This is a genomic window from Burkholderia sp. WP9 (assembly GCF_900104795.1).
Taxonomy (GTDB): Bacteria; Pseudomonadota; Gammaproteobacteria; order Burkholderiales; family Burkholderiaceae; genus Paraburkholderia.
In genome coordinates this window covers 1667156-1896824 of the sequence record NZ_FNTG01000001.1, presented here as the reverse complement: position 1 = coordinate 1896824, position 229669 = coordinate 1667156, and the positions used below count along the sequence as shown (strand labels likewise).

General features: G+C 64.1%; 198 protein-coding genes, 4 tRNA genes, 4 pseudogenes and 1 riboswitch (1 of these 207 only partly in view). Of the genes and pseudogenes, 120 read left to right on the top strand and 86 right to left on the bottom strand.

Annotated elements, in window-relative coordinates; all coding sequences use genetic code 11:
* Both BLW71_RS08510 and BLW71_RS08505 read left to right on the top strand, forming a co-directional pair.
* A protein-coding gene (locus BLW71_RS08510) for an LLM class flavin-dependent oxidoreductase (protein ID WP_091795061.1) crosses the window boundary here: on the top strand, positions 1–584 show its 3' portion. 496 nt of this gene lie to the left of the window's left edge; 584 of the gene's 1080 nt are visible here — the last part of the coding sequence; its start codon lies off the left edge, out of view; its stop codon occupies positions 582–584.
* 11 nt (positions 585–595) lie between these two features.
* Positions 596–1429: a class II aldolase/adducin family protein gene (locus tag BLW71_RS08505; protein WP_091795058.1), complete on the top strand. Its 834-nt coding sequence runs from the start codon at positions 596–598 to the stop codon at positions 1427–1429.
* A 62-nt stretch (positions 1430–1491) separates the two neighbouring features.
* On the opposite strand, the gene BLW71_RS08500 is transcribed toward BLW71_RS08505, so the two are convergent.
* Both BLW71_RS08500 and BLW71_RS08495 read right to left on the bottom strand, forming a co-directional pair.
* Complete coding sequence (locus BLW71_RS08500; RefSeq protein ID WP_286161952.1) at positions 1492–1833, bottom strand: hypothetical protein; 342 nt, start codon at positions 1831–1833, stop codon at positions 1492–1494.
* Positions 1830–2195: a tlde1 domain-containing protein gene (locus BLW71_RS08495; protein WP_091795055.1), complete on the bottom strand. Its 366-nt coding sequence runs from the start codon at positions 2193–2195 to the stop codon at positions 1830–1832. Before BLW71_RS08495 ends, BLW71_RS08500 begins: the two co-directional genes overlap by 4 nt.
* 130 nt (positions 2196–2325) lie before the next feature.
* On the opposite strand from BLW71_RS08495, the pseudogene BLW71_RS08490 reads away from it, so the two are divergent.
* Both BLW71_RS08490 and BLW71_RS08485 read left to right on the top strand, forming a co-directional pair.
* Positions 2326–2655 (top strand): annotated as a pseudogene (locus BLW71_RS08490) (cysteine dioxygenase family protein); the annotation flags it as partial.
* Positions 2652–4253, top strand: coding sequence for a rhodanese-related sulfurtransferase (locus tag BLW71_RS08485; protein WP_091795053.1), 1602 nt, complete (start codon positions 2652–2654; stop codon positions 4251–4253). The pseudogene BLW71_RS08490 and the gene BLW71_RS08485, both read left to right, overlap by 4 nt.
* A 116-nt stretch (positions 4254–4369) precedes the next feature.
* Here BLW71_RS08485 and BLW71_RS08480 read toward each other — a convergent pair whose 3' ends face one another.
* Complete coding sequence (locus BLW71_RS08480) at positions 4370–5281, bottom strand: LysR family transcriptional regulator (RefSeq protein WP_091800606.1); 912 nt, start codon at positions 5279–5281, stop codon at positions 4370–4372.
* Positions 5282–5503: 222 nt separating this feature from the next.
* On the opposite strand from BLW71_RS08480, the gene BLW71_RS08475 reads away from it, so the two are divergent.
* From BLW71_RS08475 to BLW71_RS08400, 14 genes are all read left to right on the top strand, one after another.
* Positions 5504–6451 (top strand): ABC transporter substrate-binding protein, encoded by a 948-nt coding sequence (locus BLW71_RS08475; RefSeq protein ID WP_091795050.1) that lies wholly within the window; start codon positions 5504–5506, stop codon positions 6449–6451.
* Positions 6452–7277: 826 nt separating this feature from the next.
* Positions 7278–7829, top strand: coding sequence for a hypothetical protein (locus tag BLW71_RS08465; RefSeq protein ID WP_091795044.1), 552 nt, complete (start codon positions 7278–7280; stop codon positions 7827–7829).
* 35 nt (positions 7830–7864) lie between these two features.
* Positions 7865–8818, top strand: a complete 954-nt coding sequence (locus tag BLW71_RS08460; protein ID WP_091795041.1) for a patatin-like phospholipase family protein — start codon at positions 7865–7867, stop codon at positions 8816–8818.
* Between the two features lie 287 nt (positions 8819–9105).
* Positions 9106–9795, top strand: a complete 690-nt coding sequence (locus BLW71_RS08455) for an ABC transporter permease (RefSeq protein ID WP_012432581.1) — start codon at positions 9106–9108, stop codon at positions 9793–9795.
* A gap of 4 nt (positions 9796–9799) precedes the next feature.
* Positions 9800–10513, top strand: coding sequence for an ABC transporter permease (locus tag BLW71_RS08450; protein ID WP_091795039.1), 714 nt, complete (start codon positions 9800–9802; stop codon positions 10511–10513).
* A 45-nt stretch (positions 10514–10558) separates the two neighbouring features.
* Positions 10559–11386: an ABC transporter ATP-binding protein gene (locus tag BLW71_RS08445; protein ID WP_091800603.1), complete on the top strand. Its 828-nt coding sequence runs from the start codon at positions 10559–10561 to the stop codon at positions 11384–11386.
* A gap of 38 nt (positions 11387–11424) precedes the next feature.
* Entirely contained in the window at positions 11425–12474 is a 1050-nt protein-coding gene (locus BLW71_RS08440) for a GlxA family transcriptional regulator (RefSeq protein ID WP_091795036.1), read from the top strand.
* A 182-nt stretch (positions 12475–12656) separates the two neighbouring features.
* The gene (locus BLW71_RS08435; RefSeq protein WP_091795033.1) at positions 12657–13892 is read left to right on the top strand and encodes an aspartate aminotransferase family protein; all 1236 of its coding nucleotides are present in this window, start codon (positions 12657–12659) and stop codon (positions 13890–13892) included.
* A gap of 41 nt (positions 13893–13933) precedes the next feature.
* On the top strand, positions 13934–14992 hold the full coding sequence (gene aruF, locus BLW71_RS08430) for an arginine/ornithine succinyltransferase subunit alpha (protein WP_091795031.1): 1059 nt from the start codon (positions 13934–13936) through the stop codon (positions 14990–14992).
* Positions 14989–16026, top strand: a complete 1038-nt coding sequence (gene astA / locus BLW71_RS08425; protein WP_091795028.1) for an arginine N-succinyltransferase — start codon at positions 14989–14991, stop codon at positions 16024–16026. The genes aruF and astA overlap by 4 nt, the downstream gene beginning before the upstream one ends.
* 2 nt (positions 16027–16028) lie before the next feature.
* Positions 16029–17492: a succinylglutamate-semialdehyde dehydrogenase gene (astD, locus tag BLW71_RS08420; RefSeq protein ID WP_091795025.1), complete on the top strand. Its 1464-nt coding sequence runs from the start codon at positions 16029–16031 to the stop codon at positions 17490–17492.
* A 9-nt stretch (positions 17493–17501) separates the two neighbouring features.
* Entirely contained in the window at positions 17502–18842 is a 1341-nt protein-coding gene (gene astB / locus BLW71_RS08415; protein WP_091795022.1) for an N-succinylarginine dihydrolase, read from the top strand.
* On the top strand, positions 18826–19878 hold the full coding sequence (gene astE, locus BLW71_RS08410) for a succinylglutamate desuccinylase (protein ID WP_286161951.1): 1053 nt from the start codon (positions 18826–18828) through the stop codon (positions 19876–19878). The genes astB and astE overlap by 17 nt, the downstream gene beginning before the upstream one ends.
* 269 nt (positions 19879–20147) lie before the next feature.
* On the top strand, positions 20148–20942 hold the full coding sequence (locus BLW71_RS08400) for an ABC transporter substrate-binding protein (RefSeq protein ID WP_091795012.1): 795 nt from the start codon (positions 20148–20150) through the stop codon (positions 20940–20942).
* Between the two features lie 84 nt (positions 20943–21026).
* Here the strand turns inward: BLW71_RS08400 and BLW71_RS08395 are convergent, their stop codons facing one another.
* A complete protein-coding gene (locus tag BLW71_RS08395; RefSeq protein WP_091795008.1) occupies positions 21027–21785 on the bottom strand; it encodes an acetoacetate decarboxylase in 759 nt (252 codons plus the stop codon).
* Positions 21786–22050: 265 nt separating this feature from the next.
* Here BLW71_RS08395 and BLW71_RS08390 point away from each other — a divergent pair, with 265 nt between their 5' ends.
* On the top strand, positions 22051–23433 hold the full coding sequence (locus BLW71_RS08390) for an EAL and HDOD domain-containing protein (RefSeq protein ID WP_091795005.1): 1383 nt from the start codon (positions 22051–22053) through the stop codon (positions 23431–23433).
* A 136-nt stretch (positions 23434–23569) separates the two neighbouring features.
* Here the strand turns inward: BLW71_RS08390 and BLW71_RS08385 are convergent, their stop codons facing one another.
* Together BLW71_RS08385 and BLW71_RS08380 are read right to left on the bottom strand one after the other, a co-directional pair.
* Positions 23570–25027 carry an HDOD domain-containing protein gene (locus BLW71_RS08385; RefSeq protein ID WP_091795002.1) on the bottom strand — a complete coding sequence of 486 codons (1458 nt, stop codon included), beginning with the start codon at positions 25025–25027 and terminating at the stop codon, positions 23570–23572.
* Positions 25028–25178: 151 nt separating this feature from the next.
* Entirely contained in the window at positions 25179–26993 is a 1815-nt protein-coding gene (locus BLW71_RS08380; protein WP_091794999.1) for a putative bifunctional diguanylate cyclase/phosphodiesterase, read from the bottom strand.
* Between the two features lie 297 nt (positions 26994–27290).
* Here BLW71_RS08380 and BLW71_RS08375 point away from each other — a divergent pair, with 297 nt between their 5' ends.
* The 3 genes from BLW71_RS08375 (at position 27291) to BLW71_RS08365 (ending at position 29987) form a co-directional block, all read left to right on the top strand.
* A complete protein-coding gene (locus BLW71_RS08375; RefSeq protein ID WP_091800600.1) occupies positions 27291–28628 on the top strand; it encodes an EAL and HDOD domain-containing protein in 1338 nt (445 codons plus the stop codon).
* Positions 28629–28861: 233 nt separating this feature from the next.
* Positions 28862–29422, top strand: coding sequence for a peroxiredoxin (locus BLW71_RS08370; protein WP_091794996.1), 561 nt, complete (start codon positions 28862–28864; stop codon positions 29420–29422).
* A gap of 100 nt (positions 29423–29522) precedes the next feature.
* Entirely contained in the window at positions 29523–29987 is a 465-nt protein-coding gene (locus BLW71_RS08365; RefSeq protein WP_091794993.1) for a hypothetical protein, read from the top strand.
* 79 nt (positions 29988–30066) lie between these two features.
* On the opposite strand, the gene BLW71_RS08360 is transcribed toward BLW71_RS08365, so the two are convergent.
* The 4 genes from BLW71_RS08360 to BLW71_RS08345 form a co-directional block, all read right to left on the bottom strand.
* Positions 30067–33390: an efflux RND transporter permease subunit gene (locus BLW71_RS08360; RefSeq protein WP_091794990.1), complete on the bottom strand. Its 3324-nt coding sequence runs from the start codon at positions 33388–33390 to the stop codon at positions 30067–30069.
* A 3-nt stretch (positions 33391–33393) separates the two neighbouring features.
* Positions 33394–36528: an MdtB/MuxB family multidrug efflux RND transporter permease subunit gene (locus tag BLW71_RS08355; RefSeq protein WP_091794988.1), complete on the bottom strand. Its 3135-nt coding sequence runs from the start codon at positions 36526–36528 to the stop codon at positions 33394–33396.
* Positions 36529–36546: 18 nt separating this feature from the next.
* Positions 36547–37971, bottom strand: coding sequence for an MdtA/MuxA family multidrug efflux RND transporter periplasmic adaptor subunit (locus BLW71_RS08350; protein WP_091794985.1), 1425 nt, complete (start codon positions 37969–37971; stop codon positions 36547–36549).
* 364 nt (positions 37972–38335) lie between these two features.
* On the bottom strand, positions 38336–39172 hold the full coding sequence (locus BLW71_RS08345; RefSeq protein WP_091794982.1) for an IclR family transcriptional regulator: 837 nt from the start codon (positions 39170–39172) through the stop codon (positions 38336–38338).
* A gap of 616 nt (positions 39173–39788) precedes the next feature.
* On the opposite strand from BLW71_RS08345, the gene BLW71_RS08340 reads away from it, so the two are divergent.
* Positions 39789–40739 carry a GGDEF domain-containing protein gene (locus tag BLW71_RS08340; RefSeq protein WP_091794979.1) on the top strand — a complete coding sequence of 317 codons (951 nt, stop codon included), beginning with the start codon at positions 39789–39791 and terminating at the stop codon, positions 40737–40739.
* 51 nt (positions 40740–40790) lie between these two features.
* Here BLW71_RS08340 and crcB read toward each other — a convergent pair whose 3' ends face one another.
* Together crcB and BLW71_RS08330 are read right to left on the bottom strand one after the other, a co-directional pair.
* Positions 40791–41171 carry a fluoride efflux transporter CrcB gene (gene crcB, locus BLW71_RS08335; protein ID WP_038456463.1) on the bottom strand — a complete coding sequence of 127 codons (381 nt, stop codon included), beginning with the start codon at positions 41169–41171 and terminating at the stop codon, positions 40791–40793.
* Between the two features lie 76 nt (positions 41172–41247).
* A riboswitch (Fluoride riboswitch) is annotated at positions 41248–41309 on the bottom strand.
* A gap of 164 nt (positions 41310–41473) precedes the next feature.
* Positions 41474–42661, bottom strand: coding sequence for an ammonium transporter (locus BLW71_RS08330; protein ID WP_091794976.1), 1188 nt, complete (start codon positions 42659–42661; stop codon positions 41474–41476).
* A 412-nt stretch (positions 42662–43073) separates the two neighbouring features.
* Between BLW71_RS08330 and BLW71_RS08325 the strand changes: the two genes are divergently transcribed.
* Positions 43074–44843, top strand: a complete 1770-nt coding sequence (locus BLW71_RS08325) for a sensor histidine kinase (protein WP_091794973.1) — start codon at positions 43074–43076, stop codon at positions 44841–44843.
* Between the two features lie 3 nt (positions 44844–44846).
* Here the strand turns inward: BLW71_RS08325 and BLW71_RS08320 are convergent, their stop codons facing one another.
* The gene (locus BLW71_RS08320) at positions 44847–45170 is read right to left on the bottom strand and encodes a hypothetical protein (RefSeq protein WP_091794970.1); all 324 of its coding nucleotides are present in this window, start codon (positions 45168–45170) and stop codon (positions 44847–44849) included.
* Positions 45171–45311: 141 nt separating this feature from the next.
* The gene (locus BLW71_RS08315; protein WP_091794967.1) at positions 45312–45893 is read right to left on the bottom strand and encodes a DJ-1/PfpI family protein; all 582 of its coding nucleotides are present in this window, start codon (positions 45891–45893) and stop codon (positions 45312–45314) included.
* Positions 45894–46001: 108 nt separating this feature from the next.
* Here BLW71_RS08315 and BLW71_RS42170 point away from each other — a divergent pair, with 108 nt between their 5' ends.
* From BLW71_RS42170 to BLW71_RS08290, 5 genes are all read left to right on the top strand, one after another.
* Entirely contained in the window at positions 46002–46235 is a 234-nt protein-coding gene (locus BLW71_RS42170; protein ID WP_286161950.1) for a hypothetical protein, read from the top strand.
* Positions 46232–46705 (top strand): BCAL1086 family glycoprotein, encoded by a 474-nt coding sequence (locus BLW71_RS08305; RefSeq protein WP_091794964.1) that lies wholly within the window; start codon positions 46232–46234, stop codon positions 46703–46705. Before BLW71_RS42170 ends, BLW71_RS08305 begins: the two co-directional genes overlap by 4 nt.
* A gap of 87 nt (positions 46706–46792) precedes the next feature.
* A complete protein-coding gene (locus tag BLW71_RS08300) occupies positions 46793–47248 on the top strand; it encodes an Rrf2 family transcriptional regulator (RefSeq protein WP_091800597.1) in 456 nt (151 codons plus the stop codon).
* Between the two features lie 144 nt (positions 47249–47392).
* Entirely contained in the window at positions 47393–48040 is a 648-nt protein-coding gene (locus tag BLW71_RS08295; protein WP_091794961.1) for an NAD(P)-dependent oxidoreductase, read from the top strand.
* Between the two features lie 165 nt (positions 48041–48205).
* Complete coding sequence (locus tag BLW71_RS08290) at positions 48206–50830, top strand: mechanosensitive ion channel family protein (protein WP_091794958.1); 2625 nt, start codon at positions 48206–48208, stop codon at positions 50828–50830.
* A gap of 179 nt (positions 50831–51009) precedes the next feature.
* On the opposite strand, the gene BLW71_RS08285 is transcribed toward BLW71_RS08290, so the two are convergent.
* Positions 51010–51678 carry a cysteine dioxygenase gene (locus BLW71_RS08285; protein WP_091794955.1) on the bottom strand — a complete coding sequence of 223 codons (669 nt, stop codon included), beginning with the start codon at positions 51676–51678 and terminating at the stop codon, positions 51010–51012.
* 138 nt (positions 51679–51816) lie between these two features.
* Here BLW71_RS08285 and BLW71_RS08280 point away from each other — a divergent pair, with 138 nt between their 5' ends.
* Both BLW71_RS08280 and BLW71_RS08275 read left to right on the top strand, forming a co-directional pair.
* Positions 51817–52290, top strand: a complete 474-nt coding sequence (locus tag BLW71_RS08280; RefSeq protein ID WP_091800594.1) for an Lrp/AsnC family transcriptional regulator — start codon at positions 51817–51819, stop codon at positions 52288–52290.
* A 224-nt stretch (positions 52291–52514) separates the two neighbouring features.
* On the top strand, positions 52515–52724 hold the full coding sequence (locus BLW71_RS08275) for a hypothetical protein (protein ID WP_091794952.1): 210 nt from the start codon (positions 52515–52517) through the stop codon (positions 52722–52724).
* Between the two features lie 123 nt (positions 52725–52847).
* On the opposite strand, the gene BLW71_RS08270 is transcribed toward BLW71_RS08275, so the two are convergent.
* Positions 52848–55400, bottom strand: coding sequence for an FUSC family protein (locus tag BLW71_RS08270; RefSeq protein WP_091794949.1), 2553 nt, complete (start codon positions 55398–55400; stop codon positions 52848–52850).
* 203 nt (positions 55401–55603) lie between these two features.
* On the opposite strand from BLW71_RS08270, the gene recC reads away from it, so the two are divergent.
* Genes recC through BLW71_RS08255 form a run of 3 tightly spaced genes read left to right on the top strand, consistent with a single transcriptional unit; the run spans position 55604 to position 64814 of the window.
* Positions 55604–58987 carry an exodeoxyribonuclease V subunit gamma gene (gene recC / locus BLW71_RS08265; RefSeq protein WP_091794946.1) on the top strand — a complete coding sequence of 1128 codons (3384 nt, stop codon included), beginning with the start codon at positions 55604–55606 and terminating at the stop codon, positions 58985–58987.
* A complete protein-coding gene (gene recB / locus BLW71_RS08260) occupies positions 58984–62676 on the top strand; it encodes an exodeoxyribonuclease V subunit beta (protein WP_091794943.1) in 3693 nt (1230 codons plus the stop codon). The genes recC and recB overlap by 4 nt, the downstream gene beginning before the upstream one ends.
* Positions 62673–64814 carry an AAA family ATPase gene (locus BLW71_RS08255; protein ID WP_091794940.1) on the top strand — a complete coding sequence of 714 codons (2142 nt, stop codon included), beginning with the start codon at positions 62673–62675 and terminating at the stop codon, positions 64812–64814. Before recB ends, BLW71_RS08255 begins: the two co-directional genes overlap by 4 nt.
* A 170-nt stretch (positions 64815–64984) precedes the next feature.
* Here the strand turns inward: BLW71_RS08255 and BLW71_RS08250 are convergent, their stop codons facing one another.
* Positions 64985–65626 carry a VC0807 family protein gene (locus BLW71_RS08250; RefSeq protein WP_091794937.1) on the bottom strand — a complete coding sequence of 214 codons (642 nt, stop codon included), beginning with the start codon at positions 65624–65626 and terminating at the stop codon, positions 64985–64987.
* A 151-nt stretch (positions 65627–65777) separates the two neighbouring features.
* Here BLW71_RS08250 and arfB point away from each other — a divergent pair, with 151 nt between their 5' ends.
* Positions 65778–66182 carry an alternative ribosome rescue aminoacyl-tRNA hydrolase ArfB gene (gene arfB, locus BLW71_RS08245; protein WP_091794934.1) on the top strand — a complete coding sequence of 135 codons (405 nt, stop codon included), beginning with the start codon at positions 65778–65780 and terminating at the stop codon, positions 66180–66182.
* On the opposite strand, the gene BLW71_RS08240 is transcribed toward arfB, so the two are convergent.
* On the bottom strand, positions 66179–67498 hold the full coding sequence (locus BLW71_RS08240; RefSeq protein ID WP_286161948.1) for an EAL domain-containing protein: 1320 nt from the start codon (positions 67496–67498) through the stop codon (positions 66179–66181). The two genes, arfB and BLW71_RS08240, sit on opposite strands and share 4 nt — an antisense overlap.
* 546 nt (positions 67499–68044) lie before the next feature.
* Here BLW71_RS08240 and BLW71_RS08235 point away from each other — a divergent pair.
* Complete coding sequence (locus BLW71_RS08235; RefSeq protein WP_091794931.1) at positions 68045–68335, top strand: putative quinol monooxygenase; 291 nt, start codon at positions 68045–68047, stop codon at positions 68333–68335.
* Positions 68336–68421: 86 nt separating this feature from the next.
* Here BLW71_RS08235 and BLW71_RS08230 read toward each other — a convergent pair whose 3' ends face one another.
* The 3 genes from BLW71_RS08230 to BLW71_RS08220 all read right to left on the bottom strand — a co-directional run bounded on the left by BLW71_RS08230 (position 68422) and on the right by BLW71_RS08220 (position 70165).
* Positions 68422–68679, bottom strand: a complete 258-nt coding sequence (locus BLW71_RS08230; protein ID WP_007182306.1) for a hypothetical protein — start codon at positions 68677–68679, stop codon at positions 68422–68424.
* A 279-nt stretch (positions 68680–68958) separates the two neighbouring features.
* Positions 68959–69198 carry a hypothetical protein gene (locus BLW71_RS08225; RefSeq protein WP_091794928.1) on the bottom strand — a complete coding sequence of 80 codons (240 nt, stop codon included), beginning with the start codon at positions 69196–69198 and terminating at the stop codon, positions 68959–68961.
* Positions 69199–69445: 247 nt separating this feature from the next.
* The gene (locus BLW71_RS08220; RefSeq protein WP_286161947.1) at positions 69446–70165 is read right to left on the bottom strand and encodes a YdcF family protein; all 720 of its coding nucleotides are present in this window, start codon (positions 70163–70165) and stop codon (positions 69446–69448) included.
* 266 nt (positions 70166–70431) lie between these two features.
* Between BLW71_RS08220 and BLW71_RS08215 the strand changes: the two genes are divergently transcribed.
* Positions 70432–70755: a hypothetical protein gene (locus BLW71_RS08215; RefSeq protein WP_091794922.1), complete on the top strand. Its 324-nt coding sequence runs from the start codon at positions 70432–70434 to the stop codon at positions 70753–70755.
* Positions 70756–71127: 372 nt separating this feature from the next.
* Here BLW71_RS08215 and BLW71_RS08210 read toward each other — a convergent pair whose 3' ends face one another.
* On the bottom strand, positions 71128–71382 hold the full coding sequence (locus tag BLW71_RS08210; RefSeq protein ID WP_091794919.1) for a hypothetical protein: 255 nt from the start codon (positions 71380–71382) through the stop codon (positions 71128–71130).
* Positions 71383–71684: 302 nt separating this feature from the next.
* A pseudogene (locus tag BLW71_RS08205) lies at positions 71685–72080 on the bottom strand (transposase); the annotation flags it as partial.
* A 409-nt stretch (positions 72081–72489) separates the two neighbouring features.
* On the opposite strand from BLW71_RS08205, the gene BLW71_RS08200 reads away from it, so the two are divergent.
* The 9 genes from BLW71_RS08200 (at position 72490) to truB (ending at position 85517) form a co-directional block, all read left to right on the top strand.
* On the top strand, positions 72490–73392 hold the full coding sequence (locus tag BLW71_RS08200) for a LysR family transcriptional regulator (protein WP_091794916.1): 903 nt from the start codon (positions 72490–72492) through the stop codon (positions 73390–73392).
* A 104-nt stretch (positions 73393–73496) separates the two neighbouring features.
* Positions 73497–74711, top strand: coding sequence for a pyridoxal phosphate-dependent aminotransferase (locus BLW71_RS08195; protein WP_091794913.1), 1215 nt, complete (start codon positions 73497–73499; stop codon positions 74709–74711).
* A gap of 370 nt (positions 74712–75081) precedes the next feature.
* Positions 75082–76296 (top strand): SMC-Scp complex subunit ScpB, encoded by a 1215-nt coding sequence (gene scpB, locus BLW71_RS08190; protein WP_091794910.1) that lies wholly within the window; start codon positions 75082–75084, stop codon positions 76294–76296.
* Between the two features lie 64 nt (positions 76297–76360).
* Complete coding sequence (rluB, locus tag BLW71_RS08185) at positions 76361–78247, top strand: 23S rRNA pseudouridine(2605) synthase RluB (RefSeq protein WP_091794908.1); 1887 nt, start codon at positions 76361–76363, stop codon at positions 78245–78247.
* A gap of 537 nt (positions 78248–78784) precedes the next feature.
* Entirely contained in the window at positions 78785–79243 is a 459-nt protein-coding gene (gene rimP, locus BLW71_RS08180) for a ribosome maturation factor RimP (protein WP_064269683.1), read from the top strand.
* Positions 79240–80715 (top strand): transcription termination factor NusA, encoded by a 1476-nt coding sequence (gene nusA / locus BLW71_RS08175; RefSeq protein WP_091794906.1) that lies wholly within the window; start codon positions 79240–79242, stop codon positions 80713–80715. Before rimP ends, nusA begins: the two co-directional genes overlap by 4 nt.
* A 93-nt stretch (positions 80716–80808) precedes the next feature.
* Complete coding sequence (gene infB, locus BLW71_RS08170; protein ID WP_091794903.1) at positions 80809–83778, top strand: translation initiation factor IF-2; 2970 nt, start codon at positions 80809–80811, stop codon at positions 83776–83778.
* Between the two features lie 333 nt (positions 83779–84111).
* Positions 84112–84477, top strand: coding sequence for a 30S ribosome-binding factor RbfA (gene rbfA / locus BLW71_RS08165; RefSeq protein WP_042324072.1), 366 nt, complete (start codon positions 84112–84114; stop codon positions 84475–84477).
* A 104-nt stretch (positions 84478–84581) separates the two neighbouring features.
* Positions 84582–85517, top strand: coding sequence for a tRNA pseudouridine(55) synthase TruB (truB, locus tag BLW71_RS08160; protein WP_091794900.1), 936 nt, complete (start codon positions 84582–84584; stop codon positions 85515–85517).
* A 131-nt stretch (positions 85518–85648) separates the two neighbouring features.
* Here truB and BLW71_RS08155 read toward each other — a convergent pair.
* From BLW71_RS08155 to BLW71_RS08140, 4 genes and pseudogenes are all read right to left on the bottom strand, one after another.
* Positions 85649–87241, bottom strand: a pseudogene (locus BLW71_RS08155) (DHA2 family efflux MFS transporter permease subunit); the annotation flags it as partial.
* Between the two features lies 1 nt (position 87242).
* Positions 87243–88481: an EmrA/EmrK family multidrug efflux transporter periplasmic adaptor subunit gene (locus BLW71_RS08150; RefSeq protein WP_091794894.1), complete on the bottom strand. Its 1239-nt coding sequence runs from the start codon at positions 88479–88481 to the stop codon at positions 87243–87245.
* An 81-nt stretch (positions 88482–88562) separates the two neighbouring features.
* Complete coding sequence (locus BLW71_RS08145; RefSeq protein ID WP_091794891.1) at positions 88563–90071, bottom strand: efflux transporter outer membrane subunit; 1509 nt, start codon at positions 90069–90071, stop codon at positions 88563–88565.
* 49 nt (positions 90072–90120) lie between these two features.
* On the bottom strand, positions 90121–90639 hold the full coding sequence (locus BLW71_RS08140; protein ID WP_091794887.1) for a MarR family winged helix-turn-helix transcriptional regulator: 519 nt from the start codon (positions 90637–90639) through the stop codon (positions 90121–90123).
* A 318-nt stretch (positions 90640–90957) separates the two neighbouring features.
* Here BLW71_RS08140 and typA point away from each other — a divergent pair, with 318 nt between their 5' ends.
* A complete protein-coding gene (gene typA / locus BLW71_RS08135; RefSeq protein WP_091794884.1) occupies positions 90958–92784 on the top strand; it encodes a translational GTPase TypA in 1827 nt (608 codons plus the stop codon).
* 163 nt (positions 92785–92947) lie between these two features.
* Here the strand turns inward: typA and BLW71_RS08130 are convergent, their stop codons facing one another.
* A complete protein-coding gene (locus tag BLW71_RS08130) occupies positions 92948–93511 on the bottom strand; it encodes a hypothetical protein (RefSeq protein WP_143048310.1) in 564 nt (187 codons plus the stop codon).
* Positions 93512–94562: 1051 nt separating this feature from the next.
* On the opposite strand from BLW71_RS08130, the gene BLW71_RS08120 reads away from it, so the two are divergent.
* The 5 genes from BLW71_RS08120 to BLW71_RS08100 all read left to right on the top strand — a co-directional run bounded on the left by BLW71_RS08120 (position 94563) and on the right by BLW71_RS08100 (position 102241).
* Entirely contained in the window at positions 94563–97424 is a 2862-nt protein-coding gene (locus BLW71_RS08120) for a 2-oxoglutarate dehydrogenase E1 component (protein WP_091794874.1), read from the top strand.
* A gap of 140 nt (positions 97425–97564) precedes the next feature.
* Positions 97565–98857, top strand: a complete 1293-nt coding sequence (gene odhB / locus BLW71_RS08115; protein ID WP_091794871.1) for a 2-oxoglutarate dehydrogenase complex dihydrolipoyllysine-residue succinyltransferase — start codon at positions 97565–97567, stop codon at positions 98855–98857.
* A 150-nt stretch (positions 98858–99007) separates the two neighbouring features.
* The gene (gene lpdA / locus BLW71_RS08110; RefSeq protein WP_091794868.1) at positions 99008–100438 is read left to right on the top strand and encodes a dihydrolipoyl dehydrogenase; all 1431 of its coding nucleotides are present in this window, start codon (positions 99008–99010) and stop codon (positions 100436–100438) included.
* A gap of 95 nt (positions 100439–100533) precedes the next feature.
* Positions 100534–101631 (top strand): cell division protein ZapE, encoded by a 1098-nt coding sequence (gene zapE / locus BLW71_RS08105; RefSeq protein ID WP_091794865.1) that lies wholly within the window; start codon positions 100534–100536, stop codon positions 101629–101631.
* Between the two features lie 160 nt (positions 101632–101791).
* A complete protein-coding gene (locus BLW71_RS08100) occupies positions 101792–102241 on the top strand; it encodes a transposase (protein WP_091794861.1) in 450 nt (149 codons plus the stop codon).
* 206 nt (positions 102242–102447) lie between these two features.
* Here BLW71_RS08100 and BLW71_RS08095 read toward each other — a convergent pair whose 3' ends face one another.
* The 4 genes from BLW71_RS08095 to BLW71_RS08080 form a co-directional block, all read right to left on the bottom strand.
* Entirely contained in the window at positions 102448–102933 is a 486-nt protein-coding gene (locus BLW71_RS08095) for a DUF2147 domain-containing protein (RefSeq protein ID WP_091794857.1), read from the bottom strand.
* Between the two features lie 259 nt (positions 102934–103192).
* Positions 103193–104902 (bottom strand): ShlB/FhaC/HecB family hemolysin secretion/activation protein, encoded by a 1710-nt coding sequence (locus BLW71_RS08090; protein ID WP_091794854.1) that lies wholly within the window; start codon positions 104900–104902, stop codon positions 103193–103195.
* A 282-nt stretch (positions 104903–105184) separates the two neighbouring features.
* The gene (locus BLW71_RS08085) at positions 105185–106570 is read right to left on the bottom strand and encodes a collagen-like triple helix repeat-containing protein (protein ID WP_091794851.1); all 1386 of its coding nucleotides are present in this window, start codon (positions 106568–106570) and stop codon (positions 105185–105187) included.
* A 177-nt stretch (positions 106571–106747) separates the two neighbouring features.
* Positions 106748–108295 (bottom strand): collagen-like triple helix repeat-containing protein, encoded by a 1548-nt coding sequence (locus tag BLW71_RS08080; RefSeq protein ID WP_091800587.1) that lies wholly within the window; start codon positions 108293–108295, stop codon positions 106748–106750.
* Positions 108296–108951: 656 nt separating this feature from the next.
* Here BLW71_RS08080 and BLW71_RS08075 point away from each other — a divergent pair.
* The 14 genes from BLW71_RS08075 to BLW71_RS08010 all read left to right on the top strand — a co-directional run bounded on the left by BLW71_RS08075 (position 108952) and on the right by BLW71_RS08010 (position 122903).
* Positions 108952–109119, top strand: coding sequence for a Flp family type IVb pilin (locus BLW71_RS08075; protein WP_091794848.1), 168 nt, complete (start codon positions 108952–108954; stop codon positions 109117–109119).
* Positions 109120–109279: 160 nt separating this feature from the next.
* Complete coding sequence (locus BLW71_RS08070; protein ID WP_091800584.1) at positions 109280–109780, top strand: A24 family peptidase; 501 nt, start codon at positions 109280–109282, stop codon at positions 109778–109780.
* A complete protein-coding gene (locus BLW71_RS08065) occupies positions 109777–110274 on the top strand; it encodes a TadE/TadG family type IV pilus assembly protein (RefSeq protein WP_091794844.1) in 498 nt (165 codons plus the stop codon). Before BLW71_RS08070 ends, BLW71_RS08065 begins: the two co-directional genes overlap by 4 nt.
* Before the next feature lie 91 nt (positions 110275–110365).
* Complete coding sequence (gene cpaB / locus BLW71_RS08060) at positions 110366–111316, top strand: Flp pilus assembly protein CpaB (RefSeq protein ID WP_091794841.1); 951 nt, start codon at positions 110366–110368, stop codon at positions 111314–111316.
* A gap of 42 nt (positions 111317–111358) precedes the next feature.
* The gene (locus tag BLW71_RS08055; protein ID WP_091794838.1) at positions 111359–112774 is read left to right on the top strand and encodes a type II and III secretion system protein family protein; all 1416 of its coding nucleotides are present in this window, start codon (positions 111359–111361) and stop codon (positions 112772–112774) included.
* Positions 112775–112906: 132 nt separating this feature from the next.
* Positions 112907–114148 (top strand): fimbrial protein, encoded by a 1242-nt coding sequence (locus BLW71_RS08050; protein WP_091794834.1) that lies wholly within the window; start codon positions 112907–112909, stop codon positions 114146–114148.
* Between the two features lie 3 nt (positions 114149–114151).
* Positions 114152–115558: a TadA family conjugal transfer-associated ATPase gene (locus BLW71_RS08045; protein WP_091794831.1), complete on the top strand. Its 1407-nt coding sequence runs from the start codon at positions 114152–114154 to the stop codon at positions 115556–115558.
* On the top strand, positions 115551–116612 hold the full coding sequence (locus BLW71_RS08040; protein ID WP_091794828.1) for a type II secretion system F family protein: 1062 nt from the start codon (positions 115551–115553) through the stop codon (positions 116610–116612). The genes BLW71_RS08045 and BLW71_RS08040 overlap by 8 nt, the downstream gene beginning before the upstream one ends.
* 2 nt (positions 116613–116614) lie before the next feature.
* Positions 116615–117613, top strand: coding sequence for a type II secretion system F family protein (locus BLW71_RS08035; RefSeq protein WP_091794826.1), 999 nt, complete (start codon positions 116615–116617; stop codon positions 117611–117613).
* A 9-nt stretch (positions 117614–117622) separates the two neighbouring features.
* Positions 117623–118474, top strand: coding sequence for a tetratricopeptide repeat protein (locus BLW71_RS08030; RefSeq protein ID WP_091794823.1), 852 nt, complete (start codon positions 117623–117625; stop codon positions 118472–118474).
* A gap of 51 nt (positions 118475–118525) precedes the next feature.
* Positions 118526–118936, top strand: coding sequence for a DUF3613 domain-containing protein (locus BLW71_RS08025; RefSeq protein ID WP_091794819.1), 411 nt, complete (start codon positions 118526–118528; stop codon positions 118934–118936).
* A 1-nt stretch (position 118937) separates the two neighbouring features.
* On the top strand, positions 118938–120725 hold the full coding sequence (locus tag BLW71_RS08020) for a TadG family pilus assembly protein (protein ID WP_091794816.1): 1788 nt from the start codon (positions 118938–118940) through the stop codon (positions 120723–120725).
* Positions 120726–120735: 10 nt separating this feature from the next.
* Positions 120736–122127 (top strand): sigma 54-interacting transcriptional regulator, encoded by a 1392-nt coding sequence (locus BLW71_RS08015; protein ID WP_091794812.1) that lies wholly within the window; start codon positions 120736–120738, stop codon positions 122125–122127.
* Between the two features lie 47 nt (positions 122128–122174).
* Positions 122175–122903 carry a DUF2968 domain-containing protein gene (locus tag BLW71_RS08010; RefSeq protein ID WP_091794809.1) on the top strand — a complete coding sequence of 243 codons (729 nt, stop codon included), beginning with the start codon at positions 122175–122177 and terminating at the stop codon, positions 122901–122903.
* A 245-nt stretch (positions 122904–123148) separates the two neighbouring features.
* Here BLW71_RS08010 and BLW71_RS08005 read toward each other — a convergent pair whose 3' ends face one another.
* Entirely contained in the window at positions 123149–123346 is a 198-nt protein-coding gene (locus tag BLW71_RS08005) for a hypothetical protein (RefSeq protein WP_091794806.1), read from the bottom strand.
* A 333-nt stretch (positions 123347–123679) separates the two neighbouring features.
* Here BLW71_RS08005 and BLW71_RS08000 point away from each other — a divergent pair, with 333 nt between their 5' ends.
* A complete protein-coding gene (locus tag BLW71_RS08000) occupies positions 123680–123907 on the top strand; it encodes a hypothetical protein (RefSeq protein ID WP_091800581.1) in 228 nt (75 codons plus the stop codon).
* Between the two features lie 20 nt (positions 123908–123927).
* Here BLW71_RS08000 and hfq read toward each other — a convergent pair whose 3' ends face one another.
* The gene (gene hfq / locus BLW71_RS07995) at positions 123928–124488 is read right to left on the bottom strand and encodes an RNA chaperone Hfq (protein WP_091794804.1); all 561 of its coding nucleotides are present in this window, start codon (positions 124486–124488) and stop codon (positions 123928–123930) included.
* Positions 124489–124840: 352 nt separating this feature from the next.
* Between hfq and BLW71_RS41565 the strand changes: the two genes are divergently transcribed.
* The 6 genes from BLW71_RS41565 to BLW71_RS07970 all read left to right on the top strand — a co-directional run bounded on the left by BLW71_RS41565 (position 124841) and on the right by BLW71_RS07970 (position 129177).
* Positions 124841–124984 (top strand): hypothetical protein, encoded by a 144-nt coding sequence (locus BLW71_RS41565; RefSeq protein WP_177204988.1) that lies wholly within the window; start codon positions 124841–124843, stop codon positions 124982–124984.
* Between the two features lie 14 nt (positions 124985–124998).
* Positions 124999–125529, top strand: coding sequence for a sigma-70 family RNA polymerase sigma factor (locus tag BLW71_RS07990; RefSeq protein ID WP_091794802.1), 531 nt, complete (start codon positions 124999–125001; stop codon positions 125527–125529).
* Positions 125529–126380, top strand: a complete 852-nt coding sequence (locus BLW71_RS07985) for an anti-sigma factor family protein (protein ID WP_091794800.1) — start codon at positions 125529–125531, stop codon at positions 126378–126380. The genes BLW71_RS07990 and BLW71_RS07985 overlap by 1 nt, the downstream gene beginning before the upstream one ends.
* 243 nt (positions 126381–126623) lie before the next feature.
* Entirely contained in the window at positions 126624–127115 is a 492-nt protein-coding gene (locus BLW71_RS07980; RefSeq protein WP_091794798.1) for a hypothetical protein, read from the top strand.
* 39 nt (positions 127116–127154) lie between these two features.
* Positions 127155–128732, top strand: coding sequence for an FAD-binding oxidoreductase (locus tag BLW71_RS07975; RefSeq protein WP_091794795.1), 1578 nt, complete (start codon positions 127155–127157; stop codon positions 128730–128732).
* A gap of 37 nt (positions 128733–128769) precedes the next feature.
* The gene (locus tag BLW71_RS07970; RefSeq protein ID WP_091794792.1) at positions 128770–129177 is read left to right on the top strand and encodes a hypothetical protein; all 408 of its coding nucleotides are present in this window, start codon (positions 128770–128772) and stop codon (positions 129175–129177) included.
* Here the strand turns inward: BLW71_RS07970 and BLW71_RS07965 are convergent.
* From BLW71_RS07965 to BLW71_RS07930, 8 genes are all read right to left on the bottom strand, one after another.
* Positions 129174–130199: a DUF1571 domain-containing protein gene (locus tag BLW71_RS07965; protein WP_091794789.1), complete on the bottom strand. Its 1026-nt coding sequence runs from the start codon at positions 130197–130199 to the stop codon at positions 129174–129176. The two genes, BLW71_RS07970 and BLW71_RS07965, sit on opposite strands and share 4 nt — an antisense overlap.
* A 37-nt stretch (positions 130200–130236) precedes the next feature.
* The gene (locus tag BLW71_RS07960; protein ID WP_091794786.1) at positions 130237–132015 is read right to left on the bottom strand and encodes an AMP-binding protein; all 1779 of its coding nucleotides are present in this window, start codon (positions 132013–132015) and stop codon (positions 130237–130239) included.
* Positions 132016–132100: 85 nt separating this feature from the next.
* Positions 132101–133402 (bottom strand): acetyl-CoA C-acetyltransferase, encoded by a 1302-nt coding sequence (locus BLW71_RS07955; protein WP_091794783.1) that lies wholly within the window; start codon positions 133400–133402, stop codon positions 132101–132103.
* Positions 133403–133568: 166 nt separating this feature from the next.
* Positions 133569–134489: a MaoC family dehydratase gene (locus BLW71_RS07950; protein ID WP_091794780.1), complete on the bottom strand. Its 921-nt coding sequence runs from the start codon at positions 134487–134489 to the stop codon at positions 133569–133571.
* A gap of 2 nt (positions 134490–134491) precedes the next feature.
* On the bottom strand, positions 134492–135907 hold the full coding sequence (locus BLW71_RS07945) for a 3-oxoacyl-ACP reductase (protein WP_091794778.1): 1416 nt from the start codon (positions 135905–135907) through the stop codon (positions 134492–134494).
* A 159-nt stretch (positions 135908–136066) separates the two neighbouring features.
* Positions 136067–138565, bottom strand: coding sequence for an acyl-CoA dehydrogenase (locus tag BLW71_RS07940; protein ID WP_091794775.1), 2499 nt, complete (start codon positions 138563–138565; stop codon positions 136067–136069).
* Positions 138566–139041: 476 nt separating this feature from the next.
* Entirely contained in the window at positions 139042–139926 is an 885-nt protein-coding gene (locus BLW71_RS07935; RefSeq protein WP_091794772.1) for a TetR/AcrR family transcriptional regulator, read from the bottom strand.
* Positions 139927–140287: 361 nt separating this feature from the next.
* The gene (locus tag BLW71_RS07930; RefSeq protein WP_091794769.1) at positions 140288–141508 is read right to left on the bottom strand and encodes an MFS transporter; all 1221 of its coding nucleotides are present in this window, start codon (positions 141506–141508) and stop codon (positions 140288–140290) included.
* A gap of 410 nt (positions 141509–141918) precedes the next feature.
* Here BLW71_RS07930 and BLW71_RS07925 point away from each other — a divergent pair, with 410 nt between their 5' ends.
* Positions 141919–142293, top strand: coding sequence for an MAPEG family protein (locus BLW71_RS07925; protein WP_091794766.1), 375 nt, complete (start codon positions 141919–141921; stop codon positions 142291–142293).
* 152 nt (positions 142294–142445) lie between these two features.
* On the top strand, positions 142446–143777 hold the full coding sequence (locus BLW71_RS07920) for a chloride channel protein (RefSeq protein ID WP_091794763.1): 1332 nt from the start codon (positions 142446–142448) through the stop codon (positions 143775–143777).
* A 144-nt stretch (positions 143778–143921) separates the two neighbouring features.
* Here BLW71_RS07920 and BLW71_RS07915 read toward each other — a convergent pair.
* Both BLW71_RS07915 and BLW71_RS07910 read right to left on the bottom strand, forming a co-directional pair.
* Positions 143922–144008, bottom strand: a tRNA-Leu gene (locus tag BLW71_RS07915).
* A 251-nt stretch (positions 144009–144259) separates the two neighbouring features.
* A tRNA-Leu gene (locus tag BLW71_RS07910) sits at positions 144260–144346 on the bottom strand.
* Positions 144347–144684: 338 nt separating this feature from the next.
* Between BLW71_RS07910 and rnr the strand changes: the two genes are divergently transcribed.
* Both rnr and rlmB read left to right on the top strand, forming a co-directional pair.
* The gene (rnr, locus tag BLW71_RS07905; RefSeq protein ID WP_091794760.1) at positions 144685–147186 is read left to right on the top strand and encodes a ribonuclease R; all 2502 of its coding nucleotides are present in this window, start codon (positions 144685–144687) and stop codon (positions 147184–147186) included.
* 197 nt (positions 147187–147383) lie between these two features.
* Complete coding sequence (rlmB, locus tag BLW71_RS07900; RefSeq protein WP_011488090.1) at positions 147384–148127, top strand: 23S rRNA (guanosine(2251)-2'-O)-methyltransferase RlmB; 744 nt, start codon at positions 147384–147386, stop codon at positions 148125–148127.
* Positions 148128–148321: 194 nt separating this feature from the next.
* Here the strand turns inward: rlmB and BLW71_RS07895 are convergent, their stop codons facing one another.
* Together BLW71_RS07895 and BLW71_RS07890 are read right to left on the bottom strand one after the other, a co-directional pair.
* Positions 148322–148795 (bottom strand): hypothetical protein, encoded by a 474-nt coding sequence (locus BLW71_RS07895; protein ID WP_091794757.1) that lies wholly within the window; start codon positions 148793–148795, stop codon positions 148322–148324.
* Positions 148796–148797: 2 nt separating this feature from the next.
* A complete protein-coding gene (locus BLW71_RS07890; protein WP_286161946.1) occupies positions 148798–149196 on the bottom strand; it encodes an aggregation-promoting factor C-terminal-like domain-containing protein in 399 nt (132 codons plus the stop codon).
* A gap of 120 nt (positions 149197–149316) precedes the next feature.
* On the opposite strand from BLW71_RS07890, the gene rpiA reads away from it, so the two are divergent.
* Positions 149317–150012, top strand: a complete 696-nt coding sequence (gene rpiA / locus BLW71_RS07885; RefSeq protein ID WP_091794751.1) for a ribose-5-phosphate isomerase RpiA — start codon at positions 149317–149319, stop codon at positions 150010–150012.
* A gap of 93 nt (positions 150013–150105) precedes the next feature.
* Here rpiA and BLW71_RS07880 read toward each other — a convergent pair whose 3' ends face one another.
* On the bottom strand, positions 150106–151434 hold the full coding sequence (locus BLW71_RS07880; protein ID WP_091794748.1) for a glycosyltransferase family 4 protein: 1329 nt from the start codon (positions 151432–151434) through the stop codon (positions 150106–150108).
* Between the two features lie 168 nt (positions 151435–151602).
* On the opposite strand from BLW71_RS07880, the gene BLW71_RS07875 reads away from it, so the two are divergent.
* The 3 genes from BLW71_RS07875 to BLW71_RS07865 all read left to right on the top strand — a co-directional run bounded on the left by BLW71_RS07875 (position 151603) and on the right by BLW71_RS07865 (position 153795).
* Positions 151603–152820, top strand: coding sequence for a glycosyltransferase family 4 protein (locus BLW71_RS07875; RefSeq protein WP_091794745.1), 1218 nt, complete (start codon positions 151603–151605; stop codon positions 152818–152820).
* Between the two features lie 256 nt (positions 152821–153076).
* Positions 153077–153376, top strand: a complete 300-nt coding sequence (locus BLW71_RS07870) for a type II toxin-antitoxin system HigB family toxin (protein ID WP_091794742.1) — start codon at positions 153077–153079, stop codon at positions 153374–153376.
* Positions 153373–153795 (top strand): helix-turn-helix domain-containing protein, encoded by a 423-nt coding sequence (locus tag BLW71_RS07865; RefSeq protein WP_091794739.1) that lies wholly within the window; start codon positions 153373–153375, stop codon positions 153793–153795. Before BLW71_RS07870 ends, BLW71_RS07865 begins: the two co-directional genes overlap by 4 nt.
* Before the next feature lie 352 nt (positions 153796–154147).
* On the opposite strand, the gene BLW71_RS07860 is transcribed toward BLW71_RS07865, so the two are convergent.
* The 9 genes from BLW71_RS07860 to BLW71_RS07815 form a co-directional block, all read right to left on the bottom strand.
* Positions 154148–156556, bottom strand: a complete 2409-nt coding sequence (locus BLW71_RS07860) for a polysaccharide biosynthesis tyrosine autokinase (RefSeq protein ID WP_091794737.1) — start codon at positions 156554–156556, stop codon at positions 154148–154150.
* A 159-nt stretch (positions 156557–156715) separates the two neighbouring features.
* Positions 156716–157669 (bottom strand): glycosyltransferase family 2 protein, encoded by a 954-nt coding sequence (locus BLW71_RS07855; protein WP_091794734.1) that lies wholly within the window; start codon positions 157667–157669, stop codon positions 156716–156718.
* 2 nt (positions 157670–157671) lie between these two features.
* Complete coding sequence (locus tag BLW71_RS07850) at positions 157672–159057, bottom strand: undecaprenyl-phosphate glucose phosphotransferase (RefSeq protein ID WP_091794731.1); 1386 nt, start codon at positions 159055–159057, stop codon at positions 157672–157674.
* 35 nt (positions 159058–159092) lie between these two features.
* The gene (locus tag BLW71_RS07845) at positions 159093–159827 is read right to left on the bottom strand and encodes a Crp/Fnr family transcriptional regulator (protein WP_006048767.1); all 735 of its coding nucleotides are present in this window, start codon (positions 159825–159827) and stop codon (positions 159093–159095) included.
* Between the two features lie 630 nt (positions 159828–160457).
* Positions 160458–163094, bottom strand: a complete 2637-nt coding sequence (locus BLW71_RS07835) for a glycosyl hydrolase 2 galactose-binding domain-containing protein (protein WP_091794725.1) — start codon at positions 163092–163094, stop codon at positions 160458–160460.
* Between the two features lie 40 nt (positions 163095–163134).
* Positions 163135–164217, bottom strand: coding sequence for a DUF1839 family protein (locus BLW71_RS07830; RefSeq protein ID WP_091794722.1), 1083 nt, complete (start codon positions 164215–164217; stop codon positions 163135–163137).
* Positions 164214–165278: an amino acid--[acyl-carrier-protein] ligase gene (locus BLW71_RS07825; protein WP_091794719.1), complete on the bottom strand. Its 1065-nt coding sequence runs from the start codon at positions 165276–165278 to the stop codon at positions 164214–164216. Before BLW71_RS07825 ends, BLW71_RS07830 begins: the two co-directional genes overlap by 4 nt.
* A gap of 1 nt (position 165279) precedes the next feature.
* The gene (locus tag BLW71_RS07820; RefSeq protein ID WP_091794716.1) at positions 165280–166563 is read right to left on the bottom strand and encodes an acyl-CoA dehydrogenase family protein; all 1284 of its coding nucleotides are present in this window, start codon (positions 166561–166563) and stop codon (positions 165280–165282) included.
* Complete coding sequence (locus BLW71_RS07815) at positions 166560–166811, bottom strand: acyl carrier protein (RefSeq protein WP_091800578.1); 252 nt, start codon at positions 166809–166811, stop codon at positions 166560–166562. The genes BLW71_RS07820 and BLW71_RS07815 overlap by 4 nt, the downstream gene beginning before the upstream one ends.
* Positions 166812–167159: 348 nt before the next feature.
* Here BLW71_RS07815 and BLW71_RS07810 point away from each other — a divergent pair, with 348 nt between their 5' ends.
* Genes BLW71_RS07810 through BLW71_RS07785 form a run of 6 tightly spaced genes read left to right on the top strand, consistent with a single transcriptional unit; the run spans position 167160 to position 175166 of the window.
* Positions 167160–167693 carry a GNAT family N-acetyltransferase gene (locus tag BLW71_RS07810; protein ID WP_091794713.1) on the top strand — a complete coding sequence of 178 codons (534 nt, stop codon included), beginning with the start codon at positions 167160–167162 and terminating at the stop codon, positions 167691–167693.
* A complete protein-coding gene (locus tag BLW71_RS07805) occupies positions 167693–169243 on the top strand; it encodes an O-antigen ligase family protein (RefSeq protein WP_091794711.1) in 1551 nt (516 codons plus the stop codon). Before BLW71_RS07810 ends, BLW71_RS07805 begins: the two co-directional genes overlap by 1 nt.
* Before the next feature lie 11 nt (positions 169244–169254).
* The gene (locus tag BLW71_RS07800) at positions 169255–170433 is read left to right on the top strand and encodes a glycosyltransferase family 4 protein (RefSeq protein ID WP_091794708.1); all 1179 of its coding nucleotides are present in this window, start codon (positions 169255–169257) and stop codon (positions 170431–170433) included.
* A complete protein-coding gene (locus tag BLW71_RS07795; RefSeq protein ID WP_091794705.1) occupies positions 170430–171587 on the top strand; it encodes a glycosyltransferase family 4 protein in 1158 nt (385 codons plus the stop codon). Before BLW71_RS07800 ends, BLW71_RS07795 begins: the two co-directional genes overlap by 4 nt.
* A 13-nt stretch (positions 171588–171600) precedes the next feature.
* Complete coding sequence (locus tag BLW71_RS07790) at positions 171601–174015, top strand: NHL repeat-containing protein (protein ID WP_091794701.1); 2415 nt, start codon at positions 171601–171603, stop codon at positions 174013–174015.
* Positions 174012–175166: a glycosyltransferase family 4 protein gene (locus BLW71_RS07785; protein WP_091794698.1), complete on the top strand. Its 1155-nt coding sequence runs from the start codon at positions 174012–174014 to the stop codon at positions 175164–175166. Before BLW71_RS07790 ends, BLW71_RS07785 begins: the two co-directional genes overlap by 4 nt.
* Before the next feature lie 44 nt (positions 175167–175210).
* On the opposite strand, the gene BLW71_RS07780 is transcribed toward BLW71_RS07785, so the two are convergent.
* A complete protein-coding gene (locus BLW71_RS07780) occupies positions 175211–176671 on the bottom strand; it encodes an oligosaccharide flippase family protein (protein WP_091794695.1) in 1461 nt (486 codons plus the stop codon).
* Positions 176672–177007: 336 nt separating this feature from the next.
* Between BLW71_RS07780 and BLW71_RS07775 the strand changes: the two genes are divergently transcribed.
* The 6 genes and pseudogenes from BLW71_RS07775 (at position 177008) to BLW71_RS07750 (ending at position 182955) form a co-directional block, all read left to right on the top strand.
* Positions 177008–178000 carry a glycosyltransferase family 2 protein gene (locus tag BLW71_RS07775; RefSeq protein ID WP_091794692.1) on the top strand — a complete coding sequence of 331 codons (993 nt, stop codon included), beginning with the start codon at positions 177008–177010 and terminating at the stop codon, positions 177998–178000.
* 171 nt (positions 178001–178171) lie between these two features.
* Positions 178172–180076 carry a serine aminopeptidase domain-containing protein gene (locus BLW71_RS07770; protein WP_091794690.1) on the top strand — a complete coding sequence of 635 codons (1905 nt, stop codon included), beginning with the start codon at positions 178172–178174 and terminating at the stop codon, positions 180074–180076.
* 36 nt (positions 180077–180112) lie between these two features.
* Positions 180113–180271: pseudogene (locus BLW71_RS07765) on the top strand (hypothetical protein); the annotation flags it as partial.
* Complete coding sequence (locus BLW71_RS07760) at positions 180246–180755, top strand: flavin reductase family protein (protein ID WP_091794688.1); 510 nt, start codon at positions 180246–180248, stop codon at positions 180753–180755. The pseudogene BLW71_RS07765 and the gene BLW71_RS07760, both read left to right, overlap by 26 nt.
* Before the next feature lie 334 nt (positions 180756–181089).
* The gene (locus BLW71_RS07755) at positions 181090–181809 is read left to right on the top strand and encodes a FadR/GntR family transcriptional regulator (protein WP_091794686.1); all 720 of its coding nucleotides are present in this window, start codon (positions 181090–181092) and stop codon (positions 181807–181809) included.
* 147 nt (positions 181810–181956) lie between these two features.
* Positions 181957–182955: a Gfo/Idh/MocA family protein gene (locus BLW71_RS07750; RefSeq protein WP_091800575.1), complete on the top strand. Its 999-nt coding sequence runs from the start codon at positions 181957–181959 to the stop codon at positions 182953–182955.
* A gap of 127 nt (positions 182956–183082) precedes the next feature.
* On the opposite strand, the gene BLW71_RS07745 is transcribed toward BLW71_RS07750, so the two are convergent.
* From BLW71_RS07745 to BLW71_RS07715, 7 genes are all read right to left on the bottom strand, one after another.
* Complete coding sequence (locus BLW71_RS07745; protein WP_091794684.1) at positions 183083–183742, bottom strand: amino acid ABC transporter permease; 660 nt, start codon at positions 183740–183742, stop codon at positions 183083–183085.
* Positions 183743–183849: 107 nt separating this feature from the next.
* Entirely contained in the window at positions 183850–184644 is a 795-nt protein-coding gene (locus BLW71_RS07740; RefSeq protein ID WP_091794682.1) for a cystine ABC transporter substrate-binding protein, read from the bottom strand.
* Between the two features lie 128 nt (positions 184645–184772).
* Positions 184773–185834 carry a quinone-dependent dihydroorotate dehydrogenase gene (locus tag BLW71_RS07735; protein WP_177204987.1) on the bottom strand — a complete coding sequence of 354 codons (1062 nt, stop codon included), beginning with the start codon at positions 185832–185834 and terminating at the stop codon, positions 184773–184775.
* A 79-nt stretch (positions 185835–185913) separates the two neighbouring features.
* A complete protein-coding gene (locus tag BLW71_RS07730; protein ID WP_091794680.1) occupies positions 185914–186735 on the bottom strand; it encodes an arginyltransferase in 822 nt (273 codons plus the stop codon).
* Positions 186736–186849: 114 nt separating this feature from the next.
* The gene (gene aat / locus BLW71_RS07725) at positions 186850–187587 is read right to left on the bottom strand and encodes a leucyl/phenylalanyl-tRNA--protein transferase (protein ID WP_091794678.1); all 738 of its coding nucleotides are present in this window, start codon (positions 187585–187587) and stop codon (positions 186850–186852) included.
* 9 nt (positions 187588–187596) lie between these two features.
* Positions 187597–188142, bottom strand: coding sequence for an NUDIX hydrolase (locus BLW71_RS07720; protein WP_091794676.1), 546 nt, complete (start codon positions 188140–188142; stop codon positions 187597–187599).
* A gap of 412 nt (positions 188143–188554) precedes the next feature.
* A tRNA-Met gene (locus BLW71_RS07715) sits at positions 188555–188631 on the bottom strand.
* A 238-nt stretch (positions 188632–188869) separates the two neighbouring features.
* On the opposite strand from BLW71_RS07715, the gene BLW71_RS07710 reads away from it, so the two are divergent.
* Complete coding sequence (locus BLW71_RS07710) at positions 188870–189367, top strand: heme-degrading domain-containing protein (protein ID WP_091794674.1); 498 nt, start codon at positions 188870–188872, stop codon at positions 189365–189367.
* 10 nt (positions 189368–189377) lie between these two features.
* Positions 189378–189710, top strand: a complete 333-nt coding sequence (locus BLW71_RS07705) for a DMT family transporter (RefSeq protein WP_502686825.1) — start codon at positions 189378–189380, stop codon at positions 189708–189710.
* A 43-nt stretch (positions 189711–189753) separates the two neighbouring features.
* Here BLW71_RS07705 and BLW71_RS07700 read toward each other — a convergent pair whose 3' ends face one another.
* Both BLW71_RS07700 and BLW71_RS07695 read right to left on the bottom strand, forming a co-directional pair.
* Positions 189754–190143 (bottom strand): hypothetical protein, encoded by a 390-nt coding sequence (locus tag BLW71_RS07700; RefSeq protein ID WP_091794668.1) that lies wholly within the window; start codon positions 190141–190143, stop codon positions 189754–189756.
* A gap of 72 nt (positions 190144–190215) precedes the next feature.
* The gene (locus BLW71_RS07695) at positions 190216–190407 is read right to left on the bottom strand and encodes a hypothetical protein (protein ID WP_091794665.1); all 192 of its coding nucleotides are present in this window, start codon (positions 190405–190407) and stop codon (positions 190216–190218) included.
* A gap of 298 nt (positions 190408–190705) precedes the next feature.
* Between BLW71_RS07695 and BLW71_RS07690 the strand changes: the two genes are divergently transcribed.
* Both BLW71_RS07690 and BLW71_RS07685 read left to right on the top strand, forming a co-directional pair.
* Complete coding sequence (locus BLW71_RS07690; protein ID WP_091794662.1) at positions 190706–190984, top strand: hypothetical protein; 279 nt, start codon at positions 190706–190708, stop codon at positions 190982–190984.
* Positions 190985–191160: 176 nt separating this feature from the next.
* Positions 191161–191454, top strand: a complete 294-nt coding sequence (locus tag BLW71_RS07685; RefSeq protein WP_091800569.1) for a DUF1488 family protein — start codon at positions 191161–191163, stop codon at positions 191452–191454.
* A gap of 207 nt (positions 191455–191661) precedes the next feature.
* Here the strand turns inward: BLW71_RS07685 and BLW71_RS07680 are convergent, their stop codons facing one another.
* Positions 191662–192660: an NAD-dependent epimerase/dehydratase family protein gene (locus BLW71_RS07680; RefSeq protein ID WP_091794659.1), complete on the bottom strand. Its 999-nt coding sequence runs from the start codon at positions 192658–192660 to the stop codon at positions 191662–191664.
* Between the two features lie 133 nt (positions 192661–192793).
* Between BLW71_RS07680 and BLW71_RS07675 the strand changes: the two genes are divergently transcribed.
* Together BLW71_RS07675 and BLW71_RS07670 are read left to right on the top strand one after the other, a co-directional pair.
* Positions 192794–193687 carry a TetR/AcrR family transcriptional regulator gene (locus BLW71_RS07675; RefSeq protein ID WP_091800566.1) on the top strand — a complete coding sequence of 298 codons (894 nt, stop codon included), beginning with the start codon at positions 192794–192796 and terminating at the stop codon, positions 193685–193687.
* 46 nt (positions 193688–193733) lie between these two features.
* Entirely contained in the window at positions 193734–194867 is a 1134-nt protein-coding gene (locus BLW71_RS07670; RefSeq protein WP_091794657.1) for an enoyl-CoA hydratase/isomerase family protein, read from the top strand.
* Positions 194868–194984: 117 nt separating this feature from the next.
* Here BLW71_RS07670 and BLW71_RS07665 read toward each other — a convergent pair whose 3' ends face one another.
* Entirely contained in the window at positions 194985–195410 is a 426-nt protein-coding gene (locus BLW71_RS07665) for a hypothetical protein (RefSeq protein ID WP_091800563.1), read from the bottom strand.
* 624 nt (positions 195411–196034) lie between these two features.
* On the opposite strand from BLW71_RS07665, the gene ssuD reads away from it, so the two are divergent.
* The 4 genes from ssuD to BLW71_RS07645 are packed head-to-tail and all read left to right on the top strand — an operon-like array spanning position 196035 to position 199355.
* Positions 196035–197195, top strand: a complete 1161-nt coding sequence (gene ssuD / locus BLW71_RS07660; protein WP_091794655.1) for an FMNH2-dependent alkanesulfonate monooxygenase — start codon at positions 196035–196037, stop codon at positions 197193–197195.
* 56 nt (positions 197196–197251) lie between these two features.
* Positions 197252–198094 carry an aliphatic sulfonate ABC transporter permease SsuC gene (gene ssuC, locus BLW71_RS07655; protein ID WP_091794653.1) on the top strand — a complete coding sequence of 281 codons (843 nt, stop codon included), beginning with the start codon at positions 197252–197254 and terminating at the stop codon, positions 198092–198094.
* On the top strand, positions 198091–199092 hold the full coding sequence (locus BLW71_RS07650; RefSeq protein ID WP_091794651.1) for an ATP-binding cassette domain-containing protein: 1002 nt from the start codon (positions 198091–198093) through the stop codon (positions 199090–199092). Before ssuC ends, BLW71_RS07650 begins: the two co-directional genes overlap by 4 nt.
* A gap of 47 nt (positions 199093–199139) precedes the next feature.
* Positions 199140–199355 (top strand): TOBE domain-containing protein, encoded by a 216-nt coding sequence (locus tag BLW71_RS07645; protein WP_011488137.1) that lies wholly within the window; start codon positions 199140–199142, stop codon positions 199353–199355.
* Positions 199356–199363: 8 nt separating this feature from the next.
* Here BLW71_RS07645 and BLW71_RS07640 read toward each other — a convergent pair whose 3' ends face one another.
* Positions 199364–199690: a hypothetical protein gene (locus BLW71_RS07640; protein WP_091794649.1), complete on the bottom strand. Its 327-nt coding sequence runs from the start codon at positions 199688–199690 to the stop codon at positions 199364–199366.
* A 165-nt stretch (positions 199691–199855) separates the two neighbouring features.
* Here BLW71_RS07640 and BLW71_RS07635 point away from each other — a divergent pair, with 165 nt between their 5' ends.
* The 3 genes from BLW71_RS07635 to BLW71_RS07625 all read left to right on the top strand — a co-directional run bounded on the left by BLW71_RS07635 (position 199856) and on the right by BLW71_RS07625 (position 200895).
* A complete protein-coding gene (locus BLW71_RS07635; protein WP_091794647.1) occupies positions 199856–200053 on the top strand; it encodes a hypothetical protein in 198 nt (65 codons plus the stop codon).
* A 111-nt stretch (positions 200054–200164) separates the two neighbouring features.
* Entirely contained in the window at positions 200165–200419 is a 255-nt protein-coding gene (locus BLW71_RS07630) for a DUF6566 family protein (RefSeq protein ID WP_091794645.1), read from the top strand.
* Positions 200420–200529: 110 nt separating this feature from the next.
* Positions 200530–200895, top strand: coding sequence for a glyoxalase superfamily protein (locus tag BLW71_RS07625; protein WP_091794643.1), 366 nt, complete (start codon positions 200530–200532; stop codon positions 200893–200895).
* A 214-nt stretch (positions 200896–201109) separates the two neighbouring features.
* On the opposite strand, the gene BLW71_RS07620 is transcribed toward BLW71_RS07625, so the two are convergent.
* Entirely contained in the window at positions 201110–201376 is a 267-nt protein-coding gene (locus BLW71_RS07620) for a hypothetical protein (RefSeq protein ID WP_091794641.1), read from the bottom strand.
* A gap of 311 nt (positions 201377–201687) precedes the next feature.
* On the opposite strand from BLW71_RS07620, the gene BLW71_RS07615 reads away from it, so the two are divergent.
* A complete protein-coding gene (locus BLW71_RS07615; RefSeq protein ID WP_091794638.1) occupies positions 201688–201912 on the top strand; it encodes a hypothetical protein in 225 nt (74 codons plus the stop codon).
* Positions 201913–202070: 158 nt separating this feature from the next.
* On the top strand, positions 202071–202316 hold the full coding sequence (locus tag BLW71_RS07610; protein ID WP_091794635.1) for a hypothetical protein: 246 nt from the start codon (positions 202071–202073) through the stop codon (positions 202314–202316).
* A 101-nt stretch (positions 202317–202417) separates the two neighbouring features.
* Here BLW71_RS07610 and BLW71_RS07605 read toward each other — a convergent pair.
* The 3 genes from BLW71_RS07605 to BLW71_RS07595 all read right to left on the bottom strand — a co-directional run bounded on the left by BLW71_RS07605 (position 202418) and on the right by BLW71_RS07595 (position 204085).
* Positions 202418–202493 (bottom strand) — tRNA-His (locus tag BLW71_RS07605).
* Positions 202494–202581: 88 nt separating this feature from the next.
* Positions 202582–203583, bottom strand: a complete 1002-nt coding sequence (gene dusA, locus BLW71_RS07600) for a tRNA dihydrouridine(20/20a) synthase DusA (RefSeq protein WP_091794633.1) — start codon at positions 203581–203583, stop codon at positions 202582–202584.
* 136 nt (positions 203584–203719) lie between these two features.
* The gene (locus BLW71_RS07595) at positions 203720–204085 is read right to left on the bottom strand and encodes a hypothetical protein (RefSeq protein ID WP_091794631.1); all 366 of its coding nucleotides are present in this window, start codon (positions 204083–204085) and stop codon (positions 203720–203722) included.
* A 346-nt stretch (positions 204086–204431) separates the two neighbouring features.
* Between BLW71_RS07595 and BLW71_RS07590 the strand changes: the two genes are divergently transcribed.
* Together BLW71_RS07590 and cysC are read left to right on the top strand one after the other, a co-directional pair.
* Positions 204432–206024 (top strand): tetratricopeptide repeat-containing sulfotransferase family protein, encoded by a 1593-nt coding sequence (locus BLW71_RS07590; RefSeq protein WP_091794629.1) that lies wholly within the window; start codon positions 204432–204434, stop codon positions 206022–206024.
* Positions 206021–206560: an adenylyl-sulfate kinase gene (cysC, locus tag BLW71_RS07585; protein ID WP_091794627.1), complete on the top strand. Its 540-nt coding sequence runs from the start codon at positions 206021–206023 to the stop codon at positions 206558–206560. The genes BLW71_RS07590 and cysC overlap by 4 nt, the downstream gene beginning before the upstream one ends.
* 27 nt (positions 206561–206587) lie before the next feature.
* Here cysC and BLW71_RS07580 read toward each other — a convergent pair whose 3' ends face one another.
* Positions 206588–206833, bottom strand: a complete 246-nt coding sequence (locus tag BLW71_RS07580) for a hypothetical protein (RefSeq protein WP_091794625.1) — start codon at positions 206831–206833, stop codon at positions 206588–206590.
* A gap of 219 nt (positions 206834–207052) precedes the next feature.
* The gene (locus BLW71_RS07575; RefSeq protein ID WP_091794623.1) at positions 207053–207265 is read right to left on the bottom strand and encodes a DUF3820 family protein; all 213 of its coding nucleotides are present in this window, start codon (positions 207263–207265) and stop codon (positions 207053–207055) included.
* Between the two features lie 146 nt (positions 207266–207411).
* Between BLW71_RS07575 and BLW71_RS07570 the strand changes: the two genes are divergently transcribed.
* Positions 207412–208464 carry an NADP(H)-dependent aldo-keto reductase gene (locus BLW71_RS07570; protein ID WP_091794621.1) on the top strand — a complete coding sequence of 351 codons (1053 nt, stop codon included), beginning with the start codon at positions 207412–207414 and terminating at the stop codon, positions 208462–208464.
* A 150-nt stretch (positions 208465–208614) separates the two neighbouring features.
* Here the strand turns inward: BLW71_RS07570 and BLW71_RS07565 are convergent, their stop codons facing one another.
* Complete coding sequence (locus tag BLW71_RS07565; RefSeq protein ID WP_091794619.1) at positions 208615–209898, bottom strand: MFS transporter; 1284 nt, start codon at positions 209896–209898, stop codon at positions 208615–208617.
* A gap of 142 nt (positions 209899–210040) precedes the next feature.
* Positions 210041–211444: a M20 family metallopeptidase gene (locus BLW71_RS07560; RefSeq protein ID WP_091794618.1), complete on the bottom strand. Its 1404-nt coding sequence runs from the start codon at positions 211442–211444 to the stop codon at positions 210041–210043.
* A gap of 260 nt (positions 211445–211704) precedes the next feature.
* Here BLW71_RS07560 and BLW71_RS07555 point away from each other — a divergent pair, with 260 nt between their 5' ends.
* Together BLW71_RS07555 and BLW71_RS07550 are read left to right on the top strand one after the other, a co-directional pair.
* Positions 211705–212667, top strand: a complete 963-nt coding sequence (locus tag BLW71_RS07555; protein ID WP_091794616.1) for a LysR family transcriptional regulator — start codon at positions 211705–211707, stop codon at positions 212665–212667.
* Between the two features lie 318 nt (positions 212668–212985).
* Positions 212986–213408, top strand: coding sequence for a hypothetical protein (locus BLW71_RS07550; RefSeq protein WP_091794614.1), 423 nt, complete (start codon positions 212986–212988; stop codon positions 213406–213408).
* Between the two features lie 88 nt (positions 213409–213496).
* On the opposite strand, the gene BLW71_RS07545 is transcribed toward BLW71_RS07550, so the two are convergent.
* Together BLW71_RS07545 and nodI are read right to left on the bottom strand one after the other, a co-directional pair.
* A complete protein-coding gene (locus BLW71_RS07545) occupies positions 213497–214324 on the bottom strand; it encodes an ABC transporter permease (RefSeq protein ID WP_091794612.1) in 828 nt (275 codons plus the stop codon).
* Between the two features lie 111 nt (positions 214325–214435).
* Entirely contained in the window at positions 214436–215350 is a 915-nt protein-coding gene (gene nodI / locus BLW71_RS07540; RefSeq protein ID WP_091794610.1) for a nodulation factor ABC transporter ATP-binding protein NodI, read from the bottom strand.
* 284 nt (positions 215351–215634) lie between these two features.
* Here nodI and BLW71_RS07535 point away from each other — a divergent pair, with 284 nt between their 5' ends.
* A complete protein-coding gene (locus BLW71_RS07535) occupies positions 215635–216099 on the top strand; it encodes a universal stress protein (RefSeq protein ID WP_091794608.1) in 465 nt (154 codons plus the stop codon).
* A 98-nt stretch (positions 216100–216197) separates the two neighbouring features.
* On the opposite strand, the gene BLW71_RS07530 is transcribed toward BLW71_RS07535, so the two are convergent.
* The 3 genes from BLW71_RS07530 to lexA all read right to left on the bottom strand — a co-directional run bounded on the left by BLW71_RS07530 (position 216198) and on the right by lexA (position 218070).
* Positions 216198–216848, bottom strand: coding sequence for a DUF2939 domain-containing protein (locus BLW71_RS07530; RefSeq protein ID WP_091794606.1), 651 nt, complete (start codon positions 216846–216848; stop codon positions 216198–216200).
* Positions 216849–216944: 96 nt separating this feature from the next.
* Positions 216945–217289: a hypothetical protein gene (locus tag BLW71_RS07525; protein WP_091794604.1), complete on the bottom strand. Its 345-nt coding sequence runs from the start codon at positions 217287–217289 to the stop codon at positions 216945–216947.
* A gap of 130 nt (positions 217290–217419) precedes the next feature.
* A complete protein-coding gene (gene lexA, locus BLW71_RS07520) occupies positions 217420–218070 on the bottom strand; it encodes a transcriptional repressor LexA (protein ID WP_091794602.1) in 651 nt (216 codons plus the stop codon).
* A gap of 311 nt (positions 218071–218381) precedes the next feature.
* On the opposite strand from lexA, the gene BLW71_RS07515 reads away from it, so the two are divergent.
* From BLW71_RS07515 to BLW71_RS07490, 6 genes are all read left to right on the top strand, one after another.
* On the top strand, positions 218382–219422 hold the full coding sequence (locus BLW71_RS07515) for a sulfate ABC transporter substrate-binding protein (RefSeq protein ID WP_091794600.1): 1041 nt from the start codon (positions 218382–218384) through the stop codon (positions 219420–219422).
* A 144-nt stretch (positions 219423–219566) separates the two neighbouring features.
* The gene (gene cysT, locus BLW71_RS07510) at positions 219567–220469 is read left to right on the top strand and encodes a sulfate ABC transporter permease subunit CysT (protein ID WP_091794598.1); all 903 of its coding nucleotides are present in this window, start codon (positions 219567–219569) and stop codon (positions 220467–220469) included.
* Positions 220466–221503 (top strand): sulfate ABC transporter permease subunit CysW, encoded by a 1038-nt coding sequence (gene cysW / locus BLW71_RS07505; RefSeq protein ID WP_091794596.1) that lies wholly within the window; start codon positions 220466–220468, stop codon positions 221501–221503. Before cysT ends, cysW begins: the two co-directional genes overlap by 4 nt.
* A complete protein-coding gene (locus BLW71_RS07500) occupies positions 221503–222561 on the top strand; it encodes a sulfate/molybdate ABC transporter ATP-binding protein (RefSeq protein WP_091794594.1) in 1059 nt (352 codons plus the stop codon). Before cysW ends, BLW71_RS07500 begins: the two co-directional genes overlap by 1 nt.
* A gap of 97 nt (positions 222562–222658) precedes the next feature.
* A complete protein-coding gene (locus BLW71_RS07495; RefSeq protein WP_091794591.1) occupies positions 222659–223585 on the top strand; it encodes a CysB family HTH-type transcriptional regulator in 927 nt (308 codons plus the stop codon).
* Between the two features lie 78 nt (positions 223586–223663).
* Positions 223664–224707, top strand: a complete 1044-nt coding sequence (locus BLW71_RS07490) for an asparaginase (RefSeq protein WP_091800560.1) — start codon at positions 223664–223666, stop codon at positions 224705–224707.
* 158 nt (positions 224708–224865) lie between these two features.
* Here BLW71_RS07490 and BLW71_RS07485 read toward each other — a convergent pair whose 3' ends face one another.
* The 4 genes from BLW71_RS07485 to gcl all read right to left on the bottom strand — a co-directional run bounded on the left by BLW71_RS07485 (position 224866) and on the right by gcl (position 229547).
* A complete protein-coding gene (locus tag BLW71_RS07485; RefSeq protein WP_091794589.1) occupies positions 224866–225267 on the bottom strand; it encodes a DUF3597 domain-containing protein in 402 nt (133 codons plus the stop codon).
* 564 nt (positions 225268–225831) lie between these two features.
* Positions 225832–226740 (bottom strand): 2-hydroxy-3-oxopropionate reductase, encoded by a 909-nt coding sequence (locus BLW71_RS07475; protein WP_091794585.1) that lies wholly within the window; start codon positions 226738–226740, stop codon positions 225832–225834.
* A 107-nt stretch (positions 226741–226847) separates the two neighbouring features.
* Positions 226848–227657 carry a hydroxypyruvate isomerase gene (hyi, locus tag BLW71_RS07470; protein WP_091794583.1) on the bottom strand — a complete coding sequence of 270 codons (810 nt, stop codon included), beginning with the start codon at positions 227655–227657 and terminating at the stop codon, positions 226848–226850.
* Between the two features lie 114 nt (positions 227658–227771).
* Positions 227772–229547, bottom strand: a complete 1776-nt coding sequence (gene gcl / locus BLW71_RS07465; RefSeq protein ID WP_091794581.1) for a glyoxylate carboligase — start codon at positions 229545–229547, stop codon at positions 227772–227774.
* Positions 229548–229669: the final 122 nt, after the last annotated feature.

Here is a 229669-nt window from a genome sequence, read left to right as displayed (position 1 = left end):
TGCAGCAGCCGCATATTCCAGTGTATTTCGGCGGCGCGTCGGCGCCCGCGCTCGAAATCGCCGGCCGTCACGCGGATGTCTATGCGCTGTGGGGTGAGTCCAAGGCGCAGGTGCGCGAGCAGGTCGCGCGAGTGCGCGCGGAAGCCGCGAAGCACGGCCGCACGGTGCGATTCTCGGTGTCGTTCCGGCCCATTCTCGCGGCCACCGAAGCGGCGGCCTGGGAGCGCGCGGAACACATCCTCGAAGAAACAAGGCGGCTGCGCGCGGCACAAGGGATCGGCCGGGGCGGTCCGGCGCAAAGCGAAGGCGCGCGGCGGCTGCTTGCGGCATCGGGCGACTCGGATCGCGTGGACGAGCGCTTGTGGACCGGCGTCGCGAAGGAAATCGGCGGGCGCTCGAATTCGACGGCTCTCGTCGGCACGCCGGAACAAGTGGCCGATACGCTCGCCGAGTATTACGCGCTCGGTGTGTCGACGTTCCTCGTGCGCGGCTTCGATCCGTTGGAAGACGCTATCGACTACGGCCGTGAACTGATTCCCGCCACGCGTGAACGGATTGCGCGCGACGAGCGCGTGGCGGCGTGAACGGAGGCGCGATGACCGACCTTTCTCCCACCGTTGCCACCAAGACCGCCGACGAGCCGCCGGCAATCCAGCGTCACGCGCCGCAGCGCAAATTCTGGTTCGACGAGGTTGCGCCGCGCGAGAGCCTCGCAGCGGAACGCCGCCACCGGCAGGAGCGGCTCGCCGTCGCGTTCCGGCTGTTTGCGCGCTACGGTTTCGATCAGGGGCTCGCCGGCCACATTACCGCGCGCGATCCGGAGTGGCCCGATCACTTCTGGGTGAATCCGTTTGGCAAGCATTTCAGCCGCATTCGTGTGTCGGATCTGCTGCTCGTAAACGCCGAGGGCGAGATCGTGGTCGGCGAGGGCCCGGTGAATCAGGCCGCGTTCGCGATTCACGCGGCGATTCACGAAGCGCGCCCCGACGTGGTCTCGGCGGCCCATACGCATTCGCTGTATGGCAAGGCGTGGTCGTCGCTCGGCCGCACGCTCGATCCGCTGACGCAGGACTCGTGCGCGTTCTATCAGGACCACGCGTTGTTCGACGATTTTCGCGGCGTCGTGCTCGATACCGATGAGGGCGCGCGCATTGCCGCCGCGCTCGGCGAGCGCAAAGCGGTGATCCTGAAGAATCACGGCATTCTCACGGCCGGTCCGAGCGTGGAAGTCGCGGCGTGGTGGTATATCGCGCTCGACAACGCGTGCCACGCGCAACTGCTCGCTGAAGCCGCGGGCACGCCGCAAGCGATTCCACACGACATCGCCACGCTCACGCATGAGCAGGTCGGCCGCGCGGGCGGCGCGCTGTTCGCGTTCCAGAGCCTGCTGGAAGGACTGGTCGAGCACGAACCCGAGGTGCTTACCTGAACCTTTCGCGATGCGCGCTCGCAGCATGTCTGCGGCACTGGCAAAGGGCTGAAATGATCAGACTACTTGATGTCGATTTTTTGCGTCACGACCCACACGACGGGATCGGACATTGAGCACTCTGCCGAACTGGCTTCGCTTGACGTGATGACCTCAATTGCGTGTCCGGTTTGTTCGTAAAAGGTGATGTCGTAGACATCGCGCCAAAGGTCTTTGCCGATTTTTTCCGAGGCGATCCGCACTGCCTTGGTTTTCGAGTCGTCAATTTTGACCGGATCCGTGATACCGACGTTTTTCAGAATGAGCGGCGTTATATTTTTTGGCCAACTCGCGCATTGCGAAGGCGAGCCGGCGAAACACAGGGCAGGGGCCGTCAGCATGGCCACAATGGCGGCGGCCCTCACAGGGTCACCGCGATCGTGTGGTCGCCGCTTTCCCAGATGCACCGGCGCGTGACGATATTGACGATCACGCAGCCGTCGGACGCAGCGCCCGGATGAGCGGTGCTGTCGCCGTGAATCATGAAGCCTGAGCGGCGGTAGGTAACAGTGCCAGGTAAAGGTGTGAGTCGCATTGCGTAAGGACCGGCATGTGGATGAGTAAATGGCGCGCCGATCGTCCAGGTTCCTCGCGGAATGGGTCCGATCATGGCCTCATTTTGTCGCGACGGGTTATTTTTTCCTCGCCCGCGTCCGCTATATCCGACTCCGGCAAGAGTGCCGTCGTGCTCGATTCGACCGGTGTTCTGACGGTAGATCCAAGGCATTCGTTCACCTCATTGGCATGTAAGGATCGAGATATTACTGACTCCGGTGTCTCAAAATCGAATTGGTATGCAGGTTGGGAATAAACATGTGTCGCTCATTTGTTTGAGCAATTTCCCGCTACGTGTCGGCTGGGGGCTGATCGGCGTACTACGTGGCGCGGAAATTGCGCAGGGGTACCGTGTCACCGCCGACGGCGCGCTAGAGGAAGAGGGTGCGGCAAAACGGCTCGATGCCGGCGCGGTGGATGCGGTGTCGCCGAGCATTGGCGATATCCATCGCGTGAGTAACGCTTTTGGTGACCGTACGTCGATCAGCATTCACGTGTACGGTGCAAATATCGGCGCGGTGAAACGGTCCGTCTATCTGGGCGGCGCCGCCCGCAAGCTGTTTATTTCCGGCTACGCAAACGACGTGTTGCCGAATATCTGGAATGTAGCGAAGGAGTCTCCGATCTCATGAGTTTCGTTCAGGCATTTCGTACCCGATCATTCGAAGATGTGCGCTACGCACTGCTCGAGCACGAGGAAATCGCGCTCGTGGACGTGCGCGAGGAAGATCCGCACGCCCGCAGTCATCCGCTGTTTGCAGCGAATCTGCCGCTTTCGCGGCTCGAACTCGACGCGCCGGTGCGTTTGCCGCGCCAGGCCGTGCCGATCGTGGTGTTCGACGCCGGTGAAGGGCTCGCCGAACGCGCCGCGCGCCGTTTGACCGAGTTGGGTTATACCGACGTCGCCCTGCTTGAAGGCGGTTTGCAAGGCTGGCGCGAGGCCGGCGGCGAGTTGTTCCAGGACGTCAACGTGCCGAGCAAGGCATTCGGCGAACTGGTGGAAAGCGAGCGCCATACACCGTCGCTCGCCGCGCCGCAGGTGCAGGCGCTGCTCGACCATGAAGCCGACGTGGTGGTGCTCGACGCCCGCCGCTTCGACGAATATCACACCATGAATATTCCCGGCAGCGTCAGCGTGCCGGGCGCCGAACTGGTGCTGCGCGCCCGCCAGCTCGCGCCGGATCCGGCTACGCGGATCATCGTCAATTGTGCGGGGCGCACGCGCAGCATTATTGGCGCGCAGTCGCTGATCAATGCGGGCGTGCCGAATCCGGTCGCGGCGCTGCGCAATGGCACGATCGGCTGGACGCTGGCCGGGCAGGCGCTTGCGCACGGCAGTTCGCGCCGCTTCGAGCCGATCGTCGACGATAAGGTGCGTCTGGCCGCCGCCGACTCCGCGCGCGCGGTGGCGGATCGCGCGAGGGTGGGCCGCACCTCACGCGACGAAGCGCGCCGCTGGGCCGGCGAAGCCGTGCGCACCGTGTATCGCTTCGACGTGCGCACGCCGGAAGAATACGAAGCGGGTCACGTGCCCGGTTTTCGTAGCGCGCCGGGCGGCCAGCTCGTGCAGGAAACCGATATATTCGCGCCGGTGCGCGGCGCGCGCGTGATCCTTGCGGATAACGACGGCGTGCGTGCCAACATGACCGCGTCGTGGCTCGCGCAGATGAATGTCGACGTGTATGTGGTCGATGGGTTGACGGCCGCCGACTTCGGCGAAAAAGGCGCGGCGCCCGCGGCCCGTCATGCGCCCACGCCGCCCGACGCCGACGAAATCTCCGCGGCTGAGCTCGTCACGCTGTTGCAATCGCCGGGCACGGCGGTGCTCGACTTCACCACCAGCGCCAATTACGTGAAGCGGCATATTCCCGGCGCGTGGTTCGTGATTCGCGGCGAACTGGAAAAGGCGCTGCTCAAGCTTCCCGATGCGCAGCGCTACGTGGTGACCTGCGGAAGTAGTCTGCTCGCGCGTTTTGCGGCGCCTGACGTCGCGGCATTGACCGGCAAGCCGGTGCAGGTGCTGCGGGGCGGCACGGCGGCGTGGATCGAGGCCGGCTTGCCCGTCGAGAGCGGCGAGACGCGACTGGCGTCGCCGCGTATCGATCGCTACCGGCGTCCTTATGAGGGCACGGATAACGCGCGCGAGGCGATGAATGCGTATCTGGAGTGGGAATATGGTCTTGTCGCGCAGCTTGGGCGCGATGGTACGCATGGGTTCCGCGTGATCTGAGCGGCTGGGTTCCGCGTGATCTGAGCGGCTGGCTTGCAGCGAGTGCTCGAAGTGTTCGCAACGCTCGCAGCAGCAGTCGAGTCAGATAATCGAAACAGCAGGGCGCAGCGCGCGTTTCAGGCCGCGCGCTGCGCGCGCGCTTCCTTGAACTGCCGCTCGATCGCGGCGCCGAAGCGCTCCACAGGTTGCTGCAATTTGCCGAGCACGCGCGGCTGCACGAGCCAGATGTCGATGAGTGGCTTGAAGTCGCTGATCGGGACGATATCGAGCGCATTCGCATGAGCGCTCGCCTGCAGGAGCGGTAGCGGCACCAGACCGAGACCGTTGCCGTCGGCGACGAGCTGCAACTGCAACTCGGTGCCGGGCGTTTCCAGGTTCAGCTTGAGAGCGAGCCCGAGGCCGGTGAGTGCGCGCTGTAAACCGTCGCGGAATCCGCAGCCGTCCGGATTCAACACCCAACCGATCGACTGGCATTCCGTCAGCGTGTGCGCACGTTTTTTCAGCAGGCCTTTCTGCGCGACGACGGCCAGTTTGATGCGGCCAAGCGAGCGGGCCGACAGCGCCTCGTCGAAGGTCTTGTTGCTGGGCAGCAGGATCGCTGCCGCGTCGAGTTCCCCTTGTTCGACCTGTTGCAGCAACTGGCCGCCCCAGCCGGTCGAGGCGCGCGCCTGCAGATTGGGATAGTCCGTTTTCAGGCCGCGTATCGCTTCGCTGAGCGCGATATCGGCGATCGTCTGCGCGACGCCGAGGCGCAGCGTGCCGACCGGCGGCGTGTCGGCGGCGACGATCTCGCGCAGCACGTCGAGTTCGCGCTGGATCACACGGCATTGCTCATAGACGATGCGTCCCGTGGCCGTTGCCTTCAGCGGCCGCGTATTACGGTCGAGCAATTCGACGCCGAGCGCTTCTTCGAAATTTTGCAGACGGCGCGTGATGGCCGGTTGCGTGAGGCCGAGCGAGAGCGCCGCCTGCTGCAGCGACTCACAGCGAATCACGGTGACGTAGGCGTCGATTTCGTCGATCTTCATGGTGGGCGGTGACCAATGATGGTGCAAAAGAATGCGCTCGATCATACTCGTATCGTGCGCGCTCACCGCTTGTAGCCGAAGAAAATTCGCATATTTGCTTAGCAGAATAATGCGTTTGTCTTATACAAAGGCGTGCCTTATCGTCGTTGCAAATCCACTCGATGCGACGATGTACGCGCTGCCATGACGACTTCTCGTTTTTCTTCTGCAATCCGATCTGTTATGCAACGCGTGAAGTTGCTGCCGACTGGCGTTGCCGCGCTTGCGGTGTCAGCGTCGCTATGCGCCGCGCCGTCTTATGCACCGGATCTGCCCGTGCTCAAGGTCGGCGATCAGTCCTTGCAGACGCGCGGCATTCTCGAAGCGTCCGGCCAGTTGAAAGACCTGCCGTACAAGATCGAATGGTTCAACTTTCCGGCCGCGCAGCCGCTCGGCGAAGCGTTGAATGCGGGCGCGGTCGACGTCGGCGGTCTCGGCGATGCGCCGCTGGTGTTCGCCCTTGCCGCCGGTGCGCGGGTGAGAGCGGTCGCGGCGACACGCTCGACGCCGCTGGATCTGGCGATCGTGGTCGGCGCGCATTCGCCGCTGAACGACGCCGCGAGTCTGAAGGGCAAACGCATTGCCACGACGCGCGGCTCGATCGGCCACTACCTCGCGCTCGCCGCGTTGAAGAAAGCCAACGTGCCGCTCGCCGACGTCACCTTCGTGTTCCTCGCGCCGGCCGACGCGAAAGCGGCGCTCGCCTCGGGCAGCGTCGACGCCTGGTCGGTGTGGGACCCGTACACCGCGCTCGGCGAAGCGCGCGATCACGACCGCATCATCGCCAACGGCGTGGGCCTGTCGGAAGGTCTCAGCTATCAGGTGGCGACAGAACGCGCGATCGCCGACAAGCGTACGCAGCTCGCCGACTTTTTGCGGCGCGTGGCGATCGGCCAGCGCTGGGCGCTCTCGCATCCCGACGAAGTCGCGGCGATGCAGTCGCGCGTTACGGGTTTGCCGCCCGAGGTGCTGAAGACCGTCTATCAGCGCGGCCAGGTGCATCCGGTGGCGATCGACGACAGCGTCGTGGCCGCGCAGCAGCGCACGGCGGACACCTACGAAGCGGCCAATGTGATCCGCGCGCATCTGGACGTGCGGCCGAGCTTCGACCGCAGTTTCCCTTTGCCTTGATGCGGTCGACAGGCATTTGCGCATGAATGCCCGTGATTGCCGACAGCGCCGAGACACGGCGTCATCCGCTCGATAGCGAGATGCATTCGACGCTTGCTGGCGCAACTCGCGGACGAGTTCGCCGCAAGCGTCGCGCACCGCGACCGCAAGGCTGAATTCCCGCACGCCAATCTCGCGCGCTGCGCGTGCGCGGTCGGCATTCCTATGAAAGCGCTGCCACTCAAAGCAAATCATCTGCCGATTCGGTGTAAACGCGCTCTCGTCTAAATCCGCCAATCCGTTTAGATTAGCTGCACTTGGAAGGCTTATCGAGGGACCAGGGCGGCCAGTCAAGCAGCGGTTTGCCATTCCGGCGATGGCGCGAGGTGAGCAGCCAAGGTTGCTCACCGCTTCGTCCGGGACCAGACCGCTGCGCGTCGTCCGTGGCGCTTCGTTTTTAGTCGGCCGGACGGCCGATTTTACTTTCCCGGTCGACCGTATCGACCGACCCGGCGACGCTTTGCACAGCGTCGCCTTTTTGCTTGTGGCGACCGTTTTGCGCGCGATTTTCGCGTGTGGCCCGCGCGTCGCCCGTGCGGCCGGAGCCTCGCCTTCGCGTGGCCTTCCGCCGTCGCCGACTTCGCCCCGCGAATTCTAACTCCGCAGCTTCTAACTTCGCCTCCGCGGCATCCGCCTCCGCCTTCGTCACCGTTGCGCACCCTGTGCGACTGCGCACACCGCCGTGCGGCGCCCGCTCGCGGTTTTGCCCGTGCGCGGTTATCCTGTAGCGGACACTACACAACGGGATGCGGGCTTTCGCGGGCCGCATCCGAACAGGAAATCCGCTGTGAGCCTGAAACTGCTTACTGTCGCCATGCTGGCCGCGTCCGTCGCGTTGACCGGTTGCGACGACCAACAGAGCGACCGCGCCGTGCGAAAACTCAAGGAATTCTTCAACGCCGTCAAACCGGACGCGTTACTGCTCAAGGACATGACGCCGGGCGTCACGACCGAAGCGCAGATTCGCGACCAGATGGGCAAGCCGGAAACCGAGCGCACCTTCACCGACGGTTCGAAACGCTTCGAGTATCCGCGCGGCCCGCAAGGCTTGAATACGTACATGGTCGACATCGATCGCGACGGTAAATTGCAGGCCATCACGCAGGTGCTGACGGCGGCCAACTTCGCAAAGATCCGCATCGGCATGAGCGAGGACGAAGTGCGCCGCCTGCTCGGCAAGCCCGGCCAGGTCGCGGTGTTTCCGCTCAAGCCGGAAACCGTGTGGAGCTGGAAGTGGCGCGAAGGCGGCGTGACCGAAGAAGGGATTTTCAACGTGCATTTCGACCAGTATCAGAAGGTGTACACGACATCGCGCTCTGACGTGATTCGTGGGCGATAGCGGTGAGTGATAAAAGAGAGCAAGCGGGGAAGATCATGATACGTCGACGTCGATACAGCCGGATCGGGCTGGTGTTGGGGGGCGGCGCCGCGCGCGGCTGGGCGCATATCGGCGCGATTCGCGCGTTGCACGATGCGGGCATCCGGCCCGATGTGGTCTGCGGCACGTCGATCGGCGCGCTGGTGGGCGCGGTGTATGCGAACGGCGATCTCGACTGGCTGGAAGAGTGGGTCTCGCGGCTCACCTGGCAGACGGTGGTGCGCCTGCTCGATCTGCGGCTTTCGGGCGGCCTGCTCGGCGGGCGCAAGGTGATCCAGTTGTTCGCCGACAAGTTCAACGGCCGTTCGATCGCGCAGTTGAACATGCCGTTCGCGGCGGTCGCGACCGAACTCGACTCGGGCCGCGAAAGCTGGCTGCAGGACGGCAGTGTGGTCGAGGCGGTGCGCGCCTCGATTGCGATTCCCGGCATTTTCACGCCGGTGTGGCACAACGGCGTCTGGCTGGTGGACGGTGGTTTGAGCAACCCGGTGCCGGTTTCGGTGGCGCGGGGCATGCGCGCGGATTGCGTGATCGCCGTCGATCTGAACAACGATATCCTGAACGGCCGCGATTTCGGCGGCGCGGTGGTCGATACGCCGGCCATCGACCCGGCCGAGCCTCAGGCGGTCGCGCTACGCCGCAACGGCAAGCCCTGGCCACGCTGGCTCGCGCCCGCCGATGCGCGCGTCACGGACGACGTGCGCGTGCCGCCCGCACCGAGCGCGCGCGTGCCGTCCATGCTGAGTTCGATCGCACAAAGCATCGACATCATGCAGGTGCGGATTACGCGCAGCCGTCTGGCGGGCGAACCGGCGGACATTCTGATCCAGCCGCGGCTGGGCGGCATGGGGATCTTCGATTTTCATCGCGCGGCGCCTGCCATCGAGGAGGGGCGCGCGGCGGTGGAGCACATGCTGCCGGCGATTCGGGCGCGCCTGGGCATCGATTAGGGCGTTCCGGCGGTCCGCCGTCTATCGAAAAAGCGACCCGAAACTTGCTAAATCGCGGCGGCGCTCGCCGCGCGCTGCCTGCCTTACAAATTCCCACAACCCTCAAAACCAAGCCCTGCACGCCGTGCAATGCGCCAAGGGCCGCTCTGTTGCGTTGCAGCAAAACGCCCGCGCGCCTTTGAGAATTTAATTTTCGCTTGCGAGACTCCGCGCCATGCTGGACGAGTCGGGCAGGCATGAGCCGACACCGTCCAAGACATCCTCAAACAACCTGGATGGAGACACGCGTGTTCCTATACGGCTTTGGCCCGGTGTTGCTGGCCGGCACGATCCAGACGATCGAGCTGTCCGTCCTGTCGCTGGCGGCCGCGGTGCTGCTCGGCCTCGCGGGTGCGGCGGCGAAACTTTCGTTCAACCGCCCGCTGCGGGCAATCGCGACCGGCTACACGACGCTGATCCGCTCGGTGCCCGACCTCGTGCTGATGCTGCTGCTGTTCTACAGCATCCAGATCGCGGTCAACAATCTCACCGACGCGCTCAATCTCCCGCAGTTCGATATCGATCCGTTCGTGGCCGGCGTGCTGACGCTCGGCTTCATCTACGGTGCGTACTTCACCGAGACCTTCCGCGGCGCTTTTCTCGCCGTGCCGCGCGGCCAGCTTGAAGCGGGCAGCGCGTACGGCATGAGCGGCGCGCGCGTATTCACGCGCATCCTGTTTCCGCAGATGATGCGTTTCGCGCTGCCGGGCATCGGCAACAACTGGCAGGTGCTGGTGAAGGCCACCGCGCTGGTGTCGATCATCGGTCTCGCCGACGTCGTCAAAGCCGCGCAGGACGCCGGCAAAAGCACCTTCAACATGTTTTTCTTCATCCTGGTCGCCGCGCTGATCTATCTGGCGATCACCACCGCTTCGAATCTCGTGCTGATCTGGTTGGAAAAGCGCTATTCGATCGGTGTGCGGCACGCGGAGCTTTAAGACCATGATCGACATTCTCAATGAATTCTGGCGCGCGTTTCTGTACTGGGACGGCCAGCGCATCTCGGGTCTCGCGGTCACGCTGTGGCTGCTGGTGGCGTCGGTCGGGATCGGCTTCTGCGCGGCGATTCCGCTGGCGGTGGCGCGCGTGTCGAAGAAGCGCTGGCTCTCCACGCCGGTGCGTCTTTACACTTACGTGTTTCGCGGCACGCCGCTGTACGTGCAACTGCTGCTGATCTACACCGGCATGTACAGCCTCGAATTCGTGCGCTCGCATCAACTGCTGGACGCGTTTTTCCGCAGCGGTTTTCACTGCGCGATTCTCGCCTTCGCATTGAACACGTGCGCGTACACCACGGAAATTTTCGCCGGCGCGATCCGTTCGACCTCGCACGGCGAAGTGGAAGCGGCGCGCGCCTACGGCATGAGCTGGTTCACGATGTACCGCCGCATTGTGATACCGTCCGCGCTGCGCCGGGCCTTGCCGTTGTACAGTAACGAAGTGATCCTGATGCTGCACGCCACCACGGTCGCCTTCACGGCCACGGTGCCGGACATCCTGAAGGTGGCGCGCGACGCGAACTCGGCCACTTACCAGTCGTTCGACGCGTTCGGCCTCGCGGCGCTGATCTATCTGGTGGTGTCGTTCGTGCTGGTGGCGTTGTTCCGCCGCGCCGAGCGCCATTGGCTAGGCTATCTCGCGGTGCGCACGCATTGAAACGTGCCGTGTTTGCAGTGGGCGGCGCGGCAGTCGCGCGCCGTCATGAAGATTGATCCGTATTTTCAAAGGGAGAGCATCTTGCTCCACACGACTCAAACCGAAGCTTGCAAGCTCGCCGTACAGGACATCCACAAGCGCTACGGCGACAACGAAGTGCTCAAGGGCGTGTCGCTCAACGCGAACAAGGGCGACGTGATCAGCATTATCGGTGCGAGCGGGTCGGGCAAGAGCACCTTTCTGCGCTGCATCAATTTTCTCGAGCGGCCGAACGCCGGGCAGATCGTCGTCGACGGCGAAGCGGTGAAGACCAAAACCGACCGCGCCGGCAATCTCGAAGTCGCGGATCACAAGCAGTTGCAGCGCATCCGCACGAAGCTCGCCATGGTGTTCCAGCACTTCAACCTGTGGGCGCACATGAACGTGATCGAGAACATCATCGAAGCGCCGATTCATGTTCTGGGTCTGAAGCGCAAGGAAGCCGAAGACCGCGCGCGTGAGTATCTCGAGAAGGTCGGTCTTGCACCGCGCCTCGAAAAGCAGTATCCGTCGCATCTGTCGGGCGGTCAGCAACAGCGTGTGGCGATTGCCCGCGCGCTGGCCATGAACCCCGACGTGATGCTGTTCGACGAACCGACTTCGGCGCTCGACCCCGAACTGGTCGGCGAAGTGCTGAAGGTCATGCAGAAGCTCGCCGAAGAAGGCCGCACCATGATCGTCGTCACGCACGAAATGGGTTTCGCGCGCAACGTGTCGAACCATGTGATGTTCCTGCATCAAGGCCGCACCGAAGAAGAAGGCCTGCCCGCGGAAGTCCTGAGCGCGCCGCGCAGCGAGCGGCTCAAGCAGTTCCTTTCTGGCAGCCTGAAGTAACGCGCGGCTCGCGCCGTAGCGTTTAATCCGTTTCAGCGATGGCTCGCACGTCCAGCCCGGCTCGCACCACGCAAGTCGCTATCGTCGCCTTGCCGCCCGTGTCGATGTCGGGCGTCGGGCCGATTGTCGACGCCCTCAATCTCGCCAATGAAATCGACGGCCGCGCGCTCTACCGCGTGCAGGTGTGCTCGTGGGACGGCCGCGCGGTGCCGCTCGCGGGCGGCGCGCAATGGCCGGCCGACGCCGCTTTCGGCGACGCGATTGCGTGCGACTGGCTGATCATCGTCAGCGAGCGGTTTCAGCAGTTCGCCGACTATCGCCTCTTTCTCGCCAGCCTCTCGCGGGTCGGTCAGCGCACGCCGCTCGTCACCGGCATTCACCACGGCGTGTGGTGGCTCGCCATGGCAGGGCAGTTGTCCGGCTACCGCGTGAGCGTCAACTGGGAAACCTATCAGCAGTTCTCCGAGCAGTTCGAACGCTCCATCGTCACGCAGCAGATCTTTGAAATCGACCGCGATCGCGCCACCTGCGCGGGCGGCCAGGCGACCGTCGACTTCATGCTGGCGATGATCGGCCGCGAGCACGGCCCCGAACTCGCGGATCGCATTGCGGATACGCTCGGCGTCGGCGCGTTGCGCGCGGGCGAGGAGCGTCAGCGCATTCCGTTCGTCACCGCGCCGGGCGAGCGCCATCCCCGCCTGAACGACGCCTTGCTGCTGATGGAAGCGAATATCGAAGATCCGCTCACCACCGACGAGATCGCGGGTCTGGTGGGCGTGTCGAGGCGGCAACTGGAGCGCCTCTTTCGCCAGTATCTCGGCTCGATGCCGTCCAAATACTATCTGGGGCTGCGGCTTTCCAAAGCGCGCACGCAATTGCAGCGCACCAGCAAATCGGTGGTGCAGATCAGTCTCGCTTGCGGGTTTTCGTCGGCGGCGCACTTTTCGAATGCGTACCGCGAACGCTTTGGTGTCACACCGCGAGAGGATCGTCGCAACTGGATTGACAAGCAGACCGGCGCGAGCGGCGCCGCGGCCAGCGAGCCGCGGCCGGGCGCGCTGATCGAGCGGCCGGATCAGGTGGACTGAAGCGCGGGCCAAGGCGCGGACCGCGGCAAGGGCCCAAAGCGCGGATTCAAGCCCGCTGCTCATTCACCGAACGCCGCCCGCTCGCGTGGAAGCTCATAGAAAGCGTCGCGTATGCGCAAGACGTATCGGGCGCAGTTACCTACACTAGCTGTATTACCTCTCACCTGTAACGAGGATTTGCCATGAACGACCTGACAGTGACACGCCAGACCTTCGACGAAGTCATGGTGCCGGTGTTTTCTCCCGCCGCCTTCGTGCCGGATCGCGGTCTCGGCTCACGCGTCTGGGATACGCAAGGCCGCGACTATATCGACTTCGCCGGCGGCATCGCCGTCACTGCGCTCGGTCATGCGCATCCCGAACTGCTGAAAGTGCTGCACGACCAGGGCGGCAAGCTGTGGCACATCGGCAATGGCTACACCAACGAGCCGGTGCTGCGTCTGGCCAAACGCCTCGAAGAGCTGACTTTCGCCGACCGCGCATTCTTCGCCAACTCGGGCGCGGAAGCGAATGAAGCCGCGTTGAAGCTGGCACGCCGCGTCGCGTTCGATCGCCACGGCGCCGACAAGATCGAAATCATCTCGTTTACGCAGTCGTTTCACGGCCGCACTTTCTTCACGGTGAGCGTCGGCGGCCAGCCGAAGTATTCGGAAGGCTTCGGCCCGGTGCCGGCCGGCATCACCCACTTGCCCTACAACGATATCGAAGCGGCGAAGAAAGCCATCGGCGCGCAAACCTGCGCGGTGATCGTCGAGCCGATTCAGGGCGAAGGCGGCGTGATCCCGGCGGATCCGGCGTTTCTGAAGGCACTGCGTGAAGCCTGCGATCAGCATGGCGCACTGCTGATTTTTGACGAGGTACAAACGGGTGTGGGCCGCAGCGGCTATTTCTACGCGTACCAGGAAACCGGCGTGACGCCGGACATCCTGACCACCGCCAAGGCGCTCGGCAATGGCTTCCCGATCGGCGCGATGCTGACCACCACTGAACTGGCCGCGCATTTCAAGGTCGGCGTGCACGGCACGACGTACGGCGGCAATCCGCTCGGCGCGGCGATCGCCGAAAAGGTCGTCGAACTGGTCAGCGATCCGAAGGTGCTCGAAGGCGTGCGTTCGCGTAGCGTTGCGCTGAAGGATCACCTCGCGAAGCTCAACGATCGCTTCGGCCTGTTCAAGGAAGTGCGCGGCAGGGGCCTGTTGATCGGTGCGGAACTGACCGATGCCTTCAAGGGCCGCGCGAAAGACTTCGTCACGGCCGCCGGCCAGCATGGCGTGATCATGCTGATGGCCGGTCCTGATGTGCTGCGTTTCGTGCCGTCGCTGATCATGCCGCTCGACGACATGAACGAGGGCTTCGCGCGTCTGACCCAGGCGATCGAAGGTATCGTCGGCGCGAAAGCTGAAGCGGCGTCGCACTGAGCCGCAGCATTGATCACGCGCCACATTCAACAGGAACGATGATGCTCTTTGTACGCCCAGGCCGCCTCGCCGATCTCGACGCGCTCGAGCATATGGCGCGCACCGCGCAACCGGTGCTGCATTCCCTGCCGCACGACCGGCGCGCGCTTGAAGCGCGCGTCGCGTTGTCGGAAGACTCGTTTCGCGCGGAAGTCGATTTTCCGGGCGAGGAGTTCTATCTGTTCGTGCTCGAAGATGCGTCAAGCGGCAAGCTGATGGGCACGGCGAGCATCGTCGCCGCGGCCGGTTATTCGGACCCGTTCTACGCGTTTCGCAACGACGCGCTGATTCATGCGTCGCGCGAACTGCACGTGAACCGCAAGATTCACGCGCTGACCATGTCGCATGAACTGACCGGCAAGAGCCGCCTCGCGGGTTATTACATCGACCCGTCGCTGCGTGGCGACGCCGCCGCGCATCTGATGTCGCGTGCCCGGATGATGTATATCGCCGCCAATCGCAAGCGGTTTACGCCGGAGGTGTTTTCGCTGCTGCTCGGCGTCACCGACGAGAAAGGCGTGTCGCCATTCTGGGAAGCGGTGGGGCGCAAGTTCTTCGGCCGGGACTTCGCCGACATCGAGATCGAATCGGGTGGCCGCAGCCGCACCTTCATCGCCGAAGTGATGCCCACGTATCCCATCTATGTGCCGTTGCTGCCCGAAGCGGCGCAGCGCGTGCTCGGCGAGCCGGATTCGAAGGCCTTGCTCGCGTACGACATCCATCTCGAGGAAGGCTTCGAGACGGATCGCTATGTCGATATTTTCGACGCGGGGCCAGTGCTGACCGCGCAAGTGGATCGCAGCGCCTGCGTCACGCGCAACGAAACACGCGAGGTGCGCGAGAGCAACGTGGCGGCTAACGGTGCGATGTATCTGATCGCGCATAACGGCGCGGACGGCGAGTTCCGTTGCGTGCTTGGCGAACTGGCGGCGGGCAAGGAAGCCGGCGCGCCGTTGCCGCAAGCGGCGCGTGCCGCGCTCGGCGTGCAGGAGGGCGACACGGTGCGCTGCGTGCCGTTGCACCAGTCGCAGCAGGACGAACAATCGGGAGACGCACGATGATCGTGGTTCGCGTTGTGCAACGAGGCGATGTGGACGCGCTCATGCGGCTCGCGCAGGAAACCGGTCCGGGACTGACCACCTTCAAGCCGGACCGCGAGGCGCTCGCGGCACGCGTGGAACGCGCGCGCCGCACGATGGAAGACAAGGCCGAGCCGTACGAAGCCGGCTACTTCTTCGTGATGGAAGACACGGATACGGGCGACGTCGCCGGCGTGTGCGGAATCGAAACCGCGGTGGGCCTGCAGCAGCCGTTCTACAACTATCGCGTGAGCACGGTGGTGCATGCGAGCCAGGACCTCGGCATCTGGACGCGCATGCGCGCGCTGAACATTTCGCACGACCTGACGGGTTACGCGGAAGTGTGCTCGCTGTTTTTGAGTCCGCGTTACCGCACGAGCGGCGTGGGCGGCTTGTTGTCGCGATCGCGCTTCATGTTTCTCGCGCAGTTTCGCGAGCGCTTTCCGCAGCGTTTGTGCGCGGAATTGCGCGGCCACTTCGACGCGGAAGGCACCTCGCCGTTCTGGCGCGCGGTCGGCTCGCATTTCTACCAGATCGACTTCAACGCGGCGGACTACCTGAGTTCGCACGGCCGCAAGGCGTTTCTCGCCGAGTTGATGCCGCGCTATCCGGTGTATGTCGAGTTGTTGCCGCAAGAGGCGCAGGACTGCGTGGGCCTCACGCATAACGACACGATTCCGGCGCGCCGCATGCTCGAAGCGGAAGGGCTGCGCTACGAGAATCACGTCGATATCTTCGACGCGGGTCCGGTTCTCGAATGCCATATCGCCGACTTGCGCACGGTGCGCGAGAGCGTGGTGGTGCCGGTCGAAATCGGCACGGCAAGCTCGGGTGCGCCGCAGGACGGGCCGAAATCGATGGTGTCGAATACGTCGTTGGGCGATTTTCGCGTCGGCGTGGTGGCGGGCGTGCCGCAGGACGGCGTGTTCCGTCTGAGCGAGGCCGAGGCCGCGGCGCTCGACGTCAAGGCAGGCGAGCTCGTGCGCGTGCTGCCGCAGAAACATAAACAGGGATGATCATGAGCGAGCTTTTCATCGACGGCGAATGGGCCGCCGGCACAGGACCCGCATTCGCGTCGCGCAACCCGGGCACGGGCGCAGCGGTGTGGGAAGGCAACAGCGCCTCGGCTGACGACGTGGACCGCGCGGTGCGCAGCGCGCGCCGTGCCTTCGCCACGTGGTCGGCATTGAGCCTCGACGAACGTTGCGCCGTGGTGCGCCGCTTCGCCGCGCTCGTCACCGAACGCAAGGAAGCGCTGGCGGAAGCGATCGGCCGCGAAACCGGCAAGCCGTTGTGGGAAGCGCGCACTGAAGCTGCTTCGATGGCGGCGAAGGTCGAGATTTCGATTCAGGCCTATAACGAGCGCACCGGCGAGAAGCGCTCGGCCATGGCGGACGGCACGGCCGTTTTGCGCCATCGTCCGCATGGCGTGGTGGCCGTATTCGGGCCGTATAACTTTCCGGGGCATCTGCCGAACGGCCATATCGTGCCGGCGCTGATCGCGGGTAATGCGGTCGTGTTCAAGCCGTCCGAACTGGCGCCGGGCGTGGCCGCGCTCACGGTGCAGATCTGGCGCGACGCCGGTTTGCCGGCAGGTGTGCTGAACCTCGTGCAAGGCGAAAAAGACACTGGCATTGCGTTGGCCAATCACCGGCAGATCGACGGCCTGTTCTTCACAGGTAGTTCGGATACCGGAACATTGCTGCACAAACAGTTTGGCGGCCGCCCGGAGATCGTGCTGGCGCTGGAAATGGGCGGCAACAATCCGCTCGTGATCGGGCCGGTGGCCGATATCGACGCCGCCGTGCATCACACGATCCAGTCGGCGTTTCTGTCGGCGGGGCAGCGCTGCACATGCGCGCGCCGCATTTTCGTGCCGAACGATGCTCAGGGCGATCTCTTCATGGAACGCTTCACCGAGGTCACTTCGCGCATCAGCGTCGGCGAATATAACGCCGATCCGCAGCCGTTCATGGGCGCGGTGATTTCGGCGCGGGCGGCCTCGCGACTCGTCGCCGCGCAGGAACGCCTGCTGGCCGACGGCGCGAAAGCGCTGCTGAAAATGGAGCAGCGCGATCCGAAGCTCGGCTTTGTGACGCCGGCCATTCTCGACGTGACCGCCGTGAAGAACCTGCCGGACGAAGAACACTTCGGGCCTTTGGCGCAAATCATCCGCTACGGCAGTTTCGATGAAGCGCTGGAGCAGGCGAACGACACCGAGTTCGGTCTTTCCGCCGGCCTGCTTGCCGACGACGAAGCGCTCTGGACGCACTTCCAGCGCACGATTCGCGCGGGCATCGTCAACTGGAACCGGCCGACCAACGGTGCTTCGTCGGGAGCGCCGTTCGGCGGGCCGGGCCGCTCGGGCAATCACCGGCCGAGTGCATATTACGCCGCCGACTACTGCGCGTTCCCGATGGCTTCCGTCGAAAGCGCGCAACTGCAAATGCCCGCGAGCGTCTCGCCGGGCCTTCAATTCTAAGGATCGACGATGCAAGCCACTGAAGCCAATTTCGACGGCCTGGTCGGCCCGACGCACAACTACGCGGGGCTGTCGTTCGGCAACGTCGCGTCGCAGAACAACGAGAAGTCGGTTGCGAATCCGAAGGCCGCGGCCAAGCAAGGCCTGCGCAAGATGAAGCAACTGGCCGATCTCGGTTTTCATCAGGGCGTGCTGCCGCCGCAGGAGCGGCCGTCGATGCGTCTGTTGCGCGAGCTCGGTTTTTCCGGCGACGACGCCACGGTGATCGCGCGCGTGGCGAGAGACGCGCCCGAGTTGCTGGCCGCGGCGAGTTCGGCTTCGGCCATGTGGACCGCGAATGCGGCAACGGTGAGCCCGTCCGCCGATACGCACGACGGCCGGGTGCATTTCACGCCGGCCAATCTGTGCAGCAAGCTGCATCGCGCGATCGAACATGAATCGACGCGCCGCACGCTGCGCGCGATTTTCAGCGACGCCGACCGTTTCGCGGTGCATGAGGCGCTGCCCGGCACGCCGGCGCTCGGCGACGAAGGCGCGGCGAATCACACGCGCTTTTGCTCGGAATACGGCACACGTGGCGTCGAATTCTTCGTGTACGGCCGCAGCGAGTATCGTCGCGGACCGGAGCCGAAGCGCTTCCCGGCGCGTCAAACGTTTGAAGCGAGCCGTGCCGTGGCGCATCGTCATGGTCTGGCCGACGCGGCTACGGTCTACGCGCAGCAGAATCCCGACGTGATCGACGCCGGCGTATTCCACAACGACGTGATCGCGGTCGGCAATCGCAATACGCTGTTCTGCCATCAACTGGCGTTCGTCGAACAGAATGCCGTCTACGACGAATTGCGTGCGAAGCTCTCCGGCCTGAAGGCGGAGTTCAATGTGATCGAAGTGCCGGACGCGCAGGTGAGCGTGGCCGATGCCGTCACTTCGTATCTGTTCAACAGCCAGCTGCTGACGCGCCCGGATGGCAAGCAGGTGTTGGTGGTGCCGCAGGAATGCCGCGAAAACCCGCGCGTGGCCGCCTACCTCGACGAACTGACCGCGCACACGGGACCGATCGACGACGTGCTGGTGTTCGATCTGCGCGAAAGCATGAAGAACGGCGGCGGGCCGGCGTGCCTGCGTCTGCGTGTGGTGCTCGACGACGCGGAACGCGCGGCAGTAACGCAAGGCGTGTGGATCAACGACACGTTGTTCGGCCGTCTGGATGCGTGGATCGAGAAACATTATCGGGACCGCCTCGCGCCGGCCGATCTGACCGATCCACACTTGCTCGCCGAGTCGCGTACCGCGCTCGACGAACTGACGCAGATTCTCGGCCTGGGTTCGCTGTATGACTTCCAGCGCTGAGCGTGATATGCCGGTTTCGCTGCTCGACGATTTTCTCGCCTACACGCTGGCGGGCACGCGGCCGGCCGAGCAGGAAGCACAGGGCACGTGCGCCGGTGGTGTGCGCTGGTCGTGGCTGGACGACGGCGTATTGCTGATGGAGCCCGCGGCGCGGGAAGAGGGCTCGCGCAGTGTGCTCGTCTCCGCCGGCGTGCACGGCGACGAGACCGCGCCGATCGAGCTGCTGGCGTTTCTCGTGCGCGACATCGCGCGTGGCACAGCCGCGCTGACCTGCCGCCTGCTGGTGATTCTCGGCAACGTCGACGCGATGCGCGAAGCTTGCCGTTACCGCGACGACGATCTGAACCGCCTCTTCAGTGGCCGTCATCTGCAGGTGCCGCACAGCTACGAGGCGCCGCGTGCGGCAGCGCTGGAGCAGGCCGCGACGCAGTTCTTCGCGGCCGCGCCGAGCGATCCCGGGGCGCGCTGGCATATCGACATGCACACGGCAATCCGCGCGTCCGCCTTCGAGCAATTCGCGTTGCTGCCGCACACCGGCAAACCGTTTTCGCGTGCGATGTTCGCGTGGCTCGGCGAGGCGCGCATCAGTGCGGTGCTGTTGCACACCACCAAGGGCAACACGTATTCGCATTTCACCGCACAAGCGTGTGGTGCTCAGGCGTGCACGCTGGAACTCGGCAAGGTGCGTCCGTTCGGTCAGAACGATCTGACGCGTTTCGCTGGCGCCGATCATGCGGTGCGTCACCTCGTGGCCGGCATGCGGGGCGAGGTGCGCGCGGACATGCCGAGGGCGTTCACGGTGATCGACCAGATCACCAAGCAGAGCGACGCGTTCGAACTGCTGGTCGCGGCCGACGTCGCCAATTTCACGCCGTTCGCGAAAGACACGGTGCTCGCGCGTGACGGCGAGTATCGCTATGTCGTGCGGCACGACGAGGAGCGTCTCGTGTTCCCGAATGCGACGGTCAAGCCCGGTTTGCGCGCCGGCCTGATGGTGATCGAGACGACGCAGGACACGCTCTCGAAGCTCGTGTAGTTCACGCGGATGCCTGCGACACTGCGCGCGGGTTTGCCTGAACGCGACACCTACTTACACCTTTACACCTGCCGCCCGCGGCGCTCGCTCGACCAAATGCCGAGCGGCGCGCCTACAGAGGCGGAAAACGAAGCCTGTACAATCGCGGCCTCGCGGCTGTTGCGCTGCATCACGCCGGCCGCACGAGTTTGAATCGCATTTTTGGCGCGGCAATCATGCTTGCCTGGATTCGGCTCCGTCTTGTTCAATACCGTAGAGGAACACCCGCAATGAAAATGAATTGGCGAAACATGGCTGCGCTCGCGCTGTTCGCGGCGGCCACGACCACGGCCGGCACCGCATCGGCTGCCGATATCAAGGAAGTGCATTTCGGCGTCGAGGCGTCGTATGCGCCGTTCGAATCGAAGTCGCCGTCGGGCGAACTGCAAGGTTTCGACATCGACGTCGGCAATGCCGTGTGCGCGAAGCTGAAGGCCAAATGCGTGTGGGTCGAGAACTCGTTCGACGGTCTGATCCCGGCCTTGCAGGCGCGCAAGTTCAACGCGATCAATTCGGACATGACGATCACGGAGCAGCGTCGCCAGGCGATCGATTTCACCGATCCCATCTACACGATCCCGAATCAGATGATCGCGAAGAAGGGCAGCGGTCTGCAGCCGACGCCGGCTTCGCTCAAGGGCAAGCATGTCGGCGTGCTGCAGGGCACGATTCAGGAAACTTACGCGAAGGCGCGCTGGGCGCCGGCGGGCGTGGACGTCGTGCCGTATCAGACGCAGGACCAGATTTACGCCGACCTCGCCTCGGGGCGTCTGGACGCCGCGTTCCAGGACGCGGAAGCCGCGTCGAAGGGCTTTCTGAAGAAGCCGCAAGGCGCCGGCTTCGAGTTTGCCGGTCCGGCCGTCACCGATGAGAAGCTGCTCGGCGCGGGTGTGGGCTTCGGCATCCGCAAGGGCGACAAGGCACTGAAAGACGCGCTGAACCAGGCGCTCAAGGAACTGAAGGCGGACGGCACGATCGACCGCTTCGCAGCCAAGTACTTCGACGTGAAGGTCGTGTTGAAGTAAGGCTTCGCGCGTCTCGCGCGTTCTCGTTTGCATTTGAGGGACGACGCGCGCGCCCACCGATACCGCGCGGTAACTGTGGATCGATCAGCGTGTATTCGCTTCCGGCTGATCGAGATAATCGAATACCACTTCGCCGAGACCGAGCGTCAGGTCGGCAAGCAGATGACGCGCCTCGACCACCTCCAGCACCGGCAACGCCGCGACCGGCGCGAGCGCGTGCGGCGCCAGTTCGAGTGCGGCCGGCCCGGTCCATGCGCCTTTTAGATCGATGTCCTGCAAGTAGTAGCGCACCAGCTCGCAGATACGCGGCGTGCCGTCCACGTGCGGAATCACCTTGAGCAGGAAGTTCGGCGTTTCGAGGCGTTTTTTTTGCTGCGCGAGATCGAGCTGGCGATGCTTGTAGCCCATCGTGCCGGTGGCGATCCGAACCGGGCCGTAGTCGAGCGTACCGACGAGCGTGTCGGTGTGGACGGCGAGCACCGGGTTGGCGAGCTTCTTCGGAAAACCCCACAATTCGCGGCCGCCGGCGATCGGCGGGTGGTCGTCCAGATACATGGCCAGCGTGTAGCCGCCCGCCACGCCCTGATACGAGACAGGAATCACCTGGCCGCTTTCCGTATAGTCGCCGAAGCCGGTCGAATCCGGCATGCGAATGAACTCGTAATGCACCAGCGGCTCGCCGATTTCGAGCGGCTCGGGCACCACGGCGCGCAATTTGTCCGGATCGGTGCGGTAGGTGATGATCAGAAACTCGCGATTGATGAACCGGTACGGGCCCATGGGAAACGCCGGGCTGGTGATCGGCATTGCGAAGGCATTTGACAGCACGCTTTTGACGTCCATGTTTTTCCTCGGTGGTTAAACGCGGTTGGAACGCTTCTGCACTGCACAAGAGTATCGGCGATTTCGTGCCGGAAATCTTTCGGACACTTCTCCAATTATTTCGAGATATTGCTTCATAGGCGTGTCCGCGCATGGCGGCCTGCGATAAAATCGCCGGGCACATCGCGGGCGCCAGCGGCTTCATGTCTCGGGCCATGCGCTAACGGTGGAGCGAAAACCAGAATACTGTAGTAGGCGCCGCGAAGGCGCTCAGCGGGGGAGCACAATGACCACCATCGCAATCGGGAATCCGGGCCAGACGGGCGCCGCGGACGATGCGCAATTGAATGCCAGCTTCGCGCGTCAGCCGATTCTGAATCGGGACGGCATGCTGTGCGGCTACGAGATCAAGGTGCGCGCGCCGCAATGGACCGCGGCGATGATAGAAGCCGCACGGGCCGCCGCGGACCACGAGGCGGACAACGACGCGGACGCCGAGGCCGCGCCGGGCCGCGCGCCCGATCCCGCGCAACTCGTGGCGCGAGCCATTATCGACGGTCTGCTGCAGGGCGCGGTGCGCGGTGCGCTGACCGGGCATCCGGCGTATGTCGACGTGAGCCGCGAGATGCTGTTGGACGACGCGATCCTGCACCTGCCCGCCGAGCGCTTCATGCTCGAACTCGCACCCACGATCGAGGTCGACGAGGCGCTGGTCGCGCGCATCGTCCAGTTGCACGGGCGCCGCTATCGCTTCGTGCTCGACGAGGTGACGCAGCCCAACGAAGCCTTCGCCAAACTGCTGCCGTACGCGGAAGTCGTCAAGATCGATTTCACGCAGGCGCCGCGCGCGCTGCTGCCTAAACTGGCGAGCGTGCTCAAGTCGGCGGGCAAGCTGCTGGTCGCCTCGGGCATCGACGCGCAAGCCGATTTCGAAACGGCGCAGGGACTCGGCTTCGATCGCTTTCAGGGTTACTTCTTCGCGCGCGCGCAGACTTCCACCACTCGCCGCGTCAGCGCGCCGCGCCACGCGTTGCTGAATCTGCTGCAATTGCTGGCGGGGGAGCCGACCGTCGCGCAGCTCGAAGCCGAACTCAAGCTCAATCCGGTGCTGGTGATGCATCTGATGAAGCTCGCCAATTCGAGCGGCCTCGCCGTTGGTCACAAGGTGACGACGCTGCGCGAGGCGATCAACGCGACGGGCACGGACCGCATCGCGCGCTGGACCCAGCTGCTGCTCTACGCCGACGGCCGCAAGGTCGCCCTCGAGGACGATCCCTTGCTGCAACTCGCCGCGACGCGCGCGCGCTTCATGGAACTGGCGATCGAGCGCCTGCCCGAAGCCGGCCGCGATGAAGCCGACGCGGCATTCCTGACTGGCGTGTTCTCATTCGTCGACGCGGTATTCGGCGGCTCGCTCGAAAGCACCTTGAACGTGCTGACGTTGTCGCGTCCGATCCAGGCCGCGATCCTGCATCGCGAGGGCGTGTTGGGGCTGTTGCTGAGCACGGTCGCCGCACTGGAGCGCGGCGCGTGGGACGAGATCGGCACGCTGTGCGCGCACTTGCAGCCACTCACGGTGGAGCAGATCGCGGATATGGGGCTGGCGGCGGGCGCGTGGGCCGGTGTTGCGGACCGCAGCGCGCAAGGATTGGAAAGAATCGAGGATTGAGACAGGTGATTCGAACCGGGGACGCGGCATGCTGTGCATGCCGCGTCCGGCGAGACTGGTCCAACTTCAATGTGGCGTAGGGCAAATACAGTATGGGGGAGAGTGAAGCGCCGTGATTAACGATCACGCCAGGTCTTCACATCATCTCCATTTCCCGCATCTGCCCCAGGCCGAAAAAACGGCCTAACTCCTTGGCCAATTCATTCAACACGCTCATTTCTTTCTGTGAGATACGGCGTGGCTCCTGACTATGCGACCAGTCGCCGTATAAGAGCGCCACTGTCGTGTCGCTCTCATCGACGACGGGTAGCAGCACGAAGGCGCGGGCGTCGTCGAATGAGCGGCGGAACCATTCGGGTAGCCTCGCGACCATCTTCGGATCGCGCGCGTTCTCGATAAAGATGCCCACCGAGTTTGCGATCGCGAGATGAAACACGTCGGGCTCGAAGGCGGTATTGAAGGTCAGCCTGGGTAACGCCGCGTCGATCTTCGGTCCGAGTCCCAAACGCGCCTTGAAGGTGCCGTTGCTGTGCTTGACGAACACCACCGTGCGCGCGAAGCCGAGACCCGCCAGCAGCGTTTCCGCGGCCATGGCCAAAGCTGGCGCAAGCGGGCTGCCCTCGGGCAGACCGCGCAGATCCTTGACCCCCACCGCAATGCGCGCCTCGGGATTGAGCGCCTCGCGCGCGATCGCGTCCGCGTTGGCGCGCAACTCGACGATTTCGCGCATCACGCCGTCGCCGCCTTCCTCGCGGGCGAGCGCGACGCTCATGCCGAGCAGCACTTCGGGATCGGTATTCAGCGCGCCGCTATATTCGCGCGCCAGCTCGGCGATGCGCTGCTCACGTTCCCAGTCCGGCATGTTCTGCTGGGTGAGCACGTCGGCGACCGCCGTCGAGTAATTCGTGATGGCGCGCAGCCACTGCACCTGGCGCGGCTGCGTGACGTCCTGCGGGTCGAACTCGCCCATGCCGGAGCGGATCATGTCGGGCAGGCGCCAGCGCACGGCGGCTTCGGCGCCGATCTCGTCGAACGTGACGCCGAGCACCAGCACGCAGGCATCGGCTTCGAGCGCGCCGTCGTCGATGTGGCGGCGAATCTGGTCCCATTCGGCGTCGAGATAGAACACCACCAGCAGCTTGCCGATCTGGCGCATCAGCGTGCAGACCACGGCTTCCTCGCCGGCGCGCAGATCGCCGCGCTCGGTCAGCTTGCGCGCGACGCAACCCGACAGCAGCGTGCGGTTCAGTTCGAGTTTCGCGTCGATGCGGCGCGGCGCGCTGTGATGAAAGTGATCGACGATCTTCAGACCGACCACGAGGTGGCCGACCGCGTCCATGCCGAGCACCATCAGCGCGCGCGACACGGTCGTGATATTGCCGCCGAACGCAATGTACATGGCCGAGTTGGCGAGCCGCAGCACCTTTTGCGTCAGGGCGAAATCGGACAACACCACCTGCACGAGGCCGGTGAAGTCGAGGTCGTCGTTATTCATCGCCGCCATGGTGGTGCGCAGCGACTGCGACAGCATGGGGAAATCGCCGCGCTCGCTCATTCGCGTCCAGAGCCGGTCGAGCACCGCCGCCTTTACCATGTGAGTCCCGCAAAAGCCATACGTGTTCCAATGAGTGCCACGCCGGCCCGAGGCCGGCTTGTTCCGCTGCTAATCCACGCAAATGAGCACACACATGAGCCCGCATATGAGCGGGCGCGTGAGCCGTTACATGAGCGCTTTGCCTGCATCGCTATGCGGTATGCAGATGAAGCGTGCGCGCTTCGAACCGCAGCGCGAGTTCGTCGGAGGGCAGCGCCTTGCAGACGAGCCACCCCTGGATGTGGTCGCATCCCATCTCGGTGAGCAGGGTTCGTTGCGCTTCCGTTTCGACGCCCTCGGCCACCAGTTCGAGATCGAGTGTCTGCGCGAGGCCCACGACGGCGCTAACGATTGCCTGATCGTTTCGTGAGGTTAGCAGATTCTCGACAAAACTCCTGTCGATCTTAAGCTTGGCGAGCGGGAAGCGTTGCAGGTACGCCAGGCTCGAATAGCCGGTGCCGAAGTCGTCGACCGCAAAGCGGATGCCCATCGCCGTCAGGTCTTCGAGCAGGCCCTTGGCGTGCGCCGGGTCGTGCATCAGCAGGCTTTCGGTGATCTCGAATACGAGGCGGCGCGGATCGATGCCGGTCAACGCGATCGCTTCGCGCACGGAGTCCTTGAAGCGCGGGTCGCGGAACTGCTGCGGCGACACGTTCACTGCTACATATTGCAGGGCGATGCCTTTGGCGTCCCACTGGATCAACTGCATGCAGGCCACCTTCAACACCCAGTTGCCGAGGAAGTTGATCAGGCCGATCGACTCCGCGAGCGGGATGAACATGGACGGCGGCACCAGCCCGTGCACCGGATGCGACCAGCGGATCAAGGCCTCCACGCCGACCACGCCGTGCGTGCGGCTGCTCGTGATCGGCTGGAAGTGCAGCGAGAATTCGCCGTTGCGCACGCCGTCGTAGAGATCGGCTTCGAGCTTCAGGCGCTCGGCGTCGGCGGGGTTGTCGTCGGGGACGTAAAAGGCGAGCGTATTGCCGCCGGCCGCCTTGGCCTGCAAGAGGGCACGGTCGGCCCAGCGCAGCAGGTGGGTGTCGTGCGCGGCGGTGTCGTTGGCGTGACGCACGTCGGGATAGAGCGCAATGCCGATGCTCGCCGACAGGTGCACCTGCTGGCCGTTGAACACATACGGCTGCTGGATCGCGGTCAAGAGTCGCCGCGCCAGCGCTTCGGCGGCGGCCGCCGCGTCGGTGCGGCTGGCAGCGGGCTTGATGAGAATCGCGAACTCGTCGCTGGCCACGCGCGCCACGGTCTCGCTCGGGCTCGTCATGTTCAGAATGCGGCGCGAGGTGTCGCGCAGCATTTCGTCGCCGGCGTCGTAGCCGAGCGCGCGGTTCACGCGCTGATAGTCGTCGAGGTCGAGCAGGAGCAGCGCCGCCGGCGTGCCGTGCGCGTCGGCTTGCTGCTGGGCCTCGAGCAGCGCCGGGATCAGTGCCGGCTGGTTGGCCAGATTGGTCAGGCGGTCCAGATGCAGCGCCTGGGTCAGACGTTCCTCGGTGGCGCGCCAGGCCGACACGTCGAAGCCGGCGATCGCATAGCCTTCGGTGCCGTCGTGAGTGCTGCGCACCACGCGCAACTCGACGGTGATCGGGTAGGTGAGCGACTTGATCAGGCCGAGCGTCGCCTTTTCGACATTGCCGGAGACGGCCGCGCGCGTGAGCAGGGCGTCGAGGCGCGGCACGTCGGCCGGCGCGACGAGATCGTGCAGCGTGATGGTCTCGAGGTACTCGCGGTGATAACCGATGAAGCGCAGGCTGGCGTCGGACACGTAGAGGAAGCGCAACTCGTCGTCGACGTGCGCCAGCAGGTCGACGGCGCCGACCACCTGTTCCAGTTGCGCAGTGCGGCTTGCTCCCGCCTGCGGTTTGCCATGCTCGCGCCGGCCGAGCGCACGAAGCCGGTCGATGACCGTGCGCAAGGAGCCCCGGCGGGGCGCGGTGATCCTGTTCGCTTCCATGTTTATCGCTGGCAACCTGTATTCGTCTGCAGGCGGGGCGGCTGTTTCCGCCTGGGTCGGCGGTCGAGAGGGTATCAGGCCGCCCCATCAGATCGAGATAACGGCCCAGGCCGGAAAATCTTTAGCGCGTGCTGAGAAAAACATCCGGTAAGGGATGTATGTGCGCCAAAGCGTCGGCTAGAGACCGAATCAGTTAAAGTGCCACCGCCCGACGTCCGTTAATACGGGAAACCCGTTGTGCAGTGCCGGCTATGACGCCGCTGCTGCGTAGCTTTCCGAACACTTGCACCGATGCTCATGTCTGACCGCCATCAAGCCGGGGCCCTTGCCCGGCACAGCGAGGTGCTCGAGTCGACTGCCGAAGGCTGCGAACCGCCGCCTCCCGTGCAGTTCGTCTATCTGGGCCGCCAGCCGATCCTCGATCGCGACGGCGCGCTCAATGCTTACGAGCTGTTGTTTAGAGCCGGCGCGCATAACTACGCCGAAGTCACCGACGACGCCCAGGCCACGGCGCAGGTCGTGGCGCGCGCGATCGGCGGGATCGGCGTGCCGACCGTGCTGGGCCGGCATCGCGGCTTCGTCAATATCGACCGTGCGCTGCTCTTTAGCGACATCGTCCATGTGATGCCGCCCGAGCGCTTCGTGCTCGAGATTCTCGAGACGGTGCGATTCGATGCGCAATTGGGCCGCCGTCTGGGCGAGTTGCGCCGCGCCGGCTTCCAGGTGGCGCTCGACGACGTCAGCGAACTGTCGGACGAGTTGCTCGCCGCGCTGCCCTACGCGGACATGGTCAAGATCGACTTCATGCAGACCGACCGCGCGGTGCTGCCAAAGCTCGCATGCCTGTTGCGCGGGCAGGGCAAGACGCTGATCGCCGAGAAGGTGGAGACGCGCGAAGACTTCGCGCTCGCTCGCGACCTCGGGTTCGATCTGTTTCAAGGCTATTTTTTCGCGCGCCCTCAGGTGCTGGCCGCGCCGCGCAACCGCTCGCCGCGGCCGGGCCTGCTGCGCCTGCTCGCGTTGCTGTCGAGAGATGCCGGCATTACCGAACTCGAAGCCGAACTCAAGCTGAATCCGAGCGTGGTGGTGCAACTGCTGCGCCTCGTCAATTCGAGCGCATTCGGCCTCGGGCGCAATATCGCGTCGCTGCGCGAGGCGATCATCGCCACCGGCACGCGGCAGATCGCGCGCTGGGCGCAACTGCTGCTCTATGCCGATAGCGGCGAGCTGCCGTTGCGCGCCGATCCGCTGGTGCAACTGGCGGGCACGCGCTCGCGTTTCATGGAGCTGGCCGCGGCCTGGCTGCATCCGTCCGATGACGAGTTTGCCGATGCCGCATTCATGACCGGTATTTTTTCTCTGATTCACGTGGTGCTCGGCAGCTCGCCAGGCGCGGCGCTGGAGAAGCTCGGCCTCGCGCCGCAGATTCGCGAAGCGATCGTGTTGCGGCAAGGCGAGCTGGGCACCTTGCTGCGCCTTGCCGAGGCGGCCGGCGCGGGCGTCGATGCGGCGTCGATCGCGCTCGGCCCCGATGCGCCGGCCGGCTTCGTGGCCTTCACGCCTGAAGTGTTGGCGGAGCTGAACCTGTCGGCCGCGGCCTGGTTCGGCGCGCATATCGGAGAAGTGGTGACCTGACGGGCGGCCGGCCGGTCTCGCACTGCTTTCCGTGCGGAGCAACGGGTTGGCGCGGGTTGCCGTAGGTTGTCGTTGTCGGACTGACGGCAACGACTTGCGCATCCTTTCGGCGGGTTCTTACGTACCTTGTGAGTACGTGGTCCAATAGCGAAGTCGGCTGGCGTTCTCATGAACGCGGCGGCCCCGGTTTCATTGGATGAACCGCGTGCATCAACGCCTGGAGGAACAGACAGATGAAGAAGAAACTCATATCGGTGGCATTGGCCGCCGCCGTGTCGGTGGGATTCGCGCTGCATTCGCTGACGGCCTCGGCGACCCTCAAGCCGGGCGACGTGGCGCCGGCGTTCACCGCGCAGGCTTCGCTGGGCGGCAAGACCTATACGTATTCGCTCGCGGCCGAACTGAAGAAAGGGCCGGTGGTGCTGTACTTCTACCCGGCCGCCTTCACCACGGGCTGCACGATCGAAGCGCACGAATTCGCGGAAGCCGTCGACGAATACAAGAAATATGGCGCGACGGTGATCGGCGTGTCGCACGACAACATCGACACCTTGACGAAGTTTTCGGTGAGCGAATGCCGCAGCAAATTCCCGGTCGCGGCCGACGCCGATTCGAAGGTGATCGGCGCGTATGACGCCGGCATGCCGATGCATGCGTCGATGGCCAATCGCGTGTCGTATGTGATCGCGCCGGACGGGAAGATCATCTATGAATACACGAGCCTGTCGCCGGAGAAGCATGTCGAGAACACGCTGAAGGCGGTGAAAGACTGGGCCGCGACGCACAAGCCGTAAAGTCGAAAGCGGGCGCTCACGCATTTCCCGCCATGGTTTCTTGCGGTGAGAGGCGAGCGCCGCGCGTGTCAGGCTGAGTTTTTCGTCTAGTGAGCTTGCGATGCCGATTATCGTTGCGTTGATGGCGCTGGTCGCGCTGGTGTACGGCGCGGTCCGCGCGTTTTATGCCCTGCAGGCAGCGTTCGGACTGGCCGTTGCGCTGGGCGTTGCCGCGCTGGCCGTTTTCCTGGTGATGGCCGCTCTGGCTTATTGGTGGCGCCGCCGCAAGGAAGTGGCGCCGAATGTCCGCAATGGTGACTGGACTCACGAACTCCTGGGCAGTTGGGGATCGGTGCGGCTCGCGGCCGGCAAGCGCCTGTGCGAGATTCGGCTCGGCGAGCAGCACGGTGCCTATATCTTCGCCGATCTGCTGGAGGCCGAAGCGCAAGGCCGCGAGGCGCAAGCGCAGGTCGCCCTGAAGGTCAAGGACGCGGCGCGCGAGGTGTGGGTATTGCCCATGTCGAGCGAGCGGCAGGCGAGGCAATGGCAGCGGATTTTTCTGCTTGCGAGAGAGCAGAAGCTGTGAGGCCTCGCGTGCTCTAGCGCGCGCCTTGGGGGTGTTGGTCGTCAGTGCACAGCCCCCATGGCGCCGCGTTGGCAAACCCTCAGGAAGAAGGCGCCACTCCCGTTCTGCGAGCCTTGCGTGACTCCCACCTGACCCGGATCCGGTCCATGTAGAGATACACCACCGGTGTCGTATAAAGCGTGAGCATCTGACTGACAATCAACCCACCGACAATCGCGATCCCGAGCGGCGCGCGCAGTTCCGCGCCTTCGCCGCGGCCAAACGCGAGCGGCAACGCGCCGAGCAGCGCAGCGAAAGTCGTCATCATGATCGGCCGGAAGCGCAGCACACACGCCTGAAAGATCGCATCGCGCGAGGACAGTCCTTGCCGCGATGCTTCGATCGCGAAGTCCACCATCATGATCGCGTTCTTCTTCACGATACCGATCAGCAGAATCACGCCGATCAGCGCGATGATGCTGAACTCGGTCTGGAAGAGCAGCAACGCCAGCAATGCGCCCACGCCCGCTGAAGGGAGCGTCGACAGAATCGTGAGCGGGTGGATATAGCTCTCGTACAGCATTCCCAGCACGATATAGACGGCGGCCAACGCGGCCAGAATCAGGATCGGCTGATCGGACATGGACTGCTGGAACGCCTGCGCCGTGCCCTGGAAACTGCCGTGGATCGTGCCCGGCATGCCGATCTGCGCCATCGTGTCGTAGATCGCCTGGGTCGCTGTCGACAGGGAGACGCCCGGAGGCAGGTTGAACGAAATCGTCGAGGCCACGAACTGGCTCTGGTGATTCACTGAGAGCGGCGTATTGCCCGGTCCGAAGCTCGCGATCGCCGATAGCGGCACCATGGTTTCCTTCGAGGTCGAGACCGCCGCGCCCGACGAAGCGCTCGACTTGCCGCTCGCCGCGATCGAGTTGATCGCCTGGTTGCGCGCGGAGTCGGCGGCGATGCTCGCCGCGCTCGATGTGGTCGTGCCCGCCGTGCCGCCCGTCGTTGCGCTGGTGGACGAGGTCGTGGTGGCGGCGCTCGTCGCTGTCACCGTGCCCGCGGGCGCGTTGGTGGTCTGCGCGCCGCTCGCGCTGCCGCCCGAGGTGCTGATGTAGATCTGCTTCAGCATGTCCGGGCTCTGCCAGTACTTCGGCGCGACTTCCATCACCACGTGATACTGATTCAGCGGGTTGTAGATCGTCGACACCTGGCGCTGGCCGAACGCGTCGTACAAGGTGTTGTCGATCTGCGCCGGCTTGATGCCGAGGCGCGCGGCGGTGGCCCGGTCGATCGTCACCATCGCTTCCAGGCCGCCTTGCTGCTGGTCGGAATTGACGTCCGCCAGTTCGGGGCGCGCCTGCAACGCTTCGGTGAGCTTCGGCCCCCACAGGTACAGGTCGGGCGTCGAATCGGCCAGCAGCGTGAACTGGTACTGCGCATTCGATTGCCGCCCGCCGACGCGAATGTCCTGCACCGCCTGCAGGAAGGTCCGCGCGCCGGCCACGTCGCCGAGCGGCGCGCGCAGTTGCTGGATCACCTGATCGGCGGAGGCTTTGCGCTCGGACTTCGGTTTCAGCGTCACGAACATGAAGCCGGAGTTGGTCTGCCGCCCGCCGGTGAAGCCGGCCACGCTGTCCACCGCCGGATTCTTGCCGACAATCTCCATCATCTGCGTGAACTTGCCTTTCATGGCCTGGAACGAGGTGCTCTGATCGGCCTGAATGCCGCCGATCAGTCGCCCCGTGTCCTGCTGCGGGAAGAAGCCTTTCGGCACGATGATGTACAGCCAGACGTTCAGGCCGATTGTCAGCAGAAGAGTCGTCACGATCAGGCGCGGATGCAGCAGCGCCCAGCCGAGCGTGCGCTCGTAGCCGCGCTGCATCGACGCGAAGCCGCGTTCGAGCCAGCGGCCAAAGCGGCCTTCTTCCTTCTGCTCGTGCGGCTCGCGCAAGAGGCGCGAGCACATCATCGGCGTGAGCGTGAGGGAGACGATCAGCGATACGCCGATCGCGAGCGAGAGCGTCAGCGCGAATTCGCGGAACAGGCGCCCGACAATGCCGCCCATCAAGAGAATCGGCAGAAACACGGCGACCAGCGAAATACTGATCGACAGCACGGTAAAGCCGACCTCGCGCGCGCCGAGAAAGGCCGCCTTCATGCGCGGCACGCCGTTCTCGATATGTCGGGAGATGTTCTCCAGCACCACGATCGCGTCATCCACCACGAAGCCGGTCGCGATGGTCAAGGCCATCAGCGAGAGGTTGTCGATCGAGAACCCCAGCATGTACATCGCGCCGAACGTGCCGATGATCGAGATCGGCACGGCCACGCTCGGAATCAGCGTTGCGCGCCAGTTGCGCAGGAACAGGAACACCACCATCACCACCAGCGCGACCGCGATCACCAGCGTGCGCTCGGTGTCTTTCAGCGAGGCGCGGATCGTGGTGGAGCGGTCGGCGGCCGGCGCGATGTCGACATCCGCGGGCAGCGACGCGTGCAGTTGCGGCAGCATCGCCGTCACCCGGTCGATGGTGTCGATGATGTTCGCGCCCGGCTGGCGATACAGGATGACCAGCACCGAATGCTTGCCGTTGAAGAGGCCGAGATTGCGCAGGTCTTCGACTGAATCGACCACCTCGGCCACGTCGGAGAGCTTCACCGCCGAGCCGTTGCGATAGGCGATGACCAGGTCCCGGTATTGCGATGCTTTGCTGGCCTGGTCGTTGGTGTAGATCTGCACGCGGTTCGGGCCGAATTCGATCGAGCCTTTCGGGCTGTTCGCGTTGGCCGCGGCGAGCGCCGCGCGCACGTCTTCGAGACCGATGCCGTAGTGCGACAGCGCGTTGGGCTCCAGCTCGACGCGCACCGCCGGATTGGCCGAGCCGCTCACATCCACTTCGCCGACGCCGTCCACTTGCGACAGCGACTGTTGCAGCACGGTGGCCGCGGAGTCGTACAACTGGCCGGCGGTGAGCGTTTTCGACGTGAGCGCCAGAATCAGGATCGGCGCGTCGGCCGGATTGACCTTGTGGTACGTCGGGTTGCTACGCAAGCTCGCCGGCAGATCGGCGCGCGCCGCGTTGATGGCGGCCTGCACGTCGCGCGCGGCGCCGTCGATGTCGCGGTTCAGGCCGAACTGCATGGTGATGCGCGTCGAGCCGACCGAGCTCATCGAGGTCATTTCGGTGACGTCCGCGATCGAGCCGAGATGCCGTTCGAGCGGGCTGGCGACGCTGGTCGCCACGGTATCGGGACTCGCGCCCGGCAGCGTGGCCTGCACCGAAATGGTCGGGAAGTCGACCTGCGGCAGCGGCGCCACCGGCAGCTTCGTGAACGCGAAGATGCCGGCCAGCGCGATGCCGACCGCGAGCAGCGTGGTGGCGACCGGGCGGGAGATAAACGGACGCGACAGGTTCATCGGTCAGGTCCCTGCATCGGTGGCGGGCGGCGTCGAGTCGCTGGACGAGCCGCCCCGATTGAAGCGCTCACGCGCGCGGCGGCCGAGCGAGTCGAACGCGAGGTAGATCACCGGCGTGGTGAACAGCGTCAGCAACTGGCTGACGATCAGGCCGCCCGCGATCGCGATACCTAGCGGGCGGCGCAATTCCGAGCCGGCGCCGGTGCCGAGCATGAGCGGCAGCGCGCCGAGCAGGGCGGCGAGCGTGGTCATCAGAATCGGCCGGAAGCGCAACAGACACGCCTGGTAGATCGCCTCGCGCGGGGGCTTGCCTTCCTCGCGCTCGGCGTAGAGCGCGAAGTCGATCATCATGATCGCGTTCTTCTTCACGATACCGATCAGCAGCACGATGCCGATGATGCCGATGATGTCCAGATCATGCCCGGTGATGAGCAGCGCCAGCAACGCGCCGACACCGGCCGAGGGCAACGTCGAGAGAATCGTGATCGGGTGAATGAAGCTCTCGTACAGCACGCCCAGCACGATATACATCGTGACGATCGCCGCGAGGATCAGGAACAGCTCGTTCGAGAGCGACGCCTGGAAGGCCAGCGCCGCGCCCTGATAGCGCGTCTGGAACGACGCGGGCAAACCGATGTCCTTCTCCGCCTGGTCGATCGCCTTGACCGCCGCGCCGAGCGACGAACCCGGTGCGAGGTTGAACGACACGGTGGTGGCCGGGAACTGGCTCAGGTGCGTGACCAGCAGCGGCGCGGGCTTCTCGATGAAACGCGCGATCGAGGAGAGCGGCACTTGACCGCCCGAGGACGTGGAAGAGGGCAGATAGATAGACTTCAGCGATTCGGTGTAATGCTGCATCTGCGGCTGCGCTTCCAGAATCACGCGGTACTGGTTCGACTGCGTGAAGATGGTCGAGATGATCCGCTGGCCGAACGCGTCGTACAGCGCGCTGTCCACGGTGGCCGGCGTGATGCCGTAACGCGATGCGGTGGCGCGGTCGATCTCGATGTAGACCGACTGGCCGTTGTCCTGCAGGTCGGTGGCGACGTCCGCCAGTTCGGGCGACTGCCGCAGGCGCTCGACGAGCTTCGGCACCCACGTCGTGAATTCGCCGATATTCGGATCGGTCAGCATGAACTGATACTGCGTCGGGCTCACCGTCGAATCGATTGTCAGGTCCTGAACCGGCTGCATGTATAGCGACGCGCCGGGAATATGCGCGACGTCGCGTTGCAACTGGCGGATCACTTCGCTTGCGGTGCTGCTGCGGTCGTCGCGCGGCTTCAGGTTGATCAGCATGCGGCCGCTGTTCAGCGTGATATTGCTGCCGTCCACGCCGATGAACGAGGTCAGGCTTTCCACGTCCGGATTCTTCAGGATCTGCGCGGCGAGTTCCTGTTGACGCTCGGCCATCGACGCATACGACACCGACTGCGGCGCCTGCGTGATCGCCTGGATCACGCCGGTGTCCTGTACCGGGAAGAAGCCCTTCGGAATGTACACGTACAGCAGTCCGGTCAGCACCAGCGTGAGGAGTGAGACGACCAGCGTGGAGCGCTGGCGGTTCAGCACCCACGTGAGCGCGACCGCGTAGCGCGCGATCACCCAGTCGATCGCGCGGTGCGCCTTGGCCTCGAAACGGTGGCTCTCGTGCGGCGGCGTGTGGCGCAGCAGCTTCGCGCACATCATCGGCACGAGCGTGAGCGACACGATCGCTGAGATCACGATCGTCACGGCGAGCGTAATGGCGAACTCGTGGAACAGGCGGCCGACCACGTCGCCCATGAAGAGCAGCGGAATCAGCACGGCGATCAGCGAGACCGTCAGCGAAATGATCGTGAAGCCGATCTGTTTCGAACCCTTGAGCGCGGCTTCGAGCGGCGACTCGCCTTCTTCCACGTAACGCGCGATGTTCTCGATCATCACGATCGCGTCGTCCACCACGAAGCCGGTCGCGATGGTCAGCGCCATTAAAGACAGGTTGTCGAGCGAGAAGCCGCACAGGTACATCACGGCGAGCGTGCCGATCAGCGACAGCGGCACCGAGAGACTCGGAATGATGGTCGCGTAGACGTTGGCGAGGAACAGGTACATCACCAGCACCACCAGCACGACCGACATGGCCAGTTCGAACTGCACGTCGCGCACGGAAGCGCGGATCGTGGTGGTGCGGTCGGTGACGATTTCCACGTCGAGCGCGGCGGGCAGCGACTGCTGCAATTGCGGCAGCAGCTTCTTGATGTTGTCCACCACCTGAATCACGTTCGCGCCCGGCTGGCGCTGCACGTTCAGAATGATCGCCGGTGTGCCGTTCACCCATGCGCCGAGCTTGGTATTTTCCGCGCCCTGCACGATGGTGGCGACGTCGGTCAGCATCACCGGACGGCCGTTCTTGTACGCGACCACCGCGCTCTTGTACGCCTCGGCGTCGGTCAACTGGTCGTTCGCGTTGATCGTGTAGTTGCGCGTGGGACCGTCGAAGTTACCCTTCGGCGTGTTGACGTTCAGGTTCGAGATGGTGGTGCGCAGGTCGTCGAGATTCAGGCCATACGCGGCGAGCGCGCGGGGATTCGCCTGAATGCGCACGGCCGGACGCTGGCCCCCCGACAGGCTCACCAGACCCACACCCGCCACCTGGGAGATTTTCTGCGCGAGACGCGTATCGGCCAGGTCCTGCACCTGCGTGAGCGGCAGCGTCTTCGAGGTGATCGCGAGCGTGATGATCGGCGCGTCGGCCGGATTGACCTTGGCGTAGATCGGCGGCGCGGGCAGGTCCGAAGGCAGCAGGTTGCCCGCCGCGTTGATGGCGGCCTGGACTTCCTGCTCGGCGATGTCGAGCGGCAGATCGAGGCTGAATTGCAGCGTGATGATCGACGAGCCGGCCGAGCTTTGCGACGACATCTGATTGAGCGACGGCATCTGCCCGAACTGGCGCTCGAGCGGTGCGGTGACCGACGAGGTCATCACATCCGGGCTCGCGCCCGGATAGAAGGTCTGCACCTGGATGGTCGGATAGTCGACTTCGGGCAGCGCGGAGAGCGGCAAAAAGCGCAGCGCGACGAGACCGACCAGCATGATCGCCGCCATCAGCAGCGCGGTGCCGACGGGGCGCAGAATAAAGGCGCGGGATGGATTCATGCGGTAGGTGCCGTGCCTTTATTGCGAGGCTTGCGCCGCGTGTTTGCCATGATGCCCGTGCGCGCCGGAGGCGCCCGAGGCCGCGGCCGCGCCGCGCGCACCCGAGGCGCTTGAAGCACCTGACGCACCTGACGCGCCGCGAGGCTTGTCCGCCGGAATCGTGATTTTCGCGCCTTCCTTCAGGCGGTCCGAGCCGTCGATCACGACGCGCTCGCCCACCGCCAGTCCGGATTTGATACTGGTGCGCTCGCCATCCACGGGGCCGACCTTGACCGGCCGCACGGTGACAGTGTTGTCCGCCTTCACGACGTACACGAACGGTCCCATCGAGCCGTTGAGCACGGCCGGCGTCGGCACGATCACGGCGTCCTTGATCGTGTCGACCAGCAGCCGCGTATTCACGAACTGATTCGGGAACAGCAGGTTCTTGCTGTTCTGGAAGATCGCGCGCAGCTTGACCGTGCCGGTGGTGGTGTCGATCTGGTTGTCCAGCGTTTCGAGCATGCCGCCTTCGAGCGAGGTGGTGTTGCTGCGGTCATACGCGGTGACCGAGAGCTTTGCGCCCGCCTGGGTCTGCTGGATGATTTGTTGCAGATTGTCTTCGGAGGTGGTGAAGATCACGCTGATCGGCTGCAACTGCGTGATCACGACGATGCCGTTGGTCAGGCTCGGCGTCACGTAGTTGCCGGGATCGACCTGGCGCAGACCGACGCGTCCCGACACGGGCGCGGTGATGCGCGCGTAGATGAGGTCGAGCTTGTAGGTATCGATATTGGCCTTGTCGGACTTCACCGTGCCTTCGTATTGCCGCACGAGCGACGCCTGCGTATCGACCTGCTGGCTGGCAATGGAGTCTTGCGAGAGCAGCGTCTGATAACGCTTCAGGTCGAGGCGGGCGGTTTGCAGCAGCGCCTCGTCGCGCGCGAGCGTGCCTTGCGCGTTATCGAGCGAGATCTGATAGGGGCGCGGGTCGATCTGGGCCAGCACGTCGCCCTTCTTGACCATCTGGCCTTCCTTGAAATACACGTCCTGCAGCGTCCCGCTCAGCTGCGGCAGCACGGTGACGTTGGCAAGCGGCGTGACCGTGCCGAGGGCGGTCAGCACCACCGGCATCTCACCCTGCGTGGCGGTCGCCACATGAACGGGTTGCGCCATATTGGCCATGCCGCCGGGACCGCCGCGGCCGGGCCGTCCGCCGCTCGCCGCGCTGGCGCCGGACGCGCCGCTTGCGCCGCCGCCGGGGCCGCCCCACGGATGCCAGCGCCACAGCACGAACCCGAGGATGACGAGCGCCGCGACGATCAGCGCGAGATTGCGGCCGCGGTGCCGCTTCACCATGCCGGGCGCGCTGGTCGGTGTGCCGGCCGGGCCGCCGCGGGAGGACGGTTGGGAAGCCGGAGGGATGGGGCGTGTGGTTTCCGAATGCTTTTGTTGTTCGTCCATCGGTTCGGTCAGGTGACTGGCTTGGATGTGAGCCGCTCGCGCGTTCCTGCCGTTTCGACAGTTCGGCGGACCGGCATGCGAGTGGCGCGGCAGGCGGTTTCGACAACGGCTGCACCGCGCGCGTTCAGCGCGATGCTACCGGAGACGCGGGACAAGGATGCTAACGCAAGGCGGCATCCTGGCAGGCGGGCGCAACGTCGTTCAAAAGGAAGACGGCAAGCCGGGCGTGTGTCCCGCGACGGGAAGGCATGATCCTACGTCGCGGGCTCTGTAACAGTCCACCCGCGTATTTTTCTTTTGATTACGAAGGTTACAGGATGGGTTGCCATGGCCATGGCCGCCGACCGGCGAGCCGTTGACCGCTTCAGGTATCGAGGCGGCGCCCGGGTGTGCCGCCGATTTCGAGCACGATGTTGGCCACGCACTCGAGCAGCGCGGGGGCGGCGCGCGTGATCAGCCAGTCGCGCGGGCACTGGTCGGCCGAGCCGCCGCAGTTGACCGCGTAGCGTTCGCCCGACGGGCCGGTAAAGCCCAGCGCGATCGCGTTCAGGCCGTCGTACCATTCGCCGGTGGCGATGGCGAAGCCGCGCTCAATGGTTTCCTGCAACGCGCTCTCAAGCCGGCTGCCGACATGGCCCCAATCGTCGCCTTCCGCGGCTTGCAAGCCGATCAGCAATTTTTCCCGTTCCGGCGCTTCGAGCGCGGCGAGATAGGCACGGCCGATGGCGGTGCGGCTCAGATTCATGCGCGAGCCGATCTCGAGACGCGACACCAGCACAGCCGAGCGCGGCCGGATCGCGTCGATCACCACCATGTCGAGGCGGTCGCGCACGGCCAGATGCACGGACAACGCAGTGCGTTCCGCGAGTTCGATCAGGAACGGCCGCGCGCGAGCGCGAATGTCGAAGTTGCGCAGAAAACCGTTGCTCAACTCCAGTACAGACGAGGTCAGCACGAAACGCTCGCTATCGGGCAAGCGGAACAGGAAGCCCGCGCCGACGAGCGTGGCGGTGATTCGCGAAACGGTGGGCTTGGGAATGCCGGTCATTTCGGTCAGCTCGCGGTTGCTAAGCGGCGCGTCGGCGGCGGCCACGGCGCGCAGCACCGTCAAGCCGCGTGCGAGGGCGGTCACTTCCTCGCCGGAGCCGTCTTTTTCTTTGGCCGGATCAGCTACGGTTCGCAAGGGGGTGGGTTGGGTCATGGAAATTTTTTGGAACTTTATTTCAGTTTTCTGCCCCCAGCCTTACTGGAGGCTGTCTCTCTCAGTGCCGCCGCAGGCCCCGAAGTGGGACATGGATATGCTTTCCATCAGAAGATTTATTGTATCGGAACATTTTGCCGCAACGACTGATGTCCTTTATATTTTGCTTGACTTAGTCAGCATAACCATAAAAAATGGAATCCTATTTCGAAAGACGGTTTCAGGTTCAGTATTTTGAAGTTTTCTGAACCTGCCGTGGCCCGCGCAAAGTCTGGTCGAGTGTCTTCTCATAGTCCTCCGCAACAGTCCATGTCGTGCACCTTAACGGCGCCGCATCGCAGGCCAAACTTTCGAATACCGTCTCTCAGGTTCTAGCACGGCCCTCGGAATGGCTAGAACTTTTTAAGGCGTCACGGAAACGTGACGCCTTTTTTTTCGACTTTTTCGTCGAGTGGTCTCTCGCGCGCGATCCCGCGTTCCGCGACGCGATGCGTGAATCATGCGTGGCTATTCATACGACGCAACCCGCAATCATCAGACTGACGCAGCGAAACTTCCATTCGAACGCGGTATGTATCGTGCTATTTTTTCCTAAATTGCGCACAAAATACGAGACATGAAATCGATCCTGGACCTTCCCGGCAACGCTGCCGGTTTGCAGGCGCTCTTCGGAGCGCTCGAGGGTCCGCATGTCCTCGTGGGCGTGTACGATCCGGCCGATCGGCTCGACTTTGCAAACAGTACGTTCAGGACCGCGTTTCAGATCGACGAAGGCGGACGCGATATGACCTTCGCCGACGTCATTCTGCACGGCGTGCTCAAACAGTGCGGCGCACGCATCGATCGCGGCGATGCGCTGGAGTTCATCGCCGAAACGCAGGCGGGGCGGCGCGGCCAGCCGGGTCAGCGCAATTTCGCCACCGATCTCGTGGACGGGCGCTGGTACTGGATGACCGAGACGCTGCTCGAGTCCGGCTGGCTCGTCGTGATCGGCACGGAAATTTCGACCTTGCGCCACGGCGAACAGGCGTTGATCGCGTCACGCGACCGCGCCATTCAGGAGGCGCGCACCGACGCGTTGACGGGCCTCGCCAACCGGCGGCACGCGTTATCGTATCTGGAGCTGGCGATTTCGGCGTTCGTGCATGCCACCGTGCCGCTTACGCTCGCGCTGGTCGACCTCGACCATTTCAAGAGTATCAACGACACCTACGGGCACGCTGCCGGCGACGCCGTGTTGCGCGACTTCGCCGAGCTGAGCCGCAAGGCGATGCGGCAGTCGGATCTGATCGGCCGGATCGGCGGGGAGGAATTCCTGATGGTGTTTCCGGGCACGTCCGTCGACGAAGCTGTGGCGGCGGTCGAGCGAATCCGCTGCAGTTTGACCGGGCGGCGCGTGGCGATCGGCGCGGAGATTTCGATCGGCTACTCGTTTTCGTCCGGTGTATGCGGCGTGGAGTTGACCGACGACATCAACATCGCGCTCGAGCGCGCCGACCGTGCGTTGTACACGGCAAAACGCGCGGGCAGGAATCGCGTCGTGTCGCGACGGCAGGGACACGCCTGATGACCAACGCGTGAGCGGCAGGCGCGCCGGCGGCAGCCGCCCGCCGCGCTTTCAGCGTGACAGCAACGACACGGTCGCGATGCCGAGAATGGTCATGACGAGCGACGCACCCACGTGAATCACGATCTCGCCCGCGGCCCAGCCGAGCCGGCCGTCCTGCAGCCGCTGCACGACCTCTGCTGAAAAAGTCGAGAAGGTCGACAGGCCGCCCATCAAGCCGGTGATGACGAAGAGCCGCCATTCCGGCGCGATCTGCGGCGCCCGCGCGAACCCCGCGACGGCGACGCCGATGACATACCCTGCAATGACGTTGGCGGCGAAGGTGCCGAGCGGCAAGCCACTGAAGAGGCCGTTCAGGCGGATGCCAAGAAACCAGCGAAATAGCGAACCGAGCGCGCCGCCGATACCGACAGCGAGAATGGACCAATACATGGGGAGGCCTGACAAAACCGGAGTGTCGACAAACCGGGCTGAGTGTGGCGCGCGACGCCGCGTCCGCAATCATCCGGGCGAAGCAGGCATCATCAGCCACAGGGGCGGTTAATGGAGAATGCCATCTCCAGCGCAGAAGTCTAACACCGCCAGTTCATGTGGGGACAGTTCGGTGCCGGCGCGCGGAAGCAGGCTGGCCCGCGCCCGGCGCTCGAATCCGGCGCGCCCGCTGACAACGCGCAAGCGCCGGATGCAGCGCCGCCAGTGCGCTTGCGCGCGGCAAGACGGCCGTTGAAGCGTGCTTACTCGGACGTCGCCGAAATCTTGTGGATCGACAGATCGGCGCCGTTGTACTCGTCTTCCTGATCGAGTCGCAGGCCCACGGTCAGACGGATCGCGCCATATACGAGCGTGCCGCCGAGCGTCGCCACCACGATCCCGCCCAGAGTGCCGACCAGTTGCGCACCGAACGACACGCCACCCATGCCGCCGAGCGCGCGCAGGCCGAAAATGCCCGCCGCGAGCCCGCCCCACGCGCCGCACAGACCGTGCAAGGGCCATACGCCCAGCACGTCGTCGATACGCCAGCGGTTCTGCACGCAGGTGAACATGTAGACAAACAGCACGCCGGCGATGCCACCCGTCACCAGGGCGCCGAGCGGATGCATGATGTCGGAGCCGGCGCAGACCGCCACCAGTCCGGCAAGCGGGCCGTTATAGGTGAAGCCGGGGTCGTTGCGGCCGGCGAGCCACGCGGTCAGCGTGCCGCCGACCATCGCCATCAGCGAATTGACGGCGACGAGGCCGCTGATCTTGTCGATGGTCTGCGCGCTCATCACGTTAAAGCCGAACCAGCCCACCGCCAGCACCCAGGCACCCAGCGCGAGGAACGGAATATTCGACGGCGGATGCGCGGCGATGCCGCCGTCGCGGTGGTAGCGGCCGTGGCGCGCGCCTAGCAATAGCACAGCCGGCAGGGCGACCCAACCGCCGAACGCATGCACGACGACCGAACCGGCGAAGTCGTGGAACTGCGCGCCGAACACCTGGACCAGCCAGTTCTGGACGCCGAAGCGGCCATTCCAGGCAATCCCTTCGAAGAACGGATAGATGAAGCCGACCAGCACGAACGTCGCGAACAGTTGCGGATTGAATTTCGAACGTTCGGCGATGCCGCCCGACACGATCGCCGGAATCGCGGCGGCGAAGGTCAGCAGGAAGAAGAAGCGCACCAGTGCATAGCCGTTGTGCGCCGCCAGCGATTCGGCGCTGCCGAAAAACTGCACGCCGTATGCAATCGTGTAGCCGATAAAGAAGTACGCGATCGTCGAGACCGAGAAATCCACCAGAATCTTGACCAGCGCATTGACCTGATTCTTCTTGCGCACGGTACCGAGTTCGAGAAAGGCGAACCCTGCATGCATCGCCAGCACCATGGCGGCGCCTAGCAGAAGGAAGAGGGTATCGGTGCCCGTTTTCAGACTTTCCATCGATATGTCCTGCTTATGCCAAAAAAGCGGGCAATGGATGCAAGAAGCGGGCCAAATTTGTGCCGAGCCGCATCGAACCAGTGCAATTCGGCACCGGAATGGGATTCTGCGTGGGTTTCGTCCACTATCATCAGAATGGGTCTGCACAATCGAGTGGCGCGTAACAGCACAATAAATGTGCATGACGTTTCGATTACGGGCTGGTCGACCCAAATAGGGGCGAAATATTCGATTTGATTTACGTTTAATTCAAAATGCTGACGATCAATTGGCATTCATTGGTTCCGTTCGCCGCCGCTCGCCGGCAAATGGGCGGTCAACGGCGTGTCCTCTTTGTTTTCCCACGCAATCGCCGACATAATGTGCCGTCCCCGAGCATGATCTGCCGGCCACCGACCTCCAATGCGCATGCATGAGACTGACCACTAAAGGCCTGTTGCTGATCGCAATTCCGGCTGTCTTTGAACTGGCGCTCCTGTCCGGGTTGGTCAAGGCGCAGTCGGATGCGGCCCAGGCGGAACGCTGGGCCATCCATAGCGAAGACGTGCTGCGGCAGACCACCGCGATTCTCGATCCGGTGCTGGGCGAGTCCGTGGCGTTGCGCGGCGCGGTGCTCGCCAACGACACCCGCTTCGCCACCCCCGTGACGGTGTGGATGGATGTGGACCGGCGTATCGATCAGCTGGCCGAACTGGTCGCGGACAACCCTGCGCAGGTCGAACGCGTGGTTCAGGTGCGTCAGTCGGTGCAAGGCTACCGGCAATGGTCCGATCGCATTCAGGACATGCTGCATTCGGGCCGGCAGCGCGACGTCCTGACGCGATTCCGCGAACTCGCCTCGACCGATGTGCTCGACCGCTTTCGTCAGCAGCTCGCCGCGTTCCAGGCCGAAGAGCGCCGTCTCGACACGCTGCGTTCCAATGCCGCCGACGCCGCGCGCGAGCGGCAGCAGACCTTGGTGGTCGCCGCCGTGTTCGGCTCGTTGCTATTCGTCGCGCTAGCCGTCTGGTTGTTCACGCGCGGCGTGCGCGGCCGGCTCGCGCTCCTCGCCGACAATGCCGGGCGCCTCGCGGGCAATGAGCCGCTGGCGCCGATCGGCCCCGGCGGCGATGAAATCGCGCGCCTCGATCTGACCTTGCACGAGACCAGCCGTCGCCTGCTCGAAGCCGAGCGCATCCAGGCGCGCTTCCGGGCGGACCTGGCGCGCCGCACCAGCGAGCTCGCGCGGATCAACGAGACCTTGCGCCAGCAGACCCAGGAAAACGAAATGTTCATTTACAGCGTGTCGCACGATCTGCGTGCGCCGCTCGTGAACCTGCAAGGCTTTTCGAAGGAGCTGATCCGCGCGTGCGACGAACTGCGCGTCGCGGTGCGCGAGTCGTCGCTTACGGTCGAGACGCGACAGCGCATCGAACGGGTGGTCGATGAGGATATCGGCGAAGCGTTGCACTATCTGCAGACGGCGGTGCTGCGTGCCTCGCATATCATCGACGCGCTGTTGCGGTTGTCGCGCGTCGGCCGGGTGGAGTACCGGCAGCAGAAGGTCGAGGTGCGCGATATCGTGCCGCGCGTGATCGACGCGATGCAAGGCTCGATCCGGGCTCGGCATGCTCATGTCGACGTGCACGAATTACCCGCGGTATGGGGCGACCCAACCGCGCTTGAGCAGGTGTTCGCGAACCTGATTGGCAACGCGGTGAACTACCTGGATCCGTCGCGTGAGGGCAGGATCGAGATCGGTACCACGCCGGCGCCGCCGGGCGTGCACTCGCTACGGATCTTCTATGTGAGGGACAACGGTCTGGGCATTCCGGCGGTTGCGTTGCCGCGCCTATTCAATGCGTTTCAGCGCTTGCACGGCAATGTGGCGGCGGGCGAGGGCATCGGCCTCGCGCTTGTGCGCCGCGTGGTGGAGCGGCATGGCGGACGCGTGTGGGCGGAATCGAAAGAAGGGGCGGGCACGACGTTCTATCTGTCGTTGCCTGAGGCTGAGGTGCGGATCGCCCAATTGGCTGCCGGTACGCACGGGTCGCCGGCGGCGGGCAGTGTTCACGCCGTTCGCCATGGCCGCACGGGCCTGGAAGCTCTTGAACGAAAGAGCGGAAGTGGAAGGGGCAACGCAAGCGGCGGCGGCCCTGCCGCGCATACCGCGGATGCCGAACCCGGCGTCAGTGCGCCATAGCCGTCAGGCGGTAAAGAGACGGCGCGGTTTGAGCAACTGGCTGCCGCGAATCGACCAGTAGCAGCCGCAGGCGATGAGCACGGCGGAACTGGCCATGACCTGCATGGGCGTGGCCCGCAAGCCCGGCAGGCCGTCCAGCGCAAAGAGGCCGCGCGCGACGATCAGCAGCGCAGCCCATACCGAACACGCGGCCTGAACCAGCATGCGCATACCTGCGAGGCGCCGCGCGCGATTTTCCCGCGACCAGTTGGCGGGCGTGCGTCCGCAGAAAAAGGCAATTGCCATCAACACGACGGCGAGAATGACGATCCAGTCGATCAGTTCCATCGAAAAACACTCCCAAGTCAGCCGGCGACTATAGGAAAGCCTTTCGTTGCAAACTATCGGACGAGTCTCAAATGCGGGGAGTTTTAGCGAGCGCGGGTTGCCGAAGCGGCGGCGCGCTCGCCGGTGGATCAGGCAAAAAGATCAAAGTTCGATGCGGGTGCCGAGCAGCACGAGGAATTGGCGCAGCCACTCGGGATGCGCGGGCCATGCCGGCGCAGTGACGAAATTGGCGTCCGTAATCGCAGCGTCGACCGGAATGTCGGCGTATTCGCCGCCCGCCATTTTCACTTCGGGTGCACAGGCCGGATAGGCCGAAATGCGCTTGCCGCGGATCACGTCGGCGGCGGCCAGCAGTTGCGCGGCATGGCAGATCGCGGCGATCGGCTTGCCCGCTTCGGCAAATTGCCGCACGACTTCGATCACCTTGTGATTCAACCTGAGATATTCCGGCGCGCGGCCGCCCGCGATCGCGAGCGCGTCGTATTGGCGCGGATCGGCGTCGTCGAAGGTGGCGTTGAGCGTGAATTGATGGCCGGGTTTTTCGGTATAGGTTTGATCGCCTTCGAAATCGTGAATCGCGGTCTTGATCCGGTCACCCGCCTTCTTGTTCGGGCAGACCGCGTCGACCACGTGGCCGACTGCCTGCAGCGCCTGAAACGGCACCATCGTTTCGTAATCCTCGGCGAAGTCGCCGGTCAGAAACAGAATCTTCTTTGCCGCCATCGTATGCCTCCAATTGATCAACGGAACACAGCGAATGCTCATTTGACGCTCGTATAAGCTCAAGCAGTCTACTCCACTACGTTTGACAGAACCGCGACGGATCACGCAATGCACATGTTCGAATGGCACACCTTTCGCGCCGGGGATGCGGCGCCGCTCGCCATGTTATTTCGCGCCGCGGTCACCGGGCTTGCCGCACCTCACTATGACGAGGGCGCGCGCCGCAGCTTCGAACGAGCGGGCTTCCAGATGCTCGTTGAGGAGCGGGTGCAGCGCAACGGCGTATCATTGGCGCGTTTTCGCATGCGGAAGCCGCTCGACGCGGCTCATACTCAAACATGACTTTATCTATCCGATTATCCTTGCTGCGCCGTGCGGCGTTCGTGGCCGTCGTATTCGGCGGCCTCGCCGCCTGTCAGAAGAACGACGCGTCCGCGGGCCAGGTCGCCGGCAAGCTCAACGACGCCGCCCAGGTTGCCGGTCAGAAGCTCGATCAGGCGGCCAGCTATGTCGGCCAGCAGGTCGACGCGACCAGGTCCGCCGCGCAGCAGAACCTCGAATCGGCCTCCGCGCCGTCCATCAACATCGATCCCAACGCGCTTGCGTCGACCGCGCAAGCCAACCTGCAAAGCGCCGCGAGCGCGACCAATGCGCAACTCGGCAAGGCTGCTTCGCTGACCGGCCAGAGCCTCGAATCGGCAGGGCGCAAGCTGCAGGAGTGGTCGGCGCAAAGCTCGGCGTCTTCGGCGAATGCGGCGGCTTCGACGTCATCGGGCGAATCGGGCGATGCCCAAAAGCAGATGGACAAGTGACATGCCGGCCGCGCTACTAGGGCATTTGACAGCCGGATTAAATGTAATTACCATGGTTACACATTGTCGTCGCCGGGCGGATTTGCTGTGAACACGAGTAGCCGGTTTGCATTTGCGGTGCATGTGCTCGCGCTGCTGTCGTTGCAGGACGGCGTGCCGCTTTCTTCGGAAATGATCGCGGGCAGCGTCAACACGAATCCCGCGCTGATCCGGCGGCTTCTCACCATGCTGGCGGAGGCGGGCCTGACCACGTCACAGCTTGGCGCGGGCGGCGGCGCGCTGCTTGCGCGGGCGCCCGAACAGATCACCTTGCTCGAGGTGTATCGTGCGGTGGACGACGCGCAGTTGTTCGCGCTGCATCGCGAGGAGCCGAATCCGGCGTGCATGGTCGGGCGCAACATTCAGGGCGTGCTGCGCGGCATCATCGACGAAGCGCAGCAGGCCATGGAGGCCTCGCTCGGCGCGCGCACGCTGGCCGACGCCACGGCCGACGTAGTGCGGGCCGAGAAGCTGCGCGAACGCAAGCGGCGCTCGCACGGGTGATTTGGCAGTAAAGCAGAACGGAAGGGCGCGTATCGGTTATTCGAAGCGCGCGTCTTTAGACAAACGGGGGCTCATGCCCCTCTTTTTTCCTCGTTATATGTAATCAATGTGGTTACATATATGTTAATGACAGGAGCAGTGAAAATGAGCAAACAGTTGAAGATCGCGTTGTTCGGCGCCACCGGCATGATCGGTTCGCGGGTCGCTGCGGAAGCCGCCCGCCGCGGGCATCAGGTAACAGCGCTGGCGCGCAATCCGGCGCGCGTGCCGGCCGGCGTGGCGAATCTTACAGCGGCGCAAGCCGATCTGCTCGACGCCGCGAGCGTGAGCGCCGCGGTGCGCGGTCACGACGTGGTGGCGAGCGCCTATGCGCCGCCGCAGGACGATCTTGCGGCGCTTGGCAAGGCGACGCGTGCGCTCGTCGAAGGGGTGCGCGCGGCGGGCCTGAAGCGCCTCGTCGTGGTGGGCGGCGCGGGTTCGCTGGAGGTGGCGCCGGGCAAGCAACTGGTCGATACGGAAGGCTTCCCGGACGCCTACAAGGCGATCGCGCTTGCGCACCGTGAGGCGTTCGACTACTACCGCGGCGTTACCGACCTCGACTGGACTTTCTTCGCGCCGGCCGCGCTGATCGCGCCGGGCGAGCGCACAGGCAAATTCCGCACGGGTGCGAACACGCTGATCGCCGACGCCGAGGGCAATAGTCGCATTTCCGCGGAAGATTACGCGATTGCCTTCGTCGATGAACTGGAGCAGGGCCAATTCGTCCGTCAGATCGCGACGGTTGCCTATTGAGGGTGAAATGAGCCGGAAATGAGGCCTGAGCGAGGTTGAACAGGGCGCGCGCGGTGCTCGCCGCGTGAAGTCCGCGCAAGCGTCCTAACATTCGGTTACGCATGTCAGGTTGCTCCTCGCGAAACTGCGGCTACACTGGCGTCTCCCGTTTTCCTACGGATTGCCATGCAGTCATGCCCGTTGCGGCGTGAGTCCGAGGCTGCGCCGTTCAACGGCGGGCAGCCGGCGACCCACGCCGCCGTTCACTTTCCTTCTGGCCGTAGCGGGCGCGATGTCCGCCGCGGCGTGCGCCCGCGGCTCGCGGCTTGGCTCGGCGCCTGGCTGGCCGCGGCCTGCTTTGCGCTGATTCTGTGCGTCGGCTGGATGCCCACGGCGGCTGTCGCGGCTGGCGCCGCCACCGGCGCGCCGGTCATCCCGGCTTTGCAGAGCCTGATCAACAGCGCGACGGTGAGCGCGTCCCCCGCTTCCGGCGCCTCGGCGGCTGAGGCGGCGTCCGCACCCTCGCCGGCGAGCCAGGCGGAACTGACGCGCTCGCTCGACAGTGTGATCTCCACGCTCGACAACGACCGGCAGCGCAGCGCGCTCGTCGCCCAGCTCAAAAAGCTGCGCGACGTGTCGCAAAACGTCGCGCCGGCCGCACCGGCGCAACCGAGCCCCGGTTTGCTCGGCGCGATCGCGTCGGGCATTGCATCGTTCGAATCCGACGTGCATCAGGGCCGCACGCCGGTCCGCTATTGGGGCGGACGCTTCAACGCCGCCGGCAACGAGCTCTACACGATCATTTCAGGGCAGGGGCACGAGAGCTTCGGCCGCGTTCTGTTTTCGATGATCGCGATGCTGGTGGGCTGGGGCGCGTGCGCCGCCGCGCTGATCTATGTGCAGCACCGGCTGTACCGGCGTTTCGGCATCATCATGGGGCTCAATCCGAATCCCACCACGCGCGAGCTGCTGATCTTCGCGCTGCGCCGTGTCGGGCCGTGGATCATCGCCTTTCTCGCCGCGCTGCTGTTCGTGCGCGCCATGCCCGATGCGCTCGGCCGCACGCTCGGCATGGTGGTCGCGTATGCGATCGTGGCGGGCGCGGTGTTCTCCGCGATCTGTCTGATCATGTTTTCACTGTTCGGCTCGGGGCATCGGCGGATCGCGGTGCGCCTGCTGATCGATCACGCGCGACGCGTGCTGTTCGTGGTCGGCGTGTGCGGCGCGCTCGGCGACGCCGCCGTCAATTACGACGTCGCGCATCAGCTCGGACCGAACCTCGCCGCGCTGATTTCGACCGCTGCCAACATGACGGCCGCGGTCCTCACCGGCTATTTCGCGCTCGCGTTTCGCCGGCCGGTCGCGCATCTGATCCGCAACCGGCCTTACGAGCAGCGCACCCATCACAAAGCCGCGACCGACGCCTTCGACGTGCTCGCCGCGCTGTGGCACGTGCCCGTGCTGGTGCTCGCCACCGCGTCGGTGGTCGCCACGCTCGGCGGCTCGGGGTCGAACGAAAACGTGCTGCAGATTTCCGTGGTGACCGCGCTGCTGCTGGTGCTGGCCTTTTTCGTCTCGGCCATCGTGTTGCGCCTGACGCGTCCGCGCAGCGCGCGCACGCGTCGCCGCTCGCCGTATCTCACGCGCCTGCTGCGTTTTTCCGGCACCTTGCTGACGCTCTTCGTGTGGCTGTTCTTCTTTGAACTAGCGGCGCGTTTGTGGGGCGTCTCGCTTGCGGCCGTGGTCGAGGAAAACGTCGCGGCGCGTGGCATCGCGCACGCGGTGACGGCGATCATCGCCACCGTGTTCATCGCCTGGCTGCTGTGGATTCTGGTCGATACCGCGATCACTGAAGCGCTCAATCCGGGTGGCCCGCGCAACAAGGCGCGCGCGCCGAGCATGCGCGCCCGCACGATGCTGCCGCTCCTGCGCAACGTGCTGCTCGTCACGATCATGACGATCGCCGGCATCGTGACGGCGGCCAATCTCGGCATTAATGTCACGCCGCTGCTGGCGGGCGCCGGCGTGATTGGTCTTGCGATCGGTTTCGGCGCGCAGTCGCTCGTGACCGACCTGATCACGGGGCTTTTCATCATCATCGAAGATACGATTTCGGTGGGCGACTGGATCGATGTGGACGGCGGCCACGCGGGCACGGTCGAGCATCTGTCGATCCGCACGGTGCGCCTGCGCGACGGCCAAGGCGCGATTCACGCGATTCCGTTTTCGCAGATCAAGATCGTCAAGAACCTGTCGCGCGATTTCGCGTATGCGGTGTTCGAGGTGCGCATGTCGTTCTCCACCGACGTCGATGAAATCACGCAACTGATCCGTGAAGTCGGCGCCGATCTGATGGCCGACTTCCGCTACCGTCGCGAGATGCTCGGGCCGATCGAAGTGTGGGGGCTGGACCGTTTCGATCCGAACTGGATGGTCGTGAAAGGGCAGATCAAGACGCGGCCGCTACAGCAGTGGAGCGTGGCGCGCGCCTTCAATCTGCGTCTCAAACGCAAGATGGACGAAGCGGGCATCGAGATTCCGGTGCCGCAGATGCGTGTGTATACGTCGTCGAAGGATAGCGAAGGTCAGCCTTTGCAGGACGACGAAGTGTCGGGGATGGGGCCGCATGGGCATGCGGAGGCGCCAGCAGCGTCATTGTCGGGGGCCGCGGCGGCGCGGACCGCGCATGCGCCTCTCGCCGTGGCGCGCGATGTTTCGCACGAACCGCGGCCGGCGCCGCCGCCCACCGGGCAGACAGCGCCGATTCCTCCGCAGATTCCTACGGCAGGCGAGGCGGGCGGGAAGAGTTGATGGCGTTGATGGCGCTCATGATCGCGACCGGAAGCGGGCAGGATCGGCTTTGGCGCGAGTCGATTTCCGGAGCGGGCGGATTGCCGGCGAGACCCAGGGTTTGGAATTCGCGCGAGACGATGGGGCGGCGTGTCGTCAGCTCGGCGAGCGGGGGTGCGAGGCACCCGTAACACGTCGTTTCAGGCCAGTGCAGATGTCTGCGCCACGCGCAAGACCTCGTTGACGTGCGTCGCGATCTGCGCGCCCGCAACGCCATAGATATGCAGCGACACGGCAGGCTCGGTGCTGCGATTGCCCAGTTGATGAATCCCGCCGCGGCCACCTCGCACGAACGACACGGCGCCCTGATTGCGCGCCTGGGTCCGTGTGGCGCTCGCGCAGTGCTGCGCGCCGTTCCATTCGAAGATCGTCTCGCTCAGCGCCCCATCCACCACCGCGTAGCCGCACCACGTGTGATGCGCGTGCACGGGGCTCGCCTGCTGCGGCAGCCACACCAGCGCGGCGATCGCGTAGCGGCCGTGCGGATCCGCAGCCAACAGATGACGCCGGTACTTCTCGACCGAGCCTTCGCGTTGCGCTGCCGTGAGCAAGTCGGGGTTCGACGCCGCCTGGGCGAGCGCAATCCGCATGCTGCGCGCAAAGAAGGTCGAATCGGACGGTTCGGGGAAATGGGCGCAGGCTTCGAACATCGCGTCCAGGCTATCGCATAGTCGCGCGAGCGGCGCGTTGCGCCCGGCGCACGAGGGCGGGTCCGCAGGCTCGCGCGGCGCTGCCGGAGTCGCACCGGCAGGTTGCACACGTTGGACGGTGGCACGTTCCAGGGACGCTGATTGAAACTCTTGGCTCATGATCGTTGGGCAGCGGCGCGGGCTGCTTATCGTTAATTTCGGATAGCGATATTTATACCGGTTTGCCCGGAGAAAGAGTTTCCATATAATTCCCCCTGGAATCTGAAAAGTAGAATAATTTCCTATGGGGGTGTCATGGTGGGAATGGATATCATCGACCGGAAGCTGCTGGAACTGCTGCAGGAGGACGCGACCATGCCGATCGCCGAACTGGCGCAACGCGTGAATCTGTCGCAAACGCCTTGCTGGAAGCGGCTGCAGCGTCTGAAGGAGGCGGGCGTGATCCGCGCGCAGGTCGCCCTTTGCGATGCGCGCAAGCTCGGGGTGGGCACGACCGTGTTCGTCGCGGTACGCACCAATCAGCACACGGAGGAATGGGCGCAGACCTTCACGCGTGCGGTGCAGGATATTCCGGAGGTCGTGGAGGTGTACCGGATGAGCGGCGAAACCGATTACCTGTTGCGCGTGGTGGTGTCCGATATCGACGACTATGACCGTGTCTACAAGCTGCTGATCGCGGCCGTGCCGCTGTATGACGTGAGTTCGAGCTTCGCGATGGAGCAGATCAAGTATTCGACGGCGCTGCCGGTGCGACCCGCCATGGTGAGGTAGGGCGGAAAGCCGCAGGTGCGTTGTTTGCATTTGTTCATTTAGCGAATCGTGCAACGCGCAGGGGCCGGTGATGCTACGCGGCAACCTTGCGCGCCCGCGCTTACTGCCAGCCCGCTGCTCGCTCGTTCGTTGCGTCCATTGCAAGCCGCGTGCAAGCTCAGTGGGCGTAGAATGCCGCCTTCCCAGCCATCATCCGCGACTGCTTCGCGAACCGAGCCCGCCTCATGAACAAACCGCCGCGCAAGAAGAACCCGACCTTTGGCATTGCTGTCTTCATCGTGGTCGCGGTACTGCTGGTGATCGCCACGCTGTTCTATAACGCCATCAAGGAAAAGCACGATTTCGACAGCCAGAACGCAGCGGCGCCGTCGATTTCATCGGACGCGGCGGCAGCGGCCAATGCCGTGAAGCCGGCAAGCGGCGCGGCTCAGTAATACTGGGCGCAGCCCCGGTTCGAGCGTCACGCCCGATCTTCCGGCGACGCTCGCCGCCACGCAAAACGCTGGCGCACCAACAGCTAAAAACAACGTGCGTGCGCAATGTCGGCCCACGCCGCCTCACTCGTCCGGCAGGCGAATCACGCTCGCGTCCTTGCGAATCAACGCCGCCGCCGACAGCATCTGCTTGCATTGATGAGCAAGCAGTTTCATGTCGTGCACGGCGTCCGCCGAATAGTCGGGCGACTTTTCCGTCTCGACTACCATCGCATCGAGCTCACGGCCCAACTGCTTGATCTGCTCGCCCTGATCGGCGGGCGGCGGGGTGCCGGTTTCGGCCTCGGTGAGATTGTCACGCACCACGCTCAACGCGCGTTGCAGCGGCTGTAGCGAAACGCCGTCGGCCTGCTGTTGCGCCGAGGTGCGCAGCAGCGGCGCGGCCGCCGTGATCTGCGAGGCGAGCACGTGGCTGCGCACCAGCAGGCCGTTCAGTTCCGGCACGAACTTTTGCGCGGACTTCGGCTCCAGCATCATGCGCTGAAACGCCTGGCCCAGATTCGCGAACGCCACGTGAACATTCTTGCGGGCGAGCCGGTAGCGGTAATCGCGATCGAGCGCTGTCGCCGCGGCTGCGGCGGCAGCGGAGGCGCCCGAAGCCGGCCTCGCGGTCGGATTGCTGACCGTTGTGGTGCCGGCGCCGGCGTCGGCAACCGGTGGTGTTGTTGACGCGCCGGGACCTGCGGCGGCTTGAGCGCTTGCGCCGGCACTTACGCCACTACTTACGCCACTATTTGCACCGCCGCGTTGAGTAGCACCTGTGCCGCTGTCTGCAGCGCTTGCGCCACCATCAGCCGCCGCGAGCACCGGTTTGCCGAAGTCGAGCGCCGGATCGGCCATGGCCGCGGCCGGGGCGCGTGCACCGGCCTCGGTCACGGTGGCGACCACTGCGGCGGCCGGTTTGCCGCTCCACCACCAGCTTGCTTCGAGGTACTGACGCGTCGCGTTGATCATGTTGTTGACGAGCTTGCCCATCAAACGATATTCCCAATACGGGAACAGATGGCTTGCCGCAATCGCGATCGCGCAGCCCACCACGGTATCGATCGCACGCTCACCGATGATGCGCATGCTGCCCGGTGCGAGCAGATGGAACATCAGCAGCACATACGACGAGGTGAACACCACGCTCGCCGTGTAATTGAACAGCAGCAGACTGTAGCTCATGACCATCGACGCGAACATCACGACCAGCAGGAAGTGCGGCTCCTTGACGAACATGATCAGCGCGATGCTCGCCGCGCAGCCGATCAGCGTACCGACGATCCGCTGCCCATTGCGCTGTTTGGTGAGCGAATAGCCGGGCTTCAGAATGATGACGGTGGTCATCACGATCCAGTAGGCGTTGGTGAGCGGCAGCAAACGGCCGAGCCAGAAGCCCACAGCGACCGCGATCGTGACGCGCAACGCATGACGGAAGCTCGGCGAGGCCATCGTCAGGTTCGAGAAAATCTGCCCGAACGGCACGCGGCGGCTCGACACGAAACGCGTGAGCGCCTGGTCGAGGCGCAATTCGGTCTCGGTCGTGCTCGGTTCGCTCGAGAGACTCTTGCGCATCTTGTCGATCAGGCGCGTGGCGCTCCAGACGCGGCGGAAAGTCGACGAGATCGCCGAATAGGCCTCGTGGTTTTTGGCCGGCAGGTTCTGCTTGCGCATCAACTCGATTTCGAACTCGATAGCGCGCAGTTCCGCCTTGACGTTCACGCGCGTGCGCGGCGCCTGGTTCTGCAGCACCGCGAGCCCGATCTCCTCGAGGTCGGCGGCCGCCTTGCGAATCAGGTCGCGGTAGAACACGAGCAGATCGGAACCGCCGAAAGTGGTGCGTACCAGCGGGTAATCGGTGTGCGCGCCCACGAACAGTTCGTGCAGATCGACCGTGTTGATGAACAGATTGAACAGCATGGCGCGGCGCGGCTCGAGCTTGCCGCTCTTGAGCTTGGGCAGATTGCGCAGCACGATGTCGCGCGCGGCGTCCTGGCGATCCACCGCGGCGATCTGCTTGTCGACCAGGTTGCGATAACACTCGTCGAGGTCGTTATCCAGATCGTAGAACTCGGCGCGCGCGAGCAGATAGTCGGCGCACGCGAACACGCTTTCGGCCAGCGCCTGCTGTTCGATGCGGTGCATCATCCAGCGGCTTACCAAGGTCGACCAGTAGGTGTACCAGAGACCGCCCACCAGAATCCACGACGCGTTGATGAGCGCCTGCATGGGCGTGAAGCGCTCCTCCAGCGTCATGATCATCATGAACAGCGTGGCAAAGCTGATCTGCGGCCAGCGGTTGCCATACACGACAATCAAGGACAGCAGGAACGTAAGCGGCACGACGGTGCACCACAGCGCCACCGCGTTGACCGTGGCGAGTCCGGTGGCGAGCGCGGAGAGGAACCCGATCACCGTGCACGCCAGCATTTCGTTGTGCTTGTACTTGAGCGGGCCCGGCATGTCGACCACACATGCGCCGAGCGCGCCGGTCGCGATCGTGAAGCCGAGCTCGCGATCGTGAAACACGATCAGGCACAGTACGGCCGGTAACGACACGCCGACCGCGATGCGCAGGCCGCCATAAAAGTACTGGCTATAGAGGAATTTTTTTATTTCTACCGAATAGCGCATCGACTGCCTGGATTCCGTTCACTGAGATAAACGCGGTTGAAGAGACAGACCCAAACTGCCGACGAGTCTAACTGATTTTATGGGTGATCTGACCTCGTCCGTTTGGCCAGGTTCTGCGCGAGGGATGCGTTTGTTATGCTGTCGCTTCACTGTCTGTCGCGGCTTTGGCGTTCCGCTCCCACCGCGCGCAAACCCCAGGATCCATGCTCCAGCTCTTCTACTCGAACCGCTATGAAACCCTTGTCGGCGCGCTGCTCGACGACCTCGCGCAGGCGCCGTCCGACCCCTGGACCGCGCAGCCCGTGATCGTCCCGAGCGCGGCGGTGCGGCGTCGTCTCGAGCTCGATATCGCTGCGCGCCAGGGCATCTGCGCAAATGTCAACTTTGGTTATCTCGCGCAATGGCTGTGGGCGCAGATCGGCGGTGTGATCGAGGTGCCGAGGCACTCGCCGTTCGCGCCGGACCGGCTCGTGTGGCGCTGCTACCGGCTGCTGGGCCAGGTGAACGAAGGGGACGAAGCGCCGCCCTGGAATGCGTCGCCGCGTCTGCGCACGTATCTCGACGCGGCGGACGCGTCGATGCGCTACGAACTCGCGCGCCGCGTGGCGACCGTGCTCGACCACTATCTGACTTATCGCCCGGAATGGCTGCTGCAATGGCAGAAGGGCGGCTCGATTTTCGCGAGCGGGGCGGCTGACGACAGCGGGCCGCGTCTGGTCGGCGCGAGCGAAGCGGCGCGCGAGGACGAGCGCTGGCAAGCGGCATTGTGGCGCGCGGTGCTCACCGAGCTGTCGGGCAACGCGCAAACGCCCGCGGCCGCGTTGCCGCCTGCCTACCGTTTTCTGGACGAGATCGGCACGCTCGACCTCGAGGCGATCTCGAACGCGCAGTGGCCCGAAGCGGTCAGCGTATTCGCGCTGCCCACCATGCCGCCGTTGCACGTGGCATTGCTGCGGGCACTCTCGCGCTGGGTGGATGTGCGTCTGTACGTGATGAACCCGTGCCGCGAGTTCTGGTTCGACGTCGTCAGCGAAGGACGTATCGAGGCGCTCGACGCGGCCGGCCAGCTCGACTATCAGGAAGTCGGCCATCCGCTGCTCGCCGAGTGGGGCCGTCAGACCCAGGCGCAGTTGCACATGCTGCACGAGCTGACCGAGAGCGCGGCTTCCGGCGAGACCGGCGATTTCACCGAGAACCCGGAACCGAGCTGGCTCGCCGCCGTGCAGAACGGCATCCTCGATCTGCGAACAGAAACCGACACCGACGAACTGCCCATCGAGCATGGCATTGAAGTCCACGTCTGCCACAGCCTGTCGCGCCAGCTCGAAGTGCTGCACGATCGCCTGCTCGGCTGGTTCGACGAGTTCGACGACCTGCAGCCGTCCGACGTGCTGGTCGCCGTGTCCGATCTCGCGGCGGCCGGTCCCCTGATCGACGCCGTGTTCGGCACCACGCCGCCAGGCGACACGCGCCGCATTCCGTATCGGATCACCGGCTTGCCGCCCTCGCAGGCCAATCCGGTCGCGCGTTTGCTGCTCGACTGGCTGGCCTTGCCCGAGCGCAGCGTGGGTGCGCCGGATCTGATCGAATGGTTGCGCGTCGACGCGATCGCCGTGCGCTACGGGATCGACGCGAGCTCGCTGGAAGCCGCGCAGGAGTGGCTGGCCGCGGCCGGCGCGCGTCGCGGGCTCGCACCGGTCGAGCCCACGGGCGAACATGTGCCGATCGCCCGTCATACCTTCGCGGATGCGCTCACGCGTCTCTACCTCGGCTATGCGATGCCGGACGGCGGCGAGCCGGTCGACGCCTGGCTGCCGGTCGAAGGCGCTGACGGCTCGGACGCGGAATTGCTCGGCCGCCTGTCGCGCTTCGTCGACGACATCGACAGCTTCGCGGCGAATTGCGTGATCGAGCGCACGCCCGTCGAGTGGACGCAACTGCTGCTCGATACGCTCGCGCAATGTTTCGACGGCGGCGTCGAGTTTGCCGATTCGCTCGCCGCCGTGCGCGACGCGATCGACAAGATGGGCGACGCGATGCAAGCCGGCGCACAAGAGATCGTGATGCCCGCCGCAGTGGTGCGCAGCGCGCTTACCGAAGCGCTCGACGACCCCGCGCGCGGCGGCGTGCCGTGGGGCAGCGTGACGTTTTCTTCGTTGACCAGCTTGCGCGGATTGCCGTATCGCGTCGTCTGCCTGCTCGGCATGGACGACGGTGTCCTGCCGAGTCTCGCGCGCGCCGACGAATTCGATCTGATGGCCGCGTTTGGCAAAGCCGGCGACCGCCAGCGCCGCGACGACGAACGCAATCTGTTCCTCGATCTGCTGCTCGCCGCGCGCGATCGTCTCTTCATCGCTTATACGGGCCGCAGCATTCGCGACAACGCGCCGTTGCCGCCGGCCGCGCTGGTCGACGAATTGCTCGACCATCTCGCGCGGGTGTCCGCGGGCGAGGGCGCGAGCCCGGCAGAAGTGGAGCGCGCGCGGCATGCGTTCGTCGTCGATCATCCGTTGCAGGCATTCGCATCGGACTATTTCTCGCCGCAATCCGGGCTGTTCAGCTACGACGCGGATCGCGCGGAGCTGGCGACATTACTCGCCGCGCCCACGCATTCCGCTGCCGCGCCTTTCTTCGATCAGCCGTTGCCGCCGGAAGACCCGGCACCGATCGCCTTCGACGAATTTGTGCGTTTCTGGCGCCATCCCGCGCGGGCATTGTTGCGCGACCGTCTGGGCATCGTGTTGTCGGACGCACAGGGCGAGTTGCTTGACACCGAACCGTTCGACCTGGATTACTCAGGGCGCGATGCATTGGCGGATCGTCTTTTGCCAATGTTGCTCGACGCCGATACGGACGACGACGTCATTTTCGAACGCGTGCGCCGCGTGGCGGCAGCGAGCCCGGAACTGCCGGGCGGCGCGACCGGCGCAGTGTGGCGCGCACGTGAGCTCGGCGCGTTGCGCCAGCTCGCCGACAGCGTGCGCCGCGAAGTGGCTTCGGGTGTCGAGCGTTTGCCGTTCGTGCTCGACATCGCGCCGCGCTGGCCGGATAGCGCGGACATGGCCGGGGCGCTCTTTGGCCCCTACGACGCGCTGCTGCGGCAAGCGGCTGAAACGCCGCTGCAACTGCACGGCAGTCTGAATCTGCTCACCGAAACAGGACAAGTGATTTTCCGTTACGCCAAACCCGCCGCACGCGACTATCTGTCGGCGTGGCTTGCGCACCTGGTGTATTGCGCCGCGCGACCGCAAGGTCCGCGCCGCACCGTATGGCATGGCAGCGGCGAAAGCTTCGAGCTCACGCCGGTCGCCGCGCCGCTCGACCAGCTCGCGCCGCTTGCCGCGTTGTTCAAGGCCGGGCGCAGGCTGCCGCTGCGCTTTTTCCCGAAGAGCGCGTGGACCAAAGTCAGCGAAAGCGATTCCGCGGCGCTCGGTGTCTGGATCAACGACCGCGTGCGCGGCGAGTCCGACGACCCCGCCTTGCGTATTGCCTTGCGCGGCACGCCGCTCACGCTCGACGAACCGTTCGGCAGTCTTGCCGCGATCGTGTTCAAGCCGCTCATCCAGCATCTTCGGAGCGCGTCATGAGCGGGGGCAAGCACAGTTACGCGCTGGTGGCCGAAGAGCTCGACGTCTTCGCCTGTTCGCTCGACGGCGTGAATCAGATCGAGGCCTCCGCAGGGACCGGTAAGACCTGGAATATTTGCGCCTTGTACGTGCGGCTGCTACTCGAAAAAAATCTGAATGCGGATCAGATTCTCGTCGTCACGTTCACGAAGGCGGCGACCGCGGAGCTGCATGAGCGCATTCGCGGCCGTCTCGCCGAATTGGACCGTGCAATCGAAATGGATGACGACGGCGGCGATCCGTTCATCCGCCGTCTCTTTGAAACGACGCTCGCGCAGGAGCGGGGCATCGAGCGCGAGGCCGCCTTGAAGGTGGTGCGGCGCGCGCTGCGCACCTTCGACCAGGCGGCGATCCACACCATTCACGCATTCTGTCAGCGCGCGTTGCAGGAGGCGCCGTTCGCCGCCGCCATGCCGTTCGCGTTCGAAATGGAAGCCGACGACGCGGCCTTGCGCTTCGAAATGGCTGCTGATTTCTGGCGTGAGCAGGTGGAGCCGGTGGCGCATGCGCATCCAGCGTTCGCCGCGTGGCTGGTGGGCAAACGCGCCGGTCCCGCTTCACTCGACGAGCAACTCGCGCGGCGTCTGAAAAAACCGCTGGCGCAGTTGCGCTGGGGCAAGCTCGACGCAACCGGCAATGGCGCCGATCCGCAAGCCGGTTTCGACGCAGCCTGCGACCTCTGGCATGCGGAACGCGACAGGATCGTCACTTTGCTCGCCGAGGCGCAAGACCGTCTGAGCAAGACGTCGCACAAGCCCGACCATGTGAGCGCCGCCATCGCCGCATGGACCGAGTACTTCGCGCAGGGCGACTGCCATGCGCCGCCGCCGAAAGCCGCGTTGAAGCTCACGGTTTCGGCTTTGAAGAAAGCCACCAAGGTCAAGTTCGAACCGCCTGAGCATCCGTTCTTCGAGCACGCCGAAGCGCTGGCCGCGGCCGTGGTCGCGGCCGAAGCCGCGCAACGCGCGCGCTGGCTTTCGCTCGTGCAAAGCTGGCTCGACTACGCACCCGCCGAGCTGGTGGCGCGCAAGCGCACGCGCCGGGTCGTGTCGTTCGACGATCTGCTGTCCAACCTGTACCGCGCGCTTGCCGCACACCCCTGGCTTGCCGATGCTTTGCGCTCGCGTTATCCCGCAGCGCTGATCGACGAGTTTCAGGACACCGATCCGCTGCAGTTCGCGATCTTCAGCCGCATCTTCGCGCCGGCCGGTCCGCTGTTCCTGGTCGGCGATCCCAAGCAGGCGATCTACAGTTTTCGCGCGGCGGATCTGCATACCTATCTGAAGGCGCGCGAGGCGGCATCCGCGCGCTACACGCTGGCCGTCAATCAGCGCTCGACCGCGCCTATCGTTCAGGCGTGCAACCGGCTCTTCGAAGCCAATCGTCAGGCATTCGTGCTGGAGGGGCTCGACTATCAGCCGGTGCGTGCGGGCGAACGGCGCCGGCCACCGTTCGCCGATCCGGGCACGAGCACGGGCGACTTCCGTATCTGGACCTTGCCGCAAGGCGACGCCGCCTTGACCAAGCGCGAGGCTCAGCGCGAAGCGAGCGAGGCGTGCGCCGCCGAGATCGTGCGCCTGCTGCGCGGCGCGCGCGAAGGCACGGTGACGATCGGCGACGCGCCGCTCGCGCCGGGCAACATCGCGGTGCTGGTGCAAACGCATAAGCAAGGCAGTCTGATCAAACGCGTGCTGGCCGCATGGGGTGTCGGCAGCGTGGAACTGGCGCAGGCGTCGGTATTCGCGACGCTCGACGCCGAGCAGATCGAACGCGTGCTAGCCGCAGTCGATACGCCGGGCGATCTGCGCCGTTTGCGCGCCGCGCTGGCAACCGACTGGCTGGGTCTCGACGCCGCGGCGTTGTGGCGCCTCGAGCAGGTCGCCGACGCGCCGTCGGCCGCCGACGATCCCGCGCACGCCGCCGATGCGATGGGTTGGGTCGAGCGTTTTTCACGCTACCGCACGCTGTGGCATGAGCGCGGCTTCGCGGTGATGTGGCGCACGCTGATGCGCGAGCTGCGCGTCGCGCAACGGCTGGTTGCCGGACAGGACGGCGAGCGTCGTTTGACGAACGTGAACCACCTGGCCGAACTCGTGCAGGCGCGCGCCGCGACGCAGCCGGGTATCGCGCCCACCTTGCGCTGGCTCGCCGCGCAACGCGCGCAGGGCGGCGGCGAAGACGCACAGTTGCGGCTCGAATCGGATCGCAATCTCGTGCAGATCGTCACGGTCCACAAATCGAAAGGGCTCGAATATGCGGTGGTGTTCTGTCCGTTCCTGAACGACGGCGCGTTGCGCGAGCCACCGTCGTCCGGTTTGCCGGATGCGCGCGAGTACCACGACGAAGCAGGCGCCGCGGTGCTGCACTACGGTTGCGACGACGAAGAGGCGGAGCATGCGTCGCGTTACGCGGTGCGCGAGCAGGCCGCGGAGAGGGCGCGGCTCGTCTACGTGGCGTTGACGCGCGCGGTGTACCGCTGCTATCTCGTCGCCGGCACGTACCTGTCGTCGCGCTCCACCAAGGAGTCGCGCCGCAGCGTGTTGAACTGGCTCGTGGGCGGCGACGGCCACAGCTTCGACGGCTGGCTCGCCGAGCCGCCCGACGAGGCGGCGTTGTCGGCGCGCTGGCAAGCGCTGGCGGGCGGCCCGATCACGCTGCAGACACTGCCGCGGCCCGAACGTCGCGTGCCGCTGGAAAGCCTTCAGGACCGCGAGGCGCACATGCAGGCGCGGGCCAATCGCAGGCCGCTGCGCGATCAATGGCGCATGGCGAGTTTCAGTGGGCTGATTGCCGCGGGCAGTAAAGCCGAGGCAGCGCACACGCCGGTCGAAGAGGTGCGCCCGGATCATGACGAGATTGCCAATGCATTCGTCGTCACGCTGGTGCCCGCGCCGCACGCCGAGGCCCATGCGGAAGACGACATTCTCGCGTTCCCGCGCGGCGCGGCGGCCGGCGACTGTCTGCATCGTATGTTCGAACTCGCCGATTTCACCGACCCGCATACGTGGAGCGACGCCATTCGCGGTGCGCTGCGCGAGCGCCCGGCGCCGGCTGTGCCCGAACTCGCCGCACGCCTGCCCGCGATGATGCACAACCTGCTCACGGACGTGGTCACCACCGAACTGCAGCCCGGCATGAGGCTGGCCAATCTGAATCCGCGCCGGCGTCTGAACGAACTCGAGTTTCTGTTCGCGGCGCCGTCGCTCGATTTTCCCGCGTTGCGCGAGTTGCTGATCGAATACGGCTATCCCGACGTTGCACTGGAACCCGGCGTGTTGCGCGGGTTCGTCAAAGGATTCATCGACATGATCGTCGAGCACGACGGACGTTTCTGGATCGTCGACTGGAAGTCGAACCATCTGGGCGCCACGGCCGCCGACTACGCCGCCGCGCCGCTCGAAGCGGCCATGGCGAGTCATGCCTATCACCTGCAGGCGCTGCTTTATACGGTCGCGCTGCATCGCTATCTGAAAACGCGGGTGCGTGATTATTCGTACCACACGCATATTGGCGGCTATCTGTATCTGTTCGTGCGAGGCGTGCGTCCGCACTGGCACGACGCCGATGGACCGGCGGGCGTGCATATGCGGCGGCCCGCATTCGAACTGGTCGCGCTGCTCGATGCGGCCATGATCGGAGGTGTCGCATGAGCACGTTCGAACAGAGCGCATCGGCGCCGCCGGAGTTCGACGATATCGGCGTGAGTTTGCCCGCGCCGGCCGATTTCAGCATCGCGCTCGCGGAAGGTTTCGCGCGTCGCATCGGCACGCTGGCGCGGCGCGGCGGCGCATCGGCGGAAGCAGTCAAGTGGGCGGCGCGAGCCGCGTTCGCGGCGAGCCGCGCGACGGCTGAAGGCCACGTGTGTGTGCCGCTTGCATTGCTGGCCAGACGCTTCGCGGCATCGAGCGCCGAGGCGCGTGCGGCGCTGTTCGCCAGCGGCATGGCGAGCGACGGTTCGCAAAGCGCGGCGGCGTTGCGGCCGTTGGTGGTCGATGGGCAAGGGCGGCTGTATCTGGCTCGCTACTACGACTACGAGCGGCGGCTTGCGCGCGCGTTGGTCGCGCATGCTGAAGTGGCTGCGGTGGCTGCGGTGGCTGCGGTGGCTGCGGGCGCTGATGCCACTGCTGGAGCTGAAGCGGGCGTCGGCGCCCAAACGCTGCGCGAGCGTCTGCTGCGCTACTTCGGGGCGCCGAAGGATAATGAGGTCGACTGGCAGCGTGTCGCGGCGGTCATGGCGTTGTCGGGGCAACTCACCATCGTCAGCGGCGGACCCGGCACCGGCAAGACCACTACCGTGGTCGGCGTGCTTGCCTGCCTGCTCGATGCGCGCGCGGACTTGCGAATCGCGCTGGCGGCGCCCACCGGCAAAGCGGCGCAGCGCATGCAGGAAGCCTTGCTCGCGCGCGCCGGCGATCTGCCGCCCGAACTCGCCGCGCGTTTGCCGCAGACGTCGTACACGTTGCACCGTTTGCTCGGGTCCGGGCCGGGAGGGCGCTTCCGGCATCATCGGGACAATCCGTTGCCTTACGACGTCGTGGTGATCGACGAGGCTTCCATGATCGACGTCGCCATGGCAGCGCACCTGCTCGATGCCATTGCACCGCAGACGCGTCTCGTGATGCTCGGCGACAAGGACCAACTCGCCGCAGTCGAAGCCGGCGCGGTGTTCGCCGAGCTCAGCGCTCGTCCGGCTTTTACGCAAGAGGGTTTGCAGCGGATCGCCGCGGCGCTTGGCATCGACGAAACGCGGCTCAGGCAGGCGCTGCCGGGCGCATCGCGCAGTTTCAGTGAAGAGGCCGCCGGTTTGCCCGCGCAAGCCGATGTGCCGGACGACTTCGAAGCGCGGCCCGACGATCTGTTTGCATACGCGGATTCGTCGGACACCTTCGATGAATCGCGCGCCGGTGAACTGTTCGACAGCGCCGCGTCACCGCCTGGGTCGGCAGCGCACACGCAAAGCGCGCTCGCCGATTGCGTCGTCTGGCTCGAGCGCAACTACCGGTTCGGTCTCGAATCGCCGATCGGCCGCCTATCGCTCGCGATCCGTAACGGCTCGGCAAGCGCGGCGCTCGACGTGCTGCGCATCGATCCCGTGGAATCTTGCGCGGCGGCGCTTCACGAAGACACACATGCGACGCTTGCCGAGCGCACCGTCGCGCGCCTTGCTGCGGGTTTCGCACCCTACGCCGACGCGCTTGCCGCGGCGCTCGCGGCCGACACGCCCGACCCGCTGCCGCTTTTCGACGCGTTGAACCGTTTCCGCATTCTGTGCGCGACCCGGTCCGGTCCGCGCGGTGTCGACCAGGTGAATGCGGCGATGGCGGCGCAAGTGCGGCGCGCAGCCGGTGTGACGCTGGCAGTGGGCGCGCAGTGGTTCGCCGGGCGCCCCGTGATGGTGACGCGTAATGATTACGCACTCGGTCTTTTCAACGGCGACATCGGCATTGCGCTGCCGAGCGCGAACGGCACGTTGCGGGTGTATTTCCGTACCGGCGACGGCGGTTTGCGAGCGGTATCGCCGGCGGCGCTTCCACCGCACGACACCGCATTCGCGCTCACGGTTCACAAGTCGCAGGGCTCGGAGTTCGAGCATGCGGTGTTGATGCTGCCGTCGGTGTTCAGCCGGGTGTTGTCGCGCGAACTGGTGTACACGGCGATCACCCGCGCGCGCGAACGGGTGGAAGTGGTCGGCGCTCGCGCCGTGCTGGCGCAGGCAATTGCGACGCCAACGCAGCGCGATTCGGGGTTGGCCGCGCGGATAGCGGAGGCGTGGCGCGGCGCTGAATAGAAGGATGCGCGGGCAGCGGCACTGCTTCGAGGTCCGCTGCCAACATTGAACGGCAGAACGGCAGAACGGCAGAACGGCAGAACGGCAGAACGGCAGAACGGCAGAACGGCAGAACGGCAGAACGGCAGAACGGCAGAACGGCAGCCCCGCGCATTGCGCGTGGAACGCCCTCAACTAGGCGCGCCACCCGATTGCACGCGCGCGTCGACCCGCCCGCGCATGGTCTTCCGATACCACAGCGTCCACAGCGTCAGCCCGCCATAGATCCCGTAGCCGATGAACGGCGAAACGACCAGAAAGCGCTCGATCGGCCAGGTGAGCGCCATCCACGCACGCAGCGCCGTTTCGCCGGTCAGGCCGACGCCCCACACCAGCGTCATCAGACGGATCGCGGCGACCAGCGCGGGCCGCTCCTGCCACAGCGCTTCGAAGCGCGCGGCGCCGCCCTCCATTTCGCGGGCAACGGTGGCGCGTGCGAGATAGAAGATCAGCGGACGGCGCATGGGCAGCGAGAGCAGAAACACCACGCCGACCGCGCCGGATACGAGCGACTCGCGCAACAGCAGCATGCGCGGACTGCCGCCGAGCGCCATTGCCGCGACCGAGAGCGCGATGCCGGCCACCACCATCACGCTCAGCGCGTCGACGCGCCTAAACCGCACGAGTTCAGCCAGGCTCCAGACGATCGGCGGCACGGCGGACGCGATCAACGCGCCGGTCTCGCCCAGATGCGGCAACGCGAGACGGTAGGCGAGCCATGGCAACAGAAAGTTGACGGCCAGTTCGAGCACAAAAGCCGGACGAAGCTTCATGTTAATTTACGCCGTAAGCGAAAAACGCAGTATCGATGACGCGGCGGTGCGGATGCAAATAGTTTTTCGCATCGGCCGCCGCGCCCGATAGCCGATAATCGGCGTTCGGGCGCACTGTGTACACTCATGTCTCCCAGCCCAATCTCGTGTCATGACATCCCGCTATCCGATCCCGTCGAACGAAATCGAACTGACTGCAGTGCGCGCGCAAGGAGCGGGCGGCCAGAACGTCAACAAAGTCTCGAGCGCCATCCACCTGCGCTTCGACGTGCGCGCTTCATCGTTGCCGGAAGTGTTGAAAATGCGCCTGCTTGCGCTGTCCGATCACCGGCTCACGCGTGACGGCGTCGTGATCATCAAGGCGCAGGAGCATCGGACTCAGGACATGAACCGCGCGGCGGCGCTGGCGCGGCTCGATCAACTGATCGAAAGCGTCAGCGTGACGCGCAAGCAGCGCGTGGCGACCCGGCCGACGCGCGCGTCGAACCTGCGGCGCCTCGACAGCAAGGCCAAGCGCAGCGAGGTCAAATCCGGCCGCGGGCGGGTGGACGATTAGCGCTTGCTGCCGCGTCCCGCGGGGCGCACGGCGGGGAGGGTGGCGCTCGGCACGAAGTCGACGCAAAGCACATGCGTGCCGTCACGCTCGAATGCAAGGGCGGCGGTGTAGCAGTCCTGACCGTCGGCAAGCGAATAGTGCGGACCCATCATCGCGACGCGCCCCGGCGCGGCGAGCGCGTGCTTGAAGTAGGCGCGCCGCGACCAGTTGCTGCGCGTGTCGGTATAGAGCGGCGCGAGCCGCAGCGGAGGCGGCGGCACAGAGGCGGCCGTGACCGAGGGCAGGGTTTGTTCGCCTTGTCCGTCGGTGATGAACACGCGGCGGGCCTCCGGCAGATGCCACACCTTTTGCGCCGCCTGGCGCAGATCGCCGGTGGTTTTGTAGGTCTCGGCGGCGGCCAGCACTGCTTCGGCGAAACCCTCGAAACCCAGCCGCTGGTGGCCGGCATGCTCGCGCTCGTAGTCGGCGAACTTGCTCCACATCGATTCGATCAGCGCCGGCACGCCGGCGCACGCCGCCTGCACGGAGCTCTTCGGCTGACCGAGCCAGAAACCCTGGACGAAATCCACATCGGCTTCCATCAGGATCATCAATTCTTCGTCGGTTTCGACGCCTTCAGCCAGTACCAGCGTGCCTGATTGATGAAGCATCGCGATCAGGTGGCTGATCATCGAATCGTCGCCTTCGCGCCTGCCGGCGCGCGCGACCAGCGAACGGTCGAGTTTGACGATGTCGGGGCGGAAGCGCCATACGCGGTCGAAGTTCGAGAAGCCGGTGCCGAAGTCGTCGATCGCGATCAGGAAGTCGCGCGGCTGCGAGGCGGCGAGCATGCTGGCGACGGCGGATTCGTCGTCGGCGGGTTGCTCGAGCACTTCGATCACGATGCGCTCCTGAGGCAATCCGAAGTGCGCCGACAGTTCGTCGATGAACGCGCGCTGCGGCCAGCCGGTTTCGAACACCTGTGGACGCGTATTCAGAAACAGCCACCCGGTGCTGATGCCTTGCTCCATGAAGTTCGCCACATGCAGGCAGCGCGCGATACGGTCGAGTTCACGAGCGTCGGCGGCCGAGCGGGTGCCCGAGAAGAGCACTTCTGGCGAGACCGGCAAACCGACCGGATCGAAGGCGCGCAGCAGTCCTTCATAACCGACGATGCGCTGGTGCGTGACCGAGAGCACCGGCTGGAACACGCTGTGCAAAGTCAGCGCGCGCCACGTCGCGCTCCAGCCGGACTCGTGCCGGACCAGATGCGGGAGCAGGCCGCTCAGGGTCAATTCGCTGACGGATGGCATAAAGGCGGGCATGAGTGCGGACATGGCGGCATCGCGGTAAGCGGGTGACGGGGCGCGTCAGACGATTCGGCGCGCAACGGAGGCACGGCCCCCACGTGTGCAGGGCGGGTCGGATAAAGCCCGGGAACGCGGAGAGCAATGCCAGCCATGCTGGACTCCGGCGGATTAGTCAAAACCAGTCTAGCAGTTTGCAATTCGCGTGAATGTGCGGGTAATCACAGACGCGGGGTCGTACTCGCGCACATGTCGGGCGCCCCGCAAACCCTTTCCCCGAGGCCCATCCAGCACGATGCCGCCGGCCCGCCGCGCGAGTTTTGCGCCCATACGCCGCGCGCAAAACCGATTGCCTTCATCGCAATCTTTTGCATGTATGAAATCGAGCGTAACAGGGCGCTGAGCGGACACCCGCCAAACTCCAGGCGAGGGCGGCTTAGACGTTTGAATGCGTGCGCGCGTTATCGGGTCAGCAGGGCGCAGGCATCGACCGCGAAGCCGGCGCCTTGAAGCCGCGTCCTGCAGGTTTGGTGGGCGCCCGGTATGCTGCTGCTTTTAATGAAACGGAGGTTAGGCATGTCGGAAATCGCGGTGGTCGCAATCTCGGTGGCGAAGCCGGGGCACGAAGAGCAACTGCGTCAGGCGCTCGAAGGTCTGGTCGGGCCGACTCGCAAGGAGCAGGGAGCGCTTCAATACGACTTGCACCGCGACGTGCAGGAGCCGCGCCGGTTCGTGTTTGTCGAGCGTTGGGAAAGCCAGGAAGCACTGGCAGCGCATGCGAAATCCGAGCACATCGCGGCCTACAGGAAAGCGGTGGCGGATTGGGTGGAGCACGCTGAGATTCGCGTCGTGTCGAAGATCGCCTGAACGGGCGGACACGTTGCATAAGGGCGAGCGGGTTGCCGGGCCGGTTCGGCCGGCAACCCGCTCGCCGTTTGACGACTACCTGATGATCAATGCGTGGCTTGCGGAACGTCGAGGATCAGGATGATGGTCCAGTCTGCATCGCCATCGTGGTGATATTGCCGTTCCGCGACGATGAACGGCTGCTGCTTGCCATCCGGTCCAAGAAACAGAACGTCGCCTTCCATCGGCAGGCACTCGACGGGCGGCAGCGCCAGAAACGCCTCCTGACCGCCGCGCGGCATCAGTTTTTCGATTTTGCGAGATGCTGCTTCAGTCCATTCGATATCAAGCTGGATGTTGCTCATGCTGTCCTCCGCACCAGGGTGCGCACGGGTTAGGGATTCCGGCTGGGCGCCGGTCGGTGCGCGACTTTAGCACACCGTCAGGCGCGCGCCGCAGGGCTTAAGCGGCATGTTCGGGGCTGGCCGGCGCGCCGGCCTGCTGCGAGGCTCGCAAGTTTTCCGCCAGACCTTTCGGAAGACCACTCGCCAAACCATTAGACAACAAAAAAGCCGAAACCGGCGATGCTGGCTTCGGCTTTTCACCATCGCGGCGCGGCCGCGGGTGAGTCGGGTGAACGGTGCTTAGGAGCCGGCGTCGGCCTTGGGCGCCTTTTTGTGATGCGTGGCGCCCTTGTGGTGTTTCATCGGTGCGGCCGGTGCGCTTTCCATTGCTTGCTGGCGGTTTTGCAAATCTTGCGCGCGCTGCTCGACGTCGGCGGCCTTGGCCGGATCGGTGCTCATCATGACGCCGTTGTCCTGCGCATAAGCCGCGCCCGTTACGGCACTGAGGGAAACCAGGATCGCCAGGGACACTTTCTTCATTGCTACCTCCGCAGAGTGGTTGTGGACCCGAGTACTTGCCTGTCCAGACGGAAAGACAATGCATTCTAGTCAGCAATATCCGCTCCAGCGGACGGATTTGTAAGTGCGATGACAATTCGTTACATCTTGTTACGCCGAGCGCGGTCGCGATGCGGACTGACTTCGCGAATAAGTCGCGATCATGTTTCGTCACTGATCCACAACCTTCGCATTTCTAAATAAATGGCTTTTCAATGCCATCTGGATTCTAGAACCACCCGATTGCGCGATAGACGTGAAATTGTGCGATGCCAATCAACTCATGCAACGCGATCTCCGCACTCACCAGATTGTCATACTGAGGCAGTACACCAAGACGTGCGCGCCGCGCGTTCGAGATCATCGGTTGTGGCGCGAGGCCGAAGCGGTGGAAGTCGAGCAGGGCGCGCGGCATCTGATAGGCGGAGGTAACGAGGATCAACGAATCGTAACGTGAGCCCTCCAGAATGGCGGATACGTTGCGCGCGTTCTCATAGGTAGTGAGGCTCCTGTTTTCCAGCACGATATCCGCGCGCGGCACCTGCTCACGCAACAGATAAGGCAAATAGGTATCGGCTTCCGTCGCGGGGTGCCGCTGCGGATTGCCGCCGCTCACTATCACACGGCATATGGCCGCCGCGCGTTTGCAGGCGGCATAGTTTTCGGCACTCGCCGAGATGCGCGCGATCACGTCGCGCGGAGGCACGAGCGTGTGGTCGTCCACGTAGGTCGTGCCGCCGCCGAGCATGATGATCGCGGTGCGCGGCGCGAACCGGGCGGGCGTATCGGTCTGCCAGCGCGGTTGCGCCAGATGCAGCAAAGGCACGGTCAGCCAGCCGGCGGCAAGCAGCCAGAACAGGGCAACCGTGCAGACGGCGAGCGGGCGCCTGGCGCGCTTCCATAGCACGATTGCTGCAAAAAAAAGCGCTAATAAAGTGAATAGAATCAATTTAAATGGGGTAACGTATGTCTTTCGGGACAAATCTATGGGCTTGCTATCGCGCCGCAGCGGTTGCATCGTCGGCTCGTAGGCAGAACGCTAACATGCCGTTCAGACGGGGGTTCCGAAAACGAGACCAGGCAGCACCTGGCGGAACTCGACTGCGACAATCGCAGCCAGCTTCCAGCCAAGGGCGGGTGCCGAGCGCGTCACTGGTGGCGCGGTGACGTGTTGGGCATGGATGTGTCATAGCTGCACTTTAAGAAAGAAGTGAGATGACCACGTATTCCAACGAAGCGGTACTTGAAGCGCTGCGGCGGGCGCAATATCGCCAGGTCCCATGGGCCAGAAGACCGGGCGTCTTCCAATATCTTCGCGCACTGGGCTTGATGGACACCGTTCGGCAGCGCACTGTCGCACCGGCTCCGGGTTTCCACGCACCGGTCGACATTGCCGTGCTGACTGAGCGCGGTAGAGCGGAATTCGCGCGGCTTGCACACGACGAGCGCCTGCTCAGTTGGACCGCACAGCGAATGAACGACTACGTCGTCGCCACAGCCGACACGCGGCCCACTGCCGCGCTCGAAGTCCGGCCATAAGTCCGGCGGGCTGCCAGGCGTACCTTTCCAGCCGCTTGACGCGGCTGGCGGTGATCCCATTGCTGCGTCCGTCCGGCTTCTAGCGGGTAATCGCACAGCACACTCTGCCGTGTCGGGCGTCTTGCGCGCCCGTACGCGCATACATTTCGCATCCGCCCGAGAAGCGCAAAAAAAAGCCCGTATCGCGAGGATACGGGCGTACCGGAATTACTACTGCCACGCTGTGCTAATGGCGTTAAATCAGACTGCCATTCGGCGGGGTGGTTCCCCCAATTAACTAAAAGCACAATTTGGCGCGCGAGCACATAACGAACCGTTTTCGCGAACCGTTTCCGCCCTCACGCTGCCTACCGCTGACCAAGCGCTGACTAATTAACGCCGGCGCGTCGGATCCTGCCGCGGCGCCTCCGGCCGCGTGCGCACGTTACTGGCGATATCGCCACGCAAGTCTCCGCGCGGCGCCGGTGGCGTGAAGTCGCGGCCACGCGTATCGCTTTGTTGCCAGGCTTCGAGGGTAGCCGGACGATCCGGCCGCCAGTTCCATGCCTGTTGGCGCTGCTGAGCAGGCGCCGGTGCGGCCATTGATGAAACGACAATGCCGCACAGAAGCAGTGACATTGGTTTCATGCTGAGCTCCCGTCAAGCCGATCGACTCAAGGCCTGTTTGCATACGTATAAGATATGCGCAGTCGCGAAAGCACGCTGTAAGTAATAGTAAATGGATGTTTCACCCGCAACTATCGCGCTGCTTCAGACATCTGAAGCAGCGCGCACTCAGCTGGGTGTACAGGAGGGGACGACTGCATTGGGCGCGCCGAGGAGCGGTGCCCATGACAGATGCGGCGAGCGCAGACAAGCGGCGCGCGTCGACCTGGATCGGATAAACGCCGGGTGCCCGCAAGCGCCCGGCGGTCAAACAGTTCGCGTCAGGCCATCTTGACCGGAGCGCGCCACGATTCCGGATTGGTCCAGAATGCGCCGCGCAGGCGGTCACGGCTCGGCGGTGCCGGCGGTTTGGCTGCGGTTGCGCCGATACGGCCGCGCAGCGAAATTTCACGGCCGCTCGTGCCGAGTCGCTTAACTATTTCGGCGAGCGTACCATCGGCTTGCCACTCGTCGAAGCGACGGCGGCAAGTCGGCGGCGACGGATAGCGGCCCGGCAGTTTGGACCAGCCTTCGCCCGTCGACAGCACCCACAGCACGGCGTTGACAACCGCGCGCGCTTCCACGCGTGGTCGACCGCGCCGTTCGCTCCGTGCAGGCTCCGCACAGAACAACGCCTCGACCAGCGCCCACTCGTTGTCTCTCAAATCGTCGAACAGCATCATGTTTCACCTCAGCGAAGCTAACTCCGGTGCGCTGCCCCGCGCCGCGCACTCTCCATGCACTCGATAGGCGAGTGCCAAGGAGGGTCGGGCTTGCCACGGTCTGCTATGCAGTCAGAATCATGGCGCCGACCCTTGTGTGCATGTAAATGCAGGAAGTGTGCCAAGTTGAGTCCAACCGCCTGAAAGCCCCATGACAGCGGGCCAGCGCGGGCGCTAGCTAGGGGCGTATAAGAATCCAAAAAACCCATCTCGCAAATCGGGACAATCACCAATCTTGTGCAATCAGGCCCGGCCAGCGTGCGTTTGCGCCTTATTGCTGCATTGCAGCGCAATGACTAAAACCAGTTGTGGTGCTGACTTTCGACTTACAATGCGCATCAAATGATGCAATTGATGAGGTTGGTAAATGAATGTCACGCTGCGGCAGCTAAGGGTTTTCATTGAGGTCGCCCGTCTGCAAAGCTTCAGCCGGGCGGGCGATGAAATCGGCCTGACGCAGTCAGCGGTCAGCCGCTGCGTGCGCGAACTGGAGGGCGAGATCGGTCTCAAGCTGATCGATCGCACGACCCGCGAGGTGCAACTCACGGATGTCGGCGGCAACCTGGTGTCGAGCGTGTCGCGTCTGCTCTCGGATCTGGACGACGCGCTGCGCGAGATCCGCGAAATCGGTGAACAGCGCCGCGGGCGCGTGGTGGTGGCCGCCAGCCCGACGGTGGCGTGCCGGCTCATGCCGCGCGTGGTGGCCGCCTGCGGCCAGCAGTTTCCCTACGTCGCACTGGGCCTGCGTGACGACGTGCAGAGCGACGTGGTCCGCAAGGTCAAGTCGGGCGAGGTCGATTTCGGCGTGATCATCGGCCCGTTCGCCGCAGACGATCTGCTTAGCGAATCGCTGATGACGGATTCGTTCTGCGTCGTCACGCGCGACGATCATCCTCTTGCCGCCCGGCAGCGGGTCGCGTGGACGGACCTGGAAGGCCAGCAACTGGTGATGCTCGACTACGCATCGGGCAGCCGGCCGATCATCGACGCCGTGATGCAGGAATATGGCGTGAGCGCCACGGTGGTGCAGGAGCTGGGGCATTCCGCGACAGTTTTTGGGCTGGTGGAGGCGGGCGTCGGCGTGAGCGTGCTGCCGTGGCTGGCATTGCCGCTGCCGGCGGGCGCCTCGCTGGTGGCCCGGCCGCTGGTGCCGCGCGCCGAGCGTACGGTCGAACTGGTGCGGCGGCGCGACCGCTCGCTCTCGCCGGCTGCGGAGGCGGTGTGGGGGCTGATCCGTCAATTGCCGGGGCGGGCGGAGGATTTGAGCTAGTAACGATGGCGCTGCCTGCCTCGCCGCCCCCAGAAGGAGCGCCAAGCTAAACTGTCGCCTCCGCTGCATTTCAATTCATGCTATCCACCCGTCTGGAAGTCTCGATGAGCGAAACGGATTCGTCTTTCCCTGCTATCCCCAATGCGCGCGACGCCGTGCGCGCCCTGCGTCCTTCGCAGATTCGCGAAGTCGCCAACGCCGGTTTCGGCGTCGACGACGTGCTGCCGTTCTGGTTCGGCGAGTCCGACCGCGTGACGCCAGCCTTTATCCGCGACGCGGCCAGCGCGTCGCTCGCCGCGGGCGCGACGTTCTACACGCACAATCTCGGCATCGCGCCGCTGCGCGCCGCGCTGGCGGGCTACGTCAGCAAGCTGCACGGCGCGACATCGCCGGAGCACATCGCGGTGACGAGCGCGGGCGTGAATGCGTTGATGCTTGCTGCGCAGCTCGTGGTGGGCGCGGGCGACCGCGTCGTCGCGGTTACGCCGCTCTGGCCGAATCTGGTCGAGATTCCGAAGATTCTCGGCGCGCACGTCGAAACCGTCGCACTGGGCTACGGCGAACGCGGCTGGCAGCTCGACCTCGAGCAACTGCTCGCGGCGTTGACGCCCGACACGAAGATGTTGCTGATCAATTCGCCCAACAATCCGACCGGCTGGGTGATGAGTCGCGACGAGCAGCGCGCGGTGCTGGCGCACTGCCGGCGCCACGGTATCTGGATCGTGGCGGACGAAGTCTATGAGCGCCTCTACTATGCGGACGCCAACGCCGCGCCCTCGCTCACCGCGCCGTCGTTCCTCGACCTGGCTACCCGCGACGAGCGCGTAATCTGCGTCAATTCCTTTTCCAAGGCATGGCTGATGACGGGCTGGCGGCTCGGCTGGATCGTCGCGCCCGCCTCGTTGATGGACGATTTGGGCAAGCTCGTCGAGTACAACACCTCGTGCGCGCCGGCCTTCGTTCAGCAAGCCGGCATCGCGGCCATCGAGCAGGGCGAAGCCTTCACGCAGGAACTGGTGCTGGACCTGAAAGCGTCGCGCGATCATCTGGTGCGCGCGCTTTCCACAGTGCCGGGGGTGGACGTCAAGGCGCCGCCCGGCGCGATGTACCTGTTTTTCTCGATGCCGGGTGCCTCGCGCAGTCTGGAGCTATGCAAGGCAATGGTGCGTGAGGTAGGGCTCGGCGTGGCGCCGGGCAGCGCGTTCGGCCCGCAGGGCGAGGGCTTCATCCGCTGGTGCTATGCCTGCGACACGGCGCGGCTGGACGCGGGCGTCGAGCGCCTGAAGCGGTTCCTCGCGAGCCACACGACTGACCGCTGAGCGCCTGCCGCAAGGTGGCCGCGCAAAACACTATTGAGCAAACCGGGAGAAGAACAACCGAAGAAAGCGGGTTTCCGTCCAATTAAGCCCGCTTTTTCACTAAAGCACGCCCGCCAAGGCGAGGCCGGAAAATGCGCGGGGGATTTCATCTTTACGCACTGATTGTTTTTGCGTAATATGGCGCTCAGTCACGCGATTCCTTTCAGGAATATCGCTGCTCCGTCCGGCTGGGTTTGGTTCGATTGTCTGTTTCGCCTCCCCCCGGTGCGTGCTCCCATCAATATGACCGATCAGAATCGGGCGAGCGCGTCTTCAGTTCCACATCGTCTGTTTGATCCGGTTCTTTGACCACAGGGTCTGACCTAGCTGCATGAATACCCAAGAGGCGAAGATCGTCCTCGAGACTGCCTTGATCTGCGCGCAGGAGCCGTTAAAGCTCGGCGAGTTGCGCAAGCTCTTTGCCGACGGCGTGTCGGCAGACACCGTTCGGAATTTGCTCGAAGACCTCAAGCAGGATTGGTCTGGGCGCGGTGTGGAGTTGGTCGGGCTGGCGTCGGGCTGGCGGTTTCAAAGCAAGCCCGCAATGCGTTCGTATCTGGATCGCTTGCATCCTGAGAAACCGCCGAAATATTCGCGCGCGGTGCTCGAAACGCTCGCGATCATTGCATACCGGCAACCGGTCACGCGTGGCGATATCGAAGAAATTCGCGGCGTCACGGTGAATACGCAAGTCGTCAAGCAGCTCGAAGACCGCAACTGGATCGAAGTGATCGGTCATCGTGACGTGCCGGGCCGTCCCGCGCTGTATGCGACGACACGGCAGTTTCTCGACGACCTCGGGCTGAAAGCGCTCGACGAATTGCCGCCGCTCGCGGACCCGTCGGCGCAGTTGAACGCGGATCTGCTCGGCCAGCATGCGATCGAGTTCGCTGACGCCGACGCCGCGCAAGCGTTGGCGTCGGGCGAAGAGGGCGCGCTCGGAGAGCCGGTGGATTCCGGCGTGGTAGATGAAAGCGCCGCTGCGGGCGAGGTTATCGACTCGGCCGCTAGTGGTGAACCTCAGGCTATTGCTAAGGCCGTGGGCGAAGCGCCGCAGTTCGATGCCGTAGAGGCGGACGCGGACGCCGGTAGCCATGCCGGTGCCAACCAGCTCGAAACATCAGGCGAGGCGCCCGGAGCGGAAATCGCTGACGGATTCGCTGAATTGCATCAAAAGCAGCACGCTGAGCCGATGGAAGCAGCGCAGGCGGCCGAAGCGACTGACAGCGCAGTGGAAATCGCACCCGCATCCGGCTTGCATCCGGACGCAATGGGTGAGCCAGCCGCGCAGGATCATGCTGAAACGGCGCACGCGGAAAACGTTGCACCGCAGACCGGCACCGCCGGGTCCGCACAGACTCACGATCCGGTCTCCCAGACCGATCCGGCAATACCCGCGCACGACTCGGGCGTACTCCGCAGTACGGAGCACGCCGCCGAGCCGAACCCGACCAAGGCGGCGCACGGCGATCCTCTGGATCGTCGCGATGCGGCGCAGGACGCGGGCGTTCTGACCGACGACGAACCTGAGTCGCGCAGCGCCTGACGTAACCGAACTTTTTTTGCCACGCCCGCAACGGGCGTGCGCGACCTGACATTTTGAGGTTGTTTTGACACATACCCACGACACCGATTCGTCCGAATCCGAGCGCGCCGTGCCGTCGGCTCGCGCTGACGAAACGCGCACCACGCAAGCGTCGGCAGGCGAGGGCGAGCGCCCGGCGCAGACCACGGAAGCAGATGGTGAAGACCGTCCGCGCCGCGGCCTGCGTCGCGGTCCGCGCAGCCTGATCGCCCGGCGCCGCGCCGGCGCGAAGACGAAGGGCGCCGAAGGCGGCCCCGCGCAAGAGGCGCCGGTTGTCAGCGAGGCGCCGCCGGACGGCGAGGTCGTCGCGCAAGTGCGTATGCCGCGCAAAGATGCCGGCGCGAAGGGTCAGGGGTCACGCCGCAATGCGGGCGGCGCGCGCCGCGAAGGCGCACCGCGCGAAGGTGCGCCTCGTGAGGGTCAACGCGAAGGTGCGCCTCGTGAAGGTCAGCGCGAGCGTCAGCCGCGCGAAGGCGGCCAGCGTCAGAACCGCCGCGGCGGTGAAGCGCCGGCGGCTGCGGCGGAAGCCGGTCAGGACGATCTGTTCTCGTACGTCACATCGCCCGCGTTCGACGCGGACAATAGCGCCACCGGTGGCGTGCGCGCGCCGATGCTGCGCCGTGGCAAGCCGGCCGCGCCCAAGCGCGTGCTGGCAGCGGATGACGACGCACCGAAGTTGCACAAGGTGCTGGCCGAGGCCGGCATGGGTTCGCGTCGCGACATGGAAGAGCTGATTGTCGCCGGCCGCGTGTCGGTAAATGGCGAGCCGGCTCACATCGGCCAGCGCATCATGCCGACCGACCAGGTTCGCATCAACGGCAAGCCGGTCAAGCGCAAGCTCGCCAACAAGCCGCCGCGCGTGCTGCTTTATCACAAACCGACCGGCGAAATCGTCAGCCATGCCGATCCGGAAGGCCGTCCTTCGGTGTTCGACAAACTGCCGCCGATGAAAACCGCCAAGTGGCTCGCGGTCGGCCGTCTCGACTTCAACACGGAAGGTCTGCTGATGCTGACCACGTCGGGCGATCTGGCGAACCGTTTCATGCACCCGCGTTACAGCGTCGAGCGTGAATATGCGGTGCGGGTGGTCGGCGAACTGGCGGAAGGTATGCGCCAGAAGCTGCTGCACGGCGTCGAACTGGACGACGGCCCGGCGAACTTCCTGCGGATTCGTGACGGCGGCGGCGAAGGCACGAATCACTGGTATCACGTCGCGCTCGCCGAAGGGCGTAACCGCGAAGTGCGTCGTATGTTCGAAGCGGCCGGCCTGATGGTCAGCCGCCTGATCCGCACCCGTCACGGCCCGATTTCGCTGCCGAAGGGCCTCAAGCGCGGGCGCTGGGAAGAGCTCGAAGACAACCAGGTGCGTGCGCTGATGGCGTCGGTGGGCCTGAAGGCACCGACCGAAGACAAGGGCAGCCGCCGGGAAGCGCCGGAGCGTAAGCAGCCGGATCCGATGCAGACGTCGATGGGCTTCATCAACCGTGAGCCCGTGTTGATGTCGCATAGCCGTTTCGAACAGCAGCAACCGCGCGGCCAAGGCCGCCGTGGTGCGGCGGGTGGTGGATTCGGTGGCGCTGCGAGCGGCGGCGGCTTTGGCGGTGGCGGTTACGGCAATCGCGGTGCCGGCCGCGGCGCGAGTGGGCTCGGCGGTCCGATGGGCGGCGGTGCGGGCGGCCCGCGCGGCGGGCGGGAGGTCGACGGTAATCGTGCGCCGTCGGGCAATGGCAATCGTGCGGCGGGCGGCAAGCGTCCCGGCGGTGCGGGTGCCAATCCCGGCAATGGCGGCGGTAGCCGCGGGCCGGGCGGCAATCGCGGTGGCAACGCCAACCGCGCGGGTGGCGGCAATGCCAACCCGGGCGGCGCCAATCGCGGCGGTGGCGCGCCGCGCGGCCGTTCGCGCGGCCGTTAAAGTAAGCGAGTCATGCATGGCGGCCGGCCGCTGAATCGTTTTTCAACGGTTTTCGTGAGTCGCCGCCGTGGTCGATCGACGCGCTCTCCAGGTTTCGCGTTGCTTTGCGATTTTCTTGCGGCACATAAAACCGCAGCGTGGACGGAAGTGGGGGCAGATTTCACTTGCCCGGCTTGTCCGGCGTGGATCCGAGGCGGCCCGAGCCGTCTTGCAAAAGGCCTGAACGGCCGCCATATCGTGGAAAGATTCCCGTGAAATCAAGCTGAAATGCGCGTTGGGCGGCGCTTTGCGGTTTGCGTTTGTCCTGAAAAATGGCTACAATCGCGAAGTCGCTGGGCGTGCGGCTTTTTATGTGCGGCTCAGGTGCGACCACCGGTAATAAGATGATGGGCGTTTAGCCCATTTTTTTTTGCCGCTCAGTTCTCAGTGGTTCGGCATCTCGGGTAGCACGAACGTGCGCCGGCTTGGCGCGCGGCCCGCATTGGTTGTTTGCAGAACAGGCGGCAGGCTCGCTGCGCGAACATCTAAGAGGGCATTGTGCAACTGACGGAACTGATTGAAACCACGGTCGTGGGACTCGGCTACGAGCTCGTCGACTTCGAGCGCACCGGGCGCGGCATGATGTGTATCTATATCGACCAGCCGGCCGGCATCGCGATCGAAGACTGCGAGAAAGTCACGCGTCAGCTCCAGCACGTTCTGACGGTCGAAAATATCGATTACGAGCGGCTTGAAGTGTCGTCGCCGGGTCTCGACCGCCCGCTGAAGAAACTGGCGGATTTCGAACGCTTCGCAGGCAGCGAAGTGGTAATCACATTGAAAAAGCCATTGGACGGACGGAAATCGTACCGGGGCATCCTGCATGCTCCGCAAGGCGAGACGATCGGTCTGGAATTTGAAGGGAAGGAAGGCGCCGCGATGCTCGATTTCACGCTCGCGGACATGGACAAAGCACGCCTCGTTCCGAAAGTTGACTTTAGGAGCCGCAAACAATGAGTCGCGAAGTGTTGATGCTGGTGGATGCGCTGGCACGCGAGAAGAATGTCGACAAAGACGTGGTATTTGCCGCGCTCGAAGCGGCTCTCGCTTCGGCCTCCAAGAAACTCTTCGAAGAAGATGCGGATATCCGCGTCCATATCGACCGTGAAAGCGGCGAGCACGAAACGTTTCGCCGCTGGAAAGTGGTGCCGGACGAAGCCGGTTTGCAGGAACCGGATCAGGAAATTCTGCTGTTCGAAGCACGCGAACAGAAGCCCGAGATTCAACTCGACGAATTCATCGAAGAACCGGTGCCGTCGATCGAATTCGGCCGGATCGGCGCGCAGGCTGCCAAGCAGGTGATCCTGCAGAAGGTGCGCGACGCCGAACGCGAACAGATCCTGAATGACTTCCTCGAGCGCGGCGAGCACATCATGACCGGCTCGGTGAAGCGCCTGGATAAGGGCAACTTCATCGTCGAAACCGGCCGTGTCGAAGCGCTGCTGCGCCGCGATCAGCTGATTCCGAAGGAAAACCTGCGCGTGGGCGACCGCGTGCGTGCCTATATCGCGAAGGTCGATCGCACCGCGCGCGGTCCGCAGATCGAACTGTCGCGTACGGCGCCCGAATTCCTGATGAAGCTGTTCGAGATGGAAGTGCCGGAAATCGAGCAAGGTCTGCTGGAAATCAAGGCGGCCGCGCGGGATCCGGGCGTGCGCGCCAAGATCGGCGTGGTCGCGTACGACAAGCGCATCGATCCGATCGGCACTTGCGTCGGCATCCGCGGCTCGCGCGTGCAGGCGGTGCGCAACGAGCTCGGTGGCGAAAACGTCGACATCGTGCTATGGTCGGAGGATCCCGCTCAGTTTGTGATCGGCGCCCTCGCGCCGGCAGCCGTCCAATCGATCGTCGTCGATGAAGAAAAGCATTCAATGGACGTCGTCGTAGACGAAAACGAACTGGCGGTCGCGATCGGCCGCAGCGGCCAGAACGTGCGTCTTGCCAGCGAACTCACCGGCTGGCAGATCAACATCATGACGCCGGACGAATCTGCGCAAAAGCAGAATCAGGAGCGCGGCGTACTGCGTGACCTGTTCATGGCGCGTCTCGATGTCGACGAAGAAGTGGCCGACATCCTGATCGACGAAGGCTTTACGAGCCTCGAAGAGATCGCTTATGTGCCGCTCAACGAAATGCTCGAAATCGAAGCATTCGACGAAGACACTGTTCACGAACTGCGTAATCGCTCGCGCGACGCGCTGTTGACGCTGGCGATCGCGAATGAAGAAAAGGTCGAAAATGTAGCGCTCGACCTGAAGAGCCTGGACGGCATGGACGCCGACCTGCTCGCCAAGCTGGCCGAACATCAGATCCAGACGCGCGACGAACTCGCCGAGCTGGCTGTGGATGAACTGGTCGAGATGACCGGAATGGAAGAGGATGCCGCTAAGGCGTTGATCATGAAAGCACGTGAACACTGGTTCCAGTGAGAAATGACCATGGCGCACTAAATTGAAGCGGCCGTCAGGCCGCATGACCCGATGCTAACCGCAAGGAATCGGTCCTTGCATTAAGAGGAATGAATGGCGAGTAACAACGTAGCCCAATTTGCCGCGGAACTGAAAATGCCTGCAGGCGTGCTGCTTGAGCAGCTGCAGGCAGCAGGCGTCACAAAAGCGAGCGAAGACGACAGCTTGTCCGAAACGGACAAGGCGCGTCTGCTCGACCACTTGCGCAAGTCTCACGGCTCGACTGATGCTGACAAGCGCAAGATCACGCTGACGAAACGGCATACGTCGGAAATCAAGCAATCCGATGCGACGGGCAAAGCTCGCACCATTCAGGTCGAGGTGCGTAAGAAGCGCACTTTCGTCCGCCGCGACGAAACCTCCGCCGAAAACGGAGATGCATCGAATCATGTGGCCGAGGCCGACGTCGACGATCTCGAACTCCAGCGTCGTGAAGAGGAAGCTCGTCACGAAGCCGAACTGCTCGAAAAGCAGGCTCAGGAGCTGAAGGCGCGCCAGGAACAACTCGAACGCGAAGAAGCGGAACGTCAGGCGCGTGAAGCGGCTGCCGAAGCCGAGCGTCGCCGTGCGGAAGAAGAAGCAGCGAAGAAGCGCGCAGCGGCTGCGGCCGAGGCGGCGGCTCGCGAGCAGCAGGCACAGGCTGCGAAGCCGGCGCAAGCCGCGCAGCCGGCGGCCGCGAAGGCCGAGCCGGTGGTGGCTAAGGCCGCGGAACCGGCAGTTGCCAAAGATAACGAGCAGGACGACGAGCGCGCAGCTGCAGAGCGTGCCGCGCAACGCGAAGCCGCGAAGAAGGCGGAAGACGCAGCGCGTCAGGCTGCTGAGAAAGCGCGTGCCGAGCAGGAAGAAATCGCCAAGCGTCGTGCCGCGGCTGAAGCCGAAGCACGCGCGATCCGCGAAATGATGAACACGCCGCGCAAGGCGCAGGTCAAGGCGCCGGAACCGGCACCGAAGCCCGCCGAGCCGGCCAAGGCCGCGGAAGCCAAGGGCACGCTGCACAAGCCGGCGCGTCCGGCGGGTGAAGCGGCGGCACGTCCGGCAGCCAAGAAACCGGCTGCGGCGGCTCCGGCTGCCACGACCACGCCTTCCGCCGGCGACAAGAAGAAGCCGGGCGGCGGCAAGGGCGGCTGGCAGGACGACGCAGCGAAGCGCCGCGGTATCAAGACGCGTGGCGATTCGAGCGGCGGTGTCGATCGTGGCTGGCGCGGTGGCCCGAAGGGTCGCGGCAAGCATCAGGATCAAAGCACCACGTTCCAGGCGCCGACCGAACCGATCGTGCGTGAAGTGCACGTGCCGGAAACCATCACGGTCGCCGATCTGGCGCACAAGATGGCGGTCAAGGCTTCGGAAGTCATCAAGTCGATGATGAAGCTCGGCCAGATGGTCACGATCAACCAGATGCTGGACCAGGAAACGGCGATGATCATCGTCGAAGAACTGGGCCACCACGCGGTTGCGGCCAAGCTGGACGATCCGGAAGCCATGCTGGTCGAAGGCGAAGTGTCCGATGCGGAAGCACTGCCGCGTCCGCCGGTCGTCACGGTCATGGGTCACGTCGACCACGGCAAGACGTCGCTGCTCGACTACATTCGCCGCGCCAAGGTCGCAGCGGGTGAAGCGGGCGGCATTACGCAGCACATCGGCGCTTACCACGTCGAAACGCCGCGTGGCGTCATCACCTTCCTCGACACGCCGGGCCACGAAGCCTTTACGGCTATGCGTGCTCGCGGTGCGAAGGCAACCGACATCGTGATTCTGGTGGTGGCTGCCGACGACGGCGTCATGCCGCAGACGAAGGAAGCCATTGCCCACGCGAAGGCAGGCGGCGTGCCGCTCGTCGTCGCGATCAACAAGATCGACAAGCCGGATGCGAATCCGGAGCGCGTCAAGCAGGAACTCGTCGCTGAAGGCGTCGTGCCGGAAGAATACGGTGGCGATTCGCCGTTCGTGTCGGTGTCGGCTAAAACCGGCGCGGGCATCGACGATCTGCTCGAAAACGTGCTGCTACAAGCCGAAGTGCTGGAATTGAAGGCACCGGTCGAAGCGCCGGCCAAGGGTCTCGTCATCGAAGCGAAGCTCGACAAGGGTAAGGGTCCGGTTGCAACGATCCTGGTCCAGTCGGGTACGCTGAACCGCGGCGACGTGGTGCTGGCAGGTAGCGCTTACGGTCGCGTACGAGCCATGCTCGACGAGACCGGCAAGCCGACCAAGTCGGCCGGTCCGTCGATCCCGGTCGAAATTCAGGGTCTGTCGGAAGTCCCGCAAGCTGGCGAGGAAGTCATCGTCATGCCGGACGACCGCAAGGCGCGTGAAGTCGCGCTGTTCCGTCAAGGCAAGTTCCGCGACGTCAAGCTGGCCAAGCAACAGGCGGCGAAGCTCGAGAACATGCTGGAACAGATGGGCGAAGGCGAAGTGGCGTACATGCCGCTCATCGTCAAGGCCGACGTGCAAGGTTCGCAGGAAGCGCTGGTGCAGTCGCTGCTCAAACTGTCCACCGACGAAGTCCGCGTGCAGATCGTGCACGGCGCCGTGGGTGGCATCAGCGAGTCCGACGTCAACCTTGCAACGGCTTCGAAGGCTGTCATCATCGGCTTTAACACCCGTGCGGATGCGCAGGCTCGCAAGCTGGCGGAAGCCAACGGCGTCGATATTCGCTACTACAACATCATCTATGACGCAGTGGATGACGTGAAGGCCGCGATGTCGGGCATGCTGGCACCGGAGAAGCGCGAAGTCGTGACGGGTACGGTCGAAGTGCGTCAGGTCTTCAAGGTACCGAAGATCGGCGCGGTGGCCGGTTGTATGGTCACGGACGGTTTCGTCAAGCGCTCGTCGTCGGTGCGCGTGCTGCGCAACAACGTCGTCATCTTCACGGGTGAGCTCGATTCGCTCAAGCGCTTCAAGGACGACGTGAAGGAAGTCCGTCAGGGCTTCGAGTGCGGTATGTCGATCAAGAACTTCAACGATATCGTCGAAGGCGATCAGTTCGAAGTCTTCGAGATCACCGAAGTCGCGCGTTCGCTGTAATTCACGCGGCACGGCTCAAAGGGGCGGAGCGGGCTTTAACGCCCGCTCCGCCCGTTGTTTTTGGCGCCGCACGTTGTTACGAGTGATTGCCGCGCTTCGGCGCCACGCTTTGCTGTCGTGCTTTGCTGCTGTGCGTTGGTTGCCGCGCGATGGTTCCCGCGCGTTTGTTTCCGGTTTAACGCGCTCTTTCACGCTCTAACGCCGGTCGCCGCGTAGCAGCCGGCTGTCGAGCTTGCGGTTCTCCCGGCCGCCTGAATGCCGCCCGGAAGGAAAGCCCGCACCGCGCTAGCGCGACCCATTTTTTGCATCCGTTAAAGCGGATCACATCACACCATGCCTAAAAAACGTTCTTCCCCCAATCGCAACGTGCAGATCGCCGATCAGATCCAGCGCGATTTGTCCGAGCTGCTGCGCGAGGTCAAGGATCCGCGCATCGGCATCGTCACGATTCAAAGTGTCGAGCTGACGCCGGACTACGCGCACGCCAAGGTCTATTTCACGACGCTCACGGGCGACCCGCAACAGACGCTCGAAGCGCTCACGCATGCCGCCGGGCATCTGCACAATCAGCTGTTCAAGCGCCTGCATATCCACACCGTGCCGACGCTGCATTTCCATTACGACAAGACGATCGAGCGAGCCGTCGAAATGTCGCGTCTGATCGACGAGGCGAACGCGAATCGCGCGAAAGAAGACTGAGCGCGCTGTAGCCGCGGCTCTCGCTGCCATGCCTGAGTGGCCCTGCGCTCAGCGCTGTTTCCGTCGCTGTTTTCCGTATTTATCGAAGATTTCGTCCCTCCGACATGACCGCATCTCAACGCCCCCGCGTGCCGCGCCGCGCGCTCGACGGCGTCCTGTTGCTCGACAAGCCGCTCGGCCTGTCGAGCAACGACGCGCTGATTCGCGCGAAACGTCTTTATCTGGCAAAAAAAGCGGGCCACACCGGTACGCTCGATCCGCTCGCGACTGGCTTGCTGCCGCTTTGTTTCGGCGAAGCCACGAAGTTTTCGCAAGACCTGCTCGAAGCCGACAAGACGTATGAGGCCACCATGCGCCTCGGCATTCGCACGACCACCGGCGACGCCGAGGGCGAAGCCATCGACACGCGCGAAGTGACCTGCGACGAGGCGGCGATTCAAGCGGTTCTGCCCACATTCCTCGGCGAAATCACTCAGGTTCCGCCAATGTATTCGGCGCTCAAGCGTGACGGCAAGCCGCTGTACGAATATGCGCGTGCCGGCCAGACGGTGGAGCGGGAAGGGCGCCAGGTGACGATCCTGAAGCTCGATTTGCTCAGTTGCGCGTTGCCGGACGTGACGTTTCGCGTGACCTGCAGCAAGGGCACCTATGTGCGCACACTGGCCGAGGATATCGGCGAAGCGTTGGGTTGCGGCGCGCATCTGGTGGCGCTGCGACGCACGGGCGTTGGCGCGCTGACGCTTGAAAATTCGGTGACGCTCGACGCATTGTCCGATGCAACGGAAGGCGAGCGCGACGCGTGGCTGCAACCGGTGGACGCATTGCTGTCCACTTTCCCGCTCGTCCAGTTGAACGAAGACGCGACGCGCCGCTTCCTGCACGGTCAGCGGTTGAAACTGTCCGAACTGGATATCACAGGCGAAGCATTGAATGCGCCGCGCGTTCGGGTGTATGCCGCGCAGGGGCGTCTGCTGGGTGTCGCGAAGCAAGGCGAGGGCGTGCTGGCGCCGGAACGGTTGGTCGTCACTACGGCGAGCTGAAAGCCTTCTGGACGGTGGGCAGCGTGCGTGATGCGCATACCCGATCGAAGGTGCAGAAAAAAAGGCGGGACCGCTCGATAGCGGTCCCGCCTTTTTTCATATCGTTTGCCGAGGCAACCGGCGCGGAAAACTTAGTGCGCCGCCGCGGCCGCCGCACCCGCGTCACCACCGGCGCGCTCAGGCCTCGTGATCCAGATCAGCGCAATTAGCGCGACGAAGATACCAGCGGACACGAAGAACAGATCGTTCACACCCAGTTGCGCGGCCTGCTGCGTCGCCATCGAGTTGAACAGGCCATAAGCCTGCGGTTGACTGAAGCCCGCCGCGCCCATTTGCCGGATCGACTGGTCGAACACCGGGTTGTACGCGTTGGCCTGCTCGGCCAGTTGCGCATGATGCATGATCGAGCGGTGGTCCCACGCGGTCTGGAAGATCGACGTGCCGATGCCGCCGCACATGATCCGCACGAAATTCGACAAGCCCGACGCCGCCGGAATCCGGTTACCCGGCAGCCCTGACAAGGTAATCGACACCAGCGGGATGAAGAACCCGGCCATGCCGATCCCCTGAATCAAGGTTGGCACCAGCAGCGAGTACGTATCGACGCCGGTGGTATAGCGCGAACGCATCCAGAAACACAGCGCGAACACGAGGAACGACAAGGTCGCGATATAGCGCGGATCGGTACGCGGCAACACCTTGCCCGTGATCGGCGACAGCAGCACGGCGAACAGGCCGACCGGCGCCATGACCAGGCCGGCTTCGGTCGCCGTGTAGCCGATATCGGTTTGCAGCCACAGCGGCAGCAGCACGAGATTGCCGAAATAGAGCCCGTAACCGATCGACAAGGCGACCGTGCCGCCCGTGAAGTTGCGACGGCTGAAGAGCGAGAGGTCGACCACCGGATGCTCGGCCGTCAATTCCCACACGATGAAGAACGCCAGCGCGATCACCGCGACCAGCGCCAGTACGACGATGGTGGTCGACGAAAACCAGTCGAGATCCTTGCCTTTGTCAAGCATGACCTGGAGCGAGCCGACCCAGACGATCAGCAGACCGAGCCCGACGCCGTCGATCGGCGCTTTTCTGATGACGGAATCGCGGTTGCGGAAGATCATCCACGTCGCCACGGCGGCAATCGCGCCGACCGGAATGTTGACGTAGAAAATCCACGGCCACGAGATGTTGTCCGAAATCCAGCCGCCGAGAATCGGGCCCGCCACCGGCGCGATCAGCGTGGTCATGGCCCACATGGATAGCGCCATGGGGGCCTTGGCGCGTGGATAGCTCGCGAGCAGCAGCGTTTGCGACAGCGGGATCATGGGACCGGCCACCGCGCCTTGCAACACGCGCGAAGCGAGCAGGAACGGCAGCGTCGGCGCGAGGCCGCACATCCACGACGAGATCACGAACAGGATGATCGACGCCATGAACAGGCGCACCTGGCCGATGCGGTCGGTCAGCCAGCCGGTGAGCGGCACGGAGATCGCATTGGCGACCGCGAACGAGGTGATGACCCACGTGCCCTGGTCGGACGACACACCGAGGTCGCCGGAAATCGACGGAATCGATACGTTCGCGATCGACGTGTCAAGCACGTTCATGAAAACGGCGAGCGACACCGCGATGGTGCCGATCACCAGTTGCGCGCCCTCGAGCGGCGGGTGAGGGACTTGCGCCTGAGCCTGAGCCATTAAAGAAGCCTTGTCTGATTCGTCACGCGGCTTACATCAGCTTCGCGGCGGCAGGCTTCGCGCTGCCGGCCTGGGCCGACTTCTGCGAGCCGCCGTTCGGGCCTGCGTTTTCCGAAATGATGCGGGCGATTTCCGCGTCGGCCTCGTCACCGTACTTTTCGAACACGTTGGTCTGATAGACCGTGTTCGGCGCCTGACCGAGCTGGCCGCCGTTGTCGTCCTTGATGCTCACGTCAGCCTGCATCGACAGGCCGATGCGCAGCGGGTGCTGTTCGAGTTCCTTCGGATCGAGCGCGATCCGCACCGGCAGACGCTGCACCACCTTGATCCAGTTGCCGGTCGCGTTCTGCGCGGGCAACAGCGAGAACGCCGAACCCGTGCCGGCCGAGAAGCCGACCACCTTGCCGTGATACACCACCGACGAGCCGTACACGTCGGCCGTCAGTTCGACCGGCTGGCCGATGCGCATGTGCTTGAGCTGCACTTCCTTGAAGTTCGCGTCGACCCACACGCCGCCGAGCGGCACGATCGCCATGAGCGGAGTGCCCGGCGAGACGCGCTGGCCGACCTGCACCGAGCGTTTCGCCACGTAGCCCGTGACCGGCGCCGGCAGGTTGTTACGCGCGTTGTTCAGGTATGCGTCGCGGACCTTCGCGGCGGCGGCCTGCACGTTCGGGTGATTCGCGATCGTGGTGTTGGCGGTCAGCGCGCGGTTCGACGCCAGTTGCTGCTGGGCGGCATCCACGGCGGCTTGCGCGCTCTTCACGGCGTCGCGGGCGTGCGAGATTTCTTCCTGCGACACGGCGCCGGTTTGCGCAACCGTCATACGGCGCTTCAGGTCGTCCTGGGCGCGCGACAGGTCGGCCTGACGCACGGCGACTTGCGCCTGATATTGATTGTCGTCGGCGAACAGGCCGCGCACCTGGCGCACCGTCTGCGCCAGATTGGCCTCGGCCTGTTCCAGCGCGACGCGGGCGTCGGCCGGATCGAGCACGACGAGCGGGTCGCCGGCCTTCACCGTCTGGGTGTCGTCCGCGTTCACGGCGACGACCGTGCCGGTGACTTGCGGCGTGATCTGGACGACGTTGCCATTCACATACGCGTCGTCGGTGTCTTCGTGAAAACGCGCGACGAGGAAGTAGTAAAGGCCGTAAGCGATCGCGGCGATCAGGATCACGATGACGAGCAGCGTCATCATGCGCTTGCGTTTACCGTTATTCGCCGATTGTGCCGGCTGGGTGTTAGCCGCGGGCTGCTGGGGGGTGCTCATTGATGTGCTCCGGGTTCTCTCAAGCGTCGTCGTTTATTCGGATGTTCGTGCGAGTGTTCGTTCTGGCCGTGGTTCGCGCGCTCAATTTGCCGCTGCGGTCGCGGCGGTGGCCGATGCCGGGGCATCGGTCGGCACCACGAGGCCGGTTTGCGTCGCGTCGAAACCGCCGCCGAGCGCCTTGATGAGGCTGATCTGCATATCGCGGCGGCGCATCTTCAGGCTGGTGACCGTCTGTTCAGCGGCGAGGCGGTTCTGGTCGGCGGTCAGCACCTGCAGCTGCGGTGACAAACCGGCCTTGTAGCGGATCACCGCCAGCTGATACGCCTTGGTCGATGCGTCGAGCGCGCGCTGTGCGTCGCCTTGCTGCTGGTCGATCGACTTGATCGACGAGACTTGCGTCGCGACGTCCGAGAGCGCGTTGATCAGCGTCTGGTTGTAGTTCGCCACATCGAGGTCGAAGTCGGCATAACGGCCCTTCAGTTGCGAGCGCAGCGCGCCAGCATCGAAGATCGGCAGATGAATCGCCGGGCCGAATTGCATCTGGCGGCTGCCGGCCTTGAGGAAGCGGCCCCAGCCGAACGCGTCGAAACCGAAGCCGGCCGCGAGGTTCACGTCCGGGAAGAATTCGGCCTTGGCTTCCTTCACGTCGTGCATCGCGGCTTCGACCTGCCAGCGCGCGGCGACGATATCCGCGCGGCGCGCCACGAGGTCGGCGGGCAGATTGTTCGGCAGCGCCACGACGTCGCCCTTGGTCAGCGTGGGTTCGGCGATCTGCAGGCCGCGATCCGGACCCTTGCCGAGCAGCGCGCCCAACTGGTAGCGCACGACCGTGATCTGGCCGTCGAGGTCGGTCAAATTGGCCTGGGTGGTCGCGATGTTGCCGTTCGCGGTTTGCCGCTCGACATTGGTGTCGAGGCCGGCGGCCACGCGGCCGTTGGTGATGCGGCCGATATCCTGGCGGTTGGCGATTTCGCGCGCGGCGATGTCGCGCAACGCGTACAGCTGCGCGAGCTGGTTGTACGTGCTGGCCACCGACGCCGCGAGCGTGACGCGCGCCTGCTGCATGTCGGCCTCAGCGGCCTTTTCCTGCGACACGGCCTGGCCGAGACGCTGGCGATTCTTACCCCACAGGTCCAGATCCCACGACGCGCTCGCGAGCACATTGTTCTCGCTATACCAGGTGCCGCCGTACGGAGGCGGGTAGAGCGCGTTTTCGGAGAAGAGCTCGCGGGTCCACGAGTAGCTGGCGTTGGCCTTCGGATAAAGGGCCGCGCGCGAACTCTCGATATAGGACGAGGCTTTGGCGAGCCGCGCCTGGGCTTGCGCGATCGACGGGCTGCCTTCCAGCGCTTCCGCGATCAGCTTGGGCAGTTGCGGGTCGCCGAACTGGTTGGCCCAATCGAGCGACGGCCACTGGCCGCTCTGAGCGGGCAGGCTCTGCGCGGACTCGTACTGGGCCGGCGACGACATTTGCTTGTCGCTTTTCATGCCGATGTAGTTCGCGCACCCTGTGAGGGCGAGCACCGTCACCGCGGCGGCGACAGCGGCCCGGCTCGAAAGCGCGGGCGCGGACAGGGAAAGGGATTTCATCGCTCGACTCTTTGAGTGAATTGTAATGATGGACGCTGCAAGCAATTTCTTACGATTTACTGTCAAAATTGCTTGCTGCATCACGGGTTAGTCCCGTTTGGTCGCCGGAATTGAGGAGCACGCGGCGCAGCATGCTCTTCAGAAAACCCACTTCTTCCGGGGTGAAGCCGCCGAGCAGGTTGTCCATCACGCCGGTGAAAATAGCCGGCATTCTGGCGGCGATCGCGAGACCTTCCGGCGTCAGCGCGAGGCGCACGACCCGGCGGTCTTCGTTGCTGCGCACCCGTGTAAGCAGGCCGCGCTTTTCCAGTCGGTCGATCAGACGCGTGATGGCGCTTGCGTCGATGCCATATTCACGCGCCAGTTCGGCCGCCAGCAGGCACTTGCCGCTCGCCACCATGAACAGGATGCTGCCTTGCTGGCTGGTGATGCCCAACTCGGCCATGCTGCGCTGATTGACCAGGTTCGACATGGTCGATTTCACTCGCGAGATCAGGTAGCCGACGCTTTCGCCTAACTGGTACTCACTGATGACGTCCGGCGTGGGTGTGGAAGACGGCTCGGTCATGATTCTCGTGCGAATGCAATGGTTGACTAGGCAGGATTATAGTGGGCGGTTGGTTGACGCGGCAAGTGTTATTACAGCTTAGGCAAAGGTCTATTCCATCTCAAGGCAAGGTCCGCGCGATTTTGCGTAGGGTTTTGCCGCCCCTTACACTTTATTTCCGGCGCGCCGCTACGAGGAAGACGGCGGGCTTATCAGGGAATACCAGAAAGCTTCATTTACGCGTGCTATAATGTTGGGTTCCCAAAAGTGCGCTTTGGGCTTTGTTGGCTTCGTACACAATGCTGCTCTGCTGGCGCACTCAACTGTCTCCAGGTTCCTATGACTCGCGCCCTACGCAACATCGCCATCATTGCCCACGTCGACCACGGCAAGACCACGCTCGTCGACCAGCTCCTCCGTCAAACCGCCACGTTCCGTGACAACCAGCAGATCGCTGAGCGGGTGATGGACTCGAACGACATCGAAAAAGAACGTGGCATCACGATTCTTTCCAAGAACTGCGCGGTCGAGTACGAAGGCACGCACATCAACATCGTCGACACCCCGGGCCACGCGGACTTCGGCGGTGAAGTGGAGCGCGTGCTGTCGATGGTCGACTCCGTGCTGCTGCTGGTCGACGCCGTCGAAGGTCCGATGCCGCAAACGCGCTTCGTGACCAAGAAGGCGCTGGCGCTCGGCCTGAAGCCGATCGTCGTGATCAACAAGGTGGACCGGCCGGGCGCGCGGATCGACTGGGTGATCAACCAGACGTTCGACCTGTTCGACAAGCTCGGCGCAACCGACGAACAACTCGACTTCCCGATCGTCTACGCATCGGGTCTGAACGGCTACGCAGGCTTGACCCCGGACGTGCGCGAAGGCGATATGCGCCCGCTGTTTGAGGCTGTGCTGCAACACGTGCCGGTCCGTCCGGCCGATCCGGAGGCGCCGCTGCAACTGCAGATCACGTCGCTGGACTATTCGTCGTATGTCGGCCGTATCGGCGTCGGCCGTATCACGCGTGGCCGCATCAAGCCCGGCATGGCGGTCGCCGTCCGTTCGGGTCCCGACGGCGCGATCCTGAACCGCAAGATCAACCAGGTGCTGTCGTTCAAGGGTCTGGAGCGCGTGCAGGTCGACTCGGCTGAAGCTGGCGACATCGTGCTGATCAACGGTATCGAAGAAATCGGCATTGGCGTGACCATCTGCGCACCGGAACAACCGGAAGCGCTGCCCATGATCACCGTCGACGAACCGACGCTGACCATGAACTTCCTCGTCAATTCGTCGCCGCTGGCCGGCCGCGAAGGCAAGTTCGTCACGAGCCGTCAGATCCGTGACCGCCTGATGAAGGAGCTGAACCACAACGTCGCGCTGCGCGTGAAGGAAACCGGCGACGAAACCACGTTCGAAGTGGCGGGCCGCGGTGAGCTGCACCTGACCATTCTGGTGGAAAACATGCGTCGCGAAGGCTACGAGCTGGCCGTGTCGCGTCCGCGCGTGGTGATGACGGAAGTCGACGGCGTGAAGCACGAGCCGTACGAAAACCTGACGGTCGACATGGAAGACGGCCACCAGGGTGGCGTGATGGAAGAGTTGGGCCGCCGTAAGGGCGAAATGCTCGACATGGCGTCGGACGGCCGTGGCCGTACGCGTCTCGAATACCGTATTTCGGCGCGCGGCCTGATCGGCTTCCAGTCGGAATTCCTCACGCTCACGCGCGGCACGGGCCTGATGAGCCACACGTTCGACTCGTATCAGCCGGTGCGCGAAGGCGCGGTCGGCGAGCGTCGCAACGGCGTGCTGATCTCGCAGGACGACGGCGCGGCAGTCGCGTACGCCTTGTGGAAGCTGCAGGATCGCGGCCGTATGTTCGTGTCGCCGGGCGAGCCGCTGTACGAAGGCATGATCATCGGCATTCACAGCCGTGACAACGACCTGGTCGTGAACCCGATCAAGGGCAAGCAACTGACCAACGTGCGTTCGTCGGGTACGGACGAAGCGGTGCGCCTCGTGCCGCCGATCCAGATGTCGCTGGAATACGCGGTCGAATTCATCGACGACGACGAACTGGTCGAAGTCACGCCGCAATCCATCCGTCTGCGCAAGCGTTATCTGAAGGAGCACGAGCGCCGCAGCGCGAGCCGTAAGGGCGCGGTGGACTGAGTGAATGGCGCGTGCGCTTGAGGCGCCGCTGTTACTGACCTCGGCGCCGCGTGGATAAAAAGAAGCCGTTCCGGACTTGTCCGGAACGGCTTCTTTCATTTGGGCGGCGGCCGGGACAGCTTACATTTGTCGGCCGTGATTCGTGCTTTGTGTGAGGTGAGGTTTAGAGTTGGGTGTGGTGGAGTCCAAAGTGTCGTAGCAATTCATTGGTCTCGGGCAGAACGACGCCGGGTGGGGCAACTGTGGTGACCGGCGCTGCTGAGCCCCAATCACGCGCTGCGGGCGGCGTATAGAAATTAACGCTATCCGGGGCGACCACGTATCCATCCTCTGAGAATGCTGTACCTAGGTAATTGCTCAAAGAGTTTTGCATATCCGCAAGGTTGCTATACGTGAAGGCGCCGTTGTTCGGATCGAAAAGTGTGTACTGGCTCCCGCCCGGAAGATGCTGTATGGCTAACGCGTGTCCGTATGGCTCCGATGCCATCGAGTCAGCGTGCCGGATGCCTAAACGTACGTATGCGAGGCCGCCTTCAGGCATGGTGTTGCCATCGAAGGAATGGATCAATCCGTCGATGCGGGTCGAGCGATCAGTCCTGCCGTCGGGGTTGAAATTAGTGCTCGACGACTGGCGATAGTTAGCGAGTGGCGGGAGCCTCGATCCTCTCTGGAAACCGTCGATCCGGTCATAAATGCCCCCGTGGTTTGAGGCTGACAGGGTGTCCATGTCCCTGTTCATATGGCTGATCGCTTCCTGCAAGGTGTCGGGAGCCGAGGCGCCATCGGTTGCGCGATCAACGCGGCGCATGGCTTCGAAAACAACGCCTTGGCAACTGCCCTTCCCATCGGGGCCGTTTCTCGTCCTGGCGTGGTAGGCCTGATCGAATCTTTCGTGCTATGTTGCATCGTGGAGAAGCTCCTCTCCGCCTCTGCATTCCCGGAAGTAGGACCCGCTACAGGCGCCCAGCACCTGGCCGCGTTTGTCCCGATCCAGTGTCTGATCGGCGCCCGGCCCTTGTTTCGCAGGGTCGGTCGGTCCGTTGCCGATCGCGCCCGGTGTCGGATCGACGGAGCGCTCATGTCGCGGTGTGCGCCTGTCCCCGGACAAAATCTGGCCCGGGAACACCGCTGGTGTCTGTGCCGGCGTTTTCGGTGCGAAAGACGTGCTGTCGGAAACCTGTTTCTGCATAACTGCGCTCATGCTCTGGACAGTGAGTCCCATTAGGTCATTCCTTTGGAAAATCGTAAAAACACCGTGAAAGTAACGGCATACCGATACGCATCGCTTCCTTTGATAAGCCGCGATCCTCTCGTCGGCCTGTCAATGCCGGAACCGTATTGCATGCATGCAGTCTGTGGAAAACGTCACCGGGCAGGGTATTGAGCAGCCACTACATCCGAGGGTGGCCAGAAGGTGCCGGTGTCCGCGGCCTCGTCTTGTTGACGCACCACGGCGAATAGCGGTGCGCCCCCACAACATGATTTCTCTCTTCGTGTCTATGCATGCGGGCGCCTCCTATTGAGGGCGATCGTTGCGCATGGCGCCATGCACTTTTGCGGATTCTCGAAACGACGCGCAAACGCCGTCCGGACGGGCTCTGGGGCCGGTCCGTCTGCTATCTGCACTATCCGTTCTGTGATATGCTCCCTGGGTGCAAAGTTTTAGGTCCTTCCAAGCAAGACTTGATTCGCGCAATCCGCTAAACGGTCAGGCCGTGTCGCGGAAGGTTCTGTAACCCGCTATTTCTCGAGAAGCTCGAAGAAAGGTGAGCGTAAAAATGATGAAGCAATTCCAGTCGAACTCTTATCTGTTCGGCGGCAATGCTCCGTACGTAGAAGAAATGTACGAAGCGTATCTCGATAATCCGGCGTCAGTGCCCGAGAACTGGCGCAGCTATTTCGACGCGTTGCAGAACGTCCCTGCATCGGATGGCAGCAATGCCAACGACGTGGCCCATGGCCCGATCGTCGAATCGTTTGCGCAACGCGCCAAGGCCAACGCCTTCATCCCGCGCACCGCAACCGGCGGCGAAGACCTCGCCACCGCGCGAAAGCAAGTCTATGTGCAGTCCCTCATCGGCGCATATCGCTTCCTCGGCTCGCAATGGGCCAATCTCGATCCCCTGAAGCGCCGCGAACGTCCCGCCATCCCCGAACTCGAACCCGCGTTCTACGACTTCACCGAAGCCGACATGGACCAGGAGTTCAGCGCCACGAATCTGTATTTCGGATTCGAGCGTGCTTCGCTGCGTGAGATCGTCAAGGCACTGCGCGACACGTACTGCGGCACGATCGGCGCCGAGTACATGTACATCAGCGATCCGGAGCAGAAGCGCTGGTGGAAAGAGAAGCTGGAATCGATCCGTTCCACGCCGAGCTTCTCGAACGAAAAGAAAAAGCACATCCTGAATCGCCTGACGGCCGCTGAAGGCCTCGAGCGCTTCCTGCACACCAAGTACGTCGGCCAGAAACGCTTCTCGCTCGAAGGCGGCGAAAGCTTCATCGCGTCGATGGACGAAGTCGTGCGTCACGGCGGCGCCAACGGCGTTCAGGAAATCGTCATCGGCATGGCTCACCGTGGCCGTCTGAACGTGCTGGTCAATACGCTCGGCAAGATGCCGGCGGATCTGTTCGCCGAATTCGAAGGCAAGCACCACGACGACCTGCCGGCCGGCGACGTGAAGTACCACAAGGGTTTCTCGTCGGACGTCTCGACCGAAGGCGGCCCGGTCCACCTGTCGCTCGCGTTCAACCCGTCGCACCTCGAAATCGTCAACCCGGTGGTCGAAGGTTCGGCCAAGGCCCGTATGGACCGTCGCGGCGACGACAGCGGCCTGCAAGTGCTGCCGGTGCAGATCCACGGCGACGCGGCTTTCGCCGGCCAGGGCGTCGTGATGGAAACGCTGAACCTCGCGCAAACGCGTGGTTACGGCACGCACGGCACGCTGCACATCGTCATCAACAACCAGATCGGCTTCACGACGTCGGACCCGCGTGACTCGCGCTCCACGTTGTACTGCTCGGACGTGGTCAAGATGATCGAAGCGCCGGTGCTGCACGTGAACGGTGACGATCCTGAAGCAGTGGTTCTGGCTACGCAGCTGGCTATCGACTTCCGCATGCAGTTCCATAAAGACGTCGTCGTCGACATCGTCTGCTTCCGCAAGCTGGGTCACAACGAGCAGGACACGCCGGCTGTCACGCAGCCGCTGATGTACAAGACGATCGCCAAGCACCCGGGCACGCGCGCGCTGTACGCTGAAAAGCTGGTGCAGCAAGGCGTGATCACGGCTGCCGACGCGGACGAATACGTCAAGGCCTACCGCAAGGCCATGGACGAAGGCCATCACACGGTCGACCCGGTGCTCTCGAACTACAAGAGCAAGTACGCGGTGGACTGGGTGCCGTTCCTGAACCGCAAGTGGACCGACGCCGCGGATACCGCAGTGCCGCTCGCGGAACTGAAGCGCCTTGCTGAGCGCATCACCACGATTCCGGAAAACTTCAAGGTTCACCCGCTGGTCGAGCGCGTCATTAACGACCGTCGCGCGATGGGTCGTGGCGAAGCGAAGCTCGACTGGGGCATGGGCGAACACCTGGCATTCGCGTCGCTGGTCGCTTCGGGCTACGCAGTTCGCCTGACCGGTCAGGACTCGGGCCGGGGCACGTTCACGCACCGCCACGCGGTGCTGCACGATCAGAACCGCGAACGCTGGAACGACGGCACGTACGTGCCGCTGCAGAACATCGCTGAAGGTCAGGCGAAGTTCACGGTGATCGACTCGGTGCTGTCGGAAGAAGCGGTGCTGGGCTTCGAATACGGTTACTCGACCGCTGAACCGAATACGTTCGTCGCGTGGGAAGCGCAGTTCGGCGACTTTGTGAACGGCGCGCAAGTCGTGATCGACCAGTTCATCTCGTCGGGCGAAGTGAAGTGGGGCCGCGTTTCGGGTCTCACCATGCTGCTGCCGCATGGCTACGAAGGTCAGGGTCCGGAGCACTCGTCGGCACGTATCGAGCGTTTCCTGCAATTGTGCGCAGACCACAACATGCAGGTCGTTCAACCGACCACGCCGGCGCAGATTTTCCACCTGTTGCGCCGTCAGATGATCCGCCTGTTCCGCAAGCCGCTGATCGTCGCCACGCCGAAGTCGCTGCTGCGTCACAAGGAAGCCGTGTCGGATCTGTCCGAACTGGCGAAGGGCGCGTTCCAGCCGATCCTCGGCGAAATCGACGAAGCGATCGACGCGAAGAAGGTCAAGCGCGTGGTCGTGTGCTCGGGCCGCGTGTACTACGACCTGCTGGCGCATCGCCGTGAATCGAAGTCGAACGACGTCGCGATCATCCGTATCGAACAGCTCTATCCGTTCGCGCACAAGCAGTTCGAAGCGGAAATGAAGAAGTACGACAACGCGACCGAAGTGGTCTGGGTGCAGGACGAGCCGCAGAATCAAGGCCCGTGGTTCTACATCGAGCACCACCTGAAGGACGGCATGAAGGAAGGGCAGAAGCTGGCATACAGCGGACGTCCGGCTTCGGCCTCGCCGGCAGTCGGCTACTACGCGAAGCACTACGAGCAGCAGAAGGCGCTGGTCGAAGGCGCTTTCGGCCGCCTCAAGAGCGCGTCGATCGCTAAATAATCACAAGAGCCGAACCGGGAAAGCGCAGGGCGCTTTCCCGTGCCGCATCTGAATGATCAGCGCGGCAGTCAAGGTTCGCAGGCGGTCGGCGGATCCATGGATCGCGCGCCGTCACCCGATACGTATTCAGGATATTCATAATGGCTATTGTTGAAGTCAAGGTTCCCCAGCTCTCCGAGTCGGTTTCGGAAGCCACGATGCTGCAGTGGAAGAAGAAGCCCGGCGAGGCTGTTGCTCAAGACGAAATTCTCATCGAAATCGAGACCGACAAAGTCGTGCTCGAAGTGCCGGCACCCTCGGCCGGCGTGCTCGCGCAAGTCATCGCGAACGACGGCGATACCGTCGTAGCTGATCAGGTGATCGCCAAGATCGACACCGAAGGCACGGCAGGCGCCGCTGCTGTCGAAGCCGAAGTGAAGCCCGCTCCGCAAGCCGCACCGGCACCCGCCGCTGCACCGGCGCCGGCAGCTCAAGCCGCATCCGCAACGGGTGCGAACACCGCTGCTTCGCCGGCTGCCGGCAAGCTGATGGCCGAGAAGGGCCTGGGCGCGGGCGACGTCGCCGGCACGGGCCGCGACGGCCGCATCACCAAGGGTGACGTGCTGACCGCGGGCGCTCCTGCTGCCAAGGCCGCACCGGCACCGGCACCGGCTCCGGCCGCCGCACCGAAGGCTGCGAAGCCGTCGCTGCCGGACGTCAAGGCGCCGGCTTCGGCTGACCAATGGCTGAAGGACCGCCCGGAACAACGCGTGCCGATGTCGCGTCTGCGCGCTCGTATCGCCGAGCGTCTGCTCGAGTCGCAGCAAACCAACGCCATCCTGACCACGTTCAACGAAGTGAACATGGCGCCGGTGATGGACCTGCGCAACAAGTACAAGGACAAGTTCGAGAAGGAACATGGCGTGAAGCTCGGCTTCATGTCGTTCTTCGTGAAGGCGGCGGTTCACGCGCTGAAGAAGTTCCCGCTGGTGAACGCGTCGATCGACGGTAACGACATCGTCTATCACGGCTACTTCGACATCGGTATCGCGGTCGGTTCGCCGCGCGGTCTGGTGGTGCCGATCCTGCGCAATGCGGATCAGCTGAGCCTTGCCGACATCGAGAAGAAGATCGCCGAATTCGGCCAGAAGGCGAAAGACGGCAAGCTGTCGATCGAAGAAATGACCGGCGGCACGTTCTCGATCTCGAACGGTGGTGTGTTCGGTTCGATGCTGTCGACCCCGATCATCAACCCGCCGCAATCCGCGATTCTGGGCGTGCACGCCACGAAGGAACGCGCTGTGGTCGAAAACGGCCAGATCGTGATCCGCCCGATGAACTACCTGGCGCTGTCGTACGACCACCGGATCATCGACGGTCGCGAAGCGGTGCTGTCGCTGGTCGCCATGAAGGATGCGCTGGAAGATCCGGCTCGCCTGCTGCTGGACCTGTAATCACCGGCCCGGCCGGTACCGGCTTGTCGTAGGGCGAGCCGGCACCATATAAGCATCAGGCAAGCAACACGTCTTTCGCATTCCGCAGTACAGGAACGCCGCGCGCCACGAAGCGTGGCCGCGCGCCGTTCCGCCCTCAAAAGGATTGTCATGTCCAAAGAATTTGACGTCGTCGTGATCGGCGCAGGCCCTGGCGGTTATATCGCCGCTATTCGCGCAGCGCAGCTCGGCAAGACCGTCGCATGTATCGAAAAATGGAAGAACCCGGCCGGCGCGCTGAAGCTCGGCGGCACGTGTCTGAACGTGGGTTGCATTCCGTCGAAGGCGCTGCTCGCGTCGTCGGAAGAGTTTGAAAACGCGTCGCATCACCTCGCCGACCACGGCATCTCCGTGGAAAACGTGAAGGTCGATATCTCGAAGATGCTGGCCCGCAAGGAAGGCATCGTCGAAAAGATGACGAAGGGCATCGAATTCCTGTTCCGCAAGAACAAGATCACGTGGCTCAAGGGTCACGGCAAGTTCACCGGCAAGACGGACGCCGGCGTGCAGATCGAAGTGAGCGGCGAAGGCGAAACCGAAGTGGTCACGGCAAAGAACGTGATCATCGCCACGGGTTCGAAGGCACGCCATCTTCCGAACATTCCGGTCGACAACAAGATCGTCGCCGATAACGAAGGCGCGCTGAGCTTCGACACGGCTCCGAAGAAGCTGGCCGTGATCGGCGCAGGCGTGATCGGTCTGGAACTGGGTTCGGTGTGGCGTCGTCTGGGCGCGGAAGTGACCGTGCTCGAAGCGCTGCCGGAATTCCTCGGCGCGGCTGATCAGGCGCTGGCTAAAGAAGCGGCCAAGCAGTTCAAGAAGCAGGGTCTGGACATCCACGTCGGCGTGAAGGTCGGCGAAGTGAAGACGACCGACAGCGGCGTGACGATTGCGTACACGGACAAGGACGGCAACGCGCAGACGCTGGAAGCCGACCGCCTGATCGTGTCGATCGGCCGCGTGCCGAACACCGACAACCTCGGTCTCGAAGCGATCGGCCTGAAGGCCAACGAGCGCGGTTTCATCGACGTCGACGACCACTGCGCAACGGCGGTGCCGAATGTGTACGCGATCGGCGACGTGGTGCGTGGCCCGATGCTCGCGCACAAGGCCGAAGACGAAGGCGTGCTGGTTGCCGAAATCATCGACGGTCAGAAGCCGCATATCGACTACAACTGCATTCCGTGGGTGATCTACACCGAACCGGAAATCGCATGGGTCGGCAAGACGGAGCAGCAGCTGAAGGCCGAAGGCCGCGAGATCAAGACGGGTCAGTTCCCGTTCATGGCGAACGGTCGCGCACTGGGCATCAACAAGGCGGATGGTTTCGTCAAGATGATCGCCGACGCGAAGACCGACGAACTGCTCGGCGTGCACATCATCTCGGCCAACGCATCGGACCTGATCGCGGAAGCCGTGGTGGCGATGGAATTCAAGGCGGCGTCGGAAGACATCGGCCGCATTTGCCATCCGCACCCGTCGCTGTCGGAAGTCATGCGCGAGGCGGCACTGGCCGTCGACAAGCGCGCGCTGAACATGTAATCACGCGCACGCCTGACTGACAGTACTCCGGCATTACCACGAAGGCGGGCGGGTTCATTCCCTCCCGCCTTTCTATTTGCAGCAACGGCAACACGATGAACGTCACCGAATACTACGAAAAAGAACTGCAGACGCGGGGTTACCAATCGGACCCGGCGCAACGCGCGGCGGTCGACCGTCTGCAGCGGTGCTATGAAGAGTGGACCGAATACAAGTCGCGCCGCTCGAACGCGTTCAAGAAACTGATCATCCACCCGGATCTGCCACGCGGCGTGTATATGTGGGGCGGTGTAGGGCGCGGCAAGAGCTTCCTCATGGACAGCTTCTACATGATCGTGCCGTTGCATCGCAAAACGCGTCTGCATTTCCACGAGTTCATGCGCGAAGTGCACCGGGAACTAGAAGATCTGAAAGGCCAGGCCGATCCGCTCGACGAACTCGCGCGCCGGATCGCAAAGCGCTACCGCCTGATCTGTTTCGACGAATTCCACGTGTCGGATATCGCCGACGCGATGATCCTGTACCGCCTGCTCGACAAGCTGTTCGAAAACGGCGTGCAGTTCGTGATGACCTCCAACTATGATCCGGACACCCTGTATCCGGACGGACTGCATCGCGACCGGATGTTGCCGGCGATCGAACTCATCAAGGCAAAGCTCGACGTGATCAACGTCGATGCGGGCATCGACTACCGGCAGCGAACCCTGGCTCAGGTGGAGGTATATCACTCGCCGCTTGGCGCGGCCGCCGACAAAGCATTGCGCGATGCATTCGGTCGCCTTGCCGCCGTTCCCGACGAGAGCCCGATCCTGCATATCGAAAAACGCGAGCTGAAGGCGCTGCGCCGCGCCGACGGCGTCGTGTGGTTCGACTTCGCCACGTTGTGCGGCGGTCCGCGCTCGCAGAACGACTATCTGGAACTGGCAAGCCGCTTTCACGCCGTGGTGCTCTCGGGCGTGCCGCAGATGTCGGCTCGCATGGCTTCGGAAGCGCGCCGTTTCACCTGGTTGATCGACGTGTTTTACGACCACAAAGTGAAACTGTTGATGTCCGCCGCCGTGCCGCCCGAGCAACTGTATGTGGACGGTCCGATGGCGAACGAGTTCACCCGAACGGTCTCACGTATCGTCGAAATGCAGTCGAAAGAGTATCTCGACGCGCCACGGCGGATCGTCGATACGTCGCTGACCTGACACACCGCGTGGTACCGCTGGCGGTGCTTTCGCGATAGATCGCACGGCATTGGCGAACGGGGCAACTGCACCCGGCGTATTTTCAAGATTCGGATTGGTCTTATTCTCCGGCCGCGGGCGACTGGCTATCTTTTGTCGAGGTTTTGACAAAGGAGAAACCATGAATCCCTACCGTGATATCAACGACGAAGAATGGCAACGTATCGCACCTCTTCTGCCGGAACTGCGTCCGCGCTCGGAACTGCGTGGCCGGCCGCTCGCCAATACGCGCTCGGTACTGAACGGCGTGCTGTGGGTCATGTACAGCGGCGCCACCTGGTCCGCCATGCCGCGTCGATACCCGTCGTATCAAACCTGCCATCGCCGCTTCAAGGCGTGGTATGAGTCCGGCGTACTCAAACGGGTGATGGAACAACTGTTCGGCGCGGCGAGCGTCGAGTTGTGCGCGCTCATGGAAGGTCGGATGCGCTCGCACGTGAGTGCGGAGCAGAAGAGTGCCGAAACACAAAAAGCGGCGGTCGTCTCGCCTGCGGTGTTCAGCCCGGCATCGCCGCAGCCGCTGCCGTCCTCGCCGTTCGTGTTCAATTCGCCCTTCAAACACGCTGCATGACGGATTCGAACGGGCGACTCCAAACAAAAGAAAACGGCCGAACGATGATGATCGTCGGCCGTTTCTTGTGAGTCTCTCTCGGGTTCTTCCGCGCTCAAGTCCCCTGTATTTCTCTCGCGGTGTGGCCTGGGCGCTGCCAGGTGCTTCGGCGCATAGGCGCGCACCTCGCGCCGAGCTCGCCGCGTTACATCTGAACTACCCGCGCATCATTGTTGACGCACCCACGTCTGCGAACGGCCCAGCAACGAAACGCCGATATAGCCGCGCACGACCAGTTTGTTTCCACCGTCTTCCAGGTGCATCTTGCACTTGTAGAGCTTGCCGTTTTCCGGGTCGAGGATCTGCCCGTGGTCCCAGGCGTCGCCGTCCTTCTTCATGTCGCTAATGATCGTCATGCCGAGAATCAGCTGATCCTTGCGCGCGTCGGTGCACGCCGTGCAGCGGCGATCCGGCTGGTCGTTCGCGCCGAGTCCCTTGATCACCTTGCCATTCAGCGAACCGCTGCCGTCCTGCGCGATCTGCACGAGCGCTTTGGGCTGGCCGGTGTGATCGTCGATGGTTTGCCACGTGCCGACCGGGCTGTCGGCTTGCGCCATGGCCGTCACGGCGCTGGCGAGCAGGACGCCGGCGAGCGCGGCATGTTTGACTGAGCGAAGCGCGATTGCGCGAGCACGGTGGGTGAATTGCGTCATTGTCTTCCTCCTTGATTAAAGACGGCGCGATCATGGTCGCGCGGCGTTATTGGCATCTCGGGCGGCCTTCGTACTTTGCCGCCGTGATGCCTGCTGATGTCTGCATGGCCTCTCAGGTTCTGCATCGTCCGGCTGGGTGCGCTACGTGCGGATTGCAGCTCGTGCGCCACCGGTCGCGACATCGTCAGCGCAGAATACGTGAAAGTGCGCGCGCCGTTTGATAGTGGACCCTCTAATCAGGACGCGGCACTTTGGCGAATCAGTTCAGCTGGTAGGAGAACGTCGCGTTGATGCGCGGACTGCGTGACGCGCTTTCCACCGGTGCATCGCCAATCGCTTTGGCCACCGACAGATCCAGGCTGTAGTACTTCGCGTCCGAGATCCGGAAGCCGAAGGCGATCGATGAAAGCTTCGAAGGTGAGGGCGTACCCGCATGCAGATAGACGCGCGCCATGTCGAACGAGACGTAGGGTGTGAGCGTGCGTAGATACGTGAAGCCCGGCGTGAAAGCGCGATTGACTTCGAACATCGCGCCCCAGCCTGAATCGCCCGATGCTTCGCCCGGCTGATAGCCTTGCGCAAACCGCTGCGCACCGAACGAGATCTGTTCCGAGGTGGGCAGCGACACGCCGCTGTATTGGCCGGTCAGCGAGACCGCGGTGCCGATCTTCAACGGCCACTCGTTGGTTTGCGAAAAGCTGGCGCCTGTTCGCACGAAGTTGATCGACGCCGGATTGGTGACGGGCGAGCCCGGCACATTCGAGTCGCCGGATTTCGACGCGCCAAGAATGTCGAACGCCTTGGCCACGTTGACACTCGCACGGCGTACCTGGCCGGTCTGCACGCCGGTGTAGTCGGCCTGCAACTGCATGACGCGTATTTGCGAGCGGAAGCCGATCTGCGCACCCGTGTCGTGGTTGTTGTAGCGATCCTCGTCGTGCGACGCGTAGACCGACGCCGTGCCGATCACGCTCTGCGTGTTGCTCAAGAGGATCGGATAGGCCAGCGAGCCGCCCACCTTGTCGTTGATGACCGTGCGTTCGATCGAAGAGGGCAGTCCCGGGTTGTCGGTCGGGTTGCCGCGATAGTGCGAGGCGTCGATCTTCGCGAGCAGGCCGTTGCTGCCGATCGGCACCGCGCCGTGCGCGGCGAGATAGGTGACGTTGTCACGCCCCTTCGGCAGCAAGGCCGACACGCTCAATTGTTCGCCGAACGAGGTCAATCCGTTTTCGGTGGCGGTCAACAATCCTTGTACGCCGGGGTGATTGAAGTCGATCCCGGTGCTGACGTCGAACGGCTTGCGCTCCACGTTCAGTTCGAGTGTGGTGGCGCCGTCGGTGTTCTGCGGCGGCGGCACGTTGGCCGCGACCTTCACGCCCGGCAGCAGGCCCAGCACGTTGACATAACGCTCGAAGGTGGCGCGCCGCAACGGGCGGTCGGCGGTGATGTGGTCGGCGATCGCGCGGATCTTGTCTTCCACGGCGCCCGCCTTGCCCGTTACCTTGACCGCGGACACGTAGCCTTCCACCACCGTCACGCGCACCACGCCGCCTTCGAATGTCTGCGCCGGAACAAACGCGAACGAGAGCGCGAAGCCGCGATCCTGATAGAGCTTCGTGACGCCGTTGGCGACCTGGATCAGATCGCCGATTGTCGTGTCTTTACCGACGAGCGGCGTGAAGCGTTGTGCGACGTCGTCGAATGGAATGGACTTCACGCCCTCAACCTGAATGCGCGAGGGCGTGATGTGGCGGGCGAGCAATTCTTCGAGTTGGGGGGCTTGCGGTGCGACTTGCACGGTCACGTTGGGCCCTTTGTCGGGCGCCTTGATCTGCGGCAGCGAATCCAGGGGATTGCCGCCAACTGCCGTGCTGCCCGCGCGGGACTGCGCGTGTGCCTGCATCTGTAGGGTGCTCGCCGCAATCGCGGCGACGACGACGGTCCATGTGCTGCCATACCCGAGTTTCATCGGATCTTCCTCGTATGCCGTTCTTGTGTCGCGCTCACGTTGCCTGGCCGGGCGGGTTGCGAACGCTTATATGTGGCTCGATGCATACTGCCATGCTTGCATGTATTACGTCACATGCTCCGGGGGGCTTGAGCCTTCGCCGAAAAAACCGGAGCACGTGATGAATCTGACTGTTTATGCGCATTGGCTATTCGCGGCTTCAGGCTCCATCCGATGAGCTTTCGTGGAGCAAGTCTCATCGGATAGATGATGCGTGCGATAGCCGCAAGACAGTTAGGCTTACTACTTATGGGTTGCCGGCAGCAAGCCGCCGAGCAGGGTCGTCAAGCCGCCCGTCGCGGTGCCCGAGCCGCTCGTCGAGCCTGCCGCGGAACTGAGCGTGCCGGTCAACTGGCCGACCAGTGCGGTCACCGGCGCGAGCGGCTGAGCGCTGCTACCCGAAGTGCCGCTCGTGACGCCGGACAGCGCGCCGGTCAGCGTCGACAACGGATTCGAAGCGCTACCCGAACCGCCCAGCGTCGAAGTCAGCGAACTCAACGGCGTGCCATTCAGGCCGGAAGTCAGCAAACCCAGCGGCGTGCCGCTTAGCGCCGAGGTCAGGCCGGCGAGCGGGGTGCCGCCGAGCAGCGTCGACAACGAGCCGACCGGATTGCTGCCAAGTCCGAGACTCGCCAGCGAACTTTGCAGCGGGCCGAACGGATTGCTGCTGGCGGGCGGTCCATTGGCGACGTTGACGTTCGTGCTGCCGACGAGGCTCGTAATCAGTCCGGGAATCGGCATGGCGCCGTTCGGGCCGTTCGGATTGACGAGGCCGCCAGCATTCGTCACCGTGTTGCCGAGCGAGCCGACCACCGTGCCGAGATCGGCGCCGAGCGGGTTCTTCGTGGCGCCGCCTACTTGCGAGCCGGCGGCGCTCAACGCGCCGCCCACTTGCGCGAGCACGCCGCCGAGCGGTGCGCCGAGGCCGGTCTGCGTGCCGACCGTTTGCGTGACGAGGCCGGCCGTTGTCACGATCGGCGTAATGGCGGTGCTGATCGGTTGCGTGATCTGCTGCACGGGCACCGAGCCGAGCGAATTGCCGAGTGTCGCGCCTCCGGCGTTTAGTGCGCCTGCGGCGGTGGAGAGGGTGCTGGCCAACGGTGTCGTGAGCGGCGACAGCGGCGCGAGATTGCCGCTGCCGAGACCGCCGACCGCGGTGCTCAATCCTTGCACGACGCCGCTCGTCGACCCGACCACGGAGCCGAGTCCGGCAACCGTGGTGCCGACCGGGTTGGCCGTGGTGCCGGTCTGGCCGACGCCGCTGCTCACGGCATTGGCGAGCGCGTTCAGCGTGCCGCTCGTGCTCGATACGGCATTGCCGAGACCTTGCGTGACCTGCGGGCTCAGGCCCGGAATGGTCTGCGAGGCGATCGTCGAGCCGAGGTCGTTGGTGGTCTGTGCGGCCGCGGTGGCGAGGCCGGTGGTGCCGGTCTTGGTGGTGGTGGTGCCGCCGGTGGTCGAGCCGGAGCCGCTGCCGCTACCGGTGCTCGAGGTGGTCGGCGGCGCGCTGACGGTGCTGCCGCCACACGCCGCGAGCAGGCCGGCGACGGCCACGGCGATCAATGGTGTGCGCAACGACGACACAGTCGCGCACGTCGCGTGGAGAGAAAAAAAACGTTGAGTGGACATGTGTGCTCCTCCGTGTCTTCTGGATGTCGTGTGCGTTGGTTTCAGTGCGCCGGTGCAACGGGTGTCTGAGCGGCGCGCCCAGTTCAGTCGGCTTCGGGTAGTGCCGGAGCACGGCTGGCGGGCCGCGCTCCGGCTTGGTCTCGCGCTACGTTTTTGTGCTGTTTCCGAACGTCCTGTTTACTTCTTGCCCAATCCGCCGAGCAGGCCGCCGACGAGCGAGGTCACCGGTGCGAGCGGATTGCCTGTCGTGCCTTTACCCGTGCTGGTCGACAGCGACAGACCTGCGCCCGAGCTGGTGGAGGCGGCCGTGGTCGTCGTAGTCGGCGTGGCGCTCGCCGTGGTCGTGACGCTGCCAAGCGCGCCCGTCACGCTCGTCAGCAAGCCGGTGACCGGAGCGAGCGGGCCGCTGCTGCCGCCTGCCGCGCCGGAGAGGCCGCTCGTCACGCTCGAAAGTAGGCCGGTGACGGGTGCGAGCGGGCTGCCGCCGCTGGCTGCGCCGCCAACTGCGCCTGTCACGCTGCTGAGCACGCCGGTGACCGGAGCGAGCGGGCCGCTGCTGGTGCCGCCGGTCAGGCCGCCGAGCACGCCGGTCACCAGAGCGAGCGGACCGCTGCTGGTGCCGCCAGTCAGGCCGCCGAGCGCGCTGGTCAGCGGAGCGAGCGGACCGCTGCTGGTGCCGCCGGTCAGGCCGCCGAGTGCGCTGGTCAGCGGAGCGAGCGGATTGCCGCCGCTGCCACCCGTGAGCAGGCCGCCCACCGAAGCGACTGTCGTCCCGGTGTCGGTCACCGTGTGGCCGAGTGCAGCCGTGACCGGGTTGCCGCCGGTCGCGGTCAACAGCGCGCCGGCTTTGCCGAGACCGCCGCCGACCGCCGAGAGCAGGCCGTTCAGCGGTGCGCCGAGGCCGGTGGTGTTGCCGACCGTCTGCGTGGTCGCGGCGACCATCGACGTAATCGGCGTGATTGCGGTGCTGAGGGTTTGCGTGACTTGCTGGACCGGGCCCGTCGAGAGGGCGGTGGTGAGCGTGCTGCCGCCATTGGTGAGCGCGCCGCCGAGCGTGTTGACGACGCCGCCGAGCGGCGAGGTGATCGCCGACAGCGGAGCGAGCGGGCCGCTGCCGAGGCTCGTCACGAGGTTGCCCGCATCCGTCACCGCGCCGCCGACATGACCCACGACCCCTCCCAGGCTCGAGACCGTCGTGCCGACCGCGTTGCCGCCGGTGCCGAGTTGGCCGAGCCCTTGCGACACCCCGCCGCCGAGCGTGGACACGGCCGCGCCGACTTGCTGGACGATGCCGCCGGCGGCCTGCGTGGTTTGCGAGCTGACGCCGGGCAAGGTCTGCGAGCCGATCACGGTGCCGATGCTGCCGACCGTCGAGCCGACGTCGCTGACCACGCCGCCCGTATTGCCCGCGACCGTGCCGAGCGCGTTGGCGACCGCGGTGGTGCCCGTTCCCGTTCCGGTTCCGTTGCCTGTTCCCGTGCCCGACGTTCCCGAGCCGTTGCTGCCGGTGGTGGTGCCCGAGCCCGAGCCCGAGCCGCCCGAACCCATCGAACCACTGCCGCCACCCGAGGTGGACAGTGTGCCTCCCGCGGAGCCGCTACCGTTGCTGCCGGTGCCGGAACTCAGGCTGCCGGAGCCGCCGCAAGCACCGAGAGAAAGCATCGCGGCTACGCTGGCCGCAATCAGGGTTGCCCGTATCGTCGTGTTGGTCGTTTGAATGTTCATGTCGCCCTCGAATCGCATGTGTTGTTGGATGTTGCTGCGTGCCTATCTCTGCACGAGCCGTGCCATTTCGCTTGAGCGATGCGGAGGATTTTCTCGAGGTGTCGCGCCGCGCCTTATCCGATAAGGCTTTGCGAGAAGTTGATGGAATGCGCGCTGAATCAGAATGGGCTCGCAAAATGCGATGCGCGGGGGTGGTTACGCAGGCGGCGTAACGTAACGAGCCGCGCGCGCCGTTACGCTGTACGACGTAACGCAGGTGCGCGAAACGGGTCCGCGCGCTTGAAACGTTCTGTTCAAACAAATAATTAGTGGAGCGAATCTAACTCATGGTTATACCTATGTGCTGCAACGCACGGACTGCCGTTAATCTGATCGAGCGGATAAAACGCACACGTGACGAGCATCGGGGCAGCGAACAATTGCTTAAATATCATTGTTCGGCTATAAAACCCGAAAGCATCGGAGATTGACGAGGGAGGTGGCTTATCGAACAGACAGCTCATAAGCATCCGTTTTACTGACGGCGGCTGCAAGGTGAAGCTACTGCGGTGCAACAAAAGAACCGGGAATGAGAGACCAACGGTTCGCGCACTCGGGTACTCCACCGACCGATGCAGCACGTACACGAATGAAATAAATGAAGTCCGAGGGTTCACATGAAAAAATTCACACAACGTTTTCTGAACGACAACAAAGGCGTGACCGCCATTGAATATGGCCTGATCGCGGGGCTTGTCGTGCTCGTCATCGCTGGGGCGGTGGGGACTGTCGGCTCGAATATCTCGACTGTGATGAACAAAGTCGCCAGCCTGATCACCACGTAATGATCGTCAAGGGCAAACCGTAAGCGTTATGCAAAGCGGTTGGGCGTAGCGGTCGTCGTTCCGGCGGCCGCTCGTTTCGCTGACGTATTACGCATCGCTGAATGATTAATGCGAATTGCATTGCAATTCGCAGGGCGTAGCTTTGCCTGTCGAGCGCGAAATGAATGTTTTCGTTGGCATTATGTTATTTATCGCCTGGGCCGCGGTAGTCGCGATTAGCGATTGCCGCTGGCGGCGTATATCCAATTCGATTGTCGTGGCGGGTTTAGCCGCGGCATTCGGCTGCGCGCTATTTAAATGCGGGCCTTTCGGCATTTCCCCTGCTCACGCGGGTATTGGGGCACTGATTGGTCTCGCTGCGTTGCTGCCGTTTTTTGCGCTCGGTGTCATGGGCGCCGCCGACGTCAAGATCTTCGCCGTGCTGGGTGCGTGGTGCGGTATGCAGGCGTTGCCCGGTCTGTGGATGGCCGCGAGTCTTGCAGCCGGCGTGCATGCGCTCTGGCTGCTGATCAAGACGCGCACGCGGCTCATGAGTCTTGTCCGTCGATCCGGCGCGACCTTCGAACTTGCCGGTAAAGCATCCACGCCGTACGCCGCGTGTCTCACCGTGGCCGCGAGCGGCTGGCTCGTGCTGCATGGCATGGCCGGAGGACTGCGATGAAGCCCGCCACGATGCAGCGCGCATGTTTGCAACACCAACGAATCCATCAATGCGGAGCGCGGGCGCAGCGCGGTGCCACGGCGATTGAATTCGCCTTGGTGTTCCCGCTCTTCTTCGCGATCCTGTACGCGATCATCACGTTCAGCCTGATCCTCGTGGCCCAGCAGAATCTGACGTTGGCCGCGGAAGAGGGCGCGCGCGCGGCCTTGAACTGGCAGAGCAACACGTCGCTGCAAACCGCGTTGACCAACCGCGGCAATGCGGCCTGCGCGGCGGCCAAGCTGGTGGCCTCGAAACTGGTGCAGGCCATGCAATGCACGCCGTCTTCCGCGACGTGCGGGCCGGGCGGCGCCATGCAATGCGTGAACGTGCTGCTCACTTATAACTATCAGGCGAATCCGATCGTGCCGATCCTGCCGCTGCTGGGAATCGTGGTGCCGAAGTCGTTGTCGAGCAGCGCCACCGTACAACTCAATCCGGAGAACATCCAGTGACGCGCGCGCCGGCTCCATGCCTCGTCGTCCGTGAATGCGTGATTGCACGCGCGCACGGCACCGCATCGTTTAATCGAAGCAGCCCATCGTCATGCCGAATCTGACCAGAATTTTTGCCGGTGTATTGATCGTGGTGGCGCTCGTGCTCGGGATGTTCGCGTGGACACTGTCGCGCCGCCCGGCGCCCGTGGCCGTCACGCCCGCCACGCATGCGAGTTTTCCGGTGGTGGTGGCGACCCGCACGCTGACGGCGGGCAAAGCCATTACCCCCGACGATCTGCGCGTGCAATCGCTGCCGATCAATCCGAACGGCGCCTTCACGGAGCCGGCGCAACTGGCCGGGCGCGTGCCGAACGCGGAGATCGGCGCGGACTCGCCAGTGCTGGAAAGCCAGTTGTCGTCGGGGCTCGCGGAGCGCGTCGAACCGGGCGAGCGCGCGCTCGCCGTAAGGGTGGACGAAGGCAACGCGGTCGGCAACCGTCTGCGGCCGGGCAATTTCGTCGACGTATTTTTTACGCTCAAGCGCGACGGCGGCAGCATGGGGAACGGCGGCGAAATCGACCGGACCCAGGCGCGTCTGCTGATGTCGAAAGTGCGCGTGCTGGCGTTCGGCAACGCCACCGCGAGCGGCGACAGTGCGGGCGATCCGAACGGCATGGTTCGAACGGCGGTGCTCGCCGTGCCGGTCGCCGATGTGGATCGTCTAACGCTCGCCGAGAGCGCCGGCCGTCTGATCTTCGCGTTGCGTAATCCAAAGGATGCCGAAGTAGTCGATCAAAGCGTTTTGCCGGCTTATCCGGGCGTGCTGAAGACGGCGGCCCAGGCGGGCACTGGCGCGCCGCTTCAGGATTCGACCCGCGCCGCAGCCGGCGTGGCGCTCGACACCTTGTCGGGCAGCGTGAACGCTGGCAGCGCCGGCGCCGCCGCACGGCTGCCGCCGCTTCCGCGCGTGCTGCCGACGCGCGTGGCCGGCAATACCAACAGTACAAAGAGCGGTATCGAAGTGATACGGGGTGGGCGCGCCGAGACGGTCGCCTGGTAAAGCAGTTTCAGGGAGCGGGCGGCCGGTCGCGTCCATAACTACATGACAGAACGGATTTTTGTTTTCCGCAAGACGGCGTGGCTGGGGGTGGTCTTGCTGGCCGTATCGGCGGCGACCGATGCAGCGGGGCCGGTGCAGCGCGGGCAAGCGGCACAAGCGGCACAAGCGGGTCAATCGGCCCAGCCAGCGACCGCCGCGCCTGGGCAGACCATTGCGCTGACGGTCGGCGCGCAGCAGCAAATCGCCGTCGGCCACACGCTGCAACGTGTCGCGATTGGCGACCCGTCGGTGGCCGACGTGCTGATCATCAAGGGCGACAAGCGCGGCGGCGTGCTGCTGGTCGGCAAGGCCGCGGGGACGACCAACCTGATGTTGTGGGCGCGCGAGCGCGAAGCGCCGCTGCAATACACGGTCGACGTGACCACACCGGCCGCCGCGTCGTTGCTGGGACCCGACACGCCGGCTGTGAAAGTGCTCGGCGGCACGGCCGTGGTGTCCGGCACGTCCGCGACGATGGAGGCTCACCAGCGCGCCGTGGTCACGGCCGAGGGCTCGCTCGGCAAGGACGGTTCGGTATTCGACACGTCCAGGGTGGCGAGCCGCGCAGTCGTCCAGGTGGACGTGCGGGTGGTCGAGTTCAGCCGTTCGGTGTTGAAGGAAGTGGGCTTCAACTTCTTCAAGCAGAACAACGGCTTCACATTTGGTTCGTTCGCGCCGTCGGCTTTGACTTCCGTGTCGGCGACGGCGGGCCAGGCGCCGAGTCTGACCGGCGTGACGCCGATCTCGTCGGCGTTCAACCTGATTTTCAACTCCGCGACGCACGGGTTGTTCGCGAACCTGAGTCTGCTCGAGAGCAACAACCTCGCGCGGGTGCTCGCGGAGCCGACTCTGGTCGCGTTGTCAGGCCAGAGCGCGAGTTTCCTCGCCGGCGGCGAGGTGCCGATTCCGGTGCCGCAGGCGCTCGGTACGACTTCGATCGAATTCAAGCCGTACGGCATTGGACTCACGCTCACGCCGACCGTCTTGAGCCCGCAGCGCATCGCCCTGAAAGTGGCGCCGGAGGCGAGCCAGCTGGACTTCGCCAACGCGGTGACGATCAGCGGCGTGTCGGTGCCCGCGTTCATCACGCGGAGAGCGGACACCACCGTCGAACTCGGCGATGGCGAGAGCTTCGTGATCGGCGGGCTGATCGACCGCGAGACGGCGTCGAATGTCTCGAAGGTGCCGTTGCTCGGCGACCTTCCCGTGATCGGGACGTTCTTCAAACAGCTGAACTACCAGCAGAACGAGAAAGAGCTGGTGATCATCGTGACGCCGCATCTGGTCTCGCCGCTCGCCAAGGGCGCGACCTTGCCGTCGACGCCGGGCGAGCAGTCCGAGCAGCGCAATGGGCCGGTGTGGCGCTCGCTGATCGGCGGCGTGGCGGCGCGCGATTCGTCGCCGGGATTTTCGAAGTGAAGCCGGCAGGCGCTCTTGCAGTGCGCCGGATGAATACAGGGGTGAGCCGGCGTGCGCGCGAACCGCGCGCGTCCGCCGGCAAGCAGTACGACGCGGGGGCTTTGTCGCCTATGCCGCATAAGGAAGTCCAACATGAACGCGAGAACGCATTCATTGACTGAACGGGCGGTCACCGACTATTTCGTGTTCGCGTCGCTAACCGACGAACACGTGCATTGGCTCGCCGATACGCTGGTGGGCGCCGGTGTGGTCGAAGTGGCCACGCTCGATCCGTCGATGCTGACACAGCGCATCGCGACGCTGAATCCGTCGCTGGTGTTCGTCGATTTTTCCTGCGGCCGCGCCGCGGCGGCGAGCGCTGCCGCGAGCGCGGTGCGCACCGCTTATCCCAGCATGCAGATCGTCGCGCTGGGCTCGCTCGCGGAACCCGAAAGCGCGCTGGCCGCGTTGCGTGCCGGCGTGCGCGACTTCATCGATCTGACGGCGCCCCGCGAAGACGCTCTGCGAATCACGCGCCAGGTGCTCGACAACCTTGTCGAGCCGGTTAGCCGCCATGGCCATGTCACCGCGCTGCTGGGCGCGCGCGTCGGCATGGGCGTGAGCACGCTGGCCGCGAATCTTTCGGTGATGCTGCAACGGCGCGATGTCGCGCAGGGCCGGCAAGCGGCGTTGCTCGATCTCGGCCTGCCGGCCGCGGACGCGTCGCTGCTCCTGAATACGCGCAGTGAATTCAATTTCGTCGAAGCCGTGCGCAACCTGCGCCGCTTCGATCAGACCTTCGTGCATACCGCGCTGTCGCACCACGCGAGCGGCCTCGCGCTCACCACGCTGCCGCCGAATCTGGCGGACATGCGCGAGGTCTCGTACTCGTCGTCGATCGGTTTGCTGAGCCGCCTGCGGGCGTTCTTCGACCAGCAGATCGTCGATCTCGGCGGCTTCACCAATGGCGAGTTCATCGCCCATGTCGTGCAGGCCGCCGATGAAACCTGGCTGCTGTGCGATCAGGGCGTGGCCTCGATCGTATCGGCAGTCGGCGTGCTCGACGCGTTGCGTGAAGAGGGCGTGGATACCTCGAACGTGCAGCTGATCGTCAACAAGTTCGACGCCGATCTCGGTCTCGCCGCCGCGCAGATCGCGCAACGTCTGGACATTCCATTGCTCGCCACCTTGCCGGAGCGGCGTATCGCGCTTGGGCAGGCGGTCAATCAGGGGCATCTGCTGGTCGATGTCGCCGCGCGCGATCCGTATGTGCGCGCGCTCGAACCGTTGATCGAGCGGCTCGGCGGCGCCGCGCGCACCGCTTCGCAGGCACGCGGCAAATCGGCTCTCGGCGCGCTCAAGCGCCTCATTCCAACCACTCACAAGCGGTCATAGACGATGGCAAAAGAAATCGAATTTGCCGACGACGCGCCTTCGTTCGCGCATAGCCAGCAGTTCCAGGACATCAAGAACGCGGCGCACGAACATCTGCTCACGCGTATCGAGGAACTCGGCTCCGAGTTCGGCCGCTGGTCGCGTAACGCGATCAACCAGTTCGTCGATCTGGAGATGGACAGCTTCGTCAGGCTGCGCCGCATACCGATCAACGAGAGCGAAGTGCGCCTGATCGCGGAGGCGCTGACCAAGGAACTCGCGGGCTTCGGTCCGATCGAGGATCTGCTCGCCGATCCGGCCGTCGAAGACATTCTGATCAACGGCTACAACGACGTGTACGTGTCGCGCCACGGCATTCTGACGCGCATTCAGGTGCGCTTTGCCGACAACGCGCATCTGCTGCGGATCGTGCGGCGCATTCTCGCGCCGATCGGCCGACGTCTGGACGAATCGAATCCGATGGTCGATGCGCGTCTGCCGAACGGCGGCCGTGTGAACGTGGTGATCGAGCCGCTCTCGATCGACGGACCGATCGTCTCGATCCGCAAATTCCGTAAAGATCCGATGCGGCCCGACGATCTGCTCGGCAACGGCACCTACAGTCCGGAGATCGGCGCGTTGCTCGAAGCCGCGGTGGCGGCGCGCTGCAACGTGCTGGTGTCGGGCGGCACGAGCTCGGGCAAGACGTCGCTGCTCAATGCGCTGGCGTTTCATATTCCTGAGCCGGAGCGGGTCGTGACCATCGAGGACACCGCCGAACTGTCGCTGAACCATCCGCACGTGGTGCGGCTGGAAAGCCGGCCGGGCGGCTTCGACGGCGCGGGCGTCGTGACGATTCGCGACCTGCTGCGCAATACCTTGCGGATGCGGCCGGACCGCATCATCGTCGGCGAAGTGCGCGGCGGCGAGGTGCTCGAAATGCTGCAGGCGATGAACACCGGGCACGACGGCTCGATGGGCACCGTGCACGCGAGCTCGCCGCGCGAATGTCTGTACCGGCTCGAAATGCTGGCGGGCTTCGCGGGCTTCCAGGGCACCGAGTCGAGCCTGCGCCGCCAGATCGCCAATGCGATCGACTTCATCGTGCAGATCGGCCGGCTCTCCAACGGCCGCCGTCGGATCCTGTCGATCACCGAAGTGACGGGGCTGTCCGACAACATCATCGCCACGCAGGAGTTGTATCGCTACGAGCCGATCCTGACCGCCGAAGGCGACGAGCTCGACAACTGGGTCTCGCTCGGCATTCATCCGCATTCGCCGAAGCTGGCGCGTTTCCGCCAGGCGCTCGGCGGCGGCGAGGCAAACAATGCGTTCGGCAACGCGGGCTTCGGCGGCGGCTTTGGCGGATCGGGCGGCGGTGGCGGCTTCGGCGGTGGTGGTGGCGGGTTTGGCGGAGGCTTCAATGTCTAGCGCGGTCCTGGTCTTCGCGGCGCTTGCGCTGCTCTGCGCGGCGCTCGCATTGCTGCTCTGGCAGCGCGGCGCGCAACGCAAAGGCCAGGTGAGCGCGGAACGCTATATCGACAGCCGCATGGCGTCGCCTAACGGGGGTTCGTTTGGGGCGTCCCCCATGGCGGCCGGCGTCGCTGCGGGTGGGATGGGCAGCGGCCTGGCAAGCGGTGCGCGTGGCGGCCCCGCGCGCGCCGTCGCGACGCAGGCCGTGATCGCTCCGCAGGCACCGTCTGCCGACGCTGGCTGGCTCGAGTATTGGCGTTATCTGCAGGCGCGCGTGCGTTTCATGGTGCGGCACGCGATGGCGCGTGCGGGCATTGCCAATGCAAAAGCGCCGGCCGCGCTCGCGGGCACCGTGGTGTTGCTGCTGTGCGGCTGGGCCGCGCTGGCAGGCGGCGTGCTCGCGGCCGGCGCCGCGTTGATCGCCTGCGTGATGTTCTTCTATTTTCTGTTGACGCTGCGCGTAAACAAACGCCGTCAGCAGATCGTGCGGCAGTTGCCGCTGTTTCTCGACGGCATCGTGCGTCTGATCACGCTCGGCAACAGCGTGCCCGCGGCTTTCCAGGCCGCGATGCAAACCACCGAGGCGCCGCTGCGCGAATGCCTCGACTACGTGTCGCGAATGCTGCGCACCGGCGTGGAGATCGATCGCGCGCTCTCCCAGGTCGCGCTGATCTATGGCGTGCGCGAACTCGAACTGGTCGGCGCCGTGCTGCGTCTGTCGGTCAAATACGGCGGCCGCGCCGATGTCATGCTCGAACGGATGGCCTCGTTCATGCGCGACCTCGAACACGCCGAGCGCGAACTGGTCGCGATGTCGGCGGAAACGCGGCTCTCGTCGTGGGTGCTGGCCATGCTGCCGGTCGGCATCGGCGGTTTCCTGATCCTCTCCAATCCTAAGTATTTCGCGTCGATGTGGTTCGACCCGACCGGCCGGCAACTGGTCTATCTGGCGTTTGCATTGCAGCTGGGCGGGGCCTATCTGCTGTATCGCCTCGCGAACCTGAGGAATTGACGATGCAGACTCAACAACTCGTCGCACTCGCGCTCGCTCTGGCGGCGCTCGGCTTGCTGCTGATCGCAGGCCTCGTGCTGACGCGCGTGGCGGCGGCGCGGCGCAGCGAACGCACGCTGCGCCACGCGCTCGACGAGCGCGCGCTGCTCGCCGCCGCGGCGGCACGCAATGGAGAAGGCGCACAGGGTGGCGCGAAGGCGGCAGCGCGCAGCGCGCGACCCACGGGTCTAAAAGGCTTGCTGGAGCGCTTTGCGCATGCCGGGATTCGCTGGCTCGACACGCCGTTCGGCCGCCAGGTCGTCGCGGAAGAAGATCGCCGGCTACTCGAACAATGCGGTTTCGTGGATACGCGCACGCGCGGCCTCTTTCTGGTGGCGCGGCTGCTGGGTGCGCTGGTGCTGCCCGTGCTGGTCGCCATGCTGGCGCGCGGTCAGCTGGAGGGGCCGCGCTATGTGGCGCTGGTGATCATCGCCGCGATGGCGGGCTTCATGTTGCCGAAGGTCGTGTTGCGGCGGCGTGCCAGCAAGCGCCGCAACGCTGTGGTCGACGAGTTGCCGTTGCTGGTCGATTTGCTGCGTCTCCTGCAAGGCGTGGGCTTGTCGCTCGATCAGAGCCTGCAGGTGGTGGTCAACGATTTTCGCGGCATGTTGCCGGTGCTCGCCGGCGAGCTGGAGATCGCGCAACGTCAGTTCGCCGCGGGACGCACGCGCGAGCAGTCGCTGAACCGGCTCGCGACGAGCTACGACAACGAAGATCTGCGCGCGGTGATGCGCTTGCTGGTGCAGGTCGACCGGCACGGCGGCGCCGTGCAGGAACCGCTCAAGCAGTTCGGCGACCGCCTGCGGGAGACGCGCCGCGCGATGCTGCGCGAACGTATCGGCCGGCTCGCCGTGAAGATGACAGGCGTGATGATCGTGACGCTGTTGCCCGCGTTGATGATCGTCACGGCCGGACCCGGCGTGCTGGCTGTCCAGCATTCGTTGGGCGCAGCGAAGCACTGAGGATTTGCCATGACTTACAGTCTCCCGTTCGATTCCGTCAAACCGGGCGCCCGTTGCGCCGCGACGCTGGCCGCGCTGTCGCTGCTCGGCGCGTGCGCATCTAAAGACCTTGTGGGTTACGGCGTCGGACCGCAGGCCGAGCGCGCCGTGCTGGCCCAGCAGGCCAATAAGGATCCCGCGCCGGACACGCCCGGCATGTACCTCGGCTTGATCGACCGGATGCAATCTCAGGGACTGTACTTCGCTTCGCTCGCGCATATCGATGCGTACGACAAGCAGTACGGCGCGAGCCCCGACTCGATTCTGCTGCGCGCCGACGCGCTGCGTATGACCGATCAGCCTGCCGCCGCCGTGGCCGTCTACGGACAACTGCTGAAGACGCCGCTCGCCACGCGTGGCTATCGCGGCCTCGGTCTGATCGCCGGCGCGGCCGGCGACTTCACGCGCGCCGCGCAGGAATTTCAGCAGGCGGTCCAGCTCGCGCCGACCGATGCGGCGACCTTGTCCGACCTCGGCTATGCGCGTTTGCGCGACGGCGATGTGGACGGTGCGCGCGTGCCGCTCATGAAGGCGGCCGAACTGGACCCGACCAATCCGAAGATCGTCAGCAACGTGGCGCTCTATCTGCTCGCCAATGGCGACCAGGCGCAGGCGCTGGCCGTGATGAATCAGCAGCAACTCGCGCCGGACGTGCGAGCCGCGATTCGCAGCGACGCGGCGAAAGTGGCTGCGGCAGGGCGCGCGCAACGCGGCGTGCCGGCGCAACCGCAGGTGGGCGCGGGGAGTACGGGCACGCGCACGGTCGCGAGCGCGCAGGGGATCGAGCCCACGCCGCGCCTGTTGCAGCGTTTCTCGCAATGAGCGGGCGCGTGGCGACTTTGTGCTGAGGCATCAGGCAATCATGGAGCAACAATGAAAAACAGAATGACGAAGCGGGGTTGGCGGGCGTCGATGCCGAGCCGGTGGCTGGCGATGGCCGCGATGGCCGCAATGGCCGGTGTGCTGCTGGGCGCGGCCGCTCCCGCGAGCGCGCAGACGAGCGAAACGGAACAGCCGGTTCAGGCTGTGCAACCGGTGGTGCAGGCCAGCGAAGTGGGTCACGCGGCCCGTGCCTGGCTCGACCTGCAGAGCAGCAATACGCAGGCTGCGCCGGCGCTGCCAATGCTCGGCGCCGAAGCCGGGCTGGCCTACCGTCGGTATATGGAATCGTTCAAGAGCAAGATTCCCGATCTGTACGGCTCCGCATTGAATAGCGGCAGCGGCGGCAGCGGCGCGATGGGCGTGAACAGCGGCATCGGCGGAACTAGCGGTGGCTCGAACTGACATGCGCAAGTTGCCTTTCGCCATGCGCCTCGCCGCGCGCAACGCACGTCCACTGCGCGCGCGGCGCGCGCTCGCGCGCGGTCAGCACGGCGCGGTCGCGGTGGTCGCGGCGATCTGGCTGAGCCTCGCGATCGCGGCGCTCGGCGCGATCGATGTCGGCAACGTGTATTTCGCGCGCAGGCAATTGCAGCGCACGGCCGATCTGGCCGCGATGGCGGCGGTTCAGATGATCGCCTCCTCGGGCGGTTGCGCGACGGCTACCACCGCCGCGCAGCAGAATGCGAGCGCCAACGGTTTCACGACCGGCAGCACCACGACTATCACCACCACGTGCGGCCGCTGGGACACGAGTTCGAGCACGTACTTCGGCACCAGCGGCAACCCGCTCAATGCGGTGCAGGTGACGACGACTCAACGCGTACCGTACTTCTTCGTTGGACCGAACCGTAACGTCTCGGCGACGGCCACCGCGTTCGCCTCCAACATCGACGCGTTCTCGCTCGGCACCGGCATCGCGACGATCAATACTCAACAGTCGGCGCTGTTGAACGCGATCCTCGGCGGTCTGCTGAAAACCAGCGTGTCGCTGAGCGTGGGCGACACGCAGAGTCTCGCGACGGCGCACGTCAAGCTGGACGATCTGAAGGTGGCGCTGGGTGCCGCGACGATGAAGGGACTGCTCGGCACCACGGTGAGTTTTCAGCAACTGATGGTCGCGATGGTCAACGCGCTGCAGGCGGGCGGCGACACCATCAACGCGGCGATTCTGCAGAAGGTGGCCGTGGCCATTCCCGGCGGGCAGAACATTGCGATCGGCGACGGCGGCAAATCGGCCCCCGGACTGCTCGCGCTCGGCCTTGCTAATCCGAATGCCGCGGCGAGTGCGACGATCAACGCGTTCGATGCTTTACTGGTCGCCGCGCAGATCGCGCAGCGCAGCCCGGACGGCAGCCAGGGCAACGCGCCGGTGATCAATGTGGCGGCTGGGCTGGCGGGCGTGGCGGGCATTTCGCTGCAGATCATCAATCCGCCCGTGCTGGCCGTGGGCGAGGGCGGCACGTCGGCCGACGGGACCTACCGGACTCAAGCGCGCACGGCGGTGATCAACGCGAGCGTCAATCTGTTGCCGCTCAACTTGCCGACGATTACGGTGGGCGGCGCGCCATTGCTTGCCGTGACCCTCTCGGCGTTGAGCACGCCTTTGAACATCTCGGTGCAAGCCGCGCCCGGTAGCGCGTATCTGACATCGGTGGATTGCGAGAGCACCAAGGCGGCCACGAATGCCACGATCAAGGTCAAGCCCGGCATCGCTGCGCTTTGCATTGCCGGCGACGCGTCCTGCAGCACGCCGGTCAACGTGGTGTCGTTGTCGGCAGTGGTGCTCGGCGTCACGGTGCCGGCGGGAACGGTTGCGCTGAACCCGATCAAAGCCTCGCTCGATCCGGGCACGCTGACTCCGCTTGTCTTCAACGGTTCGTCGGGCAGTTTCGACGCCAGCAAGAGTGCGAATTCCAACGCTATCGGCAGCGATGGCGCCGTGCTGACCTCGACGTTGCTCAATAGCCTGTCGGGCGCGCTGGTCGTCAATGTCGGCCCTGTCCCGCTGGGTGGCGTCGTGTCACTAATACTTTCGGGCCTGACCGGCATCCTATTGCCCGTTCTCCAACCCGTTTTCAACCTGCTCGACGCAGTCCTCGTCCCGACACTTTCCCTGTTGGGCGTTCAGGTCGGCACCGCCACGGTCCACAACATGTCGCTGACGTGCGGCGTCGCGCAACTGGTCAACTAGCCTATCCAAGATGAGAACCACCACCAAAATCGAGGAACTCGATATCTACGTCTGGGAGGGCAAGGCCGACATCGTCGACCGGGTCGCGCGCTGCATGGCGAGCTTCGATGTCGAAGTGATCCGTGCGGACGATATCGCGATCTCGCCCGAACGGACCGCGCTGCGGCCGTCGCTCGCGATCATCAGCGTCTCGGTGATCGACAGCGGCGCGTTGATCCTGCGCGACTGGCAGGCGGCGCACGGCATCCCCGTCGTGTGGGTCGGCGCCGCGCCGCGCGAACACGATCCGGCCACCTATCCGTCCGAGTACTCGCATATCCTGCCGCTCGACTTCACCTGCGCCGAATTGCGCGGCATGGTCATGAAGCTCGTGCTGCAAATGCGCGCGCATAGCGCGAAGACGCACGAGTCCGACGCGATGATCGCGAACTCGGAGTGCATGCAGGCGCTGCTGCACGAAGTCGATACCTTCGCCGACTGCGACACGAGCGTGCTGGTGCACGGCGAAACCGGCGTCGGCAAGGAGCGCATCGCGCAACTGCTGCACGAGAAACATAGCCGCTACGGGCAAGGCCCGTTCGTCGCGGTGAACTGCGGCGCGATTCCCGACGGGCTGTTCGAGTCGCTGTTCTTCGGGCACTCCAAAGGCTCGTTCACGGGCGCGGTGGTCGCGCATAAAGGCTATTTCGAGCAGGCCGACGGCGGCACGCTGTTCCTCGACGAAATCGGCGATCTGCCGCTCTATCAGCAGGTCAAGCTGCTGCGCGTGCTCGAAGACAGCGCGGTTACGCGTATCGGTTCGGCGACGCCGGTGAAGCTCGACTTCCGGCTGGTGGCGGCGACCAACAAATTGCTGCCGCAACTGGTGAAGGACGGCACGTTTCGCGCCGACCTGTACTACCGCCTCGCCGTGATCGAGCTGAAGATCCCGTCACTCGAAGAGCGGGGCGCCGTCGACAAGATTGCGATCTTCAAGGCGTTCATCGCGCAGATCGTCGGCGCCGAGCGTCTGGCTGCTTTGCCCGACCTGCCGTACTGGCTCGCCGATGCCGTGGCCGACACCTATTTCCCCGGCAATGTGCGCGAGCTGCGCAACCTGGCCGAGCGCATTGGCGTAACCGTGCGCCAGATCGGCGCGTGGGATGCGGCGCGCCTGCAACGCCTTCTTGCGCTGGCGCGCACCAGCCAGCCGGTGCCGGCGGAGAGCGTCGCCGAGGTGCTGGTGGACCGCAGCAAATGGGACATGGCCGAACGTAACCGCGTGCTGGCCGCGCTCGACGCGAACGGTTGGCGTCGCCAGGATACGGCGCTCTATCTCGGCATCAGCCGCAAGGTGCTGTGGGAGAAGATGCGCAAGTACCAAATTTTTGACGAAGAGCCCGAAACACGCGAAAGTGAGTAATAATGAGACGGTTGTACTAAAACAAAAACTGTTCAAGCAGGAATTACATGGACCGAAAGTCGAAACTACGACAGATTGCCCTCGCCGCAGTCATCGCGATGGGGGCAGCGCGGGGTGTCAATGCGCAGGCTCTGCCGGACAGCAGCGCGAGTGCTGGCGCCGTGAGCGGCGTTGTTTCCCAGCCAGGCACGACGGCGGCGTTGCCGGCAACTTCACAGGCGGGACAGGCCCAGACTTCCGCGCTCACGCCCGACGAAGCGAAGCAATCCGCCGCGGGCAACGTGGCGGAATTGCAGCAAATGATCCACGGTTCGGATCTGAGCGAATTGCGCACCACCTATAACGGTAGTTACGGCGCGAGCTTGCTGTTTTACGGCAAGGAAATGACGTACTACGTGGCGCTGTTCCAGCAGAAAAATTTCTGGCGGGTCATCAAGACGCAGGACGCGGCGCGTGCCGACATGATCTATAAGGATTTCGTGCGTCAGACGGTGCAACTGTCGGACGTCGAGATTCGCCGCACGCAACTCGAGGCGCAGAAGGCGTTCACGGAGCGGATGATCGCGCTGTCGCAGGACCGTGCGAACCGCCTGCAAGCGGACCTGGATGTTGCGCGTCAGCAGCAGACCATCGTGGCGAGCCAGCAGCAGCAAACGCGCGCCGAAGCCACGGCGCTCGCTCAGCAGAAAGCTTCCGCGCAAGATCAGTTGCGTGCCGCGCAGCGTCAGGTGCGCGAGTTGCAACGCCAGTTGGAAAGCGGTTTGCCCTCGCACTGAGGGCGATGCTCTGAGGACTGTCGGCTGGGCAGGGCGGCGCGGGATTGGAGATGCCGCCCGACACCTGCCCGCTGTGCTTGCTCCACAAGCAGCGCATGCCACCCTCGGCATGCGACCTCTGCGATACCTCATCTGACGAGCACGCGCTCAAGGGTCCACGCTTGACGCATTGCATCTGCGCAGGCGAGCCCAACGTCCACGACATCATTTCGCTGTGCCCACGTGATACATCAGTGCGGCAATTTCTAGCGCCGCTTTTTTCCCTCCGGAGACGCCTCTTTGTCCTCCACGTGATGCGGGTCTCCCGTGTCCACGGCGATCGGATCGCTGGCGGGAAAACTTTCCTCGAGTGCCTCATCGAGCCTGTTGTCCGCGGACTCAGCGGATTCGGCGGGCGTTTTCGTTTCGGCTTTGTGAGTTTCGTGTTGCTTCTTGCTGGTCATGACGTGCTCCGTGAGAAGAGAGTCGGCAATCCAGCATAGCGCAAAGCGGGCGCCGGCGAATATCGACCGAATGGCTTAGGACTTCGCGCCGTGAGCGTCTGCTTCAAAAGCGCGAGGCGAACGAGCGGGGAGGCGAAGCGGCGTCGTCAATAAAAACTTAAAACCAATGCGCATCAGCTCGTTTTCCGTGTGTCGACGCAAAGCGGCGCGGGAAAAACAAAATCAATCGCCGATCGTGTTGGCCGGAAGACCGCAACGCATGTCGCGAACCGGCAGTGTCGAGCTCGGGAGGAGCGCAACCAGGAACCCGTGAACAACAAGGCAGCGAAAACCATGAACCGGAAAAAAACTGCGTGCGCACAGCGCCTCAACGCGTCACACGTCGTGGAAGCAGAACTGGAACATCTGGATTGGGCAACGAGGCAACCGGCGCAGCGCATGCTGGACGCCTGCTATTGGCGCCGCCGCGTGCTGGCGGTCAAATGCGGATTCGAACTGACGGAACTGCAGGTGATGCGCCTGGAAAAGATCTTGCAGCGGCTCGGCCATTCAACGGAGTAGCCGAGCGCTGTTGCGGCAACTTACTCGGTGCCGCCATTACCACCATTACCACCATTACCACCATTACCACCATTACCACCATTACCACCGCCGTTGCCACCGTGACTGCCGCCACCATGGTGGCCGCCGCCATGATTACCACCGTCGCCGCCCGTGCCGAACAAACGACGGCGGCGCGTCACGACCACGGGGCCGTCCGACGTGCTGCTGCTACGATCTGACGCAGGCCGGTCCGAAGACGGCGCGCCATACGAATCGCGCGGTTCACGCGGTTCGCGCGGCTCACGGTGATCGCGCGGCTCGCGCGAACCGTGCGGACCGCGCGTGGTGTGCTCGCCGTGCGACGGACGCCCCGCGCGCGGAGCCGGACGCGTGCCGGTGTCGAGCTGGATCGTCGAGATCGCGCGCTTGTAGATGCCTTGCAGGCCGACAGGCGTGCGCAGCATCACCAGATACTGATCGAACGACTCGATGCACCCGGTCAGGCGGATGCCGTTGACAAGGTAGATCTCAACGCGCTTTCGTTCTTTGCGCGCGGCGTTCATGAAGTCGTTTTGCGGATGCGATTCTGCGGAAGCCATGGACAATTCAGGTTAGAAAGACGGTTGTTCGCCGCGATTCTACCCTGTGTGGGGGCGGAACGCGTCGGCGGGCGAACTGCGTCCACTATAACGGCTTGTGGACACATAAGCATCTGATAACTATTGACTGTAACGTTGCGTTACGAATCTGCGGACGAATGCCGCATTCTTCCGCCACCCGCAGGCCTTCGCGGCGCGGATGGCGGAAAAAGATAGCGCAGGGCTGCGCCTTCAGCGGAATAAACCACCGGCTGCCGGCGTTATATCAGGCATGGCGGCGCTGCATCGTGCGCGCGGCCGATCGGTTGCACGGTTCGCGCGAGGCGTCCGGGCGCCCACGAGGAGACTCACCATGAAACTATCCCGCATTCTCTCCGCCGTTTTCGTACTGCTGGCGCTCGCGGGCGGCACGCTCGCGACGAGCGCGTGCACGTCCGCGACCGATAGCAGCGCCTCCGGCACGAGTGGTGGCACGGGCAGCGGTGGCGGCTACTGAATGCCTCACGCCGGGTGAGTTTCGAAACTGAAGTGATTTCGTGGCTCCCGCAGTTGCGCCGCTACGCGCGCGCACTGACGGGTGACCGCGCCTGGGCCGACGACCTCGTGCAGGATACGGCGGAGCGCGCGCTCGCGCGCTGGGCGGCTTTCCGGCCGGACAGCAATCTGCGCGCGTGGCTGCTGACGATCCTGCGGCATCTCTACATCGACCAGTTGCGCGGCCGCCGCGAGATTGCTGTCGACGAAGAGAGCGCGCCGTGGCGCAATCTCGAAGCGCCGCAGGGTGAAGTCGACGGGCTCGTGCTGCGCGATCTGCAGCGCGCGCTGTATTGTCTGCCGGTCGAACAGCGCGAAGTGCTGTTGCTGGTCTGCGTGGAGGATCTGTCTTATCAGGAAGCGTCGCGCGCACTCGGCGTGCCGATCGGCACGGTCATGTCGCGGTTGTCGCGCGCGCGCGAACATATGCGCGCGTTGCTGACGGAGGGGCCGGCTCAAGGCCCGGCGCGTAAAACTCCGCCGTTGAAAGTAGTGAGAAACCCGTGATGAATAACGACGACTACGATTCCAGCTTGCCCGAAGGGCTCGACCTGCGAGCGCTGTCGGCGTTTGTCGACGATGAATTGCCGGGCGCGGAGCGCGCCGCGATCGAGGCGCAACTGCACCAGCATCCGCAGGCCGCCGCGCGCGTGGCCGCCTGGCGCGCGCAGAAATCCGCATTGCGGGCTTTGTGCGGCGCGCCGCCGCGCAGCGAGCGTGACGAGCGCAATCAACGCCGTGCGGACGATGCCGCCGACGAACCGGCCTTCATCGTGTTGCGCCGGAACACGCCATGGTGGCAGCGAGTGGGCGTCGCGGCTTGCTGGCTGGCGGCAGGCGCCGGGCTCGCGCTGGCTCTGGGTCCGCTCGCGCCGCGTCTGACCGGTGGCGCGTGGGGCGGTTTGGGCGGCCAGCCGCCGAGCTTCGCCCAGCGCGCGGACATCGCTTATGCGGTGTACACGCCGGAGCGTCGTCACCCGGTGGAGGTCGCGGCCAGCGAAGAAGAGCATCTGATCAACTGGCTCTCCAAGCGGCTGAACCGGCCGCTCTCGGTGCCGTCGTTGCAGGAATATGGCTATTCGCTGGTGGGCGGGCGGCTGTTGCCCGGCGAAGCGGGACCGGCCGCGCAATTCATGTACGAGAACGGCAGCGGCGCGCGGCTCACGCTTTACGTCACCGGCACTTCGCGCGACGAAACCGCGTTCCGGCTGTTGCGCGAAGGTAACCGGCGCACCTTCTACTGGATCAACGACGGCATGGGCTACGCGCTGTCCGGGCCGATCGCGGAAGGCAAACTGCGCACCATCGCGATCGACGTGTGCAGCGCGCTCGGCGGCAAACCGGAGTCCTGGCAGTAGCGGTGTTCGCAGGCGCGAAACGCCGTCGCGCGGCGCTGCAATACGCGGTAACCGAAACCGCCGGCGTTGCAGCGGCGCAAGCGGAATAGCGTCGCGCGGCACTTCGTTTACTCGGTGCTGGATCGTGTTGTCCTCGCGTGCGCATGCGCGGCACGGTTTCGAGCAAGGCAAACCGACGGTGTCTTAACGGCGCCGACACGTTTTTTGCGGGTCGCAACGCCGGTGCGTCGAGGCAGCAAAATCATGTTCACATTTCATCTTTTCGGCAGCCGGCCGTTTCGTGCCGCAGCCGGCCTGTGTTTTTGCGCCGCATGCGCGGCACCCGTCGAGGCGCAAGCGCTAGCGGATGCGGTTTCAGCCGATACGTCGACCTGCCGTTTCGTGGTGGGGCAGGCGGAAATCGACGGCGTCATGCAGCAGATCACCGGCCGCGCGTGCCTGCAAGCGGACGGCACGTGGCAGATCGTCGAAGACGATGCCGCCGCGCAGGCCTTGGCGGATGGGCCGGTCTACTACTACGATCCATGGTATTGGGGGCCACCGGTCGTGTTCGGTGTCGGCGTGTCGTTCGTGTTCGTCGACCGCTTTCATCATTTTCATCACATGGATCATGTGCGCTACATGCACGGCGTGCGCGGACCGTATGGCGTGGGCGGCCATGGCGGTTGGCGCGGTGCGCCGCCCACCCGCTCGTGGGGTGGCATGTCGCATGGCGGCGGTGGAATGCGCCGCTAACCCGCTGCCGCTCGCGCGCGCGACGGCCAAGGAGATGCTTTGATTCGCAGCTTGCCGCCGAAGGTATCCGCCGCGCAGTTCGATCGCGCGCTCGCCGCCTGGCGCTCGATTGTCGGCGAGCCGCAAGTGGTCACCTCGGCGGACGGGCTCGCCGCGTATCTCGATCCGTTCGCGCCCGGCGAGCGCGAGGCGTTTTCGGCGAGTGCCGCGCTCTTGCCTGGCTCCGTCGACGAGATTCGCGCGATATTGCGGATTGCCAATCAATTTCGCATTCCGCTGTGGACCGTCTCGACCGGGCGCAACTTCGCCTATGGCGGAGCGGCGCCGCGACTCGCCGGTTCGGTGGTGCTCGATCTGCACCGGATGAACCGCATCATCGAAGTGAACGAGACGATGGGATACGCGCTGGTCGAGCCGGGCGTGAGTTATTTCGATCTGTACGCGTATTTACGCGAGAAAGGCTACAAGCTGTGGGTCGATCCGCCCGCGGCCGGTTGGGGCAGTGTGGTCGGCAATACGCTCGAGCGCGGCTTCGGCTATACGGATTACGGCGATCATGCGGCGGCGCAATGCGGCATGGAAGTGGTGCTGGCCAATGGCGACGTGTTGCGCACGGGAATGGGCGGGATCGAAATCGGCACCGCGTGGCAGTTGTATCAACCGGGCTTCGGCCCCTCGTTCGACGCGATGTTCATGCAGTCGAACTACGGCATCGTCACCAAGCTGGGCGTCTGGCTGATGCCCGCGCCGCCCGCATATCTGCTGGGCGAAATCCAGTTTCGCCATGAAGCGGATCTCGAAGCGATCGTGGAGACTTTGCGTCCGCTGCGGCTCGATGAAACGATCCGCAATCATGCGGTGATCGAAGGCGGCCTGCGCCGCGCGGCCGGCTTGTCGGCACGCGCGCAGTGGTATGACGGGCCGGGCGCGATGCCCGAGCGCGCGGTGGCCGCCATGCTCGACAAGCTGAACGTGGGCCGCTGGAATCTGCATTTCGCGCTATACGGTACGCCTGAATTGATCGACGCGCGTTATGCAATCGTGCAGCGCGCGTTTGCCCGCATGCCGCAGGCGCGGTTCTCCGCCACGCGCTATGCGGGCGATGCGCAGCCCACGGCGGGCGGCGACCGCAATCTCGCCGGCATTCCCGCGATGAGCGCGTTTCGCATGCTCGACTGGCGCGGCGGCGCGGGCGCGCATGTCGACTTCGCGCCGGTGTGCCCGGCGACCGGGCGCGACGCGTTGCGTCAATACACTATGGTCAAAACGCGCGCCGCGGAGTACGGCTTTGATTACTACGGCGGTTTTACGGCGGGCGCGCGCCATCTGCATCACATCTTCGCGGCGATTTTCGACCGCGACGACGCGAACCAGGTCGAGCAGGCCGGCGCGCTTTTGCGTTCGCTGATGAGCGACGCGCGCGCCGCCGGCTACGGCGAATATCGCGCGCATCTCGCGTATATGGATTTTGCCGCCGCCCAATACAGCTTCAACGACGGCGCCTTGCTGCGCCTCTCGGAAACGATCAAGGACGCGCTCGACCCGAACGGCATTCTCGCGCCGGGCAAGCAGGGCATCTGGCCGGCTGCGTGGCGCGACCGGCGAGGCTACACCTGAGGGCGCGTGTCGCCCGATATGACGACAGGAGCGAACCATGCATCGGCGCACTTTCATGATGACCGGCGCCTGCCTGCCGAGCGTGGCGGGCAGCGCGTGGCCGTGGCTCGCGCACGGCGCGGCGCGTAACAGCATGGTGGCGGTGGTCGATTCGACGCTCGCGCACGGCGTCGCGCTTGCCGAATATGCCGCGCACAGGCAGTGGCCGATTTTCGAAACCGGCGACGATATTGGCGTGCTCTGGTACACGACCCTCGCACCGCTGCTCGGCGCGACGTCCGCGCGATCGGCGCCGAGGTTGATCGGCCTCACGCGCGCCTCGGATTTCTTCGTCCTTGGCGAATTCGCGACCCGTGCGGGACACCGGATCGAACGGAGTGACGAGCACGGGACGGGCGCCCACGCGCAACCGGTCCATGTCGCCTTCGCGTTCGCGCCGCGCTAGAACCTGTACGCCTTGTTCTTCGGATCGAACGTCGAATCGTCGAAGGTTTTCGGCGTGATGGTTTCGAACACGATCCGCTCGAAGATATTGCCGTTGTTGTCGTAAGACTCGACGGAGCGGAAATACGGGTGCCGCAGATCGAGGCCGAGCGTTTCTTTTTTCGCGTAGAACTGCGGCTGGCCGTTCGGCGTTTCGAAGGTGAAGGCCACCACGCGCACGCCGTCGATGGTTTTCACGTCTATCGTGGTCGAGCGCGGCAAGCCGGCCTCGGCGTATTTCTTGCCCTCGGCGAGGTACTGATTCGCGATGTATTCGGTACCGAGATCGCGCACGTCATGGTTCGACTGCGCGCGGGCGAGGACGCCGTGCAGCGAGGTCCACAACGGCATCACGTTCAGGATGCCGCCCAGGTGTCCGTACATTTCGTCGGTCCGCCTGGACTCGTCGTAGATGACTTCCTGGCCCGCGTGCGCGCCGTCAGGCAGCCACTTTGCGTAGATTCGCAGCGGGTCGCGCGCGAGGCGCACCAGCATGTGATCGGGCTTATCGGGCCATTGGCCGTGAATGCGTTCCGAACGCAACATGGTGAACTCGTACGACGGATAACCGTTCGGCCCTTCCTTGATATAACGCGGCAACGCGAGCGGATCGAGCGACTGGAATAGCGCGACCAGTTGCGCGTCGTCGAGCTTTTCCATGGCGCCGCTTTGCTGTGCGGCACGCAGCCATTTGACCTGCTGATCCAGCGTGAGCTTGCCGACCTGCGAGGACGGCGTGGCCGGCGCCTTGAGGGTGCTGACGGTATCGAGCGCGGGCGGTGTATCGTCGTTTTGCGCGAATGCGTGAGGCGAGGCCAGCGCGACCGCGCTCGCCACGAGCGCCGCGAGCAGCAGTCTGCGCGACGGCGCGCTTTGCAACGGCGCATGGAGCGACGCCCGTATACCGGCGGCCTGCGTCGAAACACGGGGGAGAGGCATGAAGGCCGACGTGCGGCATGAGCGTGCGGACATGCGGTGCTTCATGAATCTCTCCGTAAGGTGACGCGAGGCGCAATCCCAGTCAGGCAGGCTTTTGCTTCGCGAGTTCCTCGTCTCGCAGCGCGCGGCGCAGAATTTTGCCCACGTTGGTTTGCGGCAGCTCGTCGCGGAACTCGACGAGCTTCGGCACCTTATAGCCTGTCAGGTTCTTGCGGCAGTGGGCAATCACCTGTTCGGCCGTCAGCGAAGCATTGCGCTTGACGATGAACACCTTCACCCGTTCGCCCTGTGCGGCGTCGGGCACGCCGATGGCCGCCACTTCCCGCACGTCCGGATGCGCGGCGATCACGTCTTCGATTTCGTTCGGATAGACGTTGAAGCCCGACACCAGGATCATGTCCTTCTTCCGGTCGATCAGGCGGATATAGCCGCGCGAATCCATCACGCCGATGTCGCCCGTGGCGAGCCAGCCGTCGTCGTCGATCACCTTGGCGGTTTCGTCCGGGCGGTTCCAGTAGCCTTTCATCACCTGCGGCCCCTTCACGCACAATTCGCCCGCCTCGCCGATGTTCGCCCAACTGCCGTCGTCTTTCCTGAAACGCACGTGGGTGGACGGCGCGGGCAAACCGATCGAGCCTTCGAAGTCACGCATGTTGTTCAGATCGACCGGATTCATCGACACGATCGGCGAGCATTCGGTCAACCCATATCCCTCGATGATCGGCTTGCCGGTAACCGCCTTGAAGCGCTCGGCCACCGATTTCTGCGTGGCCATGCCGCCCGCCATGGCGAGCTTCAGATTCGAGAAGTCGCGCTTGCAGAACTCCTCGTTTTCGAGGAAGGCGTTGTAGAGCGTATTCACGGCCGTCATACCGGTGAATTTCTCGTGACGGATGATCATCATCACGCGTTTCATGTCGCGCGGATTGGCGATCAGAATGTTGCGCCCGCCCAGCCCCATGAAGATCAGCGCGTTCACGGTCAATGAATAGATGTGGTAGAGCGGCAGCGGCGTGAGCACGGTTTCGATGTCGCCGGTCAGTTGACCTTCGGACCACGCTTTCGCCTGCAGCAGATTGGCGATGATGTTCTTGTGCGTGAGCATCGCGCCCTTGGCGACGCCGGTCGTGCCGCCTGTGTACTGCAGGAACGCGATGTCCGCATGCGTGGGGTGCACGGGTGTCAGCGGCCGCGAGTAGCCGATCGACAGCGCCTCGAGGAGCGGCACGGCCTTCGGCAGGTTGTACGCGGGCACCATCTTCTTCACGTGCCGGAGCATGAAGTTGAGCAGGCGTCCCTTCAGATTCAGGCCGTCGGCGAGCAGATCGCCGAGACCCGTCACGATGACGTTCTGCACTTTGGTGCCGGGCAGCGCGTCTTCGACCGTCTTCGCGAAGTTCTCGAACACGATGATGGTTTGCGCGCCACTGTCTTTCAACTGGTGCGCGAGTTCGCGCACCGTATAGAGCGGATTCACGTTCACCACCACGCCGCCGGCTTTCAGCACGCCGAACAGCGACACCGGGTACTGGAACGTGTTCGGCAACATGATCGCCACGCGTTCGCCAGGTTTCACGCCGACGCTTTGCAGATACGCGGCGAACGCGCTGGCCTTGCGGCCGAGTTCGCCGTAGGTCAGGTTCGCGCCCACGCTCACATACGCCACGCGCTCGCGGAACTGCGCAATGCATTCGTCGAAGAACTGCACGACCGATTCGTACTGGTTGACGTCGATGTCGTGCGGCACGTCCGCCGGATAGGACGCGTACCAGATGCCGTCGGTGTTGGGCGCGTGGGTTGCCGCGCTCGGCGCCGCGGAATCCGTGGCGAGCGGGAAAGGGGTGTGAGTGGGCTGCGTCATGATCGTCTCCTCCCATGCAAAGCTTGATGCGGAATAATCGCTGAAGCTAGGGCTTCATCTATTTGTATGCTGATCCTACGGCCGTTCACCGCTCCAGAATCGCCACCACACCCTGGCCGCCCGCCGCGCAGATCGAAATCAAACCGCGCGCGGTGCCGGCCGGTTTGTCGAGTTGCGCGAGCATTTTCGCGAGGCCGGCGACAATGCGTCCACCTGTCGCGGCAAACGGATGACCCGTTGCCAACGAGCTGCCGTTCACATTCAATTTTGCCCGGTCGATTGCCCCGAGCGCGCCTGGCAAACCGAGTCGCGTGCGGCAATACTCGTCATCCTGCCACGCCGTGAGCGTACACAACACCTGTGCGGCAAACGCTTCGTGGATTTCGTACAGATCGAAGTCCTGCAAGCTCAGTCCGGCGCGCGCGAGCATGCGCGGCACGGCGTACGCGGGCGCCATCAGCAGGCCTTCTTTCTTGTCGAAGAAGTCGACGGCCGCGGTCTCGGACCAGCTCAGATACGCGAGCACAGGCAATCCGTGCTGCGCTGCCCAGTCCTCGCTCGCGAGCAGCACGGCGGAGGCGCCGTCGGTGAGCGGCGTCGAATTGCCGGCGGTGAGCGTGCCGGCGTCGCGGTCGAACACGGGCTTCAGGCTCGCGAGTTTTTCGAGCGTGAGGTCGGCGCGCAGATTGTTGTCGCGCGCGAGTCCCCGGTACGGCGTCATCAGGTCGTTGACGAAGCCGCGTGCGTACGCCTGGTTGAGCTTGCGGTGGCTGTCGTAGGCGAGCACGTCCTGCGCCTCGCGCGAAATGTTCCAGCGCTTGGCCATCAGCTCGCAATGCTCGCCCATCGAGAGGCCCGTGCGCGGCTCGCCGTTGCGCGGCAGAAGCGGCTTGAAAAACATGCCGGGCCGCAGCTTGGTCAGCGCGCCGACGCGTTGACCAGTGCTTTTGCCGCGATTCGCCTCGAGCAGAATTTTGCGCATCCGCTCGTTGACGCCGATCGGCGCGTCGGAAGTCGTATCGACGCCGCCCGCAATGCCCACCTCGATCTGTCCCAACGCGATCTTGTTGGCGACGAGAATCGCGGCTTCGAGTCCGGTGCCGCAGGCCTGCTGCACGTCGTAGGCGGGCGTTTCCCTGGCGAGCGTGGTGGACAGCACGGATTCGCGCGTCAAATTGAAGTCGCGCGAATGCTTGATGACGGCGCCCGCCGCGACTTCGCCCAGCCGTTCGCCGTGCAGGTTGTAGCGGTCGATCAGGCCTTGCAGCGTGAAGGTCAGCATGTCCTGATTCGACGCGGTTGCGTAGGCGGTGTTCGAGCGGGCGAACGGAATGCGGTTGCCCCCGACAATGGCGACGCGGCGTACGGCTGGCTGCGGGTTGGACATGCTCGGCTCCTTCGGGTCGTTCCCTGGTTATTGAATGGGCGAATGATGCGACTGCTGCGATGATCGACTGCGGCGGTCCTGATCGTGCTGACCGTTCTGACCGTCCTGATAGAACAACGATTTCAGCCGGTTCTGATTCCATGACTCGATGCACGCCGCGCGCACCTCATTGCAGTCTCCACTGCATGCGGCCGCGCAAATGCGGCTTTTGCCCGCTGATGTCGCGCACTTCGATGTCGCGTTCGATCAGCGAAGGCGACGCGCTCCACAGCGACGCTTCGCCGGGCAGCAGCATCGGCAGTTTGAATTCGGCGCTGAGCGTGGCTTCCGCGAGCGGCTTGGGCGGTTGCAGCGCGGAGGCGGCGCGCGCCAGCGTCCACATGCCATGCGCGATGGCGCGCGGAAAACCGAACGCCTTCGCCGACAAAGCGGTCAGATGGATCGGGTTGTAGTCGCCCGATACGCCGGCGTAGTCGCGGCCCAGTTGCGATGCGAGTTGCCAGCGCGCGATGCGTTGCAGCGGTTCGGGCCCGAGCTCGAGCGGATCGAGCGCACTGCCGCTCGCCGGCACGCCGCGCTTCAGATAAACGCTGTCGCCGTCCCACACCGCTTCGCCGCGCCGGTACATGCGGGTATGGAGCACGAACGCCTGGCCTTTGTCGTGGCGCAGCAGCGCGCCGAATTCCACCTCGACGCGCAGCATGTCCTTGTAGGCGAGCGGCCGGCGCAGGCGCACGTGGTTGGCCAGATGCACGAGCCCGAGCGCCGGCCACGGAAACGCCGGGTCGGTCAGCATCAGCAGATGCAGGGGAAAAGCGAGCAGGTGCGGATACGTGAGCGGCACGCCGTGCTCGGGGATGAAGCCGCACACGCGCGCATAGCGCCAGATCGGGCCGGGGTCGAGGGGGACGGCGGGACGCACGAGGCGCAGCGGCGGCAGATGCGTCTCGCGCCCGCGTTTGACGACGCCGGACAACGCGCGCGCATAGAGCTTCGCGGGCGCCGGCAAGGTCTCGATCACGACGGTCTTCGGCCGCGCCGTGTTCGATGCATGACCGCCGCCGAACGGGTGCCCCGGCTCGCTCATGATCACGCTCCAATCAGGCTTTGACCGCACACGCGCACGACCTGGCCGCTCACGCCGGCCGATCCCGGATGCGCGAGCCACGCGATGGTCTGCGCGACGTCGACCGGCTGGCCGCCCTGGCTCATCGAATTCATGCGACGCCCGGCTTCGCGGATGGTCAGCGGAATCTTCGCGGTCATCTGCGTCTCGATGAAGCCGGGTGCCACCGCATTGATCGTGATGCCACGCGCGCGCAGCGACTGCGCCATGCTCTGCACCCGGCCGATCACGCCTGCCTTCGAGGTGGCGTAATTGGTCTGGCCGAGATTGCCGGCAATGCCGCTGATCGACGACACGCCGATGATCCGGCCGCCATCGCGCAGAATGCCGGCGGCGAGCAGCGCGTCGTCGATCCGCTCCTGCGCGGACAGGTTGATGTCGATCACGCTTTGCCACGCGGCGTCGGTCATCTTCGCGATGGTTTTGTCCTTCGTGATGCCGGCGTTGTGCACGACGATATCCACGCCCTGTTCGTCGAGCGCGGCGGCGATTTGCGCGGGCGCTTCGGGGGCGGCGATGTCGAACGCGAGCGCGGTGCCGTTCAGCTGACGCATGGTCGCGTCGAGCGCCTCGCGCGCTGAAGGAATGTCGATGCCGATCACGTGCGCGCCTTCGGCCGCCAGCACGCTCGCAATCGAGGCGCCGATGCCGCGCGCGGCGCCCGTCACGATCGCGCGCCGGCCCGCGAGCGGCTGCTGCCAGTCGAACGCCGGCATGGCCTCATGGCCCGCGCCGGCAGCGGCGATGCGTACGACCTGACCCGACACATAAGCCGAACGTGGTGACAGAAAGAATCGCAACGTCGCTTCCGCGCCGTTCTCGGCGCCTTGCTCCACATAGACGAGATTGGCGGTGATGCCACGCCGGGCTTCCTTGCCGAGCGAACGCGTGAGGCCTTCGAGCGCGCGCTGCGCGGTCCACTGACGTGGCGTCGCACAGCTTTCCGGCGGCCGTCCCAGCACGATGATGCGCCCGCACTTGCCGAGCGAGCGCAGCGTGTCGTGAAAGAAGCCGTGCAGCGGTTCGAGCTGAGTGCTGTCTTCGATTCCGCTCGCGTCGAACAGCAGGGCCGCGAGCTTGCCTTGCGATGCAGAGTCGGCAGGTTCGAAACGGCCCGTCATGAGACCGTGGCGATTGGCGAGCGGCACCCATAGCCCGGCGCTCTCATGCGCGACGCTCGTCACGCCGATGCTGGCCACGAGATTTGCGAGCGCGTCGAGCAACTGCGGTTCACGGCCCGCACCGATCGCCACCAGGCCGCCGAACTCGGGCTGGTCGGCGCGAAAGCGGCGCAGCACCTCGGGCCTGGGCAGGCCGAGCGAGCGCGCAAGACGCGCGCCGAACGGCGAATTGACGAAGTTCAGATAAGAGTCGTTCATATTATTGGTTGCTCCGCTGGCCACGCCTCGAAGGAAGCCGCCCGCCTCAAAGGGGTTCGTCTTTGGGGAATCGGGGGCGTCGAACGTGTGTCAGTGTGCACCGAGTTCGGCGCACGCGGCGCGCCTTGCCCGGATGTTTTTTTCAGGCCGGCGCAGGGCTCAGGCCGCGAGCTCCAGCGCCTTTTCCAGGGTCTCCTTGCGCTTTTGCAGGTTGGCGAGCATGTCGAAGTCGGCGGGGAAGTCGTCCACCTTCACGACTTGCGCGCCATAACGCGCGTAATCGTCCAGCACGCGGCGCTCGTCGGCGTCGAGCAGGCCTTTTCTCTGTGCCGCTTCGGTCCATGCGGCCAGTTGCGGCAGGCTCTGCGGCATTGGTTCGAGCAGGCCTTGCTTGACCGCTTCACGCAGCTTCTGGTCGATCTGCGTGAAGCGCGGGTTCAGCTCGAACACCAGCTCGCCGTAACCGAGCGCGTCGACATCCGGATGCGGCACGTACGAATCGGACACCAGACGGTTGCGCGCGGCGCCAGGTGTCTGCATGAGTTCCGCGATTTCGCTGCCGAGGCGGTCGGACGGTTCGCGGTGGGGCAACCCGAACGGGAACGCGAGCACGCGCACGAGGCCGGCGGCGAGACGGTTCGGATAGTTGGCGAGCACGCCGTCGAGCGCATGTTGCGCCTTGTACAGCGAATCCTCCACGCCCCAGCGAACCAGCGGCAGGTCTTCTTCCTGACGGCCTTCGTCTTCGAAACGCTTGAGCGTGGCCGAGATCAGATAGAGCTGCGAGAGCACGTCGCCCAGACGCGCGGAGATGCGCTCACGGCGTTTCAGGTCGCCGCCGAGCACGAACATGGAGACATCGGCGAGCAGCGCGAACGCGGTGGACAGGCGCGTGGCCGCACGATAGTAAGCATGCAGCGGTGCATACGCCGTGCGCGGTTTGACGATGAACGCGCCACCCGTCACGCCGTACACGAAACTGCGCACCACGTTGGACAGCGTGAAGCTGACGTGGCCGAAGAACGCCGCGTCGAAATCGCGCAGCGCGCGGGCGCGATCCGTTTCGCGCGTGGCGGCCATTTCCTTCAGAACATACGGATGGCAGCGGATCGCGCCCTGGCCGAAGATGATGAGGCAGCGCGTGAGAATGTTCGCGCCTTCCACGGTGATCGCGATCGGCACCTGCTGATAGGCGCGCGCGAGAAAGTTCGACGGCCCCATGCAGATGCCCTTGCCGGCGGCGATATCCATGCCGTCGTTGATGACCATGCGGGCGCGCTCGGTGATGTGATATTTGGCGATCGCCGAAATCACCGAGGGCTTTTCGCCGAGATCCACCGCATGCGCCGACAGGCGGCGCGCGGCGTCCATCACGTACAGGTTGCCGCCCATGCGGCCGAGCGCTTCCTGCACGCCCTCGAACTTGCCGACGGCGGTGCGGAACTGGCGACGAACCGCGGCGTAGGCGCCGGTGCCGCGCACGGCGATTTTCGCCATCCCCACATTCGAAGACGGCAGCGAAATCGCCCGGCCCGCGGCCAGACATTCCATCAGCATGCGCCAGCCGTTGCCGACCTGGGCGCGCCCGCCGATCACCCAGTCGAGCGGAATGAAGACGTCCTTGCCCGAGTTCGGGCCGTTCTGGAACACGGCGTTGAGCGGCCAGTGACGGCGGCCGATGTTCACGCCCGGATGGTCGGTCGGAATCAGCGCGCAGGTGATGCCGGGTTCGTTGTCCGTGCCGAGCAGATGGTCGGGATCGAGCGCGCGAAACGCGAGGCCGAGCACGGTGGCGATCGGTCCGAGCGTGATGTAGCGCTTGTCCCACGTCACGCGAAAACCGAGCGTCTCGCGGCCCTCGAACGTGCCTTTGCACACGATGCCGACGTCCGGAATCGCCGCCGCGTCGGAACCCGCGTATGGGCTCGTCAACGCGAAGCAGGGGATTTCCTCGCCGCGTGCGAGGCGCGGCAAATAGTGGTTTTTCTGCTCGTCGGTGCCGTAGTGCATCAGTAACTCGGCCGGGCCGAGCGAGTTCGGCACCATCACCGAAACGGCGGCGGCCGAGCAGCGCGTGGCGAGCTTCATGATGACCTGCGAATGCGCGTAGGCGGAGAACTGCTTGCCGCCGTACTGCTTCGGAATGATCATGCCGAGAAAGCCGCGCTCCTTGATGAACTGCCAGGTGGTCGGCGACAGGTCCTGCCAGACCATGGTGGTTTCCCAATCGTTCGCGAGATCGCACAACTGCTCGCATTCGACGTCGAGGAACGACTGCTCTTCCGCTGTCAGCGTGGCGGGACCGTAGCCGAGCAGCTTGTCCCAGTGCGGGCGTCCCGAGAACAGTTCCGCGTCCCACCAGACCGTGCCGGCTTCGATCGCATCACGCTCGGTCGGCGACATCTCCGGCAGGATCTTGCGGAAGATGTCGAGCACCGGTTTCGCGAGCCACGCGCGGCGCAGCGGCTTGAGCGCGAGTACGAGAGCAGGCAGGACGAATACGATGGCGAGCAGCGTCGTGGCCAGCGGTCCCGCCGCGCCGCTCACATGCGCGGCCGCGACCCAGACGATCATGAAGGCAAGCCACCAGACGGCGCGTGCCTGAACGTAGACGAGCGCGAAAGCGGCGATGACGAGCACTAGGATGAACCACGGCATGACGTTTCCTCCTGTTTCGATGGTGCGTGCGAACGCATCCACGGGGCGCGGATGGTGCGCGTTCTAATGATTTTGTTTCCGGCGAGCGGGATGCTTTGTCGCGCGTCCGGGTGTTGCCTGCGTTTCGCTTTCCTGTCGAGCCTGCTTCGTTGGCGTGTCGCGTTTGTAGTTCGACAGCGCGGCGACGCTTAGGTGCGGGACTTAGACGTTCTGCTCAGGTTGCTGGTCAGGTCGTTGCTCAGGTATGCAGCGTTCATGATGTCCGGTCGCCTTCCTGCTGAGTGTGTATCGGGAACGTGTTGCTTCTCTGATGCTGACCGGCTGTGTAGGGATTGCCGGTCGAGGATTCTTTCGATGCTGCGGCGTGCTTAACGTTGCGTGGGTTGCTTGCATGGTGCGGCGGCGATCCGGTTATTGCCTTGCATGGGCGCTCCGTGCGGACGGCTCACGACAGTGCCGTCCGCGCCGGTTCAACGCTATGCCGTGCCGTGCAACGCCTGCTGAAACGCCCCCGCTTCCATAGTGCCGCCATGCCGTTCGCCTTCCGATACGGACGGAAAGGGCGACGCCGACGCCGATTCGCCCGACTCGCGTGCCGCGCTCGTCGCGCTCGCCGCGCTTTCCGTGCCGTCTCCAGTCGCGCATTCCGAGCCGCCTTCAGTCGCGTCGCCCAGCACCGCGGCGAACACGGCCAGTTGCGAGCCGTCGGGCAGCGGTGCCTTGAGCGCGGCCACCATCAGCGAGGCGAGACGTGCGATGAGCTGCAGATCGTTCATCGACTTGCCTTGCGAAAACTCGGAAAGCAGACTGTCCGTGTCGGTGCCGGCCAGCACGCCCGAGAGCGCGCCGATCGCAAAGTGAAGGCGCCAGCCGAGTTCCTCGCGCGGCAGATGCGGCAGCGCGCGTTGGAACGCATCAAAAAAGCGCACCGCCACGGAAGCGTAATGCCCGTTCAGAAAGTCGCGAATGAACGACGACGGGTCGGTATAAGCGCGGCCGAGCAAACGCAGAAACGCCTTGCCACCCACGCGCGGATCACGTGACAGGCGCAGCGCCGGAATGAACATCGCGCCGAGCACATGCTCGCAGGTCAGGCGCTCGCCGAGCATGGCGTCGAAGCGGTCGAGCAGCTTGAGCCGCTCCTGATTGAGACGGTCGAGACGGCGTGACAGCATCGAGTGGATCAGCGACTCCTTGCTGCCGAAGTGATAGTTCACTGCCGCGAGATTCACTTCGGCGCGCGAAGTGATCTGGCGCAGCGACATGGCCTCATAGCCGCATTCGATGAAAAGCGTTTCGGCGGCGTCGAGGATGCGGGACTTCGTATCGCCGGCATGCCGGCCTGTTGTGCGAACTGCCATGTTGCGTCTCCCAGTTGCCGGGCATCCGGCCCGCAAACAAGCGATTCAAATGTTGATTTGAAACAGCCGTTTTTTTCAGGATAAGAAGGAATGGTGCGTGCGAGCAAGGGGTCGGTGTCGACTAACTCCTCTAGAAGACCTGACGAAGGTCGAGCTTTCCCTGCGCGCAGTGCGTCAAACCGCGCGGAAATAAAAAAGGCCGTTCCGATGAAAATCGGAACGGCCTCGTATTGCTTTGCTACCTGTGTTTGGCCCTGCTTCTGTTTGCTGACGCGTGCTTTGCGTCGCGGCGGTTCGAGCCGCCTTCGCAGGCTATTGTGCCTGATAACGCGCCAGCAAAATAGCTGTTTAGTTCGAACGCTTAAAGCTGTGCCGCCACCTGTTTGGCGGACTGCGTCATGTCGATGCCGCGGCGCTCGCGGCTGAACGGGATCAGCGCGGCGATCACCACCGCCACGATGCCGATCACGACCGCCATGATGAGCGCGTAGTTGTTGCCGTGCGCTTCAGCAGCGCTCGCCTGCAACGGGCCGTTGACCGACGCGATCAGATTGCCGAGCTGATACACGAGACCGGGGAACGTCGCGCGGATTTCGTCGGGCGAGATTTCGTTCAGGTGTACCGGAATTACACCCCAAGCGCCCTGCACCGAGATCTGCATCAGGAACGCGCCGAGCGCGAGCAGCACCGGCGTGCTCGAGAAGGCCCACAGCGGCAGCACCGGCAACGCGATCAACGCGGCGATGAAGATCGCGCGTTTGCGGCCGATCTTCTCGGACAACGAACCGAAGAACAGGCCGCCGCAAATCGCGCCGATATTCAGCGTGATCGTGATCCACGAGACCGTATGCGCGTCGAACTGATGCTGCACGCGCAGGAAGGTCGGATACAGATCTTGCGAGCCGTGCGAGAAGAAGTTGAACGCGGTCATCAGAACGATCGCGTACAGCGACAACTTGATGTTCTGCCTGAGCGTGGCGACGAGACCCGGTCGCGCTTTCTTTTCGAGCGTCTTGAAGGCGGGCGATTCCGGCACATGAGCGCGTACGTACAGCACGAGCAACGCCGGCAGCACGCCGACGAAAAACATGCCGCGCCAGCCGATGTATTGATAGAACACGCCGAACACGACCGAGGCGAGCAGATAACCGCTCGGATAACCGGCTTGCAGCAGACCCGAGACGATGCCGCGCGATTTCGGCGGCACGGTTTCCATGGTCAATGCGCCACCGACGCCCCATTCGCCGCCCATCGCGATACCGAACAGCGCGCGCAGCACGAGCAGGGTGGCCAGATTCGGCGAAAAGCCGGAGAGCAATTCCAGTAGCGAGAAGCACGCGATGTTGACCATCAGCGTGGGACGGCGGCCGTACTTGTCGGCGAGCCAGCCGAAAATCAACGCGCCGAGCGGACGCATCATCAAGGTCAACATAATGCCGAAGGCGACTTCGGGGATTTTTGTATTGAACTCCGCCGCGATATCTTTCAATACGAACACCATTAGAAAGAAATCGAATGCGTCGAGTGTCCAGCCCAGATAGGCGGCGATCGTGACGTTTCTCTGTTCCCGTGTCCAGCTCATTGATTGTTCTCCTGAGTCCCCGATATCCCGTGATCGGCCACGGGCGGCTGTGCAGCCCCGTACGCCCCCGTGGCATAGGCTTCGAGCGAGTGTACGCCGACTGTTAAACGCTTGCATGAATGAACGCGCGTTTATCGGTATTAATCCCTGGAGCCAATTTCACGCGGAATGGCGGTACATGTTTATGCGTCGGGTAAATGTAATTATTGTATTAATGGTGTGTGCAATAGAATGCGTAATCTGTAATGTTTTTCGGCTGTCATTGCGGTAATCCGGTCAGTTTGACTTAAGGTAATCCGCTTGCAGGTAGAGGTGACACTCCTGGAATTACGGTTGGCGACGGCGCGCACCGGCGGGTATAACAGCGGCTCGCGCGGCATTCGCGCCGCGCATACAAGGGAGACTAACCAATGACGATTCCGCATATATGCCTGCTCATCGTGGCGCTGCTGCCATTCCCGTGGACCATGCTGGCGAAGGTCAGCAAACGCTACGACAATCGCACGCCGCGCGCTTATCTTGCGAACCTCGAAGGCTGGCGAGCGCGAGCTCATGCGGCGCATCAGAATGCGTGGGAGGCATTGGCGATGTTTACCGCCGCGATCGTTGTAGCCGGACAGGCAGGCGGATCGAGCACGTGGATCAACTGGCTGGCGATCACCTTCGTGGTCACACGGGTGCTGCACGGCGTGCTGTATGTGGCTAACCTGGCGTCGCTCAGGTCGCTGGTCTGGTTCGTCGGTGTCGCGTGCGTGGTGTCGATGTTCTTTGTGTCGGTTCGCTAGGCAAGCGTTAAGGCGCCGCGGCTTTTGCGCGGCGGGTTGGTCCTGATATATGCATCCAGTGAATCAGTCGAGCTGAAAAATCAATTTGATTCATGTTGCGTCGCGGAATAACATGGTTGGCATTCCACTTATTTCGCTGCAGCCCACGCGCCATGTCATTCAAATCAATCGCTTCCGAGTCTGTACGCCGCGAACGGAGTCCATTTGCCGTAGTCGCCGCCGTCACGCTGCTCACGGGTCTCGGCGCCGGTCTCGGCGGCATGCTGCTCGCGTTGCTGCTGCATGGCATTCAGCATCTCGCTTACGGCTACAGCGTGACGCACGTGATCAGCGCGGAGAGTTTTCTGCAGGGCGTAAGCGGCGCCTCGCCTGAACGCCGGATGCTCGTGCTGACGGTTTGCGGACTCGTGGCCGGGCTCGGCTGGTGGGCGCTGTACCGGTTCGGCCGGCCGCTCGTGAGCATTCGCCAGGCCGTCAAGTCCGACGATCCGCAGATGCCTGTAGCAAGCACGACGGTCCATGCCGTGCTCCAGATCGTCACCGTCGCGCTGGGCTCGCCGCTCGGCCGTGAAGTGGCGCCACGTGAAATCGGCTCGGCGCTGGCCGGCTGGCTGTCGCGGCGGGCGGGGCTGTCGGTCGCGCAGAGCCGGATCATGGTGGCGTGCGGCGCGGGCGCCGGGCTGGCCGCTGTCTATAACGTGCCGCTTGGCGGCGCGGTGTTCGTGCTCGAAGTGTTGCTGGGCAGCTTCGGCTGGCCCGTTCTGGTGCCGGCCATCGTGGCTTCGTCGGTGGCCGCGCTGGTCGCTCAGGTGGGCCTCGGCAACGAGCATCAATACCTCGTGCCTTCGCTGACGCTGAGTTCGTCGCTCGTGGTGTGGTCCGTGGTGTACGGTCCGATTTTCGGCGCGGCGGCGTGGAGCTTCGCGGAACTGATGCAACGCTCGCGTGCGGCCGCGCCGAAGAATTGGCGCCTGCCGGTTTTGTCGCTGCTGAACTTTGCGATGATCGGCGTGCTGGCAATGCATTTCCCGCAGTTGCTCGGCAATGGCAAGGGCCCCGCGGGACTGGCATTCGATGGTGGCCTGACCGTGAGTCTTGCCGCGATGCTGCTGGTGCTGAAGGTGGTGATCACCGCGAGCAGTCTGCGGGCAGGCGCGGAGGGTGGCTTGCTCACGCCGGGGCTTGCGAACGGTGCGTTGCTGGCGATCGTGCTCGGCGGATTGTGGAGCGTCGTGTGGCCGGGGGCGTCGCTGGGCGCATTCGCGGTGGTCGGCGCGACGGCATTTCTCGCCGCCTCGATGCAAATGCCGATCACGGCCGTGGTGCTGATGTTCGAATTCACCCGCGTGAGCCAGGATTTTCTGATTCCCGTTCTGTTCGCCGTGGGCGGCGCACTGCTGGGGTTTCGCGCGTGTGCGAAGTGGGTGCCGGCGTTGCAGTCGAGCTTTGGCTTGAACTGGAGCGGGGCAGGTAAAGCGCGATGAGGATTCAGCCTTTGGCCGGGTGGCATGTTGAATGTCACTCTGCCGCAGGCGAAGTTGGGCAGGCATCAAGAAGCGTCGCCAGAAACAAAAAACCCCGCGAAGCGCAAAGGCTCAACGGGGTGTTTCGTTTCACTTGAAGAGGGGTGGTGCCCAGGAGAGGACTCGAACCTCCACGGTGTTGCCACCGCTAGGACCTGAACCTAGTGCGTCTACCAATTCCGCCACCTGGGCACGTCTTCAAGCTAGACCGCTATTTTAGCGTGATGATGCAGCGTGTCAATCCCTACATGCAAACTAACTTCGCTTCACTCAACCGCCCGGATAAGTCGTGCAGCGAAGCGATACTTCACCGCTCAACAACCGTCCTGCAGACTACCTCCAACTACCTCTTAACCACGCAATCCACTCCGATCAACCGGAAGCGGATCACCAGGTCTCACACAAAAAGTAAAGCCGCTCGTAAGCGGCTTTACTTTTGAATCTGGTGCCCAAGAGAGGACTCGAACCTCCACAGTGTTGCCACCGCTAGGACCTGAACCTAGTGCGTCTACCAATTTCGCCACCTGGGCAGGTGATGAACAGCAAAGAACGCCATTATAGCGACAGATTAGGGCCTGTCAAGCGTTTCTCAAAACTTGCTTAAACATGGCGACGACGTGCCTGCAAGCGCTTCACAGCAACTGCCCAACGACTATTGTTGGGGCCGCTTGGCGCGCAATACGGGTGTTAGAATGCCTCGCAGTAGTTCGTTGGCACGGTGCACACGCCCGTCGGACTCAGCCTTGAACGAGCCGGACCCGAGCAGTCTTTTCTGTGCATTTGCAGGTGCAATTCAAGCGCGGTTCAAGCGCAACCGAAGCGCACCGTCATCGCTTCCTAGACCGAGCCACATCGCCGACCGACGTCCATGCAACGAGAAAAAATCATCGATAAGCCCTTGAGCAAATTTCCGTATCCGATTCCAAGCCGCGAAGAAATCCTGGGCGTCCTGCGCACGAGTGAAGCGCCGCTTGCCGCGAACGACATCGCCGAAGCGCTGTCGATCAAGCGCCAGGAGCGCGAAGGATTTTTCAAGCGCTTAGGCGCGATGGAGCGCGACGGCCAGATCCGGCTCGATCAGCGCAATCTCTATCAACTGACTCATCCGTCGAACTTCGTTGCGGGCCGCGTGCAAGGCCATCGCGACGGCTACGGTTTTCTGATTCGCGACGACGGTCAGGACGATCTGTTCCTGCCCACCGGCGAAATGCAGAAGGTCATGCACAACGACCGCGTGCTCGCGCGCATCGTCGGCTATGACCGGCGCGGCCGGCCGGAAGGGCACATCGTCGAGGTCACGGACCGCGCCAACAAGCGCGTGATCGGCCGCCTGCTCAACGAGAACGGCGCGCTGATCGTCGCGCCTGAAGACAAGCGCATCGGCCACGACATTCTGATCACGCAGAACACCAAGAAGGCCAAGGTCGGCCAGGTGGTGGTGGTCGAGTTGACCGATTTCCCGAGCCGTCATTCGCAGCCGCTCGGCCGCGTGGTGGAAGTGCTCGGCGATATCGACGACCCCGGCATGGAAATCGAAATCGCGGTGCGCAAATACGGCGTGCCGCACGAATTCAGCCAGGCCGCGCTCGACGAAGCCTCGCGCTTGCCCGACGAAGTGCGTCCGGTCGACGCGCGTCATCGCATCGATCTGCGCGACGTGCCGCTCGTCACGATCGACGGCGAAGACGCCCGCGACTTCGACGATGCCGTGTACTGCGAGCCGGTTCAGGTGGGCCGTGGCGAGGGCTTCCGGCTGATCGTTGCAATCGCGGACGTCTCGCACTACGTGCACCCGAAGAGCGGGCTCGACGCCGACGCGATCGAGCGCAGCACCTCGGTGTATTTCCCGCGCCGCGTGATCCCCATGCTGCCGGAGAAACTGTCGAACGGCTTGTGCTCGCTGAATCCGAACGTCGACCGTTGTGTGCTGGTGTGCGACATGATCGTCACCGCGCGCGGCGAAGTGAAGGCGTATCAGTTCTATCCCGGCGTGATGCACTCGGCGGCGCGGCTCACCTATACGGAAGTCGCCGCGGTCCTGAAGAACACCAAGGGTCCGGAGGCCGCGCGCCGCGCCGCGCTGCTGCCGCAACTGCAGAATCTGTACGGCGTGTACAAGTCGCTGTTCGCCGCGCGCCAGAAACGCGGCGCGATCGACTTCGATACGACCGAGACGTACATCGTCTGCAATGCGCAGGGCAAGATCGAACAGATCATTCCGCGCACCCGCAACGACGCGCACAAGCTGATCGAGGAGTGCATGCTGGCCGCGAACGTCTGCGCGGCCGACTTCCTCAAGCGCAACAAGCATCCGGGGCTGTTCCGCGTACACGCCGGACCGACCGCGGAAAAGCTCGAGAATCTGCGCACCTTCCTGCGCGGCATGGGCCTCACGCTCAACGGTGGAGAGACGCCGCACGCAAGCGATTACGCCGCGCTGATGGCGCAGATCCGCGAGCGGCCCGACGCGCAGATGCTGCAAACCATGCTGCTGCGCTCCATGCAGCAGGCGGTCTACAGCCCGGACAACATCGGCCACTTCGGTCTCGCGTACGAGGCGTATGCGCACTTCACGAGCCCGATTCGCCGTTATCCCGATCTGCTCACGCACCGCGCGATCTACGCGATCCTGCAGGGCCGCAAATATCAGCCGGAGCCACCGCAAGGCGTCGAGCTGAATACGGCGCTCTCGCCGCGCGCTCGCGCCATGCAGCAGGCTGACGACGAAAAACGCGGCCGCGTGCGCGGCAACAACGTGGCGATCTGGGAAGAACTCGGTCTGCATTGCTCGGCCAACGAGCGCCGCGCCGACGAAGCCTCGCGCGACGTCGAAGCGTGGCTGAAGTGCTACTTCATGCGCGACAAGCTCGGTGAAGAGTATGGCGGCATGGTGAATGGCGTCACGTCGTTCGGCATTTTCGTGCAGCTCGACTCGCTGTTTATTGAAGGCCTCGTGCACGTCACGGAACTCGGCTCGGACTACTTCCAGTACGACGAGATCAAGAACGAGTTGCGCGGCGAGCGCACCGGCATTCGTTATCGTCTGTCGGATCGTGTCCGGGTGCAGGTGAGCCGCGTGGATCTCGACGCACGCAAGATCGACTTCCGGCTCGTGCGCGACACGCCGATCAAGCCGCCTTTGGTGCGCGGGCCGGCGGCCGACAAGTCATCCGGTGAAAACGGCGGTGCACGCGTGCGTGCGTTGCCGCCGGCGGAAGGTGGCACGGCCGCGCCGGGCGCGCGCCGCAAGAAGCCTGCGCCCGCGCAAACCGCAGCGGTGAAGGAAGCACGCGCGGCGCGCGGCGCGGCTAAGAAGCATGGCGCCGCGACCAAATCGGCGTCGAAACCGCAGGCACGCAAGAAGCGCTGAAGTCGCCTGACTGCTTGAACCGCGCGCATCGGGCACGTAGCAACGTGCCGGTTGCGCGCGGTCTGCATTTCATCGCAGCCTGCCGTCCGAACGCGGCTTACGAACGCGGCAAGCAGGCGCGGTAAACGGATTCGCACAGGTTCATATTCATCACAGCAGCGCACGTAGCGCGCGCTCAATCAAAGGTTGTATCAGTTATGGCACGTCTCAAGGTTCTATACGGTTTCCACGCAGTGACGGCGCGTATCCGGCACGATGCGTCGACGGTCGAAGATGTCTACTACGACGCGACGCGCAAAGACCGTCGCATGACCGAATTCCTGCACGCGGCGAAAGAAGCCGGCGTGCGCCTGATCGCCGCCGACGAAACGCGTCTGTGGGGCCTCGCGCACACGGAGCGTCACCAGGGCGTGGTCGCGCGCGCGGGCGACATGCCGCTCGCGCAGAATCTGGCTGAGTTGCTCGACGGCATCAACGGTTCGCCGCTGATTCTCGTGCTCGACGGCGTGACCGATCCGCACAACCTCGGCGCGTGTCTGCGTGTTGCCGACGCCGCCGGCGCGCACGCGGTGATCGCACCGCGCGACCGCGCGGTCGGTTTGAACGCGACGGCCGCGAAGGTGGCGAGCGGCGCGGCCGACACCGTGCCATACATCACGGTGACGAATCTGGCGCGCGCGCTGCGTGAGTTGAAGGACGCGGGGGTGTGGGTCGTCGGCACGGCCGGCGAGGCCACCAAGAGCCTCTACGACACGGAACTGGACGGTCCGGTGGCCCTCGTGATGGGCGCCGAAGGCGAGGGCATGCGCCGCCTCACGCGCGACACCTGCGACGTGGTCATGCAGATCCCGATGGCGGGCACGGTCGAAAGCCTGAATGTGTCGGTGGCAAGCGGGGTTTGTCTGTTCGAAGCGGTGCGTCAGCGGTCGGTGAAGAAGTAACGCCGATAAAACAAGAGCTTGCGCAAGTTCAAGCAGCCGCTTTCCGGGCAGTAGCGATTGAAGTGGTCTGCAACTGTCCGGCGAGTGAGTGGCAAATGCAAGCCGGGTTACGACGCGCGTGTGCTGGCTCGAGTGCCGCAAACACGCGCGGTTTCGTCAGTGCTTCGTTTTCCCGGCCGCCCTGTCCCGTTCGATTACGACGCAACTTTTTCAACGGCCTTTACCAGCGTGAATCCGGCCCTGTCCAGGCGGTAATAGTACACACCGGCGCCTGCCTCATTCCGGCTTCCGTGGACGATGATCAGGCTGCTGTCGCGTTTGAACTCGATCGGTTCGCTTATATCGCTGTCCCAGCAACACACGGTAAAGGGAAGCCACACCACCTTTCCTGTCTTCGCATCAATTGCGACCGTCTGAATGCAGGACGCGCCGCATCCCCAACTGGCGAGCGTATAGTGCCCCGCAAAATTCGGACGCTGGCCACTTAACTCGCGTAGTCGAGCGGCGAATTTTCTATCTCGGGAAGAGATAATTCTGACTTTCGACGGTTTGCCATTAAATAGGTCTGTGGCTGGAAAATCGTTAAATTGGGGCGCCGCTTCATCAGCGTAGGACTGCCCGATAGAGAAAGCCAACAACGCAAGAAACGCAAAAAATAGCTTTTTCATTTTCAATACCAGTGATGTTTTTCCCAGAACTTCCTGGCCATCTGCGCCGTGTGATATCGGCCGAAGATGTAGTGAATTCCGCCCTGGCGCTCTTCGATGGCGTTGCCGAACGATTTTTCACCGTTTGGATTCAAGCTGTACTGCGGGCGTAGCAGTTGAAGCAGGCCTCGCGCGGTTGAATCAGTATTGCGTGCATTGACAACGCCGTCCGACTCCTGCGCCATGATCCAAAGGAGATCGCTAAAATCCGTCAGTGGCACCCCCTCTAGCGACATAGCCGACCGTAGGGCATTTTGCGACGAAACTGGCAAAGTTGTCGGGTCTTTCGCTACCCAACCTTTTTTCTTGTGTTTTGTCTCGCGATGATTTTGTGCATGCTGCTCATGCGGTCGACTTGCCATATCCACTCGGTTCCACCGGCTGGACGCAATGCGGCAGCCCCCGCCGAAGAAGTATTCCCGACGGGCGCTCGCGCGCCACTCCGGTAAACTAGCGTTTTTTACTGCTCGCCTGCCTCTCCCATGACTCAAGACGAACTCAAGCAACTGGTCGGCCAGGCCGCCGCCGACTACGTGAACGCCAACGTGCCCGAAGGCTCGGTGATCGGCGTCGGCACCGGCTCGACCGCGAACTGTTTCATCGACGCGCTGGCCGCCGACAAGACGCGCTATCGCGGCGCGGTGTCGAGTTCGCTCGCCACCACCGCGCGGCTGCAATCGCACGGCTTCAAGGTGCTCGACCTCAACGAAATCGATTCGCTGCCGGTGTATGTGGACGGCGCCGACGAGATCGACCACAGCGGCGCGATGATCAAGGGCGGCGGCGGCGCGCTGACGCGCGAGAAGATCGTCGCGTCGGTGTCGGACGTGTTCGTGTGCATCGCGGACGCGAGCAAGCTGGTCGAGACGCTCGGCAATTTCCCGCTGCCGATCGAAGTGGTGCCGATGGCGCGTACCGCGATCGGCCGCCGCGTCACGGCGCTTGGCGGCGTGCCCGTGGTGCGCGTCACGAAAGAAGGCGTGCCGTTCATTACCGACAACGGCAATGAAATCATCGACGTCAAGGGTTTGCGCATCAGCGACCCGCGCACGCTGGAAACCCATATCAACGCATGGCCGGGCGTGGTGACGGTGGGCCTGTTCGCCACCCGTGGCGCGGATTTGTGCATGCTCGGCACGGATACCGGCGTCGAGACGATTCAGTACAGCAAGGGTTGAGCAACGCTGCCTGAGCACCGCGTGAGCGCCGCGCGCGAGCCTGGGTCAAGCGGCTCGCGTCGGCGTCGGGCATGGAGTTCGCAACCACAAGCGTTAGCGTGCGGCTTGCCTGATTTCTTGCGTCATCCGCTGCAAATACTGCTCCACTGAAAATTCCGTTTGTGCATCGGTCAGCGCCTGTTGTGCAAGGCGCTGCGCCAAGGCCGGATCGGCGCGCAACGCGCCGATCGCGTCAGCCAACGCGGTGGCGTCGCCCGGTTTCACCAGCCAGCCATTGCGCCCGTGCCGCACGATCTCGGTCACGCCCCCGGCCGCCGAGGCGATCACCGGGCGTCCCGCCGCCATCCCTTCGACGACCACCCGCCCGAACGGCTCGGGTTCGGTGGATGTGTGCAGGATCACGTCCATCGCTTTCATCCACGCGGGCACGTCGTCCTGAAAGCCCGCAAAGTGCACGCGATCCGTCACGCCGAGCGCCGCGGCCTGCTCGCGCAGGCGCTGCGCGTAGGCTTCCTCGCCGAACAGCGGTGCGCCCACCAGCACGAGATGCGCGTCCGGCAGGCGCGCGAGCGCGTCGAGCGCGATATGCTGGCCTTTCCACGGTGCGAGGCGGCCGAACAGGCCCGCTATCCATGCCTCTTCCGGCAGGCCGAGACGCCGCCGCAATGCGGCCATGTCGCTGCCGTTCACCCGGCTGAACGCGGCGGCGTCGATGCCGTTGTAGACGACCGGCGCCGAGCCGGCCGCGATACCAGTCAACGCCGCGAGCGAGCGCGCCGACGCCTGCGAATTCACCACCACGTGATCGACCGCGATCCGCACGAGCCATTTGACGACACTCAACTGTACGCGCCCGAAATGCTCGCGCGTGAGAATGTCGTGCTGATACCAGATCACCGGTTTGCGATGCAGCGGTTTGCCGAGCGCGCCGAGCACCAGCGCTTTTTGCGTGTTGAGAAACAGCACGTCGAACTGTCGTGCGCGCGTTGCGATCGCACGCACCTGACGCAGGATGCCGGGCACGACGCGCAGACAGCTCAACACGGACGCTTGCCGCTCGACGTTCGAAACCCGCGCGTCGTTGATCACCTGGACGCGCACGCCGAGTGTTTCGAGGCGCGCGCGAAACGGACCATCGGAAAGCAGCACGACTTCGCTGCGCGCAGCGCAATGGTGCGCCAGTTGCAGCAGCGCGAATTCAGCGCCGCCGAGCTGGCCGCTCTGATCGACGAACAGCACGCGCGGTATCGCGGGCGTTGCGCCAATTGCCGTCGGCGAGGCAGGTGCAGATGCAGATGCGGACGCAGGTGCGGACGCGCCAGCAGGATCGATCAGCGCGGGCTGAACCCGCGGCAAGGAATGCGCAAGCGGGGAGCGTGGAGCAAGAGGGGCGAGAGGCGTGGCGTCGATGGTCGGGCGCATAGGAAGGCGAAGTAATGGAACGCGCAGGTTCGCAATAGGCGAATGGCGATGCTTGATTATTCGTCTACAGTCGCGCGCCGAATGTGGGCACGCGCACGCACAGCTAACGATGCGCCACATACACTCGTTACCAGGCCCAAGAGGCATTAATTAAAAAACGGGGTGATCATGAAAGTGGCGATCGTGCACGACTGGCTGGTCGCGCCGGGCGGGGCGGAGAAGGTGCTTGAGCAGATCATCGAGTGCTTTCCCGACGCGGATCTTTTCAGTCTTGTCGATTTCCTTAAAGACCGTAGACCTTTGGGCGGCAAGCCCGTGACGACTTCATTCATTCAGCATTTGCCGTTCGCACGACGCCACTATCGCACCTATTTGCCGCTGATGCCGCTTGCCGTCGAACAATTCGATCTGTCCGGCTACGATCTGATCATTACGAGTTCCTATGCGGTCGCCAAGGGCGTGCTGGTCGGCCCGGATCAGACGCATGTGAGCTACGTGCATTCACCGATGCGCTACGCGTGGGATCTGCAGCATCAGTACCTACGCGAAGCGAATCTGACGCATGGACTGAAGTCGTGGGCCGCGCGCGCGCTGCTCCATTACCTGCGCGGCTGGGATTCGCACTCGGCCAACGGCGTGGACCGTTTGATCGCCAACTCGCAGTTCGTGGCGCGCCGCATGATGAAGACTTATCGGCGCGATGCGGCCGTGATTCCACCGCCCGTCGACGTACACGAATTCGAGCTGTGCACGCGCAAGGAAGACTTTTATCTGACCGCTTCACGGATGGTGCCTTACAAGCGCATCGATCTGATTGTCGAGACGTTCAACGCCACGCCGCACCGCAAGCTGATCGTGATCGGCGACGGGCCGGAGATGGCGGCGATTCGCGCCAAGGCGCGTTCGAATGTGACGATCCTCGGCTATCAGCCGTTCGAGGTCCTGAAGGATCATCTGCAACGCGCGCGAGCCTTTGTATTCGCCGCGGAAGAGGATTTCGGCATCGTCGCGCTCGAAGCGCAGGCCTGCGGCACGCCGGTCATTGCATTCGGCAAAGGCGGCGCGCTCGAAACCGTGGTGCCGATCGGCGAGGCGCATCCCACCGGCGTGTATTTCGCGCGCCAGACCGTGGTGTCGATGCTCGACGCGATCGCCCGCTTCGAGCGTCAGTGCGAGCAGATCACGCCGGCGGCGTGCCGCGCGAACGCGGAGCGTTTTTCGGCGGCGGTTTTCCGGCGCGCGTTCATGGCGGAAGTGACGCGCACGATCGCGGCGGCGGGGCTGCGCCATCGCGTCGGGATGGTCGAGCGGGCCGAACCCGATCTGGCCACCCAGGAGATCCGGTGGCCCGCCGAACCGGCGCCGAAAAGCAGTTGGGGCCGCTGACGGGCTCGAACGTGAGCTTGTCAGCTGGGGCCGGTATGGGTTGGGGGAACGGCCCGGAGAAGCGCCGGGCTGTCTCTTTATTCGCATATTGCGAACTTCGCGGTATGCGAATAAAATGCTGTTCGTGGTACCACAGTGAGCTGTAAATAGCCGTTCGGACTATGCCGTCCGGCCGGCTATCGGTGTCGATTCGCTCCGTTTAGCCTTGCAGGTGAAGCGCGCATGTTCAGCGCGCGAAAACGTGCGAGGAAATCCGATGCGGGTCATTTCAAAGAAAGCGTTGCTGGACTTCATAAAGAGACATCCGGGCGCGCGCAGTGCGCTATTGACGTGGTATTCACTGGCGCAGGCATGCCTCGCGTATGGCTATAACGACCTGAAGCAGACGTTCGCCCGCGTGGACTACGTGCCGCCTCAATACACCGTTTTCGATGTAGGCGGCAACCGGTTCCGGATCGTTGCGGCGATTCACTACAACAGGCAGTCGTTATTCGTTCGTCATGTCATGACGCATGCGGAGTACGACCATTGGACGAGGAAGAATCTAAACTCATGAATGCCGATCGCCTTCCGGGAGCCTTTCCCGACATCGCTCAAACCTGGGCGGCACTGCGAACCCAGTTGCCGATCACACCCATTCGTAACGAGCAGGACTACCAGACCATGGTGCGGCTCGCCAACTCGCTTGCCGATCATCTGAATGGCAACGAGGAAGATCCGCTGTCCGATCTGTTCGCGATCATGACCGATCTGATCGAAAACTGGGAAGCGCACAACGTGACGATTCCCAAAGCGGAGCCGCGCGAGGTGTTGCGTCATTTGCTGGAAACGCATGGCTTGAGGCAGAAGGACCTGATAGGTATCGCGTCGCCTACCGTGGTGAGCGATATCCTCGCGGGCCGCCGCGCCATCAGCAAGAAGGTGGCCAAGGCGCTGGCCGTGCGTTTTCATACCGACGTCAGCGCGTTCCTGTAAACGCCGCGCAGCGTCGGCGTCGTGCTGTGCGCTGTGCCGGCCGGCAAGCTTTTTCTCGTCCATTCACCTCAGCCTGTCCACGTCGCACCGGCGGCATTGTTAACCGCCGGTGTCGGTGCTCGGCGCATTGGCGCTGTTCCTGTTTTGATCACGCGAAGCATGCGAAGCACCTTCGCGTAAGAAGCGCGTGCGCGCCCGCATCCTCGATCCACACGCAAGGATAGGCACACGCGAGCAGCGCGTTCTGAGCTCGCGCGTCGTCTTGGTCTGAATACCCCGTGCAAATACAAAAGGGCTGCGCCTTCATGCGGCGCAGCCCTTTCTTTGTCCAGCGCCCAACCCTCAACGCGCTTCAGCTCGGCGCATGAATGTCAGGCGGGTCACCGGCAGAGTAGGTGTACGCATAGGCATAGTCGTACGTGCCGTTGCGATTGTGACTCTTGAGCGGCACGGCATTCATCACGCCGCCCACCACCCGCGCACGCGCGCGCCGCAGTTTCTTCAGCGCATCGGCCACGTGGCCCTCGGTGTGCGCGCCCGAGCGCATCACCAGCACCGTGGACCCGGCGATGTGGGCGACCACCGCGGCGTCGGCCACCGCCAGCAGCGGCGGCGTATCCACAATGACCAGATCGAACTCCTGCTCGAAGCGCGCGAGAATTTCGCTGAAACGCGGCGAGGTCAGAATCTCCGACGGATTCGGCGGATAAGCGCCCGACCCGATGAAGTGCAGGCCATCCACGCCGGTCGCGCGCGCCACGGCTTCCAGATCCGCCTGGCCGGTCAGCAGTTCGGTCAGGCCGCCGTTAGGCGAGCGGCCAAGATAGTGGGCGAGCCGGCCGCGTCGCAGATCAGCGTCGATCAGCAACACGCGCTTGCCCGATTCCGCCATCAGCGCGGCGAGGTTCGCGCACAGGAAGCTCTTGCCGTCCGAGGGCGCCGGGCTCGTGATCGCGACGATCCGGTTGGGCGCGTCGAGCAGGCCGAATTGCAGCGTGGCGCGCAGCCCGCGCAAGCCTTCCACCGTCGTGTCGTACGGATGCGTCTTGACCAGCAGCGGCCGTATCGGCGTCTTGCCCGAACCGATGACGGTCTGCGTGCCCACCGCCACCTGGGCTTGACTGTCGGCCGCCGAACGCGAGCGCAGCAGGCGCATGACGCCGGACGGCTCGTGCGCGACCGCGCGTACTTCGGTCGGCGTGGAGCGTGGTCCGGGCAGGGCGGCGCGGCGCATCGCGCTCAATTGCCGGTCGCTGCGCGCCTGTTCCGGACTGAAGGCGATCGAGCCGAAAATCGGCAGATGAAAGCGCCGTTCGACGAACTCGGGGTCGGACACGCCGGTAAAGAACGTACGGCGGCAGAACGCGAACAGAATCCCGCCGATCACGCCGAGCACCGTGCCGGCCGAAATGATCAGCGCCGACTTCGGCCGCACCGGCTGGGACGGCAGCAAAGCTTCGTCGATGATATGCACGTTGCCGATCGTGCCGGCGCGCGAAATCGAAAGCTCCTGTGTTTTGTTCAGCAGCGTCACATAGATTTCTCCGGCCACTTTCGCGTCGCGCTGCAAGGCGATGGCGTTGCGCTCGGAACTCGGCAAGGAGGCGAAGTGATCCTCGAAGTTTTTCTTCTCGCGCGTCATCGCGGCGATTTGCGCGTCGACCTGCTGCACCTCCTGGGACGCTTCGGTGAAACGCTGCAACAGTTGCGCGCGCTGAATGCGCAACGTGCCGAGCTGCTTGTCGTAGTCGAGGCCACCGGCGAGGTACACACCGGCTTCCTGAGTGGGCTGGAACGAAAACGAGCCGACTTTCGACTGATACTCCGACAACGCGGTTTCCGTCCGCTTCACTTCTTCGCGCAGGCGCGGCAATTCGCCGTTCAGGAAGGTCAGCATGCGGCTCGCTTCTTCCTGCGCGCGTTCGGTGCGTTGCTTCAGATACGAGTGGGCCACCGCATTGGCGATGTCGGTGATCGCGTGCGGGTCGGTGCCCGTGTACGACAGTTGCACGACGCCGGTGTCGCGGCCTTTCTCCGTGACCTGCAAACCGGCGGCCAAGCCGGTGACCGCGTCGAGCTGGTTGTAGCGCGTCACGTAGAACTCGGTGCCCGGACGCGCCACCAGCGTCTTCACGAACAGCGTGACGCCGCCGCCTTCGGCTTCCTGGCCGGCGACGCCGGTGAGGATCTGTTGGCCGAGCGCATCGGTCAGTTCATAGCGGCCGTATTCGAGCACGCGCAGCGTGAGGCGCGCGCCTTCGAGCGACTTCGGCACGGCGATCGACTGGACCTCGAATTGCTCGCCGCCCCACGCATACGAATCCAGGCCGAACGCCGCGCCGAGCGGATGGCCCGGCCGCGCGAACAGCGCCGAGATCTTGCCGAGCACCGGCATGGTCTTTTCTGACGTGGTGAAGTTCAGCTTGAACTGTTCGACCACCGGCTCGACCACCGCGCGACTCTTGATGATTTCGATTTCCGCGTCGGTGCGCATCGGTCCGACCGACGGCGTGAGCGTCGGCGAATTCTGCGACTGCGTGCTGCCGTTGTTGTTGCTTTGCGCGTCGACCTGGAGCAGCGCGTCGGCGGAATAGATCGGCGTGGCGACCTTCGTGTAGAGCACGGCGGCGAGAATCACGCTCGCGGCAATGCCGATCACCCACCAGATCTGATCCATGACCATGCGCAAGAGGTCGCGCATCACGGCGTCTTCGTCGCTGCTGGACGCCGGTCCCGGTTCCAGCATGTCGTATGTACTCATAGTGATACCCCGTTGCGAGCGATTGTTCTGAACAACTGTGGTGTGTGGAAAAGCGATGCTGCCGAGAGCCCGACGGCCATCGTTCTGATAGTCATGTTGTGGTCCCCCCCGCGAGAAACCGGTGCGTCGATCAGTTGCGTCGATCAGTTGCGTTGAGCGTCAGCGCATCGCTTCCTGCCATGCCCCGCGCATTGCGCGTAGGCCGACTCGCCATTTGCGCAGCGCAAGCGCTACGCCTCCGCGCTCGAATGCCAGTGACAATGCGCGCAGAAACCCCGGGTCCGCGCGATCGCCGATCAGCGTCGAGTAAGCGACGAACGCCCATCGGCCAGGCGGCGTCAGGTATTCGCACATGATGAGTCGGAGATTGAACGACGCGTTATAGAACGCCGCGTCGTTGAAGGTGAAACGCTGGTCTTCGTCGCTGCGCTGCGCCGGGAAGTGCTCTACCAGGAGCGCCGGGTCGTAGATCAGTTTCCAGCCGCGCCGCTCTATGTCGAGACTGAAGGCCATCTCGCAGTGAACCTGTGCGCCGGTGCCGCGCAAGCGGCCGTCGAAGCGCAACGCGCCGATCGCCTCGCGGCGAAACGACATGTTCACGCCTTTGAGCACCTGCACTTCGCGCGCCTTGCCGTGGCCGATATGGTGATTGCCGATGGTCCGCCCATACCAGCGCACGAGGCCCACGCGCGGCTTCTGCCCCTGCAGGATGCCGTGGCGTTCATGCACGATGTCGCGCCCGCCCAGGCCGCCGAGCGTCGCATCGCGTTCGAAGGCGCGCGCGATCCGCGCGACCCAGTCGGAATGCGGCGCGGCGTCGTCGTCGGTGAAGCAGAGCACGTTGCCGCTCGCGCTCTCGATGCCGAGGTTGTATGCGGCGACCACGCCGGGCTTGCGCACCAGTACGACCGAGCGGCGCGGATCGGGCCGGTTGGCCTCGCGGGTGCGTAGCCAGTCAAGCGTGGCGTAATCGTCGTGACGGGCGATCACGATCACCTCGTCGGCGCGGCGCTCCTGCGTGTCGAGTGCCGCGAGGCAGCGCGCCAGGTCGGCGGTGCGCCGGTAGGTCGGCACGATCACGGAGACTTTCACGAACGGTTCCCGTATTGGCATGATCAGAATGCGTTGCGGCCGACAAAGCCCTTGAAGATCGTAATGAACACGATCTTCATGTCGAACCAGAACGACCAGTTATAGATGTAGAAGAGATCGAACTTGACGCGCGCTTCCATTTTTTCCACCTTGCTGGTGGCACCGCGATAGCCGTTGACCTGCGCCCAGCCGGTAATGCCGGGCTTGATCCGGTAGCGGTACATGTAGCCGTACACCTGATCCTTGTAGAGATCGTCGTGTTCGACCGCATGCGGACGCGGGCCGACCACCGACATCTGGCCGAGCAGCACGTTGAGAAACTGCGGCAGTTCGTCGAGGCTCGTGCGGCGCATGAAGCCACCGAGCTTCGTGATGCGCGCGTCGTTGCGCGAGGCCTGGGTGAGTTGGCCCTGCGCTTCGTGATGCACGGTCATCGAACGGAACTTGTAGATCGCGAACGGCTGACCGTCCACGCCTTTGCGAATCTGGCGAAAGAACACCGGCCCAGGCGAGCCGAGCTTGATGCCGATCGCGAGCACCACGAACACCGGCGCGAGCGCGAACAGCGCGGCTGCCGCGAACAGGCGGTCGAAGATCAGCTTGGGCCACATCTGCGGCGGCGAGAAGGGCGTCGCGCTCAGGTTGAGCGTCGGTAAACCGACGACATCGACCAGCGCGTGATTGAAAAGCGAGAGGCTGCGCACATCGGGAATGAAGCGCAGATTCACGAAGTCATGCCGGAACGTGCGCGTGAACCGGTAAATCGTGTGTTCTTCGGAAAGCGGCAACGCGAGCCACACTTCGTTGACGTGTTCTTCGCGCACCTTGGCGGCGAACGCGTTCAGATCGGTCAGTACCGGCAGACGGTGCGGACGCGCACCGTAGTTCCCGGCCGCTTCGAGGCTGGTGTCGAACAGGCAGACCGGTTTGAAGCCGGCTTGCGGTGCATGTTCGAGATGGGCGAGCAGCGTGCGTGCGAAGCCGGGTGCGCCGACTATCGCGACGGTGCGGTAATTCATCCCGCGGCTGCGCACGAAGCGTAATGCCACATGCACGAGGCACTTGGCCGCGATGATCAGCGCGCCGGAAATCAGCGTGGAGTAGCCGAACCACAAACGCGACACGGCATCCATACGATGCAGCGTGAACGCGAGGATCAGCGCGGTGGCGACCACCACTATCCATGCGGCGGCAACTCTTGCCAGCATGGAGGACAAAGGTTTGCCGCGCCAGGTTTCATAAACCCCGAAGCCGGGAAACAGCAGCAGAACCAGCACGCAGTTGAAGGCGATCAGAAGACGCTCGGTGTCCGACACCGCGCTCGGCGTCGAGAACCGCATCCAGTGAGCGAGCAGGCCCCCCGCAATCACGAAGAGTGCGTCGAGGAATCGCGCAGTATTCCTGAACATGTTTGACTCTACCCATTAGTCGGACGAACCAGCGCTTACTCGACAGTTTCAGCCTGGCGCAGACGGGGTAGAAGGCGGTCGAATTCGCGCTTGACGAGGCCATAGCATTCGCAGGCGCGTGCTTCGAGTCCTTTACGGTCGAGCACCTTGATGTGGCCGCGGCTATGGTGAATCAGGCCTTCGTCGTGCAACTTGCCGGCCGCTTCGGTAATGCCTTCGCGGCGCACGCCGAGCATGTCGGCGATCAGTTGCTGGGTCACGGTCAGATCATTCGACGCGACACGGTCCACCTCGATCAGCAACCAGCGGCACAGTTGCTTGTTCAGCGCGTGGTGGCGGTTGCAGGCGGCCGTTTGCGCGACTTGCGTGAGCAGCGCGTGCATATACAGCAGCATCAGGCGGCGCAGAAAGTCGGAGCGGGCGAATTGTTGCTTGAGCGCCTGTGCGCTCATCCGGTACGCGAAGCCGGCGCATTGAACCTGTACGCGATTCGGCATGGTCTCGCCACCCGTGAGCACCGGCACGCCCGTCATGCCTTCGCGGCCCACCGCGGCGATTTCGACCGAACTGCCGTCTTCCATCGTCGAGAGCATCGAGATGATCGCAGTGGTCGGGAAGTAGACGTGATGAATGCGTTGACCGGAGTCACACAGCAATTGCTCGGTGCGCAGGTGAACCAGTTCGAGATGAGGAGCCAGGGCCTGCCATTCGTGGGACGGCAATGCGCCGAGCAAATGGTTACCGTGCAAATCGGATTGAAGTGTCAACATGATCGGTCCTCGCGTGAAAGTCGCGCTCTGCGTGACTTTCTGTTTTTGATCCGATGCCTGCATCCCTTGTTAGACGACTTGCTGCCTGGCGAGCAGCGAAGGATGAACAGGACCGGCCCCGTATTGGCCTGATGCACGCCGCCGTTGTTGTCGATCTCATCTGCGGTGACGCTGTGTTGCGCTCTTCTATTAGCGAGGAGCGTGCCAGCGGTAGGAGAAACGAGGACTGGTGCGGGGTAACGTACCAAGTCTTAGCGGCGTGCGAAGCCAAACGCGCCTTTTTGTTTCAAATCTGTACAACGGCCTCGCGCTCCGAGGCCGCTTCGCGGGGTCTGTCGATTCGGATCAACGCCTTGCTGGGATTGGCCTGGCGGGTGCTGGTAGGGGCCTGGTGCCGGGTGTCTCACGGTTGAATCAGCCCATCAGGATGCGTTTTGATACGGCGTCCGGGATGTGCCGGATTTGATTCAGATGTGTTCGACACGCTGCGTGCGGTGGCGTACCGATGAGGTTTTTGGCGACGCAAAAGTCTGAGAAAAACCAACAGTGATTCCGCAGACCAGACAGATGGATCCGCGCAGCGCGAGGTTTTACGCGCTTCGCGAAGGGGTGGCTAGATCAGGGAGACGTTCAGCCGTAGAACGTGGCGGATATCGCATTGACCGCGCGAACTTCTCCGGCGGGCGCCGCATATGTTGCATCAGCTTTAAACACGGCATTCGATGCGTGTGCAACCAAACCGTCCGGCGGTGTGAGCGGGATGAGCGGCACGACGCAACGGCGGTTCGGTGGCAGATGGAACCAGTCGTGCGCGGCACGGTAGTGTGTATCAACGATATGAAGGAAGCGCGCAAAACGCCTTGTTTCGATCACGAGCTGCCAGCCGTCGCCGTTACGCTCCGCGGCGACCGTCAAGCCCAGGTCATGCCGTTCGCCAATGCGCCGCTCCGGCAGATGAAACGCTTCCGAGACGATCCGGCCGCTTGCCTTGTCGCGCAGCGTGGCGATCGTCACGTCGTGCGCGCGCGGGCCGAAGCGGTACGCGTGCGTGAAATCGAAGAACTGACCGAGGCACGCGGCCGCGCTCAGACGCTGTGCGCTATGCGGCGCCAGTTCGATAGCGCAGCTTGCGGAGGCGACCTTGACGCTGCCGTCGCGCAGACACAGCAGATCGAGTTGCGCGTGCAAAGGCTGCGCGCGCTCATTGAGCAGATGAATGTCGAGGCCGTTGAGGCCCTCGTCGGTGATCACCACCTGAATGGGTTGCAGCGTTCCGGCAAGGCCGTGCAGGGCGCTTTTAGGCCGTCCTGTGGCATCGATCAAGCCCCAGCCTGCGCCGGGTCGCAAATCCTGAAGCTGCCAGACGAGCGCGCCGCCGCATGACGAGCCGGCGCGTCGCCACTCGGCGAACACGTCTGCCATCAATTCGGCGACCACCGCGCGCGACAGGTCCAGATAACGCTCGGGGTCTTCGTAACGCAGGCGGGCGGGCTCGACGCCATACAACGTTTGCAGATAGTGGTCGCGCACGTCGTCGAAATCCCAGCCTGCGCCGGGATCGCGCGGCACGGTGGCCTTCCAGCGCGGATCGTGCAGATGGGTCGTGCCCAGCGCGTCGCGCAAGGTGGCGTCGTCGGGTACGTTGGCGAAAGCGAGGCATTCGGCGGCAAAGCGCACTTGCGAGCGGCGCACGTCGTCGAGCGGACGCTGATAGGCGCCCACGCCATAGTAGTGAGTGACACCCTCGTTAGTCGAAAACGGCCACACGCCTCCCGATGGCGAGTTGCTCACATACGGCACGTCGGAGCGCTCACGCGCGACGATGGCGGGCAACTGTTCGGTAAAGAGTGGTTGCGCGCGCATTGAAGGCGGCAGGCCGAACATGGCCGCCTGCTGGTCGACCTCGCTGCCGCCGCACAGTACCGCGAGCGAAGCGAAGCGTCGTGTGCGCGTGAGAAACTGGGTGGCCTCGCGCTCGATCGACGCGCTGAATGCGGCATCGTTCGGGTAGTCGAAATTCGCCAACGTGAAGTCTTGCCAGACGAGCATGCCGTATTCGTCGGCAAGCGCGTAAAACGCGTCGGACTCGTACACCATCGTGCCGCCCACGCGCAACATGTTCATGCCCGCATCGCGTGCGAGCGTAAAAGCGCGACGCAATTGCGCCTCGCTACCGCTCAGGGTGACGAGGTCCGCGCTGGTCCAGCATGCGCCACGGCAGAACACGGGCAGGTCATTTACGCGCAATGCGAAGCCCATGCCGTCCGCGCCACGCTCCACTTCAATGCTGCGAAAGCCGACCAGACCCAACGCGTGAGATATCGCGCGCCCGTCATCAAGTTGCAACGACAACGCATATAAAGTGGGTTCGCCGTGCGTGTGCGGCCACCAGCGCTGCACGTGCGGCACGCGCACGCTGCCGGTCAGTGTATATGCATCGCGCCATTGCAAAGACGAAACAGCATCCCCGCATTTAAGTGAAGCGCGGCAGTTCGCATCATGATGTGGATGCAGGAAACGTAGCGTCAACGAAACAAGGCCGTCGTCGCCGTCGAGCCGGCTTGCTATGTCCACGGTGTCGAATGCGTGGGGCGCGTCGCTCAGGAGTTCGACGGGACGCCATGGGCCGACCGCCTGCACCGAAGGACACCAGCCAGGCATATGGCCAAGCAGGGTGGTGCGCACGTTGCGCAAGGTGGGCGGCGATACGAGCCGGGGCCGCCAGCGCGCGCGCGAACGTTTTGCCGCCAATGCCGGCGCGAGAGAGCGGAAGCACAGCGCGAGCGTCGCGCTGCCGTTCAGTTCGATGTCGAGATCGTGCGCGACGAACATCGAATCGGAGTCGAGAAGCCTGATGCCGCCGAGCCAGACTTCGGCGAGCGTGGCGAGCCCGTGCAGGCGCAAGCGGCGTTGGCCGGTGCCTTCGAGTGTGAGCCGATACCAGTGATCGTCGAAGGCGAGCGGTGGCGGATTGGCGAGGTCGAGAAGACCTGCGGCACGCCGCGCGCTCGCCACGGTGCCCGGCACTTGCGCGGCGAGCCAGCCGTGCGCGGGCAAATCGGCGGGCGACGCGCATGCGCCCGCCGCCGTGCTCAAACATTCCCAGCCGATCTCGAGGCGCTGCGGCCAGAGTGTTTGCGATGCCCGCGCCAATGCGGCATTGGTTTGAACGGCATCGCCAGAATCGCCGGCTTCGTGATGAACGTTCGCGAGTACGCCGCTCGCATCGCCATTGTCAGGCACCAGGTCGATCGTCAATGCGTCCACGGCGAGTTCCCGAGAAGTCCGCGAAGCCGTGCGCGGAGCGTCACAGCACCAGCGCGGCGAGCGGCGGCAGCGTCTTTTCGTAAGCGCTTTCGAGCACGTCGAAACAGTCTTCGCACAGATCGCGGCGTCCGCGCGCAATGGCCCGCACGAGCCGGAACTGCATGATCATCGACTCCGAGGCGATGCTCTGCGCCGCGGCCGCAATCGATGCCGGAATCTCGAAGCCTTGTGCGGAAAGCCACAGCAGATACTTCGAGAGGAACTCGAAGTTCGCGCCGAGCTGCCGCATCAGGTTGAACGAGTACGGGTGGAAGAATTTTTCGCCGCGTTCGAGCAGCGTATCGAGATGCGCGGGAAACGCGGCACGCCATGACGAAATCGGATTGGTCAGCGGCCGGCGTCCCAGGTGCGCACACAGTAATTCCGCCGACGCTTCCGCCAATGCGGTGCCTTCGAGCGCGGGCCGCGCCTGCTTGGCGAACTCCACGTAAGGAAACAGCAGGTCGGGCTGCTGCGCGAATTGCGGCAGCTTGCGGAACACGCCGTCGTAGTCCTCGCCGTCGAGCAGGTGATAGCCGGTGTTGTGGAAATAGCCGAGACGGCGCGCGTCGGGATCGATGAAGTCGATGCCCACCGTGGTTTTCGGATGCTCGCGCCGGTACGACGTGGCGCGCGTGTTCGGCAGGTAATAGCCGTCTACTTCCACCAGCACCGTATGGCCGCGCGAAGTCTGCGCGAGCACGCGCGCTTCGAGCGAATCGTAGATGGCCAGTTCCTGCACCTGGGTGCCGTAGAGCCGTTCGAGGTCTTCGAGCGGAAACTTGAAGAACGTGAACTGATCGCCTTCGAAATCCTGCGTGACGGTAAAGCCGAACGCCGCGCGCGGATCGAGCCCGAAGCCGTGCAGCAGTTCGATCCACAGGTCCACGTAGCAGTTCGTTTCTTGCCACACGCGCTCGCCTTGGTGCAGCGCGTGTGGCGCATGCTCGCGCAAACGCGTGGCGGGCGCGGGCGCGGGCGGCGTGGCCGCGGCAACGCCGCCCGCGGCGGACAGATCGACGCGCCGGGTCAGCGGGAAGGCGGTGTGCGCGCCGTTCGGCACGGGTGTCAGCGACGGATTCATACGCGCTCTCCGGCGTCTTGCGCCGCCACGCCTGTTTCTGTCTGCATGGACGCGATGCCGTGCGTCACGCGTGCTTCGGTATCGCCCCACAGCAGCGCGCGCACGTCGTCCGGCCAGGCGTTCACATCGAGCCCGTGATGACGGAACAGCGCGAGCGTGATGCGTTCCATGCCGAAGCCGACGCAGCCCGTATGCGCAACCGTACCGTCGTCGCACTCGATCTTCCAGATCGCGCCGAAGTGTTCCATGTGATAGTTGAACGACAGGCAAGCGGTCTTGCCGCGCGGGTCGGCCACCGGAATCAGCAGTTCGAACTTGAGTGCCTGGGCGCGCTGGCTGTCGGCGACGATCTTGCCGCCGCGGCCGAAGAACGGGTCGTTGGCGAGATCCACTTCGACCGGCAGTTGCAGCAGTTTCACGAGCAGCGAGCCGCGCTCGATCCACATCTGGCGGAATGCCATCACCTGTTCGCCGCTGCCGAGGCGCACATATTCGCGCTGACGGAACATCTGCATGCGGCCGGGATCGAGCGACGGCTCGTGACGGAAGCAATACGACAGCACGTCGATGGTGCGGCCGCTGGCGGGCAGCGGACCGCGTCGCGCCATCACCGGGTAGATCGGATAGCAGGCGGCCGGCGTGAGCACCACGCGGGTCGGTTTCTGCTGCGCCATCCACGAGTCGCTGCGGTCGTCGTCGCTTTCGGTCATGGCGTCGTCGAGCGCGCGCAACAGGCGCCGGTGGCCCATGTCGTCGCCGCAGAACGAGTGGATCGTGCCGGCCAGATTCGGGAAGCTCTTCAGATACTCGCTGTCTTCGAAGTCGGTGCGGCGCATGGCGGGCGGAAAGCGCAGCACTTCGGGCTGCTGGTCCGCGCCCAGATGCGTGATCGCCACGTTCAGACGGTCCACCACGTCCTCGAAAATCTGACTACGGCCGTACAGGCCGTTTTCGCCGGTATCGATCAACAGGCCCGCGGCCAGCAGTTCGTCGCGAAAGCCCGGCGCTTCTGCTGCCTGAGCGGCAGCGGCGAGGGCGGCGGTATCGGTCATCGTGTTCATGTCAGGCTCTCCCCGGGGCGGCAGGACGTTGCGCGAGCAACAGGCTCGCGGTGTTCTGCGCAATGCGGTCGTTGTTGATCATTAGCGGTGCGGAGTACAGGTCGCGTAAATGGCGTCCCACGCTGTACGGTGTGCCGTTCTTGTAGCCCGCCATGCCGCAGATCATCAGCACTTCCTGCACGACCTGCAGCGCGGTGGTGGAGATGCTCGTCTTCAGCGTGTTCATGTCGGAGGCGAAGCCGAGCATGGCCGCGAGCGGCGCATCGGCTTGCGAGCCGCCGTGGCGTGCCTGGTGGGCGGCGCGCGCCGCCTCCAGCGCGACCGCGAGGCGCGCCTGCATCATCTGCAGCAGACCGACCGCTTCGGCGAGGCGCAGGCCGGCCGGCGGAATCTCACCGGGTTTCGAGCGCGCCTGCGCGCGAAAGAACACTTTCGCGCGATTCACCGCGTCGCTGGCCACACCGGTCCAGACCGAGGCCCACAGCGTGTGCGAGACCGGCAGCATGGTCTGATCGGCGATCTCGGCAAAGGGCGTCGGCAGGATCTGTTCGGCCAGACCCGTGGCGACGAGCCGGAAGCCCTCGCTGCAGGTGCCGCGCATGCCCATCGAATCCCAGCCGCCGCGCTTTTCCAATTGCGTGTCGGCGCGCAACGCGACGATCAGCACCTGATCCGCCGCAGCCGACTCGGCGGTGCGGCGGGCCGTGACCAGAACGCCGTCGGCGTGCGCGCCGTAAGAGATCGTCGGTGCGAGCTTTTCGATGCGAAAGCGCGCAGCGTCGAGCTCGACTGCGCATGCACTGGTGCGCATATTGCCGCCGATGGTTTCTTCGGAGGTGGCCGAAGCCAGCAGCCATTGGTTCTCGACCAGTTGCGCGAGCAACTGCCGGTGCCACGCCGAGTCGCTGCCATGCGCCTCGATGCAGGCCACCTGGATCTGATGCATCCCATACACCATCGCGGTGGACGCACAGCCTTGCGCAAGCGTTTCGCAGATCGCGCCGACGTCCGCGAGCGACAGCCCCGCGCCGCCGAATGCGGCCGGCACCATGGCCGAAAGCAGGCGCTCGCGTTTGAGCGCGTCGAACGCTTCGCGCGGAAAGCGTGCCTCACGATCCACCGAATCCGCGAACTGCGCGGCCACTGCGGCGCAGCGTTGCGCCGCCGCGCGCCAGCCGGGTTCGGCGTCGACCGCGCTCAGCACGGCCGGCGGGTCGCCTTCGTCGAGGGCCGGCACCTGGGTAGGGGCGAGCGAAGCCGCCGCATCCAGCAGCGGGGCGTTCATGCTGCCGCCTTCGCCTGTTGCAGTTCGGTTACCGCGGCGGCCATCGAATCGATGCTCGAGAAAAGCCGCCGCGTCAACAAACGGTCTGGAATTTCAATGCCGAATTCGTCTTCGATGGCCAGCATCAGATGCACGGTCGCGAGTGAGGACAAGCCCGCGGCGTACAGGTTGGCGTCGTCGGCGAGGCTCTCCGGCGCGACGTCGAGGCGGGCCGATTCGGAAAGGATGCGTCGCAATGCGGTTTTCATGGTGTGGTCCCCCAGTTGTTCAACGGTCTCGAATGTCGCGGACATCGATCGAACGCACGTGATCGTTTTTGTGTCGATTGCGCGCGGCGCTTGCCGGCTTGGTCGATTTGCCAGCTGCGGCGCGGTCACAGTGATTGCGTGCGGTTTCAGGCGGCGCTTTGCCACGCCGTGCCCGATGTCCCGTATTTAAGAATTGTCAAAGCCCAGCGTCAGTGCGATGGCGCACGGAAACACGCGGTTTGCGGACGTACCGTGTAGCCATCAGAACGGACCGGCGCAGGCAGCCAGGCCGTCGAAGCCGGCGCGTAAAGCCGGTCTCGTTGAACTTATTGACCGCTGGGGAACGTGATGAACTGGAAAACGCTGGAATTCGATCAGCTTTCGGCACGCGAGTTGTATCTGATCCTGCGGGCGCGCAGCGCGGTGTTCGTAGTCGAACAGTCGCATGTCTGTCTGGACGCCGACGGCCGCGACGAAAATGCGTTGCACGTGTTCGCGGTTGAGGACATGGCGCGCTCCATGCCGATTCTCGCTTACGCACGTGTGCAACCCGGCGACGCGGAAGACCCGGAGATCACCATCGACAAGGTCCTGACGAGTCCGCTGCGACGCGGCGACGGCACCGCCGAACTGCTGCTCGAACGCGTGCTGCAGGCAATCGCCGAACGTTGGCCGGGACATGCCACGCGTGTCAGTGCGCCGCTCGGTCTGCGCGGCTTCTACGAGCAATTCGGCTTTCGCAAGACGGAAGGACCTTATCTCGAACATGGCGTGCCATTCATCGGCCTCACACGCCAGGCGCGCGTCAGCCAGCCGCTCTTCGGCGTGCGCCGCCGCGAGCGCGGCGCCGCCGTGCTCGTGAATACGTTCGAGTTGCTGTGATGGGGCGAATGCTCGTCACGCCTTCCAGCGCACAGCTTGCACTCGCGCGACCGACGCCGGACATACCACGCACTTCTCCGGGCGCGGCACCTGCTTTTGCCGCGCCGGCCGCCGGTGCGCGGGCGAGGGGCCTGCGCCATCCACTGCGCCTGCCGCTACTGCTATTTGCGGTGACGTTGGGCTTGGTCGCGCTGCATCAGGGCAGGGTGGTCGAATACTTCTTTCCGCTCGGCGCATTCGGCATTGCATTGTTGTTCTACTGGCGCTCGCCCGCGCATTACCTCGGCTTCGTCTGCTGGCTGTTTTTCCTGACGCCGGAAGTGCGCCGTCTTGCCGACTTCGTCAACGGCTCGTTCAACGATCAAAGCCCGATCATGATCGCGCCTCTGCTCGCGGTCGCGCTCACCGGCCTCACCTTGCTCAAGCACGTCTCGCTGCTGGGGCAGCGTCGCGCGGCGCCGCTCGTGCTGATCGTGATCGCGCTGCTGTACGCGTATGTGGTCGGCATGGCGCAGGTCGGTCCCGCTGCCGCGACCTACACGCTCATCAACTGGCTGTATCCCGTGATGGTGGCGTTTTATCTCACCGTCACATGGCGCCACTATCCCGACTATCACCGCGTGTTGCTGAAGACATTCGTTTATGGCGGACTCCTGATGAGCGTGTACGGCCTGGTCGAATTCGTTTCGCCGATGCCGTGGGACGCGTTCTGGCTGATCGCTTCGAAAATGCAATCCGAAGGGCAACCGGTGCCGTTCGGCATGCGTGTGAGCAGCACGATGAATTCGTGCGGCCCGTTCGCGGTCACGCTCATGACGATTCTGCTGATGTCGCTCGCGGCGCGCGGCAAGGCGCGCATCGTGCTGGGCTGCGTGGGCATTCCCGTGCTGCTGCTCACGAGCGCGCGCAGCACGTGGGGCGGTTTTGCGATCGCGATCGTGTATTCGTTCCTCATGCTCGACGGCAGGAGCCGCATGCGGTTGATGGCCGGCGTGCTTGGGCTCGCCGTGATGGCCGCGCCGCTGATGATGATCGATCAGGTTGCCGAACCGGTGATCCAGCGCTTCAGCACGATGCAGAACCTCGGCGAGGACAACAGCTATCAGGCGCGCGCCGAGTTCTACAAGAGCTTTTTCTCCTCGGCGTTTACCGACATCGCAGGACAGGGGCTCGGCACGATTGGCCTCGGCACCAAGCTCTCCGACGACAAATCATCCGCGGCGAGGGTCGATTTCGACAGCGGCCTGATGGAAGTCCCCTTCGTGATGGGGTGGCCGGGCACGCTGCTCTATGCCACCGGCGTATTCGTGTTGCTCTGGCGCGCGTACCGGGCGAGCCGGCTGCATCCGACCGACCTGCTGGCGATTTCCGGTGTGGGCGTGGCGGTGGCGATTTTCTCGATGATGATTTTCATCAATACGCTGACCTCCGTATCGGGGATGTTTTTCTTTCTCGGTGTGACGCTGCCCGTGATCTCGCTGCGTTATGCGCGTGAACGTCAGGGCGCGGCCGCCGTTGCTTCACTACGGCACAACAAGATATCCAGATGAAGGACACAAGGATGCGAATTCTGATCGTCACCCACGTCGTGCGAAAAAACGACGGGCAGGGGCGGGTCAACTATGAGATCGTGCTGGCGGCGCTCGCCGCCGGTCATGCGGTGACGCTGCTCGCCGCCGAGGCCGCGCCTGAACTGGTGCAGCACCCTCACGTGCATTTCGTGCAGATTCCCACCAGCGGTTTGCCGACCAAGCTGCTTCAGTACCAGATGTTCGCGTGGCGTTGCGGCGCATGGATTCGCGCGCATCGCGACGAATTCGACGTGGTGCATGTGAACGGCTTCATTGCGTGGGCGCGTGCCGATGTCAACGCCGTGCACTTCGTCCACGACGGCTGGTATCGCTGCGGCTTCTATCCGTTCAGGCTGCTGCATAACCTGTATCACGCGTATCAGGTTGTCTACACGTTGCTGAATATCGTGTGCGAAAAGTGGGCGTTCCGGCATGCCGAGGTGATCGTGCCGGTCTCGCAGAAAGTGGCCGGCGAAGTTCGCGCGCTGGGCATCGGCTCGGCACAGGTGCAGGTGATACACAACGGTGTCGATGTCGGCGAGTTCACGCCCGGTACACCGGAGCGGGCCCGTTTCAATCTGCCGCAAGCGCCGTTCATGCTGCTGTTCGCCGGCGACCTGCGCATGTCGCGCAAGAATCTCGACACCGTCCTGCATGCGCTCGTACGCACGTCCCCCGAAGTGCATCTCGCGGTCGCCGGGATTCTGCACAACAGTCCTTACCCCGCGCTGGTGGAATCGCTCGGACTGACGCAGCGGGTTCACTTCACGGACATGGTGATGGACATGCCCGCGCTGATGCGCTCGGTCGATGCGTTCGTGTTTCCCTCGCGCTACGAGCCGATGGGGCTCGTGCTGCTGGAGGCGTTGTCCGCCGGATTGCCGGTCATCACCGTGCGCACCGCGGGCGGCGCGGAAGTGATCGCGCGCGGCAGCGGTATCGTGCTCGACGATCCCAACAACGCCGCCGCGCTTGCCGTGGCGATCGAACATCTCGCCAGAGAGCCGGATTACGCGCGACGCCTTGGGCTCGCCGCGCGCGCGGTGGCCGGCACGTTGAGCTGGCAGGCGATGGCTGAGCGCTATCTGTCCGTCTACGAACAGGTGCATGCACGGCGCGCGGCGCGCGAGTTGCCGGCGGCGCGTGCGACCGCATCGGCGGAACTATGAGCGATACGTCGATCGAATCGCTGCAAATCGGAATGCACTGGTTCAACGAGCGGCCGGGCGGGCTCGACCGCATGTTCAAGGCATTGATCGATACGCTGCCCGAGCAGGGCGTCAATGTGCGCGGCATGGTGGCGGGCACACCGGGCGTGTTCGATGCGTCGGGCGGCCGCGTGCTGGCTTTTGCCGGCGCGCAGTCGCAACTCGGCACGCGGCTGTGGGGTTCGCGCGTGCAGTCGCGCGCGCTGCGCGCCGCGAAGATGCCCGATGTGGTCGCCTCGCATTTCGCGCTCTACGCGGCGCCGACTGTCGGCGTGTTCCGGCGCGTGCCGAAGGTCGTGCATTTTCACGGACCGTGGGCGGCCGAATCGTTTCCGGGCGGTGGTGGCGGCTGGTCGCGCGCCATGCGCGTCGCGCTGGAGCGCTTCGTCTATCGCAGCGGGACACGGCATATCGTGCTTTCGCAGGCGTTTGGCCGGCTGCTTCACGAGAACTACGGCGTGCGTGAGGACAGCATTCGTATCGTGCCGGGCTGTGTCGACGTGGCGCACTTCAATACGCGGGCGACCAGGCGCGAGGCGCGCGGGCGTTTGCGTTTGCCGCAGGACAGGCCGCTGCTCTTTTGCATGCGGCGTCTGGTGTCGCGCATGGGCCTCGAAGACCTGATCGACGCCATGGCGCTCGTCAAGCCGATGATCCCGGACGTACTTCTCATCATCGCCGGCAAGGGGCCGCTGGAAGCTCAGTTGCAGGCGCGCATTGTTTCGCGCGGGCTCGAACGCAATGTCCGGCTGGCGGGTTTCGTGGCCGACGAGAAAGTGCCGCTGTGGTATCGGGCCGCCGATCTTTCGGTGGTGCCGACGGTGTCGCTCGAAGGCTTCGGGCTCACCACGATCGAATCGCTCGCCGCGGGCACGCCGGTGCTGGTGACGCCGGTCGGCGGACTGCCGGAAGCGGTGGCGCCGCTGTCGTCCGAACTGGTACTGCCGTCGAGCGGATTCCGCTCGCTCGGAGAAGGGATTGCCGACGTCCTGCTCGGGCGCCGCGTGGTGCCGGATGCCGAGGCGTGCCGTGCGTATGCGAGCGCGCATTTCGACCGGCCGGTGGTCGCCGCGCAGGTTGCGCGCGTCTATCGCGAAGCGATCAGCGCATTCTGATACGCCTGTGATCATGCGAAGCACCGCACGCAAAACCTTCGAGCGCCTGGTGTGCGTAATCGCCGTGGCCTTGCCTGTGCTGGTGGTGATCGGCGCGGCTGGTTCGGGATGGACGATTCACGGGCCGGCGCTGACTACCGAGGCGGCGGCAGCCATTACCACTCCCAACGCAACCGCAGCCGCAATGACCGTCGCCGCAGCCTCGGCCAGCCGGCCCGCCGCCGAAGTACAGGCGGCGTCCGCCCATCCTTCGCTATCCTACCGAACCTCGTGGATCGGCAATACGTGGGGTTATGCCGATCATCGCTGGATGCAGATCGACGTGCAGGCGCTCGCCGTCACGCCGGATGGCGACGTATTCACGAACGCGCCCTGGGACGAAGGCGGCGGCGAACTCGGCCAGTACCGCAACGGTGAGCTGGTGCGGCACGGCGGCGAGTCGCATGGCTGGGGCATGATGGGCGGCGACGCGATCGCCGTGAACAGCGAGTACGTGTACGTCGCGCAGACCATGGTGAGCCTCGGCAACGAAGAGGCGAAGCACCGCGCGACCCCGCGCGAGGGCGAAGTGTGGACGGGCGTGGCGCGCCGCAGCCGGGCCGACCTACGCGACGGCGTGCCGTTCGCCGGCCAGGTGAAGTTTCCCGCCGGCAGCCGGCTCGCGTATCTGCTGATCTCCACCTATTCCGACAAGACCGACTACGCGGTCCGCGGCCTCGCCGCGGACGACACGCGGCTGTTCGTTTCGAACCTGCTCGATAACCGCGTGCAGGTGTACGACGCGCAAACCATGCAAGCGGTCGGTGCGTTCCCGGTGCCCGAGCCTGGCCGGCTTGCGCTCGCTTCCGACGGCTCGTTGTGGGCCATTGAGAACAGCCGCACGGACAGCGCGCGGCGCGTCGTTCACCATGCACGCGATGGCGCCCGTCTGGGCGAACTCGCATTGCCCGACGGCGTGGTGCCCGTAGACCTGACGGTCGACGCGCGCGGGCGCCTGTTGATCGCCGACAACGGCGTGCGCCAGCAGATCCTGATCTTCACGGCGGTCCCCGGCGCGACGACTCAGCAGGGAGCGGGCATGCAATTGTCGGCGAGCTTCGGACAGGAGGGCGGCATCTACGCGGGCCGGGCCGGCGCGCCGGGGCCACGGCGCTTCAACGGGCTGACGGGAGTGGGCGTGGACCGCGGCGGCAACGTCTATGTGTCGATGAACGGCGCGGGTCCGCGCCCGTTCGGCACGGGTCCGAGCACCTACGACGGCGCGCTGCTCGAAAGCTATACGCCCGATGGCAAACAGCGCTTCAGTCTGCAGGGACTGTTATTCGTCGACGGCGCGCAGTTCGTGGATGGCGAGCCGCCTTCGGTGTACAGCGGCAGCAAGCGCTTCACGCTCGATCTTTCGCGGCCACTCGGGCAGGAGTGGGCGTATGCCGGCTACACCGCGGACCGTTTCCGTTATCCGTACGATCCATATTTTCATCTGTATCTCGGCGGCCAGCGGGGCATGCCGATGGTGCGCGACGTGCGCGGTCACCGTCTGCTCTTTACGACCGACATGTACTCCTCGTATCTGCGGATCTATCGTTTCGCCGACGACCGCGAGACCGCGATCCCCGCAGGGCTCTTCTCGCAGTCGCATATCGACGGCGCGTGGCCGCCCAATCAGCCGCGGCAAGGCGAATGGATCTGGCGCGATACGACGGGCAAGGGCGACTTCTCTCCACAGGCATTCGACCAGAACATTCGCAACGCCGACGCGCCGCAAATGCGCGGCTGGTGGGTAGATAGCCGCGGCGATATCTGGCAGGGCACCGAATCGCAGGGCATACGCTGCTTTCCGCTGCAGGGCTTCGATCGTGTCGGCAATCCGATCTACCGCTACTCGGCGATGCGGCAGTATGCGCCGCCCGCGCCGTTCTACCGGGTCGCGCGCCTGAATTATTTCCCCGATGAAGACAGCATGTTCGTCTCCGGCTCGACACCCGCGCATCCATTCGTTCAGGAGAACTGGAATGGCGCGGGTTCGCAGTTGGCTCGTTACGACCACTGGAAAAGCGGCAAGCCCGTGCTGCGCTATGTGATCGGCTTACCCGATCGCGGCGCGCCGGACTGGTCGTCGATCAGCGGCTTTACCGTGGCGGGCGACTACGTGTTCGCCGTCGAAACGCGCGGCGCCGTGGTGCGTGTGTACGACCGCGCGAGCGGACGCGACGTCGGCCGCCTCTCGCCGGGCAAGGAAGTCGGCTCGACGAGCGGCTGGGTCGACGTGCCGATGCCGATGACCGCGCATCGCCTCGCCTCGGGCGAATACCTCGTGCTGGTGGAGGAAGACGCCTACGGCAAGGCGCTGATGTACCGCTTCACGCCGCCCTCGGCGCCGCTTGCAGCGGCTGCCCCTCATTCAACGACTGTTGCGCGGACTCCATGAAAATCATTCACCTCGCCAATCACGCGCAATGCGTCGGCAATGGCATCGTCAACGTGATGGTCGACCTAGCCTGCCTGCAGGCGCGCGCCGGCCACGACGTGACGGTGGCCTCGGCGGGCGGCGGCTTTGAAGCGCTACTGGCGCGGCACGGCGTGCGTCACGTGCTGTTGCCGCAATCGCCCAGACCGTCGCGTGTCGCGAGCATGGTGGCGGGCTTCAGACGGCTGGTCGCGCAGGTCGATCCCGACGTCGTGCACGCGCACATGATGACCGGCGCGTTGATCGCTCGCGTGAGCGCGCTGCGGCGGCGCTACGTGCTGATCACCACGGTGCACAACGAGTTTCAGCGCAGCGCCACGCTGATGGGCGTCGGCGATCACGTGGTGGCGGTCAGCGATGCAGTGGCCGCGGCGATGGCGCGGCGCGGCATTGCGCCGGCGCGCCTGAGTGTCGTGCGTAATGGCACGATCGGCACGCCGCGCCTCGCCGACACGCCGGTGCCCGCGCAACCGCAACTGGCGCATCCGTGCGTCGTCACGGTGTCGGGCATGTATGAGCGCAAGGGGATCGGCGATCTGCTGCATGCCTTCGCGCTGCTGCGCGAGCGCGTGCCGCACGCGGTCCTGTATCTCGTCGGCGACGGTCCGGATCGCGGTGCCATGGAAGCGCTGGCTCGGCAACTGGGTGTCGCCGCTCAGGTGCGTTTCGAAGGTTTTGTCGCTGACCCGCGTGCGTATCTCGCGCAGGCCGACGTGTTCGTGCTCGCCTCGCACTACGAGGCGGCCGGCCTCGTGCTGTGTGAAGCGCGTGAATTAGGTAGGGCGATCGTGGCGACGCGCGTGGGCGGCATTCCCGAGATGCTCGACGGCGGCGAAGCCGGCGTGCTCGTGCCGGTGCAGGACCCGACTGCGTTGGCGCAGGCGCTCGGGCATCTGCTGAGCGCGCACGATGCGCATGCGGCGCTGTCCGCACGCGCGCTCTGCAAGCTCGACAAATTCAGCGTGCAGCAGGTGAGCGACGGCTATCTGTCGATCTACGAACGCACTTTGGCGAGCTGCCAGCCGCGCCGCTTTGCGAGCATCGCCACACGCGGTATGACGGCGGTTGCACGAGTAGTGCCGGACACTGTCACGCACTCGAGCTCGATCTGAAAGAGCGGGCCGCGCTCAGCAGCGGTCCGCTTCAGTCCTATGGACTAGCTGGTGGTGGACGGCGTAAAGCGCGCCCAGAGCTTGCCGACCAAGCCGCGAAGCTCGCTCGACCCGTGCAACGATAGCCCCAGGTTCGCGAGGGCCAGCACGAGTGCCGCGACGATGAGCGTCGGCACCGCGCTGATCGAATCGGCGAGCGCGACTGCTACTAGCAGGAACGCGAGGTGGGCCAGCATATTGCGTACGATGGACCACACGTGCAGCCGCGCGAACACCAGCAGCACCGCGTAGTCGAATAGCGCTTTCAGCGTGACGACGACACCCGCGCCCATGATCCCGAACCAGTGAATCCCGCACCACAGCGCGCCGGCGAATACCGGCAATTCGAGCCAGCTCACCGTGGCGACGGCGGCCGGGCTGGTCTGCGCCTGGATCAGAATTCCTAGAATGCCGCACTGGCCGCTCAGCCATACGCCGAGCACGAGCACGCTGGCAACCGGCGCGGCGGCCGCGACCGTCGGCCCCAGCCAGAGCAGGAGGAAAGGCTTGAGTGCGAATAGCGCGACGATCACGCACGGCGTGAACGCGCCGTTGAGAAACGCGAGGGCGCTATGCGCCAATGCGTCCGCATCCGCGCGGGACACGGCCGACAGGCGTGGGAACAGTGTGCGCACCATCGCGATGGGCAGCAGATTCAGGCGCGTAATCAGGTTCTGCGGCGTTGCGTAATACGTCACGTAGCGCGCGCCGAGCAGCGCGCCCACCAGCACCCGGTCGAGTGTCGACGCAATCATGTTGGCGCCGGAAAACATCAGCATCCAGCGGCCATAGCGGAAGAGTTCGGTCATCACATGCCATTGCGGCATCCGCACGCGGCGAATCCCGAGCGCGCGAAATGCGGCCGCGCCGAGCATCAGGCCGGCCACGAGGCGCGCCACCACCGCCGCCGGAATCACCACCGCGAGCGAGGGCGAAAAGCAGAAGATCGCCGCTAGCGGCAGTAACTGGAACAGCGCCGTGCCCAGTGTCTGGTTGATGTTGAAGCTGGTGAAGCGCTCCACGCCGTTGATGGCGCCGGCAAACACCCATGAGACGTTGGCGATCGGCACGGCCACCGCGATCCACGGCAGGCTCGCCATCACTTCGCGCTGGAAGGCGGGTTCGATCTTCACGCCGTGCGTGATATAGACGACCGTGCCCACGTAAATGAGAAGGCCGCCCACAATGCCGGTGCCCAGATTCATGAACCACGCGCTCCAGAAGATGCGCTCGATCGAATCGTCCGTGGCGGCGCGCGCTTTGGATATCTGATTTTCGGTTGCGAGACTCGTGCCGAGATCCAGCACGCTGAAGTAGCCGATCAGGGTCCACACCAGATTGATCACGCCGTATCGTTCGACGCCCATCAGGTGAATATAGGCGGGCACGGTGACGAGGGAGATAAACGTTGGAGCGATCGCCCCGGCGAAATTGATGACGATGTTCCTGACGATACTTCTTTCCATGGTGCGCTTTTCCGGCGTCTGAATTCCTGCAATGGTGTGGTCCGTTCTGGCCGCTGTCGGTGCGCAGTCGCACTCTGCAGCGCGCTTGACACGGCGGTGTCGGCCCGTCGCAGGTTTCGATGTTGCCCTGGCCCCTGGCGCGTCTATGTGTGTGCCCGTACAGATACTTGCCATCCGGCGAGGTTAAATGCAAATCATCAGAAGGTAATGCCGCGCGGCTGGGTTGTTGCTGCGTAATCATCGAACGGGGTTTGACAATGAAACGTGCCGGATTCGAGCGCTGCTCGTCGGCCAGAATGCAACGGGACCTGGGCGCGAGCGGTTTGCGGGGCATCCATGGCTGAGCGCATCGACGAACAGGGCGGGAGCGGCGCGCGTGAACTGGATGCGCGGCTCATCTCCATCTGCATTCCCACCTGCAACCGGCCTGCGTTGCTCGAGCAGGCCATCGACAGTTGCCATGCGCAGACTTATGGCGAGTTCGAAATCGTGATCGGCGACGACTCGACCGACGACAGCGCGCGGCATGTCGTGGAACGCTGCCGCTTGCGCAGCGACCGGCCCATTCGTTACGAACGCAACGTGCCCCGGCTCGGTCAGGCGTCCAATGTGAATCGCCTGTTCGCGCGTGCTCGCGGCGCCCGGCTCGTGCTCCTGCACGACGACGATCTGCTGGAACCGCATGCGTTGAATCGTCTCGATGCATGCTGGCGAACCTCCCCCGACCTGACAGCGGCGTTCGGCAAGCAGCGCGTGATCGCCGACGACGGCACGCCGCGCCCCGAAGCCAGCGAACGCCTGAATCGCGATTACCGGCGCGTGCCCGAGCGTGCCGGCCGTTTGCCCATACCGGCGCTAGCCGGCATCGACCAGATGTTCCCGAACAACGGTTTTCTGGTCGATACGTTGGCGGCACGCCGCATTGGGTATCGCCCGGCCGCCGAAGTCGGCGAAGCATGCGACTTCGATTTCGGCTTGCGGCTCAGCGTCGACGCAACGGCGATCTGCTTCGTGAACGAGTGCGTCTCGGTATCGCGCGAAACGGCGCTGTCGATTTCAACGCATGCGTTGCCCGCGATGCACGCGTTTGCGCAACTGCGCGAGAGCCATGTTCCGGCTGCGGCACAGGCCGCGCGTAATGATGCATTGCGCCGCGTGGCGCCGCGCGCGGCCTCCGCCTATGCGCGAGCCGGCGAGCCCGCTGCCGCGTGGCGTGTGCTGCTGTCGAAGCATTACCCGATGCGCGACAGACTGCGCGCGCGGTTCTTCTATCACTTGCTGCTCGCCGCGCGCTCGACGTTCGCGCTGCGTGCGCCGCACGGCAACTGACTACGCCGGCCGTTTCCGATCACCCGCATCGGGTGGATCGAGCGGGATCAAGCGGGATCACGCTCATTCGCCAATTAATCGGACTCCGAGACAATGTGGCAGGACGTACATATGAGTCATGCGACGTTTGTTGTAATGCGTTGAAAGGGAGGACCCCGTGAGGAGCATAGCGTGAGGCCAGTAGTCTTCGATGGCCAGTTCGGCTGGTTGCATCCGGCGAGTGGGCCGGACGGGCTGGTGTTGTGCTATCCGTTCGGCTACGACGCACTGTGCACGTATCGCGGCATGCGCAGGCTGGCCGAGGGGCTCGCCGCGCGCGGCATGCCGGTGCTGCGTTTCGATTATCCGGGCACGGGCGATTCGGCAGGTGAGGCGAGTGAACCCGGCCGCTGGCGCGCGTGGATCGACAGCATCAAGCAAGCCGTGGCATTGCTGCGCGAATCGTCCGGTGTCGAACGCGTGACGTTGTGCGGATTGCGGCTCGGCGGCACGCTCGCGGCGCTCGCCGCTCAGGAACTCGGCGGGGTGGACGGCCTCGTGCTGCTCGCGCCGGTCCTGTCGGGTAAGAACTACCAGCGCGAGCTGCGCGCGCATTATCGTCAATGGCTGTCGATTCCGGCTGCGATGGACTGCGTGCCCGAGCCGGATACCGACGCATTCGTCGAGGCGTACGGCTTTCGCCTCTATCAGGATACGTTGGAGAGTCTGCGTGCGGTCGATCTGAAACGCGACGCACCGCGGCCGGCCGGTCGCGTGCTCATGCTCGATTCGCTGGACCCCGCGCGAGTCGACGCGCTGGCTGCGCATTACCGCGAGCAAGGCGTCGACGTTGAACGGCAGCCTTTCGATGAGTACAGCAGGTTCATGATGGAATCGCTCGATAGTGAGATTCCGCAGTCCGCGTTTCAGTCGATAGAGAACTGGTTGGCGGATGGCGCGGCTCATGCGATCGCATCCGGGCGTGCGGCCACGGTCAGCGATACCCATGGCAGCGCGCCACACACTTCTGATCGCGAGACGACCCACGTGGTCGAGTCTGGCGTGGTTGAAACGCCGGTATGGCTCGACGGCGGCAGGCTGTTCGGCATCTATTGCCGGCCTGAAGTTCACGGCGCCGTTACTGCGCCAGCGGCGCTGCTGCTGAATACAGGGGCGGTCTCGCGAATCGGCAATGCGCGGCTTGGCGTGCGCTTTGCCAGGCGTCTCGCGCGACAAGGCATTGCTTCGCTACGAGTCGATCTCGGTGGTCTGGGCGACAGCATGCCATCGTTGGATGCGTTGAGCCTCGACGCGCTGTACGCGCAGTCGGGTGTCGACGACGCCGCCTGTGCGGCGCGCTGGCTGACAGCGCAGGGCCATCGCGGCGCGGTGCTGCTCGGCATCTGCGCAGGCGCTTACGTCGGCCTGCATGCGGCGGCACGCGAACCGGCGGCGCTCGGCGCGGTGCTGGTGAATTTGCAGAAGTTCACGTGGCAGAACATCTGCGACGCGCATGGCAAGCCGACCGTCGCGGTCGCGGCTTTTGGTTCGACACGCAGCTATCTGCGCTCGATGTGCGAGCCGCGCAAATGGCTTCGCGTGCTGAAGGGACAGACGGGCGGATGGCCGGTCGCGCGCGAACTCGCGGGACGCTTCGCTGCGCGGTTCGGCGCGACGCTTGCCGATCGGATCGAACGTATTTGCGGCATTGAACTCGGTGCACAGGAAGAACGGAGCCTCCTCGCCGCAGTGGACGCGCACGGTGTCGAGACACGGCTCCTCTTCGGAGTGCTCGACGAAGGCGTCGAAGAACTCGAGCGCCATTTCGGCGTGCGTGGCGCGCGGCTGCAGCGCTTCAGGCACATTCGCGCGGCGTTTTGCGAGCACACCGATCACGCGATCCTGTCAGCCAGCGCGCAGGAAAACGTGATGTCGTATTTCGAAACGTTCTATCGCGACACTTTCAATGAGCGGCGCGTGCCCGACGCCGTCACCGCCCGCGAGCCGCTCGCGAGGCGCGCCGGTGGGCGACGCGCGCGGGCCACGCAATGGCTTGTCAAGCGTGCGCGCGCGTTTCGTTTATTCGGGCAAGCGTGATGCCTGCGCCTGAATTGTCGGCTGACGTGTAGACACGGCGTCACGCAACGGCTCGACAACCCGGGCAAGATTCCGCTGGAAATAATCGAGGTGCAATCGGGCGGGTATCTCGGTGAAGACGACATCGTCCGTTTCGACGACCAGTACGGTCGCGATCAGGAGAACTGCCATGCAGGCGAGGGTACGTCACGCTGAAACGCCGCAGCCCGCGCAGGCCGCTTTCGACGAGCAGCGCTTTCGCCGTGCATTGGGGCGCTTCGCGACCGGGGTCGTGGTGATCTCGACCGGCAGCGGCGACAGTCTGCACGCGATGACCGCCAATGCCTTCATGTCGGGTTCACTCAAGCCGCCGCTCGTCGTCGTCTCGGTCGGACACCAGGCGCGTATGCACGAGCGTCTGATGGACAGCGCGTTTTTCGGCGTGAGCGTGTTGTCCGAGGCGCAGGAGCCGCATAGCCGCCACTTCGCCGGTGAGCCGCAAAGCTGGCTCGCGCCGCGCTTCGCGGCGCGCGTGGTGGACCGGCATCCGTGCGGCGACCATACGTTGTTCGTCGGCGAGGTGCTGGTGTTCTCTCTGGATGAGCACGCGCCCCTGATTTTTTTCGGCGGACGCTACGGATCCGTGTCGGCTCAGGATGGCGCACTGAACTCGCCGCCGCTCGCGGCGACTACGCGTTGATGCGAATGCCAACCGTCGCTTTCCGCCAGTCCGTATCCGCCTCGATCGTTGCAGATCAGACAATTCGTCTCGCAACGTGCGTCTTCGCACTATGTAAATTTCACGACGCAGGCACGCTTGAAACGCAAGCTTATGGCCCGTCAAGATATGCGGCGTTTCACGGAAGAAACAATTCTTCAGAGGGATAACCCTCTCAGGAAGTGTCCCAACTGGCGCAAGCGTTTTGAAGCTAGCAACGTATCGTAGAACAACATTGTCACACCAATAAAACGACACACAGGGCCGCTCGATCAACAGGCTACGCGGGGGCAAACACCGCTTCGGGGAGAGTGTGATGGAACACGCAAACAAAGATCGATCGCTCGTGAGCAAAGTCATGGATGGACTGGTCACGGGCATCGTCGAAGAGAAGTACGGCGCCATACTGCCACCGCAGGATGTGCTGTCGAAGGAGTTCGACGTCAGCCGCACCGTCATGCGCGAGGCGCTGTCGATGCTGCTCGCGCGCGACATGCTGGACGTGCGGCCAAAGATCGGCACGCGCATCCGGCCGATGAGCGATTGGCGCATGATCGACGAGGACGTCGTGCAATGGCGTTTTCGCGCGAAACCCGATCCGCTGTTTCTGCGCGACGTGATCGAGTTTCGCATCCTGATCGAACCGCGCGCGTCGGCGCAGGCGGCCGCACGCGGCAGCGCGGCGGATATCGCCGCGATTCGCGAGGCGTTCGAGGCGTTCCGCGGTATTCGGCCAGGCGAGCCGGGCTATCAGGAAGCCGACGAACTGTTCCATACCCGTATCGTGGTGGCGAGCGGGAACCAGTTCTTCAAGCAGATGGCGGCGATCATTCGCGGCGCGCTATCGACCGTGAACCCCATCGTCACCGACCGGGACGGGCTGTGGGAAACGGCGGTGAGTTCGCATCAGCGCGTGGTCGAAGCGATTGAACGGCGCGATCCGAAGGAAGCGGAAATCGCCTCGCTCGCCATGATCGACTACACCGCGGAAGAAGTCGGCAGCCAGTTTTCTGCGGACCCGCCGGCGCACGGCTGAGCGCGACCGCCGCGGCGGCACGTCGGATTCTGGTTTTTTCCTTGTGAGACTGCGCAGCACGAAAAGGCGCGAGTTCAGCCCTACGCGAGAGCGTGTGGCATGCGCGACAATAGCGCCTGTTCTGAACTGCATGGACTCGAAGGAACGATGACAATCGCAACGCGGGAAGCCTCGCCGGACGGCATGGTCCGCTGGGGAATCGTCGGGACGGGCCGCATTGCCCGTCGCTTCGCTCAAGGACTCGCTCATGTGCCACAGGCGCAACTGACCGCGCTGTGGTCACGCCGCGCGGAACCGGCCACGGCTTTCGCCGAGGAGTTCGGCGGCGAGGTTTGCGCGAGTTTCGAGGCGCTGCTCGCAAGCGGTATCGACGCGCTCTATATCGCCACTGTCCAGGACAGTCACGCCGGCTACGCGATCGCCGCGCTGCAAGCCGGTCTGCACGTACTGTGCGAAAAACCCGCCACCATCAATCAGCCGCAACTCGAGCGCGTGCTCGACGCCGCGCGCGCCGCGCAACGGCTCTTCATGGAAGCCATGAAGCCGCCGTTCTATCCGCTGTACAGAAAGTTGCGCGCGCATCTAAGCGCCGACCCGATCGGCACGGTGGGGCTGGTGCGGGCCGGTTGCTCAGTGCCGGGCGTGCCGGACGATCACCCGTCGCTGTCGTTCGAGCATGCGGGTGGCGCGCTGCTCGATATCGGGATCTACGAGATGTTTCTCGCCGTCGACTGGTTGGGCGCGCCGCATGAGGTGCAGACGCTCGGACGGCTCGGCAAGACCGGCGTCGATACCTTTGCAAGCCTGAACAGCCGGCACGAGAGCGGCATCGCCCAGCTGTTCTGCGGGCTCGATCTGCACGGCAAAGGCGATGCGTTGTTGATGGCGAGTCATGGCCACGTCACGATTCATGAGCCGTGGTGGAACCCGTCGCGCGCGACGATCCGCTATGCCGATGGACGCGTGATCGAACTCGACGAGCCGTTCGAAGGCGGTGGCCTGAACTACGAGACGGCGCACTTCTGCGAACTGATCCGGGCGGGGCAGGTGGAAAGCCCGGTGATGCCGCATGCCAAGTCGTTGCAGATGATCGCGATGGCCGACGCGGCGCGCGCGGCGCTCGGGCTGAAGTTCGCCGGGGAGTGAGCGCGGGTTGGGCATGCGGCGACCCGCAGGCGCCGCGTTATCCGGCGCTTATCCGGGCGGATGCCTTCTGGGTGCGCCCTGTGCATCCCGGCGCTTCGGTGCGCCGCCGTGGTGGCGCGCCGGTTCTTCAGTGGCGCGAGGGCAGCGCGAGGCGACGTTCGTACCAGCGCTGCACGCTTTCGAGTACCTGGCAGAGCACCCAGTAAACCGCAGCCGCCGCGAGATACAGCGGCAGCGGCTGATACGTCGAGGCGATGATTTCCTGCGCGCTGCGCAGCAGTTCGGTCACGGTAATCACCGACACCAGCGAGGTGTCCTTGATGAGGCTGATCAGACTGTTCGACAGACTCGGTACGGCAATGCGCAAGGCCTGCGGTGCGATCACATAACGCAGCGTCTGGCGGCGCGAAAGACCGAGACTATAGGCGGCGAGCCACTGACCCTTGTGAATCCCGAGAATCGCGCCGCGCATGCTCTCTGACAGGTACGCCGCGACATTCGCCGACAGGGCGATCACACCGGCGGGCGTGGGGTCGAGTGAAATGCCGAAACTCGGTAAGCCGTAGTAGATCACGAAGATCTGCACCAGCAGCGGCGTGCCGCGCATCACGCTCACGTAAATGCGCGCGATCCAGTTCAGCACGCGGCTGTGGCTCACGCCCATCAAGGCGAGCACGGCGCCGGCAAGCAGGCCGAAGAACATCGACAGAACCGCGAACTTGATCGTCAGGACGGCGCCTTGCGCGAGCACGGGCAGCGATTCAACGAGCAGGGAAGTGGTGGACATGAGCGGTGGTCGGGTTGGCGCGCAAAAGCGCACATCATAAACGTTGCCGTCAAAGCGCGAAGGGCGGCATCGCCGACGATGCCGCCCTTCGTTTCAGTCAGCGCGTGTTACTTGACCGGCTTCGTGACGTCGATACCGAACCACTTGTCCGAGATCTTCGAGAACGTGCCGTCGGCTTCGAGTTGGGTCATCGCGTCGTCGATCGCCTTGGCGAATTTCGGGTTGCCCTTCCTGAACGGGATGCCGGACGGGTTGCCCGCGCCGACGTTCGCGCCGGTGCGCAGCGGCAACTGCGAGTTCTTCATCAGGTACGCGAGCATCAGGCGGTCGTTGAGCGCCGCGTCGAGACGCCCGGCGGCCAGATCGCGCAGGTACTCGGGCGCGCCCGGATACGTCTTCACGTCGATGCCCGGCACCGACTTCGCCATGTCCATGTAGTTCGTGCCCAGACCGACGCCGAGCTTCTTGCCCTTCAGATCGTCGAGCGACTTGAACTGGCGCGTGTCGTCCTTACGCTGGATCAGTTGCGCGGCCGAGTACGTGTAGGCCGGCGAGAAGTCGAGCGCCTGCTTGCGCGCGTCGGTAATGCCCACCTGGTTGACGATCACGTCGAACTTGCCCGCCTGCAGACCGGCGATGATGCCGCTCCATTCGGTCGTGACGAATTCCGGCTTCACGCCGAGCTTCGCGGCCACGGCCTTGGCGATGTCGACGTCGTAGCCGACCAGTTCGCCCGACGGCGCTTTCGAATTGAACGGCGGGAAGGTGCCCTCCAGACCGATACGCAGCGTGCCGCGCTGCTTGACCTGATCGAGCAGGTCGTCGGCGTGGGCGGTCACGGCGGTGAACGACGCGCCGATCAGACCGGCGACCAGAATCTTTTTCAACAAGCCAAATTTCATCGAGTTCCTTTTTTACGTCTGGCGTTTTAGCAGACGAAAGCATAACAAAGCAGACTATCGAAACCAAAATATCGTTTGTTTATGTCTATATTACTGGCGCGGCTGCCATGCTGCGCACGCGTGCGCGTTCAGCGCAGTGCTTGCACGCATTCGCGCACCAGTGCCGGTCCGCGGTAGATGAAGCCGGTATAGAGCTGCACCAGCGACGCGCCGGCCGCGATCTTGGCGCGCGCATCGTCGCCGGAGAAAATCCCGCCCACGCCGATGATCGGCACCGTCTCGCCGACTTCCGCGCGCAGCTTGCGGATCACTTCGTTCGACGCATCGAACACCGGCTTGCCCGACAGGCCGCCGGCTTCGTCGCCGTATTGCATGCCGGTCACAGCGGTGCGCGACAGCGTGGTGTTGGTGGCGATCACGCCCTCGAAGCGGTGGCGCAGCAGCGTGTCGGCGATCGATTTGATCTGTTCGTCGTCGAGGTCCGGCGCGATTTTCAGCGCGAGCGGCACCAGCTTGCCGTGCATGTCGGCCAGACGCTGCTGCTTGTCCTTGAGCGCGGCGAGCAGCGCGTCGAGTTCGCCCGCGCCTTGCAACTGGCGCAAATTCTTCGTGTTCGGCGACGAGATGTTGACCGTCACGTAGCTGGCGAACGGATACACGCGTTCGAGGCAGTACAGGTAGTCTTCGGCGGCGCGTTCGATCGGCGTGTCGGCGTTCTTGCCGATGTTCAGGCCGAGAATGCCGCGGTAGCGCGCGGCCTGCACGTTCTTCACGAACTGGTCGACGCCGGCGTTGTTAAAGCCCATCCGGTTGATCACGGCATTCGCCTGCGGCAGACGGAACATGCGCGGGCGCGGATTGCCCGGCTGCGCGCGCGGCGTCACCGTGCCGACTTCGATAAAGCCGAAGCCGAGCGCGGCGAGACCGTCGATGCAGGCGCCGTCCTTGTCGAGGCCCGCGGCGAGCCCGACCGGATTGCGGAACGTCAGCCCCATCACGGTGCGCGGCGCATCCGGCACATGCGGCGCGAGCACGCCGGCGAGGCCGGTGCGGCCGGCGGCGCCGAGCATGCGCAGGGTCAGGTGGTGAGCATCTTCCGCGTCCATGCGAAAGAGTTGGGCGCGTACGAGCGGGTAGAGGGAACTGAACACGGGACGAAGCCGGGCGGCCGAAAAATGGGAACCCGCCATTTTACCGGCTTTGAGGCGTTACCTTGACGCATTAATGAGGCCGGCTTGCGCGAGTGCGCCGCGACCGGCCAAAGCGGGCTTACGGCTTGAACGGCGGGCGCCTGCCGTGAATCGCCAGATCGACCGGCGGCAGGTCGATGCCCGTGGGATCGAGCACCCGCCAGGCGCCGTCGATCAAACCTTCGAGCGGGCGAAAATTCGCCTTGTACGCCATCTTCGGACTCTCGCGGATCCAGTAGCCGAGGTACACGTAAGGCAGCTTCAGGCTGCGCGCCTGCTCGATCTGCCAATAGATGTTGTAGGTGCCGAAGCTCGTGTTGGGCAGACCCGGCTCGAAAAACGTGTACACCGACGAGAGCCCGTCGCCGAGAATGTCGATCATGCTGATCATGCGCAGAATGCCCGGCGCATCCGGCCGGTCCGGCAGCGGCTCGCGGAATTCGACCAGCCGCGAGTTGATCCGGCTCTGCAGCAGGAACTGTTCGTACTGGTCGCGGCTGTCGCGGTCCATGCCGCCGCCCGCGTGCCGCGCCGACTGATAGCGCATGTAGAGCGCGTAGTGTTCCTCGTCGTAATGGAGCGGTGCGACGGTGGCGATCAGCTCGCCATGTTTCTTCCAGACGCGGCGCTGCGTGCGGTTCGGCTCGAACTGGTCGACCGGCACGCGCACCGGCACGCAGGCGCGGCAACCGTCGCAATACGGCCGGTAGGTGAACACGCCCGAGCGCCGGAAGCCGGCCTTGACGAGGTCGGTGTAGACGTCGGAGTTGATCAGGTGACTGGGGGTGGCGACCTGCGAGCGCGCGATGCGCCCATCCAGGTAACTGCAGGGGTAGGGCGCCGTTGCATAAAATTGCAGCGCCGAAAGCGGGGAAAGAGGCAGCTCGTTGGGATGAGTCACGTTGGCAGCTCTCGAAGCGTCTCTGGTAATGCAAACCCGGCGCCTTGCGGTTGCCCACCCGCGGCGTGACCCGCGGCTCGGTGGGCGGCGGATCCGGATTCGGCCTGATTCTTCCTACGCCGCTGGCGCGACGATCTCGAGCAGCACGGTCTTGTCGAAGCGCCAGCGAATCGGCGGTGCCTCGACCGACGCGCGAACATGCGCGATGAACGCCTTGCGCGCTATCTCGCGACCGCCCAGCGACGCCAGATGCGACGTGTTCTGCTGGCAGTCTATCATTTCTATTTCGTGACGGCGCAAGTGTCCGACAAGCGCGGCCAGCGCCATTTTCGACGCGTCGGTGACGTCCGCGAACATGGATTCGCCGAAGAACATCTTGCCGAACGACACGCCGTACAAACCGCCCACGCGCTTGCCTTCGAACCAGGTTTCGATGCTATGCGCGTCGCCTGCCCGATGCAGCGACGAATACGCTTCGACGACGTCCGCGGTGATCCAGGTGCCGCGCTGTCCGCGTCGCGGCGCCTGAGCGCAGGCGCGCATCACGGCGGCGAAATCATGGTCGACGCGGATTTCCCACGCGTCCTCGCGCAGCACGCGCCTGAGCGTTTTGCGCAGCGACGGCGACACTTTGAATTCGGCCGGGCGCAGGATCATGCGCGGGTCGGGACTCCACCACAACACCGGCTGGCCGTCCGAATACCATGGGAAGATGCCGCGCCGATAGGCGTCGATCAGTCGCGACGGCAGCAGATCGCCGCTGGCGGCGAGCAGGCCGGGCGCGCCACTCGTCGCGCCGAGCGCGCGCTCGACGGGCGGAAACGGATCGTCGGGGCCGAGCCACGGAACCATGCGCGCCGCTCAACCTTCGCGCAGCGAGCGGAAGATGTCGCCCGTGTGCAGGCCGAAGCTGCCGGCGGCACGGTCGGCGAAAAAGAAACGCAAAGTCTGGCCAACGGTGGGAAAGGCGATCTCGTCCCAAGGGATTTCGTGCTCCTCGAAGAGCTTCACTTCGAGACTTTCCTCGCCGGCGGCAATGTCCAGATCGAGCAGGCGCGCCATATAGAACAGATGCACCTGATGCACGTGCGGGACGTTCAGCAGCGAAAAAAGGCTCTGCACCTCGACGCGCGCGCCGGCTTCTTCCAGCGTTTCGCGCGATGCCGCCTCGGCGGTCGTCTCACCCATTTCCATGAAGCCCGCGGGCAGCGTCCAGTAGCCGTAGCGCGGTTCGATCGCGCGACGGCACAGCAGCACCTTGTCGTCCCAGACCGGGACGGTGCCGACCACGTTGCGTGGATTCTGATAATGCACCGTGCCGCAACTGACGCAGACGAAGCGCTCGCGGTTGTCGCCCGGCGGAATGCTCAGACTGACGCCGTGGCCGCAGACAGAACAGAATTTCATAGGAAGGGGACAGGAAAGGGTGATAGGAGTTTATCACTGGGGCGCGATTTTACTCACGTCGGAAAATAGCGATGCGCGGTATTCGGCGACGATTGGGTTAGCTGGCAAGGGGCATGCCGAAGACTGCGGCACAGGAGGCGGTATATTTAATTTGGGGTGCAGAATATCTTGAGCCCGAGACTTGAACCGTGAGGGCTTATCGTGATGTGGGCTGTGCAAGTGGTGATCGCGAACCGCTGATGAAATGCGAGTGCGGACGCGGGAAAGACGTGTGCGCCGCGCGGAGCGCGCAACCTGTCATGAAAGATTTGGAAAGAAAACAAAAAAGGCCTGCCGGTTGGGCAAGCCTTCAATGTTTTGTTTCGACGTCTCGAACCTTTTTGCGCACCACGTTGAACACGCTGAATGCACTTGGTTGCGGGGGTAGGATTTGAACCTACGACCTTCGGGTTATGAGCCCGACGAGCTGCCAGACTGCTCCACCCCGCGTCCGTCGAAGAAAAGATTATAGAAGAAGTTGGACGCGGATGCAATAGCTATTTAAGAACCGGCTTCAATCCAATGCATCATGCGGCTGGCGTGAGCTTGCCAAGGTCGCGGCACGCACTGCGCGCGTCGCATGCCGGAAGGCCGGCGTAAGGCGCTACGCTAGAATTCAGATTCTTCTCGCGACGCCGCCCTGCATGCACGCGGCGCACGCTTCATCTCTACCTTTGATCCGAACCCCATGGATATCGCTCACGATCTGCAGGTGATTGCCGCTCAGGAACACGCTCTGGTGTTTCCCCACTTCGATGCCGACCGCGCATGGCAAGTCGGCGCCTACCTGCACGAGGTCGCCAAGGCGCGTGGCATCCCCGCCGCGATCGACGTGCGCACGTTCGGTCAGCCGCTCTTCTTCAGTCTGCTCGGCGGCGCGACGCCGGACAACGTCGATTGGGCACGCCGCAAGGGCAACACGGTCGCGCATTTCCGCCGCAGTTCGTACGCAATCGGTCTGAAGATGCAGCAGGCCGGCAGCACGCTCGCCGACAAGCACGGCTTGCCCGCCACGGAATATGCGTCGCACGGCGGCGCGTTTCCGCTGACGGTGGCGGGCGCGGGCGTGATCGGTTCGATCACGGTGTCGGGCTTGCCGCAGCGCGCCGATCACGAGCTGGTCGTAGAAGCGCTGTGCGCGCACCTCGGTCACGACTACAGCAAGCTCGCGCTTGCAAAGGCTTGAGGCGATGCGGCTGCCTGCTTATGCATTGCTGGGCATCGCGATCGTGGCCGAGGTGATCGCGACCTCCGCGATGCGTGCGTCGGAGGGCCTCTCGCGGCTGGTGCCTTCGGTGGTGGTCGTGCTTGGCTATGGCGTGGCGTTTTATTGCCTGTCGCTGACGCTCAAGAGCGTGCCGGTCGGCATCGTCTATGCGGTGTGGTCCGGCGCCGGCATCGTGCTGATCACGCTGGTCGCGGTGGTGTTGTACCGGCAGGTGCCCGACGTGCCGGCGATTATCGGGCTCGGTCTGATCATTGCCGGCGTCGCCGTGCTGAACATGTTTTCGAAGATGCAGGCGCACTGAGGAATCGCGCACCGAATCGCGCACCCACAGGCGCCACGGGCGCTCACTTGCAGCGCACGATCATCGAACGGTTCTTTACGTTGGCCGAGACGACGTTGGTGACACTGCCGCCCGCAGCGCCGCCTTCGTCATTGTCTTTCGACACGATGTCGTAGCCCGTCGCGCCACATGCCTTACCGGCCTGCACGTAGCACGAGGCCCAACTGGAAGCGGCGTCGGCGCCGCTGCAATTCACGGCGAAGCCGGTCTGGCCGTTCGGCAGATTGATTAGCGATGTGGTGTTCGACGATGCGCAGCCGGCCAGCCCCGCGCCCAACAGCACGGCTGCGGGCAAAGCCGCCGCGAGCGACGTCCGGCGAACCAGGGCAAGCGCTGCGCTGGTTCGAAGGCGGTTGAGGCGGCCGGCGCGGCGCAGTTGCGTCATGAAATGCATCGTGATGTTTCCTTTCAGAGTGATAGTGGGCTTGCCACGCAGACGAGAAGCGCCTGTTCGTTGGGGGCATGCTCAGGGCGTTTCGATCGTAATGCCCGCTGCGCTGACCAGCCGACGGCTTTCAGCGCCTGTTTCCGTGGCCGCGTCTTCCCAGATGCTGATGGCTTTCGGAATGTCGATGCCGTGGCTTTCGGCATAGGCAAACCATGTGTTTGCCGCATCCGGCTCGGGCAGTTCGTGGTTCTGCAGAAAATATTTTCCCATATTGCGCTCGCTGACTTGAAAAGGGCGTCGTCGCGGCAGCACGGATCGTGCCGACTATGTGGTTCGACCGGCGTGGGCCGCACAAGTGCGATTGGGCGCCTCGCTGGCTGGCTTACAGAACTAATCGGCTCGCGAGGCGCCTTACATAGTGGTTAGCCGCGGCGCGCCAACGCCTGTTCCATGCGGACGAGGCGCGCAAGGGTCGACACGGCGCTCAGACACGGGGTCAAAGTGAGCAGGCGTCCCGGACACTCGCCCACGCGGCATCCGCTCATGAATTGCAACGAGGAGAACGAATATGGCTGAACGGGTCAGCGGCCCCTATCGTGGTTACTACATCAGCGCCACCGCGCGTCTCGTGCACGCGGCCGATACGCCGGCCACGCCTGCGGGCGGTGCGAGCGGGACTTACGTCGGCTCGGTGAGTCTCACCGAACACGGTCCGGACGATCCTCACCGCATGGAAACCTTGCTGGATCTCGGCGACGGCCAGCGCTTCGGCAGCGAAGAGGAGGCGCTCGTCTTTGTCGAGCAGGCCGCGCGGGATTACGTCGACCGCCTGCTGGGAGGCGCTTGATGGCGGTGTTTCCAAGGGAGCAAGGCATCGCCGGGAGCAACGTCGAAACTGCTGAAGAAAGCGCCGCCGCAGGCTGGACCGCGGTCCAGCCGCGCGAGTACCATATCGACGTTGTCCGGGGCCGGCCCTCTCTCGCCGGCGCTGGTTTCCTGCCGGACCTTTCTGATGAGGCGACCATGGAAATTCGGTTTCCCGCGGACGCGCCTGCCTACCGCGACTCCAATCTGACCGTTGTGTTTCCCGCGCTGGTGGACGGCGAACCGGTGCCGTGCGCGATTTCGGTCGAAGCGCTCGAAGATCATTTCGGCGCCTACTCCGAAGACCTGGAAGGGTGGATGCGCGCGTTCGACGCCGGACGCCCGCGCATCGAAGCGGTGGCGCGCGAGCACTTGCAGATCAGTAACGGCACGCCCGTGCTGCTGAAAAGCGGCCATTTCCCGCCGGGCAACGTGAGCGGTGTGGGCGGTTGATGCCGCGTGAGTGCGACTCATTGGAATAGAGTGCTGCCGACTGCTCCGCATTGCTGCCGAGCGCTCCGGATTGCTGCAGCGTGCGGCCGATCGGTGGCGCGGGCCGAGGCGATCCGTCATGCGTTGGCATAAACGGCCGCTAGCCGGCTGGCAACTGGCCGCGCGAACACCGCTCACGGTTTCCTCCACAGCTCTCGTCGCCCTCGTTCAAACCGCGTTCGCCGCGCTTCTGTTTGCCCCAGCGCTAGAGGCTGCCGCCTCGCGTGCCGCATCGAACGCATGTCGGATACCTTCCTCGTAAGACGTCTTGGCGATCGGGCCAATCAGTTCCGTCAACGCCGAATCGTCGAGCACGACCGGTTCGGTCATCAGGTAGTTCATCTCCACCAGTTCCCGCATCAACGGATTGAACAGGCCGAGCAGGCGCAGCAGCGTTTTGCCGGCGACTAGCAGTTTCGGCTCGCGGCCCGCCAGCGCGTAGGCCTGCCGCGCCACGTCGCGCTGCGTGATGGTGCCCGCGCCGGCAAGGTGCCACCAGCGGCCATACGCTTGCGGCGTGCGCGTGAGCTTTTCGACCACCGGCCCGATATCCGGCAGATAGATGAATTCATGCGGCACATCCACTGGGCCGATCACCTGGGCGCGCTTGCCGTTCGCCGCGCCCTCGAAAACGCCGTTCAGCAGACTGCGCTCGATACCCGGGCCGTAGAAGTCGGGCAGGCGCAGCACGAGGGTCGAGAGGCCGTTCTGTCCATGCGCCGCCAGCACCAGATTTTCCTGCGCGAGGCGCATCCGTCCTTTGAACGTGTGCGGCTCACGCGGATGATTTTCGCTGATCGGATTGCCGCGCGCGCGGCCGTACGGGTACACGGTGCCGATCAGAATGAAGCGCTCGACGCCTGCCGCCTTCACGCCGGCAAGGGTCCGCTCCATGAGCGGCGGATGAGCGGCGAACTGGTCGTAGGGCACGCCCACAAGATAGATCACTGTCTGCAGACCTTGCGCGGCCGCGCGAATCGAAGCGGGGTCGTCCGGATGCCACGTGACGATCTCCGCATGCGGATCGTTTCCGAACGCGGCCTGGAGCGCCTCGCGGGAGCGGCCGACCACGCGGTAGTCGCGGCCCGCCGCACTGAGCGCCGCTGCGATGATCTGACCGGCCGCGCCCGCGGCTCCGAATAAACCCACCTTGCCTATGGCTTGCATGACGACTCCTCGAAACGGCGCCGCATCGCGCCTGCATGAATGGATTGACGAATGAAAATTTAATGAACGCCGTTTAGTGAACGGTGTTCAGTTTAATTTGACTTTTCAGTTTGTCAACCGGAAAATGTTCGCCATGGGAATCGCTGAACGAAAGAACCGCCAGAAGCAGGCATTGCGCGAACGCATCCTCGATGCCGCCCGCCGCATCGTGATGCGCGAAGGCTTTGCCGCGCTGTCCATGCGCAAGATCGCCGACGCCATCGAATATTCACCGGCCACGCTCTACCTGCACTTTGCGAGCCGCGACGAGATCGCGCAGGCATTGTGCGCGGAAGGCTACGCGCAATTGCTGGAGACGTTCGTGCCGCTCGCGGGCATCGCCGATCCGGCTGAGCGGCTCAAGGCGCTCGGGCGGGCTTATGTGGCGTTCGGGGTCGCGCATCCGGAAACCTACCGGCTGATCTTCATGGAAGATCCGAGCTACACCGGCGCGGCTTTGGGCGGCGCGCTCAAGGGCAGGGCGGTGCCGGACGAGGACGCGGCAGTCACGCCAGCGGACGCGGCGGGTGGTGATTCGGCCGAACCCGAGGACGACCCCGGCGAGGCCGCGTTGCACATCATGATCTCCGCATTGGAAGAACTCAAAGCGGCGGGCGGGTTGCCGGCATCGACGGATGTGGCGGTGTGGGCCGAGGCCTTCTGGGCGACTTTGCACGGTATCGTTGCACTGAACCTCACCTGTCCCGTGTTTCCGACCGCACCGCTCGACACGGTCGTGGGCGTCGCGCTGGATACGTGGCTGGGCCCGTCGCATGCGAGGTCGAACAACGCGCCGTCGCAGCGCATCGCGACTACTGCGGGCACACGCAAGAAAAAGCCCTCTGGCGCGAGCACGGAGTTGCCGGCGGAGCAAGACAACGAACCTGCCACGCAGACGCCGGGCAGGAAGCCGGCGCAAGCGGCGACGGCCAAGGTTCCCACGCCCGAACCCGCGCACGCTTCAAGGCGCAAACCCACGCGTGCGTGATACCTTTCAATTCCACCTCATACCGCGCCGCTGCGCCTAGCACTCCATGTCCATTCCCGCCTCGCCCGCCATCAGCGACGAAGTCGCGACCTACGTAGCCAACCGCATCGGCTTCATCGAACTGGAAAGGCCGAAGGCGCTCAACGCGCTGTCGACCGGCATGATTCGCGCAATGCACGCGGCGCTCGACCAGTGGCGCGAAAATCCCGATGTGCTCGCCGTCGTGGTGCGCAGCCAGCACCCGCGCGCGTTCTGCGCGGGCGGCGATATCCGCTTTCTGTATGAGATGGCGCAGCGCGGCGAGCAGGACGCGCGCGACACGTTTTTCAGCGAGGAATACCGGCTCAATCACGCCATCTTCACTTATCCCAAGCCGTATATCGCGTTGATGAACGGTGTCGTGATGGGCGGCGGCATGGGTATTTCACAGGGCGCGCATCGTACCGGCGGCCTGCGCGTCGTCACCAACTCGACCAGGTTGGCGATGCCCGAGACCCGCATCGGGCTATTTCCCGATGTCGGCGCGAGCTGGTTTCTGGCCCGCACACCTGGCGCGATCGGGCGTTATCTTGCCGTGACAGGCGAGACGATCGACGCGGCCGATGCGCTATACGCCGGTCTGGCCGACGCCTATATCGAGGACGCGGCATTGCCCGCGCTGATCGATACCTTGCGCAGCGAACTGTTCGAGCGAGGCGTGGACGTAGTGGCGTGCATCGAGCGTGAGGCGCTTGCGTACCAGGTCGTGCCGCAGCCGGAGGCCTCGTCGCTCGCACAGGCGCGTGCGTTGATCGACCGTCACTTCGCGTTGCCGGATGTCGCGCGCATTCTCGCCTCGCTCGAAAGCGAGCGCGACAGCGGCGAGGCCGCCGATTGGGCCGAACAGACGATCGCGATATTGCGCGAACGTTCGCCGTTGTCGATGGCGGTGTCGCTGGAAGTCGTGACGCGCGCCGAGGGTTCGATGGCGGACGTGCTGCGCGGCGATCTCGATCTGACGCGCTCGAGCTTTCTGCAGGGCGACACGATCGAAGGCATTCGCGCGCGCATCATCGACAAGGACAACGCGCCGCGCTGGCGCTTTGCGCGCATTGAAGACGTGAGCGCCGCCGAGGTCGAGAAGATGTTCGAGAGCCCGTGGCCGGCCAGCGAACACCCGTTGCGGGATTTGCGCGGTTAGGCCCTAAGCCTGAAACGCCGGAAAGTCATGCCGTCGTTGCGAGCGGCATGTCAGCGTGGCGCGTGACGTGCGGCGAGCTTGCGGGGACCGTTCATTGCCCACGCGCATTGTCCACACTCACTCCTCATCTTCGCTTGCCATGAAGGCGCGCATGAACACCAGCGCGCCCCAGCCCCACATGGCATTCGCCGCGAAACCGACCGCGAGGCGCGGCAGCATATTGCCGCTCGGCCAGATGCCGCGCAGCGGATCGACTACAAATACGCTCGCCGCCGTCAATGCGATGCCGCCGAACACGAAGGCCGGCACCCAGGGCGCGCGACGATGCGGCGCGACGCGCAGGAGCCACGCCATCAGCACGGCCCAGAACGCGCTCCAGATCGCGTTGGCGATGAACTCAGGCAGCCCGAGCGGTAGAAAAGGCGCGGTCGAAAAACCGGTCGGGTCGATCATCCCGGCTGCGTGCAGCAGCGCCAGTGTCGATTCGTGGAAGAACAGGGAAGCCAGAAAACCGGCGACGAACGGCAGGATGAGTTTTTGCATGCATTGCACCGCCAGGGTACAGGCGGCGTGGTGTCGCGTGGCCTGCACCGGATTATTGGAAACGTGCGCCATTATATAGAGCGGCCCCAGACCTGTCGCTTCGCGCCGGGGCTGGCGGGAGGGCGGTACACGTCGCGCGGCCCGGCGCGTTAGCGAGCGTGACACGCGCTTGCTCGCCGCAACTCGGTTCCAAAAAGGCGTCCACCACGCGTCCACCAGGCATCCACAAAGCGCGCCATCCGTATGCTTTAGCGTCGGGCTAATCACGAAAGTGGAAAACCTAAGCTAAAAAAAATCGTTCAAAAGCCGCGGCCCGATCCATAGACTCTTTCACCATACAGACGGCGTTTGCCGCCGTCGCCGTTTAATCGACGCGCGCGTGACGCGCACGTTTGGTCGAGGGAAGCCGTCGCGATGTTCTGCCTGATGCCGATCTTCACCTGCCACATGGCGCACGCGCGCCGGCGGGTCCGCTGCCGCCGCTAGCCGGCGCCGATACCGCGTTTTCCGTCTTCTTGCGCTGCACCGTCCGGCTGTGTGCCGGATGGATGCGCGCGGCCGCGCGCGCCGGCACTCGACGCACCGTTTCCATTCAATCCAGTTTCGATCATGCAGGAGCAGCAAATGAATGTGTTCTGGTTCATTCCGACTCACGGCGACAGCCGCTATCTCGGTACGTCCCAAGGCGCACGCGCAGCCGATTACGACTACTTCCAGCAGATCGCCGTCGCCGCCGATACGCTCGGCTACGAGGGCGTGCTGCTGCCGACGGGCCGCTCATGCGAGGACGCGTGGGTCGTCGCGTCGAGCCTGATCGCCGCGACCAAACGGCTGAAGTTTCTCGTGGCGATCCGCCCGGGCATCTCGTCGCCGGGTCTGGCCGCGCGTATGGCAGCGACGTTCGACCGTCTGTCGAACGGGCGTCTGCTGATCAATGTCGTGACCGGTGGCGATGCGGCGGAACTGGAAGGCGACGGCGTGTTCGTCGACCACGACACGCGCTATGAAATCACCGACGAATTCCTGCACATCTGGCGCAAGCTGCTGAGCGCCGCGCATACCAACGACGCGATCGACTTCGAAGGCAAGCATCTGAGCTCGAAGGGCGGCAAGGCGTTGTATCCGCCGGTGCAGCATCCGCATCCGCCGCTGTGGTTCGGCGGTTCGTCGCCGGCCGCGCACGACATGGCGGGCGAGCATATCGATACCTATCTGACGTGGGGCGAGCCGCCCGCCGCGGTGGCGAAGAAGATCGCCGACATTCGCGCGCGCGCCGCCGCGCACGGCCGCGAGATCAAGTTCGGGATCCGTCTGCACGTGATCGTGCGGGAGACCGAAGAAGAAGCGTGGGCCGCCGCCGACAAGCTGATCAGCAAGCTCGACGACGACACCGTCGCGCGTGCCCAGGCTTCGTTTTCGAAGATGGACTCCGAAGGGCAGCGCCGCATGGCCGCGCTGCACGGCGGCAAGCGCGGCGGCCGCGCGGAGCTCGAGGTCTATCCGCACCTGTGGGCGGGCGTGGGCCTCGTGCGCGGCGGCGCGGGCACTGCGCTGGTCGGCAACCCGGAGCAGGTGGCGGCGCTCATGAAGGAATACGCGGACCTCGGCATCGACACCTTCATTCTGTCGGGCTATCCGCATCTCGAAGAGTCGTATCGCTTCGCCGAACTCGTGTTTCCGCTGCTGCCGAACCGGCTGAACAAAGTCTCGAACGGGCCGCTGTCGGGTCCGTTCGGCGAGATCGTCGGCAACAACTATCTGCCGAAGGCGGCGAGTTCGAGCTGAGTGCAGGTGCTGCAAACGGCACGCGCGATCATCGATAAGCAATGAGGAAGGCAAGCATGGCTCAATCCACTGTAAGTACGGATCGGGACGAAGGCGCAACTGGCGGCGCGGGTTTCAATACGTTGCGCCGGATCGGCGCGCATCTCGCGCCGTGGCTCGCGCCGCTCGCGATTCTGCTGGCGTGGGAGTTCGCCGCGCGCAGCGGCGTGCTGTCCACGCGCGTGCTACCCGAACCCCTCGCGGTCGTGAAGGCCGCGTGGTCGCTAATCCAGTCCGGTGAAATGTGGGCGGACGTAAAGGTCAGCACGTGGCGCGCGGTGTCGGGTTTCGCGATCGGCGGCGGCATCGGACTCGTGCTCGGACTCGCCACGGGTCTGTTCAAGCCCGCGGAGGTCGCGCTCGATTCGACCGTGCAGATGATCCGCAACATCCCGGCACTGGCGATGATTCCGCTCGTGATTCTGTGGTTCGGCATCGAAGAGGAAGCGAAGGTGTTTCTCGTTGCGTTGGGCGTATTTTTCCCGATCTATGTGAACACTTTCCACGGCATCCGTTCGGTCGACGCCAATCTGATCGAAATGGCGCGCAGTTATGGCGTGAAGGGTTTTGCGCTGTACCGGCATGTGATTTTGCCGGGCGCGTTGCCGTCGATTCTGGTCGGCGTGCGCTTCGCGTTCGGGCTGATGTGGGTCACGCTGATCGTCGCCGAGACCATTTCCGCGCAATCCGGTATCGGCTATATGACGATGAATGCGCGCGAATTCCTGCAAACCGATGTGGTGGTGGTCGGCATTCTGCTCTACGCCGCGCTCGGCAAACTCGCCGATGTGCTGGCCAAGAGCCTCGAGCGCGTCTCGCTGCGCTGGCACCCGGCCTACCAACGAGGAGCGAAGCCATGAACGCAACGACCTTGTCGGCGTCGTTCGGCGGGATCGCCGGCAGCGACCTCGAAGCCGAACTGGTGCAAGCCCGCACCGTCGAACATGACGCGAACGAAGCCGCGGACTTCGAGCATGCCGATGCGGCGCATCATCAACAGGCGCGCGCCGATTCGCGGCTGCATGGCGGCGCGCTCGCGCGCGACGACGTGCGCCGCGCGGCGGACTATTCGGTGGAGTTGCGCGGCGTCGGCAAGCGCTATGGCGAGCGCGAGGTGCTGGCCGATTTCAATCTGTCGATCGAGCGCGGCAGTTTCGTGGCGATCGTCGGCCGCAGCGGCTGCGGCAAATCCACCTTGCTGCGGCTCGTCGCCGGTCTGGAAAAGACTACTTCGGGCGTGCTCGAAAAGCGCACCGAAGACGGCGGCCCGCTCGACACCCGCATCATGTTTCAGGACGCGCGTCTGTTGCCCTGGAAGAGCGTGCTGCAAAACGTGATGCTCGGCTTGGGCCGCAGCGCGCGTGAGGACGCCCGCGCCGTGCTCGCCGAAGTCGGCTTGCTGGAGCGCGCCAACGATTGGCCCGCGCAGCTTTCCGGCGGCCAGCGTCAGCGCGTGGCGCTGGCGCGGGCGCTGGTGCATCGGCCGCAACTGCTGCTGCTCGATGAACCGCTCGGCGCGCTCGATGCATTGACGCGCATTGAAATGCACGCGTTGATCGAACGCCTGTGGCGCGAACATCGATTTACCGCGCTGCTGGTGACGCACGACGTACATGAAGCCGTGGCGCTCGGCGATCGGATTCTGCTGATCGAAGAAGGGCGCATTGCGCTCGATCAGCCGGTGCCGCTGGCGCGTCCGCGGGCGCGCGCGTCGGCCGGTTTCGCCGCGCTCGAAGAGCATGTGTTGCAACGCGTACTGAAGACGGCGCCGAACGACGACGCGCTGTCCGACCGTGCGTACGACACACGTGACGAAGGCCGCGCGAGGCGGCCGACAGACGTCCGCTGGGCCGTCTGATATTCCTGGACTGACTGTTCTCAATCGCTTCTCTGGAGCCACTCGAAATGAGCATTTCCGCAATCAACGTACGCAATCAGTTCAAAGGCAAGGTCAAGGAAATCATCCGCGGACCGGTGGTCTCCGAAGTCGACGTCGATACGCCGTTCGGTATCGTCACCTCGGTGATCACCACGCGCTCCGTCGACGAACTCGATCTGAAGGTCGGCTCGGAAGTGGTCGCGCTGGTGAAGTCGACGGAGGTCTCGATCGCGCGCCTGTGAGGCTTGCGCTATTTCGCGTTCGCGCCGCTCGCGGGCGGCTCGTGCATCATCTTGTCGTTGGTCGGCTTCTCGGGGCGCTTGATCGGCATATTGTCAGGATTGATCGAGCCGCTTGGGCCGCTTGAGCCGTTCAAGCCCGGGGCGGACTGAGGCGGCCTGACCATCGACGAATTGGCGTCCGGCGCCGCTGCCTGCGCGGGTTTTTGTGCGGGTTGTTGTCCTGATTGTTGCCCTTGTCCCGGCTTCGCCGTCTGCGCGAATGTCACCGTTCCGCGCGCGTCGGCTATTGCCAGCGCGATGCCCGCTATCAGCGCGGCCCATCTGTTTCGCTCCATGATCGTCCTCCTTGGCGGTGCCGCCTGCCGGGTTCCGGTTGCCGGTGTCGACGCCGTCGTGCTTGCGGAATCATTTGCGCGACGCAACCCGCGTGCCTCGACGCGGCACCTGCATACGTCCCCGAAACTTGCTAGGATGAATTGAGCATGTAGACGGAGACAGCCATGTCTAAGTCATTGAGTCCCGAATCGGTCGAGGCCTTGCGGCGTCTGAACGACGTCGGTGTCGGACAGCCGGCGCCGAAACTCGAGCAGTCCGTGACCGCTGAATTGCTGGCGGGTGGCCTGGTTGCCGAAGCGAGCGGCGGCGAAGTCGAGATCACCTGCAACGGCCGGCAATACCTTTCGGGCGATTGCGATTGATCGTCGAAGCGGCAACGGCCTGACGTTCGGGCCGAATCGTTCCGCGAGCCGCTGGCGTGCTCGCCGGACGAGTCTGGCCGTCAGATTCGCGCAGGTATCACGGAGGAGACCATGGAGCCGAAGGGCCTCGATATGGGGGACTACCAGGAGCGCTATCAGGACTACGACATCGAGGTCGCCGTCGAGCAGGTGCTGACGGGCGTCAAAGCGCATTTTCGGGTGTTGCGCAACGGCGCGGTGGTGGTCGACTGGCGGCTCGTGCATATCGACAGCCTATGGTCCACCGAGCATGCCGCGGCCGAGGCGGCCTTCCGGGCGGCGCGCGAAGTGATCGACGCGGGGTTTGCCGAGGGGTTGCCCGGTTAGGCGCCCAAGCGGTTTGGTCGCAGATCGGGGGCGCCGAGGCGCGCTGGCGGGAAAATCGCGCACGGGTTCGGTTAATCTGCTTGTCCCGTCAAGACTCTCCGGAGACCGCTTTGCATTTTGCGCGCGCTATCCCGATCATCCGTATTTTCTCCGAGGAAAAAGCGCGGGAGTTTTACGTGGACTTTCTCGGTTTTGCCGTCGAATGGGAACACCGGCTCGAAGAGCATTTCCCGCTCTATGCGCAGGTGCGGCGCTCCGACCTGATCCTGCATTTGAGCGAACACCACGGTGACGCCACACCCGGATCGACGATTTTCGTGCCGATGCAGGACATCGACGCGTTCCATGCCGAACTTCAGCGCAAAGACTACAAATATGGGAAACCTGGCATTGAGACGTTGCCGTGGGGCAGGGTGCTCGAGACAGTCGATCCGTTCGGCAACCGTATCCGGTTTTGCGAATCGCCAGAAGAGTAGTAAGCCGACCAGAAGTCGCGAGGTGGTGACAATGAGCAGCTCGTCTGCGCGCAATGGCTCCGAAATGACGCGGGTTTTGCAGCGGCTTGCGGAGCCGCTTGTGAAACCGCTTGTGACGCGAGGTAAACGCAACTGGGCGCCGGCATCGATACTGCATGCGCGGCGCCCAGTTTACCGGCCGCCCTCGTGAGGCAGCCGGTTCAACGGCAACTGCTTAGTGGCCGAAGAAAACCGATTGCGGGCCAGAAACCGGCTCTTTGGCGCCCGATTGCGACGACACGTTGTTCACGCCGCCGTAGGCATTCGATTCAGCGTTAGCGCGTTCAGCCGCGACGGTTTGTGCGTTCTGGCCTTGTTGCGAAGCCGGTGCGCCGACCGACGGACGATAGAACGGTGCCGGGCCGTAGCCGCTAGCAAAAGCGGGAGCGGCGATCGAGGCAGAAACAGCAACCAGCAGGGCGGCGATGAGCTTGGTCTTCATGGTGTGACTCCGATAACGTTACGACTTCATTTCAGGAAGGCGTCGCAGGGGCCGGTGAGGTGTGTCTGCAACGTCGATGGAATGCAGTGTATACCCCTACTATCGAGAATTTGTATCGATAACTTGAAATTACTGTTCTCTATTCTGGAATAATCGGCGCAAGGCAGGCGGGATAAGCGTGAGCGATGGTCCGACCCCGTGCGGCATGGGTTTTGAGGAATAAAGACCCGCGGCGCAACGAGGTTAAATGCATTGAATGAAGCTTGGCTCGATCGAATTCGATCGGATCCGTTGCTTGGGGGAGCACTCTGATGGACCTATGGATTCAACCATGCGCTGCCTGCGCTGACCTGTATGGCCAACCGGCCGCCAGTAGCCCGCACGACAGGTTGGCGCTGAATAATCGTGGGGCGGTGAAAGACGTGCGAGTGGAGGAGCACTACACCTGCGTGCGCTGCAACGCGGTGTTCGCTCGCATTCTGACCGGCGAGCCGCACAAGCAGATCTGGATGTTGCTGAACGCGAGTCAGCACTGACGGCTGACGGTTCGGCGATTTTTGCGGACGCACCGCCTCCCACGACAGCAGGGCGATGCCGACAAGCGTATAGAGGATGACGCCTCGCAGCGGGCGGCTCGCTGAAACGTTGGCGGCGTTCCTGTAAAGTTTTCGGTGCGGCTGCCGAAAACGAAAGCATGAAATACTTCTTTGACTACAAACTCGCCGAGCGATACGGCTACGGGATCGCGGTGTATATCGCCGCCGAAACTTCCGATTTGCAACGTGCCATTGATTTGACAAACGCTCGACGCCTGCGCGCCGGTCGGCGCCCGCTCGAGGACGCGAAGATTGAGGACGTGCTATCGGCCATGCGCAACACGGGGCGGCTTTCGACCGAAAGGGATGAGGGCGGAGCCAACGTGTCGGACGCAACGCGCTGAAGCGGGATTCAAACCGCGAAGGAAAACCGCAAAGGCCAAAACAAAAACGGCGAAGTGATTTCTCACAACGCCGTTCGTAAAACTTGACTACTTGAATTCTTTGGGGTGGCTGATGGGGCTCGAACCCACGACAACAGGAATCACAATCCTGGACTCTACCAACTGAGCTACAGCCACCACTGACATCTGCTTGACTTGCCGTAAAACTTGGCTCGTCGATGAAGAAACGAGATTATACGAACAAGAATCTCGTTTGCCTAGTCCTTTATTCAAAAATTTCGGCAGGCTCGCGCAGATGCTGCCTTGCCTCATCGAAGATGCTCAGATCGCGCGCGGCGAGACGTTTGCTATCGGACAGCACACGGCGCCACCCACGCGCGCCCGCCTCACCGCGATAGAGGCCGAGCGCATGGCGCGTAATCGCGCCGAGATACGTGCCGCGCGCCATTTCAGCCGCGCAATACTCGATCAGTTTCGCTTCAACCTGCTCGCGAGTGAGCGGCGTTTCTGTCGAACCATAGAAGCGTGCATCGACATCGGCCAGCACATACGGGTTGTGATACGCCTCGCGCCCGAGCATGACACCGTCGACGTGTTGAAGATGCGTCTCCACTTCATCAAGCGTCTTGATGCCGCCGTTGATGATGATCTCCAACTGCGGAAAGTCGCGCTTCAACTGATACGCGTATTCGTATTTCAGCGGCGGAATCTCGCGATTTTCCTTTGGGCTCAAACCCTTCAGAATCGCGTTGCGCGCGTGCACGATGAACACATTGCAGCCGGCGTTCGCAATCGTGCCGACAAAGTCGCGCACGAAACCGTACTCCTCGACTGCATCCACGCCGATGCGGTGCTTGACCGTCACCGGCACGGACACTACATCGCGCATGGCCTTGACGCAGTCGGCGACGAGTTGCGGCTCGTTCATCAGGCACGCACCGAATGCGCCACGTTGCACGCGCTCGGATGGGCAGCCGCAGTTCAGGTTGATTTCGTCATAGCCCCATTGTTCGCCGAGTTTCGCCGCGCGCGCGAGATCGTCGGGTTCGCTGCCGCCGAGTTGCAGAGCGACCGGCGCTTCTGCCGGCGTGAACGCGAGATGGCGCGGCACGTCGCCATGCAGCAGCGCGCCGGTCGTCACCATTTCCGTGTAAAGCCAGGTATGGCCAGAGATCACGCGATGCAGGGAGCGACAGTGACGATCAGTCCAGTCCATCATGGGAGCAACCGAGACGCGGCGCGGACTGGGAGTTCGAGGTGAAGACATGGGGCGGCCAGACGGCTTGATTCAAAACACCGATTTTACCGCAACGCGTGAAATCGCCGTCCGGGCGAGACACTCGCGACCCGTGCTGTCCAGAAACCATGCCATTGGCTGGCCCGCGAGTCAGGTGCGGGCCACGTCAATGTCCATGTCCTCCTCCGTGACCGCCGCTGCTGCCCCATGAGCTTCCGCCGCCGCTGCCGCTACCTCCGCCGTGGTAGCCGCCGTAACCGCCGCCATGCCAGCCGCCGCCGTGCCCTCCGTCCCCGCCGTGCCACCCGTGGCCGCCATGCCATCCGCCGCCATGGTAGTAACAGCAGGACCCACCCCAGCCGCCGTAGATGCCGACGCTGCCGTAAACCGGCGCATACGGTGGTCCGTAAGCGTAGCCGTAGCCGGGGTAATAAGGTTGCGCGTAGCCGTAATCGTATGCCGGTGCGACGACGCATCCGGTCAGGCTGGCCATCACCGCCAACAGTGCCATTGATGCAATGAGCCTGCTCACGATTTTCTCCTTCGGGTAAGAGTGAGAAACCGCGCACGCTCAGGAGTTCAGCAGCATTTGTGTCCGCACATTACGGTTTGCGCGCGACATAGCGCGTCCAGAGGTCACGCGTTGCGATTGGCGACCACTGCTTAAGGCGCGGCGACAAGTTTCGAAAACTTACCCATTCACCCCGCTGTAACAGTTAGTTAAATTTTCGCAACGCAACTGTAGGGCGCGCCTGTTAAGTTCCCTTCAGACAATTACCTCGAATCCAGCCGATGCCAATTTGCCGGCCGGATGAAAAGACCGCACCCGCTTACCGTCAGGATCGCTCGAAGCGAAGCCTGCGAAGATCCACCCTTTAATGACGCACGATCCCCAGCCGGCCACTGCATCAGAATGGCGCGCCGCAGGCGACGCCTTTGCTGCGCGCGGCGAACTCGACGCCGCGCTGCAACGTTTCGAAAACGCGCGCGCGCTCGCGCCTCGCGACGTGCTCGCGCACCAGCGCATCGCGGCGACGCTCGCCGCGCTGAGCCGCTTTCCCGAAGCCGTGCTCGCCTATCGAGCGGCAATTGCGCTCGATCCGCGCGACACGGATTCGCATCACGGCCTCGGCTGGACGCTCGAGCAGATGCATCGGCTCGAGCAGGCGGTGGATGCTTACCGCGAGGCGGCCCGCCTGAATCCGCTAGCCGACGGTTCGCACAACAACATGGGCAATTGCCTGCAGGCGCTCGGCCGCTTCGACGAAGCTCACGCCGCCTATCGCCGGGCGATCGAGGCCGCGCCGCAGGTGCCGCTGTATTACCGCAATTTCGTGCAGACCAAGCGCCTCACCAGCGAAGATCCGGTATTCATCGCGATGGAGCGTCTTGCCGGTAACCCCGCTTCGTTGACGCCGGCCGATCAGGCGGAGATTCACTTCGCGTACGGCCAGGCGCTCTCCGATTTGGGCCGCAACGACGCGTCGTTCGATCATTTCCTGAAGGGCAACGCATTGCACCGCGCCGGCGTGCGCTACAACGAGGCGGAGACGCTCGGCCTGTTCGCGCATCTGCCTGAGCTGACGACTTCGGCGGTGCTGGACGCGAAGCGCGGCCTGGGTGATCCGTCACAAGCGCCGATCTTTATCGTCGGCATGCCGCGCTCGGGTTCGACCTTGATCGAACAGATTCTCGCGAGTCATCCTCAGGTATTGGGCGCGGGTGAGCGCACGGAATTCGGCGAAGCGCTGGTGAACTGCATCCGCCGCGATCCGCAAGATCCTTTGCGGATCGATATCGAGGCACTAGGGGAGGTCGGCGCCGCGCCGTTGCGCGCGCTCGGCGCGGACTATTTGCGTCGCATGCGCGGCGCGTTGCCGGAGATTCACGACCCCGCACAGAGCGAAGACGCCACGCCGACCTCGCGCTACACGCACTTCACCGACAAATATCCGTTCAACTTCATCAACCTCGGCCTGATTCATCTGGCGCTGCCGAACGCCCGCGTCGTTCATAGCAGCCGCGCGCCTTTGCCAACGTGCCTGTCGATCTTCTCGCGGATTTTTCACGACGTGCCATTCAGCTATGATCTCGGCGAACTGGGCCGCTACTACCGCGCCTATGACGCCCTGATGGCCCACTGGCAACGCGTGCTCCCGGAAGGGGTGATGATCGAGGTCAAATATGAAGAACTGGTCGACGATTTCGAAGGCAATGTGCGCCGCCTGCTCGCGCATTGCGGGCTCGACTGGGACGAGCGCTGCCTGTCCTTTCATCAGAACAGGCGCCAGGTGAACACGGCCAGTTCCGCGCAGGTGCGTCGTCCGCTTTACAGGACGTCGTTGCAACGGTGGCAGCCGCAGCAGGCCTTGCTTCAACCGCTGTTCGACGGTCTCGGCCCGAAGCTGGCTCCGGCGCACGGACATGGGGCTGACGAGGTTGCGGCAACCGGCTCGGAGCGTCGCGCATGAGCGCATCCCGCGGCGCCGTGATCTGGATGACGGGACTTTCCGGCGCCGGCAAGTCGACGTTGGCCAACGGCTTGCTCGAGCGGCTGAAGCAGGCAGGGCATGCCGCGATCGTGCTCGACGGCGACGTGCTGCGGCGTGGACTGAACGCCGACCTCGGCTTCACGCCCGAAGACCGCACCGAAAACCTGCGGCGGGTCGCGCACGTCGCGGCGCTCTTCATGCAGCAGGGCTTTGTCGTGATTGCCGCCGTGATCTCGCCGGAGCATCGGCATCGGCGCTCGGCGCGCGAAATTGTCGGCGAAGGGTTTGTCGAGGTCTTCGTGAAGGCCCCGCTGAAGGTCTGCGAAGCGCGCGATGCCAAGGGGCTTTATGCACGCGCGCGACGCGGCGAAATTGCGCATTTCACCGGAATTTCCGATCCGTTCGAAGCGCCGCTTTCGTCCGACGTGGTGATCGAAACCGACCGGATGCCGGTCGACGAATGCGTAGACCACGTGTTCGCGTATCTGGCCGCGACGGGGCGTCTGGGCGGCTAGCGCATTTTGTGCTGACGCCCCAGCGTATTACCGCAACAAACTACCCGAATGATGCAGGGCCGGGTACACGCCGATGATGAACGCCGCGTAGATCGCGGCCATCGTCACGCCGGCCGCGGTGCCCCAGATGTCGCGCGATGCGGCGCCCTGGCGGAAATGAACGGGTAGTCCGACGATGATGTAGCCGATCAGAAAGAATGCGATGACGGCACGCACGGGCGAAAGGTCGTGGCCGATAAATTCAAGCAGCGCGGACAAGCTGAAATCAGACATGGACGGGCAGGCAGGATGAGATGCGAATGATGGGGCGAACCGCGGCGCGAACCACGGCGAAACGCGCGAAGACCTACGTGGATTAAAGTCCATCCAGTGCGCAAGGTACAAGCAAAACTCTGTATAAATTTGTACAGGCTTGCATTACTTGCACCATGCCTGCGCGGCAACTTTCAACCGCGCTTCACGACACTTCACGCGGCTTTCACCGCGAAGCGATCAGCGCTTGCGCAGAGGATCGAGCAGCGACTTCAGGCCGTTGTGATCGATCTCCTGCATCAAGGCCAGCAGCCGGCCGATTTCTCCCGGCGGAAAGCCCTGACTGGCAAACCAGTTTAGATAATGACCGGGCAAGTCCGCAATCAGGCGGCCCTTATATTTTCCGTAAGGCATGACGCGCGTGACCAGCAGTTCGAGGTGTTCGGGATTCATTGCACAGGGTCGGGGCGCGGAGAAACGTGGCGTGTGGAAAAACGGGCAGCGCCCGTTGGAGCATGCATTTTAGCGTGCCCTGCAGGTATCGCGCCGGCGTGGTAACGTCAGCGCTTTTCGTTCAACCAAATAACAGGACAAGTTCAATGGAATACCGCAGACTCGGCGACTCCGATGTGCAGGTCAGCCTGATCGGTCTCGGCTCCATGACATGGGGCGAGCAGAACACGGAGCAGGAAGCGCATACGCAGATCGATTACGCACTCGATCACGGCGTCAACCTGATCGACACCGCTGAAATGTACCCGGTGCCGCCGCGTGCCGAGACGCAAGGTTCGACCGAGCGGTTCATCGGCACATGGCTCGCGCAGCATCGCGGCGCACGCGAGAAAATCGTGCTCGCCACCAAGATCGCGGGCCCCGCGCGTCAACCGCATAACCCGCGCCATATTCGTGGCGAAGGCAACCAGTTCGACCGCAAGAATCTGACCGAAGCGCTTAACGACAGCCTGAAGCGCCTTCAAACGGAGTACGTCGATCTGTATCAACTGCACTGGCCGGATCGCAGCACGATGACGTTCGGCCGCCCCGCGTATCCGTGGGTCGACGACGCTTATACGGTGCCGATCGAAGAAACCCTGTCCGTGCTCGCCGAATTCGTCAAGGCGGGCAAGGTGCGCCACATCGGCGTGTCGAACGAAACGCCGTGGGGTGTCGCGCAGTTTCTGCGCGCGGCCGAAAAGCTCGGCTTGCCGCGCATCGTCAGCATTCAGAATCCGTATAGCCTGCTCAATCGCACTTATGAAGCCGGTTTGTCGGAATACGCGCATCGCGACAACATCGGCTTGCTGGCTTATTCGCCGCTGGCCTTCGGCTGGTTGTCGGGCAAGTACGAAGGCGGTGCGCGTCCGGCCGGCGCCCGCATCTCGCTGTTCGAGCGCTTCCAGCGCTACAGCAAGCCGCAAGCGGTGCAGGCCACCACGCGTTACGTGGAACTCGCGAAGCGCCACGGGTTGTCGCCCGCGCAATTCGCGCTCGCGTTCGTCAACAGCCGGCCGTTCGTGACCAGCAATCTGATTGGCGCGACCTCGCTCGATCAGCTGAAGGAAAACATCGCCAGCGTCGACGTGAAACTCTCGCCGGAAGTGCTCGCGCAAATCGATGCGCTGCATGAGTTGCAGCCGAATCCCGCGCCTTGATGCGCGATTACCGGCGCTGCGATTCGAGTCGGGTTTGATGGAACATGCAGTTCCGCCCGAATCGCTGCGTTATCTGGCTGCCCCGGCTAGTTGGCCGGGGCGCTTGCCAATTGATCCGCTTCTGCAATTGCGTCACACCTCGACGCACGCTCAGCGAATCTTCAACTTTGCGCGCACGGCATAAAGCGCGAGCAAACTCGCTACTGCGCAGAACATCAGATAGAAGCCGGGCGCCAGTTTGTTACCGCTTGCGTCGATCAGCCAGGTAATCACGAACGGCGCGAAGCCGCCGAACACCGTCACGCCGATGTTGTAGCTCACCGCCAGGCCAGTCGCGCGCGTCTGCGTCGGGAAGATCTCCGACATCAACGCGGGCAGCGCGCCGAAATACGTCGCCTTCAATACGCCGATCCAGATCAGCGCGAGCAGCATCTTCACGAATGACGGATGCGCGTTCATATAGACGAAGGTCGGATAAACCGTCATCAGCATCAGCACGGCGGCCGCCGCCATGATGCGGATGCGCCCGAGGCTGTCGGACAGGTGACCCGCGAAAGGCGTCAGCACGGTGAGCACGACGCCGGTGGCAAGCGTCGCCGCGAAACCGGTGGAGGCGGGCAGGTGCAATTGCTTGATCGCGTAGGTCGGCATGTACAGGATCATGTAATTGGCCGCCGTCGAAATGACCAGCGAGCCGACCGCGAGCAGCATGCGGACTTTCTGCGTGCCGAACAGGTCGCGCAGAGGCGTGCGGGCTTTCGGCTCCGCATTGAACTCGGCGCCTTCGTCCACGTAACGGCGAATATAGAAACCGACCGGACCAATCGCGAGGCCGAACAGGAAGGGCACGCGCCATCCCCACGATTCGAGTTGCGCCGCGGTGAGCTGGCTTGTCAGCAGCGCGCCGAAGCCGGAGGCGAGCAGCGTCGCCATGCCCTGGCTCGCGAACTGCCAGCTGCCCATGAAGCCGCGTCGCTCGGGAGCATGTTCGACCAGGAATGCCGTGGATGCGCCAAACTCTCCGCCTGCCGAAAAACCTTGAACGAGGCGCGAGAGCATGATGCCGGCAGGCGCCCATAGCCCGATCGCAGCGTACGGCGGCATCACGGCGATCGTCAGGGTGCCGATCATCATCAGCGCGATAGAGAGCAGCAGCGACGCCTTGCGTCCGGCGCGGTCGGCGAGCGAGCCGAGCACGAGTCCGCCGAGCGGCCGGATCAGGTACGAGATGCCGAAGGTGCCGAGTGTGAGCATCAGCGAGATCGCTTCGGTGCGTGCCGGGAAGAACAGCTTCGCGATGGTCACCGCGAAGAAACCGTAGACGACGAGGTCGAACCATTCGAGCGCGTTGCCGATCGACGCCGCGAGAATGATGCGATGGACCTTCGCGGCGGAAGGCCGCGCGGCGCTGGCTTGCAAAGTGGACGTGCTCATCGTGGACGTGCCTCGTGAGATAAACGGATAACGGCGTGCCGGGCCCGAGCGCGTGGATGTCGCTCGGGCTTTGCTCAGGTGCTGCTCGGGTGCTGCTCAGATGCTGCTCAGATGCTCAGATGCTCAGATGCTCAGGCGTCGCTCAGATCGCGCCGCGGGTTGTCGCGCGCGGGGAGTTCTCGCCGAGATCCCAGAAGAGGCCCGCCATGATCTGCAGACCTTCGCGCACGACTGGTCCGAGCAGGTGCTCATTCGGCGCGTGCTGCGAACAGGCCGGGTACGAGTGGGGCACCCACAAGGTCGGCAGGCCGAGCGTATCGGCGAAGACTTCGTTGGGCAGCGTGCCGCCCAGATTCGGCAGCACGGCGGTCTTCTTGCCGGTGGTCTGTTCGAGCGACGCAATCGCCCACGTGACCCACGGATCGTCCGGGTTCAGACGGGTGGCCGGCGCGCCGCGCTCGACTTCGATCTGGACCTCGGAGAAACCGTGCGCATCCAGATGCGTGCGCAGATACCGTTCGAGATTGTCCCAATCGGTGCCGACCACGAAGCGCAGCTGGCAATGCGCGAACGCCGCCGAAGGAATCGCATTGACCGGGTTCTCCGGGTTGCCGGCCTTGAACGCGAGTATTTCGAAGCTGTTCCAGCCGAACACGCGCTCAGGCGCACTCAGGCCGGGCTCGCCCCAGTTGTCGTCGACCGCCGGATCGCCCGGGCCGCCGCCCACCGTGATATCGGCGAGCGCACGGCGCACCGCCTCGGGGATCGGCGGCGGACGCAAACCCTCGACGGCGATCACACCGCGCGCATCGACAAGGCTCGACAACGCATTCGCCAGCACGGTGGCCGGATTGCGCAGCAGACCGCCCCAATTGCCGGAATGATGCGCACCGTCGCGCAGATTCAACGACAGCTTGAAATTCACCGAGCCGCGCGAGCCGAGGAACACGGTAGGGCGGCGCGCGGCGAGACGCGGGCCGTCGGAGGCGATCAGCACGTCGGCGGCGAGTTCTTCACGGTGCGCGCGGCAGATTTCGTCGAGTCCGGGCGAGCCGGTTTCCTCGCCCATCTCGATCAGCAGCTTTGCGTTGAAGCCGAGCTTGCCGCCGCGCGCGGCCAGCACGCTCGCCAGCGCGGCGAGGTTGATGGTGTGCTGACCTTTGTTGTCGGCCGTGCCGCGGCCGAACCAGCGTTCGCCTTCGACGGTCACGGCCCACGGTGTCAGCGGCGCGCGCCACTGGCTGTCGTAGCCGCGCACCACGTCGCCATGTCCATAGATCAGCACGGTCGGCAGGTCGTCGGCCTCGTGGCGGCTCGCGATCAGGAACGGCCCGAAGCCGTCCACCGGGTTCGCGACAATGCGCGTGCTGAAACCGAGGGCCGCCGCTTCGGGCGTGATCTCGTCGGTCAGATACGACAGCAGCGCGGCGGCGCGATCGCTCTCCTGGCTTTCCGTGCGAAAACCAACGCGGCGGTTCAGCGTTTCGAGAAAGGCGCCGGATTCGAAATGGTGTGTGGCGTGCTCGATGGCCTCGGTGCGGCTCATAGGTGTCTCCAATGCGGGCGAATGTGGGGCGGGCGGCGCGTGGTCTCGGGCTCGATCGCGGGGCGATTGCGGATCGATTGCGGGGCGATTGAGACAGGCCACGGTCTGCAGCGTCGAATCGATTCTAGGAGGCCGTTTTTTTTGTCACAATGATCGTCTTTCGAAGCTTGCGTTGCCGAAAAGGCAAAGCTCATTGCAAGCAGTAAAACTGCCGGCGGCCATCGGCCTGGCAGCGCCTACCGTTGAATGAGGCATCACTCATGGCACTTTCGCTGCATGGCATCGCGCTGCGCTATTTCGTCGAAGTCGCGCGCACCGGCTCGATCAGCGACGCGTCCGCACGTCTGCATGTCGCCGTGTCGGCAATCAGCCGCCAGGTGGCGCGACTCGAAGGCGACCTCGGCGTCGCGCTATTCGAGCGGCGGCCGCGCGGCATGGCGCTTTCCGAAGCGGGCGAGCGCCTGCTTGCGTACGCGCAGCGCAGTCTGCTCGAGGCGGAGCATGTGATGAAGGAGATCGGCGGGCTCGAAACCTTGCACGGCAGCATGATCAAGCTGGCCGGTTCGGAAGGATTCGCCGCCGATTTCCTGCCTACCGCGATGGCGGGCTTTCGCGTTCAGTATCCGGGCATCGACTTCACGCTGTCGGTCATGTCACCGGACGCGGCGACCCGCCGGGTGCGCGACGGCGACGCCGATCTTGCGTTGACCTTCAGCCTCGCGCCGGAAAAAGGCGTCAAGGTCGAGCACACGGAGCGCGCGCCGGTGCTGGCGCTGCTGCGCGCCGATCATCCGTTGGCCGCGCGCGCGAAAGTGTCGCTCGCCGACTTGCAGCGCTATCCGCTGGTGCTGCCCGAGCCCGGCACGACGATTCGTCAATTGATCGACATTACCTGTGCGCTCGAAGGCATCCTGCTCGAGCCCGATCTCACCTGCAACAATAGCGGCGCCATGTACCGTTACGCGCAGAAGTCCGGCGCGATCATGTTCACGGGTCTGCTGTCCGTGCGCGACCGTTACGCGGACGACGGCTTCGTCGTGATGCCGCTCACGCATCCGCAAATGCGCCAGCGCAGCATTCAGGTTCAGACCATGGCGGGGCGTGAGTTACCGCCGTCGGTGCGAGCCTTCAGGGACTATCTGATCACGGAAATCGCGGGTGCGAAGCCGGCGCAGGGGACTGCCATGAAGGCCGTTCGAAAGCGAACCACGCCCCCGCGCTGAACGCGCAAAGGCACGGATAGCCCGCCGGGCTTCCAGGCGGCAAGGCTACGTTTGCGGCCGGCCGCGAACGTTAGGGCGAACGTATGGCGTGCGTGCGATAGCGATCCATTCAGCGCCGATTGAAAGGCAAATGTCCCTGCCGGATCACGAATCACGACCTAAACTGTGGTGGACGGGGCCGGCTGAAAGCGCCGGACTGCGCGGCAGGGATTGCTGCAGCGCACACCAGTGGTAGGATTCAGCCCGAAAAATGGAGAGCGGCGCGCGCTCGATGCAGCGCGCCGTCCACAACAGAGCGATAGGAACTCAGGACATCGAATGGCGCAACAAAAAACAAACCCAAAACTTGAGCAGGCGCTGACGCGCGGGGATCTTGCAATCCGTCAGGCGAATTCGGCGCGAGCGACGGCATTGCTGCGCGCGTTGGGCAAGATGATCGTGGAGGCCTCGGCGACGATCGGCGTGGAAGCCTTTACCCTGATTCCCGACGGCGACAAGATCTATGATCCGGCCGACGGGCTGTGGCCGCAGGAATTGCAGATCTCGCTCGACGGTCCGGTGGAAGAAGCCGATCCGGACGAGGTTCGCACGGTTCGACTGATCGCCGATGAGCCGGGCACGATGTTCCGCGTCGAATGGCAGCGTGCCGACGGCAAGATCGGCCGTCAGGACGGCGGGCCGTTCGCCACGGTGGCGTTCATTTCCGACGTGGACATTCCATGGACCGACGACGAGGACTGAGCCGGTCCGGGTCGCGGCAGGCGCTGATACGTTGGGATCGACACTGAGCGACCCGGCCTCGGCGCCTATGGTTATCGAAAGCCGAAGCCTACTTCATCATCCTGCGGCGAAACAGAATCGCCGCCACGACAAACCCGCCTACCGCATACGCCGCCAGCACGGCCACATGCAACAGCGCATGTTCGATTGGACGTCCCAGCATGGCCGGCCGCATCAGGTCGACGGCATGCGCCAGCGGCAACACTTCGGTGACGCCGCGCGCAACGGCGGGCAATTGCGATGCCGGAAAGAACACGCCGGACAGCAACAGCATCGGCGTCAACACCAGCGTCTGGTAAAACATGAAGAAGTCGTACGAAGGCGCGAGCGCTGTGACGACCATGGCGATGCTCGCGAATGCGAGGCCCGTCAGCACGACGACCGGCAAGGCCAGCAGCATCGACGGAAAATTTGCGTAGCCCAGCGCGCCGGCCACCAGCATGATCGCCGCGCCGGACAGCATCGACTTGCTGCCGGCCCAGATCACTTCACCGAGCACGATGTCGCCGAGCGTCAGCGGCGTGTGCATGATCGCCTCCCAGGTGCGCTGCACATGCATGCGCGAGAAGCCCGAATACATCGACTCGAAACTCGCCGACATCATCACGCTCGACGCCACCGTGCCCGCCGCGAGAAAGACGATATACGACACGCCCTCGACATGGCCGACCATCAGCCCCAGCCCGAAACCGAGGCCGAACAGGTAGATCATCGGATCGGCAAGATTGCCGAACATCGAGGCGAGCGCGAGCTTTCTCCACACCAGATAATTGCGGCGCCACACGGCGATCCAGTTGGTTGCGTTCGCGGGAAAAGCGGCGAAGGTTTCCTGTTTCGACGGGGTCTCGCCCGGGGAGTCGTAGGTGCGTGCGTCCATTGCGTATCTCGTGCGGTGTCCCCGAGGGGACGTGCTTCGTCGTTATGGCTGTAGCGCGTTGCGTGCGATGCCGCTATTCACGCTTCTTCACATGCTTCTTCACATGCTTCTTCAGTCCTGCATCTCGCGGCCGGTGAGCCGCAGGAACACGTCTTCCAGATTCGCCGGCCGGTGCAGATAGCGCAGATCCGCGCGCTGCTTGAGTCGCGCATGCACCGGTTGCGCGTCGTTGACGTAGCAGAACAGCGTTTCGCCGCTGATCTCGGTGCGCTCGACGAGCGGCGCCAGTTCATCGCGCAACGCGACCGGATCCGGTCCGAAGATCTCGATCACATCGCAACCGATCTCGGAGGCGATCAATTCGCTCGGCGCGCCTTCGGCGATCTTGCGTCCTTCCTCGATCACGCAAAGCCGGTGGCAGAGCCGTTCGGCTTCTTCCATGAAGTGCGTGGTCAGCAAAATGGTCTTGCCGCTCGCGAGCAACGAGCGCAGCCGCTCCCAGATCAGATGCCGCGCCTGAGGATCGAGGCCGGTGGTCGGTTCGTCCATGATAAGCACGTCGGGATCGTTGACGAGCGCGCGCGCCAGCGTGAGGCGCCGCTTCATGCCGCCGGACAGTTCGCTCACGCGCGCATCCGCCTTGCTCTCCAGACGCGCGAATTCGAGCAGCGAGGGCACCATCGCACGGCATTGCGCGGCGCTCAAACCGAAGTAGCGGCCGAACACCAGCAGGTTCTCGCGCACCGTGAAGTCGGGATCGAGATTGTCGAACTGCGGCACCACGCCGACACGCGCCCGCGCCACGCGCGCGCGGCTGGGGATCGGCTCGCCGCACAGGCGGATCGTGCCCGCATCCGGCGAGGCGATGCCAAGCAGCATGCGCAACGTGGTGGTTTTGCCCGCGCCGTTCGGGCCGAGCAGGCCGAAGCATTCCCCGGCGTTGACATGGAACGACAGTCCGTCGACGACCGTCTTTTCGCCGTAGCTTTTTTTGACCTCGTGAAATTCGATGGCGGCTTCAGGCATGGATCGAACGAGTCTCCGGAACAGACATGGATGATTTTAATGGCCGGGAAGGCCGCCTATTCTAGGGCATCGGCGGCTCGGCGTTGGTGCGCGCCCGACGCTCCCGCACGGGTTTCCCGCACTGCGGCAACGAGCCGCAAGCAACCCTGTTGGCGCGCGCACCTCTTTAGAGCGTGGCTTGTGTGCCGTTACCGCACAGTTAGCGTTTTCCATCCCTTGCAACCTGAATTGCGGCGCACCATGATTCATTCAGATCGCGCGTCCCGCGCGAAGGGAGAAAAATCATGGCGAGCTACCAGAAAATCCTGCTGTGCTACGACGGCTCGCGCGAAGGCCGCAAAGCATTGCGTTGCGGCGCCGATCTGGCGTTGGATCTGAAAGCGGAAACGCACTTGTTGTCGGTCGTCGATATGCGTTCGAGCATTGCGCAAAGCGCGGGCCTGCTGACCGACGTTGCTTGCGGCAGCTTCGAAAAGACCGCCCGCGACATCCTTCAGGAAGGCGTGGACTGGCTCACCGAGCGAGGCGTGAGCGCACAAGGGCATTTCGCGTTCGGCCATCCGATCGACGAGATCGCCAACCTTGCCAATGAATTGCACGTCGACCTGGTTGTGGTTGGCCACCGCTGCCGCACCGGTTTGTCACGTTGGTGGATGGGCGCGGGCAATACGCCGCTGCTCGACCGCGTCTCGTGCAGCATTCTGGTGGCGTGTTCTTCGGCCCAGGAGCAGCAGCAGGCGGCGGCCTGATAGCGGCTGGATAGCGCGGCTGGATATCGCGCCTCGGTACAGCGCTGCCGCGAGCGTGCTCAACGGGCCGGCCGCCTCGGCCCGACGACCCCAGGCGATCACTCGTTCAGGTTGACCGCGGCCAGCTTCCATGTGAAGACACCCTCGCGCTGGAAGATCGCCGAGTAACGCGCGTCGCCGGCGCCGTGCTGGTAGGTGACGACGAACTCGTTGAGGCCGCGATAGCCCGCGGTGGTTTGCGGCGGCTGCGCAGGCGCGGCGTTGGTGTTGCCGTTGCCCGCAGTTCCAACGGCAGGCGCTGCCGGTGCGGGTGAGGCCGCGGCGCCATCCGCCGGCGTGTTCTCGGCGGGCGGTGCGGGCGGCCGTTCGCCCGGATCGCCGCGCGGCGGCATGCCGTTCAGCAATGCCGCCACCCCGTCTGGGGTGGCATAGGCATCCACAAGCGGGCCAATCAACGCGACGCCGATCATCGCGCCAATGGCGGCCAGCGGATTGCCGTTGCTGTGCGCGTCGAGCCGCCGCGTGAGCAGCCCGGCGACCTGCTGCTTCAGGCTCTCGCGCAACGCGGGAAAGTCGACGTATTGATTGACCGTTTGCGTGTCGCGCGCATCGGCGGCGCGTTTGAGATTGTTCAGCGCGAGATACGGTGACGCGTACGCAAACCCGAGCGCCGCGATTAGCACAATCACGATCAGCGTGACGATCAGCGGCCGGGTGGCGCCGCCTTTGATGCGTTTCGAAACTGCCATCGAACGGGACTCTCCATCAGGTGTGATCTAACGTGGACCGCGGCCACACGAAAACGATCCCATGCGATGCGATATCGCCGCCGGCCATACCTTCCATCAAGACTCGAATACCGCCCCGTGGACGTTTGCCTCGTCGGCAATGCAGCGGTCGATCATGCGGCACACAGCGTCCACCGTGCCGACCATGATGAGGCGCGACGGGCCGTGATAGACCCGCACTGGTGCGCGACGGGCCGGTTCGGCCGTATTCAGACCCGAGTTCAGCGACACGCGGGCAAACGCCGGCAACGACGATGGCAGGCACGACACGCTGTCCGGCGCATCGAACAGCGACGGCGTGCTGGCCGTGGACGCCTCGATCAATGAGCAGGGCACCAGCTTGCGAAGATGGCGCAGACGACCGAACTGGCGAAAAGGCAGCAGGCGGGCAAGACGTTCCATGAGACTCTCCAGACGATGCAGCGTTAATGCAGCGTTAATGCGGCGTTGGCGCGGCTTTCTACTCTGTCGAACGGGCAAGAAGGGGCTTGGATCGAAGTGCTGGGAAACAAGCCGCCTGGAACCTGGCCGTTCAGAACTCGCCGGGGCGAATCAGCCCTACGGCGATACCTTCCAGCGCGAATTCCGCACTGCCGGTTTCAACGAAGATGTTTTCGTAATCGGGGTTCTCGGCGATCAACTCGAGCCCGTTCGGCCGGCGCTTCAGGCGCTTGACCGTGACGTCGTCGCCAAGCCGGGCAATGATGATCTGGCCGTCTTTGGCTTCCGTTCTCTTTTGCACCGCGAGCAGGTCGCCGTCGAAGATGCCCGCGTCGCGCATGGACAACCCGCGCACCTTCAGCAGGTAATCGGGCTTGCTCGAAAACAGCGCCGGGTCGCACGCGTAGTGCTGCGAGATATGTTCCTGCGCGAGGATCGGGCTACCCGCGGCCACCCGCCCGATCAGCGGCAGCGACAGTTGCATGATGCTGGCGTGCGGCAACGTGAACTGGTGCGGCGAATCTTCCGGGCCCGCCAGCAGGCGGATGCCGCGCGACGCGCCGGCCGCGAGTTCGATCACGCCCTTGCGGGCGAGCGCCCGCAGATGTTCTTCTGCCGAGTTGGCCGAGCTGAAGCCCAGTTCGGCGGCGATCTCCGCGCGGGTGGGCGGAAAGCCGGTGCGTTCGATAGCCCTGCGGATCAGATCGAAAACCTGCTGCTGTCGTGCGGTGAGTTTGGTCATGGCGCCACTGTATGTATGAACAGGTGACTGTATTTTTATACAGTATTCCGCGCAATTCAAGCTTTACTTTAAGTTCGTGCCGAGGGGTGGCGTTGGAGCGTCGTCAAACGACGCTCCAACGCCCGTTTTCGTGCCGCAACGCCTTATCCAGCTGTCATTACCACTTTTGCGTATTAAAGAATGAAGAAACATTATTTTTAATGATGAAAGCCCTTCGATAGACTGGCCTCCAGTTGCCGTTCATGTGCACGTGACCGCGACGCAAAAAGACACCACACGCTGTTTCAGCGCACAACGCGGAGAAAGTTGACATGAATCACCAAGGTACGGGGCTGGCAGGCAAAACGAAGAAACTCATCGCGGCGCTCGCATTGGGCGCGGCGAGCGCGCTCGGCGTGATGGCGCAGGCGCACGCTGCCGACACGACACTGCTGAACGTGTCATACGACCCGACGCGCGAGCTGTATCAGGACGTCAACCAGGCGTTCGGCAAGGAATGGAAGGCGAAGACCGGCGAGACGATCACCTTCAAGCAGTCGCACGGCGGCTCCGGCGCGCAGGCGCGTTCGGTGCTCGACGGTCTGCAGGCCGACGTCGTGACGCTCGCGCTCGCTTACGACATCGACGCGCTGGCCAACAAGGGCTTGCTGGACAAGGGATGGCAGAAGCGCTTGCCGGATAACGCGTCGCCGTACACGTCGACGATCGTGTTTCTGGTGCGCAAGGGCAACCCGAAGCACATCAAGGATTGGGACGACCTGATCAAGCCGGGTGTGTCGATCGTCACGCCGAATCCGAAGACCTCGGGCGGGGCGCGCTGGAACTACCTCGCGGCATGGGCATACGCCGAGCATCAGCCGGGCGGCAACGATCAGAAGGCCAGGGAATTCGTCGGCAAGCTCTACAAGAACGCCGGCGTGCTCGATTCGGGCGCGCGCGGCGCGACCACCAGCTTCGTGCAACGCGGTATCGGTGACGTGCTGATCGCATGGGAAAACGAAGCCTTCCTGTCGCTGAAGGAGTTCGGACCGGAGAAGTTCGAGATCGTGGTGCCGTCGGTCAGCATTCTGGCCGAGCCGCCGGTTGCGGTGGTGGACAAGGTGGTGGACAAGCACGGCACGCGCAAGCTCGCCGAAGCGTATCTGAACTTCCTGTATAGCGAGCAAGGCCAGGAAATCGCGGCAAAGAACTTCTACCGTCCGCGATCGAACAAGGTGCCGGCCGAGCTGACCGCCAAGTTTCCGAAGCTGAAGCTGTACACGGTCGACGATTCGTTCGGCGGCTGGACCAACGCGCAGAAGACGCACTTTGCCGACGGCGGCGTGTTCGATTCGATCTATCAACCGCAATAACTATCGAGCCGTTGCCTTCACCGGCATAGGCAGCAAAGCGATGCGGCAACGCGTCACTCCGGAGCGCGCCCCAAGGGGCGCGCTTTTGGCCAGCCAGGGCCCGGCGGCCGGAAACACGAGCATCAACCTGAACGAGTAACGAGCATGACGACGTTGACCTTCCGAAAACCGAGCGCCTTGCCCGGTTTTGGCCTGACACTCGGCATCACGGTGGCTTATCTGAGCCTCGTGGTGCTGATTCCGCTTGCGGCGACCTTTCTGAAGACCGCGACGCTCGACTGGAGCCAGTTCGTGCGCGCGGTGAGTTCGCCGCGCGTGCTCGCGTCGTATCGCCTGACGTTCTTCTCCGCGCTCGGCGGCGCGCTGATCAATGCGGTGTTCGGCTTTCTGGTGGCGTGGGTGCTGGTGCGCTACACGTTTCCGTTCAAGCGTATCGTCGACGCCGTGGTCGATCTGCCGTTCGCGCTGCCCACCTCGGTGGCCGGCATTTCGCTTGCGGCCGTGTATGCGGGCAATGGCTGGATCGGACAGTTCCTCGAACCGCTCGGCCTGAAAATCGCGTTCACGCCGGCCGGCGTGCTGGTCGCGCTGACGTTCATCGGTTTGCCGTTCGTCGTGCGCACGGTGCAGCCGGTGCTCGAAGAATTCGAACGCGAACAGGAAGAAGCGGCCGCGTGCCTCGGTGCTTCGCGCTGGCTGACGTTTCGCCGCGTGGTGTTGCCGGCCGTGTTTCCGGCTCTGTTGACGGGCTTCGCGCTGGCTTTCGCGCGCGCGCTCGGCGAGTATGGCTCGGTGATTTTCATTGCCGGCAATGTACCGATGAAGTCGGAAATCACGTCGCTTCTCATCATCACGAAGCTCGAGCAATACGACTACGCGGGCGCTACGGCTATCGCGGTGGTGATGCTGGTCGTGTCGTTCCTGATGCTGCTGCTGATCAACACCTTGCAGTGGTATTTGCAGCGCCGCACGGGCCGCGGCGGCGCGGGCCCTGTGCCGGCCGCCAGTGTGGCGAGCGTTGCCGCAATCGGCGGAGGTGTGCAATGAGCCGGCGAACCGTGAATGACGTATCCGCCGCGAGCGGTGCGAACAACGCCGCTGCTGTGGCCGTGGCGCCGCGCGCGCCGCTCAATGTAGCGCGCCGTCCCGATCCGGTCACCGAACCACCGCTCGTGCGCTGGATTCTGACCGGCATCGCGCTGCTGTTCCTCGCGCTGTTTCTGGTGGTGCCGCTCGTCGCCGTCTTTTATCAGGCGCTCGCCAAAGGTCTTGGTTTCTATCTGGAATCGCTCGCCGACCCGGACGCGCTCTCGGCGATCAAGCTGACCGTGATCACCGCCGCCATCGCCGTGCCGTTGAATCTCGTGTTCGGTCTCGCGGCTTCATGGTGTATCGCCAAGTTCGAATTCCGCGGCAAGGCGCTCCTGACCACGCTGATCGATCTGCCGTTCTCGGTTTCACCGGTGATCTCGGGCTTGATCTACGTGCTGATGTTCGGCGCGCAGGGTTGGTTCGGCCCGTGGCTGCAGGACCACAACATCCAGATCATTTTCGCGGTGCCGGGCATCGTGATGGCGACGATCTTCGTGACGTTCCCGTTCGTCGCGCGTGAGCTGATTCCGTTGATGCAGGCACAAGGCAACGACGAAGAAGAAGCCGCGCATGTGCTCGGCGCGTCGGGCTGGCAGACTTTCCGCCGCGTCACGCTGCCGAACGTCAAATGGGGCCTGCTGTATGGCGTGATTCTGTGTAACGCGCGGGCAATGGGCGAGTTCGGTGCCGTGTCGGTGGTGTCGGGCCATATTCGCGGCCAGACCGACACGATGCCGCTGCACGTCGAAATTCTCTACAACGAATACAACTTCTCGGCGGCGTTCGCCGTGGCGTCGGTGCTGGCGCTGCTCGCGCTCGTGACGCTCGGCCTGAAGCTGCTCGCGGAACGCCATATGTCGGCGGAACTGTCGGCCGCGCGAGATGTGCCCGCGTACGCCGGTCCGGTTACCACGCCGGTGGGCGCAACACCCGCAACCCACACAACGCATGCATCGCAGCAACACCCGCTCAAGCAAGGAGAGCTGTAATGGGTATCACCGTTCGTAACCTGCAGAAGCGCTTCGGCGATTTCGTCGCGCTCGATAACGTCACACTCGACTTTCCGCCGGGTGAGCTGGTCGCGCTGCTCGGGCCGTCGGGTTGTGGCAAGACCACCTTGCTGCGCGTGATTGCCGGGCTCGAATACGCGGACGGCGGCCAGGTCGTGCTGCAAGGCCAGGACGTGGCGACGGTCGGCGCGCGCGAGCGGGAAGTGGGCTTCGTGTTCCAGCATTACGCGCTGTTCCGTCATATGACGGTGTTCGAGAACGTGGCGTTCGGCTTGCGCGTGAAGCCGCGCAAGGAACGTCCCTCGGAAGCGGTGATCCGCGAGAAGGTGCATGAACTGCTGAAGCTCGTGCAACTCGACTGGCTCGCGCAACGCTATCCGTCGGAATTGTCGGGCGGCCAGCGGCAGCGTATCGCGCTCGCGCGCGCGTTGGCGGTCGAACCGAAAGTGCTGCTGCTCGACGAACCGTTCGGCGCGCTGGATGCGAAGGTGCGCAAGGAGTTGCGTAGCTGGCTGCGGCGCCTGCACGACGATCTGCATATCTCGACGATTTTCGTCACGCACGATCAGGAAGAAGCGCTCGAAGTGGCGGACCGTATCGTCGTGCTCAATCGCGGGCACGTGGAGCAGGTGGGCAGTCCGCAGGACGTGTATGACCATCCGCAGACCTCGTTCGTCTACGAGTTTCTCGGCGCCGCGAACCGTCTGCACGGCAAGGTCGACGCGAGCGGTTTCGTGGTCGACGGCGCGGCGCTTCCGGTGTCGATCAAGGCCGATTTCAGCGGTCCGGCCTTCGCTTATGTGCGTCCGCACGATTTGCAGTTGTATCCGCAGGCATCGGGCCACCGCGAAGGCATCGTGGTCGACGTGCGGCGCGTGGTGACCTTGGGCGGCTCGGTGCGCGTGGAACTCGCGGGCCGCGAGGGCAACCTGCTCGAAGCCGAGCTCGATCGGGAAGCGTGGCGCGATCTGCAACTCTCTATCGGCGACGGCGTGACCGCGGTGCCGCGTGCCTTGCGCGTATTCCCGGCGCAATGAGGACAGTGAGCGCGGTGCAGTCAGCCGCGCGGCAACACGACTCGGTGTTTCAATCAAACTCAAATAACTCAACTCTGGACAAACCGGAGACATACAGATGAATTTCCAGCAATTGCGCTTCGTGCGCGAAGCCGTGCGTCAGAACATGAACCTGACCGAGGTGGCGAACGTGCTGTACACCTCGCAGTCAGGCGTGTCGAAACAGATCAAGGATCTCGAAGACGAACTCGGCGTCGACATTTTCATTCGACGCGGCAAGCGTCTGACGGGCCTCACCGAGCCGGGCAAGGCGGTGCATCAGCTGATCGAGCGGATGCTGCTCGACGCCGAGAATCTGCGCCGCGTCGCGCGCCAGTATGCCGATCAGGATAGCGGCCACCTGGTCGTGGCGACCACCCACACGCAGGCGCGTTATGCGTTGCCGAAGGTGATCCGTCAATTCACCGAGGTGTTCCCGAAGGTGCATCTGGCGTTGCGCCAGGGCAGCCCGCAACAGATCGCGCAGATGATCATCAACGGTGAAGCGGACATCGGCATCTCCACCGAAGCGCTCGACCGCTTCCCGGATATCGTCACGTTCCCGTGCTATTCGTGGCATCACGTCGTGGTCGTGCCGAAGGACCATCCGCTGGTGGGCCGGCCGAATCTGACGCTCGACGAGATCGCCGAATTCCCGATCGTCACGTACGACCAGGACTTCACGGGCCGCTCGCATATCGACCAGGCATTCGCGAAAGCGGGGGCGCTGCCCGACGTCGTGCTGACCGCAATCGACGCCGACGTGATCAAGACCTATGTCGAACTCGGCATGGGTATCGGCGTGGTCGCGGCAATGGCCTACGATCCGAAGCGCGACACGGAACTGGTCGCGCTCGACACGCAACATCTGTTCGAAGCGAGCACGACGCGGGTCGGTTTGCGCAAGGGCGCGTTCCTGCGCGCGTATGCCTACCGGTTGATCGAGATGTTCGCGCCGCAGTTGAACGAAGCGGAGATCGCCGCGCAATTGCGAGAAGCGGTTTGATGGATGCGCCGGGTCGGTGAAGGGCCATTTGTTTATCCATGCATGGCGGCGCGCGGCGCATCGCTTACAATCGCCGCCATGAACACTTCGACTTCTTCCTCCGCTACGCCTTCAGACGAAGGCGCCACGCCGCCGTTGCCGCGTATCGCCGTGCTCGCGACCGGCGGCACGATCGCCGGCGCGGCTGCGGACGCCACCAATACGTCCGGCTATCAGGCCGGTGTGGTCGGCGTCGAGCAATTGCTGGCCGTGGTGCCGGCCTTGTCCACGGTGGCGCGCATCGCGCCCGAGCAGATTGCCAGCGTCGATAGCAAGGACATGGCGATGCCGCTGTGGACCACGCTCGCGCAGCGCATCAATACGCTGCTCGCCGACAGCGATATCGACGGTGTGGTGATCACGCACGGCACCGACACGCTCGAAGAAACCGCTTATCTGCTGCATCTGACCGTCAAGTCGGACAAGCCGGTCGTGCTGACGGCGGCCATGCGCCCGGCCTCGGCGCTGTCCGCCGACGGTCCGCTGAATCTGCTGAACGCCGTGACGGTCGCGGCGCACGCGGCGTCGCGCGGGCAGGGCGTGCTGGTGGCCTTCAACAACAAGATTCACAGCGCGCGCGACGTGGTGAAGACGAGCACCTACGCGGTCGATGCATTTCATTCGCCTGAAATCGGCGCACTGGGCTGGGTGCAGGACGGCCGCGTCGAATTCCAGCGCGGCGTGGTGCGTCCGCATACGCTCGCGACCGAATTCGTGATCGGTTCGAAGTGGCCGCATGTGGAGATCGTGGTGAGTTATGCGGGCGTGACGCGGATTGCCGTGGACGCGCTGGTTGCCGCCGGCGTGCGCGGTATCGTCGTGGCGGGCACCGGCAACGGCTCGATTCATACCACGGTGCAACAGGCGCTGGCCGATGCCGCTTCGCAAGGCGTGGCGGTGGTGCGTGCCTCGCGTGTCGGCTCGGGGCATGTGATGCGCAACGGCGCGGCCGCCGACGACGCGCTCGGTTTCGTCAGCGCGGGTTCGCTGAATCCGTACAAGGCGCGCGTGCTGCTGATGCTGGCGCTGGCCGCGGGCGGCACGGGACCGGTGGCGCTGCAGAAGACTTTCGATAAGTATTGATTGATTGTGCGCGGGCGGTCGGGTTCAAAGTCAGAACCGTGTCCCGCATATGACGCTTGAATGACGACGCGGCGCCCAGGTCATCGACCCGAGCGCCGCGTTGTCGTTTCAGTTCAAGTTTTTTGCTTTAGCCGACCATAGGCGACGCCGCCAGACCGTCAGTCCGCCAGATCCGGAGGCAACTTCCCGCCGTTCGCCGCCAGCGCCAGCATGACCTGTTTATGCAGCCAGATGTTCATGCTTGCGGAATCGTTCGTGTCGCCGGTGAACTTCAGCTCTTTTGCGAGCTCCTTGCGATGTTCGAGGCTGCTGTCCACGCCGAGCGCTTTCAGCGTGTCGACGATCGACGTGCGCCAGTTCAACGTTTGACCGCTCTCACTCACGAACTGGTCCATCACGACAGCAACGTCGACGTCGGCGAGCGGCGCGGGCGCCGGTGCAGCCGCCGGTGCGGCAGCTTGCGCCGCTGCCGGATCCGGTGTCGGCTCAACCGCGGGCGCAGGCTGGTCCGGTTTCGCTTTGCCGAAGAGCTTATGTACGATGTCACCGAAGATGCTCATTCTGAATCCTTTGCAGATAGGTTACTGGCGCAAGCACATTCCGCTCACGGGTTGAAAACTGGTTGGGAATCGGGCGAATGAAGCAGAGGACACGCGTTGCCATGATCGGCAAGCCGCACTTGAACGCTGGACCGCCCGCAACCAGACTTAACGAGTGTAGGAGAAAAGCGCGGAGCGATGTGTCAAAAAAGGTCTAGCCGGAGGGGCGGAGTTGCAAGCAAATGCAAGCGGACTTGCGGGCGCGCGCGAGGGGCCGGCAAAAAGAGGTGCTGGCAGGCGGCGCGCATGATGCACCCGCTGCGAGAGTTTGGCCGAAAAAGCATAAGCATCGGTAAAGCATGAAATCCGACAGCCGGACACCCGACGACGACGTCTGACCGACCAAGGCTTCCCCGGCGTCGCCGGGTGCCGCTGCGGACCCCACTTGCCGCTCTCAGCCCAGAGCGGCACGATTTGCCCGTTCCGCCGTGCCTATCGCACGACGAACCGGGCGCCCCACCTGCGACCGCCATGACGTTGACAATGCAACCATCAGGGCGGTCCGTGTTACTGCATGATGCGCAATCAAGCTGCCTTGGCTTCGCTGCCCGGCGCTTGCGCGACTTCATAGTTGGCCATGATTTCGAGGGCACGCACCATCGCCGAGTGATCCCAGGCCTTGCCGCCATTCGCCGCGCACACGCTGAACAGTTGCTGCGCGCTCGCCGTATGCGGCAGAGCGATGCCGAGCTTGCGCGCGCCGTCGAGCGCGAGGTTCAGATCCTTCTGGTGCAGTTCGATGCGAAAGCCCGGGTTGAACGTGCGCTTGGTCATGCGCTCGCCGTGCACTTCGAGAATCCGCGACGAGGCGAAGCCGCCCATCAAAGCCTTGCGCACACGTTCCGGATCGGCGCCCGAGCGCGACGCGAACAGCAGTGCTTCGGCCACGGCTTCGATGTTCAGCGCGACGATGATCTGGTTGGCGACCTTGCAGGTTTGACCCGCGCCGTTGTCGCCGATCAGCGAGATGTTCTTGCCCATCAGTTCGAACAGCGGCTTGGCCGTGGCGAAGGCTTTTTCCGGACCGCCCACCATGATCGTCAGCGTCGCTTCGCGCGCCCCGACTTCGCCGCCGGAGACCGGCGCGTCCAGGTAATCGACGCCCAGCGCGTTGATCTTCTTCGCGAACGCTTGCGTGTCGAGCGGCGAGATCGAGCTCATGTCGATCACGAGCTTGCCTTGCGAAAGGCCGGCGGCAACGCCGTCGTCGGCGAACAGCACGTTGGCGACGTCAGGCGTGTCCGGCACCATGATGATGACGATGTCGGCGGCCTGCGCAACAGCGGTCGAATTCGCGACGACGCTCGTCGTCTTGCTCAGATCTTCCGGCACCGGATACGCGCCATTCACGAACAGCGAGTGGCCGCCCTTGATGAGGTTGCGCGCCATGTGCGCGCCCATGATGCCGAGGCCGATAAAACCGATCTTTGCCATGTGTCTAAATCTCCAGTGTTGTTGGGTGTCCCGCGAGAGGACGTCCTTCGGGGCGTCTTTCGGGGCTTAAAGCGCCTGTACCGGCGATCAATGCAGCGATGCGGCGCTCAGGCGGCGGCGTGGGCTGCGCCGCGGGTTTGCCCGGCCACGCTTTGAATCCAGCCGAGGCCGGCGGTCGTGGTCGTGCGCGGCTTGTATTCGCAACCGACGTAGCCGTCGTAGCCGAGCGAGTCGAGCAGATCGAACAGGAACGGGTAGTTGATTTCGCCGGTGCCCGGTTCGTTGCGGCCCGGATTGTCGGCGAGCTGGATGTGCGCGATCTGCGGCAGATTCTTCCTGATGGTCGCCGCGAGTTCGCCTTCCATCCGTTGCATGTGATAGATGTCGTATTGCAGGAACAGATTGTCCGAACCGACTGCGCGGATCACATCCAGGCCTTCAGCAGAACGATTCAGTGCGAAGCCCGGAATGTCGTAGGAATTGCACGGTTCGACCAGCAGCTTGATGCCGGCCTTCTTCAATTCGCCCGCGGCGAAGCGCAGGTTCTCGACAATGGTCGAGCGCGCCTTGTCCGCATCGACGCCGGCCGTCGGAATGCCGACGAGGCAGTTCAGTTGCGGCACCTTCAGCGCTTTCGCGTATTCGATCGCGCGGCCCACGCCTTCCTGGAATTCGCTCACGCGATCCGGCAGGCACGCAATGCCGCGTTCGCCGGCTTCCCAGTTGCCCGCGGGCAGGTTGTGCAGCACCAGCTTCAGGCGATTCTGCTGCAAACGCTCGCTCAATTCGGCGATCTGATACGGATACGGAAACAGAAATTCGACGGCGTGAAAGCCCGCGTCCGCCGCGGCCGCAAAGCGGTCGAGGAACGGGACTTCGTTGAACAGCATGGTGAGATTCGCTGCAAATTTCGGCATGGTGCGTCTGTCTCTCTGGTCGGTCAGTGGAATAGCTTTCGTGAGGCGGTTCGGTGTGGCTGAACCGCGCTCACGTGATGCTCATCGTTGCGATATGCGATGCAGTACGGCAGCTCAGTCGAGCATGCTGATCGCGGTCGGTGCGTCTTCGCGCGTGGCAGCCAGTTCTTCAAACTCGTTGATCGCGTCGATTTCGGTGCCCATCGAGATGTTGGTGACACGCTCGAGGATCACTTCGACGATCACCGGCACGTTGAACTCGGAGAGCATCGCCTGCGCTTTCTGCAACGCGGGCTTCAGCTCTTCCGGCTTGAACACGCGGATCGCCTTGCAACCCAGACCTTCGGCGACCGCGACGTGGTCCACGCCGTAGCCGTTCATTTCCGGCGCGTTGATGTTCTCGAAGCCGAGCTGCACGCAGAAGTCCATGTCGAACGCGCGCTGTGCCTGGCGGATCAGGCCGAGGTACGAGTTGTTCACCACCACATGCACGTACGGCAGTTTGAATTGCGCGCCCGCTGCCAGCTCTTCGATCATGAACTGGAAGTCGTAGTCGCCCGAGAGCGCCACGATCGGACGTTGCGGGTCAGCCGCACGCACGCCGAGCGCTGCCGGAATCGTCCAGCCGAGCGGGCCGGCCTGGCCGCAGTTGATCCAGTTGCGCGCCTTGTACACATGCAGGAACTGCGCGCCGGCGATCTGCGACAGACCGATCGTGCTCACGTAGCACGTATCGCGGCCGAACACCTGGTTCATTTCTTCATAGACGCGCTGCGGCTTCATCGGCACGTTGTCGAAGTGCGTCTTGCGATGCATCGTGCGCTTGCGTTCCTGGCAGTCGGCGACCCATGCGCCGCGGTCCTTCAGCTTGCCCGCGGCCTTCCATTCCTTCGCCACTTCCACGAACAGTTCGAGCGCGGCCTTCGCGTCCGACACGATGCCCAGATCCGGGCCGAACACGCGGCCGATCTGCGTCGGTTCGATGTCGACGTGCACGAACTTGCGGCCCTTCGTATACACCTCGACGCTGCCCGTGTGACGGTTCGCCCAGCGGTTGCCGATGCCGAGCACGAAGTCGGAGGCGAGCATCGTTGCGTTGCCGTAGCGGTGCGAGGTTTGCAGACCGACCATGCCGGCCATCAGCGGATGGTCGTCGGGAATCGCGCCCCACGACATCAGCGTCGGGATCACCGGCACGCCGACGGTTTCAGCGAACGTGACGAGCAGGTCTTCAGCGGCTGCGTTCAGCACGCCGCCACCCGAGACGATCAGCGGTTTGTCCGAATTGTTGAGCAGCGTGAGCGCGGCTTCGATCTGCTTGCGTGTAGCTTTGGGCTTGTAGACCGGCAGCGGTTCGTACGTGTCGATGTCGAATTCGATTTCGGCGAGCTGCACGTCGATCGGCAGATCGACCAGCACCGGACCGGGACGGCCCGAGCGCATCAGATGGAAAGCCTGCTGGAACACGCGCGGTACCAGCGCCGGCTCACGCACAGTGACGGCCCACTTGGTCACCGGCTTGGCGATCGATTCGATATCGACGGCCTGGAAGTCTTCCTTGTACAAACGCGCACGCGGCGCCTGGCCCGTGATAGCGAGAATAGGAATGGAGTCGGCCTGCGCCGAGTACAAACCGGTGATCATGTCGGTGCCGGCGGGGCCCGACGTGCCGATACACACGCCGATGTTGCCCGGTTGAGCGCGCGTATAGCCTTCGGCCATATGCGACGCGCCTTCGACGTGGCGGGCCAGTACGTGGCTGATGTTGCCTGCCTTGCGCATGGCCGAGTAGAACGGGTTGATCGCTGCGCCCGGAACGCCGAATGCGGTGTCGATGCCTTCTTTTTCGAGCACCAGCACGGCTGCGTCGACGGCTCTCATCTTGGCCATGAATGTCTCCTGAATGTCTGGGAATGGGCGAAATAAACGGGTTGATTGCACTTTAGGCCTGACCTAAAGGTTTGATAAGATCAGTCCGGGTCGCTTATTTCGAAACAAAAAGTATGGAATGG

Excerpts from the sequence above, each read along its gene's own strand:
- BLW71_RS08505 (WP_091795058.1), top strand. The coding sequence starts at position 596 with ATGACCGACCTTTCTCCCACCGTTGCCACCAAGACCGCCGACGAGCCG.
- BLW71_RS08495 (WP_091795055.1), bottom strand. The coding sequence starts at position 2,195 with ATGCCTTGGATCTACCGTCAGAACACCGGTCGAATCGAGCACGACGGC.
- BLW71_RS08485 (WP_091795053.1), top strand. The coding sequence starts at position 2,652 with ATGAGTTTCGTTCAGGCATTTCGTACCCGATCATTCGAAGATGTGCGC.
- BLW71_RS08480 (WP_091800606.1), bottom strand. The coding sequence starts at position 5,281 with ATGAAGATCGACGAAATCGACGCCTACGTCACCGTGATTCGCTGTGAG.
- BLW71_RS08475 (WP_091795050.1), top strand. The coding sequence starts at position 5,504 with ATGCAACGCGTGAAGTTGCTGCCGACTGGCGTTGCCGCGCTTGCGGTG.
- BLW71_RS08460 (WP_091795041.1), top strand. The coding sequence starts at position 7,865 with ATGATACGTCGACGTCGATACAGCCGGATCGGGCTGGTGTTGGGGGGC.
- BLW71_RS08450 (WP_091795039.1), top strand. The coding sequence starts at position 9,800 with ATGATCGACATTCTCAATGAATTCTGGCGCGCGTTTCTGTACTGGGAC.
- BLW71_RS08445 (WP_091800603.1), top strand. The coding sequence starts at position 10,559 with ATGAAGATTGATCCGTATTTTCAAAGGGAGAGCATCTTGCTCCACACG.
- BLW71_RS08440 (WP_091795036.1), top strand. The coding sequence starts at position 11,425 with ATGGCTCGCACGTCCAGCCCGGCTCGCACCACGCAAGTCGCTATCGTC.
- BLW71_RS08435 (WP_091795033.1), top strand. The coding sequence starts at position 12,657 with ATGAACGACCTGACAGTGACACGCCAGACCTTCGACGAAGTCATGGTG.
- aruF (WP_091795031.1), top strand. The coding sequence starts at position 13,934 with ATGCTCTTTGTACGCCCAGGCCGCCTCGCCGATCTCGACGCGCTCGAG.
- astA (WP_091795028.1), top strand. The coding sequence starts at position 14,989 with ATGATCGTGGTTCGCGTTGTGCAACGAGGCGATGTGGACGCGCTCATG.
- astD (WP_091795025.1), top strand. The coding sequence starts at position 16,029 with ATGAGCGAGCTTTTCATCGACGGCGAATGGGCCGCCGGCACAGGACCC.
- astB (WP_091795022.1), top strand. The coding sequence starts at position 17,502 with ATGCAAGCCACTGAAGCCAATTTCGACGGCCTGGTCGGCCCGACGCAC.
- astE (WP_286161951.1), top strand. The coding sequence starts at position 18,826 with ATGACTTCCAGCGCTGAGCGTGATATGCCGGTTTCGCTGCTCGACGAT.
- BLW71_RS08400 (WP_091795012.1), top strand. The coding sequence starts at position 20,148 with ATGAAAATGAATTGGCGAAACATGGCTGCGCTCGCGCTGTTCGCGGCG.
- BLW71_RS08395 (WP_091795008.1), bottom strand. The coding sequence starts at position 21,785 with ATGGACGTCAAAAGCGTGCTGTCAAATGCCTTCGCAATGCCGATCACC.
- BLW71_RS08390 (WP_091795005.1), top strand. The coding sequence starts at position 22,051 with ATGACCACCATCGCAATCGGGAATCCGGGCCAGACGGGCGCCGCGGAC.
- BLW71_RS08385 (WP_091795002.1), bottom strand. The coding sequence starts at position 25,027 with ATGGTAAAGGCGGCGGTGCTCGACCGGCTCTGGACGCGAATGAGCGAG.
- BLW71_RS08380 (WP_091794999.1), bottom strand. The coding sequence starts at position 26,993 with ATGGAAGCGAACAGGATCACCGCGCCCCGCCGGGGCTCCTTGCGCACG.
- BLW71_RS08375 (WP_091800600.1), top strand. The coding sequence starts at position 27,291 with ATGTCTGACCGCCATCAAGCCGGGGCCCTTGCCCGGCACAGCGAGGTG.
- BLW71_RS08370 (WP_091794996.1), top strand. The coding sequence starts at position 28,862 with ATGAAGAAGAAACTCATATCGGTGGCATTGGCCGCCGCCGTGTCGGTG.
- BLW71_RS08365 (WP_091794993.1), top strand. The coding sequence starts at position 29,523 with ATGCCGATTATCGTTGCGTTGATGGCGCTGGTCGCGCTGGTGTACGGC.
- BLW71_RS08360 (WP_091794990.1), bottom strand. The coding sequence starts at position 33,390 with ATGAACCTGTCGCGTCCGTTTATCTCCCGCCCGGTCGCCACCACGCTG.
- BLW71_RS08355 (WP_091794988.1), bottom strand. The coding sequence starts at position 36,528 with ATGAATCCATCCCGCGCCTTTATTCTGCGCCCCGTCGGCACCGCGCTG.
- BLW71_RS08350 (WP_091794985.1), bottom strand. The coding sequence starts at position 37,971 with ATGGACGAACAACAAAAGCATTCGGAAACCACACGCCCCATCCCTCCG.
- BLW71_RS08345 (WP_091794982.1), bottom strand. The coding sequence starts at position 39,172 with ATGACCCAACCCACCCCCTTGCGAACCGTAGCTGATCCGGCCAAAGAA.
- BLW71_RS08340 (WP_091794979.1), top strand. The coding sequence starts at position 39,789 with ATGAAATCGATCCTGGACCTTCCCGGCAACGCTGCCGGTTTGCAGGCG.
- crcB (WP_038456463.1), bottom strand. The coding sequence starts at position 41,171 with ATGTATTGGTCCATTCTCGCTGTCGGTATCGGCGGCGCGCTCGGTTCG.
- BLW71_RS08330 (WP_091794976.1), bottom strand. The coding sequence starts at position 42,661 with ATGGAAAGTCTGAAAACGGGCACCGATACCCTCTTCCTTCTGCTAGGC.
- BLW71_RS08325 (WP_091794973.1), top strand. The coding sequence starts at position 43,074 with ATGAGACTGACCACTAAAGGCCTGTTGCTGATCGCAATTCCGGCTGTC.
- BLW71_RS08320 (WP_091794970.1), bottom strand. The coding sequence starts at position 45,170 with ATGGAACTGATCGACTGGATCGTCATTCTCGCCGTCGTGTTGATGGCA.
- BLW71_RS08315 (WP_091794967.1), bottom strand. The coding sequence starts at position 45,893 with ATGGCGGCAAAGAAGATTCTGTTTCTGACCGGCGACTTCGCCGAGGAT.
- BLW71_RS42170 (WP_286161950.1), top strand. The coding sequence starts at position 46,002 with ATGCACATGTTCGAATGGCACACCTTTCGCGCCGGGGATGCGGCGCCG.
- BLW71_RS08305 (WP_091794964.1), top strand. The coding sequence starts at position 46,232 with ATGACTTTATCTATCCGATTATCCTTGCTGCGCCGTGCGGCGTTCGTG.
- BLW71_RS08295 (WP_091794961.1), top strand. The coding sequence starts at position 47,393 with ATGAGCAAACAGTTGAAGATCGCGTTGTTCGGCGCCACCGGCATGATC.
- BLW71_RS08290 (WP_091794958.1), top strand. The coding sequence starts at position 48,206 with ATGCAGTCATGCCCGTTGCGGCGTGAGTCCGAGGCTGCGCCGTTCAAC.
- BLW71_RS08285 (WP_091794955.1), bottom strand. The coding sequence starts at position 51,678 with ATGAGCCAAGAGTTTCAATCAGCGTCCCTGGAACGTGCCACCGTCCAA.
- BLW71_RS08275 (WP_091794952.1), top strand. The coding sequence starts at position 52,515 with ATGAACAAACCGCCGCGCAAGAAGAACCCGACCTTTGGCATTGCTGTC.
- BLW71_RS08270 (WP_091794949.1), bottom strand. The coding sequence starts at position 55,400 with ATGCGCTATTCGGTAGAAATAAAAAAATTCCTCTATAGCCAGTACTTT.
- recC (WP_091794946.1), top strand. The coding sequence starts at position 55,604 with ATGCTCCAGCTCTTCTACTCGAACCGCTATGAAACCCTTGTCGGCGCG.
- recB (WP_091794943.1), top strand. The coding sequence starts at position 58,984 with ATGAGCGGGGGCAAGCACAGTTACGCGCTGGTGGCCGAAGAGCTCGAC.
- BLW71_RS08255 (WP_091794940.1), top strand. The coding sequence starts at position 62,673 with ATGAGCACGTTCGAACAGAGCGCATCGGCGCCGCCGGAGTTCGACGAT.
- BLW71_RS08250 (WP_091794937.1), bottom strand. The coding sequence starts at position 65,626 with ATGAAGCTTCGTCCGGCTTTTGTGCTCGAACTGGCCGTCAACTTTCTG.
- arfB (WP_091794934.1), top strand. The coding sequence starts at position 65,778 with ATGACATCCCGCTATCCGATCCCGTCGAACGAAATCGAACTGACTGCA.
- BLW71_RS08240 (WP_286161948.1), bottom strand. The coding sequence starts at position 67,498 with ATGTCCGCACTCATGCCCGCCTTTATGCCATCCGTCAGCGAATTGACC.
- BLW71_RS08235 (WP_091794931.1), top strand. The coding sequence starts at position 68,045 with ATGTCGGAAATCGCGGTGGTCGCAATCTCGGTGGCGAAGCCGGGGCAC.
- BLW71_RS08230 (WP_007182306.1), bottom strand. The coding sequence starts at position 68,679 with ATGAGCAACATCCAGCTTGATATCGAATGGACTGAAGCAGCATCTCGC.
- BLW71_RS08225 (WP_091794928.1), bottom strand. The coding sequence starts at position 69,198 with ATGAAGAAAGTGTCCCTGGCGATCCTGGTTTCCCTCAGTGCCGTAACG.
- BLW71_RS08215 (WP_091794922.1), top strand. The coding sequence starts at position 70,432 with ATGACCACGTATTCCAACGAAGCGGTACTTGAAGCGCTGCGGCGGGCG.
- BLW71_RS08210 (WP_091794919.1), bottom strand. The coding sequence starts at position 71,382 with ATGAAACCAATGTCACTGCTTCTGTGCGGCATTGTCGTTTCATCAATG.
- BLW71_RS08200 (WP_091794916.1), top strand. The coding sequence starts at position 72,490 with ATGAATGTCACGCTGCGGCAGCTAAGGGTTTTCATTGAGGTCGCCCGT.
- BLW71_RS08195 (WP_091794913.1), top strand. The coding sequence starts at position 73,497 with ATGAGCGAAACGGATTCGTCTTTCCCTGCTATCCCCAATGCGCGCGAC.
- scpB (WP_091794910.1), top strand. The coding sequence starts at position 75,082 with ATGAATACCCAAGAGGCGAAGATCGTCCTCGAGACTGCCTTGATCTGC.
- nusA (WP_091794906.1), top strand. The coding sequence starts at position 79,240 with ATGAGTCGCGAAGTGTTGATGCTGGTGGATGCGCTGGCACGCGAGAAG.
- infB (WP_091794903.1), top strand. The coding sequence starts at position 80,809 with ATGGCGAGTAACAACGTAGCCCAATTTGCCGCGGAACTGAAAATGCCT.
- rbfA (WP_042324072.1), top strand. The coding sequence starts at position 84,112 with ATGCCTAAAAAACGTTCTTCCCCCAATCGCAACGTGCAGATCGCCGAT.
- truB (WP_091794900.1), top strand. The coding sequence starts at position 84,582 with ATGACCGCATCTCAACGCCCCCGCGTGCCGCGCCGCGCGCTCGACGGC.
- BLW71_RS08150 (WP_091794894.1), bottom strand. The coding sequence starts at position 88,481 with ATGAGCACCCCCCAGCAGCCCGCGGCTAACACCCAGCCGGCACAATCG.
- BLW71_RS08145 (WP_091794891.1), bottom strand. The coding sequence starts at position 90,071 with ATGAAATCCCTTTCCCTGTCCGCGCCCGCGCTTTCGAGCCGGGCCGCT.
- BLW71_RS08140 (WP_091794887.1), bottom strand. The coding sequence starts at position 90,639 with ATGACCGAGCCGTCTTCCACACCCACGCCGGACGTCATCAGTGAGTAC.
- typA (WP_091794884.1), top strand. The coding sequence starts at position 90,958 with ATGACTCGCGCCCTACGCAACATCGCCATCATTGCCCACGTCGACCAC.
- BLW71_RS08130 (WP_143048310.1), bottom strand. The coding sequence starts at position 93,511 with ATGGACACCCTGTCAGCCTCAAACCACGGGGGCATTTATGACCGGATC.
- BLW71_RS08120 (WP_091794874.1), top strand. The coding sequence starts at position 94,563 with ATGATGAAGCAATTCCAGTCGAACTCTTATCTGTTCGGCGGCAATGCT.
- odhB (WP_091794871.1), top strand. The coding sequence starts at position 97,565 with ATGGCTATTGTTGAAGTCAAGGTTCCCCAGCTCTCCGAGTCGGTTTCG.
- lpdA (WP_091794868.1), top strand. The coding sequence starts at position 99,008 with ATGTCCAAAGAATTTGACGTCGTCGTGATCGGCGCAGGCCCTGGCGGT.
- zapE (WP_091794865.1), top strand. The coding sequence starts at position 100,534 with ATGAACGTCACCGAATACTACGAAAAAGAACTGCAGACGCGGGGTTAC.
- BLW71_RS08100 (WP_091794861.1), top strand. The coding sequence starts at position 101,792 with ATGAATCCCTACCGTGATATCAACGACGAAGAATGGCAACGTATCGCA.
- BLW71_RS08095 (WP_091794857.1), bottom strand. The coding sequence starts at position 102,933 with ATGACGCAATTCACCCACCGTGCTCGCGCAATCGCGCTTCGCTCAGTC.
- BLW71_RS08090 (WP_091794854.1), bottom strand. The coding sequence starts at position 104,902 with ATGAAACTCGGGTATGGCAGCACATGGACCGTCGTCGTCGCCGCGATT.
- BLW71_RS08085 (WP_091794851.1), bottom strand. The coding sequence starts at position 106,570 with ATGTCCACTCAACGTTTTTTTTCTCTCCACGCGACGTGCGCGACTGTG.
- BLW71_RS08080 (WP_091800587.1), bottom strand. The coding sequence starts at position 108,295 with ATGAACATTCAAACGACCAACACGACGATACGGGCAACCCTGATTGCG.
- BLW71_RS08075 (WP_091794848.1), top strand. The coding sequence starts at position 108,952 with ATGAAAAAATTCACACAACGTTTTCTGAACGACAACAAAGGCGTGACC.
- BLW71_RS08070 (WP_091800584.1), top strand. The coding sequence starts at position 109,280 with ATGAATGTTTTCGTTGGCATTATGTTATTTATCGCCTGGGCCGCGGTA.
- BLW71_RS08065 (WP_091794844.1), top strand. The coding sequence starts at position 109,777 with ATGAAGCCCGCCACGATGCAGCGCGCATGTTTGCAACACCAACGAATC.
- cpaB (WP_091794841.1), top strand. The coding sequence starts at position 110,366 with ATGCCGAATCTGACCAGAATTTTTGCCGGTGTATTGATCGTGGTGGCG.
- BLW71_RS08055 (WP_091794838.1), top strand. The coding sequence starts at position 111,359 with ATGACAGAACGGATTTTTGTTTTCCGCAAGACGGCGTGGCTGGGGGTG.
- BLW71_RS08050 (WP_091794834.1), top strand. The coding sequence starts at position 112,907 with ATGAACGCGAGAACGCATTCATTGACTGAACGGGCGGTCACCGACTAT.
- BLW71_RS08045 (WP_091794831.1), top strand. The coding sequence starts at position 114,152 with ATGGCAAAAGAAATCGAATTTGCCGACGACGCGCCTTCGTTCGCGCAT.
- BLW71_RS08040 (WP_091794828.1), top strand. The coding sequence starts at position 115,551 with ATGTCTAGCGCGGTCCTGGTCTTCGCGGCGCTTGCGCTGCTCTGCGCG.
- BLW71_RS08035 (WP_091794826.1), top strand. The coding sequence starts at position 116,615 with ATGCAGACTCAACAACTCGTCGCACTCGCGCTCGCTCTGGCGGCGCTC.
- BLW71_RS08030 (WP_091794823.1), top strand. The coding sequence starts at position 117,623 with ATGACTTACAGTCTCCCGTTCGATTCCGTCAAACCGGGCGCCCGTTGC.
- BLW71_RS08025 (WP_091794819.1), top strand. The coding sequence starts at position 118,526 with ATGAAAAACAGAATGACGAAGCGGGGTTGGCGGGCGTCGATGCCGAGC.
- BLW71_RS08020 (WP_091794816.1), top strand. The coding sequence starts at position 118,938 with ATGCGCAAGTTGCCTTTCGCCATGCGCCTCGCCGCGCGCAACGCACGT.
- BLW71_RS08015 (WP_091794812.1), top strand. The coding sequence starts at position 120,736 with ATGAGAACCACCACCAAAATCGAGGAACTCGATATCTACGTCTGGGAG.
- BLW71_RS08010 (WP_091794809.1), top strand. The coding sequence starts at position 122,175 with ATGGACCGAAAGTCGAAACTACGACAGATTGCCCTCGCCGCAGTCATC.
- BLW71_RS08005 (WP_091794806.1), bottom strand. The coding sequence starts at position 123,346 with ATGACCAGCAAGAAGCAACACGAAACTCACAAAGCCGAAACGAAAACG.
- BLW71_RS08000 (WP_091800581.1), top strand. The coding sequence starts at position 123,680 with ATGAACCGGAAAAAAACTGCGTGCGCACAGCGCCTCAACGCGTCACAC.
- hfq (WP_091794804.1), bottom strand. The coding sequence starts at position 124,488 with ATGGCTTCCGCAGAATCGCATCCGCAAAACGACTTCATGAACGCCGCG.
- BLW71_RS41565 (WP_177204988.1), top strand. The coding sequence starts at position 124,841 with ATGAAACTATCCCGCATTCTCTCCGCCGTTTTCGTACTGCTGGCGCTC.
- BLW71_RS07985 (WP_091794800.1), top strand. The coding sequence starts at position 125,529 with ATGAATAACGACGACTACGATTCCAGCTTGCCCGAAGGGCTCGACCTG.
- BLW71_RS07980 (WP_091794798.1), top strand. The coding sequence starts at position 126,624 with ATGTTCACATTTCATCTTTTCGGCAGCCGGCCGTTTCGTGCCGCAGCC.
- BLW71_RS07970 (WP_091794792.1), top strand. The coding sequence starts at position 128,770 with ATGCATCGGCGCACTTTCATGATGACCGGCGCCTGCCTGCCGAGCGTG.
- BLW71_RS07965 (WP_091794789.1), bottom strand. The coding sequence starts at position 130,199 with ATGAAGCACCGCATGTCCGCACGCTCATGCCGCACGTCGGCCTTCATG.
- BLW71_RS07960 (WP_091794786.1), bottom strand. The coding sequence starts at position 132,015 with ATGACGCAGCCCACTCACACCCCTTTCCCGCTCGCCACGGATTCCGCG.
- BLW71_RS07955 (WP_091794783.1), bottom strand. The coding sequence starts at position 133,402 with ATGTCCAACCCGCAGCCAGCCGTACGCCGCGTCGCCATTGTCGGGGGC.
- BLW71_RS07950 (WP_091794780.1), bottom strand. The coding sequence starts at position 134,489 with ATGAGCGAGCCGGGGCACCCGTTCGGCGGCGGTCATGCATCGAACACG.
- BLW71_RS07945 (WP_091794778.1), bottom strand. The coding sequence starts at position 135,907 with ATGAACGACTCTTATCTGAACTTCGTCAATTCGCCGTTCGGCGCGCGT.
- BLW71_RS07940 (WP_091794775.1), bottom strand. The coding sequence starts at position 138,565 with ATGCCGTGGTTCATCCTAGTGCTCGTCATCGCCGCTTTCGCGCTCGTC.
- BLW71_RS07935 (WP_091794772.1), bottom strand. The coding sequence starts at position 139,926 with ATGGCAGTTCGCACAACAGGCCGGCATGCCGGCGATACGAAGTCCCGC.
- BLW71_RS07930 (WP_091794769.1), bottom strand. The coding sequence starts at position 141,508 with ATGAGCTGGACACGGGAACAGAGAAACGTCACGATCGCCGCCTATCTG.
- BLW71_RS07925 (WP_091794766.1), top strand. The coding sequence starts at position 141,919 with ATGACGATTCCGCATATATGCCTGCTCATCGTGGCGCTGCTGCCATTC.
- BLW71_RS07920 (WP_091794763.1), top strand. The coding sequence starts at position 142,446 with ATGTCATTCAAATCAATCGCTTCCGAGTCTGTACGCCGCGAACGGAGT.
- rnr (WP_091794760.1), top strand. The coding sequence starts at position 144,685 with ATGCAACGAGAAAAAATCATCGATAAGCCCTTGAGCAAATTTCCGTAT.
- rlmB (WP_011488090.1), top strand. The coding sequence starts at position 147,384 with ATGGCACGTCTCAAGGTTCTATACGGTTTCCACGCAGTGACGGCGCGT.
- BLW71_RS07895 (WP_091794757.1), bottom strand. The coding sequence starts at position 148,795 with ATGAAAAAGCTATTTTTTGCGTTTCTTGCGTTGTTGGCTTTCTCTATC.
- BLW71_RS07890 (WP_286161946.1), bottom strand. The coding sequence starts at position 149,196 with ATGGCAAGTCGACCGCATGAGCAGCATGCACAAAATCATCGCGAGACA.
- rpiA (WP_091794751.1), top strand. The coding sequence starts at position 149,317 with ATGACTCAAGACGAACTCAAGCAACTGGTCGGCCAGGCCGCCGCCGAC.
- BLW71_RS07880 (WP_091794748.1), bottom strand. The coding sequence starts at position 151,434 with ATGCGCCCGACCATCGACGCCACGCCTCTCGCCCCTCTTGCTCCACGC.
- BLW71_RS07875 (WP_091794745.1), top strand. The coding sequence starts at position 151,603 with ATGAAAGTGGCGATCGTGCACGACTGGCTGGTCGCGCCGGGCGGGGCG.
- BLW71_RS07870 (WP_091794742.1), top strand. The coding sequence starts at position 153,077 with ATGCGGGTCATTTCAAAGAAAGCGTTGCTGGACTTCATAAAGAGACAT.
- BLW71_RS07865 (WP_091794739.1), top strand. The coding sequence starts at position 153,373 with ATGAATGCCGATCGCCTTCCGGGAGCCTTTCCCGACATCGCTCAAACC.
- BLW71_RS07860 (WP_091794737.1), bottom strand. The coding sequence starts at position 156,556 with ATGAGTACATACGACATGCTGGAACCGGGACCGGCGTCCAGCAGCGAC.
- BLW71_RS07855 (WP_091794734.1), bottom strand. The coding sequence starts at position 157,669 with ATGCCAATACGGGAACCGTTCGTGAAAGTCTCCGTGATCGTGCCGACC.
- BLW71_RS07850 (WP_091794731.1), bottom strand. The coding sequence starts at position 159,057 with ATGTTCAGGAATACTGCGCGATTCCTCGACGCACTCTTCGTGATTGCG.
- BLW71_RS07845 (WP_006048767.1), bottom strand. The coding sequence starts at position 159,827 with ATGTTGACACTTCAATCCGATTTGCACGGTAACCATTTGCTCGGCGCA.
- BLW71_RS07830 (WP_091794722.1), bottom strand. The coding sequence starts at position 164,217 with ATGAATCCGTCGCTGACACCCGTGCCGAACGGCGCGCACACCGCCTTC.
- BLW71_RS07825 (WP_091794719.1), bottom strand. The coding sequence starts at position 165,278 with ATGAACACGATGACCGATACCGCCGCCCTCGCCGCTGCCGCTCAGGCA.
- BLW71_RS07820 (WP_091794716.1), bottom strand. The coding sequence starts at position 166,563 with ATGAACGCCCCGCTGCTGGATGCGGCGGCTTCGCTCGCCCCTACCCAG.
- BLW71_RS07815 (WP_091800578.1), bottom strand. The coding sequence starts at position 166,811 with ATGAAAACCGCATTGCGACGCATCCTTTCCGAATCGGCCCGCCTCGAC.
- BLW71_RS07810 (WP_091794713.1), top strand. The coding sequence starts at position 167,160 with ATGAACTGGAAAACGCTGGAATTCGATCAGCTTTCGGCACGCGAGTTG.
- BLW71_RS07805 (WP_091794711.1), top strand. The coding sequence starts at position 167,693 with ATGGGGCGAATGCTCGTCACGCCTTCCAGCGCACAGCTTGCACTCGCG.
- BLW71_RS07800 (WP_091794708.1), top strand. The coding sequence starts at position 169,255 with ATGCGAATTCTGATCGTCACCCACGTCGTGCGAAAAAACGACGGGCAG.
- BLW71_RS07795 (WP_091794705.1), top strand. The coding sequence starts at position 170,430 with ATGAGCGATACGTCGATCGAATCGCTGCAAATCGGAATGCACTGGTTC.
- BLW71_RS07790 (WP_091794701.1), top strand. The coding sequence starts at position 171,601 with ATGCGAAGCACCGCACGCAAAACCTTCGAGCGCCTGGTGTGCGTAATC.
- BLW71_RS07785 (WP_091794698.1), top strand. The coding sequence starts at position 174,012 with ATGAAAATCATTCACCTCGCCAATCACGCGCAATGCGTCGGCAATGGC.
- BLW71_RS07780 (WP_091794695.1), bottom strand. The coding sequence starts at position 176,671 with ATGGAAAGAAGTATCGTCAGGAACATCGTCATCAATTTCGCCGGGGCG.
- BLW71_RS07775 (WP_091794692.1), top strand. The coding sequence starts at position 177,008 with ATGGCTGAGCGCATCGACGAACAGGGCGGGAGCGGCGCGCGTGAACTG.
- BLW71_RS07760 (WP_091794688.1), top strand. The coding sequence starts at position 180,246 with ATGCAGGCGAGGGTACGTCACGCTGAAACGCCGCAGCCCGCGCAGGCC.
- BLW71_RS07755 (WP_091794686.1), top strand. The coding sequence starts at position 181,090 with ATGGAACACGCAAACAAAGATCGATCGCTCGTGAGCAAAGTCATGGAT.
- BLW71_RS07750 (WP_091800575.1), top strand. The coding sequence starts at position 181,957 with ATGACAATCGCAACGCGGGAAGCCTCGCCGGACGGCATGGTCCGCTGG.
- BLW71_RS07745 (WP_091794684.1), bottom strand. The coding sequence starts at position 183,742 with ATGTCCACCACTTCCCTGCTCGTTGAATCGCTGCCCGTGCTCGCGCAA.
- BLW71_RS07740 (WP_091794682.1), bottom strand. The coding sequence starts at position 184,644 with ATGAAATTTGGCTTGTTGAAAAAGATTCTGGTCGCCGGTCTGATCGGC.
- BLW71_RS07735 (WP_177204987.1), bottom strand. The coding sequence starts at position 185,834 with ATGGCGGGTTCCCATTTTTCGGCCGCCCGGCTTCGTCCCGTGTTCAGT.
- aat (WP_091794678.1), bottom strand. The coding sequence starts at position 187,587 with ATGGTTCCGTGGCTCGGCCCCGACGATCCGTTTCCGCCCGTCGAGCGC.
- BLW71_RS07720 (WP_091794676.1), bottom strand. The coding sequence starts at position 188,142 with ATGAAATTCTGTTCTGTCTGCGGCCACGGCGTCAGTCTGAGCATTCCG.
- BLW71_RS07710 (WP_091794674.1), top strand. The coding sequence starts at position 188,870 with ATGGATATCGCTCACGATCTGCAGGTGATTGCCGCTCAGGAACACGCT.
- BLW71_RS07700 (WP_091794668.1), bottom strand. The coding sequence starts at position 190,143 with ATGCATTTCATGACGCAACTGCGCCGCGCCGGCCGCCTCAACCGCCTT.
- BLW71_RS07695 (WP_091794665.1), bottom strand. The coding sequence starts at position 190,407 with ATGGGAAAATATTTTCTGCAGAACCACGAACTGCCCGAGCCGGATGCG.
- BLW71_RS07690 (WP_091794662.1), top strand. The coding sequence starts at position 190,706 with ATGGCTGAACGGGTCAGCGGCCCCTATCGTGGTTACTACATCAGCGCC.
- BLW71_RS07685 (WP_091800569.1), top strand. The coding sequence starts at position 191,161 with ATGGAAATTCGGTTTCCCGCGGACGCGCCTGCCTACCGCGACTCCAAT.
- BLW71_RS07680 (WP_091794659.1), bottom strand. The coding sequence starts at position 192,660 with ATGCAAGCCATAGGCAAGGTGGGTTTATTCGGAGCCGCGGGCGCGGCC.
- BLW71_RS07675 (WP_091800566.1), top strand. The coding sequence starts at position 192,794 with ATGGGAATCGCTGAACGAAAGAACCGCCAGAAGCAGGCATTGCGCGAA.
- BLW71_RS07670 (WP_091794657.1), top strand. The coding sequence starts at position 193,734 with ATGTCCATTCCCGCCTCGCCCGCCATCAGCGACGAAGTCGCGACCTAC.
- BLW71_RS07665 (WP_091800563.1), bottom strand. The coding sequence starts at position 195,410 with ATGCAAAAACTCATCCTGCCGTTCGTCGCCGGTTTTCTGGCTTCCCTG.
- ssuD (WP_091794655.1), top strand. The coding sequence starts at position 196,035 with ATGAATGTGTTCTGGTTCATTCCGACTCACGGCGACAGCCGCTATCTC.
- ssuC (WP_091794653.1), top strand. The coding sequence starts at position 197,252 with ATGGCTCAATCCACTGTAAGTACGGATCGGGACGAAGGCGCAACTGGC.
- BLW71_RS07650 (WP_091794651.1), top strand. The coding sequence starts at position 198,091 with ATGAACGCAACGACCTTGTCGGCGTCGTTCGGCGGGATCGCCGGCAGC.
- BLW71_RS07645 (WP_011488137.1), top strand. The coding sequence starts at position 199,140 with ATGAGCATTTCCGCAATCAACGTACGCAATCAGTTCAAAGGCAAGGTC.
- BLW71_RS07640 (WP_091794649.1), bottom strand. The coding sequence starts at position 199,690 with ATGGAGCGAAACAGATGGGCCGCGCTGATAGCGGGCATCGCGCTGGCA.
- BLW71_RS07635 (WP_091794647.1), top strand. The coding sequence starts at position 199,856 with ATGTCTAAGTCATTGAGTCCCGAATCGGTCGAGGCCTTGCGGCGTCTG.
- BLW71_RS07630 (WP_091794645.1), top strand. The coding sequence starts at position 200,165 with ATGGAGCCGAAGGGCCTCGATATGGGGGACTACCAGGAGCGCTATCAG.
- BLW71_RS07620 (WP_091794641.1), bottom strand. The coding sequence starts at position 201,376 with ATGAAGACCAAGCTCATCGCCGCCCTGCTGGTTGCTGTTTCTGCCTCG.
- BLW71_RS07615 (WP_091794638.1), top strand. The coding sequence starts at position 201,688 with ATGGACCTATGGATTCAACCATGCGCTGCCTGCGCTGACCTGTATGGC.
- BLW71_RS07610 (WP_091794635.1), top strand. The coding sequence starts at position 202,071 with ATGAAATACTTCTTTGACTACAAACTCGCCGAGCGATACGGCTACGGG.
- dusA (WP_091794633.1), bottom strand. The coding sequence starts at position 203,583 with ATGTCTTCACCTCGAACTCCCAGTCCGCGCCGCGTCTCGGTTGCTCCC.
- BLW71_RS07590 (WP_091794629.1), top strand. The coding sequence starts at position 204,432 with ATGACGCACGATCCCCAGCCGGCCACTGCATCAGAATGGCGCGCCGCA.
- cysC (WP_091794627.1), top strand. The coding sequence starts at position 206,021 with ATGAGCGCATCCCGCGGCGCCGTGATCTGGATGACGGGACTTTCCGGC.
- BLW71_RS07580 (WP_091794625.1), bottom strand. The coding sequence starts at position 206,833 with ATGTCTGATTTCAGCTTGTCCGCGCTGCTTGAATTTATCGGCCACGAC.
- BLW71_RS07575 (WP_091794623.1), bottom strand. The coding sequence starts at position 207,265 with ATGAATCCCGAACACCTCGAACTGCTGGTCACGCGCGTCATGCCTTAC.
- BLW71_RS07570 (WP_091794621.1), top strand. The coding sequence starts at position 207,412 with ATGGAATACCGCAGACTCGGCGACTCCGATGTGCAGGTCAGCCTGATC.
- BLW71_RS07565 (WP_091794619.1), bottom strand. The coding sequence starts at position 209,898 with ATGAGCACGTCCACTTTGCAAGCCAGCGCCGCGCGGCCTTCCGCCGCG.
- BLW71_RS07560 (WP_091794618.1), bottom strand. The coding sequence starts at position 211,444 with ATGAGCCGCACCGAGGCCATCGAGCACGCCACACACCATTTCGAATCC.
- BLW71_RS07555 (WP_091794616.1), top strand. The coding sequence starts at position 211,705 with ATGGCACTTTCGCTGCATGGCATCGCGCTGCGCTATTTCGTCGAAGTC.
- BLW71_RS07550 (WP_091794614.1), top strand. The coding sequence starts at position 212,986 with ATGGCGCAACAAAAAACAAACCCAAAACTTGAGCAGGCGCTGACGCGC.
- BLW71_RS07545 (WP_091794612.1), bottom strand. The coding sequence starts at position 214,324 with ATGGACGCACGCACCTACGACTCCCCGGGCGAGACCCCGTCGAAACAG.
- nodI (WP_091794610.1), bottom strand. The coding sequence starts at position 215,350 with ATGCCTGAAGCCGCCATCGAATTTCACGAGGTCAAAAAAAGCTACGGC.
- BLW71_RS07535 (WP_091794608.1), top strand. The coding sequence starts at position 215,635 with ATGGCGAGCTACCAGAAAATCCTGCTGTGCTACGACGGCTCGCGCGAA.
- BLW71_RS07530 (WP_091794606.1), bottom strand. The coding sequence starts at position 216,848 with ATGGCAGTTTCGAAACGCATCAAAGGCGGCGCCACCCGGCCGCTGATC.
- BLW71_RS07525 (WP_091794604.1), bottom strand. The coding sequence starts at position 217,289 with ATGGAACGTCTTGCCCGCCTGCTGCCTTTTCGCCAGTTCGGTCGTCTG.
- lexA (WP_091794602.1), bottom strand. The coding sequence starts at position 218,070 with ATGACCAAACTCACCGCACGACAGCAGCAGGTTTTCGATCTGATCCGC.
- BLW71_RS07515 (WP_091794600.1), top strand. The coding sequence starts at position 218,382 with ATGAATCACCAAGGTACGGGGCTGGCAGGCAAAACGAAGAAACTCATC.
- cysT (WP_091794598.1), top strand. The coding sequence starts at position 219,567 with ATGACGACGTTGACCTTCCGAAAACCGAGCGCCTTGCCCGGTTTTGGC.
- cysW (WP_091794596.1), top strand. The coding sequence starts at position 220,466 with ATGAGCCGGCGAACCGTGAATGACGTATCCGCCGCGAGCGGTGCGAAC.
- BLW71_RS07500 (WP_091794594.1), top strand. The coding sequence starts at position 221,503 with ATGGGTATCACCGTTCGTAACCTGCAGAAGCGCTTCGGCGATTTCGTC.
- BLW71_RS07495 (WP_091794591.1), top strand. The coding sequence starts at position 222,659 with ATGAATTTCCAGCAATTGCGCTTCGTGCGCGAAGCCGTGCGTCAGAAC.
- BLW71_RS07490 (WP_091800560.1), top strand. The coding sequence starts at position 223,664 with ATGAACACTTCGACTTCTTCCTCCGCTACGCCTTCAGACGAAGGCGCC.
- BLW71_RS07485 (WP_091794589.1), bottom strand. The coding sequence starts at position 225,267 with ATGAGCATCTTCGGTGACATCGTACATAAGCTCTTCGGCAAAGCGAAA.
- BLW71_RS07475 (WP_091794585.1), bottom strand. The coding sequence starts at position 226,740 with ATGGCAAAGATCGGTTTTATCGGCCTCGGCATCATGGGCGCGCACATG.
- hyi (WP_091794583.1), bottom strand. The coding sequence starts at position 227,657 with ATGCCGAAATTTGCAGCGAATCTCACCATGCTGTTCAACGAAGTCCCG.
- gcl (WP_091794581.1), bottom strand. The coding sequence starts at position 229,547 with ATGGCCAAGATGAGAGCCGTCGACGCAGCCGTGCTGGTGCTCGAAAAA.